This window comes from Catenulispora sp. MAP12-49 (assembly GCF_041262705.1).
GTDB lineage: Bacteria > Actinomycetota > Actinomycetes > Streptomycetales > Catenulisporaceae > Catenulispora.
Window position 1 is genome coordinate 1 of the sequence record NZ_JBGCCP010000002.1, and the last position, 230,686, is coordinate 230,686.

The following is a 230,686-nucleotide window of genomic DNA, read 5'->3' on the forward strand; positions in this document are numbered from 1 at the left end:
GAGACCGACCTGTTCAACTCCGGTGTCCGTCCGGCGATCAACGTGGGTACCTCGGTGTCCCGCGTCGGCGGTTCGGCGCAGGTGCGCGCGATGCGCTCGGTGTCGGGTTCGCTGCGTGTCGAGCTGGCCCAGTTCCGCGACCTGGAGGCGTTCGCCGCCTTCGCCTCGGACCTGGATGACGCCTCCAAGTCGCAGCTGGCCCGCGGTCAGCGCATGGTCGAGATCCTCAAGCAGGGCCAGTACGAGCCGTACCCGGTCGAGGAGCAGGTGGCCGCGATCTGGATCGGCACCTCGGGCTCGGTGGACGACGTGCCGGTGGCCGACGTGCGCCGTTTCGAGAAGGAGTTCATCTCCTTCCTGAAGACCGACCACGCCGGCGTCCTGGGCTCCATCCGGGAGACCGGCCAGCTCTCCGACGACACCGTCTCGGCGTTCAAGGACGCGGTCGCGCAGTTCAAGCGCGGCTTCGAGCTGAACGACGGCACGCTGCTGGCCGACCAGGACAAGGCCGAGGCGATGGACGAGGAGGACGTCGGCCAGGCGACCATCCCCAAGTACGTCAAGTCCAAGTGAGGTAGCGGTCAAGGTCGGGTGACGGAGCACCAGAAGCTCCAAGCTCAAGCGCCCTGAAGTCTGCGCCGCCATGAAGTATGTGCGCGTATGTGTGCCACCCCGTTTGGATCCGGCGATCCGGGTCCCCATGGGCGGAAGCCCCTTTGAGGAGGCCCTTATGGTCCCAGCCACGCTCATCACCTTCGTTGCCGTCGTCCTGTTCATCGCCGTCGTCGCGGCCGGCGGCCGGCGCGGGAACACCAAGCGCGAGGTCCGAACCGCGTTCGGGCCCGAATACGCCCGCGTGCGCTCCGAATACGGCGGAACACGGGCCGCGGACCGGGAGCTGGCGCGGCGCAACCAGATGTACGGCAGGTTGCGCCTGGAACCGGTCAGCGCGAACGACCGGGACCTCTACATCTCGTCCTGGGAGCGCCTCGAGGGCCGTTTCCTCGAGGAACCGACGTTCGCCCTGGCGGGGGCCGGGCAGCTGCTCGACCGGCTGCTGGAAGCCAAGGGCTATCCCGTCGACGACCGGGGCGAGCAGCTGGCGCTGCTTTCGGTCCGGCACGGAGGCGTCCTGGCGGGCTACCGCCAAGCGCTGTGGGTCAGCGAGCGTCTGCGGGCCGATCCGGCGTCGCTGCCGATCGACGTGAAGCGCGAAGCCCTGATGCTGTACCGAGCGCTCTTCGACGACCTGCTCACCGCACGGGGCGCGGTGGTTCCGGGCGGGACGCGATAGTCGCAGGCCCTCCCCGAGTAACACCCCTGGACCGGTGCCGCGTCTCTCCCAGCGGGACGCGGCACCGCTACGCACAGCGCCTGGCCGGTACCCGGCCGGTGGTCGTACAATGTGCGCGAAGAGCTCACATCATCGCAGTCGACCGAGTTTCCGATCAGGTCTAGACCTCACGCCGGTCCAAGGACCCGCCTCGCTGCCTTCATCAGTGAGGTGCCCACCGTGTCTGCTGTTCCCTACGACGGCGCTGAGCCGTTTCCCGGCCGCCCGCCGACCGCCACGGCGCCGCTCCAACGCCGGGTCCAGGTGGCCGTGACGGCCCTGCTCGTCGTCGCACCGCTGCTCGGGCTCGTCGCCGCGGTGTGGTTGCTTTGGGGCAGGGGGGTCGGCGCCGTCGATCTGCTGCTGGCGGCCTTCTTCTACTTCCTGACCGGATTCGGCGTGACCGTCGGCTTCCACAGACTGCTGACCCACCGCAGCTTCACCGCCACGCCGGCCCTGCGCGCGGGGCTCGCGGTCGCGGGATCCATGAGCTTCCAGGGGGCGGTCATCAGCTGGGTCGCGACCCACCGGCGGCACCACGCGTTCACCGACCGGCCCGGCGATCCGCATTCGCCCTACCGGTACGGCACCGGACCGGTGGGTCAACTGCGCGGCCTCGTCCATGCGCACTTCGGCTGGCTGTTCGGCGACGACCCGACCGACGTCGGCCACTTCGCCCCGGACCTGGTGGCCGAACCGGTCATGCGCCGCATCTCCGGGATGTTCCCCGCGCTGTGTGTGGCGTCTTTGGCCTTGCCGGCTCTGGCCGGCTGGGCGATCGGCGGCTTCGCCTGGACAGCCGGAGTCACGGCGCTGATATGGGCTGGGCTGGCCCGGGTGTTCCTCCTGCAGCATGTGACGTGGAGCGTCAACTCCCTGTGTCACCTGCTGGGTACGCGGCCCTTCGCGACCCGCCGGCACGACCGGGCCACCAACCTGTGGCCGCTGGCCCTGCTGTCGATGGGCGAGAGCTGGCACAACACCCACCACTCCGATCCGTCCTGCGCGCGGCACGGCGTGGACCGGGGCCAGATCGACCTGTCCGCCGGAGTGATCCGCCTGTTCGAGAGGCTCGGCTGGGCCACCGACGTCCGCTGGCCCGACGCCCGGCGCCTGGCCGAACACCGGCTCGGCCCGGCTTGCCCGCGGTGACCGCCGTCTACCGGGTGGCCAGGCGGTAGGGGATCGTGCAGATGACGACATCGGTGCTGGCGCGCAGGACCGCCGCCAGCAGCAGGCCGCGTTGGTTCTGCAGGATGCGGTAGCGCCAACGGCGCGGCTGGACCTCGACGATGAGGACGGCGATCTGCCGGTCGCCGTCGGCCGCCTGACGGACGTAGCCGACCATCGGGTGGACCAGCGACCGGTGCGGGCTCACCAGGGTCTCGAGCCGGACACCGGGATCCCACCGGTCCCAGGCGGCGCGGAACCGCGCGCACTGGTCCGGGTCCGGCCAGACGCTGACCGCGACCACGTCCTCGGCCAGGGACCGGGCGGCGGACAGCGCGTGCTCGGTCAGCCTGCTGACGCTTCCGACCGGGACGATCATCAGGCCACGGGTCGGCTGTGGCGTCGGCGCCGGCGTCGGCGTTCTGGACAGGTCGAGTTCGCGGCCGACCGCTGTGTAGTAGCTCTCGATCCGGGCGAACAGCAGCATCAGCGCCGGCACGGTGAGCACGACGACCCAGGCTCCGGCGGCGAACTTGGTCGCGATGAACACGACGGCGGCCAGCCCCGTCAGGACGGCGCCGGTGCCGTTGAGAGCGGCGCGCAGCCTCCAGCGCGGCGGACGTTCGCCGAACCAGTGGCGGACCAGCCCCGTCTGGCTGATGGTGAATCCGATGAAGACCCCGATCGCGTACAGCGGGATGAGCCGGTCGGTGGCCGCGTCCACCGCCGTCAGCAGCACCCCGGCCAGCAGCGCGAGGGCGACCACGCCGTAGCGGTACACCGGGCGCTCGGCGCGCAGCCCGAACAGGTGCGGCAGGCGGTCGTCGCGGGACAGCAGGCTCATCAGCACCGGCAGACCGCCGAAGCTGGTGTTCGCGGCCAGCGCCAGGATCAGGGTGACGATGATGCTCGTGGCGTAGTAGGCCCAGCCGGTTCCGAACGATCCCGCGGTGAGCTGCGCCAGCACCGTGACGCCGCCGCGCGGTGCGACGTGCTGCCGGTGGATCAGGATCGACAGGCCGAGCAGCATCGCGGCCAGCAGCGCACCGAGCATCAGCTCAGTACGCTGAGCCCGTTCGGCGCGCGGTTCGCGGAAGGTCGGCACCCCGTTGGCGATGGCCTCGATCCCGGTCAGGGCCGAACAGCCGGCGGCGAAGGCCTTCAGGACCAGAAGCACGCTCACCGCCTCGACGGCGTGGACGGGGGCAGCGGTGCCCACCACCGCCACCGGATGCGTCCGGAACAAGCCGGCGCCGATGACGGCGAAAACGGCGCCCAGGAAGAGCAGCATCGGCAGCATGAAGACCCGGGCGCTCTCGGCGACGCCGTACAGGTTGACGGCCGCGATCAGGACCAGTCCGAGCAGGGCCAGGCCGAGGATGTGGTGCGCCAATGAGGGGAACACAGAGGCCAGGCTCGCCGCGCCGGCCGCCAGGCTGACCGCGACGGTGAGGACGTAGTCGACCACCAGGCTGGCGGCGGCCAGCAGACTGACGGTGGCGCCCAGGTCCTTCTTGCCCACCGCGTAGGCGCCGCCCCCGTCCGGATGCACCGCGATGACCTGGCAGTAGGAGACCACCAGCACCGCCAGCAGCATGGTGATGGCCACGGTGATCGGCAGCGTCAGGCGCAGTGCGGAGGCGCCGGCCGTCGCCAGGACCAGCAGTATGGCTTCCGGGCCGTAGGCCACCGAGCTCAACGCGTCCAGCGACAGCGCGGCCAGGCCGCCGAAACTCGTCAGGTGATCCTTGTCGCCCTCGCCATGGCGGCGTGGAACGCGCGGCATGAGTTTCTTCGGCGCCGTTCCATAGCCCATGGCACACCCGGATCCCTGCTGTCGATGCCCAGTCCGGCCAACGCTACCGATCAGATGGCGGGATCGGCCGGACCGCCACCGAACAAAACGCAGGTCGACCGACGCACCGCTCAGACCTGCCACGGTCCGGATGCCGCCGCGCCTTCGGCGACGTCACGGGCCACGTCGGACAGTCGCACGTTGTGCTGGCGGGCGTGGTCGCGCAGCAGGGTGAAGGCCTCGTCGACGCTGATCTGGCGGCGTTCGGCCAGCACGCCCTTGGCCTGTTCGATGACGATGCGGCTGTTCAAGGCGCTCTGCAGCTGTGCGGCGAGCAGTTCGGCCTGGTGCAGGCCGCGCTGGGCCAGGATGCCGATGGTCGCCACGTCGGCCAGCGCCTGTCCGGCACGGATGTCGTCCTCGGTCAGCACCCGGCTTTGGGCGCTGAACAGGTTCAGCGCTCCGATGACGGTCTCCCGCAGGCGCAGGGGCAGGGCGTGCACGGCCACGAAACCGGAATCCCGCGCGGCTTCGGCGAACCGGGGCCAGCGCTGGGCGTTGGCCGCCAGATCGGCGTTGACCACGGGGCTTCCGGAGCGGCAGCAGTCGATGCAGGGGCCTGCGTCGTTCTGCAGCTCGAACAGCTCCACCAGCCGCGCGCTCTCGGTGGAGGCCGCCGCGGCGTGCAGGTGACCGCGCTGGTCGACGAGCGTGATGCCGGCGGCGTCCACGTCCAGGAGCTGTACGCACCGTCCGGCCAGGGTGAGCAGGAAGTCGATGACGTCGAAGTCGTCGACCAGGGTGTCGGCGACCTCGACGAACGTCTCGACGAGTTGTCGTTCACGGGTCACGCTCATGCCTCCAAGGTAGACCTGCCGGGGAACCCGCGGTTGTGGCCGCGCAGTCCGGCCGGGGCCGGGGGTGTCACAGGTCCAGGTGTCACAGATCCAGGTGTCACAGATCCAGGCGTCACGGATCGGGGTGTCGCAGGTCCGGCTCGCCGAAGCGCAGTCGGCGGGCCACCACGTCGGCGGCGACGTCGGTGAGCAGACGATCCTCGGCCCAAGCATGGGCCCTGAGCCGGACCAGCGCCTCGGCCAGGCTCACCCCGAGCTGCACACTGGCCATCCCGGTCGCCTGGTGCACCTCGGCCCGATAGGTCACCGGCTGCGCCGAGCCGGGCCCCGGCCGGCCGGTGCCCTCGGGTGCGGGCCACCGCCGGTGCAACAGCGCCAGCGTCACCGCGTCGGCCAGCGCGAGGGAGTCGGTGACCTGGCCGGGCGTGAGGGGGCCGGGAGCGCTCCGATGCGCCAGCATCGTTCCGACGCCGATCGCCCCGATCCGCAACGGGAAGACGAACACCGCCCGCGCGCCCAAGTCGATCGCGGCCGGGGCGAACGCCGGCCAGCGGGCCAGGGCCGCGGCCAGGTCCGGCGTCAGGACCGGAACCCCGGTCGCCGCGGCGTCCCGGCTCGGTCCCTCCCCGAGGGCGAACTGCAGGTCCTCCAACTCGGTGCCGACCGCCCCACCGCCCCAGGCCGGCTCGGTGCCGGCCGGCGCGGTACCGACTCCGGCACAGATGCCGTCGACTCCCACGATCGCGGCCACTGCCGAGGAGGCCAGGTGCGACAAACCGTCGGCGTCGTCGCCGGCGCCGCCATGGTCCAGCCGGGCCAGGACCATCGCCATCGGGTCGCTGACCACGCCGGCACCGCCTTCCTCCGAACGCGCCAACGGCACCGGACGCCCACTACGGTAGCCCCTTGAAGACCGGTGACGTGGAAGACGCGGGCGGTCATCCAGCCGTCGAGCGACCGGAAGGCCTGTTCCCCGGGGTTGTTTACCGGTCGGCGGGCAGGACACCAGGGGGTATGCGGCCCATCGCCGCGATCCGCGTGCGACAGCACGCACCAGCATCGGAGCCGCCATGCCGACGACCGAGGACACGCCCGACGTCATCGCAGTGCTCAGACATGACCACCAGCACGTCGAGGAACTGTACAAGAAGGTCCAGGACCACGCCCGATTCCGCAACCGCCGCAGGGAACTCGCCGATCAGGTCATCATCGAGCTGATTCAGCACATGGTGGCGGAGGAACAATACGTCTACCCGATTGTGCGCGCCGCGGAAGGCGGACAAGCCGTGGTGGAGCACGCGCTCGCCGTGGACGCCGAGGCCGAGGCGCTCATGAGGCGGCTCGAACCGCTTGAGCCGACCGATGAGGTCTTCGATCGGACACTCATCAAGCTGATGGCGCTGACCCGCTCCCATGTCGCCGACGAGGAGGCGCGGTTGTTTCCCCGTCTGGCCGCCTCCTGCCCCGCGGCCGAGCTGAGCGAGCTCGGCGAGAAGGTCCAGGCCCGCAAGTCGGTCAGACCGGCCAGGCCCTACCCGCCGGCTCCCGCGGCGCCGGAAGGCACCCTGGTCGTCGGCCCGGTCCGGGGCCTCACCGACCGGCTTCGCGACGCGCTGGCACACGGCGGTGCCGAAGCCGGTGGATAGCCGTCGGCCTCGCCGTAGATCTCCTGTGGCTGGTCGCCATCGGTGTGACGGGTGATCCGACGGGTTTCTTCCGCAATGTTTGGTTTGCGCTCTTCAGCGCACAAGGAAGGTGCGAAGGCCGAGGTCGTCAGACCGGGCGGCACGTGTCGCCGGCCGCAGCGGAAGGAGACACGATGATCGAGGCAGCGGACCTGCGCGAGTGGCGCACGCACGATGTGGTCGACGTCGGCGGGCACAAGATCGGCTCCCTGGAAGCGGTCTACGTCGACACCAGCACGGACGAACCCGCGATGGCGACGGTCCAGGTGGGCTTGCCCACCAGGCACCGCCTGGTCTTCGTCCCCCTGGACGGCGTGATCGTCGGACCCGGGTACGTCAAGGTCAACTATCCCAAGTCGCTCGTGAAGGACAGTCCGGCGATCGGCACGGACGATGTTCTGCCGTTCGAGGACGAGGAGGCCGTGTTCAAGCACTACGAGCTGCCCTACGAGCCCGGTGCCTCCGGGGAGCGGCAACTCGCCCGCCGATGACGGTCGATCCGGACCGGGAAGGAGCGCCATGGTCCTGTTCCTGCTTGTGATCCTGGCCGCGGTGGTGCTCGGCATCATCGGCGCCGTCGCCCACGGCCTGTTCTACCTTCTGCTCATCGGCTGTCTGCTGGTCGTCGCGGACCTCGTCTACGGCGTGGTCCGGCTGCGCCGGCCGCGAGTACGACAGCGGTGAGGAGCCACTCACCAGTCGGCCCGCGCCCAGATACGCCGACCACCCGCTGACCGCCGCGATCGACACGATCGCGGCGGTCAGCGGGCTATGGCCTGCCGATTGTCTGCCCGGTCAGAGCGGGGCCCGCAGTGAGCTCCGGCCGGCCTCCCACGTGCCGATCAGCTGATCGGCGAGGCGGTCCTCCAAGAATCCCGTGGCCGCGGCACCGAACGCCACATCGGCGGCGAGTCCGGGCTCGTCGGCGAGCAGGCCCCCGGCTATGTCGTGGCGTGCTATCTGTTCGTGGACCGCGTCGGCTTCGATGTGCTCCGCATAGCTCCCCATAGGGATCGGCCTGGGCGACGATCTCCACCTCCGGAAGCTTTCCGCCCGCTCGGTATGCTCCGGTCACGGCAGCCGACAACTCGCCCCGAGGCAGAGGAATCAGGGGTTTCTCCGAAGTCGTCATCACGTCATCACCAGTCTCGTCCGCCTCCCCGTGAACACACCCGATCAACATGCACCACACGCGTTTTCCGCCGCGTTCGGCGAACTGGACGCCCCACTCGCTGGCGAGCCTGGCGACCAGCACCAAGCCGCGACCGCTCAGCCCGCGCTGTGTGGCGGGGGTGATGCGGGGTTCGCCAGGACCGTCGTCATAGACGCCGACGACCAATCCGGCGCCGGTCAGCTCCAGATCGACGGACATCTCTGTGCGTGAATACCGCACGGCGTTGGTGACCAACTCGCTGACGACCACACGGCCGTCCTCCGCGTACTGTTCGGCGCCTTCGGAACAGACGAATCGAGTGAGGAATTCCCGCGCTCGCCGGGGTGCGCCCGATTCCGGCGCCAGCTGAATGGTGGCGGCGGCCGTAGCGTCGGATTTCGTGGTCACCGCCTCCGGCTACCCGAATGCCGGCATTCCACACCTGCCGGAAATCGGCGGCCTTTCAGGCGCAGTCTTTGCAGATCCATTCACGGCGGGTGTGGCGCGCCAGGAGGCTCCGGTGTTGGACCAGAAAGCACCTGGAGCAGGTGAACTCGTCGTTCTGGGCCGGCAGAACCTGGACGGTCAGTTGCTCGCCTGAAAGGTCCGCTCCGGGCAGATCCAGCGATTCGTTGTCGGGTTCGTCCAGCTCAGCCACGCGGGTGGCGGTTTTGGCGTGGGCGCCCTTCAGCTCCTCGATGCTTTCTTCAGCCAGGTCCTCGTCGGTTTTGCGCGGGGCGTCGTAGTCTGTGGCCATGGTTCCTCCAAGATTTGCTCTGCTCGTCGGCGCCAACATCATAGGTCAGGAGAATATTCCACATGGGCCACACTGAAATTGCGCCGTGGCCCCTGCTGTCCGGTGCGCAGGATTGCAAACAGAAAAAAATGACCCGTGATTTTCGGCGCGGGAGCCGACCCCTTGTGTCAGGGGACTTTCGAGACGAGACCGGACCCCGCTACGTGGATGAGGGCTTCAGACAGCAAAGCCGCCGCGTCCTGTTTCGGTAGCTCCAGCGCGAATGCCAGTGCTCCGAGCGACAGCTGACCGTAGCAGCTCAGCAGAACCGCGTCGCGCTGCGGTTCGGGCAGGGCGAGCAGCACCTGGCGTACGTGCTGGCCGCGGCGATCGGGGGTGGCCGGGGGACCAAGGGCCGGTCGCCGCGGATCGCCGGCGGCTCCGAGGCTTCGGCGGACGGCGATCTTCATCGCCCACGCCGTCGCGGCCTCCGGTTCCGACGGACAACTCGGGGCGGCGTACCACATGCCTTCGAACGCCTGCACAGCGGCCGCTTCGGCACGATCGTGGTCACACGTCACGGCTTCGGCCATGGCCCAGACGCGCGGGGCGAGGAGAGCGTAGACCGTTGCGAAAGCACGAGTATCGCCTGTTGCGGCCCGCTGGAACAGTTCGGCGAGCCGGCTCGATTCCGATTCCGGCGAGATCGTGGACGGTCGAGCGGCGCGGCCTGTGAGCAAGGACATCAGGACCTCCCAGGGATATGAATCTCGGGGGACGGCGCGCGACGGCTGCGATTCAACCCGGTCGATATCCTGTGCCTGACAGTGAATGCACCCGAGGGGTGTGAGACCCTGCCTGCCCGGTCGGCTGATGAACGTGCCTGCTCGGGCTCGACGTAGCGGCGCCGATTCAAAGCGCCGGGGTCTGGAACGCTCGGGGAACTACACAGCAGCCTACACCCGTCGATATGACACGCATGATCATCCGGCGTGGCTGGTCGAGGATGCCCAGGGCCGCCGCTGCGGAGGCAGCGGCGGCCATGTCGTCCGGCTGGTCGGCGTCGCGACTTTGTCAGGCTTCGGAGACTCTAGGCCGCGTTCAGGAATGTCTCAAGGGTTGCGTATCCAGACCATGATGCTCACGAGGGTGACGGCGGCCTCGTAGCTCTCGGCGAGCTTGTCGCATCGCGTGGCGATACCGCGCCATTGCTTGAGCTTGTTGAAGCATCTCTCGACGCTGTTCCGGAGTTTGTACAGCTCAGGGTCGAAGGAGACCGGCCTGCCGCCGGCGCTGCCCTTGCGCAGCCGGGCGGCGGCCTGGTCGGTCTTCTCCGGGATCACCGCGGTGATCTTTCGGCCCCGCAGATAGGCACGGTTGGCCTTCGAGGAGTACGCCTTGTCCCCAAGGACCACCTCCGGGCGCCGCCGGTCGGCACCGCCCCGACCCGACTTCACTGCGATCTTGTCCAGGACCGGCTGGAACTGCGGCGAGTCCCCGGCCTGCCCAGCGGTGATCACAATCGACAGTGGCCGGCACCGGCCGTCGGCTGACAGGTGGATCTTCGTGGTCAGTCCACCGCGGGACCGTCCGAGCTTGGCTGCGGCAAGCCGGGCCTGGCGCCGCCGCCGGACGGCCCGGCCTGCGGCGACCTGCGGATCTTCCGCCGGATCACCGGCCGCGGCCGCGTCAGTGCCTGTTCCACGAACGCCCGGATCTGCTCCGATTCGTCCCTTCCCGGAGCCCCCTTTTGCCGAGCCTTCGTCTGATCGATCACCTCGACGAACTCCGTCATCGTCGCCTCATCGACCACCGCCCCGGCCGCGTGCTGATGCGCCCGGTTCGTCGTGGAATCCACCGACACCCGCCAGTCGATCGCACCCCGGGCCTCAGCCTCGTCCAACACCGCCGCGAACAACCGCTCCCACACGCCAGCATCCCGCCACGTGCGGAAACGCTCGTAGACCGTGCCCCACTTGCCGTAGCGCTCGGGGACATCGCGCCACGGCGAACCCGTGCGGTACTTCCACATGATCCCGTTGAACTGGGCACGCAAGTCCCATGACCTGCGGCCCAGCTCCGAAATCGGGATCAGCGGCGCGAGCCGCTCCCACTCCTCATCGGACAGATCGAAGCGTCCGCCCACCCCGGAAACCATGTCAAGAAGCTACATCAATCCTGAACGCGCCCTAGTGGCGCAGTCCGTGGCGGCGACTGGTTCGCAGTCCGCGCCCGCCGCCGGTCACCAGGTGCATGACGGCCAGCAGCACGATCGCTCCGGCGAAGGCCGTGACCCACGTGGAGATGTTGAAGAAGCCCTGGATGTTGTCGACGTGGAACAGCTTGTCGGCGATCCAGCCGCCGAGAAGGGCTCCGGCGATGCCGATCACCGTGGTGACGATGATTCCGTGCGGGCTGCCCATGACACGGTCGGCGATCAGGCCGACGACGAGTCCGAGCACGATCCAGGCGATGATGCCCATGGCGGATCCTCGTGTTTCCCCGGCCATCGTCGACCGGATTCTGGGGGGTCATATCTGCGAACAGGCACCGGATCGGCCCTTGTCCGCAGGCGTATATGTCTCGGGTGCGTACTTCTACTTCGGGAAAGGCGTGTCTTGTACGGCGTGCAGCTCCTCCGCCAGCTCCTGCCGGCGGTGCGGGGGAAGCTCGTTCAGGCGCGGGAACTCCTGCTCTTCTTCGGCGGTGGCATGGGCCAGCACGGCCTGGTGGAACGCGTGGAGTTTGGTGCCGAAGTCCGGGTGGTCGACCCCGAGGGCCTTGAGTTCGGCCAGTGTGCGGTCGGCCGTCTGTTCTTCCTCGATCCGATCCGCGGCGATCTGTCGGCCGCCGGTGGCGTCCTCGCGGATCACCGGATGCACGACCTGCTGTTCGCCGGTCTCGTGGGTGTGCAGGAGGTCGGTCAGTTCGCCGAACAGCTGTTGCCGGGCCTCCCAGGTCGCGGTCTGGAGCCTGGCGAACGCCTGCTTGATCTCTTCGTGCTGGCCCATCAGGACCTGCACGATGTCGCCGCCTTGGGCGGCGCCCCGGTCTTGCGGCGCGGGCCGGTCGCCGCGGTACTGCCCGGTCGCGGTTCCCTGCTCCTCGATGAACTTCTTGAACCGTACGGTGTCGGCCTTGACCTGGTGGGCGTCCAGATTCAGCAGGCTGCCGGCCTTCTCCACGAAGCCCTGCGGATCCCAGACCAGCTGGACGGTGACCCTGGTCTGGTCGGCGGCCAGGCGGTGGAAGGTGACGACGCCGGCGTGACTGGTGTCCCCGCCGATGCTCTTCCACGCGATCCGCTCATCAGGGTGCTGCTCGGTGATCTCCGCGTCGAACTGCCGGCGCGCTCTGCCGACCGAGGTGACCCAGTGGGTGTGGAGCTCGTCGGTCCGGGTCACCGACTCGACGCCCTCCATGAACAGCGGGAACGACTCGAACTGGGTCCACTGGTTGTAGGCGGTGCTGACAGGCACGTTCACGTCGACCGATTCGGTCACATCACTCATGGGTCTCCCTTGCGGTTCTCGGTTCTGCGAACCCGCTCCGGGCCAGGGTCCATGGCCGCAGACGGTCGCCCGGACGACTGCGCATCCACCAGGGGCCGCGTCAGCCGGTGAGCGGCGCGATGAAGCGCTTCCGGTCCCGGGTGTCCGACCGCTTACAGAGCAAACAAACACCCGTCAGCGGTCGTGTCGCCCGGTTTGCATTCCGCAGCGGGGGACAGCAGGAATCGGGCGGCTCGCCGGCGATCAGTCAACTGACGGTCTGAAGGGAGCGCCGCCCGGGAGACCAGGAGGCAGACCGTGGACGCTCATGCGGAGTTCACCATCGGCAGCGAGGTCGAGTGCGGCGGCGATGGGGTGTGCGGGGAGCTTCAGCGTGCGGATGGCTTGTCGTGTTTGACGGTCGGCAGCGCCGCGAACCAGATCCAGGACGTGCAGCCGCAGCATCTCGGTCCCCGGACCCGTCGCGGTGCGGGCCAGGCCGGCGGCAAGGCGGTCGACGAGGTGATCGACGAGCTCGACGACGGCGGTGTCGGAGGCCGCGGCCAACTCCGGCTCGGTCATGGCCGAGGACCAGACCAGCTGGTGGCTGAAGACCTCATCAGGGCTCGGCGGCGGGTCGAGAACGCTCCAGACCGCCGGCGGCAGGACGTCGGAGGATGACGCCGGGGCGGCCAGGAAGCTCGACCCGGCGGGCAGGCCCAACAGCTTCAAGAACCGGGTCACCACCGGGGAGACCCCGGCCGCCTCGACGCTGCCGCCGGCGGCGCGGGCATAGTCCTCGATCGCCAGCAGTGCGCGCAATCCGGCACAGTCGAGAAAGGACACCGCGGTCAGGTCCAGGCGGAACCGGCGCCCGGGCGGGTCGAACAGGGTCCGCAGCCAGTGCGGCAGGCGGGCCAGGACCGCCAGGTCGACGGCGCCGTGCACGACGATCGTCGATGGCTCGAGGGAGGAAACACGAAGTGGGACGTTCACTGTGCAGGCCCTGCCCCTCGTGGTCACGGGGCACGCCGCGCTCATCGCGACGGCTGCCTCAGGGATCTGTGGCCGCGTCCGTCCCGCCGCTGCGTGCCTGATCCATGACGCCGGGGTCTGGAGCGTCACGCACTGTCGCAGACTCTACCTTCGCCGCGCTGCCTGGGGAACGTCGTGGCGTACGGATCCTGTGTCGCCGGGTGATCAGGCCGTGTGATCAGGCTGTGCCCAGCAGTTCGGTGTCGGTCGAGGTGCCGTTCGCGACCGCCCGCGCCAGGTCCGACAGGCGCACGTTGCGGCTGCGGGCGTGCCCGCGCAACAGCGTGAACGCCTCGTCCACGCTGATGCCGCGCCGCTCGGCCAGCACCCCCTTGGCCTGCTCGATCGCGATCCGGCTGGTCAGTGCGTACTGCAGCTGCTCGGCCAGCAGGTCGGCGTGCCGGAAACTGCGGTGGGCCAGGATGGCGACGGTGGCCACGTCGGCCAGGGCCTGGCCGGTGCGTACATCCGCCTCCGACAGGGTGCCGGGCCGTTCGCAGAACAGGTTGAGCGTGCCGATGACCTGCTCGCGCAGCCGCAGCGGCAGCGCGTGCGCCGAGACGAAGCCGGTGGCCCCGGCGGCCTCGGCGAACCGGGGCCAGCGGACGGCGCTGGCCCGCAGGTCGATGTTCACCACGGGGCGGCCGGTGGTGAAGGCCTCGATGCACGGCCCGACCTCGGATTGCAGCTCGAACAGCTCCAACAGTCGCGCGTTCTCCGTGGAGGACGCCGTGGCGTGCAGCACCCCGGCGGGGTCGGCCAGCATGATCCCGGCGGCGTCCACATCCAGGATGGCCACGCAGCGCTCAGCCAGCGTGTGCAGGAAGTCGATGACGTCGAAGTCCTCCACCAGCGTGTCCGCGGTGTCGACGAACGCCTCGGCGAGCAGTCGTTCGCGCGTCATGTCCATGCCTCCAAAATATGACCAACGGTTCTGTCCGGGGTACAGCCCGAGCGGTGAACGACGATGGAGCTACAGCCCGTCGAAGCGCAGCCTGCGGGCCACGACGTCGGCGGCGACATCGGCGATCGGGCGGTCCTGGCCGTAGGAGTAGGCACGCAGCCGGACCAGCGCCTCGGCCAGCCCGACACCGAGCTGCACGCTGATCATCCCGGTCGCCTGGTGGACCTCGGCCCGATAGGTCTCCGGCCCCGCCCATCCCGCGGGAACCGCGACGTCCAGAACACCTTCCCGCACCGACCGGCGGCCGATCAGCACCACGGTGATCGCACTGGCCAGAGTCAAAGCATCGGCGTACTCGCCGTCGGCCAACGGACCCTGGGCCGCGCGGTTCGCCAGCATCGTGCCGACGCTCATCGCCCCGATGGACAGCGGGAACGCGAACACCGCCCGAACCCCCAGCGCCCCGGCGGCCGGGCTGAACGCCGGCCAGCGCGACTGGGCGGCCAGCAGGTCCGGGGCCAGCACCGGCAGTCCGGTGGCGGCGCAATCGGTCCCCGGGCCCTGGCCGAGGGTGAACTGCAAGTGGTCCACCTGCGCGCTGACGGCACCGCTGCCCCAGGCCAGGGCGCTCCCCACGGGGCCGGTGCCGATCCCGGCGGTGACCCCGTCGACGCCCAGCGCCCCCGCGGCGGCCTCGGCGGCGGCCCGGTCGTCCCCGGGGAGCTGGCCGGTGTTGCGGTCCAGCATCGCCAGAACCGTCGTCATTCGAGCGCTGACCATGCCGATGTCGCCCTTCGTCGCCCCGCAACGATAACCGTTGCTTGGACGAGTGAGTTCTTTAGACCCACCGTACCCAAGGCAGCAGATCCAAACGTCCTACGTTCCGACTGGAAGATCGCGGTGCGCCCGGCCGTTGCGGCCTGTTGTGCAGATCAGTGAAGCGGCCAGAGTCAGCGGCGTGAGTGCGCGGTCGTTGCGGCATTACGAGGACGAGGGCTTGATCGTCCCCGGCCGGTGCGGCAACACTCGGTCAGCTCGATACGAGGACGAGGGCTTGATCGTCCCCGGCCGGTGCGGCAACACTCGGTCAGCTCGATGATCGGGGTGCTGGCCGCGGTGCGCGAGCCGGAGCTGTTCGCGCAGTTGGTGCCGCTGGCGCCGTTCCTGTCCGATCACCGCGCCGACCTGGCCGGGGTGAGCGTGCCGACGCTGGTGCTGCAGTGCTCGCGGGACGCGATCGCGCCGCTGGAGGTCGGCGCGTTCGTGCACGCGGCGGTCGCCGACAGCACCCCGGTCACTCTGGACGCGACCGGGCACTGCCCGCAGCTGGACTCCTTCGGCGACGGCCTGGACGACGACACCGCCCTTCTGGCGTTGAGCGTGCCGGCCCGGCCGGCAGATGGAGAACCGCGGTGAGGGAACTGAGCATCGCCACGCGCACCAGCGTCGCCTGGCACGTCATCGCGCTGACCGGGGAGCTGGATTTCCGCACCGCCCCGCAGCCGCACGCCGCGTTGCAGGCACTGGAACTGGGCCCGGACCGCGGCCTGGTCATCGATCTGGACGGTCTGACGTTCTGTGACTCCAGCGGGATAGCCGCCGTGCTGGTCGCCCGCAGACTCGCCGACGCGGCCGGGGCCCGGCTGGCCCTGGCTGCCGTGCCCGGCCGAGTCGCCCGAACCTTCGAACTCGTCGGGCTGGACCAGGTGTTCACCATTCATCCGACCGCGGCTGCCGCCACCGCGGGGAACCTGGCCCAGACCGAGCAGGGCTGACCGAGCCCGCCAGGCCGGCCAAGGTCGTTTCGAGCCCCAGCGGCAGTACCTCCAGCGGCGGTCACCTTCGCTTCCACAGGGCAGCGACGAACCGCCGCAGCCGCGCGGGACCGGTGGCAGCCCGCGGAACGGCGGCTCCGCCTCCGAAATCGGCGCTGATCAGAGCGTCGATCCGATCGCGATCGTCGGTGCTCGCCTGCGCGAGGCGCGTGGCGGTTTCAAACCTCATATAAGCCACGGCGATCCTGCCGGGGACGTTGTCGCGTTGCGCCTGGCACAGGGCCTCGTACGCCTCAAGGCAGTCCGTGACCGTCGCCTGCAGCAGTTCCTCGGTCAGACAGCGCATTTCGTACAAGTCCCGGCGCCAGGCGAGTTGTATATGGGGTTCGGCGCGGTTATCCGGGATGTCGTCGACGGGCGTGGATGTCGAGGTGTCAGAGTCGGTGGAAGGCCGGGCACGACGGAAGACGGACATTCGCAGATTCCTTAGTCGTAGGCCGTTCGAACAAGGCGTGAGCGCCGCTGTGCAGGACGGCGGCTCCATACTCGGCAGGTGGTGCAGTCTCCACTCAGGGCCGGCGGTAGGTGCAGGTAAGGCTGCTGTCGGCGACCGGTGCGATGCGTGAACCGCACACGGGACGGCCGCGGTTCGGCCCGGCTGGAACCCGGTGCCTGGCGGCGCAGGAGCCGAACATGCGCGGGATCTCGCCTGTGTGGTCGGCTGAACGGGTCGGCGCCGTCGCGGCGAGGTAGCTCGAACCCGGTGGAAGACCGGCCAGTTCCAGAACTCTGTCGACGGCCGGCGACTTCGCTGCCAGCTGTATGGTCCGGTCCAGGTCCTTCGCGCACTGCGCCATCGTGAGCAGTGGGCGAAGCCCGGCACTGTTCATGAAGGTCACGCCGGAGAGATCCAGACGGATTCCGCGGGTGCGGACGTGCAAGAAGCGTCGCAGCGACCTCAGGAGTTCGTTCGAGGTGGCCAGGTCGAGGTCGCCCGCTACGGCGACGACCGCGTGGTCCGGATGCAGCCCGGACAGGTGAACGTCCATGATTCCGCGCCTTCGGCAAGGCGCGGCCACGCACTAGGAACCGGGCCGTCGGACGAGGGGCGGCCTGGACATAGCAGTGGCGGCGCCGGTCCAAAGCGCCGGGGTCCGGGACGCTGGGGGTCTTGACCGCAGCGTACCCCTTTTGACGCGACACCGGTGATCGCCTGACGGGCCGGCCCGCCCTCGCCGCGCCGTCGGTGTCCGGAGGCCGCGGTGGTGGGGTGCTGGGCGGTCCGACGGCGGCGACAGCGCCGTCCGCGAGAAGGGCTCCGGCGATACCGGTCACCGTGGTGACGACACCGTCGATTGGGCCGTTCAGGGGATGACCCGCACGACGACGGTGCGGCCGTGGAGCCCCCTTCGCCACCGCCGTGGGTGGAGCACCGGTGAGGCGGTGACGGGGCGTGACATCTCGGGAGAATCGCCGATCGCGCGCATGGGATTCCCTTTCGGGGGCATTCGGTACGAAAGATCCACATATCCAAGGAGGACGCCATGAGCGCCGAGAAGAAGATCAAGCACACCACCCAGGCTGCCAAGGGCAAGGCGAAGGAAACCGTCGGCAAGGCCGTCGGCAACGAGCGCCTCGTCGTCAAGGGCAAGGCTGAGCAGGCGAAGGCCGATACGGCCCAGGCCGGCCAGAAAATGAAGGACGCCGTCAAGCACTGACACGCGAAAGGTGAGTGCTGTGCGGGGACTCGGACTCCGCCCCGCCCTGATTCCCCCTGCGGGATGTCGTAGAACCGCAAGTCCTCCAGGCCACGGTGCCCAGCTGCCAACCCGCTTCTGACCCGCAGGTCCGGACGGATGCGATCATCCCGGTGTGCCTGATTCGCGCCTCACCGCGCTGTGGCTGTGCGGGTGGTTGTTGCGGGGGCGCCGAGTGGGTCCAGGTTGGTGATGGTGCCCTCTGCGACCTCCCGGGCCAGGTCGGACAGGCGGAGGTTGTTCTTGCGGGCGTGGGCGCGCAGCTGGGCGAATGCTTCGGCGACGCTGATGCCTTGGCGTTGCGCCAGTGCCCCTTTGGCCTGTTCGATGGCGATGCGGCTGGTCAGGGCGGTTTGCAGCTGGGTGGTCATGAGTTCGGCGTGGAGCAGGTTGCGGTGGGCCAGGATCCCGATGGTGGCGACGTCGGCGAGGGCTCGGCCGGTGCGCTGGTCCTGGTCGGTCAGGGAGCCGGGTTGCCCGATCCGCCCGCACACCGCCTTTCACCTGCCGATCTCAAGTCCGGGGCGGACGTTGCGCAGGCTCTCGACGGTTAGTCCAGGCGCGCGATCAGCTCACGTGCTCCAGAACGATGTCGGCGACCTCGGCCACGGAAACGGTCGTCACCACCTCCAACGTCGCCGACCTGCGCAGCAACGGCTCAACCGTCCGCACGTACTCGAGGGTCTCGGCGAGCTCCGCCGGATCCTTGCCGTACGTGTTCGTCGTCCGGGTCGACAGTCGCTCGACCAGCACCTCCACCGGGGCGCTGAGCAAAACGACGTGGTCGAACCACGAGTAGTACGAGCTCTGGTTGCGGACCGTCCCCTGCACGAACAGCACGCCTGTCCCGCCGCCGAAACCCTCGCCGAGCACAGCTTCGATCCGGTCGCGTCGCCACAGCGGCTCGCCGTCGACGACCTCGTGAAAGTCGCCGTAGTCAGTGTCGACCGTCGCATAGCCCCGCGCTGCCAGCTCCTCCAGCAACGAGGACTTGCCGACGCCGGACATGCCGGTCACCAGCACACGCTTCACGCCGGCGCCGCGATCTCGCCCGACCCCCGAGCGATGTAGCGCGTCGGCACCACGGCATGCCGCGCCGGCCCCTCATGCCCGTCCAGCCGGGCGAACAGCAGCCGCGCTGCTTCGATCCCCAGCTGCGCGGGATCCTGCGCGATGACCGACACGCCCGGGGTCAGCAGGTCGGCGAGCGGGAAGTCGTCGAAGCCGACCAGCGCGATCCGGTGTTCCAGCCCTGCTTCCTGCAACGCCCGGCGGATGCCGATGGTGATCAGGTTCTGCCCGGACACGAACGCGGTCGGCGGCTCGGGGCTGGCCAGCGCCTCGCGCGCGGCCTGCTCGGCGGCCTCGACGCTGCTCAGGCCGCGTCGGATCGGGCCGGTCGGGCCTGCCTGTCCGGCCTGGCCGGCGGGGAACACGTCGGAGAACCCTGCCAGGCGCTCGCCGGCGGTCCAGATCGTCGCCTGGTCGCCGAAGTAGGCGACCCGGCGGTGCCCGGCCTCGCGCAGGCGGGCGGCCGCCGCGGCGGTGCCTTCGCGGTTGTCGACGGTGACGGTGTCGACGCCGTCCAGGTCGACCATGCGGTCCACCGCGACCAGCGGGGTGCCGAAGCTCTGTGCGGCGCGCAGGGCGTCGTCGGCGCGGCCGGTCGGGACCACGATCAGGCCGTCGGCGCGGCGGGCGGTGAACGTCTCCACCAGATCCCGCTCGCGGTTCGGGTTCTCGTCGCTGCTGCCGGACAGGACCAGGACGCCGCGCTCGGCGGCGGCGTCGGTGATCGCGCGTTGCAACGCCGAGGAGAACGGGTTCGCGACATCTTCCAGGACCAGCGCGACCGTGTCGGTGCGGCGGTCGGCGCGGCGCAGGCTGCTGGCCGTGGCGTCGTGGCGGTAGCCGAGTTCGCGGGCCGCGGCGCGGACCTTCTCCGCCAGCTCCGGCGCGACCCCCGAGGCACCGTTCACCACCCGCGAGACGGTGGCCAGGCCCACCCCGGCGCGATCGGCGACGTCGCGCATGGTGACGCCGCGCCCGGCGCCGCTCTGCCTAGCCACAGCACCCCCGAGATGTCGGAAACGGAACAGTCACGATCGACACCGATTCTCGCCTACCTCTGGACAGCGCGTCACATCGGCCCTACGGTACCAGGAAACGTTTCCAAGAAAACGTTTCCAGCAACCTTCTGGAAACGTTTCCCATCGCTGAACGCGCAGGTCGGCCCACCGCCAGCCGGCCATGCCGTCGCGCCATCGCACCACCCCGGCACGTCCGAAACCGACCCGAAAGGGATCCCCATGTCTGCCCTGTCTCCCCGGTCCTTGAGATCCGCGTCCCCGGCGATAGCCGCGCTCGTCCTCGCCGCCTCCCTGACCGCCTGCGGCTCCGGCGGCTCGTCGAGCTCCAGCAGTTCCGGCGGCTCCGGCTCGATCACCGTCGGCCTGATCACCAAGACCGAGACCAACCCCTACTTCGTCACCATGAAGAAGGGCGCGCAGGCCGAGGCCGCCAAGGACGACGTCAAGCTGCTCACCGCGGCCGGGGCCTACGACGGCGACAACGCCGGCCAGGTCACCGCGGTCGAGAACATGATCGCCGCGGGGGTCAAGGGCATCCTGATCACCCCGAGCGACCCCAAGGCGATCGCCCCGACCCTGGACCGGGCCCGGCAGCAGGGCATCGTCGTGATCGCCCTGGACACCCCGCCGGACCCGCAGAACTCCGCCGACGCGCTGTTCGCCACGAACAACCTCACCGCCGGCAAGCTCATCGGCCAGTTCGCCAAGGTCAAGATGGCCGACAAGCCCGCGAAGATCGCGATGCTGGACCTCACGCCCGGCGTGGACGTCGGCGTCCAGCGGCACGACGGCTTCCTGTCCGGCTTCGGCATCGCCGAGGGTGACGCGTCGATCGCCTGCGAGGCCGACACCGGCGGCGACCAGGCCAAGGGGCAGACCGCGATGGAGAACTGCCTGCAGAAGGCCCCTGACATCAACCTCGTCTACGCCATCAACGAGCCCGCCGCGATGGGCGCCTACCAGGCGCTCAAGTCGGCCGGCAAGGACAAGGCGGTGACCATCGTGACCATCGACGGGTCCTGCACCGGCGTCACCGCCCTGAACCAGGGCCAGTTCGCCGCCGACTCCCAGCAGTACCCGCTGAAGATGGCCTCCCTCGGCGTGGACGCGGTCATGAACTTCGCCAAGACCGGCAAGAAGCCCAGCGGCTACACCGACACCGGCGTCAGCCTCATCGCCGCCACCGCGGTGGCCGGCGTCGACTCCAAGGACGCCTCCTACGGCCAGTCCAACTGCTGGGGATCGTGAGCCGCCTGATGAACGCCGCGAGCACCGTGAGCACTACCACCGGAACCACCGGAACCCCTGTTTCCAGCGAGCACAGCGCCGCCGCATCACCCGAAGCGGCCCCGACCCGCCTCAGCACCCTGCTGCGCGTCCCGACCCTCGGGCCGCTGGGCGCGCTTCTGCTGGCCTGCCTGTACTTCTCCTTCGCCTCCGACCGGTTCCTGACCGGCGGCAACATGTCCCTGATCCTCCAACAGGTGATGGTGGTCGGCACGCTGGCCGTCGGCCAGTCCGCGATCATCCTCACCGCCGGGATCGACCTGTCCAACGGCGCCGTCATGGCGTTCGGCTCCGTCGTCATGACCAAGCTCGCGGTGGCCGGCGGGCTGCCGGTCTGGCTGGCGATCGCCGCGGGCATCGGGGTCTGCGCGCTGTTCGGCGCGGTCAACGGCTCGCTGGTGACGCTGGCCAAGCTGCCGCCGTTCATCGTCACGCTCGGCACGCTGAACATCGCGATGGCGCTGACCCACATCACGTCCAAGGAACAGACCATCACCGGTCTGCCGACCGTGCTGACCAAGCTCGGCGACACCTTCCCGCTCGGGCAGACCCGCGTCACCTACGGCTCGGTGCTGATGCTCGTGCTGTTCGCGGTGGCCTGGTACGTCCTGCGCCACACCGCCGCCGGGCGCCACCTGTACGCGGTCGGCGACAACCCCGACGCCGTGCGGCTGGCCGGGGTCGACGTCCGGCGCCAGCTGATCACCGTCTACGCGATCGCCGGCGCGCTGTACGGCATCGCGGCCCTGCTGCTGGTGGCCCGCACCGGTGTCGGCGACCCGCAGGCCGGCCAGACCGAGAACCTGGACTCGATCACCGCGGTGGTCCTGGGCGGCATCAGCCTGTTCGGCGGACGCGGCTCGATCGTCGGCGCGCTGTACGGCGCGCTGCTGGTCGGCGTGATCCGCAACGGCCTGCAACTCACCGGGGTCGACTCGGTCTACCAGATCCTCATCACCGGCATCCTGGTCATCGCGGCCGTGGCGGTGGACCAGCTCGCCCGCAGGAGGCGCAAGTGACCGCGCAGTCCAGTCAATCCAGCCCGACCACCGAGAACGCGCGCGCCGCGACGGCCGCCGCGCAGCCGGTCCTGCAAGCCCGCGGCCTGGTGAAGCGCTACGGGCACGTCACCGCCCTGGACGGCTGCGACTTCGAGCTGCTGCCCGGGGAGATCCTGGCGGTGATCGGCGACAACGGCGCCGGCAAGTCCAGCCTCATCAAGGCCCTGTCCGGGGCGCTGACCCCGGACTCCGGCGAGCTGCTGCTCGACGGCAAGCAGGTCCGCTTCCACGGCCCCGCCGACGCGCGCCGCGCCGGCATCGAGACCGTGTATCAGGACCTGGCCGTCGCCCCGGCGCTGGACATCGCCTCGAACCTGTTCCTGGGCCGCGAGCGCCGACGCGGGGGAGTACTCGGCACGGTGTTCCGGATGCTCGACCGCGACCGGATGCAGAGCGAGGCCGCCGGCCACATGGCCGAGCTGAAGATCGGGATCCGCTCGATGAAGCAGAGCGTGGAGACGCTGTCCGGCGGCCAGCGGCAGGGCGTCGCGGTGGCGCGCAGCGCGGCCTTCGCCCGGCACGTGGTGATCATGGACGAGCCGACCGCCGCGCTCGGCGTGAAGGAGACCGGCATGGTCCTGGACCTGATCCGCCGGGTCCGCGAACGCGGCCTGCCGGTGGTCCTGATCAGCCACGACATGCCGGCGGTGTTCGACGTCGCCGACCGCGTCCACGTCCAGCGCCTGGGCCGCCGCGTGGCGGTGGTCCGGCCCGGCGAGATCGAGATGTCGGAGGCGGTCGCGATCATGACCGGCGCCGCGCCCGGGAATCTGGCGGCCGGAAGCCAGGCGGCTGACAACCCGGCGGCCGACAACCTGGCAGCCGACAACCTGGCGGCCGGCTGATGGTTCAAGCACAGGGCGCCTCCACCGACACCGACACCGACACCAGCACCGGCACCGACGTCGATGTCGTCGCCGACGCCGACGCCGTCGCCGTCGCGGTGGTCGGCGAGGCGCTGATCGACCTGATCCCGGTCGATGCCCCCGACCGGTATCAAGCAGTCCCCGGCGGCTCGCCGGCGAACGTCGCGGTCGGCCTGGCCCGGCTCGGCGTCCCGACCCGGATGGCGGCGCGGATCTCCGGCGATCCGCCGGGCCGGATCCTGCACCGCCGGTTGGCCGAAGCGGGCGTCGACCTGCGCGGCGTCGTGGCGGCGGCCGAGCCGTCGTCGGTGGCGCTGGTGTCCCGCGGCCCGCACTACGACCTGCGACTGCACGGCACCGCCGACTGGCAGTGGACCGAGGCCGAGCTCGGGCTCGTCGGGCCGGACTCGCTAGCGGCGTTGCACATCGGCTCGCTCGCGGCGGTGCTGCCACCGGGCGCGCACGAGATCGCCGCGCTGGTCCGCCGGGCCCGGCCCGCCGCCACGATCACCTACGACCCGAACATCCGCCCCGACCACATGGCAGCCGTTCCCGACGCGCGCGGCCGCATCAATACCCTGATCGGCCTGGCCGACGTGGTCAAGCTCAGCGACGCCGACCTGGCCTGGCTGGCCCCGGCCACCCCGCCGGCCGCCTTCGTGCAGCACCTGGCTGCCACCGGCACGGCGATCGCGGTGGTGACCCAGGGCGCGGCCGGGGCGGTGGCGGCGTGCGCGGCCGGGATCGTCGAGGTCCCGGCGTTCCCGGTCGAGGTCGTCGACACCGTCGGCGCCGGCGACGCCTACATGAGCGCCGTGCTCGCCGGCCTGCACGACCGGCACCTGCTCGGCGCCCCGGCCCGCGCCGATCTGCGCGCCATCGATGCCGACACCCTCGTCGGCATCCTGACCGAAGCCGCACTGGCCGCGTCGATCACCTGCGGCCGCCGCGGCTCCGACCCGCCGACCAGGGCCGAGCTCGAAGCACCGGCCGTCCTCCGCTGAACAGCTATGAGCTAAGGGGTATCTTCGCCGGTTCCGGTCCGCTGACCGAGCAGCTGCCGAACCAGCTCACGGCGCGCGTCCTGGACACGTTCTCCCCGGCCGGCGACGGCGGCACCGGGACCATCACCTCCCCGGCGTTCACGATCTCCTCGCACGCCATCGGGCTCCAGGTCGGCGGCGGCGACCATCCCTGGGGCACCGATGCGCCGACAGCCGTCAACTTGCTGATCGGCGGCAAGGTCGTCGCGAGCGCCACCGGTACCGACAGCGGCGAGCTCGACTGGACCAACTGGGACGTCAGCGCCTACGCCGGGCAGCAGGCGCAGATCCAGGTCGTGGACTCCGCGACCGGCGGCTGGGGTCACCTGATGGTCGGCGACATCGTGTTCTCCGACCAGAAGGCCGCGCCGAAGGATGATCAGACCTCGGTGAACCTGGTCGTCGACGGCCAGGTGGTGCGCTCGGCGACCGGCTCGGACAGCGAGAGCCTGGACTGGGCCTCGTGGGACCTGCACGACCTGGTCGGCAAGCAGGCCCAGATCCAGATCGTCGACCACGACAGCGGCGGGTGGGGGCACATCCTCGCCGACGACTTCACGGCCGCCGACGCCCCGGCCCAGTCCGTGATCCAGCGTGCGCACTGGATCGACTACGGACCCGACTTCTACGCCAGCAGCACGTTCAACGACACCCCCGACGGCAGCCGCATCATGATCGGCTGGATGAACAACTGGCAGTACGGCCAGGAGATCCCGACCTCGCCGTGGCGCAGCGCCGACAGCCTCCCGCGCCGGCTCAGTCTGACCACCATCGACGGCAAGGTCCAACTGGCCCAGCAGCCGATCTCGCTGACCAGCCTGCGGCGCTCGCAGTATTCGACGTCGGCGCTCCAGCTCGACTCCAACACCGTCCCGGTCCCGGCCAACGCCGGCCCGGAGTTCGAGGCGCAGGTCAGCCTCAACCCGCACGGCGCGAGCCAGGTGGGCCTGGACGTCCGCACCGGAGCCGGCGGCCGGCGCACGCGCATCGGCTACGACGCGGGCACCGGCCGGCTGTTCGTGGACCGCACCGCCTCCGGCGACGTCGGGTTCGATCCGACGTTCCCGTCGGTGGAGTCGGCGCCGGTGACGCTGACCAACGGCGCGCTGGCTCTGCACATCCTGGTCGACGCCTCCTCGGTCGAGGTCTACACCGCCGACGGCACCCGCGTGCTGACGACACAGATCTTTCCAACGATACAGATCTTCCCGGACCCGGCGAGCACCGGCCTGGACGTGTTCGCCACCGGCGGCCGCGCCACCGTCGCGGGCCTGCACGTCTGGAAGCTGGCTTCCATCTGGCCCTGAATAGCAGCACCCGAATTAACCCGTGTTCAGTGATGTCACCTCTTATCCCCGATCAGGCGAGCGTCCGATTCTGAACGCACGCGGCCGACCGGCCGCGGCCGTCGACAGGTGGGGGGAACGTGAAGGCATCACTAGCGCTGGCCGTGGTCACGGTCATGGGCGCGGTCGGTTTAGCGACCGCGCCCGCATCGGCGTCCGGAAGCGCGCCGGCATTCGTGCAGCAGGCCACGGCGCACGCGTCGAACGTCAGCACCCTGTCGGCCAAGCCGGCCGCCGCCGTCACGGCGGGGGACCGGATGATCGTCGAGGTGGGGGTGTGGAGCTCCGGGGCGGCGACCGCCGGCTCGGTGACGGACTCGGCCGGGAACGCCTACACCGAGCTGACCCACTTCACCGCCTCCGACGGCACCGAGTTGAGCGTGTGGACCGCGCCGGTCACCGCCGGCGGGGGCAGCGCGCTGACCGTCACCGCCAAGCCGACCTCGACCGCCGATGTCGGGGTCGCGGCGCTGGAGTACTCCGGCGTGTCCTCGGCCGGTGGTACCTCGGTGATGGATGCGCAGGCGCACGCCACGGGGAAGACCGGTGCGGCCGGGACTGTCGCTTCCGGTGCTACTGGGGCTACCACTGGCGCCGGCGAGCTCGCGCTCGGCTTCTACGCCGACTCCGGATTCGGCGACACCATCACTGCCGGTTCGGGGTTCACCAGCCGGGCCAACGTCTCCAACGCCGGCAACATGGAGGTGGCGGCCGAGGACGCGGTGACCTCCGCCTCCGGCGCCACCCCGAACGCCGCTTTCGGTACCGGCGGGAGCACCGTCTGGCTTGCCGGGACCGTGGTGCTCAAGGCTGAGAACTCCGGCACCGCGACCGTGCCCGGTACTCCGACGGGTCTGGCGGCCGTGGCCGGAAACGGTTCGGCGACGCTGACCTGGACCGCGCCGCCGGATGGCGGCTCTCCTCTGACCTCCTACACCGTCACGCCCTACGCCGACGGCGTCGCCAGGACCCCGACGGTCCTGACCGGCACGCCACCGGCGCCGTCGGCGACCGTGACCGGGCTGAGCAACGCCGTGCCGTACACGTTCACCGTCAGCGCGGCCAACGCCGTGGGCACCGGGCCGGTGTCGCAGCTGTCGAACTCGGTGGTGCCGGACCCGGTGCCGGCCGGACAGTTCGGGCCGTTGCAGACCTCGCCGATCGTGGCCGTGCACTCGGTGGTGCTCGATGACGGCAAGGACCTCCAGTGGGACGGCTGGGAGACGCCGGAGCCCACCTATCTCTACGACCCCGCCGCCGGCACCTACACCGAGATCACCGCGCCGTCGAGCATCTTCTGCGCCGGCAACGCCAAGCTGCCCGACGGCCGAGTGCTGGTGGTCGGCGGCTACGGCGCCTCCTCCACCGGCAACCTCGGGATCGTCGACACCAACATCTTCAATCCCGCCACCCAGACCTGGTCCCGGGTCGCCGACATGCACCTGCCGCGCTGGTACCCGGACCTCACCGAACTGTCCGACGGCCGCTACGTGGCCATCAGCGGCAACACCAGCAGCGCCAACGTCTGGGCCGACACCCCCGAGGTCTACGACCCGGTCGCGAACACCTGGACCGAGCTGCCGGCGATCAACACCTCGCAGATCCACGAGGAGGAGTACCCGTTCTCCTACCTCGCGCCGAACGGCAAGATCTTCACGATCGGACCGTCGGAGGACGTCTCCTACTGGCTGGACGCCAATGTACAGACACAGTCCTGGACGTCCATCGGCCCCAGCGGGCTGAAGAACGGCTCGTCGGTGATGTACCGGCCGGGCCAGATCCTGTACAGCGGCGGCTCGCCCAGCGTCACCTCCACCACCACCGCGGTCGCCGGGGCCGCCACCATCGACCTGACCGCCGCCACGCCGACCTGGCAGCCGATCGCGCCGATGAACTACCCGCGGGTCTACCACACGCTGACCATGCTGGCCGACGGCCGGGTCCTGGACATCGGCGGCGAGCCGACCTCGGACCAGGACACGGTGACCTCGGGCGTGCTGCCCGCGGAGATCTGGGACCCGGCGACGAAGCAGTGGACGACGATCGGCTCGATCGCGGCCGCGCGCAACTACCACTCGACCGCCGTGCTGGAACCGGACGGCACCGTGCTGATCGCCGGCGGCGGCCACGAGGAGAGCACCAACGACCCGGGTCAGTACAACTCCCAGGTGTATTCGCCGTCGTACCTGTTCAACGGCCCGCGGCCGACGATCACGACCGGTCCCGGCTCCGCGCAGTACGGCAGCGCGATGACCGTGACCACCCCGGACGCCGCCTCGATCGCCTCGGTCAACCTGGTCTCCTACGCCGCCGACACCCACCAGTCGGACATGGACCAGCACTTCGTGCCGCTGTCGTTCACCGCCGGCAACGGGTCCCTGACGGTGCAGGCGCCGGCCAGCGGGGCGATCGCCCCACCCGGTGACTACATGCTGTTCATCGTGAACAAGGCCGGCGTGCCGTCGGTCGCGGCCACGGTGCACCTGACCGCCGCGGCCCCGACGGTCCCGAGCGCTCCGACCGCCGTCACCGCGACGGCGGGGCCCTCCTCGGCGACGGTCTCCTGGACCGCCCCGGCCTCCGGCGCCGCCGCGGTCACCTCGTACACGGTGACCCCGTACGCCAACGGCAGCGCCCTGACCCCGACGACCGTCACCGGCACCCCGCCGGCGACCTCGGCGACCATCAGCGGCCTGACCAACGGGACCAGCTACACGTTCACGGTCAGCGCGACCGACTCCGCCGGCACCGGACCGGCCTCGACGCCGTCGAACGCGGTGGTGCCGACGAACGTCGCGGCCCCGGTGTTCGTCCAACAGGCCTCGACCCACGTGCCCAGCGCCGCCTCGGCCGCGGTCACCCTCGGCGCGCCGATCACGGTCGGCGACCGGCTGGTGGTCGAGGTGGGGGTGTGGAACACCTCCTCGGCCACGGCCACGGCGGTCACGGACACCGCAGGCGATACCTATACCGAGATCAGCCACTTCACCGCGTCCGACCATACGGAGATGAGCGTGTGGAGCGTCCCGATCACCGCCGGTGGCGGTACGAAGCCGACGGTGACGGCCAAGGCGTCCTCGGGTGCTGCGATCGGTCTAGCGGCGCTGGAGTATTCGGGCCTGTCGACGGTGCCGGGACTCGCAGCGGTCGACACCCAATCCCACGCGACCGGCGCGACAAGCGCCGCGGCCACGGTCTCCTCAGGCTCGACAGCGGCGGCCTCCACGGCCGGGGAGTTGGCAGTGGGCTTCTATGCCGACTCAGGGTTCGGTGACGCCCTGACCGCCGGCACCGGCTTCACCCAGCGCGTCAACATCTCCAACACCGGCGATATGGAGGCGCTGCTCGAGGACCAGGTTCCGGGCGCCGGAGCCACCTCGGCGGCCACGTTCGGCACCGGCCGCTCGACGGTGTGGCTGGCGGAGACGGTGGTGTTCAAACACAGCTGAGCCGACCGGACGACCAGCAAGCCGGTGAGCGGGGACCTCCTGCTCACCGGCTTCCGTGCTGTGTCCCGCCGCCGTCCGCCAAAATAATCCGGCACCGTTCCAACCCCACCGGTTCGGGCCGTCGTTCCCTGCTTGGAGACCGACACAGGAAGTAGGGGCATGGCCGAAGCCGAAGAAGAGTTTCGAGATTTCGCGATAGCGGTGCAGGGACATCTGCGGCGCAGCGCGTATCTGTTGTGCGGGGACTGGCACCTCGCCGAGGACATCGTCCAGAGCGCGTTCGTCAAGATCTTCAGGGTCTGGCGGCGGGTGCGCAAGATGGACAACCAGCTCGGGTACGCCCGCCAGGTCGTCTACCGGTGCTTCCTCGACCAATACCGCAAGGACAAGCGGCAGGTCCCGGTGGTGTCGATCGCGGGGGTGGCCGAGCACGCGCTGACGGAGTCCTCGTTCGACGGGTCCTCCTTCGACGGCTTCGTGCTGGAGGCGCTGGCCGAGCTGCCGCCGAAGGCGCGCGCCGTGATCGTGCTGCGCTTCTGGGAGGACATGAGCGTCGAGCAGACGGCCACGGTGCTGGGTGTGACGACGGGGACGGTGAAGAGCCAGACGTCGCGTGCCGTGGCACAGCTGCGCGGGCGCCTGGCGACCGCGCTGGACGAGCAGGCCCGCCGGTGAGGGATTCGGGAGTGGAACGCATGGATGAGCACGAGGACGTCCGCCGCATGCTGGCCGGCGCGGTCAGGGCGGAGGAGAAGCAGCAGCGGGACATCGTCGGGTCGGCGGTGGGGATCGCCCGGCGCCGCCGGCGGCGGGTGCGCACCTACGGCGCCACCGCCTCGGGCCTGGCGGTGGCCATGGGCGCCACAGCGATGGTCTGGGCGGGCGGCGGGGCACCGGTGACGGCCCACCCGGGGCCGGCCGGATCCAGCACCACGGCCGCCACCTCCGTGACCTCCTCGACGTCGGCTTCCACGGCCCCGGCGCCGTGGGACAAGGAGCACGACATCTTCTACCGGCTGCCGGGTCTGCTGGACCCGCTGCTGCCGAAGGGGCTGTCGGTGACGAAGAACGGGGCCACCCTCCCCAACGCGGACTTCTGGCTGGCCGGCCCGTCCGGGAACAACGACTTCGCGCTGACCGTCACGCCGAAGGACCAGCGGAACCGTGCGATGGAGGATCTCTGCGTCGCCGGCGGCGTGTGCAGCCATCACGAGGTTCCCGGCGGCACGCTGTACATCCAGACCAAGAACTTCACGTCCGACTACGCCGGCAACTCCGGATACGCCCCGGGCACCGGCAAGCAGGTGCTGAGCTTCAGCGACGAGTACGAGTTCGTGCCCTCGGCGTCCGACGGCATGGTGATCGACGTGGTCCTGAACGGAGTCGTCTCGCACGAGCACTACGCGGCCGAGCCGCCATCGGGGTGGCAAGCGCAGTGGCCGCCGCGGCCCGACACCGGCGAGTCGTTCAGCCCCTCCGGCGACCTGCTGTCCGCGGACGCCTTCCAGGCCCTGATCGCCAAGCCCGGGTTCAGCGCGGTCACCGCCTTGCTGAACCCCTCCACCCCGGTCGACCAGTCGACCGTGGCCCGCCACAAGGCAGCCGACGCCGCGATCGCCGCGGCCGTCAAGCCGATCCTGCCCTCCGGCCTCACCCTGGCCATCGGCACCACCGCCGAGAACATGCCCAACAGCAACCTGATCCTGACCGGCCCCTCCGGGACCAACCTGTTCAGCTGGACGACCCAGCCCCAGGACAAGAACTGGCACCACGGCCAGGCCTGCGCCGCGGGCGCGCAGCCCGACTGCACGTCGAAGGACGTCTCCGGAGGCCAGATCGAGATCACCCACACCATCAACGACCTCGGCAAGTCCGGCGCCGCCGACGCCTTCGCCCCCGGCACCGCCGCCACCCCGACCTCCGGCGGCGACGTCTACAAATTCCTCCCCGACGACCCGAACGGAACCATCATCGAGCTCGCCACCGGCGAGCAGTACCGCGACATCCCCTGGGCAGCCACCCGTCCCACCACCGGCCCCTACTCCGACCCGCACCAAACCTGGCCCCCGCCCGCCCGCAACGGCGAACCCTTCAACCCCGGCGGCTCCCTGCTGACCGCCGACCAGTTCGCAGCCCTGGTGCAGGCGCCGGGGATCGCGGACATCGTCCGGACGGTGAACGCGGCGGTGGATCCGGTCGGGATGACCGCTTCATTCCAGACCTGGAACTGAGCCGACGAACTGATCCGCACCGCGGTCGTGCCATGCTCGTCCGTTTGACGGCCAGGTCAGGGCCATCCTCGACCTGGCTGTCTTTCGATACCTCCACGATCGAAGGCCAAGCGTCAAACCCCCAGCCCGAGGCCCTCCGGCCAGCGCAGATCAGTCGGAGGCTGACCGGGAACGTAGCGGAACTCGCCCAAGCCCGGATTAGCCGACCTGCCTGAGCCGAATAACTGAGATGGCGGTGGCTTCCCGTCCGTTGCTCGTCGCCGACGCCGGACGAGCAGTCCGCCCCGGCGCCGCCGCCGATCCAGTCCGTAGCCTGAAAACAAGCGTCTCAACCTGCTCAAACCCGAGGCACATCAGCATATTGCGATGCCGGTGAGGTTCGGTCGAACAGCCCCGGAACGGCACCCGACCCGCAGTGGAGACTCGCGGTGGCCGCAGGAATCGCTCACCGGCTTGGTGCCGTCGGCGCCGACCGCGTCTAGAATTGACCTGCGAGTATTACCGGACGTCCGCCGTGTGAACCATGGGGCGCGCATGGTCGTGCAGAGACTGGACCCGCAGGCTCACAGGGACGCCGCCTGGATCGAGCGCGAGGCCGCCCAGGCGCGTGCCTACGATGCCATCGGCGCGCGCTACGACGAAGCCTTTCCTCACAAGGAAGGGCAGGTCGCGTGTGCCGAGACCCTTCTGGAGGAGCTGCCGCCGGGCGCCCGCGTCCTGGACGTCGGCTGCGGTACCGGGCTGCCGACCGCCCGCCAGCTCGTTTCCGCCGGATGTGAGGTCACCTGTCTGGACATCTCTGCGCGGATGCTCGAGATCGCGGAGGAGAACGTCCCGCAGGCCCGGTTCGTCCTGGGCGACGTTCTGGACCTGGCGGGGGAGTTCGGTCGATTCGACGGTGTGACGGCCTTCTTCTCCCTGCTGCACCTGCCGCGTCCCCGGCTGCGCGAGGCCTTGGGGCTGCTCCGCGATATCCTGGTACCGCAGGGGCTCATGGCGCTGGCCATGGTCGAGGCCGACGTCGACGACGTCCCGATCCCGTTTCTGGGCGGCCGCATCCGGGTGACGGGGTATTTGCGGGACGAGCTTGAGTCGATCCTGGTGGATTCGGGCTTCATCGTCGAGTCGGTGCGGACGATGTCCTATGCCCCGGAAAGCTCGGAGGCCGGTCCAGAGGTTCAATTGTTCTACCTGTGCCGTCGTGCGGACGGCGGTGATCCCTAGAGCGGCGGTGCATAGCCACGCTGCCGCCGGCCACGGGATCACACGGGGGATCGAGTTCGGCGTGACCAGGGATGTGGACCTGTGGACCTGCGCGACCACCTGAAATTCCTCAAGGAGGCGACTGAGGCGATCGGCACGGGTGTCGACATGGTCGCGATCGCCCGGCAGTTCGCGGCAGTCCTGGTGCCCCGCTTGGGGGACTTCGCCTCCATCCACCTGTTGGACGCCCTGTTCGTGGACGGCGTCCCGGGGCCGTTGTCGCCGCACGCCACGGCTGTGAGCCTGATGCGACGGGTGGCCGTCGCCCACGACGAGCCGCCGGGGCGCTGGCGCGCAGTGGTGCCGGAGGGCGCGGTCCAGATCATGTACGCGACCAGCCCGTGCCACGAGGCGATGGCGACGGGCCTGCCGGTGTACGTGCCGAGCGTGGCGCCGGCTCGAGCCGAGGCCATGGCGCTCTCCCACGGCAACCGCGACGTGATCCCGCTGGTGGAGCGTCGCGCCTACCTGGCGGTTCCCTTGACGGTCCGCGGTCGCGTGCTCGGCTGTGTCGCGGTGACGCGCCGGCCTGAGCGGGACCCGTTCGACGACGCCGACGTGCTGACGATCGGACAGCTCGCCTCGCTGGTCGCGCTCAGCATCGACAACGTCCGTCTGTACCGGGGGCAGCGGGCCACCACGGCCGAGCTCCAGCGGGCCGTGTCGTCGTCCGCGCCCTGCGGGCTCACCGGCGCCGAGGTGGCGCACCGCTACCTGCCGGGCAATCCGGAGGTCGAGGTGGGAGGCGACTGGTTCGACACCATCGCGCTGCCCGGAAGCCGGGTCGGAATCGTGATCGGCGATGTCATGGGGCACGGCGTGCGCTCGGCCGCGGCGATGGGACATCTGCGCATCGCGGTGCAGACGCTGGCGGCCCTGGACCTGCCGCCGGACCAACTGCTGCGCCAACTCGACAACCTGGCCCAGCGCATGGGCGACGATCACTTGGCAACCTGTATGTACGTGGTCTACGATCCCATCGCCGGCATCTGCCAGCTGGCCAACGCCGGCCACCTCCCGCCGCTGATCGTGCGCCGCGGCGGCGGCGTCGAGCCGGTCGCGATTCCCTCCGGCGCGCCGATCGGGGTCGGCGGCGTCGCCTTCGACACCGTGAGGATCCCGATCAGCGACGGCGACACGCTGCTGATGTACACCGACGGCCTGGTCGAGGCGCGTGGAGACGATATCGGGGGGCGGATAGAGGCCCTGGCCGAGAGTCTGCGGCTGGCCAGACCGGTGACGACCGACCCCGAGGCACTGTGCGACGCGCTCATCGGCACGATGGATCCCGGCAGGCACGAGGACGACGTCGCCGTTCTGGCCGCGCGGTTGACCAGCATCGCCGCCTCGGACGTGGCGCACTGGCTGCTCAGCCCCCGTCCGGCGGCGGTGGCCCGGTCCCGCAGGCTGATCCGTCAGACCCTGGCCGGCTGGTCCCTGACCGAGCTCCGCGACATCGCGGAGCTACTGGTCACCGAGCTGGTCACCAACGCCATCCGCTATGCCACCGACCCGATCGAGCTGAGGCTGCTGCACACCAGCACCCTGCTGTGCGAGGTGCGCGACGACGACCACTATCTCCCGATCCTGCTCGAGGCCGGCGACCTCGACGAGCACGGCCGCGGACTGTTCCTGGTCAGCCGACTGGCCCAGCGCTGGGGCGCCAGCCGGACCGCGCACGGCAAAGTGGTGTGGTTCGAGCTGGCTATCACTGACTCTTGAATGACGGTTGGGTCGCATCGCCGTATGCGCGCGGGATGAGCTGGCGCCGTCGATCCGTACTCGGCCTCGAAGCCCGCCCGATACCGATCGGTACAAAAATTTGACCAGGTGCGATGGCTGAGCTATGGTCTGTTTCAGTACCGAGCGGTACAGAAATTGAGAGGACGGGATCATGGGAGAACTCGACGGCAGGACGGCGCTCGTGACGGGCGGCAACTCGGGCATCGGGCTCGGGGTGGTGCGTCGGTTCGTGGCCGAAGGCGCGCACGTCATCGTGACGGGGCGCAACCCGGACCGCCTCGAAGCCGTCAAGGCCGAGCTCGGGGACGCCGTGACCACGGTGCGCGGCGACGTCTCGTCCCTGGACGACCTGGACGCGGTCTTCGACGTCATCGCCCAGCGCGGCACCGGGCTCGACGTCCTCTTCGCCAACGCCGGAGGCGGTGAGTTCGCCGCTCTGGAAGACGTCACCTGGAAGCACTTCACCGAGATCTTCGAGGCCAACGTCGGAGGCACAGTGTTTACTGTGCAGAAGGCCCTGCCCTTGTTGAACCCCGGCGCTTCGATCGTGCTCACCGGCTCGAACATCGACGTGAAGGGCGCCCCGTCCTTCAGCGTCTACGCCGCCTCCAAGGCCGCGATCCGCAGCTTCACCCGCAGCTGGGCCGCCGAGCTCGTCGGCCGCGGGGTACGCGTCAACGCGATCGCCCCCGGCCCCATCGCCACGCCCGGCCTGAGCGGCCTGGCCGCCGAGCCCGAGCAGGCCGAGGCCCTGTTGGGCGGTCTCGCGGCGGGTGTGCCGATGAAGCGCCTCGGCACACCGGATGAGGTCGCGGACGCGGTGCTGTACCTGGCGAGCCCGCGCAGCTCCTACGTGACTGGCGCCGAGCTGTACGTCGACGGCGGCGCGAGCCAGATCTGACCAGACAGCCGCACAGCCGCACAACCGCACAACCGCAAGACCGCACACGAGAAAGGCGGAAGCAGATGTCCGACGCGATGGTGATCACCCGGTTCGGCGAACCCGAAGTTCTCGAGTGGAAAAAGGTCCAGGCCCCGGTCGCGGGACCGGGTGAGGTTCTCATCCGGGTCAAGGCCGCGGGCGTCGGGCCCACGGACCTCAACATCCGCGCGGGGCGGTTGACCAAGGTGTTCCCACAGGGGCCCGGCTCGGTGCTGGGATTCGAGGCGGCAGGCGTCGTCGAGCAGGTCGGCGAAGGGGTGGCCGGTGCGGCGGTCGGCGATGAGGTCGCCGCCTACCTGCCGCAGCAGGGCGGGTACGGCGAGCTGGTCGCCACGCCCGTCTGGTTCCCCAAGCCGCCGCGGGTCGGCTGGAGCGAGGCGGCGGCGCTGCCGGCCTCGGCGGAGGCCGCGCTGGGGACGCTGCGCGAGGTGGGGGCGGCTGCCGGGCAGACGCTGGTCGTGCTGGGCGCGGCGGGATCGGTCGGCATGATCGCCGTGCAGATCGCGCGGTCCTGGGGCCTGCGGGTCATCGGGGCCGCCGCCGACCGGGACAAGTCCCTCGTCCAGGACCTGGGCGGCGAGTTCGTGCTGTATGGCGACGGCGTGTTCGAGCGCGTCGCAGCACTCACCGACCGGGTGGACGCGGTCATCGACGCGGCCGGCCGGGGCGGACTGCCCGAGGCCGTGGCGGCGACCGGAAACCCCGCTCGCGTGGTCACCTTGGCCGATCCGGTCGGCGCGAGGGCCGCGGGCGCCCTGATGTCGGAGCCGGGTCCGGACCGTGCGCCGGACGCCCTCGCCGTCACCATGCCGATGCTGGCGGCCGGCACGCTCAGGCTGAAGCCGCACCGCGCGCTCCCTGTGACGCAGGCCGCCGAGGCACACCGGCTGCTCGAATCCGGCGAGACGCGCGACAAGATCGTGCTGATGATGGACTGAGCTGAGCTGAGCTGAGTTGGTGGCTGGTGGCTGGCCCAGAGCCTCGGTGGAAGCCTTTCTGTTCCCGGTGGTAGTTAAATGGGTTCAGAAGGGAGGACAGCGGTGGCACAACGAGGCAGGCCTCGCGAGTTCGACATGGACGGCGCCCTCGACAAGGCGATCGACGTGTTCTGGAGGCAGGGCTACACGGGCACCAGCCTGAGCGACCTGACCGAGGCGATGGGTATCAGCCGTCCGAGCCTGTACGCCGCGTTCGGCAATAAGGAGGAGACCTTCAAGCAGGCCGTCGAACGGTACGGGCGCATCGATATGGCCTATGTGAACACCGCGCTCGCGGAACCGACGGCTTACGAAGCCGCCAGCCACTACCTGCGGGACAACGTGGACGCCGTCACCATGCCGGGCAAGCCCGCGGGCTGTCTGTCGATCCAAGGCGGTCTTTCGGCGGGCCCCGATGACGATCGCGTTGTGCGATACCTGGCCGAGCGGCGTGCCGACGGCGAGGCACGGTTCGCGGAGCGCTTCGCCCGTGCGATCGCCGACGGCGACCTGCCCGCCACCGAGAACCCTGCTGAACTCGCCAAATACGTGAGCACCGTATCAGCCGGTCTCGCGGTCCAGGCTGCCGCCGGAGTCTCTCGAGACGAGCTGCACCGCGTTGTCGACCGCGCGCTCCTCGCCTTCCCGAAGAAGACGTCGGTCAGAACCCGAAGGCCGTAAGTCGTCACCTGCCCACGATCAGCGGATGGTGACGAAACGGTAGCGGCGGCCTAACAGTTCGACTCGCGGGCAGAGAACTGGATGGCCTTGCCCAGGGTCTCCTTCTCCTCCTCGCGCAGCGCCGCCAACTCGGCCCGCTCGGCATCGTCCAGCCCGCCGGCCGCGATCGATACCTGACGCTTCTCAGTCGCCACGACCCAGTTCCGCAGCGTTTCCGGAACCAGGCCCAGCTCACAGGCCACATCAGTGACCGCTTACCGCCGACTGGAATCCACTCCCAGGTTCACAGTGTCATCCCGGAGCTCCACGCAGCACTTCGATGGCCGTCCGATATACGTCGTTCACCACTCCAAGCGGATCCACTTAGGACCCAAGTATCAAGCTATCTACAACCAAGGGTTATCCCGGTGCCGTCCTCGACACGTAGCCGTCCGCGAACGCATCGGGCATACTTGGGCGCCGGCATACGCCGAGAGCGTTGGCCAAATGGGGAGTATCGCGCCGCGCCGGCAATCCAATCGAGTAGAAAGCCAGGAATCGATGTCTCAGACGCCTTACCAGGGGGGACCTGCGCAGGGTCCGCAGGACGCCGGCATGTACCAGGGACTGCCCACGGCGCCGCCCATGGCTCCGGGCTACGGCTACGGCGCCCAACCGCCGGTCCCGCAGGGCATGTACTACGACGCCAACACCGAGCTGACGCTGCCGAACGGCGTGGCGCTGGCCAGCGTCGGCCGCCGGATCGGGGCGTACTTCCTGTCCCTCGTGCTGGCGATCGTCACCCTCGGCATCGGCTACATCATCTGGGGCATCATCGCCTGGGGCAAGGGCACCAGCCCGGCGCTGCAGGTCCTGGGCATGCGCGCCTGGCGGCCGACCGAGAACCGCCCGGCGACCTGGGGCACGATGGCCCTGCGCGACATCGTCGGCGGCATCGCCGGCAACCTCTTCGGCATCATGGCGATCATCTCGTTCATCCTGTTCCTGACGAACAAGCAGCACAAGACGATCCCCGACATGGTCGGCGGCACGGTCATCGTGCACGACCCGAACAAGGTCCTCGGCTAAACGAGGCTCTGACGCCACGCGACGGCCGGGCCCGGAAGCCGGGGCCCGGCCGTCGCGTTCGCGTTCTAACGCGACGATTTCGTGTTCTGTGAGGGACGACGAGAGGTGGCTGCGGCTGCGTGCGTCTCAGCAGCCTGGCAACGATCGCTCAAGCGGAAATGGGCTCATCAGAGCCCCGATCACCCCTAGTGATTCGAAACCGGCACCGCATTGATCTGCGCGGCAGTGAGCGCCTGGTTGAACACCTCAACGTTTGACAACGCCCCGTGGAACCAGTCGGTCGCATTCCCGTAGTACTGAGCGCGCCCCATAACCAGCGGTCCGCTTGACACATACGGTGTCGGATCGCCGACTGTCTGTTGGAGCTGTCCGTTCACATACAGCTGCAACTGCTTGCTGGTGGCATCGTAGACCCCGGCGAGCCGAGTCCAGGTGGTGGCGGTCGCCTTGGCTGTCGAGTAGGCGCGGTAGGCGGTGGGGTTCGGGCCGTCGACGCTCACGCGGGAGAAGGCCCAGACGCCGGTCGGGCTGTCGGGGCTGTTGCCCATGTACTGGAGGTAGAAGCCGCTGTTCTGCGTGGCGTCCTGGCTCACCATCGTCTGTTCGGCGGGAGTGTCGGCTGAGGCCAGGTATACGTCCGCCAGGATCGTGAAACTCCCGGTGGGGCTCGTGTCCACCACCGGCCCGCTGGTGACGATCTGCGAGTTCTGCCCGTTGAACAGGCAGGAGGTCCCGGCCCACCACCCGTTCGACGCCGTACCGTTGTGCACGCTTGTGGAGTCGATCGCGGTGTTGCCCGTCGTCTGGTTCAGAACCCAGTTGGCGATCGGTGCGGGTACGACGACCGGGGCGGGCGCCTGATGTGAGCTCGGCTTGGCCTCGGGCTTGGACGTGTTGGGCGCGGCGGGTGCGGAACTCGTGGACGGTGGCGGAGCCGAGGTCGACGGCGCGGGCTGGCTCACGACTGCGGGCTTCTGTGAAGGCGGCAGAGTGCTCGTTGTGGGCACGCCGACGGTCGGCAGGCCGGTCATCGCGGCCTGCGCGGTGGCGTCCGTGGCCACGGAAGGCCGGAACGCGAGCCACAGGCCCACGAACACGATGACGACCGACGCCAAAGCCGCGGAGAGCCTGCCGAGCCAGCGCGGCAGCAACGCCGGCTGGATGTAGGTGCCGGCGGCTGTGACCGGCTCGCGGCCGGAGACCTGCAACGTCGTGGTGTAGGGATGGCTGACCTTCTGGCCGAACCACAACAGGCGCTCGGGCCGTATTCGCAGCACGCCGAAATGCGCGCGGCCGGGCTGGATCTGAAGGCTGGGCGTCCGGATGTCGATGTCGACCCGGTTCCCCGGCCCGGAGGCCGAGACCGAGGCGGTCGCCAGCGCGTTGCCGTAGTTGGACACCACGAGCCGCGGCTTGGCCCGCCGCCAGCCCCGCATCGTCGCCGGCAGCATCTCGGCTCGGACGTCGATGAACGAGGCGACGGTCAGCGTCCCCTCGGGCACCGTGACGTCCTCGGGGTTCTCCGCCGGCGTCACGCGGACCCCGTAAGGATGCGGTCCCGCGGCGGAATCGGAGGCCCGCGGCGGCGAGAACGTCAAGCTCACGGCTCCGGTCGTGCCCGGATACAGGCGGATCGCCGAGGGTTCGACGACGCACCACGCAGCCGGGTCCCCGACCACCTCGACGCGGTATTCCTCGACGATGTCCCCGGTGTTCCGGATCCGAAGGTCGATGACTGCGCTGTCCCCGGTATCGACCGCGGCTGACAGCGGTTCCAGGTTGACCCACTGGCTCACTCTGAGAAGGTAGGCCGTGGGACCGGTGTGTGGCAGCGGCTTCAAGGGCACGTTGAGGGCAGGTGTCGTTGCCCGAACGGACCGTTGTCAGGCGACACCGGCCGGCGGGGGTGCTGGTGCGAAGGTGCCTTGGCTACGGTCGCTTCTGTCTTCGTGCGCGGCGGGTGTCGCAGACCGGGGTGGAGCCAACGCCGTCGCATGTGTGCTGCGAACAGTTGGCGCCACCCCGATTGCACTATTCGTCGATTGCGAATCCCAACAGAACCCCTGCAGAGACGCTGATCATCCCCGGCGTCAGCACTCCGTCGCCGTCGTTGCCAACGAGTTGGCCGTGGCTGCGGAATGTCTTCAAGCCTTCGGAGTCCACATCGGTGAGGTGGAGCACCTTGCCGACGCGGACCCCGGCGGCCTCGGCGTAGGTCTCGGCCTTCTCCCTGGCTGCTGCCACCGCTGCTTTGCGTGCCTGGACGCGCAGTTCGCGCTTTGCGGTGACGTCGAACTCGACGTCACCGACTTCGTTCACGCCGGCGGCCACCAAGTCGACGAGGATGGGCTCGACCAGGTCCAGATTCCGCAGTTCGACCACGAAGGACGAGCCGCACTCGTAACCTTTGAGCTCACGGTTCCTGCCGGTGTAGTCCCACAGCGACGTGATCCTCAGGTTCGAGGCGGACACGGCTCCGTCTGGAATCCCGTGCCCACGCATCACCTCGCGGACTTGGTTGACCGCCGTTCTGGTGGCGCCGAATGCCTCGGCTGGCGTTGGCCGCATCTCCTTGATCCCGACACGCAGCCGAGCCAGATCAGGGGCGACATCGATGGTGGCGGCACCGAAGACCGACATTCCCCAGGGCGCGGCTATGACATCCGACTGATTCATAACAGTCATCCAACCAGGTGCGGACCCTGGGGGACCCCTTCAACGTTCTGGCTTGTCCGCTCCTGCCGGGGGCATCGCGCTTGGACCCCGCGAACCGCTACTCCCCATACAGCCGGTGCTCAGTGCCACAGCTCGATGTTCTTGAAGTGGGTCTCCGACTTGGCGCCGGAGAGGTTGTAGACCCCGTTCTTGAAGTAGAACTGTGTGCCGGACGGCTTGGCGTAGTGCGTGGTCAGCGTCAGTCGGTTGTTCACCCAGATCTGGACCAGGTGGTTGCTGGGGTTGTACGCCGCGTCGAGGTGGAACCAGCTTCCGACGATGTTGGTGGCCAGCAAGGTGCCGACGCTGTTGTAGAGGTTGCCGTTCTTGGTCTGGATGTAGATGGCCTCGCCTTGGCCGTTGACGTGGACCTGCATGATGCAGGTGCCGGTGGTGCCGGCGTCGATGTCCACATCCGCGGACCACAGGTGTTCGCCGCTGGACCAGTTCTCGCCCCAGCGCATCTCGGTGCGAGCGCCGGTCGTGGTGCCCTGGGAGTAGCCCTTGTCGCCCTTGAGGATGAACAGGTTGTAGACCCCGTTGGTGATCGAGAAGCGGGCTGACTCGGGCAGGTTGTACGGGTGCTGGACCTTGTACGTGTCCGTGTACTGAGTCAGTCCGGAAGTGGGGTCCGTGGCCGTCTGTGGTGCCGGTGCGGCCTGCGCGGTGCCTGCGAGCCAGCACGCGCTGAGGGCGACCAAGGTCGCTGTTGTGACAATCAGTGAACGCTTCATCGGGTCCTGACTCCTTCTCGTCGTGCGGCCGTCCATCGGGGTCATGGTAGGCGCGATAGGCAAGATCTCATATATGAGATGCCGAAATTGGCTCAAGATCTGTTCTGCATACCTCTGATGACTGATCGATTAGGGCTGTCTCTCGCACCCTTGAGCAGGGATTTTGCCTGGAGTAACGATTCTTAACCTTGCCGACTCATCCGATGTCCTGTTCACTCAGGGCCGTGACACCATATATGTTCTCCCCTCGAAGCAGGGGCATGCGACACCGCGCCCTGCGCCTCGCAGCCGCTTTGGCCGTGGCGGCGCTCACTCTGGCCGGCGTGCAAGGCACCGCCCTCGCCGCGTCGGCAGCCGGTCCTTCCGGTACTCCCGCCGTGCACGCGGCCGCCGTCTTCAACGTCAAGAAGTACGGAGCCACCGGCAACGGCTCGACCAACGACTCCCCGGCCATCAACAAGGCGGTCACCGCCGCGAACGCCGCCGGCGGCGGCATCGTCGAATTCCCGTCCGGCAGCTACAAGTCGGCGAACACGATCCATCTGAAGAGCAACGTCACCATCCAGCTCGACGCCGGCTCCAAGGTGCTCGGCTCCAGCGCCAAGGCCTACGACGCCGCCGAGCCGAGCCCCTACGACAAGTACCAGGACTACGGGCACAGCCACTTCCACGACGCCATGTTCTACGGCGACAAGCTCTCGAACATCGGCTTCACCGGCTCCGGCACCATCGACGGCGACGGGAACCTGATCGCCGGCAACCCCGGCTCCGGGCAGGCCGACAAAATCATTTCCCTGACACGCTGCACCAACCTCACCCTCAGCGGTATCACGCTGGCCCGCGGAGGGCACTTCGGGGCGCTCATCAACGGCTGTGACGGCGTGCTCTCCGACCACCTCACGATCAACACCTCCAGCGACCGCGACGGCTGGAACATCATCTCCACGACGCACGTCGCCATCACCAACGCGAACATCTCCTCCAACGACGACGCGCTGGTGTTCAAGAGCGACTACGCGCTCGGGGCCACGCTGCCCAGCGGTCACGTGACCGTCACCGGCTCCACGCTGAAGGCCAAGTGCTGCAATGCTCTGATGTTCGGCTCGGAGACCTGCGGCTCCTTCACCGACTACCAGTTCCAGCAGATCACCATCCTCGGCGCCGGCAAGTCCGGCCTGGGCATGGTGAGCATGGACGGTGCCGACATTTCCGACGTGCACTACAAGAACATCACGATGACCGGCGTGCACTCCCCGATCATGCAGAAGATCGGCACCCGGCTGCGATGCGGCGGCAAACCGACAGTCGGTCGTATCAGCGACGTGACGTATGACGACATCACCGGCACCGGCGCGTCCAGCCCGGACTACAGCCCGACGATCTGGGGCGCCGACAGTTCGCACCAGGTCAGCAACGAGACCTTCACCAACGTCGACATCACGGTCCCCGGCGGCAAGGGCGCCATGTCCACCGGCGTGCCCAGCGACAACGGCGACTACAACCCGAACAGCATCGGCACCCGGCCGGCCTACGGCTGGTACCTGCACAACGTCTCCGGGATCCACTTCACCGACAGCTCGGTCAAGGCCGGGGCGAGCGACGGCCGACCGGCGATCCTGGCCAATGCCGGCAGCGACATCACCTTCGACGGCCTCACCGCACAGAGCGGCGGCTCCAGCCCGTTCGACGTCGGCTTCCAGAAAATCTCCGGGTACTGCGTCAGCAACAGCAAGAACACATCCGGCGGCGCTCTGCGCGTGTCGGCCAGCGGTTCGACGGCGAGCTGTGGTACCGCCGCCCCGGACCTGGACTTTCCCGATCTGGGTTGAGCGGAGAACAGGCATGCTCAGAGACTTCAAACTCATCAGAGGTCTGTTCATCGTGGTCGGCGTCGCCGCGCTGGCGGTGACAGGAGTCATGACAGTGACGGCGTCGGCCGCGCCGGCCCGCTCGATGGAATCGGTGGCAGTCGCGGCTCGGGCGGCCGCACCGAATCAGGCCACCTCGACATCCACGACCGTTACGGCCGCCGACCCCCTGCTGTCGTTGAACAAACCGGCGACCGCCTCGTCCTCCGGCAGCTGTTGCCGAGCCGCCTACGTCGACGACGGCAGCTCGACCACCCGCTGGGCCAGCGCCTCGGGCGCCGACCCGCAATGGGTCTACATCGACCTCGGCGCGATCGCACACGTCAGCCGCGTACGGCTGCAATGGGACACGTCCTGCGCGAGCGCGTATGAGATCGACGTCTCAGCCGATCACACGTCCTGGACGAAGATCTACAGCACCGCCGCCGGCAAAGGCGGCGTGGAGGATCTGACCACGCTCGACGGCAACGGCCGCTACGTGCGCATGTACGGCACAAAACGCTGCCGCGCCGACGCCAGCCACGGCTATTCGCTCCAGGAACTCGGCGTCTACGGCACTATCGGCACCGACACCACACCGCCGAGCCCGCCCGGGACCCCGACGCTGGTCTCCGACACGCCGAACAGCGTCACCATCGCCTGGACGGCCTCGACCGACAACGTCGGCGTCAGCGGCTATGACATCTACCACGACGGCCAGCTGTGCGCGCAGGTGAGCGGCAGCGTCCTGACCGCTACCTGTAGCTCGCTGAGCCCGAACGTCGCGTACGGGTTCTATGTGAACGCCCGTGACGCGGCAGGAAATGTCAGCCAGCCGTCCGGCACACTGCACGTCACCACGCCGTCGTCCGGCGACACGACGCCGCCGACGGTCCCCGGCGACGTGCACTCCACCGCGGTGACGAGCACCAGCGTCACTCTGGCCTGGACCGCCTCGACCGACAACGTCGCGGTAGCCGGATATCGCGTCTACAACGTGGTGAACGGCACGCGCACTCAAGTCGGCACCGCGGACGCCACGTCTACCGCCACCCAGGTGGACGGTCTTACCCCGAGCACCGCGTACCACTTCCAAGTCACCGCCTACGACGGCAACGGCAACGAGAGTGCGGGCAGCACGCCGATCCTCGACGTCACCACCGCGGCGGCCGACGGCTGCCCGCCCTCACAGGGAGTCTGCACCGTGACCCAGGTCGGCACCGACGACGACGTGGTGTGGGGCCTGGTGACGCTGCCCGACGGCACGATCCTGTTCAACGAGCGCGACGCACACGACATCGTGCACCTCAACCCGAAAACCGGCGCCAAGAAGAGCATCGGTACCGTACCCAACGTACAGAGCACAGACGGCGAGGGCGGGTTGACCGGGCTGGAGATCAACCCGGTGAGCTTCAGCTCGGACCACTGGCTGTACATCATGCACACCTCGCCGACTGACAACCGCATCGTCCGGATCAAGTACGACCCGGCCACCGACACGCTGCAGACCGGCACCGAACAGATCCTGCTGACCGGCATCGAGCGCAACAAGTTCCACAACGGCGGACGGCTCCGATTCAGCCCGGACGGCAAGTACCTGTACGCCGGCACCGGCGACGCGCAGAACGGCGCGAACGCCCAGAACACTGCCAGCCTCAACGGCAAGGTGCTGCGTATCAACCCGGACGGGACGATCCCGGCCGACAACCCGTTCCACAACGCGGTCTGGAGCTACGGGCACCGGAACGTGCAGGGGCTCGCCTTCGACGCCGAGGGCCGACTCTGGGAACAGGAGTTCGGCAACAACATCATGGACGAGACCAACCTGATCGTGAAGGGTGGCAACTACGGCTGGCCGTCGTGCGAAGGCACATCAGGCACGTGCGGCACAGCGGGATTCATCGCGCCGAAGCACACGTACCCCGTGGCCGAGGGCTCGTGCAGCGGGATCACCATCATCCGCGACTTCCTGTACGTGGCCTGCGAACGTGGGACGCGCCTGTATCGCGAGCAGATCAGCGGCAGCACTCTGACCAACATCCAGCAGTTCTTCGTCGGGACGTACGGCCGACTGCGCACCGTCGAGCCGGCACCGGACGGCGGGATGTGGATGGCCACCTCCAACGGCGGCGACAAGGACAGCATTCCACACAACAGCAACAATCAGATCTTCCATATAGCGCTGTCCTGAGCTGCCTGATGAGACCGCGCGGCTGAGGGACGGAGAAGCAGAAGGCGGAGGGGAGCAGGCCCCACGGTGATGCGCGTGCGCTCATCGTCGGGAAGGCTCCCCTCCACAGCGTCGGCAAAGACGGCGCCGTCCAGAAAAGCGGGGCAAGCTCAGACGCCGTCGGCCAGCACTGCTGTTCAGGCGCTTACGCGTGCTCCACCAGGGCCGCCACGGCCGGTCGCGGGCCGCTGCTGTCGGCTACCGCGGTGCGGGCTGTGGGTGCCTGCCCGTGCCGTGGTCTACAGCATCCGGTCGGCGTGAGCGGTGGCGTGTTCGCGTACCGCAGTCAGGAACTCGTTCCGGATGGCTGTGCCGTGGGCTTCGGCGCGCTCGTCATCGCCGCTGTCGTCGTCTACGTCGGCGTCGCTGTTGTCGGCCTGATCGGTGTATAGGGCCGCGCAGCCGTCGATTCCGACCAGCAGGTCCTCGAGCAGGTCCAGTGCCGGCCGGGCTGGATCCAGCGGGGTGGCGCGTACTTCGGCGAGCATGCTCTCCAGCGCGTCCTCATCTCCCGGGGCCATGCGGTCGGCGGTCTGCTGTACCTCGGCGACCATCTCGGCCAGGCCGATCGGGTCTGGTACATCGCCTTCGGCGACTGCCATGGCGTCGCGGATCAGTTCGGTTACTGCCTCGTATGGGCTGCTGCCGTCCTCGATCATGTCCAGGACGATGGTGAGGGTGGCGACTGGCAGCGCCAGGATGTCGTCGGCTTCCATGATCGACCCGGTGATGGACTGTCCGGCGGCCTCGGCAGCGACCGTGGCCGCGGCGTGCAGCCAGTGTGCGGCGGCCACGGCGGCGGCGGTGGGGTCCACGGTGGTGAACAGCTCATCGGAGCCGAAGAGGTTGTCGCGCAGCAGGCCGTTGGCGGCGGCGACCTGCACGGGGGAGGCGTCGGCGCGGGTGAGGACGACGGCCTGGCGGGAGCGGCCGGACAGGTCGCCGAGTTCGGCTTGTTCGATGGCGGTGATGTCGGCCTGTACTTCAGCAGTGATGGCTGCGGTCAGGTGCTCGTCGCCGACGGCGTGCAGGGCGCGGCTGAGGCGGTGCGCACCTTCCTCGACCGCGATGTAGGACTGCACGATCATGCCGCCCTCGGGGAGATTCGGCTGCGCCAGCGCTGGCAGTACCTTGGCGAAAGCATCCCGCTCGCCTTGGCGACGCCAGCCTTCGCTGTTGTCCTCCATATCGTCGCCAGCCGCTGAGGCCGGGTGGGTGTAGGTGCGCCACAGGACCTCCGACAAGCCAGTCAGCGCGCGTGCGACGGCGTAGCGCTGCTCGGTGGGGCTGGACGGCGGCAGGGTGGCCACGGTTGTAGCGGTGTCGCCGTCGCCGGTGGCCCAGGCCGCGATGAGAGTGCCGTGTTGTTCGTCGATCGCGTACCTGGTCACCGTTGCCTCCGTCGGCTTGCCTGCTTGTCAGCAATGTTCGCATCCTGGGTCCTGACTCCAGGTAGCAAAAGACCACGATGCTACGTGGTGTCCGCAATCTGTCACCACTGGACCGCAGCAACGTGCGCGCAGGGGGAACATCCGCCCGTGCGCGGGGCGCGATCCGGAAGGCGGGCTGGGCGCGGCAGCGCGCTATGCAGCTCACCGACCAGGAAGGGTCCGCAGATCCACTGGCGACACGCTGAGCCGCACCAATCGCTGGAACACCTCGATCTCGACCTCAACGGCGTTGTCGGCATCGCCGAGAGGCGGGACTCGTACGACTTCTGCCTCGCGTCCCGCGAAGGGGCCGGTGGTGATCATCACTCGGTCGCCTACGGTGTGATTCATTGGCTCACGCTACATCCGGTGAAGTTCATCGACCGCCCGTGGTCACGGCCGAGGGCTGATGGTCAGTCCCGTCTCGGCGAGGCAGCCGTCCACGAGTTCGGGCCGGTACTGGATCCGTTTGAGTGCGAAGCGGACCGTGGCGGCCACTTCGTCGAGGTCGACCGGGACCAGGTTGGCCGGCGGGCCTGGCTTGATCAACGAACGGTCGGAGCCTCGCGGGAATGGGACAGGCATCCAGGTCGGGTCTTCGCTGCGCCGGAGTTGCCGCCAGTGGATCAAGGGAGGCTTGAGCGGAGCCGCAGGGCCTACGAGCTCGCGCAGCGAAGGTTTCCTTGATCAGGGCGTTGGATGCTGCGCGGCGGCGTGGGCGACATTGTTGTACGTGCTCTGATCATTGCTCGTCTCGGTGTGCCTCGGCTTCCTGCGTGGTCGATGAATGGTCTGCGAAAGCCTCGTGGAGTCCGGGGCGGCCGTCGCCTTCGGCGATGACCGGCTGGCCTCGCCATGCGGCGAGATCGTCCAGGTCCTCTGGTGCGGTGGCGCAGATGACGTAGCGCGTGGGTGTCATGGCTGTGGGGCGCCACCGGAGCCCGGCCAGGCTGGCCAGGTGTGCCGAGCGCGGGGTCAGGTCGGGTTCGGCGAGGTAGCCGACCAGTTCGTTGCCGTCCAGGAACGCCCGGCCGGCCGAACCCAGTAGTTCGTTGACCGCGGTCTGCTGCACCTGGCAGCCGTCGATCTGCCACCATTGGCCGCTGCGCGTGGCCGGGGGTTCGGGCTGGGTAAGGGCTGTGTCGCCTGCGGCGGCGGCGATCAGCAGTTGCTCGATCTCGCGCAGCAGCTGCTCCATGGTGTCCGCGGTGAAGAACTGCCCGTTCGCGTTGACGGCGAGTTCGAGTTCGCCGCAGGCTCGCAGCACCTGGAAGAACAGCAGTACCGGCAACTGCGACTCGGCCGGTCCGCGGCTGACCCGGGTCGCCGGCCGGGCCTGGTCGACCAGTTCCAGCGGGGCCGGTTCGTTGTTCGCCCGGCCCTGTTCGACGGTGGCCGCGACGTCGTTGAAGACCCAGTCGCGGGTGAAGCCGATGCCGCGCCGGTCGAAGGTCTCGTCGATCACCGGCCATACCGCCTTGGCGTCGAACTGGCTGTGCTTGAGCGCGGTCAGCTGGGCGGATCGGGCTTGTTCCACGAGCGCGTCGAAGGCCGAGACGGTCAGGTCCAAGCTGATCAAGGCGTCCTGCGCGAGTGCGCCGACGTATCTGCTCAGCGTGCTGCTGAACCGGTTGGCGCTCAGGGAGGCGAGCAGAGTCGATTGCTCCCCTGTGTACCGGCCCAGTACGGCGGCCACCGCCGCCAGCAGGACGCTGGAGTGTCCGACCTTGGTACGGTCCACGATCCGGGTGATGGCCAGGGCCGCGGCCGGCGAGGTGATCCGCAGCTGCTGCGACTCGCCGGGCTCGACCAGCGGCGGCACGGCCAGCCGCAGCGGGCCCCGCGCCAGCCGGGAGCGCCAATACCGCACCGAGTTCTGACTGCGCCGCAGGCCGGCGGGGCTCAGCTCGATCCGCGCCTGGTCCAGTGGTTGCAGGCCCGGGTCTGGCAGGTCATCGGGGCTCTTGCCGCCGACCAGGTCGGTCAGCTCCTCGGTCAGGATCACGCCGCTGCCCACATCGATGGCCATGTGGGTGATGACCATGACGATTGTGGTCTGTGGCTCGTCGTGTGCTCCGCGCTGGGTGATGATCGCGGCCCGAACCGGCAGTTCAGCGGTGAGCTCGAAGGGCTTGGCGGACATCTGCCGAGCCAGCTTGGCCGGGAACTGCGTGTCACCGTCGAGGTTCTCGTGCACTTCCACGATCATGTCTCCGGCTTCGCGGACGACTTGGATCGCTTCACCGGACTGGCGCAGATAGTTGGTCCGCAGCGAGTCGTGCCGCCCGATCACGACGCCGATCGCCGCCGCGACCCGCTCGACGGGCACGCTCCCGTCCACCGGATGGATGACCGGGATCACCGCCGACCATTCGTTCGAGTCCTGGCTCACCCAGCTGAGCACGTTGGCCTGCCCGAAGGTCAGTGGGCCGGGCTCCCGGCGGCGGCCGCGGTATGCCACGCACACCTGTACACCTGACGACATCGGAGCCATGTGCCGGTCCTTCCTGGCGGATCGTGAAACGTGGACTTGGGTCGGCACCGGAGCATGCGATGCCGACGTCACCCCCTCGACTGCGGCCTCGGCACGGGTCATGAAGCGCGAGGACCGCGGCGTCGGGTGGCGATCACACGGTCCCAAGGGGGAAGGGAGAGACAGGCCATTGCGATCGGCCCGCTTGTTCGCGGTTCGAACGCCTCGGAGCTCGCTCGCGAACTCTCGGGAAGGAGTCTGACGCAGTGCCGTGGGTCATGGCAAGAGATGCAGGACTTTCCCGCAACGTCACACGTCAGAGCGACGGTGACCCTCTCGGCGGTCCGGATGCCGCCGGAGAGGCCGACTCCCGCCGATCTGGCTGCATGACCTCCGGCACGGCGCGGTTTGTTGATGGTGGCGGCGCGCGTCGCGTGATGTCGTGTACTGACAGGTCGCGTACGACATGCATCGCCCGGTGAACGGCCGGCCCGCCGGGACGATGGATGTCAGCCGCCCGGCTATGCGGCGGGCTGGTCCGTACGCTTGATGAAGCCGCCGCTGTGCACCGGCCGGACCTCGACGCCGCCGCCGTCGCGAACGGCAGGGTTGGTACGCGCGATCGCAATAGCCGCGTCCAGGTCCGGTGCCTCGATCACGTAAAAGCCGGCGATCGCCTCCTTGGCCTCCTGGAACGGGCCATCGGTGATGCCACTGCCGCGAATCGATGTCGCCATGTCCCTCGGCATCAGCGCGTACGCCATGACCATGGAGCCGCTGTCCGTCAACTCATCCGCATGCTGGTCGCATTCCTCGAGATCCTCCGCCGTCGCTGTCGGCGAATGAGGTGCGTCGGTGACGTAGATCAGCACAGCGAACTCGGCCATGACGGATCTCCCTTCAAATTCGGTAGTTCCGACCATCTGTCCCTACCCGGACAGGTCGACCGTCAGCCTGAAGCCGCGGCTGCCTTTCCCAATCTCACACGGTTCCTTGACAGTGCTATGTCACATGACTAGCTTGCGTTCCGATGTGTTGAACACTGCTTGGACCTGGGTGGAATTGTCAGAACACGAGCGTTCGTGTGACGAGGAGACGACATGCCCCAAGTACGCAGCATCCTGCTGGCCGCGGCCTTGATAGCCGCGCCCCTGACCTGGGTCGGCAGCACTGCGCCGCCGGCAGCGGCGCTGTCGAACGGCCTGGCGCTGACCCCGCCGATGGGCTGGAACGACTGGAACGCCTTCGGTTGCGACGTCAGCGCGCAGCTGGTGGAGCAGACCGCCGACAAACTGCTCGCCTCCGGTCTGGCCGCTGACGGCTACCAGTACGTCAACATCGACGACTGCTGGATGGCGCCGAGCCGGGACTCCGCGGGGAACCTGGTCCCGGACCCGGTGAAGTTCCCCGACGGCATCAAGGCGGTCGCCGACTACGTCCACTCCAAGGGACTCAAGCTCGGTATCTACGAGACCGCCGGTACCAACACGTGCGCCGGGTTCCCCGGCAGCCTCGGTCACGAGACTCAGGATGCGAACACCTTCGCGTCGTGGGGCGTCGACTACCTCAAGTACGACAACTGCAACAACCAAGGGGTCCCCTCGCAGCAGCGCTACCAGGCGATGGGCTCGGCGCTGGCCGCGACCGGTCGGCCGATGGTCTACAGCCTGTGCAGTTGGGGCACCGAGGATGTGGCGTCCTGGGGCGGCTCCGTCGGCAACCTGTGGCGGACCACCGGCGACATCAGTGCCGACTACGGCAGCATGCTGGGCAACTTCCACACCAATGTGGCGCTGGCCGGCGGAGCCGGGCCGGGTGCCTGGAACGACCCGGACATGCTCGAAGTCGGCAACGGCATGAGCTCGGTGGAGGACCAGACCGAGTTCACGTTGTGGGCCGAGATGGCCGCGCCGCTGATCTCCGGGACCGACCTGCGCACGGCCAGCGCCGACACGCTGCGTATCCTGGGCAACCGGCAGGTCATCGCGGTCGACCAGGACAAGCTGGGCCGGCAGGGGACTGAGATCAGCAGCTCCGGGGGACTGGACGTGCTGGCCAAGCCGTTGTCCGACGGCAGCGTCTCGGTGGTGCTGTTCAACGAGAACGCCGCGCCGGCCACCATCTCCACGACGGCGGCAGCCGCCGGTGTCCCGGCTGCTTCGGGCGACGGTTACGCGCTGCAGGACCTGTGGACCGGCCGGACCACGGCCAGCGGCGGCGTCATCAGCGCCGTCGTGCCCGGCCACGCGGCGGTGATGTACAAGGTGGCGCCGGCCAAGCGGCGGCTGCCGCCGAGTACCACCCTGCTCACTACGCTGCCGAGCCTGGGCGCCGGCCAGTCCGGGACGGTGTACTCATACCTCACTGACAACGGTGTCGCGGCGATCAGCGACGTCACGCTCGGCCTGCACCTGCCGACCGGCTGGACCGCCAAGCCGCTGACCGCCACGCACTTCGGCAAGGTCGCTCCCGGGCACATGGCGATCTCCGCCTTCCGCCTGACCGCGTCGGCGACCCTGACCGAGCCCATCGAGACCGCCGAGATCGACGGCACCGAGACCGACCACTGGAGCGGCGGGTCCGAGACGTCGACCGCGCCGGGCTCACTGCGCCTGGTCAACCCGCCGCAGGCCCCGTACAAGGCGTTCACCAGCACCACGGCGCAGATGGGCCAGCTGGGGAACTCGGTGTCGATCATCGGCGCCGGATCCGACACCTGGGGCTCCACCGACGAGTACAGCTCGGTCTACCTCCCCGGTGCCGAGCACGACGGCTCCACCACCGTCGTCGAGGTCACCGCGCAGGCCGCCACCAGCGTCTGGGCCAAGGCCGGGATCATGGTCCGCGACGACATCACCGGCGCCGGCACCTCACCGGGCTACCTTATCCTGGCCGTCACGCCCGGCAAGGGCTACGTCCTGCAGTGGGACAGCACCGGCAGCGGCCAGCTCGACAGCAACAGCTCGGCGTCGAACTCCGGGCTCGGCACCGCCGCCTACCCGTCCTGGCTCAAGCTCGTCCGCTCCGGCTCGGTCTTCACCGGCTACTACTCCACCGACGACGTCACCTGGACCGAGGTCGGTACCGCGACCGTGCCCGGCACCCACGCCACGCAGGACGTCGGCACGTTCATGACAGCGCACAACGAAGGCTCGGGGGACAGCGGGGAGGTCGACTTCAAGGGGTTCGCCACCTCGTAGGCGATGCGGGACCCGGGCGTGGCGGTCCTCGGCCGCCGCGCCCGGCGCTATTTGCGTCTACCGCGCGGCACGTAGGCCCACGTCTGCTGTGCCACGGCCACCGCGATCGCGATGACGATCACCACCGCGACGATGAGGATCGTGATCGTCCGGTGCCATTGATATCCGGATTCCAGAAGCTGGGCCAGCCCGGATATCCCCATGGCCGCTATCACGGCGGTGACCAGTGCCAGCCTCCGCGCCTGGCTCTCCCTCTCCATCGCCGCCAGCTCGCGCGCCAGCTGTTTCAGGGCTTCATCGAGCTGTCCGTGGGAAAGGAATTCCATGTCGTGATGAATGTGTTCCACCTTCCGCGGGTAGCCTGACATTTCCAACAGTCCGCGCAATATGTTGGCGGTCAGCGGAGAGGCGACGAGAGACGCCGAGGAAAGCGCCGCCTCGGTCGCATGCAGGCGGACGCTGAAAGCCTCGATCTGCATCCTCTCGTCGGTCATGTCGTGAGAGAGCTTCTTGGTGGCCGTACGGTTATCGCGACGTCTCTGCCTGGGCTTTACTTGTTCGGAGGCGCTTTTGTCCCGCGGCTCCTCGATCTCCCACCAATTCCGCTCGAAGCCGTCGGTTCTGTTATGGTGGTCGAACAATTCGCTGGACCAGGCCTCCAGCAAGCCGTCCAGCGAGGCGACGAATTCTGTCGCGGCGATCCAGGTGCCGATGGCGAAGTTCGACTGACCCAATGCGATGACCGATGTCGTGTTGCAGGTTCTCACGACCCATTCTCCCAGTGCCCCCTCCATACTCCCCGAAGTATCCGGAAGGTTGGCATACCTGATCCACTCCGCCATGGATCCTATGAGGCTGGGGATCGGGTTCGTCAGCAACTCGATCCCGACGGCGGTCCTCAAGTCGGCCCTTTTCAGGGTCTCGCGGCGGTCGGCGGCCCTGTGCGCAGACGCGACCCCGCGGGTCGTCGAGGCGGCTTCCACGCTCATGATCACGTGGTAAAGGGCGGGTCGGCAGATCACGGTTTCCGGGTCGTAGCCGAGCTTCGCCCCGAGGTCGTTCGCCAGGCTGTAAGCGAGGGCTGACAGGCGGGGCCATGTTTGCCCGTTCTGGCTGTTCGCGTCCGCGAATCCGACGAGCAACCTGCCAGACTCCGGTGCGGCGCGGATCAGCATTTGGTAGAGGTCCGGCGGGTAGACTTCGCTGAGTTCGGCTTCGAGTCGGACGTAGTGGTTTCCGAAGCTGGAGACGACGATACGGGCGTCGAGCTCTTCCAGCTTCCTGCCGCTCGGGGCGGCCGATGTCCAGACCGAGACGGCCGGCAGCTTGATGAGGCAGCCGGTGTAGCGATCTGCCGTACCGCTACTTGCCCAGATGTCATTGAGGTCAAGCTCGGACTGGCTTCCCTCCGCATTCGCCAGTGTCAATTCCGGGAGAGATCCTATGTCGGCGACAGTGGCTGATGGATCCGTACATTTGAACCCGAACGGGTATATATACACCAGCTTTCCCCTGTTGATGCGCAGCCAGCGGTCAGCCCTCCGCCCCAGCAATTCGGTGAGACTGAACCTGCCGGCCCGCAGTTCGGTGGCCATGACGGGATCCATGTCCGGATGCTTCTCCATCTCGCCCAGATTGGAGATGGCCGCCTCCAGGTATCCGTCGGTATCTCCGTTATAACAGCTTACAAGCGCTCGCGTCGCTGAAGCGAGGGACGAATAGCACGTGAGGTACGGAATCGCCTTGGCGCGTATGAGGTCCCGTACGTTCCCCCCGAAATCACTGGGAACCTCATCCACGGTTTCCATCGCTCGTTGAGCTTCCTCGGCTGCCCGGTCGCAAGCCTCGGCGCGCTCCATGAGCAGGCCACTCACCAGGGAGTCTTCGGCCAGAATCTGGGCATCGAGACTTTCCAGCAGGGCGAGAGCCGCTTGTGTGGCTCTGGCGTCGTCACCGTTTCCGGTGTAGAGATCGGTATTCTCCCACAAGCAATCCTGAGCGCCGTGCAACGTATCCCACAGCGGCTCGAAGATATACGACACCTCCCATGCCTCTTCCACCTGCTCGAGGACGAGAAGTAAGAGTCGGGCCGTCCCGCCGGGGTGATGAGCGACGCGGGGGAGCTGCTTGGAGATGCGTTCCAGAGCCTCCTTTCGCCGTGGCGGGGTGTCTCTGGGATCCCCGGTCCCCTTGGCCGTCAGTGGAATTTGGGCGTCCCATCGCGGCAAACTGCTGATCTTGCCGACCTCGACTGCCTGCGACAGCCATTGTTCCTGACGCATACTTCCAGCCTCGTCCTGATGGCGGCGGAAGGCGACTCGGCGTTCTGGGCACAGATGTTGAAGAAATGCCTGGGTGGACAAAAAGCCGGTGAGCGGCGACCCGCTGCTCACCGGCTTGCCGCATCAGCCCCTACAACAGCGCCGTGTCCCCATGCGCGCACGACGGCAGGTAGTACGTGCTCCCGGCGAACGTCGCCTGGTACCCGCCGAGCAGTACCCCGACCGAGTCCAGCAGCCCCGGTACCGTGTTGCACGCGGCGTGGCCCTTGCTGTCTGTCGTCGCGCTGCACAGGAACTCGCCGCTGTCGTCCTTGAAGGTGATCTTCTGGCCGGCCACCGGGGCTCCGTTGCTGGTCAGCGTCGCGTTCAGGTTCGCCTCGCCGAGGGGGAGCAGGGTCAGTACCGCTGTGCCGGCGGTCAGCTTCGTCGGGAGGGGCTTGATCACCGACACTGCCAGGTACACCGGGTTCGTGCCGACGCCGATCGTGGCGGTCAGGGCGTCGGTGGCCAGGTTCACCGCTGAGACGCTGGCTGCGCCGAAGTCGGCGACGTAGGCGGCGCCGCCGGTGGGGGCCACGGCCAGGGCGATGCCGTGGGGTGCGGCGCCGACGCTGAAGGTGGAGGTCATTGTCTCGGTCGCGGTGGTGATCACCGAGACGGTGCCGGAGCCGGCGTCGGTGACGTAGACGGTCGTGCCGTCCGGGGTCACGGCGGCGCTGTGTGGGTTGGCGCCGACCTGGATGGTTGTGGAGACGGTCTCGGTCGCGGTGTCGATCACTGAGACCTGGCCGCTGCCGTAGTCGGGGACGTAGACGTGCGAGCCGTCGGGGGAGACCGTCAGGCCCACCGGGGTCTGGCCGACCGGGACTGTGGCCACGACGGTGTTCGTGGCCGCGTCGATGACCGTGACCGAGGAGCCGCCGGTGTCGGCCGCGTACACCCGCGAGCCGTCCGGGGAGACGGCCAGGCCCTCGGTGCCGGGGCCGGCGGCGATGGTCGCCAGGACCGCGTCGGAGGTGGTGTCGATGACCGAGACGGTGCCGGTGATGTCGTCGCCGACGTACAGCCGGGTGCCGTCGGGGGACAGGGCTGCGGATTGGGGTTGGCGGCCGACCGGGATGGTGGCCACGACCGCCGGGCCGGATGCGGCCTGGGTGTCGATGACCGACACCGCGTTCGCGCCGGAGTCGGTGACGTAGACCCGGTGTCCGTCGGCGGAGGCGGCGATGCCGGTGGGTGCGGTGCCGACCGGGACGGTGGCGACCACGGTCTGGCTCGCGGTGTCGATGACCGAGACCGAGTTCGAGGCCGCGTTCGCGACGTAGACGTACGTGCCAGGCGGCAGGGGTGCGCCAGCTGCTCGCGTGGGGCTCGCGGTCAAGGCCGGCACGGCCAGCAGACTGATGGCGAGCGCGGCGCCGGCACGGCGGGGGTGGGGGGTCACGCGGGCTCCTTCGGGTGGGCGGGGTGGGCTGAGCGTAGGCGCGAGGTGACTCAACGCTCTGTTTTATCGCGGCCAGGGCCCGGATTCGAGAGGTAATGCGCCAGCGCAGGGAAAGCCCTGCGCCGACTTCCGCAAGAAGTCCGCTACTCCTCGACGCCGCGCACCCGCGTCAGCGCCAGCACGCTCCCGGCCAGCCCGATGAGGATCACCGCGATCGCCACGCTCACCCCGCCGGCGCCGGTCCAGTACACGTCCTTCAGCTCGATCAGCAGTGCCGCCTCGTCCACGACGAGCGCCAGCCCGATCCCGAAGAACAGCCCCATCCACGCGTGCCACTGTGGCGACCGCTCGACCACCCCGGCGGCCCCCACGCATATCAGGATCAGGATTCCCCACAGATAGTGGTGGATGTGCACGCCCCCGGCCGTGACGTTCCCGAATCCGCGCACGTGCACATGGATGGCCCAGGTCAGCAGTCGCAGCCCGCCGAACATGGCGGTGAACGACCACCAGGCGAGCACCAGTCCGCGGCGGGTGGGGTGCACGTCCTTCAGGGTTCTGATGTGCGCCATCGGCGTCCTTTGGTCCGTTAGCCCGTAAGGTGTTCAACGCTCAGTCAAGCAGCATCAAGTCCTCGGGTACATCGATGTCGGCCGGCGATCCCTCGCAGGGCACGGCCAGTACCTCGTGCCGTGCCAGAAAGTCCCGCGCGCCCCGGTCGCCCACGGCCGCCGCCGACGCCTCGGGCCAGTGCCGCGCGGCGATGAGCACCGGATGCCCGCGCCGGCCCTGGTACGTCGCGGTGGCGACCTCCGCGCCGGAGGCGAAGGCCGCGATGACCGCGCCGACCGCCTCGGCCGTGACGAAAGGCTGATCCACCAACAGGATCACGGCCGTATCGCAGGAGCTGGGCAGTGCCGCCAACCCCGCGCGCAAGGACGAGCCCATTCCTGTCGTCCAGTCCTGATTCACCACCACGATGCACCCGGTCAAATCAGCCTGCTGTTGTACCTCGGCCGCCCCGGCGCCGAGCACCACGACCACCGAGCGGCAGCCGCCGGCGCGCGCCGTGCGAACCGCGCGTTCGATGAGCAGTTCGCCGCCGTGAGTCAGCAACGCCTTCGGACGTCCGCCCAGTCGCTGCCCGCCGCCGGCCGCCAGGATCACCGCGGCGATGTGTGCTTCCGTGTGTGTCTCCATGCGCGTTACCGCAGTCGAAGCGCCAGGAACAGATCCACCTGCGTCTCCAGATCGGCCAGGCTGCGCCCGGTCAGCTCCTCGATGCGCGCGATCCGATATCGCAGAGTATTGACATGGACGTGCATCTGCTCGGCGCAGCGTGTCCAGGACGTCGAGCACGCCAGAAAGGCCTCCAGCGTGGCCTCCAGATCCGAGCGGTGCAGCGCGTCGTAGGCTCGCAAAGGCCCGAGAAGCCGGTCCCGGTAGGCCAGTCGCACGTCCTCCGGCAGCCCCGACAGCAGCAGCACGTGCGAGGCCAGTTCCTCGTGCCCGATGACGCTCACCTGGTCGCTGCGGGCACGACCGATCCGCAGCGCGTGCCGGGCCTCCTCGACGGTGGCCCGCAAGCCTGTCGCGCGTCGGCTGCCCACGCCGATCGCCAGCCGTTCCCGGCCCAGCCCGCCGGTCATGCCGGCCAGAAGGGTGCGCAGCTGGCCGGCCACGTCCGGCGGCGGGTTCGGGACCAGGGCGACGGCGTGGTCGTCGAACTCGGCGACCGGGACGTCGTGGTCGGCGCTCGCGTGCGCGGCGCTCGTATGCTCAGCCGTCTCGGGCGCGTGGTGCGGCGGCGCCCCCTCGGTCGCGTCGTCCAACAGCGCCCGCAGTATCGCCCCGGACTGGCCCGCCGGACCGGCCAGCGCCACCGCCTGCACCTCGGTCTCCGCTCCGGCGCCGACCAGGTCGGCGCGGGCCGCTATCTCGGCGGCGCCGCCGTCCTCGGCGACCAGGCGCACCAGTTCGGCGCCGAGCTGGCGCAGGGGTTCGCGGCGGGCGGCCAGCCGTTCGCGCTCGATCGCCAGGACGGCCGCGGCTTTGGAGGCCAGGGCCTGGCGGCGGGGGTCCCAGCGTTCGTAGTCGCCGTCGAAGACCAGGTACCAGTCGGTCAGCGGGGAGCCGGAGCTGATCGCGAACGCCGAGCGGCGGCGGATGCGGGCCGGGAGCTGCCCGGCGCGCAGTGCTTCGCGCACCGTCGCCTCGGCTTCGGCCGGGGGCATGGGTTCGTGCGAGGCGGCGACCGGGCGGCCGGCGGGGGTGAGGACCCAGCAGGGCATGCCGAGGTCCTGGGCCAGCAGATCCAGGATCGGCGCGAGCGCGGTGCCGGCTGCCGAGGCCGAGGCCAGGCGGCCGTGGCGCTCCAGGACCGAGCCGATGTCCGCGGCCCGCTCGGCGGACAGCTGCCGGGCCAGGTGCTCGGTGAGGGTGGCGAAGGCCAGCTCGGTCGGGACCCGGAACAGGGGAGTGCGGTGGGCCCGGCAGGCGCGGATCAGATCGCGCGGGATCGGTGCCCCGGAGGCGTCGCCGGCTGCGACGGCTGCGGCCCCGGCCTCGGCGACGGCCCGGGCGAAGCGCTCGGAGTCGCGTGGCTCGCGCCGCCAGATCAGGCCGGTGAGCACCAGCTCGCCGCCGTTGAGGTAGCGGCCGGGATCCAGCAGGTCGGTGGTCGCCACCCAGCTGATCTCGCGCTCGAGCAGGGCGTCGGTGCCGGCGAGCAGTTCCAGGCCGGGCATCGGGGTGTCCAGCAGCTGGCGCAGTCGCATGGTCCCCTCCCGGCTGGGGCGGTCGTTGATCGAAAAAGAGGCTACCTCCGCTTCGCGCAGCCTAGGAACGGTTTCTGTCCGGCGTCTTTGGAGGATCGTCCGAAACCCGGGCCGCTGCCGGAGGGTCCCTTCATGGTTTCGGACCGTGGCCGGACCGGGGGCGGCGGCGGTTCACTCACCGTCGTACCCCGAACCCCTCATAGCTCGGAAAGGAGCCGCTGATGCCGGACGATGCCCGCCGCGAGGCGGTGGCCGCGCTCAACGGCTGGTCCGAGGACCAGGCCAGGCAGGAGCTGACGGCTTGCTGCGCCAGCGGACGCTGGGTGGCCGCGATGGCCGGCGGCCGGCCCTACGGCGGCTGGAGCGAGCTGGCCGCGGCCTCGGCCGCCGCGATCAAGGCCCTCCGGTGGTCCGACGTGCTGGAGGCGCTGGACGCCCACCCGCGCATCGGCGACCGCGCGGCGGGGGAGTCGCGGGAGGCGAAGTGGTCGCGCGCCGAGCAATCCGCGGCGGCCTCGGCGGATGCCGCGGTGCTCGGCGCGCTGGCTCGGGCCAACGGGGAGTACGAGCGCCGGTTCGGCCACGTCTTCCTGATCTGCGCCTCGGGGCGCCCGGCCGAGCAGATCCTGGCCGAGGCCCGGCGGCGCCTGGACAACGAGGCGGTGGCCGAGCAACAGGAGGTCCGCACCGAGCTCGCCGGCATCGCGCTGTTGCGGCTGGAGCGGCTGGAGCGGCTCGGACAGGTCGGGGTCGGCGCATGAGCCTGTCCACCCACGTCCTGGACGCCGTCGCCGGCCGCCCGGCCGCAGGCGTCCCGGTCCGCCTCGACGTGGCCCGCCCCGACGGCTGGCTCCCGGTGGCGCGCGAGCGCACCGACGCCGACGGCCGCATCCGCTTCGCCGCCGACCTGTTGGGCGGTCCGCACCGCCTGGTCTTCGACACGGCCGCCTATTTCGAGGCCGCCGGCGTCAAGGACTTCTTCTACCCCGAGGTCGCGATCGCCTTCGTGGTGACCGACCCGGACGCGCACCACCACGTCCCGCTGCTGCTCAGCCCGTTCGCCTACTCGACCTACCGAGGGAGCTAGCCGATGTCGATCGTCCTCGGGGACAACCGTTACGGCAAAGCCGAGAACCGGATCGTCCGGATCACCAAGGAGGGCCCGGTCCACCGGATCAAGGACCTGACCGTCTCCGTCGCCCTGTCCGGCGACCTGGACGCGACCCACCTGACCGGTGACAACTCCGGCGTCCTGCCGACCGACACCATGAAGAACACCTGCTTCGCCTTCGCGCAGCGGCACGGCGCGGTCGAGATCGAGGAGTACGCGCTGCTGCTGGCGCGGCACTTCGTCGACTCCCAGCCGAGCATCACCCACGCCCGCGTCGAGGTCGACGAACACGCCTGGGACCGCATCGGCGAGGGCCCGCACTCTTTCGCCCGCACCGGCGGCGGCACCCGGACCTGCACCGTCCACTACGACGGCACCGGCGTCTGGGTGGTGTCCGGCCTGAAGGACCTGACCGTGCTGAACTCCACCGACTCGGAGTTCCGGGGCTACGTCAAGGACGAGTACACGACGCTGGCCGAGGCCCGCGACCGCATCCTGGCCACCGAGATCCGCGCGCAGTGGCGGCATTCCGGCGAGTCCGGCGACTGGGGCAAATCCTACGAGCGCGCCAGGAACGCCCTGCTGGAGGCGTTCGTACGAACGCACAGCCGCTCGCTCCAGCAGACCCTGTTCGAGATGGGCACCCGGGTCCTGGAAGAGAGCCCGGAGCTGTGCGAGGTACGGCTGACGCTGCCGAACAAGCACCACTTCCTCTACGACACGGCGCAGTTCGGCCTGGACAACCCGAACGAGACGTTCATCGCCGCCGACCGGCCCTACGGCCTGATCGAGGGCGGCGTCCACCGCGACGACGCCCCCGACGCCGGCCCGGCCTGGACCTGAGAGCACCGGAGCACACCCGTGGACTTCCTACGCCCCGCCACCTGGGCCGAGGCGCTCGCCGTACGCGCCGGCCGGCCCGACGCGGTCCCGATCGCCGGCGGCACCGACGTCATGGTCGAGCTGAACTTCGACCGGCACCGGCCCGGCGCCCTGATCGACCTGAACCGGATCCCGGCGCTGCACCAGTGGAGCCGCGAGCCCGACGGCAACGTCCGGCTCGGCGCGAGCGTCCCCTACACGCACATCATCGACGAGCTCGGCGCGGTCCTGCCGGGCCTGGCCATGGCCGCGCGCACCGTCGGCTCGCCGCAGATCCGCAACCGCGGCGGCGTCGGCGGCAACCTCGGCGCGGCCTCCCCGGCCGGTGACACCCACCCGGTGCTGGTCGCCACCGACGCGGTCATCGAGGTGGAGTCCGCGGCGCGGGGCGTGCGCACGATCCCGGCGACCGAGTTCTACCTCGGCGTCAAGCGCAACGCCCTGGCCCCGGACGAGCTGATCAAGGCGGTGCTGCTGGCCCCGAAGAAGGGCCCGCAGCAGTTCTCGAAGATCGGCACCCGCAACGCGATGGTCATCGCCGTGTGCTCCTTCGCCGTGGCGCTCGACGCCACCGGGCGCAAGGTCGGCTCCGGCATCGGCTCGGCCGCCCCGACCCCGCGCCGGGCGTTCGAGGCCGAGCTGTTCGCGGCCGACGCGCTGCCGTGGGAGGACCGCAGCGCGCTGGATCCGGGTGTCGCGAAGCGGTTCGGCCAGCTGGTCTCCGCCGCCGCCGCGCCGATCGACGACGTCCGCGGCACCGCCGCCTACCGGCGGCACGCGCTGTCGGTGATGGCCCGCCGCACCCTGACCTGGGCCTGGAGCGAGTACCAGAGCAGCAAGGAACTGATATGAGAGTGACCTTCACCGTGAACGGCCGGCGCGCCGAGGCCGACGACGTCTGGGAGGGCGAGAGCCTGCTGTACGTCCTGCGCGAGCGGGTCGGCCTGCCGGGTTCGAAGAACGCCTGTGAGCAGGGTGAATGCGGGTCCTGCACGGTCTACCTCGACGGCGTCCCGGTCTGCTCCTGCCTGGTGGCCGCGGGCCAGGTGCAGGACCGCGAGGTGCGCACCGTCGAAGGGCTCGCCGACGGCGACCGGCTGGACCCGGTCCAGGCCTGCTTCATCAAGGCCGGCGCCGTCCAGTGCGGCTTCTGCACGCCCGGCCTGCTGGTCCAGGCGCACGCGCTCATCGAGCGCAACCCCGCCCCCTCCGACCCGGAGATCCGGGAGGCGTTGGCCGGGAACCTGTGCCGCTGCACGGGCTACGAGAAGATCCTAGACGCAGTCCGAGAGGCGGCCGCCATCGAGCGCGGCAGGGCGCGGGCAAACACAGAGGCCGGTGTGGCATGAGCACGCTCGTCGTCCAGAACGCCGCGATCGCCACGGTCGACGCCGCCGGGACCGAATACGAGGCCGGACACGTCGTCGTCGAGAGCGGCCGGATCACCGCCGTCGGACCGGGCCCGGCCCCGCGGGTCGAGGGCACTGCCGGCGCGCGCGTAGTCGACGGCACCGGCTGCCTGGTCACCCCGGGCCTGGTCAACACCCACCACCACCTCTACCAGTGGATCACCCGCGGGCTGGCCCAGGACGCGGCGCTGTTCGGCTGGCTGGTCGAGCTGTACCCGATCTGGGCGCGCCTGACCGAGGACACCCTGGGCGCGGCGGCCCGCGGCGGCCTGGCCTGGCTGGCCAAGACCGGCTGCACCACCTCGGCCGACCACCACTACGTCTTCCCGCGAGGCGGCGGCGATTTGCTCGGCGCGGAGATCGAGGCGGCGCGCCAGATCGGGCTGCGGTTCCAGCCCACGCGCGGCTCGATGGACCGCGGCGTCTCCGACGGCGGGCTGCCGCCGGACGAGGTGGTCGAGCGCCTCGACGACATCCTGGCCGCCAGTCAGGACGCGATCACCCGGTACCACGACCCGTCGTTCGACTCGATGCTGCGCATCGGCCTGGCGCCGTGCTCGCCGTTCTCGGTGAGCTCGGACCTGATGGTGCAAAGCGCCTCCCTGGCCCGCGAGCACGGCGTCCGGCTGCACACGCACCTGGCCGAGACGCTCGACGAGGAGAGCTTCTGCCTGGCCACCCACGGCTGCACCCCGGCCGAATACGCCGACAAGCTCGGCTGGCTCGGCCCGGACGTGTGGCTGGCGCACTGTGTGCACCTGTCGGACTCGGCGATCCGCCGCTTCGCCGACACCGGCACCGGCACCGCACACTGCGCCTCCTCCAACGCCCGCCTGGGCTCCGGCCACGCCCGGATCAAGGACCTGCTGGCCGCCGGCGCGCCCGTCGGCCTCGGCGTGGACGGCGCGGCCTCGCAGGAGTCGGGGATGCTCGTGGAGGAGCTGCGGCAGTCCATGTACATCTCCCGGCTGCGCGCCCTGTCCTCCGACCCGGCCGAGTCCCTGAACGCCCGTGCCGCGCTGCGCCTGGGGACCACCGGCGGCGCGCAGGTGCTGGGCCGCGAGGCCGAGATCGGCTCGCTGGAGGTCGGCAAGCTCGGCGACCTCGCGCTGTGGGATCTGAACGGCCTCGGCCACGCCGACATCGCCGATCCGGTCGCCGCCCTGGTCTTCGGCCCGCCGGCGCCGCTGAAGCTGCTCGCGGTCGGCGGCAGCCCGGTGGTCCGGGACGGGGTGCTGCTCACCGCCGACGAGGACGCGCTGGCGCGCGCCTGCCGGACCGCTGCTCGTACGTTGATGGAGGTGTCCTGATGCCCACGCGTGCCCCGGATCGCGCACCGCGCGAGTTGAACCAGTCCGCGACCAGCGGCGGCGTCGGCGACTCTCCGACGCGGCCGGATGGACCGTTGAAGGTCAAGGGCGAGTTCGCCTACTCCTCCGACTTGTTCATGGACGACATGGTCTGGGGTGCGACGCTGCGCAGCCCGCATCCCAGGGCCGTGATCCGCTCGATCTCCTTCGGGGAGGCCCTGAACCTGCCGGGGGTCGACGCGGTCCTGACCCACGAGGACGTCCCCGGCCACAAGCTCTACGGTCTGGACGTCCGTGACCAGCCGGTCCTGGCCATCGGCGAGGTCCGGCACCAGGGCGAGCCGGTGGCGCTGGTCGCGGCCGACCACCCGGAGACCGCGCGGCGGGCCCTGAAGCTGATCCAGGTCGACTACGAGGTGCTCGAACCGGTGGTCGACGCCCGTCGGGCCCTGTTCGACCCGGAGAGCCCGCGCGTCCACCCGGACGGCAACCTCGTGCGGCACCAGCCGGTCCGGGTCGGTGCCGACGTCGACGATCCGGCGGTGCGCGCCCGGTGCGCCGTCGTCGTCTCCGGCGAATACGAGGTCGGCATTCAGGATCAGGCGTTCCTTGGTCCCGAATCAGGGCTCGCGGTCCCGGCCGAGGACGGCGGCGTCGACCTCTACGTGGCCACCCAATGGATGCACAACGACCTTGCGCAGATCGCCCCCTGCCTGGGTCTGCCGGAGCAGAAGGTCCGGATGACCCTGTCCGGCGTCGGCGGAGCGTTCGGCGGACGCGAGGACCTGTCGATGCAGATCCACGCCGCGATGCTCGCGCTGCGCGTCGGCAAACCGGTGAAGATGGTCTACAACCGCGAAGAGTCGTTCTTCGGACACGTGCACCGGCATCCGGCGTCGATGAAGTACACCTACGGCGCCAGTGCCGAGGGCAGACTGGTGTTCGCCGACGTGGAGATCGTCCTGGACGGCGGCGGCTACACCTCGGCCACCTTGAACGTCGTCGGCAACGCCGCCTCGCTCGGGGTCGGGCCGTATGTCGTCCCGAACATCAGGATCGATTCCTACGGCGCCTACACCAACAACCCGCCGTGCGGCGCCATGCGCGGCTTCGGCGCGGTTCAGGCCTGCTTCGCCTACGAGTCGATGATGGACAAGCTGGGCGCCGCCCTCGGCCTGGACCCGGTCACCATCCGTCAGCGCAACGCCGTGACGCAGGGGGACACGCTCGCCACCGGCCAGGTCGTGGAGGCACCGGCGCCGGTCGCCGAGATGCTGGAGACGCTCAGGGCGCTGCCGATGCCGGCCCCGGCCGACACCTCGGACCTGCGCAACCTGCCCGGTTCGACCGCCAACACCACGCATGGCGAAGGCGTGGTGCGCGGCGTTGGCTATGGCCTGGGCGTCAAGAACATCTGCTTCTCCGAGGACTTCGACGACTACTCCACCGCGCGCGTGCGCCTGGAACTGCTCGGCGGCACCGTCGGCGCCCTGGTGCACACCGCCGCCGCCGAGGTCGGGCAGGGCCTGGTCACGCTGGAGGCGCAGATCGCCCGCACCGAGCTGGGTGTCGAGCAAGTGGCCATCCACCCGGCCGACAACTCGGTCGGCAACGCCGGCTCCAGCTCCGCCTCCCGGCAGTCGTACATGACCGGCGGTGCGGTGAAGACCGCGTGCGAGGCGGTGCGCGCCGCGGTGTTCGCGCGGCTGGCGACGGACCACGGCCGGGACTACGACGACTTGTCGCTGGTCGGCGGCAAGATCGTGTCGCTGTCCGAGGGCGTGGTCGCCACGCTGGAGCAGGTGCTGGCGTCCGGCCCGATCGAGGAGACCCGCGAGTACCACCACCACCCGACGCAGCGCATGGACCCGTTCACCGGCCAGGGGAACTCGCATACGCAGCTCGCCTTCGCGGTGCACCGCGCGGTCGTCGATGTGGATGTGGAACTCGGGCTGATCAAGGTGGTCGCGCTGGACCTGGTCCAGGACGTCGGCAAGATCATGAACCGGCTGTCCCTGGAAGGCCAGCTGCACGGCGGCTCCGCCCAGGGCCTGGGCCTGGCGGTCATGGAGGAGATCCAGGTCCGCGACGGCAAGGTCCGCAACCCCTCCTTCACCGACTACCTGATCCCCACGATCCTCGACATGCCCCCGATGAAGATGGAGATCCTGGAGAACGCCGACCCCCGCGCCCCCTACGGCCTGCGCGGCGCCGGCGAACCCCCGACCCTGTCCTCCACCCCGGCGATCGCCGCCGCCATCCGCGACGCCACCGGCCTGGACCTGCGGCGCGTCCCGATCCGCCCAGAGGACCTGACGGAGGCGCTCGCCGATGCGTGACATCACACAGGACCTGCACACCTGGCACGCGGCCGGCAAAGCCTACGCGGTCGCCTCGGTGGTGGCGGTGAAGGGCAGCGCCCCGCGCGAACTTGGCGCGGCGCTGGCGGTGGACGCCGAGGGCACGGCAGTGGGGAGCGTTTCCGGCGGCTGCGTCGAGGCGGCGGTGTACGAGCTCTGCCGCGAGTCGCTGCAGCACGGGCGGCCGGTGCTGGAGACCTTCGGGTACAGCGACGACGACGCCTTCGCGGTCGGGCTGACCTGCGGCGGGGAGCTGGAGGTGTTCATCCAGCCCATCTTCCCAAAACAGGACCCCGCTGATTTCGCACCGAGCCGGATCACGGCGCCGGAGGCGGCGGTCGGTGTGGCGTTGGATGCCATGGTCGCGGGCGATCCGATCGCGTTGGCGCGGGTGATTGCCGGTCCGGCGGAGCTGATCGGTCGCTCGATGGCGATCCGTCCGCAGGCTCCTGAGATCCTCTGGGGGCCGCCCGGCGCTTCGATCGCTGTCGACGGCGATCCATGGTCCGCGACCGGTTCCATCGGCTCCGACCTCGATCGGGTGGTGGCCCGTCATGCCCGCGCGATGGTCGAGTCCGGCGCCACCGGCACCATTACCGTCGGTACTGAGGGCGAGGGTCAGGACTGCGGCGACGCGGTGACTGTCTTCATCGAGTCCTTCGTCACCGCGCCGCGCATGCTCGTCTTCGGCGCCATCGACTTCGCCGCCGCGCTGGTCCGCGTCGGGAAGTACCTGGGCTACCACGTCACGGTCTGCGACGCCCGGCCGGTGTTCGCCACCCGCCGTCGGTTCCCCGAGGCCGACGACGTTGTGGTCGCCTGGCCGCACCGCTACCTGGAGACCACCCGCGTTGACGCGCGCACGGTCGTCGCCGTGCTCACCCATGACGCCAAGTTCGACGTCCCGCTGCTGGTCAAGGCCCTGCGGCTGCCGATCGCCTACGTGGGGGCCATGGGCTCGCGGCGCACGTGTGCCCAGCGCGCCGAGCGGCTGCGCGAAGCAGGGCTCACCGACGCCGAGATCGCGAACCTGCACGCCCCGATCGGTCTCGACCTCGGCGCGCGCACCTCGGAGGAGACCGCGTTGTCCATCGCCGCCGAGATCGTCGCGGCCCGTCATGGCGGGACCGGCCGCAGCCTGGCCGACGTCGCCACCGCGATCCACCACACCACTCCCAGCCAATCCATCGAGAGCGGAGTCCCGGCATGACCCTGATGTTCCTCAACGGCGGCGCCATGCGTGGCGGCCCCCTGCACCACCTGCTGCGGGACGCCCCGCTCGTCGGCGTCGTACGCACCGCGCCGAAGTACCGCTTCTACTCCGTCGGCGACGCCTTCCCGGCCATCGAGGCCGTGGAGTCCGGCGGGGTCAGCGTCGTCGGCGAGCTCTACGACGTGCCCTGGGACGTCCTGGAACGCTCCCTGCTCCCGGCCGAGCCGGCCGAGCTCGAACTCGGCGTCATCGAGCTCGAAGACGGCGGCGGCACCCTGTCGATGGTCCGGCGCCGCACCTACACCGAACCCCACACCTACCGCGACATCTCCCACCACGCCGACTGGCGTGCGTACAAGGCCAGCCTGGAGGCAGCTTCGTGACGCTCCGCTTCGACATCAACCTCTCGATCCTGTTCACCGAACTGCCGCTGCTGGAACGTCCCGCCGCGGCGCGCGCCGCCGGGTTCACCGCCGCGGAGTTCTGGTGGCCGTTCGGGACCGAGGCGGTGCCCTCCGACAGGGATGTGGACGCGTTCGTCGGCGCGCTGGACGACGCCGGGGTCGCCCTGGTCGGGCTGAACTTCCTGGACGACCTGTCCGTCGGCGCGAAGGGTTTGGTCTCAGTGCCCGAACACGCCAAGCGCTTCCGCGACAGCATCGACGTCGCCGTCGGGATCGCCGAGCGGACCGGCTGCCGAAACCTGAATGCGTTGTACGGCAACAGGATCGAGGGCCGTGTCGACCTCCAGAACGACCTCCAGGACGACCTCGCGGTGGAGAACCTGGCGGCGGCCACCGCCGCCGCGTCCCGGATCGGGGCGACCGTCCTGCTCGAGGCGCTGAACGCGATCGAGTCCCCGGCGTACCCGATCACCTCCACCGCGGCGGCGCTGGCCGAGATCGACCGGGTCTCGGCCGCCACCGGTGCGACCAACCTGGCCTTCCTGTGCGACCTCTACCACCTGGCACGCATGGAGGAAGACCTGTTCGCGACGATCGCCGCGCACGCCGACCGCTTCGGCCACGTCCAGATCGCCGACATCCCGGCGCGCGGCGAACCCGACAGCGGCGCCCTGGACTTCACCGCCTTGTTCAAGGCCCTGAGCGAGGCCGGCTACACCGCTGAGTCGGGGCGCGGCTGGGTCGGGCTGGAGTACAAGCCGTCCACCGGCATCACCACCGACAGCTTCGAATGGATGGAATCCCTTTCATGAGCACGAGAATAGGCTTCATCGGCCTGGGGATCATGGGGTCCCCGATGGCCGCGAACCTGGTCGAGGCCGGGTTCGAGGTCGCCGGCTACGACCTGAACGCCCCGAACGTGGCCAAGCTCGAAGCGGCCGGCGGCACCGGCGCGGCCTCCATCGCCGAGGCGATCGACGGCGCCGACGTCGTCATCACGATGCTGCCCGCGCACCCGCACGTCGCCGCCGCCGTGCTGGGGGAGGGCGGCGTCTTCGAGTCCATCAAGCCCGGCACGCTGTTCATCGACTTCTCCACCATCCGCCCGGAGACCTCCGTCGAGGTCGCCAAGGCCGGCGCGGCGCGCGGCGTGCGCGTGCTGGACGCCCCGGTGTCCGGCGGCGAGAAGGGCGCGATCGACGGCGTCCTGTCCATCATGGTCGGCGGCGAGCCCGAGGTCTTCGCCGCGGCGCGCCCGGTGTTCGACGCGGTCGGCAAGGTCGCGGCGCTGTGCGGCCCGGCTGGGTCCGGACAGGTGGTCAAGGCCGCGAACCAGCTGGTGGTCGGCGGTACCTACGCGCTGGTCGCCGAGGCGATCGTGCTGATGGAGGCCGCCGGCGTGGACGCCGCGGCGGGCCTGGACATGCTCGCCGGGGGCCTGGCCGGCTCCCGGATCCTGGAGCTCAAGCGCGCGTCGATGCTGGCCCGCGACTTCAAGCCCGGGTTCCGCATCGACCTGCACCACAAGGACATGGGCATCGCCCTGGACGCCGCGCGGCAGGCCGAGGTGGCGCTGCCGATGACCAGCCTGGTCGCCACGCTGATCCAGGCCGCGCGCGCCCAGGGCCTGGGCGACCAGGACCACTCCGCGCTGCTGTCCGTGGCCGAGAACCTGTCCGGGAGCTCCGGCAGCTCCGGTACCTCCGGCAGTTCCGGCAGTTCCGGCAGCTCCGGTACCTCCGGCCGCTCCGGCCGTTCCGCACGAAAGGCGAACTGACCCCGATGAAGATGCCCGTGATGAACGCGGTGGTGCAGGTGTTGAAGTCCGAGGGCGTCGATGCCGCCTTCGGCTGCCCCGGGGCCGCGATCCTGCCGCTGTACAAGGCGATGGAGGAGGAAGGCGGCATCGACCACCTGATCGTGCGCCACGAGGAGGGCGCCACGCACATGGCCGACGGCTGGGCCCGGACCAACGGCCGGGTCGGCGTGGCCATCGGCACCTCCGGTCCGGCCGGCACCAACATGGTCACCGGCCTGTACACGGCGATGGCCGACTCGATCCCGATGATCGTCATCACCGGCCAGGCCGTCTCCACGGCGCTGGACAAGGAGGCGTTCCAGGCGGTCGACATCGTCGGCATCGCCACGCCGGTGACGAAGTGGGCGGTGCAGATCAAGGAGGCGGCGACCGGGCCGTGGATCTTCCGCGAGGCGTTCCGCATCGCCCGCTCCGGGCGGCCCGGCCCGGTGCTGGTCGACATCCCGCTGGACGTCGCCAAGCAGTTCATCGAGTACGACGGGGCGCTCGACGCGCCGCTGCCGGTGCCCGCCGTGGAGCCGCACGCGCCGCGCGTGGAGAAGGCGCTGGACATGCTGCTGGCCGCCGAGCGTCCGCTGATCCTGGCCGGCGGCGGCGTGATCATCGCAGAGGCGGCGCCGGAGCTGCGCGAGCTGGTCGCCTACCTGGGGATCCCGGTGCAGGTGACGCTGATGGGCAAGGGCGCGGTGGACGAGGATGACCCGCTGTACGCGGGCATGACCGGCGTGCAGACCTCACAGCGCTACGGCAACGCCTCGTTCCTGGAATCAGACCTCGTGCTCGCCGTCGGCGCCCGCTTCGGCGACCGCCACACCGGCACGCTGGACGTGTACCGGGGCGACCGCAAGTTCATCCACGTCGACATCGAGTCCACGCAGCTGGGCCGGGTCTTCGAGCCCGACCTGGGCATCGTCTCGGACGCGAAGCTGTTCCTGCGCTCGCTGCTGGCGGCGGCCAAGGCGCGAGGCGTCGGCGGACGCGGGCCGGCCGGGTGGACCTCCCGGGTGGCCTCGCTCAAGACCTCGCTGACCCGGCGCGAGGACTTCGACTCCGTGCCGATCAAGGCGCCGCGGGTCTACAAGGAGATCAACGAGATCTTCGACCCCTCGACCTACTTCGTGACCGCGATCGGCCTGTACCAGATCTGGGGCGGCCAGCATCAGAAGGCGTACCAGCCGCGCCGCTACCAGGTCTGCGGCCAGGCCGGCCCGCTGGGCTGGGAGATCCCGGCGGCGATCGGGGTGAAGACGGCGCTGCGGCACACCGAGCCGGACGCCGAGGTCGTCGGCATCGTCGGCGACTACGGCTTCCACTTCCTGGTGGAGGAGCTGGCGGTCGGCGCGCAGTACGACATCCCGTTCGTCCTGATCATGCTGAACAACGAGTACCTGGGCCTGATCCGCCAGGCCTCGATCGGCTACGAGATGAACTACCAGGTCGACATCCACTACGACGACTACGGCACCGACAACGTCAAGATCATGGAGGCCTACGGATGCTCGGGACGTCGCGTGTTCGCCCCTGACGAGATCCGCCCGGCCCTGGAATGGGCCCGCAAGCAGGCGGCGGCCACCAGCCGGCCGGTGCTGGTGGAGATCATGATCGAGCGCGACGCCAACACCCCGCACGGCCCCGCGATCGACGCGGTGCGCGAGTTCGAGCCGCTGCCCGAGGCGCTGTCGGAAGCACTGGCCGAAGCACTGCCTGCCGAGCAGTTGGTGTGAGCACGGTGTCCAGCGCGGGCCATGTTCTTCTGGCCACGGACAAGTTCAAGGGCTCGCTGACCGCCGCCGAGGCCACCGCGCACCTGGCGGCCGGCCTGCGGCGCGCGGTCCCGGGCCTGGGCATCCGCACCGTTCCGGTCGCCGATGGCGGCGAGGGCACGGTCGACGCCGCGGTCGAGGCGGGCTTCGCCAGGGTTCTGACCCGCGCCACCGGCCCGACCGGTGTCCCGATCGAGGTGGACTTCGCCGTTCGTGGCGAGACGGCGGTGATCGAGGTCGCCGAGGCCTCGGGACTGCGCCGGCTGCCGCGCGGTGAGGCGGCGCCGCTGTCGGCGAGCTCGTACGGGACCGGGGAGCTGATCCGTGCCGCGCTGGACGCGGGGTGCACGCGCATCATCCTCGGCCTCGGCGGCAGCGCCTGCACCGATGGGGGAGCGGGGCTGGCGCAGGCGCTGGGGGCGAGGTTGTTGGATGCGGACGGCGAGGAGCTGTCGCCGGGTGGGGCTGCGCTGACGCGGCTGGTTCGGGTGGATCTGACAGGGCTGGCCGCGATCGGGGAGCTGATCGTGGCCTGCGATGTAGACAACCCGCTGCTCGGCCCGAACGGCGCGGCGGCGATCTACGGGCCGCAGAAGGGGGCGACGGCCGAGGATGTGGCGCTGCTGGACGCCGGGCTCGCGAATTGGGCAAAAGTCATCTCCATCTCCACAAGCGATGCCGATTTTGCCCGAGTACCTGGAGCAGGTGCGGCAGGCGGCATCGGCTTCGCAGCCCTCGCGTTGCTCGGCGCGCGCCTCGAACCCGGCATCGACATCGTTCTGGACCTCGCCGACTTCCCCGCCAAAGCCGCCGGCGCGCGCCTGGTCATCACCGGCGAGGGTTCCCTCGACGCGCAATCCCTGCGCGGCAAGGCCCCCGCCGGGGTCGCGCGTGCCGCCGCCCGCGGCGGCATTCCGGTCATCGCCGTCGCCGGGGTCTGCACCTTGACTCCCGCCGAGCTCGAAGCCGCAGGCATCCGGGCCGCCTATGCGCTCGCCGACATCGAGCCCGACCTCGACCGCTGCATCCTCGAGGCCGGGCCGCTCCTGGAGCAGCTTGCCGCCGGTCTGCTCGTCGCCACCCTGACCGGAGCGGCTTGATGACCAAACAGAGCCCGTCCCCGTCCTACGACCTCGTCCTGCGCTCCACCCGCGCCGTCCTGCCCGACGGCGTCCGCCCCGCCGCTGTGGCCGTGCGCCGGGGCCGCATCGCCGCCGTCGCCGAGCACCGGGCCGCCTTCGACGCGCGCGTCGAGCTCGACCTCGCCGACACCGCGCTGCTGCCGGGCCTGGTCGACACGCACGTCCACGTCAACGAGCCCGGCCGTACCCGCTGGGAGGGCTTCGCCTCGGCGACGCGGGCGGCGGCGGCCGGCGGTGTCACCACGCTGATCGACATGCCGCTCAACTCCATCCCGCCGACCGTCGACGGGCCCGCGCTGGCCGTCAAGCGCAAGGCGGCCGACGGGAAGTGCGTCATCGATATCGGATTCTGGGGCGGCGCGGTCCCCGGAAATACCGCCGCGCTGCGGTCTCTGCACGACAAAGGAGTGTTCGGATTCAAGTGCTTCCTGGCGGATTCCGGCGTCGAGGAGTTCCCCGCGCTGACCGTCCAGGAAATGCATGAGGCATTGCGCGAGATCGCCCGGTTCGACGGCCTTCTCATCGTCCATGCCGAAAACGCCGACATCCTGCGTGGCGCGCCGTCCAGTACCCGCTATCGCGATTTCCTCGCCTCGCGTCCGCCGGCCGCGGAAGACAGCGCCATCGCCGCCGTCATCGACGCCGCCCGGGCCCACAAGGCCCGCGTCCACATCCTGCATCTGGCCGCCGCCGAGGCCGTGCCGCGACTGGCCGCCGCGAAGGCCGCCGGCGTGCGCGTCACCGCCGAGACCTGCCCGCACTATCTCACCTTCAGCGCCGCCGAGATCGACGACGGCGCCACGCAGTTCAAGTGCTGTCCGCCGATCCGCGGGAGCCAGGACCGCGAGGCGTTGTGGCAGGCACTCGGGAGCGGCGTGATCGATATCGTCGCGTCCGATCACTCGCCCTCCACCCCCGACCTCAAGCGCCTGGACTCCGGCGACTTCGCCGCGGCCTGGGGCGGCATCTCCTCGCTGCAACTGGGGCTGCCGGCGGTGTGGACCGGCGCGCGGGCACGCGGGTTCGAGCTGGCCGACGTCGCGCGCTGGATGGCCACCCGGCCCGCCGAGCTGGCCGGGCTGTCGGCCAAGGGCCGCATCGCCGTGGGCTGCGATGCCGATCTGGTGGCCTTCGACCCCGAGGCCGCCTTCACCGTCGATCCGGCGGCCCTGCACCACAAGAACCCCGTCACGCCCTACGCCGGCCGCGAACTGCACGGCGTCGTGCGTGCCACCTATCTGCGCGGCGAGCCGGTCACCGAAGCCCCGCGCGGACGATTCCTCACGCCCTCGGAGGCCCGATGAGCGACACCCCGTCCTTCACCCAGCTGACCGACCTCGCCGCCCGGGACGTCGGGGGCGCCGTGGTCTGGGCCAACGACGAGTTCTTCGGCGAGAAGGAGACGCTGATCCGGCCGGAGGCGCCGACGTTCTCTCCGTCCACCTTCGGCCACAAGGGCCAGATCGTCGACGGCTGGGAGACCCGCCGAAGGCGCCCCGGCGGGCCCGGCGTGGAGGGTACCGAGCACGACTCGGCGATCGTGCGGCTCGGCCTGCCCGGCGTGATCCGCGGCGTGACCGTCGACACCGCCTTCTTCGTCGGCAACTATCCGCCGTTCGCCCGGGTCGAAGCGGCCGGCGTTCCCGGCTTCCCGACCCCGGCGGAGCTACTGGCCGCCGAATGGACCGAGATCGTCCCCACCAGCGCGCTGTCCGGGGACTGCGCGCACCACTTCGCCGTCGAAGGACCCGGGGCCGAGCGCAGGTACACGCACGTGCGCCTGGCCATGATCCCCGACGGCGGCATCGCGCGCTTCCGGGTCCACGGCGAAGCCGTCCCCGACCCCGCCTTCCTCGACGGCATCCCGGTCGACCTCGCCGCCCTGACCAACGGCGCGCGCATCGTCGCCGCGTCCAACATGTTCTTCTCCGCGCCGGAGAACCTCATCAAGCCGGCCGAGTCGCGCGTCATGGGAGAGGGCTGGGAGACCGCACGCCGCCGCGACGCCGACGGCGACTGGATCGAGGTCCGGCTGGTGGCTCAGGGCGTTCCGGCGCTGATCGAGATCGACACCGCCAACTACAAGGGCAACGCCCCGGACCGCGTCGTCCTGCTTGGGGCCGATCGGCCGGGCCAGGAAGCCGGGTCGGACTGGTTCGAGGTGATCGGCCAGACCCGGATGCTCCCGGACTACAAGCACCGGTTCCGCATCCAGGACGCGCGTCCCGTGACGCATCTGCGCCTGGAGGTACGTCCCGACGGGGGAGTGGCACGCCTGCGCGCCTTCGGCAGCCTCACCGACGCCGGCCTGGCCGCCGTCCGCACACGCTGGGCGGACCACGCGTAGCACGAATCCACCGGGTATGGCATTCCCTCGCCGTAAGGAATTCGACGGCGAGGCTATCGCCATGCCCATTTCGCTTTTCGCAGGGAACTGCACTGTGGGAAAGTACGAATTCTGCTCCACTATCGAAAAACTCGATGACTCTCGTTGACCGGTCGTCAGACGGCGGACTAGCTTTCCATCCAATGGGTTAACGGCTCACGAAATACTCGCCCGGAACGGATGTCGGCTTTGCTCCCCGTTCCAGAAACCGCGGCTCAGCGATAAACCCCTCACGCCCGTCACGCCAAGGGAGCCCCTCCATGAGCACATCGGTCCATCCCGTCGACGAGGTCCTGCCGGCGCCCCGGCTCACCGTCCTGGGCCTACAGCACCTGTTCATCATGTACGCCGGTGCGATCGCCGTCCCGTTCGTCGTCGGCGGCGCCCTCAAGCTCAGCTCCGCCACCGTCGCCCTGCTGGTGAACGCCGACCTGCTGGTCGCCGGGATCGCCACGCTGATCCAGGCGGTCGGCGTCGGCAAGCTGTTCGGTGTACGGCTGCCGGTGGTCGCCGGCGCCACGTTCACCGTCATCCCGCCGATGATCACCATCGCCGCGAAGTTCGGCGGGGAGAAGGGCCTGCCCTACGTCTACGGCGCGATGCTGTGCTCCGGGGTGTTCGGCCTGCTGATCGCCAAGCCGTTCGCCAAGGTGATCCGGTTCTTCCCGCCGCTGGTGGCCGGGATCGTCATCACCGTCATCGGGCTCTCGCTGATCGGGCCGGCCGCGGCGATGATCGCCGGGCACGACACCGAGGACCCGCACTACGGCCAGGTCTCGCACATCATGGTCGCCTTCGCGGTGGTCTTCGGCATCCTGATCCTGGCCCGCACGCTGCGCGGCTTCCTCGGCCAGATCGCCCCGCTGCTGGCCATCGTCGCCGGCAGCCTGCTGGCGCTGTTCACGCACAGCTGGTCCGGGACCACGCGCACGCGTTCCTGGGACCTGTCCGGCGTCGGCCACGCCGACTGGCTCGGCTTCGCGGCGCCCTTCCACTTCGGCGCGCCGCGCTTCGACGCCGCGGCGGTCATCTCGATGTGCATCGTCATGCTGGTCACCTACACCGAGTCCACCGCCGACATGATCGCGGTCGCCGAGATGACCGGCAAGGAGCTCACCGGCTCGGACATCACCCGGGGCCTGGCCGCCGACGGCCTGTCGGCGCTGCTGGGCGGCTCCATGAACTCCTTCCCCGACACGCTGTTCGCCGAGAACGTGGGCCTGGTCCAGATGACCGGCGTGCGGTCCCGCTGGGTCACCGCGGTCACCGGCGCCATGCTGGTGGTGATGGGCGTGGTGCCGAAGGTCGGCGCGTTCGTGGCGGCCGTGCCGGAGTTCGTGGTCGGCGGCGCGGCGCTGGTGATGTTCGCGACGGTCACCGCCGTGGGCATCCAGACGCTGAAGAAGGTCGAGTTCGCCGGCAACCACAACCTGCTGGTCGTGGCCACCTCGCTGGGCCTGTCGCTGCTCCCGGCCTACGCCATGGACCGCTTCGGGAACTCGATCTTCTTCGAGAGGTTCCCGGACTGGGCCCAGATCGTCTTCGGCAGCCCGATCACCATCGCGGTGGTGGCCGCCTTCACCCTGAACCTGGTGTTCAACCACCTCGGCGGCGGGGTCGGGCTCCCGGTGCTCAACGTGCGGCCAGCGCCGGGATCCGACGCAGTGCCAGCGCCAGCAATCCCGCGATCCCCAGCAGCGAGCCCGCTACCGTGACCACCCCGGGCCAGCCGTCGGCCGACCAGGCCCGGCCGCCCAGGCTCCCGAACACCGAGGAGCCGGCGTAGTACGAGAACAGATAGAACGCCGCGGCCTGGCTGGGGCTGGCTCCCGACGCGTGCGACCGCGCCGTGACCCAGTCGCTGGCCAGGCCGTGCACGCAGAAGAACCCGACGGTCAGCGCCGCGATCCCGAGGACGACCACCGGCAGCGAGCCGGTCAGCGTCAGCAGCACCCCGCCGAAGGCGACCGCGCAGCCGAACGGCGCGATCGCCCGGCGCCCCAGCCGGTCGGCCAGCCGCCCGGACACCGTGGAGCTGACCGTCCCCAGCGAGTACGTCAGGAATATCAGGCTGACCAGCCCGACCCCCAGGTGGAACGGCGCGGCGGTGAGCCGGAACCCCACGGCGTTGAACACCGCGACCAGCGCGCCGACCGCACAGGCACCGAGCGCGTACAGCGCCAGCAGCGCCGGGTCCGCCAGGGCCCGGCGCTGCATGGCCAACACGGTCCGGCCCCGCAGCCGCGTCGGCACGAAGTGCCGCGACGGCGGCAGGGTGACCGCGACGACGACGGCGCAGACCGTGGACAGAGCCGCCGCGGCCAGCAGCGCCCACCGCCACCCGGCCGCCTCGGCGATCGGCGCGGTCACCAGCCGCGCCGCCATCCCGCCGATCGCGGTGCCGCCGATGTACAGGCCGGCGGCGCGGGCCTGCGCCGAGGGATGCATCTCCTCGCGCAGATAGGCGGTGGCCACCGCCGGCAGGCCCGCGAGGGCCACCCCGGCCAGCAGGCGCGCCGCGATCAGCGAGTCCCAGGTGGGAGCCAGCGCGCAGACGATCGCCAGGACGGCCGAGGCGGCCATGGAGAAGCGGATCAGGACCGTGCGGCCCAGCGCCTCGGACAGCGGGCCGAAGACCAGCAGCGCCAGCGCCAGGCCGACGGTGGTCGCCGAGACGCTCAGGGTGCTCTCGGCCGGGGAGACGTGGAAGGCGTGGACCAGGTCGGGGAGCAGGGCCTGGGTGTCGTAGAGCAGGACGAAGGTGGCGATGCCGGCGGCGAACAGGGCGGTCAGGACGCGGCGGTATTCCGTGGTGCCGGGCAGGTGTCCCTGGTGCTCCAGCGGTCCCCGGACTTCGACTGTGGTCACTTCACGATCGTGGCGCCGCCGACATCATGCGTCCAATGAAGCAAACGGGGCTTCTCGATGCGTGATCCGTATCGAGGTGCGTATCGTGGACCGTGTGCTGCTGCGTGACCTCAGCTGGTTCGTCGCCCTGGCCGACCACCGGCACATGACCGACACCGCCGCGATCCTGGGCGTCAGCCAGCCGACGCTGTCGCGCGCGCTGGCCCGGGTGGAGGCCGAACTGGGGACCCGGCTGTTCGAGCGCGCGCCGGACGGTGTCGCGCCGAACCCGAACGGCGACCTGGTCGTGGCCGCGGCCCGGGACCTGCTCGCGCGCTACGAGCAGCTCACCACCGAGCTGTCGGCGCGGCTGGATCCCGACGTCGGCGTGGTCCGCCTGGCCTTCCTGGACTCGATGGGCACCTCGCTGGTCCCGCAGATCCTGCGGGCGTTCCACGAGCACGCGCCGGGTGTCCGGGTCCTGCTGAGCCAGGAGCCCGGGCACGCGATCCTGGCCGATCTGCGCACCGGCGCCGCCGAGCTCGCGGTGACCTTCCCGCGGCCGACCGGCGACTTCGGCTGGCTGCCGCTGCACCGCGAACGGCTGGTCCTGGCGGTTCCGCCGACGCACCGCCTGCGCGAGCGCAAGCGCGTCGCGCTCAGCGAGCTCGCCGACGAGGAACTGGTGATGACCCCCGTCGGCTTCGGGTTCCGGACGCTGCTGGACGGGCTGTTGGCCGAGGCGGGGGTCGTGCCGCGGATCTCGTTCGAGAGCGCCGACCTGTCGACGATCGAGGGCCTGGTCGCCGCCGGACTCGGCGTCGCGGTGATCCCCGAGCAGCTGGCCGGGGTGAGCGGCACCATCGCCATCGCGCTCACCACGCCGGCCGCACGCCGCACGGTCGGGCTGACGTGGCGGACCGATCAGGTGCCGGCGCCGGCGGCGGAGCGGTTCAAGGCGTTCCTGGAGAGTCAGTGGCCTGAGCCCTGAACCTAGGCGCTATTCAGCGACCAATGGTGACACCGGCCGCTCGAAGAACGTCTCCAGGACCACCGTGGCCTGCGTCTTGCTCACCCCGTCGACCGTGTAGAGGCGGCGCAGCACGTCCTGGAGCTGTTCGGTCGTCGCGGTCCTGACCTTCGCCAGCACCGTCGCGCTGCCCGCGATGATGTGCGCCTCCACGATCTCCGGGATCGCAGCGAACTGATCGCCGGAGTCTCCCATCCAGGCGGTGGAGTCGATCGAGACGTAGGCCAGCACCGCGCCGCCGATCGCCGCCGGGTCCACGTCGGCGGCGGTGCGGCGGATCACCCCGCGCTCGCGCAGCTTGCGGACGCGCTCGTGGGCGGCCCCGGCGGACAGGCCCACGGCCTGGCCGAGGGCGGCGTAGGACTCGGTGGCGTCCTCCTGGAGGCGGGCCAGGAGCTGCCGGTCGATATGATCCAACTCATTCTCCTTCGATCTCACTCGCCTTTGACCATATCTGGTTTGGCCATCTAGGCTCAATGCAGGATACAGTTCAGTTCGAGTGGAGGGGTGTTCTCATGGCTGTCGAGTATCCGGTGCGGTTCGAGGCCTTCGACGACCGGTTCGGCACGGGACGGTGCATGAACGGCGACGCCGGCTTCGAGGTGATCTTCTCCGGCGGACGCTGGGTGGAGGGCCCGATCTACCTGCCCGCGTGGCGGCAGCTGATCTGGAGCGACATCCCGAACGACCGGATGCTGCGCTGGGACGAGGCCTCCGGCGCGGTCAGCGTCTTCCGCGAGCGGGCCGGCCACCCCAACGGCAACACCCTGGACCGCCAGGGCCGGCTGATCACCTGCGAGCAGGGCAACCGCCGGGTCACCCGCACCGAGCACGACGGCACGATCACCGTGCTCGCCGACCGCTGGGACGGCAAGCGCCTGAACAGCCCGAACGACGCGGCGGTGCGGTCCGACGGCGCGATCTACTTCTCGGATCCCGACTTCGGCATCACCAGCGACTACGAGGGCTACCGCGCGGACAGCGAGACAGGCGCGAACAACGTCTACCGCATCGACCCGCACACCGGCGCCGTCGAACTGGCCGCCGAGGGCTTCGGCGCCCCCAACGGCCTGGTCTTCTCCGCCGACGAGCGGCAGCTGTTCGTCTCCGACACGCGCGGCGGCTGCATCCGGGTCTTCGACGTACGCCCCGACGGCAGCCTGTCGGAGGGCGAGGTCTTCGCCGAGGCCGCGGCGCGCGTCGGCGCACGTTTCGACAACCTCCGGTTCGACGACGGCGGCCGCTTGTGGGCCGCGGCCATGGGTGACGGCGTGCACTGCTACGACCCGGACGGCACGCTGCTCGGGCGGCTCATCGTCCCGGAGACCGTCGCCAACATCAGTTGGGGCGGCGCGAAGCGGAACCGGCTGTTCATCGCGGCCGAGACGAGCGTGTACTCGCTGGTCATGGCGGTCACCGGCACGCATCCGACCGGGCCGGGGGCCAGGCCGTGGCTCGATCGCGCGGGCTTGGAGGCGGGCGCGGGCGCAGGTGCGGGCTCGGCGGCGCGCTGAGTCGGACCGTGCCACGAAGGTAACTATTTCTTGGTTATGCCGGTTTGTAGCGGCGTGTCGGAAGGACCCGGGGTTCACTCGTCCTGCATGATGGCGGGGACATAGACGATCCGGTTCACGAAGCCGACGGAAAGAACGCCGGACTGTACAGCTCCTGAATGTGCAGAGCCGGGAGTCCTGAGAGCTCCAGGAGGTAGGACTTCGTAGCGCACTGTTCGCGGGACGCGCCGCTGTGGGGCCAGGCCGTGCTGCCGACGTGCAGCGTGCGGCGGGTGAGCGCGAGCCCTGCTTCGGCCATGGCGTAGCCGATGGGGTTCTCGGCGTCCTGGACCGCGTGGTCGATGGCCGGATCGAGGTCGGACCGCGCCGTCACGATGTTCTCCGAGACCGGCTCGCCGGTGTCCGTGAGCAGACGGGAGTGCCGGAGCCAGAACGCCCGCGGCCCGGAACCGTCGGCGGTCAAGGCATCCCGCGGCTCCTCGCGCAGTTCCGCGGCGTCGACCAGGACGCAGCTGTCCACCTGCGTCGTGAGCTCGCATCCGGCGACCGCCTCCAACAGCGGCGTGGTCAACCCGCCGTTGGCGAGGATCATCCGCGTCGCGGGAGCCGAGAAGCCCGCGATGCCGCGATGAAGTCCGGAATGAATGCCCAGCATGGTGTGCTCGCCTTCTTGTCGGCATGGCGAAGCGGGCTCGAACCCGGTGGGGGGAGCGTCGCAAAGGGTTGATGTCGTCGTCCGCGGACGCAAGCGTAGAGCGGGATGCCGTGCAATTCCCGCAGATATCCCACGATCCGCCTATTAATCGGTGAGTACTACTATTACTGTGCATAGTACTCGCGGCGCGTGGCCGGACGCCTACTTTATCAAGGCTCTGTCTTCTAGGGCGGATCGCCGATGGCGGCCTGGTCAGGGCCCTCGGCGAGAGCTCGGGCCGTGGCCGCGCGCGTTGAGGTGGGCGCAGGGGCGTCGTCGCCACGAGTCGGGGGCGCGGCGGTGAGTCCAGGGCCGCCAGTCGCCCGCCGAATGTTAGCGATAACACGATCCCGTAACCAGCCCCGTCCCACCTGACATCCCCAATCCGGCCCCACCCTTGACAGCCTTTGAGTTACCGGTAACACTCTCGTCTCACGAAGCCGTCGTCGACGGCGGCGACTCACCCGGCACCATCACGAACCATCCCGAACCACCCCCACCTAGCCCCAGGAGCGACGTGAACCTCAGCAAGATCGCCGCCGCCGTCACCGGCCTGACCCTCGCCGCGACGCTCGCGGCGTGCGGGTCCTCGACCAAGACCGCGGACAAGGCCGCGGCCGGCGGCGGGTCGGCCGCCGGCGGCCTGGTCGGCGTCACGATGCCCACGCGCTCCTCGGAGCGGTGGATCCATGACGGCGACAATGTGAAGGCGGGCCTTGAGAAGCTCGGCTACAAGGTCGACCTGGAGTACGCCAACAACGACATTCCGACTCAGGCCAACCAGATCGAGAACCAGATCTCGATGGGGGCGAAGGTTCTCATCGTCGCCTCCATCGACGGGACCGCGCTGAGCAACCAGCTGCAGGAAGCCCATGACAAGGGCATCAAGGTCATCGCCTACGACCGGCTGCTCATGAAGTCGGCGGACGTCGACTACTACGCCAGCTTCGACAACTACAAGGTCGGTGTGCAGCAGGCGACGTCGCTGCTGGTGGGCCTGGGCTTCAAGAAGGAGGACGGTTCCGACGCCGCCGCTCCGCCGGCCGGTCCGGTCAACATCGAGGTCTTCGCCGGCTCTCCCGACGACAACAACGCGCCGTTCTTCTTCCGCGGCGCCATGGACACGCTCAAGCCCTACCTCGACAGCGGCAAGCTCGTCATCAAGAGCGGTGAGAAGGACTTCAACACCGTCGCCATCCTGCGCTGGGATCCGGCGACCGCGCAGAAGCGCATGGAGGACCTGATCACCAAGACGTACTCCTCCGGGGCGAAGGTGCAGGGTGTGCTCTCGCCGTACGACGGCCTGTCGATCGGCATCCTGTCCGCGCTGAAGTCCGCCGGATACGGGACCACCGGGCAGCCCTATCCGATCGTCACCGGGCAGGACGCCGAGGTCGCGTCGGTGAAGTCGATCATCGCCGGGGAGCAGTACGCGACGGTCTGGAAGGACACCCGCAAGCTCGCCGCGCTCGCCGTCTCCATGACCGACGAGGTGCTCAAGGGCCAGCCGGTGCCGACCAACAGCACCGACTACAACAACGGCTCCAAGGTCGTGCCGACCGAGGTCCTGGACTTCGACACCGTCTACAAGGACAACTACCAGCACGTCCTGATCGACAGCGGCTACTACACCGCCGCGCAGCTGTCCTAGAGCCGGCCATGGACGACGTCATCCTGAGAATGGCGGGGATCACCAAGACGTTCCCCGGAGTGAAGGCCCTGCAGGACGTGAACCTGGAGGTCCAGCGGGGCCGGATCCACGCGATCTGCGGGGAGAACGGCGCCGGCAAGTCGACGCTGATGAAGGTCCTGTCCGGCGTCTACCCGCACGGGAGCTACGACGGGGAGATCGCCTTCGACGGGCAGCCGTGCGAGTTCGGCGGGATCCGGGACAGCGAGGCCCGCGGCATCGTCATCATCCACCAGGAGCTGGCGCTGTCCCCGCACCTGTCGATCGCCGAGAACATCTTCCTCGGCAACGAGCGGGTGCGGCGGGGCCTGATCGACTGGCACCGGACCAACGCCGAGGCCGCCGAGCTGCTGGCGCGGGTCGGGCTGAAGGAGAACCCGACCGCCCGGGTCTCCGACCTCGGCGTCGGGAAGCAGCAGCTGGTCGAGATCGCCAAGGCGCTGTCGAAGAAGGTGCGCCTGCTGATCCTGGACGAGCCGACGGCCGCGTTGAACGACGACGACTCCGAGCACCTGCTGGACCTGCTGCGCGGGCTCCAGGCCGAGGGCGTGACCTGCGTCATCATCTCCCACAAGCTCAACGAGATCGAGGCGGTCTCCGACGCGGTGACCATCCTGCGCGACGGCCGGACCATCGAGACCCTGGACTTCCACACCCAGGCGGTGTCGCAGGATCGCATCATCACCGGCATGGTCGGCCGCGACCTGGAGCACCGCTACCCGGAGCACACACCGACCATCGGCGAGGAGGTGCTGCGGATCGAGGACTGGACCGTGTTCTCCCCGACCCAGCGCGGCCGCAAGGTCGTGGACGGCGCGAACCTGACGCTGCGCCGCGGGGAGATCACCGGCCTGGCCGGGTTGATGGGCGCCGGGCGGACCGAGTTGGCGATGAGCGTGTTCGGCCGCAGCTACGGCGTGGATATCTCCGGCCGGCTGGTCAAGGACGGCCAGCCGATCCGGGTGCGCAGCGTCGACGACGCCATCGCGCACGGCATCGGCTACGCCACCGAGGACCGCAAGCGCTACGGCCTGAACCTCATCGACGACATCAAGCGCAACATCTCCGCCGCCGCGCTGCCCAAGCTGGCCAAGGCCGGCCTGGTCGACCCGCGCGAGGAGTACAAGGTCGCCGACGGCTACCGGGCGGAGATGAACATCAAGGCCCCGGCGGTGACCGCGGTGACCGGGAAGCTCTCCGGCGGCAACCAGCAGAAGGTCGTGCTGTCCAAGTGGATGTTCGCCGACCCCGACGTGCTGATCCTGGACGAGCCCACGCGCGGCATCGACGTCGGCGCCAAGTTCGAGATCTACACGATCGTCAACCGGCTGGCCGACGCCGGCAAGGCGGTGCTGGTCATCTCCAGCGAGCTGCCCGAGCTGCTGGGCATCTGCGACCGCGTCTACGCGATGTCGGCCGGCCGGATCACCGGCGTGCTGGACCGGGCCCAGGCCTCCCCCGAGCGGCTCATGACCCTGATGACCACCGAGTCGCTGATGGATGCGGACGTCACGGCCGAGGAACTGCTGACCGTGCCGGAGCCGACGCCGCAGTCCGAGCCGGAGGCCGTGGCCGAATCCTTCGACGAGCACGACACCCGGCACGACACCCGGAACGACACCGGGCACGACACCGAGCAAGAAAGTGATCAGTGATGAGCAGCATCGCTCCTGCGAGCACCACGGAGCTGGCGGCTCCTCCCGGCGCCGGCGCGCCCCGCCGGTTCCAGGTCAACCTCCGGGCCAGCGGCATCTACCTGGCCTTCGCCGCGATCGTCGTGATCTTCGACATCATGACCCACGGCCTGCTGCTGACGCCGGAGAACGTCTCCAACCTGATCGTCCAGAACTCCTACATCCTGATCCTGGCGATCGGGATGATCCTGGTCATCATCGCCGGGCACATCGACCTGTCGGCCGGATCCGTGGTCGCGGTCACCGGCGCGATAGCCGCGGTGCTGATGGTGAACCACCACATGTCCTGGCCGCTGGCGCTGCTGATCACCCTGATCGCCGGCGCCGCGATCGGCGCCTTCCAGGGCTACTGGGTCGCCTACTTCGGGCTGCCGGCGTTCATCGTGACACTGGCCGGCATGCTGGTCTTCCGGGCCCTGACCATGACGGTGCTGGGCAACCAGGGCATCGGCCCGTTCCCGGACCAGGTGCGGACCCTGTCCACCGGCTTCCTCGGGAGCGTCCTGGGCAACGTCGGGCTCGGCACGCTCGGCGGCGCCGACCTGTTCACGCTGGTCATCGGCGTGGTCGCGGTGCTCGCCGCGGTCGCCTCGCAGTGGCGGGCGCGAACGGCCAAGCTGCGCTACGGCCAGCAGGCCGAGTCGGTGGCGCTGTTCGCCGGGAAGATGGCGCTGATGGCGTTCGTGGTGCTGGGCGTCATCGTGCAGCTGGCCCGCTACAAGAACCTGCCGTGGGTGCTGGTGCTGCTCACGGTCCTGGTCCTGGGCTACAGCCTGGTCGCCTCGCGCACGGTGTTCGGCCGGCACATCTACGCCATCGGCGGCAACGCCCAGGCCGCGGTGCTGTCCGGGGTGAAGGTCAAGAAGGTCACGTTCTGGATCTTCGTGAACATGGGCGTGCTGGCGGCGATCGCCGGCGTCGTCTTCGCCGGCCGGCTGAACCAGGCCGGTCCCACCGCCGGGACCAACTTCGAGCTCGACGCCATCGCCGCGGCGTTCATCGGCGGCGCGGCCGTCACCGGCGGCGTCGGCAAGGTGGTCGGGGCGATCACCGGCGGCCTGATCATGGGCGTCATCAACAACGGCATGTCGCTGCTCGGCGAGCCCAGCGAACGCGTCATGCTGGTCAAGGGTCTGATCCTGCTGGCCGCGGTGGCCTTCGACGTGTGGGCCAAGCGTCGGGCCGGGACGGCTCGATAGGCTGCGCGAACGGCGGGCGGCGAACGGCGGGCGACGGGTGACGGGGACGGGCATGACGACGAGGAGAACAGCCAAGTGACCAAGGAGCGGGTGCGCACGGCCGAGACGGCGCGCGGCGGCGGCCGGCCGGGGCTGCGCGACGTGGCCGAGCTGGCCGGGGTCTCGCACCAGACGGTGTCCCGGGTGTTCAAGGACCACCCGCGGGTCAGCGCCGAGACCCGGGCCAAGGTGCTGGCCGCGGCGGCGCAGCTGGACTTCCGGCCCAACGCCATAGCGCGCGCCCTGGCCACCGGCTCCTCGCGCACCGTCGGCGTGGTCAGCTTCGACACCACGCTGTTCGGGCCGGCCTCGATGGTCAGCGCGATCGAGTCCAGCGCCCGCGACGCCGACTACTTCGTCTCGGTGGTCGGCCTGGCCTCGCCCAGCCGCCGCTCGGTGGCCGAGGCCGCCGACCGGCTGCGCGGGCAGGGCGTGGACGGCATCATCCTGATCCCCGGCCACGTCCCGGCCGACCAGGTGGTCCGCCACCTGCCCGCGATGCTGCCGGTGGTCGCGCTGTCCACGGCGCAGACCGTGGCCAACGCGACCATAGACCAGTACGAGGGCCCGCTGGCCGCGGTCCGGCACCTGCTGGACCTGGGCCACACCACGGTGCACCACCTGGCCGGTCCTGGCGACTGGCACGAGGCCCGCGAGCGCGAGCGCGCCTGGCGCGACGCGCTGGCCAAGGCCGGGGCGCCGGTTCCGGAGCCGCTCGCCGGGGACTGGAGCGCGGCCTCCGGCTACGAGCGGGGCAAGGTGCTGGCCGCCGATCCGACGGTGAGCGCGGTGTTCGCGGCCAACGACCACATCGCCCTGGGCGTCCTGCTGGCCCTGCACGAGGCCGGGCGGCGGGTGCCGGAGGAGGTGAGCGTCATCGGGTACGACGACATCCCGGAGGCGGCGTTCTTCACCCCGCCGCTGACCACGGTGCGCCAGGACTTCGCGGCGCTGGGCCGGCGCAGCATGGCGCTGCTGCTGGACCAGATCGGGGCCTCCGTCGCCCCGGCCGCGCCGGCCGCGGCGGTCATCCCCACCGAGCTCGTAGTGCGACGCAGCACTGCGCGCCGCGCATAAGACAATCAACCAGCCAGCGTACTGAGAAACCGCGGAGGGATCGCGTCCGGCCATGAATGATGTTACCGCTAACATTACCGCTGACATCCAGCAGCAGTTCGTCGTGGGCGTCGACTTCGGGACCCTGTCGGGGCGCGCCGTCGTGGTGCGCGTCGCCGACGGGAAGGAGATGGGCAGCGCGGTCGTCCAGTACCGGCACGGCGTCATCGACGACCGCCTGCCCGACGGCACCGGCCCGCTGCCGCCGGACTGGGCGTTGCAGAACCCTGAGGACTGGCGCGAGGTGCTGCGCGGCGCGGTGCCGGCGGCCCTGGCCGCCGGGGGAGTGGACCCGGCCGCCGTCATCGGCGTCGCCACCGACTTCACCGCCTGCACCGTGCTGCCGGCGCTGGCCGACGGCACCCCGCTGTGCGAACTCGAAGACCTGGCCGCACAGCCCCATGCCTGGCCGAAGCTCTGGAAGCACCACGCCGCCCAGGGCCAGGCTGACGCGATCAACACCTTGGCCGCCGAACGCGGCGAGAGCTGGGCCCCGCGCTACGGCGGCAAGCAGTCCTCGGAGTGGGAGTTCGCCAAGGCGTTGCAGGTGCTCCAGGAGGCGCCGCAGATCTACGAACGCTGCGAACGCTGGATCGAGGCCGCCGACTGGATCGTCTGGGAGCTGACCGGCTCGGAGTCACGCAACGCCTGCACCGCCGGCTACAAGGGCATCTTCCAGGACGGCTCCTATCCCTCCGCCGACTTCCTGGCCGCCCTGGACCCGCGCTTCGCCGACTTCGCGGCCACCCGCCTGGACCACCCCGGCGGGCTGGCCGCCCTCGGCTCCCGCGTCGGCGGACTGAGCGCCCGCGCCGCCGAGTGGACCGGGCTGCCCGAGGGCGTCGCGGTGGCCGCCGGCAACGTCGACGCGCACGTCACCGCTCCGGCGGCGCGCGCCGTCGACCCCGGCAAGCTGCTGGCCATAATGGGCACCTCCACCTGCCACGTCCTCAACAGCACGGTCCTGGCCGACGTCCCGGGCATCTGCGGGGTCGTCGACGGCGGCATCAGCGCCGGCTACTTCGGCTACGAGGCCGGGCAGAGCGCGGTCGGCGACATCTTCGCCTGGTGGACCCGGCTCACCGGCCGCGACCACGACGCGCTCACCGCGGCCGCCGAGGACCAGCCGGTCGGCGGCCACGGCCTGATCGCCCTGGACTGGATGGGCGGCAACCGCTCGATCCTGGTCGACCACGACCTGTCCGGCGTGATCGTCGGCCTGACCCTGGCCACCCGCCCGGAGGAGGTCTACCGCGCGCTGCTGGAGGCCACCGCCTTCGGGACCCGGGTCATCGTGGAGGCTTTTGAAGCTGGAGGCGTGGGAGTCGAGGAGTTCGTGGTGGCCGGCGGATTGAAGCAGAACAGCTTCCTGATGCAGCTCTACGCCGACATCCTGCGGCGCCCGGTCTCGGTGGCGATCTCCGAGCAGGCTCCTGCGCTCGGCTCGGCGATCCACGCCGCTGTCGCCGCCGGCGCTTATCCGGACGTCTCGGCCGCCGCTGAGGCGATGGGTGCTGTCCAGGTTGCCGCCTACGTTCCCGACCCGGCGCGCGCCGATGCCTACGACGTGCTGTTCGCCGAGTACCGCGCGCTGCACGACACGTTCCGTGAAAGCGGGGGAGCGCTGCATCGGCTGCGCAGGATCCGCAACGCCGCCCTTGCTTCCGAAACCGGCCCGGATGAGAAAGAAGCAGCCCAGTGAGCAGCCCTGACATAGCCCGGATCCGCCAAGAGGTCTGCGACCTGCACGCCGAGCTGGTCCGCTACCAGCTCGTGGTGTGGACCGCCGGCAACGTCTCCGCGCGCGTCCCCGGTGAGGACCTGCTGGTCATCAAGCCGTCAGGGGTCTCCTACGACGAGCTGACGCCGGCGAACATGATCGTCTGCGATCTGGACGGGAAGGTCGTCGAGGGCGACCTGTCCCCGTCCTCCGACACCGCCGCGCACGCCTACGTCTACCGGCACATGCCCGAGGTCGGCGGCGTCGTGCACACCCACTCCACCTACGCCTCGGCCTGGGCCGCGCGCGGCGAGGCCGTGCCATGCGTGCTGACCGCGATGGCCGACGAGTTCGGCGGCGAGATCCCGGTCGGGCCGTTCGCGCTGATCGGCGACGACTCGATCGGCCACGGCATCGTCGAGACGCTGGCCGGCAGCAACTCCCCGGCCGTGCTCATGCGCAACCACGGGGTGTTCGCCATCGGCAAGGACGCCAAGGCCGCTGTGAAGGCCGCGGTGATGACCGAGGACGTGGCCCGTACGGTTCACCTCGCTCGCGCGCACGGCCGTCCGCAGCCGATCGAGGAGCAGGACATCGCCTCGCTGTACGACCGTTATCAGAACGTCTACGGCCAGTCCTCGGACCGGTCCGTCTCACAGGCCTCCTCAAAGAAGGACGTAAAGGGATGACCGCGCAGATCTGGTTCCTCACCGGTTCGCAGGGCATGTACGGCGAGGACACGCTGCGGCAGGTCGCCGAGCAGTCCCGCGAGGTCGCCGTGACGCTCGGCGCGGGCGGGGCGATACCCGTGCCGGTCCTCTGGCGTCCGGTGCTCACCGACAGCGCCGCCATCCGGCGCGTGATGCTGGAGGCCGACGCGGACGACGACTGCGTGGGCGTGATCGCCTGGATGCACACGTTCTCCCCGGCCAAGATGTGGATCGCCGGCCTCGACGCGCTGCGCAAGCCGCTGCTGCACCTGCACACCCAGGCCAACCGCGCGCTGCCGTGGGACAGCATCGACATGGACTTCATGAACCTGAACCAGGCCGCGCACGGCGACCGGGAGTTCGGGCACGTCCAGACCCGGCTCGGCGTCGCGCGCAAGACCGTGTTCGGGCACGTGTCCGACCCCACGGTCGCCGCGCGCGTCGGCGACTGGGCCCGCGCCGCCCTGGCCGCGTCCGCCCTGCGTTCGCTGCGCCTGGCGCGGTTCGGCGACAACATGCGGGACGTCGCGGTCACCGAGGGCGACAAGGTCGAGGCCGAGCTGACCTTCGGGGTGTCGGTGAACGGCTACGGCGTCAACGCGCTGGCCGAGGCGGTCGAGCAGGCGCCGGGAGACGCGGTGGACGCGCTCGTCGCCGAATACTCAGACCTCTACGACGTCGCCCCCGAGCTGCTGCCCGGCGGCGAGCGCCACGACTCGCTGCGTTACGGGGCCCGCATCGAGGCGGGCCTGCGGCAGTTCCTCACCGAGGGCGGATTCCAGGCCTTCACCACGAACTTCGAGGACCTCGGCGCGCTGCGCCAGCTCCCGGGGCTGGCCGTGCAGCGCCTGATGGCCGACGGCTACGGCTTCGGCGGCGAGGGCGACTGGAAGACGGCGGTCCTGCTGCGGGCCCTGAAGGCCGCGGCGGTCGGCCTGCCCGGCGGCACCTCCTTCATGGAGGACTACACCTACCACCTGGACGACGAGCCCGGCCTGGTCCTCGGCGCGCACATGCTCGAGGTCTGCCCCTCGATCGCCGCCGCGCGGCCGAAGCTGGAGCTGCACCCGCTGTCCATCGGCGGCCGCGAGGACCCGGTCCGCCTGGTCTTCGACGCCGCCCCGGGGCCGGCCTTCGTGGCCGGCCTGGCCGACCTCGGCGACCGGTTCCGGCTGGTGGCCAACGAGATCGACACCGTCGCCCCGCCCGCGCCGCTGCCGAACCTGCCGGTGGCGCGCGCCGTCTGGGCGCCGAGGCCGGACCTGCGCACCTCGGCCGAGGCCTGGCTGATCGCCGGGGCGCCGCACCACACCGTGTACTCCTCGGCGCTGAGCACCGAGGTGCTGCGCGACCTCGCCGAGATCGTCGGCGTCGAGCTGCTGGTGATCGACGCCGAGACCCGGGTGCGGCAGTTCGCGCGGGAGCAGCGGTGGAATCAGGCTTATTACCGGCTGGCTCGGGGGTTCTGAACGGACTGGACTCCGGGCAGCGCTCGCTTCGATCACCGCCACCGCCACCGCCACCGCCACCGCCACCGCCACCGCCACCGCCGTCGTCGTTCCCTGCCCTGTCGAGCTGCCGGGTGTGGTGCCGCTTTCGCCACACAGGAATCGACCGACGCGCCGCCATCTCGCACACGAAAATGCCGCTCCGGCTCGGGGCCGGAGCGGCATCGTGGTGATCGTGCGGTGTTTATCGTGCCGGCGGTATCAGAACGCTCCAGTACCGTTCGGCGTCCCCAGCCCCGTCGGGCCGTCGTAGCCGGCGCCGGCGGTGCACAGGTACGTGGGCGTGCAGGTGCCGTTGGAGCCGCTGGTCACGTCGAACAGCGAGCCGGGGTTCAGGTAGGGCTGCTGGCCGTAGTGGGTCGAGCCGGTGTTGCCGGCCAGGGCGTAGACCGAGGCGATGATCGGCGAGGAGGCGCTGGTGCCGCCGACCTGTACCCAGCCGTCGGCGCCGGTGGCCAGGCCGAGGGCCAGCAGGAGGTCGCACCAGGAGCTGCTGCCGCAGCTGTTCGCGGTGTCGTAGACGGCCACGCCGGTGTTCGGGTCGGCGACCGCGGAGACGTCCGCGACCGTGCGGTGCGTGCATCCGGTGTCCGTCTGCCAGGCCGGCTTCGGCTCCTGCGTCGAGCAGCCGCTGCCGGCGCTGGACCACGCGGTCTCGGTCCAGCCGCGGGCGTTGGAGGCGGTGCTCAGGCTGGTGCCGCCGACGGCCGTGACGTACTGCGAGGACGCCGGCCAGCTCACGCCGTAGCCGCTGTCGCCGGAGCTGGCGGTGATCGCCACGCCCTGGTGGTCGAAGTGCGAGTCGGCGGCCAGGGTGGAGCTGTCCTCAGCCGCGCCCCAGCTGTTGGAGACCGAGGCCACGCCGGCTGCCGTCGCCGCGGTGTCCTCGGCGGTGGTCAGGGACGTGGTGTCCGCGCCCGCGGCCTCCACCAGCAGGATGTGGCAGCTCGGGCAGATCGCCGAGACCATGTCCAGGTCCAGGCTCTCCTCCTCGGCCCAGCCGTAGTCCGCCGACGGCAGCGGCGAGGTCTGGCCGCTGCCGTTCACCTTCTTGAAGCAGCCGCTGGCCGCGGTGCACGCCGGCAGGCTGTACGCGCTGCGGTAGGCCGCGAGGTCGGAGGCGGCGTTGGGGTCGTCGAAGGCGTCGACGACGGCCACGGTGCGCCCGTTCCCGGTGGTGCCGCTGAGCTTGTACGCGGATATCAGGTCCGAGGGCTTCAGCCCGGAACTGGTCGGGCTCCCGGACGTGTTCGGCGCCAGCCGTCCCCGTCCCAGGCAGTGTGCCTGGCCCGCGATGATCTTCGCGCACCCGAACGGGACGATCGGGGCCAGGGCCGGCCGGGCCCCGGGAGCCACGGCTGCGCCCGCGGTCTCGGCGCCCGCCGGTGTGGTGACTGCCAGGACCAGGGCGAACGCGGCGCCGAGCGCCGCGATCCGGGCGCCGGAGCGCCTGAGGAATCTCGCGATGGGAGGGGGAACACGATCGTTCATATCGCCTCCAGGTGGTGGAAGTTCGGGCTGTTGCCGCATCTGTCGTGCGGCCAGCTCCCCATCGTGGAATATGCGAGCCTTGCCAAAGAGAGTCAATGCTCGAAAGGAACGGAGCACTCGGAAGTGTCTCAAAACCGTGAGAAAGTCCTGGAACGCATCCGGCTCGGCCTGGTCTACACCGAGACCGAAGCCGCCTTCCAGGCCCCGCAGCGCCGCACCGAGGAGATATTCGAGTACAACCACACCCCGCCGAGCGACCCGGACAGACGCCGGGCGCTGCTCGAGGCGATCGTCGGCTCGGTCGGCGAACGCACGGTGCTGCTGCCGCCGTTCCACGCCGGGTTCGGCAGCAACGTGCACCTCGGGGACGACTTCTTCGGCAACGTGAACCTGACGTTCGTCGACGACGTCGACATCCGGATCGGGCACGGCGTGATGATCGCCCCCAGCGTGACCCTGACGACCACCGGACACCCGGTGCACCCGGCGCGCCGCGCCGACTTCGGCCGGTTCTCCGAGCCGATCGTCATCGAGGACAAGGTGTGGATCGGCAGCAACGCGGTCGTGCTGCCGGGTGTGCGCATCGGCTACGGCTCGGTCATCGGCGCCGGCAGCGTGGTCAGCCGCGACGTCCCGCCGATGACGGTGGCGGTCGGGACCCCGTGCCGGGTCCTGCGCGAGATCACCGAGGAGGACCTCAAGACCCGCCAGGACTTCGGGGAGGACTAGAGGACTACGGGTAGGCGCCCCCGGGTGAGCGCAGGCAGGCCAGAGCGAGGCTGGTCAGTGTCGTGATCGCCATCCCGGCGATGCCGAGCGGTGCCGCCATGATGGAGGAGCCGCCGGAGGTCACAGGGCTGGCTCGTAGTCGTGCAGCAGGGAATTGGCCTCGGCGCGGCTGCTCGCGGCCTGGCTGGTTCGGCCGAGCCCGTCCAGGGCGGTGGCCAGGGTGTGGAGGGTCGCGGCCAGACGGGGGCGGTAGGTGGTCGGGTCGGTCTCGTTCAGGCGCCGGTAGAGATCGGCGGCCTCCCGGAGGGAGGGGTGCTTGGAGTGCATGCCGAGGTGGCGGGACAGGGTGTGGAGTGCGGCCGCCAGATGCGGGCTGTGAAGGGCCGGAGCGGTGTCAGCCAGGTGCCGGTACAGGGCGATGGCTTCCTCGGCCGCGGTCAGCGCGTCGCCGCGCTGGTTGAGGCCGGCGTGGAACTCGGCCAGGTCGCTCAGGCAGCCCGCGAGGTCGAGGGCGAACTCGGAGGGGCGGGTGTGGGCCAGACGCCGGTAAAGCGCGGCGGCCTCTTGCAGATTGTTCAGGGCGTCGGGGCTCTGCGGCAGGGAGCAGCGTGTGGCGCGGCCGCGCAGGTGGGCGGCGAGGTCGGGCAGATGGCTGTCGGGGTCGTGGCGGGCCAGGCGCCGGTAGATCGTTTCGGCGGTTCGGGCGGCGCCGGAGGCTGCCTCGTGACGTCCCAGTGCGTCCCACCAGATGCTCAGCAGCATCAGAGCAGAGGCAAAGTGTTGATTATAGCGATCCGGGTGATCGGCGGCGAGGTGCTCGTAGTGACCGACGGCTTCTTCGAGGGTGGCCAGGCCTTCGCGCCGGCCGCACTCACTGCGGCGTCCTGCCAGGGTCAACAGGCAGGCGGCCAGGTCCGGCTGGTAGGTGGCGGGGTCGATCTCGGCCAGGTGCCGATAGTGGAGGGCGGCCTGTTCGGTTGCTTCCAGGGCGTTGTCGGGCCGGGCTGTGCTCTCCAGTCGCGCAGCCATGGTCAGCAAGCAGGCGCCCAGGTCCGGCTGGTAGGTGGCGGGGTCGAGTTCGGCTAGGTGCCGATAGTGGAGGGCGGCCTGTTCGGTCGCTTCCAGGGCGTCGTCTGGCCGGGCTGCGCTCTCCAGTCGGGCAGCCATGGTCAGCAGGCAGGCGGCAAGATCAGGGGTGTATCCGCCGGACGGGTCCTCGGCGGCCGCGGTGCGCATGGCCGCGACGGTTTCCTCGACGAGGACCAGGCTCTCCGGTGAGTGGTCGTCCGGGGCCTGACGATAGAGCAGGTCGACCAGGCATGCCGCCAGATCCGGGCTGAACGCGCGCGGCTGTTGCTCGGCCAGCCGGCGGTAGGCCGTGGTGGCCTGCTCGATGGTGGCGAGCGACTTCTCAGGATATCCATTGTCTTCATAGCGGCCGGCCAGCACGCGCAACGAGGCGGCCAGGTCGGCCAGGAACATGTCCGGTCTGGTCTCGGCCAGGCGCAGGCGCAGACTCACGGCCTCTTCAGTGGCGCCCAGTGCTGCGGCATGGCGTTCTTCCCGGGCACGACGAACGCCCAGGGCGTGCAACGCTGTGGCCAGTTCCGCGTTGTAGGCGTCGGGGCGGGTCGCGACCAGACGGCGGTAGACGGTGACAGCCTCCTCGGTGGCGATCATCGCCTCCTCTGAGCGGGCGGCTGCTTCGTAGCGGTCGGCCAGCCTGCTCAAAGCAGTGGCCAGCTCGGCGTAGTACTTGTCGGGGCGGGCTGCGGCCAGCTGCCGGTAGATGGTCACCGCTTCCTCGGTGGCGGTCACCGCATCGTCCGGGCGGGCCGCGGCCTCGTAGCGATCGGCCAGCCTGCCCAGAGCCGTGGCCAGGTCGGCGTGGTATTTGGGTCGGTGAGCCGCGGCCAGACGCCGGTAGACGGCGACGGCCTCCTCGCTGGCGGTCAGGGCCTTGGTGGGGCTCGCGCCAGCCTCACACTGGACCGCGAACGCGATCAACGCGCCGGCCATCGCTTTCGCGGCGGCCTCCGCGCTGGGCACAGTGCAGTCGACTTCTCCCGCCCACTGCGAGGCCTGCACTCGATGCTGCTGGACGACCTGTTCATGGATCTTGACCGCCGTCGACGTCCAGCCGCGTCGTGACTGGGAGAACATCGTCATGGCGGTCAACGGCTTGAGGAGACTCCAAGGCATCGGCCGGCGAGCATTGCCCGTGTCTTGCGCCTGGCCAGTGCCGGTCACCGAATGATGGGCAGAAGCCGGCCCCGCAGCTGTCGTCGTCCCCGCGTCCCGGTGTTGTGCCCCGCTGCCGGCTTCCAGATAGTCGAAGCTGACGGGTTCGGGTGCGCTCGATCTCATCTGGTGCCCCCACCGGTGCTCTTGAGGCTGTTGGCCTTCCACGGCCGCGGTGGCGTCGTTCGCTGCACCGACGCCCGTCGGTGCATCTGGTGTCATGGCCTGTAGACCGTGACGGCCCGCTTCAGGGACGACCGGCATAGCGAACCTCTCCGTTCGGGTTGGCAAGAACGACGAAGAGTAGTCGGTCGCCAACTTGGCCCCGCAAATCGATCACGGGATATCCCAGAGTGAGAACCCGCGCGAGCCCCGCCAAAAGGGGCAGAAATGTGGCGGGCCCTGGATCAACGCTCCCGCACAACTGGCGTGGCGGCCGTGTCAGCAGGTATCACAACAGCCTGGTTTCCGTCGAGCGTCAGAGCCGTTGACAGACTTTGGGCCGTTCGGGTGAATTGCTCGGCACGGACAGTTTGGATGCCACCGGTTCGCGGAGAACGGGCATGGTTCGCCGTAGAGACCTGATCATGACTTCGCCCGCCGCCACCTATCGCTGACAACGAACAAACGAGCACATTGATACCGGAGCCGCGGCAGCGCACTGCGACTCGAAGACCGGCCCCTTTTCGGTGTTCTTTCACTCGTTTCCCCTGCCTCAGCCGAGAGAAGCCTGATAATGGAGCCGCGCTGTCCGCGCCAAGCCGCACCGCTGGTCTGCGACGAGGAGGCTGAGCATGTCCGAACTGACGCCGTCGGCTACTTCGGCGGGCGCAAGCACATGGGCCGCCCGCCAGTTCGCCCAGGCCTGCGGCTTCGACGCCATCGGCGCCGACTACGACAAGGCCTTCCCTCACAAGGAGGGGCAGAGCGCCTGCGTCGACAGGCTGCTCGCCGGGCTTCCGCCGGGCGCCCGGGTCCTGGACGCCGGCAGCGGCACCGGACTGCCCACCGCGCGGCGGTTGGTCGACGCCGGCTGCGCGGTGACCTGCGTGGACTTCTCCACGACGATGCTGGGCCTGGCCCGGACGAACGTTCCCGAGGCCACCTTCGTCCACGGCGACATCGTGGAACTCCCCGATGATCCGGGACAGTACGAGGCCATTACCGCCTTCTTCTCGCTGCTCATGCTGCCACGCGCAGAGATCGGCACAGCACTGCGGTTGTTCCACCGCGTCCTGAGACCCGGCGGGAGTCTGGCGGTGGCCATGGTGGAAGCAGATGTCGATGACATGCCGATCCCGTTCCTCGACAACTGGCTGCGCGTCACTGCCTATAAGCGGGATGCGTGGCGCGCGGTACTGGAGGAAGCCGGCTTTGCCGTTGACTGGGAGGACGCCCTCACCTACATCCCGGAACAGAACGCCACGCCGGAGGTCCAGCTGTTCAACCTCTGCACGCGGCTACAGCCAGTGCAGTAGACGCAGATGGCCTGCCGCCCATATTAAAATCTGCGTATAAGCCTTTTGCTTAGTGCTGTAGCACTTACGAGGGACGCGCGCTTTGCGCGGCAGCGTGACGGGTACGGGAACGCGCAGAGGAGGAACGTGCCGTGACTCTGTCTTTGTCGGTTTTGATGGTGCTTACCGTCGCCGCGTTGTTGATGTGCCGTAAGGGCGATCTCAAGGTGTGGCACGCGATCGTGTGCGCACTGTTCGGGTTCTACCTGGCTTCTACCTCGGTCGCGCCAACCGTCCGGCAGGGCACCTCGGCGGTGGCGGAATTCATCAGCGGCATCAAACTTTGATGCCCCACGTGGCCAAAGACCACCTCTTGTTCTACTTTAGAGGGAATCTGGACAGGTGATCACGTGGCGGTTTCCTCCCGGCACGCCGAGGACCACGCCGAGACCGTGGCATGGACCGGAGCGGGCTTCGCCTTCGTCGGCCGCGAGCGCGAGACCGGCCTGCTGCTGGCCGCCGTCCGGCATCCGCCGGCCGTGGTGCTGGTCGAGGGCGAGGCCGGGATCGGCAAGTCGCGCCTGGTGCACGAGGCCGGGCCGGCGATCGCCGCCGCCGGCGGCCGGGTGCTGACCGGCCGATGCCATCCGCTGCGCGAGCCCTACCCCTACGGACCGGTCATCGACGCGCTGCGCAAGGCCGGGCCGTGGCTGCCGCCGGTGGCCGAGCTCCCGCCGAGCGCCGGGGTGCTGGCCCCGCTGCTGCCCGACCTGGCCGCGCTGCTCCCGGTCCCGCCGCGGCCGGCCGCCGACGCGCACGCCAAGCGGTTCCAGCTGGTCACCGGGCTGCGCTCGTTCCTGGCCGCGCTCGGCTCGGCGGTCCTGGTCGTCGAGGACGCGCACTGGCTCGACGAGGCCACCCGCGAGCTGCTCCTGCTGCTGACCCGGGACATGCCCGAGCAGCTGTGCCTGGTGCTCACCTACCGCAACGAGGACTTGCCGCCGGGCGTGCCGGTCCTGGGGCCGGCCTACCGGCGCCAGCCCGGTGTCAGCGGCGCCGCGATCCACCTCGACCCGCTCTCCGGGCCCGACGTGCAGGCCCTGGCGCGCGCCGCGCTCGGCGCGCACGCCACCGCCGAGCTGGGCACCGTGCTGTACCAGCGCAGCGAGGGGCTGCCGCTGGCCGCCGAGGAGGACCTGATCACCCTGGCCGAGTGCGGGCCCCGCGCGAGCGGCCCCGGGCCGCCCGGGGACCTGCTCGCCGATCTGGCGCACGCCGACGTGCCGCGCGGGCTGCGCGAGGCGTTCGTCGAGCGCCTGACGGCGCTTTCGGCGGCGGCCAGGACCGTGGTCGAGGCCGCGGCGGTCCTGGACGTCCCGGCCGCCGAGCAGCTGCTGGCCCGGGTCGCCGGGCTGGAGCCGGAGCAGGCCTCGCGCGGCCTGACCGAGGCGCTGCGGGTCGCGGTGCTGCAGGAGAGCGAGACCGACCGCTACTACTTCCGCCACGTGCTGGCCCAGCGCGTGGCCTACGAGCAGATGCCCGGTCCGCTGCGCGGCAGCCTGCACCGCCGGGCCATCGCGGTCCTGGAGGCCCAGAACCCGCCGCCGCTGGTCCAGATCGCCCACCACAGCCAGTACCTCGGCGACCCGAAGGCCTGGCTGGAGCGCGCCGAGGCGGCCGCGTCCCAGGCCGACTCCCTCGGCGACTCCGGCACGGCCGCGGCCCTGCTGCACCAGATCCTGGAACAGCCCGGCGTCACCGGCGACCGGCGCTCGCGGGCCGCTCTGGCGCTCGGCAACATCGCGGTGAACGGCGTCGACTACGTCAGCGACGCCCGGGTCCTGCGCCGCATCCTGGCCGACCCGCAGCTGCCGGTCGCCACCCGCGGGGAGATCCGGCTGTCGCTGGGGCTGCTCATGGTCAACCACGCCGGGGACCGTGCGGGTTTCCGCGAGGTGGCCCGCGCGGCCGAGGAGCTGGCCGACCGCCCCGACCGCGCCACCCGCGCGATGGTCGCGCTGGCGATGAACGAACGCGACGAGAACGGCGATCAGGGCTGGTCCTGGATGGAGCGCGCGGAGGCCGAGGCCGCGCTCAGCCCGGACCCGGCGGTGTCCGCCGCGGCCCAGGCCACCCGGCTGACGCTGCTGGCCCGGCAGGGCGATCCCGGGGTCTGGCTCCTGACCGACGAGCTGCCCCGCACCAGCGACGACGACGAGGTGATGCGGCAGACCGTGCGCGCCCTGTACAACACCGGGGAGCTGGCCATCGAGCTCGGCCACGACCGGCGCGCGGCCCGCATGCTGCACGAGAGCCGGGACCTGGCGAGCCGGGTGAGCTTCCCGCGCCTGGAGTGCTACAGCCGGATCGCGCTGCTGCGCCTGGACGCCCTGGCCGGCCACTGGAGCGACGTCGAGAGCCGGTTCACCGCGCTGTGCGCGGAATACCCGGACATCGCCATGGCCAAGACCGACGAAGCCCTCACCGTCGGCCAGGTGGTCGCCGCGCGCGGTCTGCGCACCCGCGCGGCGGAGCTGTTCACCGCCGCCGCGGCCTACGGCGAGATGGAGTCCCAGGTGACCGCCGGCCTGCGCGCGGCGGCCGGCCTGTGCGCGGTCCGGCTGGCCGGGCAGGCCGGGCCGGAGGCGTGGGCGGTCGCCGAGCCGGCGCTGGCGGCCCTGCGGGGAGCGCGGGCCTGGGCCCGCGGTACCGGTCTGGTCCCGGTCGCCGTCCAGGCGGCACTGGCTTGTGGCCACCGCGACGCCGCACGGCTGCTGGTGGCCGATGTGGAGGAGGGACTGCGGGGGACCGACGCGCCGGCGGCGACCGCCGAATTCCACACCGCCCGGGGAATCTTGCATCGCGAGACGGATCCGGCGGCCGCCGTGAAAGATTTCGAAACCGCCCGCGCGCGCTGGTCGGACATCGGACGTCCCTATGAGACCGCCCACGCGGCCGAGCTGCTCGGCGCCGCGCTGAGCGCGTCCGGCGACGGCAAGGCGGCCACCGCGCGGCTGGAGCAGGCCCTGGCCGGCTATGAGGACCTCGGCGCCGCCCACGACGCCGCCCGCTGCCGTCGCACCCTGCATGACCTGGGACTCACCAAGTCGGCGGGGCGCGGCCGGCGCGGCTACGGCGACGAGCTGTCCCCGCGCGAACGGCAGGTCGCCGAGCTCGTCGCCCGGGGCGCCACCAACCACGACATCGCCGAGGCGCTGTTCCTGTCCCAGCGCACCGTCGAGCAGCACGTGGCGCGGATGCTCCGGAAATTGGGGACCACCAGGGGAGACGTGCAGAGCGTCCTGCGTGCGCGGAGCCGCCAAAGGGGTTGATTAAATTACGTACCCCTGCAAAATTGGATACTTATTGATCTCCACCGGGGGCGGCAGAGAACCTCATCTGTGGGGCCGTGTTTCGGTCCCCCCAATTCGTTCCGCCAGACCCGGTGAAGAAGGGCCGGCCACGCAGGAGGCCAAGATGATCGCCACGAAGGGCACCGACGCTATGAGTCGAAGTACTGTCCTTCCTACCCAGCGCACGTGCGGCCACACCCCGCCGTGCCCGACTGCCGAAGATCCCGACCGCGAAGCCGCGCTTCTGGTCGCCAGCCACCCCGAACAGGGGTGGGGGCTGCTGTGCAACGGCGTGGTCCTCTTCGACGACACCGGTGAACTGCTGCCCGACGGCCGGGCCGTGGCACCGCAGCGCCGGACGCGCTGAGAGCCCGGGAACCGCGGTGAACGCCCAACTCCTCGCGCTGCTGACAGCCCCGCCGGTAGGAGCCTCCGGCTTCCTGGCCGGCGTGGCCACGATGCGCCGACGGCTGCGCCGTGCGGCCGGCGAGGCCGCGCACGCCCGCTGGCTCGCCGACCACGACGCGCTCACCGGGCTCCCGAACCGCACCGCCGCGCGCCACCACTACCAGCACGCCGCCCTGGCCGGGCGGCCGCCGGCCGCGGCCCTGCTGGACCTCGACGACTTCAAGACCGTCAACGACACCTGGGGCCACCAGGTCGGCGACGCCCACCTGGTGGCGGTCGGGGAACGGCTGGCGGCGGCCTGCCGCGACGTCGGGGCGCGCGCGTTCCGGCTCGGCGGCGACGAGTTCGTGCTGCTGCTGCCCTCGGCCGACGCCGCGGCCGTGGTGCGCGACGTCCGAGCCATCGTCTGCGCGCTGGGCGCGCCACAGTTCCTGAAGCTGGACGAGAGCCGGTCGGTGACCCTGGTGCCGAGCGCGTCGGCGGGGATAGCGGTGCCCAAAGCCGGCGACGCCTTCTCCGACGTGCTGCGCTGCGCCGATGTCGCGCTGTATCACGCGAAGCGGTACGGGGCGGCGCCGCACCTGTACACGCCCGACATGCGGCACCCGTGGTCGCACCGGTACAAGGCCCTGGACGAGGCGCACAAGACGCGGGTCGCCGGACTGATCACGGAGCAGGCTACGCACTGAGGGCGGGCAGCGCCGGCCGCGCCCGCTGTCGGAGGCGCGCGCTACGGTGGTGCCGTGTCCCCAGCGATCATTCGTCAATACCGGCCCGAAGACCGTGCGGCGCTGTCCGAGATCTGCATGCTCACCGGTGACAACGGCGGCGACGCACGAGGCGTCTATCGGGACCAGGAACTGCTCCCGGACCTGTTCGCCGCGCCCTACGCCACCCTCGAGCCGGATCTGGCCTTCGTGCTCGACGACGGCGGACGCGCGGTCGGTTACGTGCTCGGAACAAGCGACACCGAACGGTTCGTCCGCGACTTCCGGGCGAAGTGGCTTCCCGTGGTCGCCGAACGGCATCCGCTGCCCGGCGGCGAACCGGGCACGCCGGACGCGGTGATGACCGCGTTCCTGCACCAGCCGGAGATGATGCTCAACCCGGCGCTCGCGGACTACCCGGCGCACCTGCACATCGACCTCCTGCCCGGATACCAGGGGCACGGGCATGGCAGGGCACTGCTCACCACCTTGTTCGCGGCGCTGAACAAGGCCGGCGCGGAAAAGGTGCACCTGGTGATGTCCACGGCGAACACCAACGCGCGCGCCTTCTACGACCGGATCGGCTTCCACGAGATCGCCGTGCCCGACCCCGGCCCTCTGACGTTCCTGGGACGCTCGACCGCCTGAGCGTTCACGCGCCTGTGACGAGCCGGACCTGATCATGCAACAGGGTCCGGCGATGCTTTCGGCATGAAGACTTCGCGTCGTGACGGCCGCCGCCCGGAGTGGAGCTGGCGCCGGGAGATCATCGAGCTGGCAGTGCTCTTCCTCGCCGTGGGCACTGCGGGCCTGTTCACCGAGGTGCTGGGGCAACGGCACTACGGATGGTCGCTGCTGATCGCCTTGGGCGCGGCCCTGCTCGCGGCGTCGGTGCTGCAGTGGTGGTGGCGCGTACACGGACCGGGTCGGCTGCGTGCGAACACCCCGTTCACCTCCGTCCGGCCCGCCGACGGCCTGGACCCCACGCTCGCCGAATGGCACGAGGAGCTGAACCTGTGGCGTCTGCGGGCCGCCGTCCGCGACCGGCCCGGCAGCCTGGCGGCGGTGTGCGAGCACCTGGCCGCGATCGGGGCCAACATCGTGGGCTTACAGGTCCACCCGCTGGGCGAGGGCGTCCTGGACGAGTTCTTACTCGACGTCCCGCCGAGCGTTGACGCCGTGGCGTTGGCCGCGGCCGTGTCGGCGGCCGGCGCGGAGGTCTCGCTGGTCGACCGCGCGGCCCGGGACGACCTCACCGACGCCCCGGCCCGGGTCCTGACGCTCGCCGCACGCCTGGCCGCCGGCGACGCGGGCCTGCCGGCCGCGCTGCACGACCTGTTCGGCCAGTGCGCGGTCACCTGGGGTCCCCGCGAGGTCCAGGAACCCACGTGCGTCGGAACCCTGATCACCGTGCCCGACCCCGCCGGCGGCACCTTGAGCGTGACCCGCGAGGCGTTGGACTTCACGCCGACGGAGTTCGCCCGGGCCCGGGCGCTGGTCGGGTTGTGCGGGGAACTGCGGCGGCGGCTTGTGGCGGATTAGGGGATGGCGAATGGCATTTCCGGCAGCCGCCGGACCGGTCATGATGTGCAGATGTCCATGACCGATTGGGCGTCGGCGAGGACCTGATGGGTCGACGGCTGCTGGCCGTTTTGCAGCTGGGTGACGAAGTCCTGCATGTCGTCGGCGACCTTGTTCATCGCGTCCTTCCCGCCGGGCTCCTGGGTGGTGAGCGCGGCGTCCCGCAGCTGCGATATCGAGGTGGCGGCGACCTTCAGACCTGCCGGGATGTCGTTGGATCGGGCGGCTTTCTCGGCATTCTGAATAGCCTGCCCCGCCTCGGAGCAACCGGCGTCGGTGCCGCCGCTTCCGCTGCTCCCGCCCGAAGCGCCGCCGATGAGAGCTCCCGTGGTGGTGTTCGGCGAGCTGCTTCCGGCGACGGTGCCCGAGCTGGAGCATCCGGCGATGAGCAGTGTGGCGGCTACGGCACAGAATATTGCGGGTATTCGCGGGCGGGAAGACATGATAAGGACCCTAACTGCGAAAGTGCTGATGTGCAGAGGAGGGGTCCTCGATGCCCGCCGGTACATTGAGCACTTCCGTGCTAGTCCTTGTAGCGCAGCCCTCTGATTGTCGAACTCTGCTGGAGAACGGCCACTTATCGTTCTGCCGTGGCTCGGAGGCCGGGGAACAGCCTTCCGGCGGTCTCGTGGACGATGGCCATCGCCTCGCTGCCGGTCAGGTCGGCGTCCTGGGCGAGGTCGGGGACCGTGAGGCCGAGTTCGGCGGCCAGCGCCAGGTAGCCGTGGAACATGGCGTTGGCCAGGGGCGATAGCGGTGTGTCGCGGGGGACGAGGCTCTCGTGGAATTCCGGTACCGGCCGAGCGGTGATCTCCGGCCAGGTCTCGGGGGGCCGGGGTGTGTCGAGGGTGAGGACGGGGGCCAGGTCGGGGGCAGAGGCGTCACGGGAGGTCAGCGGTGGGCCCAGTGCCCAGCGTTGCCTCAGCGTGTGGATCACCGAGGTGTGGTGGTGGGTGCTGTTGATGACCGTGTGCTCGGGGATCCAGGCCGAGATCGCGATCGCCGGCAAACGCACGCCCAGCCGGTCGAAGGCGAAGCCCAGCTGTCCGGGCGGGCCTCCGGGCTGCGGCGGTGTCGCCGGGGGCGGCGGCACGTGGTCGTAGGTTCCGCCGTGTTCGTCGAACAGCACCATCAGCAATGTGTTGAAACAGTTCGAGCCCTGTGGCGAGGAGGAGGAGCGGATGGCGCTGTAAATGTCCGCCAGCAGCGCCTCACCGCCCAGCAGCGAGGAGGGCGGGTCGAAGGCCAGGCCGGGCGTCAGCGCCGAGAACGGCGGGTGCATGTCGTTGTGGCCGTGCCACATGTTCGGCTCGATGAAGGAGTACTGCGTGAGCCGTCCTGCCTCTGCATCGGGCCAGAACTGGTCGGTGGACACGAAGTGGCTGGCGAACCGTTCGTGCAGGCGAGAGGCGTGGATCAGCGCGGTGAACGGTATCCGACTGGGCGGGGCGACATATACCCGCCAGGACAGCCCATACGACTCCAGCCGCTCGAACACCGTCTCGGCCGTGTTGTGCAGCGGGAAGTTCGGATACGGGGTGTTGACCACCAGGCCCGAGGATGTCGCGGCGTGGAAGAACGAGCGGTTCGGGAACGTCTGGGAGGGGACCTCGGCGAACCAGTGGTCGAAGGTGGCGAAGCCCCGGGCCAGCGCCGACAGCACCGGCATCTGCCGCGGTGTGTAGCCGGCCATGATCTGGGTGTACTCCTCAAGGCGGGGCTGACGGCCCCTCTCGGCCCAGAACGCACTGATGTAGTCGGCGACGAACCCGTCCATCGTGGGTCGGCGCCCGTCGCCGGGCGCGTTGAACGGCGCCGCCATCTCCTCGGCTGGTCTCCCGCGGTTGTCGGTGGGATCGATCAGCCCGAACAACTGGGTGTTGACATGCTGGTACTCCTCGCCCGGGTCCGGGTTCGGGGTGTCCATGTCCGTTGCCACGGCGTAGGGCAGCACGTCGTGCCCGTCACGGTGCTCAGCCCACTGCGGGATCGGGTTTGACAGGTCTTTGCCGGCCACGCCCTCGAACGCCGCGACCTCGCCAGGCTCGTACAGCCGGCCGAGCAGGTTGTCGAAGGAGCGGTTCTCGAACATGACCACAACCACGTGGTCAAGCGCAGTGCCACGAGCCGGCGCACCCATACCACCACCTTATGGCCGACCACTACAAGCCGCCTCCCGGCGGTACGGCACAGCGGCGCCAAGCTGCTGCTCCAACGCCGGCATCAACCCGGCCACGGCTTTCGCGCAGGTCGTGTCACGAATGTTCCGGCCGTCCCGACATACACCGCGGTGTATGTCGGGACCTGGCTCGCTGCAGCAGGTCACGAACGCCCACGCGGAATGGCTTGATCGGCGATTCAATTGTTCATTCGGTGTTCTCCCAGGAAGCTCGCACCAGTGCCCGCTCCGTGCCGGCCAGCTGGAGCCCGGCGGCCAGCCAGGCCTGCGCGTAGCGGCCGGGATCGGGATCGACGAGCCGCCCGAAGACGTCCCGGCCACGGCGGTCCGCCTCGGCAGTGAGCGCGGCGAGGCGGTCCGCCGCCGCGTGAAGGCCGGACCGGCGCAGGTGTGCGATGTGGGGTGCCGAGGTTCGGGCGAACTCCGCGACCGTCCGACGTCCGCCGGCGACCGCGAGCTCCACGACGTGCCGGAGCCGCCACAGCGGTGAGTCGGCGATCAGGTCCGCCGGTTCCGGGGTCGGGCCCGCCGGCGCCGGTGTTTCGCCGGGCTGCGGCGGGAAGTGGACGCTCTGCAGCCGGTCGTACCCGAGATCCGCATGACCCTGCCAGGCCTCCGGCAGCTGGAGCGTGGCCTCGCTGCCCGGGACGGGGCCGACCGCGAGGGGACGCAGCGTCGCCGGACGGTCCGGGTCCAGGCGGCCGACGACTCGGATGCGCAGCCCGGGATAGGTCGCGAGTCTGCGCAGATTCTCGATGTGCGCGAAGTCCGGGTGTCCGTGCGCTGCGACAAGCCGGATCACCGGGCCGCCCTCATTAGTAGAGTCCACCCGCGCCACCAGACAGTCCCCGGAAGCCCCGATCACCATCACATCGCAGCCGACCAGATCCGTGCCCTGCTGCTCGGCGTCCCCACTGGTGCCCAGGACCCCGGCGAGCTGCGTGCGCACCGACGGCCCGAGCGGTTTGGCGAACAGGGCCGCCACCGCTCCGCCGGACCAGCCCTGGCCGGTCAGCGGCGTGGCGCGCACGTTCTTGCCCGCGCCGAGCCGGCCGTCGGCCGAGACCGTGGCCCCGGCGATCAGCAGTCCGCCCCGGGACAGCTGGGCGTGGTCCAGGGCCGCCGCGCCGATCGCCACCGGCGCGGTGGCCGCCCCGCGAGCGCGTGCCGCTCCGCCGGGCTTCACGTCGGAGACCGTGAACCAGCGTCCGTCCTCGGCCAGGACATGGGTCACCACACCGCCGTACCCGGTCGCGCTGAGCACCGGCTCGCGGCACACGCCGTGCACCCGCAGGCTCCCGCCCGGCTCGTAGGCCCGGCGTGCCGTCCCGACCAGCTCGGGATCGGGGTTCGCGGCGGCCACCAGACTTGCGGTGAGGAGGAGCTCGATCAGGTCGCTGACAAGCCCGCCGAGTCGGTGCGCGTTGCTGCGGGACCTGGCCGCGCGCAGTCCGCGCACGACCCGCAGCGCGGCGGCTTCCGGACGGTGCAGACCCGCCAGGCGCGCGGTGTGGGCGGCACGCAGCAGCTCCGACTGGGGAACCGCACCGGCGGCGGGGATCCCGGCCGCCAGGATCGAGGCCGCTGCCGACCAGAGTGCGGCGGCTGCGGCGACCTGGGCCTGGTTCGGTCCGGCAGGCTGCGCGGCCACGGCTGCTTCGGTGGTTCCGGTGGCGCCGCTGCCTTCAGCGGCTCCGGCACTATCCGCACCTGCACCCCGCTCGATAGCCGCGGCATCTGCGATGTCCCGGGCATCCTCGCCGACCTCAGCCGCAGGATCGGCCGTCTCCGGCGAATCAGCCACCGGACACGCCGTGAGCACCGCGGCCCGGTGCAGGCACTTCGGCGCCAGCAAACACGTGCACCGAGCCTGCTCGTCCAGCGCGATGACACCCGAGGCGTCCGGGGCGAGGGTGACCACGGCGTCCTCGCCGCAGTGCACCCGCACCGTCTCCCCGTCCGTCACGAGCTCCGCCGCGCCGTACTGCTCGACCGCCGCGTCGAGCTTCTTCAGCAGCCGCGAGGTCAGAGCCTCGACCGCCGCGGCCGTCACCTCCGGAGCGACCGGTGGCAAACTCATCGGGCCTCCCCACGAACGCGCTCGCCGACCCAGCGGGCCAGGGCGAGAGGACTGAGCGCCGCCACCGGCATCCCGGCGGCGACCAACTGTTGGGCGATCGGCACCGAGTACCGGGCCGCGCCGGCGTCGTCGAGTGCCGCGCAGCCGATCAGGTGCACTCCCGAGGCGGCCAGCGAGCGGACCTCGCCGAGCAGGCCGCCGACCGGGTAGCCCTCCTCGAAGTCGCTGACGACCGCGACGATGGTGCGGCTGGGCACCGTCACCAGCGAGCGCGCGTGCCGCAGCCCGGCGGCGATGTGCGTGCCGCCGCCGACCCGCACCTCCAGCAGCAGCGACAGCGGGTCGGGGACGCGGCCGGTGAGGTCCACGACCTCGGTGGAGAACGCCAGGAAGTGCGTCGACAGCGCGGGCACCCCGCCCAAGACCGCGGCGGTCAGCGCCGACCACACCACCGAGGCCTCCATCGACCCGGACACGTCCACGACCAGGATCAGCCGCCAGTGCGCCGCGCGCCGGGCGCGGGTGCCGAAGATCGGCCGCTCGGGGACGATCAGGGTGCTGCCGTCCTCGAGCCGGCGCGCCGTGCCGAGGTTGGCGCGCACGGTGCGTGCCAGGTCCAGCGGACCACCGGGGCGGCGCGTGGGGCGCGGCGTGGCCAGGCCGGTCAGGGTCGGGCGCAGCCGGGTGGCCAGCTCCCGGGTGAGCTCGGCGACCAGCCGCTGGACCAGCGGTCGCAGCTTGGCCAGCTTCTGCTCCGGCAGTCCGCCCGCCAGCGAGAGGATGGTGGTGAGCAGCTCGACGGAGGGCCGGACCGAGTTCGGGTCGAGCTCTTCCAGGACGTCGGTACGGCCCGCCGCGGCGGCCCGGCCCAGCACCTCCTCGCGGACGTCGGCGCCGAACAGCGCGTTCAGTTCCTCGGCCCACTCCCGGGCAGTCGGGAAGGCGGCCTCGCGTCCGCCGCCCGCGCCGTCGCCGGTCCGGCTCTCCAGGCTTTCGGAGCCTTCGCCGCGGCCGGTTCCGTAGAGCTCGTCGAGCGCGCGGGCGTACCGGCGCGAGTCCGCGGACAGCCGGTCCGGCTGGCGTCCGAGCAGCAGGCGCCAGCGTTCGGGCGGGGGGATGCGGTGCCGGTCGGTGGAGACTCGCGGGTCATCCGCTGAAGCCGACTCAGCATCCGGCTTCGATTCAGAAGCCTGCGAATCCGCGCCCTCCGGTACGACCACACCAAGCGCCCGCACCGCCTCGAAAGCCTCGGCGTCGGCGGTGGTCCACAAGGCGACCAGCCGCGGATCGTCGGCCAGCGTCACATCGGGCCGGTCGCCCAGGCGCTCGGTCACGGTCGCCAGCACCCGGCCGCGCGCGGCCGGGGAGAGCGTGTCGAACCCGCCGCGCAGGGCCGGGAGTCGGTGGAGGAAGTCGCGGTCGGCGAGGGTGTCGATCCGGTCCAGCAGCGGATCAAGAGCCTGCGGTGCCGCCTGGAGCAGCGGACCGGCCGCGGTGAGCAGGCCGGTCAGATGGCGTGCCAGGCGCTGCCGGCCCTCGCCGGTGCCGGCGGCGTCGACCCAGCCGCCGACCCGCGTCCCGACCGCTTCGGCGCCGTCCAGATCCAGCAGCACCCGCGCTGCCGCGACCGCGCCCTGCACCATCGGCGACCCGGTGCGGGCCAGGGTGTCCAGCGCGTCGGCCAGCCGCACGCCGAGCTGCCTGGCGGCGGCGCGGTCGGCGAGGGCGACCAGGGCGGCGGCGTCGGCCGGGTCGTCGCTGCCGGCCAGGCCCGGCAGGGCGCGGACGGCGGCGTCGAGCAGCGTCCCGGACAGCGTCGCGGCCTGCTGCCGCTCGGCGTCGCCGGTGCCGGGAAGGTGGCCCTCGACCAGCGCTTCGAGCAGGTCCAAGGCGCTCAGCAGCTCCGGCAGCGTGCCCTGCCCGGGCAGCGTCCCGGCGGCGTCCTCCAGACGCGCCCGGACCAGGTCCGGCAGATCGCAGGACGCTGCGGCCCGCAGTCCGTCCAGGATGTCGGCGCACGTGGCGCCGCCGTCCTCGGCCTGACGCCGGGAGCGCTCGCGCAGCGTCCCGGCGGCGGCCTGGGCCGCGGTGACCCCGCGGACCCCGGCCAGATCCAGGCGCACCGGCACACTCGGCGTCCACGCCAGCCGCCACCGGGAGGTGAGCGCGGTGCCATCGCCCGTTCCGGCCACCTCGACCGGTTCGCCGTATCCGGCGCCGCAGATCAGCAGGCGCTGAAGCAGCACCTCGCGGCGGCCGTCGAGCTCCGAGCGCAGCGGGTCCAGGCGGACCTCGCGCGGCGCCGGGTCATCGGGATGCGGCAGCCGCAACCCGGCCAGCTCGGCCTCCACCGACGGGCCCAGGCCCGAGCGCGGCGTGCCCGCCGCGACCCGGCCGCGCACGGTGCCGACCAGCACGGTCTCCAGCGCCCGGGCCAGCGCCCGGCCGCGCCCCAGCAGCTCGCCCTGGCCCAGGACCGTGGTCACGGCCTCGAGGATCTCCCCGCGCCCCGGCGCCGGCAGCGCGCGCAGCCGGGCCAGGTCGCCGGCCAGCCGCAGCGCCTCGGACGCCTCGCCGGTCCCGGCGGTGTGGCCGGCGGCGCGCAGCTCGCGGCAGACGTCGGTGACGGCGCGCGCCGCCGCGAGCTGGATCGACTCCGGGTCGCCGCCGGCGGCGAAGACAGACTGCTGCCAGCGCGGGTCGCGGATGCCGGCGGGGTAGCCGGAGCGGGCGTCGAGCAGGTCGAAGGCGTAGGGGACCAGGGAGGTGGTCGAGGTCTCGCCGGCGCGTGCCGTGCTCGAGTCCGCTGCTGCGATCGAGTCCGGTGCTGCGCTCGACTCCGCTGCCGCGCTAGCCTCCGGATCTTCTTTGGTGCCCGCTGCGTCGACCAGTGCCGGCGCGTGAAACGCCCCGATGACCGCGGCGACGCGCCGCCCGCCGTCGCCGGCTTGCGAGATCACGCCTCGCATATGGGCCTCGCGAGCCAGATCGACCGCCGACACCGCCTCGCCGCTGTCGGTCCGCAACGCCCACCCGACCCCGAGCGCCGCGCGCCGCACCGCCTCCGGAGCGCACCCCGGAGCCAGCACCTCCACGCCGCGGTCCCAGTAGTCGTCGCCATCGCGCCCCGACCCGGCGCCACGCAACGCGTCGGCGAACGCGCTGCCCGACCTCGCCGGCTCGGCGCCGCCGCCGGACCACCGCGCATCGCCGAGCGGCAGGTCGCAGCACACGACCTCCCGACCGCGCTCCCGGGCCCACCGGATCGCGGCGAGCTCGGGGGAGAAGTCGGCGAAGGGGTAGAAGCCGAGGTGCCCGTCCGCTCCGGCACCGGCCAGCGCCACCGGCGCGAGGGTGTCCGGATCGGCCAGGTACGGGAGCCAGCTCTGGAAGTCGGTCGGCAGCTCGACGCAGACCACGTCGACATCGGCCGCATCCAGCAGCGCCGGGACCGCCGCGGCCAGCGCCGGACTGTGGTGCCGTACCCCGATCAGGTACGGCGCCGAGCTCTGCGCGAGCTCGGCCACCGCGTCACGCGGGTCGGCCACGGCCAGGCCGCCGCCGCTTGGTGTGGTTTCAGCGACTGTCGTCACCGCAGCGTCTCCCGCAGATCCCACAGCCGCCGCCACGTCGCCGAACCCTGCTCCGCCCGCCGCCGCACCGGTCCGTCCCAGTAGCCCAGCAGCCGCGCGTGGTCCTGCGGGTCGTCCTTGCGCACCACGCCGAGCAGGTGTCCCGGCAGCAGGTCCAGCACGTCCCCGCCCGGCAGGTACGCCGTGGCGATGCCGAGGGCCGCCGTCACCTGCACCGCCTCGGCCGTCGACATCACCGTCCCCGGCCGCTCGACGTCCCAGCCCTCCGACGATCGTCCGGTGCGCAGGTCACGGAACGCTGTGACCAGCACCTCCAGCACCGCGTCGTCGACCGCGTACGCGGCGCCGGCGCGCTGCACCGAGGCGCGGGCCTGTGTCCGCACCAGCTCGGTCTCGGCATCCGCGTCGGCGATCGGGTCGATGGTCTCGAAGTTGAACCGGCGCTTGAGGGCCGCGGACATCTCCGACACACCCCGGTCGCGCAGGTTCGCCGTGGCGATCACCGTGAAGCCGGGGACCGCCGGGACCGAGCCCTCCGGCGTCCCGGTCAGCTCCGGGACGCTCATGTGCCGGTCGGACAGGATCGACACCAGCGCGTCCTGCACCTCCGGCAGACAGCGGGTGATCTCCTCCACGCGGGCCACCCGGCCGGAGCGCATCGCGGCCAGTACCGGGGAGTCGACCAGCGCCTGCGGTGTCGGGCCCTGTGCGAGCAGCAGCGCGTAGTTCCAGCCGTAGCGGAACGCGTCCTCGGTGGTGCCCGCGGTGCCCTGCACGGTCAGCCGGCTCGTCCCGCACACCGCCGCCCCCAGCAGCTCCGAGAGCATGGACTTGGCGGTACCGGGCTCGCCGACCAGCAGCAGGCCGCGTTCCCCGGCCAGGGTCACGACGCAGCGCTCGACCAGGGCCCGCTCGCCGACGAACTTGCGGGTGATCACCAGCTTGTCCGGCACGTCCGGCTGGGCCTTGGCGAGCTTCAGCTGCTCGCCGTCGCTGCCGCACAGGAACGTGACGACCGAGCGCGGGGTCAACCGCCAGCCTGGCGGCCGGGGCCCGGCGTCGTGGGCCGCCAGGAAGGCGAGTTCGGCCTGGTGGCGCTGTTCGGCGGGCAGCAGCTGGGCCGCTGGCGTGTCCGGGGCCTGAGGTGCGGCGGTCATGGACAATCCTGCCTTGTCGTTGATGGCGTTGATGGCGTCAATGTCAGAATCAGAAAAGGAGCCGATGTCGGAAGAGGAAACAGCGAAACCGGGGGAGTCCTCACCGGCGCCGCCCCCGCCGCGCGGTCCGCAGCTCTTCGTACCGCGGCGCGTCGCCGTCCTGGATCCGCTGCCAGGCCCGGCGGTACAGGTCGGCGGCGGGCTCGGTCGGCACCAGCACCCCGGCGACGGCGCCCCGGTCGTGCAGCAGCCCCTCGAAGAACGGCAGCTTCCACGCCTCCATCGGCGTGTGCGGGGACCGGATGTCCACCCAGGCGCCGGGCAGGAACAGCGACCGGCCCGCCCGGGCCCGCGCCGCCTCGACCACGGACTCGGTCCGGGCCAGCTCGGCGCGCGCCGCCTTGAACCGGGCCGGCTTCCACCCGGTCCAGCGCGCGGTGTTCCGGTCGGTCGGATCGGGCATCGCCAGCAGCATCAGGTACAGCGCGGCGGCGTCCTCTCCCGCGCCGAGCTCCTTGGCGACTTCGGTCACCAGATCCGGTACCGAGCGCGACGGATCCTGCGGGAACCACGTGCCGCCGGCGTCCCGCGTCCCGGCAGCCGGGTCGCCCGGGTCGGCGAGCAGCGCCGCGAACCGGGGGTCGCGGGCCAGCCGCAGCGCGATCTCGACCGCGAACGGTCGCTGGTCCTCGCCACGCAGGGCCGGTATATAGGTGTCGGATCCGGCGGCGTCCAGCAGCGCCACCTTCAGCGCCGGCGCCGGCTGGTAGTCGTGCGTGGCCATCAGGACCGCGCCGTACCGTTCGAAGCCCTCGGCGACCTCCGTCGGGGTACCGGCGGTCTTGCGGAACTCCTCCAGGCCGACGTAGCGGCGCAGGTCGATCAGCAGCTCCGGGTTCGCGAGCCGGTCGCGCACCATCGCCAGCGCCGCCGGCAGCGCGGACCGCACCGGATCCCCGGCCGGGAGCCGGTACGCCAGCCAGGCCGCCAGCGGCACCGCACTGGCCAGGACCTCGGCGTCGAACCCGACCGCCTTCTCGTCGGTGGGACGGGCCCGGTCGCCCCGGATCTGCCAGGCCAGGTCGGTGCTCAGCCGACGCGAGGAGGCCGGGTCGATCAGGGCCGGCAGCGCCTCCAGCACGTCCCAGTCGATGCGGACCGAGCGCCGCGCCTCGGCGCTCAGCGCTTCCGGCACGGCGATCTGCCGGCCGACGACCCGGTTCCACACCTCGGCCGCCGCCGCGACATCAGGGCCCTGCGTCCACAACGCGGCCGGGTCCGCCGGAAGCAGCGCCGAGACCAGCTCGATCGCCACCGGGAAACCCAACGCCGTCAAGCGATCCCGGGCCACGGCCGCCTCGGCGGAGGTCACCCCGAGCGCCGTGCACACCTCGCGGGGCAGGAACCCGCGCTCCTGCCGATGGAAGCGCGGCAGCCCGGCGGCCACCAGCTTGGCGGTGACCGGAGTGACGCCGGTGAGCGCGGCGAACTCCTCGGCGGCGGCCGCGGACCAGGGCGCGAGGTCCTCGTGGCTGTCCGCCTCGGTCAGGAAGCCGGCCAGCCAGCCCGGCTGGCGGCCGGCGAGCCCATCGGCCACGGCCGGAGCGATCGGAGCCGTCGTGGTCGCCGGAACTACCGGGGCCAGCTTGGTCAGCCGGTAGGGCGCGGGCAGCTCGAACCGGCCGGCCGGATCGTGGATCAGGCCGCTGAACTCGAAGTGCGGGGAGTCCCAGTTGTATTCCAGGAACGCCGCGCACCCGCCGCCGTCCAGCGGCAGCAGCCCGAGCCAGGAGTCCCGGTGGTCGGACGAGGGCAGCGCCGAGCGCAGCACGTTGCCGGAGAAGCTCCGCCACGTGGACTGCTCGCCGGGCTCGGCCACCCCCAGCGCCGCCAGCTCGGCCAACAGCTCCCGCAGAGCGTCCCGGTGTTCGGGTTCGGCGAACGGCGAGACCGAGCGCAGGGCTGCCGCCGGCGCGGTGGCGATCGCGGCCTCCCACAACTCGGTGGTCGGCAGGACCGGACCGTCCAGGTGGACCCGCACCGGCCGGGTCCGCTGCGGCTTTTCCCGCAGTTCCCTGGTCAGCACGCGCAACACGCCGAACAGGGTCGAATCGGCGCCACGCCAGCCGTAATAGCGCTGATTCACCAGGCCGCCGAGTGCCGCGTTGACGACATCGTCCTTGGGCCCCGGGTTCTCGAGCTCGGATTCCCGCAGCCCGCCGCTCAGCGTCTGCTCCAGCCGCTCGGCGACCTGGTCCAGTCCGCGCTGCTGCTTGGCCGCGTGACGCACGATCCCGGCGATGCCCTTGAGCAGTGCCTCGTCGCCGGCCTCCGGGAGCAGCTCGCGGATCCGGGCACGCCGGGCCGCCTTGGCCTCGTCTCCCTTGACGTTCTCGACGTCGGCGCCGGCCGCCAGCAGCGCGGCGGCGGTGTCCCGGTCGATCCGGCGCAGCGCCAGCGAGGCCTGCTCGTCGCGCGGGCGCAGGTAGCGCCAGTAGGAGGCCGGCGGCAGGATCCGGGTGCCCTTGGCGTAGGTGCCCGGCTTGCCGTCGGTCTTGGCCTGCGCGACCAGGACGCCCTCGGCGTCCAGCATGCTGATGTCGTAGCTGCCGGTGCCGACCAGCGCCCGCCCGGCGTCGTCGCCCGGGAACACGATCGCACCGCTCAGGCCGTCGGTCCCGGCCGGGGCGATCGCGGTCACGCCGGCCAGGTCCTCGCCGCGCAGCGAACCGTCCGGCAGCTTGACGACGCGGAAGCCCACGAGCCCGTCGACCGGCCGCGCCGTCGGGCCGGACTGGTCCGCCACCGCGGGCATGATCCGGCCGCCGACCAGCTCCGAGCCGGCCGGGGCGGTGCGCAGCGCGTCGGCCAGGAACGCCGGCGAGGACTTGCGGCCGCGTGTGCCGGTCGCCGGGTCGTACTCGTACCAGCCCAGCGTGTCGCGGTCCGCGCCGTCCCAGGACCAGGTCCAGTACGACACACCGTCGCTCATGATCTCCGAGTCCTCCGGGACCGCGGAGTCGCCGGGCCGCAGCGGCGCGTGGCCGGTGGTCCGGCCGCCGCCGGCCAGCGGCAGGCTCCGCGCCAGACGGCCCGGGCCGTAGTAGTACATCCGCTGGCTGCGCGTCTCGCGCTCGTGCCCGGGCCGCTCGACGGGGAACAACTGGTCCGGCGAGTGGTGCCAGTAGCCGCGCAGTCTCGCGTCCAGGGCCCGCGAGGACCACATGACCAGCAGCTCGCCGTCGATGTAGTGGTAGCCGGCGTTGTCGTAGGCGTCGCCGGCCGGGATGCGCAGGTCGTGGGTCAGCACCGGGCCGTCGGGGCCGAGCACCCGGACCTGCGTGGCACCGCCGACGATCAGGTACGGCCAGGCGTCGGCGACGACCAGGTCCTCGACGTTCTTGCTCAGCTCGGCCGCCGCCTGCTCCCACGCCGGCCAGGAGAACTCGTCCAGCAGTCCGGCGCGCAGCGTGCGCATCAGGACCGGGGCCAGGTCGGTGTGCGCGGCGGCCCGCACCTGCTCCTCGGCCAGGGCCAGCGCCTCGCCGGGCAGCCAGCTCAGCCGGGCCATCGCCTCCGGCAGCCCGGGCAGGCCCGTCGCCGCGAAATCCTGCGCGACGGTGGCGACCCACGCGGTGAGCAGGATCCGGCCGCCCGGCGCGGCTATCAGCTTCCTGATGGCGCGGCGGGTGGAGTCGTCGGCGCCGAAGGACTGCGTGCCGCGGGCGAAGGCCGTGACGAAGCGCCCGTCGGCCTCCAGCGCGACGAGGTCACGCTGGCCGTCGTCGGCTCCCCAGGCCTCCAAAGGCAAAGCCGTGTTCTCCGCCGGATCGGCGACCGGCAGCCCCAGCGCCAGGAACAGGTCCAGCAGGTCCAGATCGCCCGGCACGGCCAGGGTCCCGCCCGAGGCCGCCAGCTCCTCGCGCAGCCGCGCCTGGCAGCGCTCGACCAAGGTGTAGAGCTCGGGCATCCGGCCCCGGGTCCGCCAGCCGGACCGGATCGACTGGAACCGCTTCAGCCAGCCCGCCGCGCCGTCCTCGGGCCGCACGGCGTCCTGCGGCGCGTCGTCGTACAGCGCCTCGATCGCGCCGCCGTCGGTGAGGATCGCCAGCCACAGACCCGGCAGGTCCGGCTCGTCGCCGCCGGGCATGACGTCCAGCAGCGCCCGGCGTATCTCAGGGTCCTGGCGCAGCAGCGCGACGATCGCCGCGCGGTGGCTCTTCCACCAGCCCTCCGGCGCGCGCAGCGTCGCCGGCAGCGTGAGCAGGCCGGCCAGGTATTCGCGCTCGACGGCCGCCGCGTCGGCACCCGCGGCCTTGGCCAGCCGGCGCAGCTCGGTGGCCAGCCCGGCCGCCGGGGTCAGCCCGCCGGCGGTGCGGCGCGAGCACAGGCGCGTGTACCGGTGCAGAGCCTCGTCCGGTGAGACCCGCGCCGACAGGGCCTTGCCATAGTCGACCAGTGCCTTCGCCGGCAGCGCTCCGGCCAGGGCGAACTCCAGGAAGACGTCGTCGAGGCGGTCTTCGTCCAGCTCCAGGCCGTGCGTGGCCTCCGCGCGGCGGGCCTTGGTGAACATCTGCGAGGCGAAGGTGACGTTCTCCGCCCCCAGGAACACCCTGCCGACCTGCTCGAAGTACGTCGGCAGGAAGTGCGGCAGCGCGGCGGCGAGCCGGTCGGCGATCCCCTGGTAGGCCTGAAGTGCGGCCTTCGGACGCGACTTCACCTGCTTCGCGGCGCGCTCCAACTCCGGCAGCAGCGCCAGAGCCTGGTGCCCGTCCTCCGGGTGGTGCACCAGCACCCACTCCGGGAAACCGAGCGACTGCCGCAGGCCCAGACCCACCTCGGCGGGCTCGCCGTCGGGGGCCAGGCCGAGGAACCCGGCCGCGGCGTCCTCGGCCGCGCCGAGCTCGCCGGGCGTGAGGCGGACGACGACCCGGTCGTCCAGGGCGGGATGCCGGTAGGCGCGCGCGGTCAGGGACACCGCGCGCTCGCCGGCGACGGCGGTGCCGGGCGGGAGGATCGCGCCGGCGGCCAGCAGGCCGGCCGCGTCCTCGGGCGTCAGGGTCCTGTTTCCGGCGTCGCCGGTGCCTCCGCTGTCTCCGGTGCTTCCGGTCGTGCCGCTGCTGCTGGTGCTTGCAGTGGTGGCGTTCTGCGAGCCGCTCATGCGTCCTTGCCCTCCTCGATCACGCGGCCCGCGTAGAGCGCCGCGGCCATCCGCATCCCCTCCGACCAGGCCACCTGGCCGATGTCGGACTGTGCCAGCGCGCTGCCGTCCTCGCCGTGCCAGGTGAGCGCGCCGGTCTCGCTGTCGTCGTCCCAGTAGTAGGGCTCGCCGATCCACACCGAGGCCTCGACCGTGCGGCCGCCGTCGCGTACGCGGCAGTTCGCGTAGCCGCCGCTGACCCGGTAGCCCAGCGAGGTCGCGCGGGCCGCCAGGACGAACCGCGACGGGAAGCGGCCGCCGGAGAACTCGGTGACGCGCGCCGCCCCGGCCTTCGTGCCGCCGTCCTCGGCCTGCTCCTCCGGCTTGCGCCAGGTCGCCCGGTAGATCTGCTCGACGCGCTGCTCGACCCCGAGTACGGCGGCGAACTCCCGCAGGTCGTCCAGATCCGGCAGCAGCACCGGGTGCGGCAGCGTGACGGTCTGCGGATTGAGCCGCACCGTCTCACCGTCCAGGTTCACCACGCGCAGCCCGCCGTCCTCGGTGACCCCGCGCAGGAAGCCCGCCTCCTCCGGATCGGCGCCGACGACCACCAGGTCCCGCAGCGCCGCCTGCCACGCCTCGTCCGGCCACACCCGCGCCAGCAGCGCGGTCGGCACCGGCAGCGAGGACACCATCCAGGCGTCGACCTGGGCCACGCAGCCGGCCGCGTGCCGGTCCAGCCACTCGGCCAGACGCCGCAGCCGGTCCACTTCCGCATCGTCCCGAAGCGCCTTCGGCAGCGTCTTCAACTGCCGGCCCGCACTGCGGCCCGCCGTGGCCCGCGCGGCCACGCGCCCCTCAACGAGCGTGATCTCATAGCCCTGCCCGGCGGCCAACCACGCCATCGGCCCCACCCCTCACTCGGTCTTGCCATCGCATCCCCGTGCTGATGGCGGACACGCTGTCAGTCGGCACCGACAGGAAGCAAAACGGGATGTCAGGCGGCTGATGCGGAGTTTGACATCAGCAGGGGTGAGGGGCGATCCTCTTCATCACAGCGGAGATGGACGGGTTTTGCGCGCCGTTTTCGGGCTCAGCCCCGCCGCGCCCGCCGACGCATCAGCGCGCCCGCCGCAGAATCAGGTTGATCACCAACGCCGTCCAGCCCGTCTGGTGCGAGGCCCCGAGCCCGGCGCCGGTGTCGCCGTGGAAGTACTCGTGGAACGGGATGAGGTCGTGCCAGTCCGGGTTCTTCTGGAACAGCTCGGTCTGGCCGAACACCGGCCGGCGGCCGTCGGCGTCGTCCAGGAACAGGGATATCAGGCGCCGTGACAGGTCGTCGGCTATCTCCCCGAGCGTGGCTTCGCGTCCCGATCCGGCGCCGGTCGGGTAGGGGACGCGCAGCCGGTCGCCGAAGAAGCGGTGGTGCCGGTCCAGGGCGTCGATGAGCATGTAGTTCACCGGGAACCAGATCGGGCCGCGCCAGTTGGAGTTGCCGCCGAACAACGTCGAGGAGGACTCGGCCGGTTCGTAGCCGACGCTGTAGTCGGCCTCGCCGAGGCGGACGGTGAACGGCTCGGCGAGGTGCGCGCGCGACAGGGCCCGCAGACCGTGGCCGGACAGGAACTCCTCCTCGTCGAGCATGCGCTCCAGCAGCCGCGGGAGCTGGTCGTGCCGGACCATCGTCAGCAGCCGCAGATCGCTGGCCGGCATCATGCGGCCGTGCAGGACGTCGGCGTAGTGCGGCTTGTTCGTCCGGTACCAGGCCAGGCGCTGCTCCAGCTCCGGGACCGCCGCCAGCGCCGCCGAGGACACCGTGGCGGTCGCGGAAAGCGGCAGCAGACCCACCACCGATCGCACCCGCAGCGGCACGGCTTCCTGCCCGGGAACGCGGATCACGTCGTAGTAGAAGCCGTCCTCCTCGTTCCACAGCCCCTGGGTGTTGGCCGCCTCGACGATCAGCGCGAAGTGCTCGAAGAACTTGGTGACCATCTCGCCGTAGGCGCTGTCCTCGGCCGCCAGGATCAGCGCCATGTCCATCATCGTGAGCGTGAACAGGGCCATCCACGCCGTGCCGTCGCTCTGCTCCAGCTGCCCGCCGGCCGGGACGCCCGCGCTGCGGTCGAACGGCCCGATGTTGTCCAGGCCCAGGAACCCGCCTTCGAAGACGTTCTTGCCCTCGGCGTCCAGCCGGTTGACCCACCAGGTGAAGTTCAGCAGCAGCCGGTGGAAGACGCGCTTGAGGAAGCCGAAGTCCCGGCTGCCGTCGGCGGCGAAGACCTGGAGCGCGGCCCAGGCGTGCACGGGCGGGTTCACGTCGCCGAAGTTCCACTCGTAGGCCGGCATCTGGCCGCTGGGATGCAGGTACCACTCCCGCAGCAGCAGGTGCAGCTGCTGCTTGGCGAAGCCCGGGTCCACCCGGGCCAGGGCGACGGCGTGGAAGGCCAGGTCCCACGCCGCGAACCACGGGTACTCCCAGGTGTCGGGCATGGCGATGACGTCGCGCGCCGACATGTGCCACCAGTGCGCGTTGCGCCGCGCGCCGCCGCCGAGCCCGGCCGCGTGGCCGGGATCGTGGTCCAGCCAGCGCGGCACGTTGTAGTGGTAGAACTGCTTGGACCACAGCAGACTGCCGACCGCCTGCCGCAGGACCATGGCCTCGTCGTCGGAGCACGTGTCCGGAGTCAGTTCGGCGAAGAACTCCTCGGCCTCGGCCTCCCGGGACTCCATCACCTCGTCGAAATCGTGCCCCAGGAGCCTGGCCCGGGTCAGGCGCGGGACGCCGGGGCCGTCCATCCGCAGCCGCAGCCGGATCTCCGTGCTCTGCCAGGGCTGGACGGTCAGCACATACCGCAGCGCGGCCTTGGTGCCCACGCGCTCGGGATTGACGGTCGCGGCACCGTCGACGACATGGTCGTTGATGCCGTCCTTGGGGAACTCGCTGTAGCCGCCGTAGCCCCACAACCGCTCGCTGTTGGTCTCGTTGTCGCACACCAGCGCCTCCGGGCTGCCCTCGCCGTACAGCGACAGCGGCCTGAGACGCTCGTGCCGGCCGGCCAGCCGCGCGCCGTGGACGCTGATCCGCGGGACCGCGTCGGGCTCCGGCAGGCCCCAGGACCAGGTGTTGCGGAACCACAGCGTCGGAAGCACGTGCAGGGTCGCAGGCTCCGGGCCCACGTTCTCCACCCGCACCCGGATGCACATGTCGTGCGGGCCGGCCTTCGCGTAGTCGGCGGTGATCGCCCAATAACGATCCTGGTCGAAGACCCCGGTGTCGACGAGCTCGTATTCGGGGTCGGCGCCGCCGGACTCCCGCGCGGTGTCCAGCAGCTCCTGGTAGGGGAACTCCCGCTGCGGGTAGTGATAGCGCCAGCGCATCCAGGAGTGGGTCGGCGTGGAGTCCAGGAACCACCAGTACTCCTTGGCGTCCTCGCCGTGGTTGCCCTCCTGGCCGCTCACGCCGAACAGCCGCTCCTTCAGGATCGGGTCGCGGCCGTTCCAAAACGTCAGCGCGAAGCAGAACCGCTGTAGTTCGTCACAGATCCCGGCCAGGCCGTCCTCGTTCCAGCGGTAGGCCCGGGAGCGCGCGTGGTCGTGCGGGAAGTAGTCCCAGGCCGTGCCGCCGTCGGAGTAGTCCTCACGGACAGTGCCCCAGGCCCGCTCGGCGAGATACGGGCCCCATTCCCGCCAGGGCACACGGTTCCCGCCCTCGGCGTCGGCGGCGTTCAGGCGGATCCGCTCGGCGTCGGCAGCGCCGGCGGCAGCGGCGTCGGCATATTCCATGGCGACCAGTGTGGACCGCGATGATTACGGACTGTTTCCGAAAAGCCCGCGTTGGCCGATCTCGAACACGACGGCCTCACAGCCGCAACGTCCGTGCAATCTGCGTCCCCGATGCTGGTCGCACCGCCGAAAGCACGCCTTGAGCGGACGGCATCCGTGATCCCTGACGAGGAGGCGAAGATGACCGCGACCACCGCGTTCCGCACCAGGAGGATCCTCATGCTCTCCTGGGAGTACCCGCCGGTCATGGTCGGCGGTCTCGGACGGCACGTCCACGCCCTGGCCACCACCCTGGCCCGGGCCGGGCACGACGTCACCGTGGCCACCCGCCACGCTCCCGGCGCGCCCCTGGAGGAGGTCGTCGAAGGAGTGCGCGTCGTACGGGCGCCGCAGGACCCGCCGGTCATCCCGCTGGACACCGAGCACCTGCTGGCCTGGGCCGTCGCCTTCAACCACACCCTGACCCGCACCGCCCTGCACGCCGCCCGCGGCCGGGACTTCGACCTCGTCCACGCCCACGACTGGCTCGTCACCCACGCCGCCGTCACCGTCAAGGACCACCTGGGCATCCCGCTGGTGGCTACCGTCCACGCCACCGAGGCCGGCCGGCACCAGGGCTGGCTGCCCGGCGACCTGAACCGCGGCATCCACTCCATCGAGTGCTGGCTGGCCCAGGAGGCCTCCCGGGTCCTGGTCTGCTCCCAGTACATGCGCCGCGAGGCCTCGGTGCTGTTCGGCATCCCGGAGTCCAAGATCGACGCCGTCCCCAACGGCGTCGACATGCCCCGCTGGCGCGCCACGCCCAAGCAGGTCGGCCTGGCGCGCGCCAAGTACGCCGGCAGCGGCCCGCTGGTCGGCTTCGCCGGCCGCCTGGTCCACGAGAAGGGCGTCCAGCACCTGCTGCACGCGCTGCCCGAACTGCGCCGCGCCCACCCGGGGCTGCGCGCCGTCATCTGCGGCGACGGCCCCAACCGCGGCGAGCTGGAGGACCTGACCCACCGGCTGGGCCTGGAACACACCGTCAGCTTCGGCGGGTTCGTCGGCTCCTCGCTGTCGGCCACCATGGCCGCCACCGACGCGATGGTCGTGCCGAGCCTGTACGAACCCTTCGGCATGGTCGCCCTGGAGGCCGCCGCGGCCGGCGCTCCGCTGGCCGTGTCGGCGACCGGCGGCCTGGCCGAGATCGTCGAGCCCGGCGTCACCGGCGTGACCTTCCCGGTGCGCGACGAGGACGCGCTGGCCCGCTCGGTGTCCACGCTGCTGGCCGACCGGCCCGGCGCGCGCCGGATGGTGGTCACCGCCAAGGCGATGGTGCGCCGGCGCTACGGCTGGTCGACGGTGGGGGAGCAGACCGCCGCGGCGTACGAGGCGGCCATGGCCGGGGCGCCGATGGAGCCGGCCGCGCCGGAGGAGCTGTGGGCCGCGCGGCAGCGGCCGATCTCCATACCGGAGGGCAACCTGCTGGTTTCCGCGGGGCTGGCGGCTTGACCGGGGAACGCTTCTGGGACCGGTTCGGCGCGCACCCCGAGGCCGGCGGCGCCCGCTTCGGGGTGTGGGCGCCGAACGCGCGGCGGGTGCAGGTGGCCGGCGACTTCGACGGCTGGGATCCGAACCGGGCCACCGAGCTCAGCCGCGACGACGCCACCGGCTGCTGGTACGGCTTCGTCGAAGGGGCCGGGCAGTGGGACCGGTACAAGTACCGCGTGTTGGGTGCCGACGGGATGTGGCGGCTCAAGGCCGATCCGGTCGCGTTCCACACCGAGACGCCGCCGGAGAACGCCTCGCGGATCTTCGCCTCGTCGTACCGCTGGCAGGACACTGACTGGCTGAAGGCGCGGCGCGAGGCGGCCGGTGAGCATACCCGGCTGCCGATGTCGGTGTACGAGGTGCACCTGCCGTCGTGGCGGCGCGGACGCTCCTACTGGGATCTGGCTTCCGAGCTGGTGGAGCACGTGCGCCGGCACGGCTTCACCCACGTGGAGTTCCTGCCGGTGATGGAGCATCCCTACGGTGGGTCCTGGGGCTACCAGACGACCGGCTTCTTCGCCCCGACGTCGCGCCTGGGCCACCCCGACGACCTGCGGCACCTGGTGGACGAACTGCACCAGGCGGGGATCGGCGTGCTGTTCGACTGGGTCCCGGCCCACTTCCCGCGCGACGCCTGGGCGCTGGCGCGCTTCGACGGCACCGCCCTGTACGAGCACCCTGATTCCCGCCGCGGCGAGCATCCCGACTGGGGGAGCCTGGTCTTCGACTTCGGACGCTGGGAGGTGCGCGACTTCCTCATCGCCTCGGCGCTGTACTGGATCGAGGAGTTCCACGCCGACGGCCTCCGCGTGGACGCGGTGTCCTCGATGCTGCACCTGGACTACTCGCGCGGCCCCGGCCAGTGGGAGCCCAACGTCCACGGCGGCACCGAGAACCTGGAGGCCACGGCGCTGCTGCGGCGCCTCACCGACGAGGTCCACGCGAGGCACCCCGGCGTGGTGATGATCGCCGAGGAGTCGGCGGCCTGGCCCGGCGTCACCCGGCCGACCGCCGAGGGCGGCCTCGGCTTCGACCTGAAGTGGAACATGGGCTGGATGAACGACACGCTGCGCTACGTGGTGCGCGAACCGGTCCACCGCAGCCACCACCACCACGACCTGACCCAGCCGCTGAGCTACGCCTTCAGCGAGAACTACCTGCTGCCGCTGTCCCACGACGAGGTCGTCCACGGCAAGGGCTCCCTGGCCGGCAAGCAGCCCGGCCGCCGCCAGGAGCAGATCGCCGGCCTGCGCGGGCTGCTGGCGTATCAGTGGGCCTTCCCCGGCAAGAAGCTGCTGTTCATGGGCGGCGAATCCGGCCAGCCGGCCGAGTGGAGCGAGGCCCACGGCCTGGACTGGCCCACCGCGAACGAGCCCGAGCGCCACGGCATGGCCCGCCTCCTGACCGACGCCAACGCCCGCTACCGCGAACACCCGGCCCTGTGGCGGCGCGACGCCGACCCGACCGGCACCCGCTGGCTGGCCTCCGACGCCGGAGCGAACCTGCTGGCCTTCGCCCGGTTCGCAGACTTCGACGAGGGCGCCGCGCTGGTGTGCGTCGCCAACTTCTCCGGAGTGCAGATCCGGGACCACCGGATCGCCATGCCCTGGCCCGGAACCTGGCACGAGGTGCTCAACAGCGACGCGGCCGTCTACGGCGGCTCGGGCGTCGGCAACCTCGGGGCGGTGGTCGCCACCGCCGAGCCCGGTACGGCGTCGGGGCTGGAAGCTTCGGCGCTGGTGACGGTCGGTCCCGGCGCGGTGGTGTGGTTGGCGGGGCGGTTTTCGCCGGTCGCCTGACCCGAAGCGGGTTTAGGCCGCGTCTGAGAAGTGGTGCGTGTGCGCCCGGGTCCCGGCTGGTATCTCAGTCCTCTTGCTCGGATACCTCGCGATCCGATATATCTTCTCTTATGAAGGCACTCGGCAGAACGGAGCCGGTTTTCCTGATCCTCACCGCCCTGATAGACGAGCCCCGCCATGGCTACGGCATTGTCCAGGAAGTGCGGCGGATCACCGACGGCCGTGTTGATCTGCGGATCGGCACGCTCTACGGCGCGCTCGACCGGCTGGCCGGTGACGGTCTCATTGCGAAGCACCGCGACGAAGTCGAGTCCGGGCGGCTGCGCCGCTACTACCGCCTCACCGACGCCGGAGCGGCGGTTCTCGCCGCCGAGGCAAGCCGGATGGCGGCCGACGCGGCGGTGGCGTTGGCGCGGCTGAAAAGCTTCACGGCGCCGGGCAGGGACGCAGGGTTGGGCTCGATGGGGGGAACGGCGTGAGCGATACGTTGGAGGCTGGTTATCGCAGTATTCTCAGGATGCTGCCGCGGGGCTATCGGGCCGAGCACTCTGACGAGATGCTCGCGGTACTCATGGACGGAGCGGCGCCCGGGCAGCGTCGGCCCAAGCCGCGCGAGGTCCTGTCGCTGGCGACGTTCGCGCTGCGACTCCGGTTCATGGTCGGCGGCCCGCGCGAGTCAGGTCGGCCAGTCGGGGACATCGCGCGACGCGCGATCCTGGCCTACCTGGTTTTCGAGTTCGGTCTCCTCATGCAGTTGGATGGCTACGGGGCACGCATTGGCTACTGGTTCATCCCGGGGCTCCTGCACCTAGGTGTCATCATCACGCTTCTGCGGGGATGGTCCTGGTACGGGCGGGCCTTGTGCATCGCCTATGCCGGCTACATCATCCACAACACCGAATGGCATTGGGTTTTTCGCGAGCCCTGGTGGTATGCCATCCTCAGCTCCCGCGATGTGCTCGTGCTCGTGGCTGCCACGGTGGCCTTCCATCGCGGTACGCCACGAATGGCCGGTACCAGCCGCTGGTTCTCGGCCCTGGTCGTGCTCACGGTGCTCTTCTGGATCCGTGGCAAGACCGTCGACCACATGTGGGGATTCGACATCACACACACCCCGGCCTTGTCAGCGTTCATCTACGCGGCCACCGCGATCGTGGCGCTCCAGCAAGCGAAGTCGTCGCCGGTCTGGCCTTCGGCCCTGTCCTTGGCCGGACTTCCGGCGGTCGCGGGGATCGTGCTGCCCTACCTGATCGGCCCGGGCCCGTTTCACGCGCTGTCGGACTCGCCGCGAGACACGTTCTACGTCGAGGTGGTCATCGGCGCCGAGTTCGTCATGATGGCGACGGCGCTTGCCGCGTTCCTCCTCCACCAACGGCGCACGGTCCCAGACCGACGGAACGTGGCCTGACGGACAGGTCGTCGATGCCGTCTCTGCTCTCAACATCCGTGCTGTAGTACGAAGCAGGCATTGGCGTCCTCTCAACGGCCAGGTGATCTCCGGTCGCGACCAGCATCGTAGGTCGCGACCAGAGATCACAGCCAGTCGGCCAGGGCTGCAATGATCACGGTGGCCGCGAACCGGACTGCGAGCTTGTCGTATCTGGTCGCCACGGCCCGGTGCTGCTTGAGCCGGGTGATCCCGCACTCCACGGCGTGCACACGATCCGGACGGCACCGTCGCGACGGGCACCGGCGGCGTGCTGGTGGGCCCGTCACCGGTGCGGCCCCCCGGGTTGCGAACACGTTGCAGCCTCTTGACGCTCCGGATGTTTGCGCTAACAATCGTCAACGCACCGCTTGCACCACCGCACACGCACCAGGGCTCTGCCTCGTAAGCAACCACTGATCGCGCACGTCGGACCGGAGGTGTGAAGCGCCATGCAGAACGTCGTCGGCGACCGTGCGCCGGTCATGGCCGATGTCGCGCGGGTGGCGGGGGTTTCGCAGCAGACCGTGTCGCGGGTGCTCAACGAGCGTCCGAATGTGCGGCCGGCCACGCGGGACCGGGTGATGGAGGCCATCAGGGAGCTCGGGTACCGGCCTAACGCCGCCGCGAGGACGCTGGTCACGCGGCGGAGCAACACGCTCGGGGTGATCAGCTTCAACACCACGCTCTATGGGCCGGCCTCCATGCTCTACGGGATCGAGCAGGCGGCCAAGCAGCACGATTACTTCGTCACCGTCGCCGCGCTGGCTGCCATGGATCGGCGCTCGGTGTTCGAGGCTGTGGAGCGGCTGCGGGACCAGGCGGTCGAGGGGATCATCGTCATCGCGCCGCAGACCACCGCGGTCAAGGCGTTGGCGAACATGCCCTCGGAGGTGCCGCTGGTGGCTGTCGGGTGCGGGGTGCACGCGGCGCTGAGCGCGGTCGCGGTCGACAATGAGGCCGGGGCCGAGCGGGCCACCTCCTACCTGCTCGATCTCGGCCACGCCACCGTGCACCACCTGGCCGGGCCGCGGACGTGGCTCGACGCCCAGGAGCGCGAGGCCGGGTGGCGGCGTGCGCTGACGGCGCGCGGTGCGGGGGTGCCCGAGCCGTTCAAGGGCGGGGACTGGTCGGCGCGCACCGGGTACGACCTCGGGCGGCAGATCGCCCGCGCACACGGGGTGAGCGCGGTGTTCTGCGCCAACGACCACCTGGCCCTGGGGCTCATGCGGGCCCTGCAGGCCGCCGGCCGGCGGGTGCCCGAGCAGGTCAGCGTCGTCGGGTTCGACGACATCCCGGACGCGGAGTTCTTCGGGCCCGCGCTGACCACCGTGCGCCAGGACTTCGACGAGTTGGGGCGGCGGGCGCTGGTGGCCCTGATCCGCGCGATCGGCGCCGGTCCCGGGGTTCGTCGCGGTGCCGGGCCGGTGGCCGCCATCGATCCCAGCCTTGTGGTGCGTGCCTCCACGGCACGGCCTGCTTCCTGACAAGCCGCGAATCCCTTCCCGCGAAGGAGGGCTCCGCCGGCTCAAGAATGTTACCGCTAACACGCTATCGAAGGGATCTGAACCAGGATGGGCACCAACAAGATCCGCATCACCGCCGCCTGCGCGGCCGCTCTGCTCGTGGCCTCGGCCGCGGCCTGTTCCAAGAACGCCTCCGGGGGCTCCTCGACCCCGGCCGCCGGCACCTCCGGCTCCTCGGGCTCCTCGGCCCCGGCGGCGCTGGCCGGCTCGGTCACCTTCAACCAGGACAACCTGGCCAAGCTCGACGCGGCCCTGAAGTCCGCGCTGGCCGGCAAGGACCTGTCGGGGGTGAACATCGCCATGGTGGTCAACGTCGCCGCCGACTACTGGAAGGCCGGCCAGGTCGGCTTCCAGAAGGGCTGCTCGGACCTGGGCCTGTCCGGGTCGAAGTGCACCTACTTCGCACCGCCCAACGGCAAGCTCACCGAGCAGAACTCCGAGATGGAGACCCTGCGCTCGCAGGGCATCACCGGCTACGCGATCTCCGCGATCGACCCGACCTCGGCGGCCGGCACCATCCACACCGACGTCCAGCACGGCATATCCGTGCTCGCGATCGACTCCCCGCTGCCCGGCACCGACGCCGCCTCGCTCTACCTCGGCACCCCGAACTACACCGCGGGCCAGCAGGCCGGCGAGGCGATGAAGCAGGTCCTGGGCGGCAAGGGCAAGGTCGCGGTGCTGGTCGGCTCGCTGACCGCGGCCAACGCCACGCAGCGCATCCAGGGCTTCGAGGACGCGCTGAAGGGTTCGGACATCACCGTCGTGCAGAAGGTCAACGACAACCTCCAGGCGGCCACCGCGACCTCCGACGCCGAGACCATCCTGGCCAACAACCCGGACGTCAACGGCCTGTACGGGGTCTACTCCTACGACGGCCCGGCGCTGGCCCAGGCCGTGCAGTCGGCCGGCAAGTCCAGCAGCGTGCACATCGTCTCCGACGACTCCGACGCGCAGACCCTGGGCTTCATCAAGTCCGGCGTCATCTCCGGCACGGTCGTGCAGATGCCCTACCAGCAGGGCTACACCGGGGCCTACATCCTGGCCGCCGAGAAGGTGCTCGGCAAGGACGCCACGATGGCGATCATCAAGCCCTACCTGGAGTCCGACGGCTCCACGCTCAGCTCCGGCGTGGGCCTGGTGACCTCCGCGGACCTGTCCGCCTACCAGGCGCTCGAGACGCAGCTGGGAATCAGCTGACGATGACAGCGCCTGACCATATCGACCACACCCCGGGCCGCGCGGTCGTCGCGCGGCTGCGGGGGGTCCACAAGTCCTACGGCCCGGTGCGGGTGCTGGACCTGCCCGAGTTGGATCTGTACGCCGGCCAGGTGGTCGGCGTCGTGGGGGAGAACGGTGCCGGCAAGTCCACGCTGATGGGCACGCTGTCCGGCTCGGTGCGCCGGGACGGCGGGCAGATCGAGATCGGGGGCACGGAGCTGACGCCGGGCTCGACCGAGGCCGCCGCGGCGCTCGGCATCGCCATGGTCTCCCAGGAGTTCCCGCTGGTGGGACAGCTGTCCGTGGCCGAGAACCTGCTGCTGGGACGGCGCCCGCGCGGCTCCCGGCGGCGTTTCCTGCTCGACCGGGCCGGCACGCGCCGCGAGGCGGCCGAGATGCTCGGCGAGATCGGCCTGGCCGCCGGGGCGATCCCGGTCGGCCGCCAGGTGCGGACCCTGCCGGTGCCCACGCGGCAGATGATCGAGATCGCCAAGGCCTGGGGCCGCCGCCCGAAGCTGCTCATCCTGGACGAGCCGACCTCCTCGCTCGGCCCGGTCGAGGGCGCGCACGTGCTGCGGCTGGCGCGCGAGCTGGCCGCGCGCGGCGGCACGGTCCTGTTCATCGGGCACCGCCTGGACGAGGTCCGCGAGGTCAGCGACCGGGTCCTGGTGCTGCGCAACGGCCGGCTGGTCGCCGATCTGGAGCCGGATCAGGCCTCTGAGGAGCGCCTGATCCGGGAGATGGTCGGCGGGGAGGTCGCGCACTCCCGCCCGAAGGAGGAGCCGACCGGCACCGAGGTGCTGCTCTCGCTGCGCGGCCTGACCGCGGACGGCCTGGGCCCGGTCGACCTGGACCTGCGCGCCGGGGAGATCGTCGGGGTGGCCGGCCTCATGGGCTCCGGGCGCAGCCGCCTGATCCACACCGTGGCCGGCGCGCAGTCGGCCACTGGCGGGACGATGACGATCGCCGGCTCCGCCTACCGCCCGCACGGCCCCGGCGACGGCGCCGCCGCGGGGATCGCGATGATCCCCGAGGACCGCAAGGAGCAGTCCCTGGTGGTGTTCGCGCCGATCCGGGCCAACGTCACCGTCCCTATCCTGCGCCGTATCAGCACCCGCGGACTGCTCGGGCCCCGGCGCGAGCGGGCCGAGGCCGAGCGGATCACCGCGAGCGTCAACGTGCGCATGCGCTCGGTCGAGCAGCCGATCGGCGCGCTGTCCGGGGGCAACCAGCAGCGGGCGATCTTCGGCCGGGCCTTCGCCACCGAACCGCGCCTGCTGCTGCTGGACGAGCCCACGCGCGGGGTCGACGTCGGCGCCAAGGCCGAGATCTACGAGCTCATCGACCGGGCCGCCGAGCGCGGCATGGCCGTGCTGGTCGCCTCCTCGGAGCTGGAGGAGCTGCTGTGGATCTGCCACCGGATCGCGGTGCTGAACCACGGCCGGCTGGCGACGGTGATCGACCGGGCCGAGGCCACCAAGGAACGGATCATGACGGCCGCCGCGGGCAGCGCCCCGGTCGTGCCGATGGCCGAGGACACGTCGCAGGACGTGCCGGAAGACGGAGAGGCACGATGACGGCACAGAGCAGCAATACCCTGACGCCCGAGCAGGCGCCGCCGCGCGGGCAGCCGGCCGCCGCCCGGCTGGCGCGCAAGCTCGCCGAATCGCCCGAGGCCGGCGTCATCGTGGCCTGCGTGCTGGTCTTCGCGATCATCGCGGCCAACGCCCCGACCTACACCTCGATCGGCAACCTGCAGGTGATGGGGCGCGACCTGGCGCAGGTCGGGATCCTGGCGGTGGGGGAGTCGGTGGTCATCCTGACCGGCGGCATCGACCTGTCGGTCGGCGCGCTGGCCGGGCTCGCGGGCATCCTGACCGCCTGGTTCAACGTCAACGAAGGGCTGCCGGCACCGCTGGCGATCCTGCTGACGCTGGTGGTCTGCGCCGGGGTCGGCCTGTGGCACGGGACCATGGTGACCCGGCTGAACGTGCCGCCGTTCGTCATCACCCTGGTCACGTACACGGTCGCGCAGGGCATGGCGCTGGCCATCACCACCGGCACGCCGATCAACGGGATCGACCCGTTGTTCAGCAACCTGAGCCAGTACTACATCGGCCGGGTGCCGGTGCCCGCGCTGTTCTTCCTCGGCGCCGTGGCGATCGCCTGGTTCGCCTTGGAGCGCACCTACGTCGGCCGCCAGATCTACGCCGTAGGCGGCAACAAGGAAGCGGCGCGCCTGGCGGGCATCCCCGTCGCCAGGCGTGTCACCAGCGCCTACGTCTCCAGCGCCGTCCTGGCCGGGGTCGTCGGCGTGCTGGTGATCGGCCGGATGAACGTGGCGGACCCCTCGGTCGGCAGCGGCTGGGAGCTCACCGCGATCGCCGCGGCCGTGGTCGGGGGCGTGTCGCTGTTCGGCGGGGAGGGGCGCATGGTCGGCATCGCGGCCGGCGCCATCCTCCTGGAGTTCATCGCCAACGGCCTGCTCGCCCTGCACGTGAACACCTACTACCAGACCGTCGTGCAGGGCGCGGTGCTCGGTGCCGCGATCCTGCTCGACCGGCTGCGGGCGCGCTTCTTCGGCAGGATCCGAAGATGAGGCCCGCGGCGCCCTCCATCGGAACGAGCCACCCCTCAAAGGAGTTCAGATGCGAGTACTACCAACCCTGGCCGCAGCCGCCCTGCTCGTGGCCGGCGTCCTCACCACTGCCGCACCGGCCGCGCACGCGGCGACCACCGGGCCGTGTGACATCTACGCCTCCGGCGGCACGCCGTGCGTGGCCGCGCACAGCACGACCCGCGCCCTGTACGGGTCCTACAACGGCTCGCTGTACCAAGTGCGGCGCGCCTCGGACAACGCCACGACGAACATCGGCGTGACCTCGGCCGGCGGCTACGCCAACGCCGCCGCGCAGGACTCGTTCTGCTCGGGCACCAGCTGCGTCATCACCGTGATCTACGACCAGTCCGGACACGGCAACAATCTCACCGACGCCCCCGCCGGCGGCGCCGCGGGCGGCCCGGACAACCTCGCCAACGCCACCGCCGCGCCGGTGACGCTGAACGGCCACGAGGCCTACGGCGTCTACGTCGCCGCGGGTACCGGCTACCGCGACGACTCCACCACCGGCATCGCCACCGGAGACCAGGCCGAGGGCGAGTACGCCATCTTCGACGGCACGCATACCAACGGCGGTTGCTGCTTCGACTACGGCAACGCCGAGACCAGCAACGACGACACCGGCAACGGCCACATGGAGGCCATCTACTTCGGCACCATCAAAGTCTGGGGCTACGGCACCGGAAACGGGCCCTGGATCATGGCCGACATGGAGAACGGCCTGTACTCGGGAGTGAACGCGGGCTACAACTCCAACGACCCGAGCATCAGCAACCGGTTCACCACGGCCATCATCAAGGGGACGGCCAATCAGTGGTCGATCCGAGGCGGGAACGCGCAATCCGGCTCCCTGTCCACCTTCTACAGCGGCGCCAGGCCCAACGTCTCGGGGTACAACCCGATGCACAAGGAAGGCGCGATCATCCTGGGCATCGGCGGCGACAACAGCAAGAGCTCGGCCGGGACCTTCTACGAGGGCGTGATGACCTCGGGCTACCCGTCGGACGCCACCGAGAACTCGGTCCAGGCGAACATCGTCGCCGCCGGCTACAGCGCGGGCAGCACCGGTGCCTCGTCCGGTCCGTTGCACGCGGTGGGGGCCGGCAAGTGTCTGGACGTGCCGAACGGGACCACGACCGCCGGTACGCAGGTCCAGATCTACTCCTGCAACGGCCTGAGCCCCCAGGACTTCACCCACACCAGCTCCGGCCAGCTGACCGTCACCGACTCCGGCACGACCGATTGTCTGGACGCCAACGGCCAGGGGACGACCGCGGGGACGAAGGTCATCATCTGGCCCTGCAACGGCCAGGCCAACCAGCAGTGGACCGTCAACGGCGACGGGACCGTCACCGGCGCGCAGTCGGGGCTGTGCTTGGACGTGACCGGGGCTTCGACGGCCGACAACGCGCTGGTGGAGCTGTGGACGTGCAACGGCCAGAGCAACCAGCAGTGGACGCTCGGCTGAGCCTATGACACCGGCGCGAGGGCCGTCGCGGCTTCGACCGGGCTCTCCACCCGCTCGGGCCGCAGCCCTCGCGCCAGGCTCAGCGTCACCACCACCGAGGCCACCGCCATCACCGTCATCGCGTCGCTCGGCGAGGACCACTGCGCGACGACACCGGCGAGCACCGCGCCGACCCCCTGCATCGTCAGCATCCCCGAGGACTGGAGCCCCAGCGCCTGGCCGCTCAGCGCGTGCAGTGTCAGGGCCATGAGGCGTTCCTGCAACAGCAGGCTGGCGGCGTAGCCGACCGAGGCGAGCATGACGGCCGCCGCCGCGATCGGGAGCGCCGGATGGAAGGCGAACACCAGGTACGGCACCGCGAGCAGCAGCCGCAGCGGTGCGCCGAGCACCCGGCGCCAGCTCGCGGGCAGGAAGCGGCCGGTGGTGATGTCGCCGAGCAGCATGCCGAACGCCGCGAACGCGAACAGCACGCCGGCGTGCCGCGGCGACAGCGATACGAACAGCGACTCGCAGCCCACGATCAGACCGTTCGGCACCCACAGGGCCAGGAACACATAGCGTCGCGGGACCGAGGACCACAGCACCGCGTTGTTGCGCCACGTCTGCGCGACCGACGGCCGCCCCGAGGCCCGCGGCGGCCGCGCGCTGAGCCCGAACCGCGCCACCACGGCCGCCGCGAGATACAGCCCCGCGCCGACCAGCAGCGTCACCCGCGGCGACAGCGCGGTCAGCAGCACGCCGCCGAGGCCGTAGCCGCAGATCTGCATCGTGCCGACCGCCATGTTCAGCACCGAGCGGCCGATCAGGTAGCCCTCCTTCGGTAGGATCTCGTTGAGCAGCCCGTAGCGCACCCCGCCGCCGACCGAGGCCAGCACGCCGGTGACGAACAGGATGCCGAAGGCCGCCGCGACCGGCAGCCCGGGAATCGCCAGCACCGCCGTCTCGACCGCGAACACCAGCCCCAGCCCCGCCATCGCCGCGCGCGGCGGGATCCGGTCCGCCGCCGACATCAGCGCGGTCGCGCCGATCACCTGCGCCAGGCTCGGACCGAACATGCTCAGGGCGGACAGCAGCGGCGAGCCGGTGGCCGCGTAGATGAGCGTGGCCAGCGCCAAACCGCTGACGGTCTGCGCGGCGACCTGCGCCAGGCTGGTGAAGAACAGGGGTGGGAACTCGGGGGAGGCGAAGAGCTGCCGGTAGGTCCGCATGGTCGTCAGTGTGGGAGCCGCCGCCGCGCGGCCGGTACAGTTTCGCCGGGAGGCGAAACGATGACGCTGTGGCTCGTCGACACCGACACCCTGGCCAGCGGCCGCTTCGTGGTGTCACCGCTGTGCGAGACGCTCGCCTGCCTGCACACCCTGCACCGCGAGACGACCGCGCACCCGGCGGAGCGGGCCTGGTTCGACGAACACCGCGCCGCCTACCGGGCCATGGTGAGCGCCGACCCGCTCACCGGCCCGCTGCTCGACGCCTCCCTCGGCGCCCGCACGCACTGGATCGCCGACCTGCTGTGCCCGGTCCCCTTCGGCGACCAGAGCTTCGAGGAGGAACTGCGCCGCGTCAGCACCACACCGCCGGAGACCGCCACCGCGCACCTCGAGGTCTCCTTCGGCGGCCCGCTGCCCCCGCAACTGGACCGCACCGACCTGGCCCCGCGCCTGGCCGACGTCCTGGCCTGGGTCTGGACCCACACCGTGGCCCCGACCTGGGACCGTCGCCGCCGCCTGATGGAGGCCGACATCGTCTCCCGCACAGCCCGCCTGAGCCATGGCGGCTGGGCCGCGGCCCTGAACGACATGCGCCCCGGCATGCGCTGGCTCGGCGACGGCACCCTGCAGATCAACCTCCACAACTTCCCGCCCCGCCCGATCGCCGGCGCGCGCCTGTACTTCGCCCCCGTGACCCCCGGCCGCGGCTGGGTCGCCTGGGACAGAACGCCCGACTACGCGATCATCTACCCCTGCACCGGCGCCCTGGCCGAAGCCGGCACCGCCGCCGCCTCGCAGCCGCTGGCACGCCTGCTCGGCGCGAACCGTGCGGCGCTGCTGCAACTGCTGGCCTCACCGATGAGCACGACGCATCTGGTGACGCTGACCGGCCAGCCGCTGGGCTCGGTCGGGCGGCATCTCAAGATCCTGCTCGACGCGGATCTGGTGCGCCGGCGGCGGTCGGGGCGGTCGGTGCTGTATTACCGGACGGCGGCGGGAGATGTGGTGGTGCGGAGTGCGACGCGAGCAAGCCGGGAAAGCGGTTAGTCGAGGTCAACGGATCCGGACAACGGCAGTGTGCGTGGCCACATGCGCCGGGGTAGAACCCCCGCTCGTCGCCGGGCTTTCGTCGGACTGCGCATCGATGGCGAACAGGCCTGAGCCGTCGCCGATGAACAAAGCCTTGCCATCGTCGGCGAGGGTGTGCGGCGAGTAGTCCTCCACCACCGTGGATCTCCCGTTCGACAGCGACAGACGCAGAAGCCGGGCATGCCCCGGACCCAACAACGAGTCGTTCTGCTCCATGACGAGAGCATCACCACCTGATATTCCGACCAGTTCGTAGCTGCCCCCGGGATAGGGATCGACGCTCCAGATCCGTCGTCCCGATCCGATGTCGTAGGCGACGACGCTGATGGCGAGCGCAGATCCGGGACCGTCATTTTGATCACTGGTAACGGCGATCATGCTGGAATCGACGACACGGGCCGAGGACGGCAGCTGCATCCCCATCAGTTCAGTCAGCTCCAGACCTGCCGACGGGAATGCTGCCCGCAGGGTGCCCGCGCCGTCGTAGGACCTGATCTGGCCCCATTCGTCGACGGCGCTCGCCGCGTAGATCGCGACGACAGGCGGGTCCGCCGAAATGACCTTCGTATAGTAAGAGGGGACATCGAAGCTCCCGCCTTCGGTGACCGGTAGCGTCGCCGCCCACAATACGTTTCCAGAGTGCGCGTCGAGACTGACCACCTGCCCCGCGCCATTCGGACAGCGGGTCGCCGCGACCAACCTGTCGCCCGCCCCGCTCACGGCCTCCACAATGCAATTCGGTGACGGCGCGGAGTACGTCCAAGCGACCGTTCCGTCGCTTCGCCGGAAGGCTACGAGCCCATGCGGTTCCTCGGCGACGACGACATCCGCTGCGACCGCGGGAGCGGGATCGCTTGGATCCTCATCGGTTTCCCGCCACTTTGTCGGCAGCGGCGCGGTCCAGTTCACCACACCCGTCGCGGTATCGATGTCTGCGATCTGCCCGCAGTCGTTCACACCGTGCTCGTCAACCATGCCGAAGACGACCACGCCGTCGCCGGCGACCGTGGGGCTGACCGCGCAGACCTCCGACAACGAGCCCGCCGGAGAATAGGCCCACCGTCGGTGTCCGTCAGTGCGGTCGTACGCGACGAGCCCGTCGGCCTGTGGGCGGACGACCGCCTCGGGGGTCAGCCAGCCGCCCACCACCGACGTCGCGTGGGGAACGCCGGCCGCCGTAGAACTCCACACGACCGGCTTGCCGTGATCCAGGACCGCGTACCACATCGTTGCGAAACCGGCGAGGAAGAGCGCCACGATCGCGCCACCGGTTCCCCTCCGAATCCGCCTGACACGTGTCATCGGCACGCAGGACTCCTCTTTCAGGCCTCGACGATTATCGACGGCAGCGTATTGACGCTGGACGATCTCCGTTCGCGAAGCCTGAACGCCACACAAGAACTCCACAGACAACCCGGTGGGGATGGCCGCCGTTCACACCGACACCATCCGCCCTCGAAACTGGGCGGCCCGCCACCGCCCAGTCTCTGTCCCGCGCCTTGTCTGTGTCCGGTGTGAAGCCCGAACCGGATCGGAGATCTGCCATGAACATCCCGCTGCCGCCCATCGTTTCCCCCGAGGAGTGGGAGGCCGCCCGCCTGAAGCTCCGGGTCAAGGAGAAGGAGGTGACGCGCGCGCACGACGCGCTGGCCGCCGAGCGCCGCCGGATGCCCAGGATGGAGGTGGACAAGGGCTATCGCTTCGAGGGGCCGGACGGGCCGGTGGGGCTGCTCGACCTGTTCGAGGGGCGCCGTCAGCTCATCGTCTACCGCTTCTTCTTCGAGCCCGGTGTCTCCGGCTGGCCCGAGCGTGGCTGCCCGGGCTGCTCGATGATGGCCGACCAGGTCGCCCATCTCTCGCACCTGCATGCGCGGGGGACCACCTACGCCCGGGTCTCGCGGGCGCCGCAGTCCGCCATCCGGCGGCTGAAGTCCGAGATGGGCTGGGACGGGCCCTGGTACACGCTCACCGACGACTTCGACGCCGACTTCGGCGTGGACGAGTGGCACGGCACCAACGCCTTCATCCGGGAGGGCGGCCGGGTGTTCAGGACCTACTTCGTCAACCACCGCGGGGACGAGGCCCTGGGCAGTACCTGGAGCTACCTCGACCTGTCCGCCCTCGGCCGGCAGGAGGAGTGGGAGGACTCGCCCGCGGGCTACCCGCAGACCGGCGCCTACGAATGGTGGCGTCGGCATGACGAGTACGTCGCCGACGTCGACCCCTGGGAGGGCACCCTCGGCGAGCGGGTCGCCGCAGCCCGGGCGCACGTGCGCGCCACGACGGGGGATGCGTGATCGCTCAGCTCTGCGCGACCGATGCGACCGGGGTGGCCGGGGTGGCAATGAACTGCTGCGGTCGGTCCAGCAGGTGGGCGATGGCGGGCTCGATCAGTCCGGCAGGTCCGCAATGGTCTGCGCCCAGCTCCGAAATCCGCTCTCCGGCGCCGTCCGGCAGTAGCGGCGGAACAGCTCCCGGCTGGCGTGGCGCAGGATGCCGCCGGTCATCGCCGGTGCGGCGTAGCCGGGCAGGTCCAAGTTGGTCGGCTGCCAGTGGCCGGCGATCGCCGAGGCGCCGTCGGCCGGTGATTCCAGAGCGTAGTGGACCTCGGTGATCCCCATCGTCATCGCCGCGCCGAAGCACATGACGCACGGCTCCAGGTTCACGGCCAGCCGCAGCGGATGCGGCCTGCGGGCCCAGCCCAGCTGGTCGTCGGCCTCGATCATCGCCAGCAGGTCGGCGTGGACCAGGCGTCGGCGCTGCCCGCGGTCCTGGGTGTAGGCGCGGCCGACGATCTGGTCGTCCAGCACCACCACCGCGCCGATCGGCAGTTCGCCGGCGGCCAGTCCTTCTTCCGCGACCTCGATCGCCGCCTGGACCATCTGTTCGGGGGTCATCGGCGAACGGTATCGAAGTCGGACGCGGCTGTGGCGGGCGGGGATAACAGGCCCCAGGTGTCACCGACGCCCCGCTCGATCACTCCAGCCCGCTCAGCAGCTCGACCTCATCCAGCCCCACCTCATGCCGCCCCCGGCACGCCACCGTCACCTCGACGCTCTCCCCGCAGCCGATGTGTGCGATGTCCACGTCCGTGGGCCCGCCGGCGTGCTTCTGCCCCCACCGGAACAGGGCGAACATCGCGGGCATCAGGTCGCGGCCGGAGTCGGTGAGGCGGTACTCCTCGCGGGCTCGGCCGCCGGCGTCGCGGTAGGGGTGGCGGGAGAGCAGGCCCGCTTCGGCCAGGGCTTTGAGGTTCGCCGAGGTGGTGGCCGGGGCCATGCCGACGCGGTGGGTGAAGTCGTCGAAGCGGGTGGTGCCGTAGAAGGCCTCGCGCATGATCAGCATCGAGTTGCGGCTGCCGACGACGGCCATCGCCTTCTCGACCGGGCAGTCGCCGATCGGGGACCAGGTCGTGTGGTCGTCCAGGGGCGGGTGGAGCTTCATGCCTGTCGGCCTCCTCCGGGTTGGCTTTGGTTAAGCGAAGTCAGGTGCTAGAGTGCCGTAGCAGTAGCTGACTTCAGTATACCGAAATATCGACCCGCAGTATCGACCGAAGTATCGATGGGAGCCCGTCATGAAGCTCGACAACAGCGTGGTCCTGGTCACCGGTGCGACCGGCGGCCTGGGGCAGGAGTTCGTCGGCCAGGCGCTGGAGCGCGGTGCCGCCAAGGTCTACGCCGCCGCGCGCCGCGACCACAAGTGGGGCGACCAGCGCGTCGTCCCGATCCGGCTCGATGTCGCCGACCCGGCCGCGATCGAGGCCGCCGCGGCCGCCGCGCGCGACGTCACCGTGCTCGTCAACAACGCCGGCATCAGCGGCCCGCGCTCGCTGCTCGCCGGCGACCTGGACGAGATCCGCCAGACCTTCGAGACCAACGTCTTCGGCCCGCTGGCGCTGGTCCGGGCGTTCGCCCCGATCCTGGCCGCGAACGGCGGCGGCGCGGTGCTGGACATCCACTCGGTGCTGAGCTGGCTCGCCACGCCCGGTGTCTACAGCTCCAGCAAGGCGGCGTTCTGGGGCCTGACCAACTCCCTGCGCCTGGAACTGGCCGCGCAGGGCACGCAGGTCCTCGGCGCGCACTTCGCCTACGTCGACACCCCGATGACCGCGCACCTGGCCGACGTCGACAAATCAGCACCCGACGACATCGCCCGCCGAATCCTGGACGCCCTGGAGGCCGGGAGCAGCGAGGTCTTCGCCGACGCCACCACCGAGTCCGTCCGGGCCGGATTGGCTGGCCTGACCAGCGGTGCGTTCGCCTAGGCGGGAGTGGATTCCGGAGTGGGTTCCTCACCCGCGCCGAGTCGCTGGACGGCCAGCGGCACCGCCACCCCGTGCAGCACCAGGCTCCCCAGCAGCACGATCGTCATCGTGCTGAGCGCCAGGTCCGCGTCCTCGTCGCGGACGGCGTTGTAGGCCAGGAGCCCGAACACGATCGAGGTGGTGCCGCGCGGCCCGACCAGGCCGAGCAGTGTGCGGTCCAGGAACGTCGCGCCGCTGCCGAGCATCGCCAGGTACACCGGGACCATGCGCACGACGGTCAGTGCCAGGACGCTGTACAGGATCACGTCGCCCGGCACGCCGATCTGGAACACCAGCACCGCGACCGCGCCGAAGACGAACCACACGACCAGCGCCGAGACGGTGCCCAGTGCCTCGACGGTGGTGAACTCGGACTCGGAGATGTGGATGTCCTTGCCCTTGGCGCGGAATCCGGCTCGTCCCCGCTTGTAGGCGATACCGGCCAGGAACGCCGCCACGAAGCCGTTGCCGCCGACGTACACCGCGATCGAGTAGGTGACGATCGGCAGCAGCAGCGTGGCGATGCCCACCGACTCCGCGCTGGACCAGCCGACCCGCTCGGTCCAGCGCAGCGCGGCGCCGGTCACCGCGCCGAACCCGACGCCGACGAGCACGGCGTACACCGCGGCCGGTACGGCCTGCCCCAGCGCCTCCTCCGGCGTGCCGCCGTGCCCGGATTCGCCGATCAGCAGGATGGCGAAGGCGAACGCGGGGGAGAACAGACCGTCGTTGTATCCGCTCTCGATCGCCAGGACGTGCCGCACCCACAGCGGCACGTTCCGGTCTTTGAGCAGGTGCGGCGCGGAGGCGAAGTCCAGCGGCAGCACGACGCACGCGATGACGAAGACCACCGCCCACGAGTGCGTCGGCAGCAGCGGCAGCCCGAGCACGAAGGCCACGGCCACTGTCAGCGGCAGCGCGATGAACAACAACCGGATGACCGCGCCGCGCTCGCCGGCCAGGAACCCGTCGCGCACCACGGTGGCGTCCACGAACAGCAGAACGGCGAGCACGAGCTCGACGATCCGCTCGGCCAGGTGCGTGTCCAGGCGCTCGGCGAACCCGGTCCCGCCGGCGACCCCCGCGACGACGCCGCCGGCCACCATGAACAGCGGGCCGTTGACCTGCCAGCGGGCCAGTCTGCGGGCGGCGAACGTCCACGCCAGCATCACGGCCAGGCTGGACACGATCAGGGGCAGCATACCATGAGGTTACTGACAAAAGTCGTGAATCATGCGAATCAGGGCATGGGAAAGGGAAGGCGAGCGTGTCCCCTCACAGGCACGCTCGCCTTCCCCGGTGCGGGGTCAGGTCAGGTCACATCAGCGGCAGGGCTGGAACGTCTTGTCGTCCAGGTTGATGTCGAACCGCACACCGTTGAAGTTGCTCGCGTTGTCCTTCGAACAGAACGAGGAGGTCGCCAGCTTGTACTCGGCCTGGAACACCGGCTTGCCGGCGGCCACGTACTGGTCGTAGCCGTAGTCGCCGTTCTGCGCGGTGGTGCACTCCTTGTACTGGTTGCACTGCTCGTTCAGGGCGCCGTCGAAGTACGGCAGCAGTTGTGGGATCTGCTCATCATCGTTCTTCTGCAGCACGCTCAGGCCGCGGGAGTGCGAGTCGTTGGCCAGGGTCGCGTTGAAGTAGAGCTGGTCGGCGGCGGTCAGCGGGAAGCCGGTGCTGTTGGTGTAGCCGTCGACGTTGTCGAGCTCGACCATGTCGAAGCCCTTCTGCTTGCACATGTCCAGCCGGGCGTCCATGATCGTGCGCAGCACGCTGTTCGACTTCTGGATCTCCCGGACGTCCAGCCACTTCTCGCCGGGCCATCCGTTGCCGCTGCCCAGGACCGAGGACGGGAACTGCGACGCGTCCGGGCGCCAGTTCTCGTACGTCCCGGCCGACAGGTAGCAGACCGCCTTGATGCCCGCCGAGTGCAGCGCGGAGACGTTCGCGGCGGTGTTGTTGAAGCCGTCCACGTCGTACATCTGCACGTTGCGGAACGGTGCGCTGGGCACCGTGGACAGCACCCAGTTCCAGGACGTCTGCACGTTCGGCTGCCAGCAGCCGTTGCAGGCGACCGGGCTCGGCAGCGCGGGCGTCGCCGACGCCGCCGGGGCCAGGGCGACGGCTCCGGCGGCGGTCAGGGCGAGGCCGGCCGCCGCCGCGGCCAGACGCTTGGCCGTTGGAGTCAGGGTCATGATTCCTCCTCGAGATGTGGCTGTTCTCGTTTGCGCCGTTTTCTAGCAGCGGCATCGCGGCAGCGTCGAGGTGTGGACGCCAAACGCGCAGCCGGCGTGAGCGACTGGGGCCAATCGCGCACGCGCGTTGAGTTTTCGTTGACTGTGCCCGGCGCCTCGCCCACGCTCTGGGCGGTATGAAGCCACATGTTCTGGCCCTCGCGGCCTCAGCCGCGTTGGTCCTGCCGTCTGCCGCGCTATCAGTGCCCGCTCACGCGGCGGGTACCTCCACGGCCGCCTCCGCCACCGCCCCCGCCACGGTCTACGTCGCCCCGAGCGGCTCGGACTCCTCCAGCGGCACCCAGGCCGCGCCGTTCGCCACGATCCAGCGCGCCGTCACCGCGGTGTCGGCGTCCACCAACGGTGGCACGGTCGTGCTGCGCGGCGGCACCTACGCGCAGCGCTTCAGCCTGCACAACGTCGCCAACATCACCGTCACCGCGGCCGCCGGCGAGCACCCCGTCCTGGACGGCTCCCCGCTGAAGGTCCCCACCGGCCGCTCGGCGATGGTCGACATCGCCGACAGCACGGCGGTCGCCGTCCGGGGCCTGGAGATCACCGGCTACCGCACCACGGACATCGACGCGATGCCGATCGGGATCTACGTCCACGGCGGCGACACCGGCGTCACGATCGCCGCCGACCATGTGCACGCCATGGGCAACGACAACGGCACGCTGGGCAGCATGGACATGAACGCCCACGGCATCGCCGCCTACGGCGACTCCCCGACGCGGTCCATCACCGGTCTGACCATCGACGGCAACGAGGTTGACCACCTCACGCTCGGCGCCAGCGAGTCGGTCGTGGTCAACGGCAACGTCGACGGCTGGCGCATCACCGGCAACCGGATCCACGACAACAACAACATCGGCATCGACGCCATCGGCTTCGAGCCGACGCTGCCCGCGGCCTACCGCTACACCGACCTCAACCGCGCCCGCAACGGTGTGATCAGCGGGAACACCGTGGAGAACATCATCTCCGCCGGCAACCCCGCCTACTGGTCGCCGACCGGCTGGTGCAACTGTGCCGACGGCGTGTACGTCGACGGCGGCACCCACATCGACATCGCCGGCAACACCGCCCAGGCCGACGACATCGGCATCGAGGTGGCCGCCGAGAACGCGCGCGGCGCCGCCGACCACGTCACTGTCGAGGGCAACGCGGTCAGCGACAGCCGTTACGTCGGCATCACCACCGGCGGCTACTGCGACGGCGGCCAGGACTGCGGGGGAGTGCAGACCGGGCAGGCCTTCGCGAACACCTTCACCGGCAACACCCTGCGGAACAACAACACCGACCACGACGGTTCGCCGGAGTTCCTGATCCAGTTCCACGAAAGCGGCACCACGATCACCGGCAACACGATCTGCGCCGCCGGCCCCGGCACCCTGCTGATCGGCACCGTCGCCCGCTCGACCTCCGGGCAGGGAGACCTCGTGGACGAAAACCACTACTCGGCCGCGGCGGCGGGCGCCGGCACGGCGCAGTGGGGCTGGCACGGCACCACCTACACCGGGTTCGCCGCCTATCGGGCCGCCACCGGCCTGGATGCCCACAGCAGCTTCTCAGGGACCTGCTGAGCCGGCAGACCGTCCGGCACCACCTCCCACCGGCAGCCCGGCCCCGGGCTGCCGGTCCACGCACGTGTGCTCCACGTGTCGCCAGCGTTCACGCCGATGCCGTGCCAGGATCGGGGGAACTCATGACGATCGACAAGGAGCCATGCGGTGACGCGCGGTACGAACCTGGCCCACGAGGAAGCGCGCGAACGCGCGGCGCTGGTTGACGTCCACTCCTACGAGGTGGACCTGGACTGGTCGGGCGCCCCCGACCCGCGGGTCGCGACCTACCGGTCGGAGACCGTCGTGCGGTTCACCGCGCGGACCCCCGGCGCTTCGACGTTCATCGATCTGATCGCCCCGAACGTCCGCGCGGTCACCTTCAACGGCCGGGACCTCGATCCCGCCGAGGTGTTCCAGGACAGCCGGATCGCGCTGGCCGACTTGAGGGCGGAGAACGAGCTGCGGGTCGTCGCCGACTGCGTGTACATGAACACCGGCGAGGGCCTGCACCGGATGATCGACCCGGTCGACGGCGAGGCGTATCTGTACACGCAGTTCGCGACACCGGAGTCGCGCCGGGCGTTCGCGGTGTTCGAGCAGCCCGATCTGAAGGGCACCTTCGCCTTCACGATCCAGGCGCCGGAGGCGTGGCAGGTCTTCTCCAACTCCCCGACGCCCGAGCCGGTGTCACGGGGTGACGCCACCTCGGTGTGGACCTTCGAGCCGACTCCGCGGATCTCCTCGTACATCACCGCCGTGGCCGGCGGGAAGTACCACGTGGCGCGCTCGGAGCACACCACCAAGCGCGGCCAGAAGATCCCGCTGGGGGTGGCGGTGCGGGCCTCGCTGGCCGAGTACCTGCGCCCGGAGGAGATCTTCGAGATCACCCGGCAGGGCTTCGACTTCTTCACCGAGAAGTTCGACCGGGACTACCCGTTCGGTAAGTATGACCAGCTGTTCGTGCCGGAGTTCAACTTCGGCGCGATGGAGAACCCCGGATGTGTCACGTTCCGCGAGGAGTACATCTTCCGGTCGAGGGTCACCGACGTCTCGTACGAGCAGCGCGCCGAGGTCATCCTGCACGAGATGGCCCACATGTGGTTCGGCGACCTGGTCACCATGCAGTGGTGGAACGACCTGTGGCTGAACGAGTCCTTCGCCACCTTCAGCGCCTTCTACGCGCAGGTCGCCGCGACCCGCTTCAAGGACGCCTGGACCACCTTCGCCAACGCCAACAAGTCCCGGGGCTACCGCCAGGACCAGCTGCCCAGCACGCACCCGATCGTCGCGGAGATCCGCGACCTGGAAGACGTGATGGTCAACCTCGACGACATCACCTACGCCAAGGGCGCCTCGGTCCTGAAGCAGCTGGTGGCCTGGGTCGGCGACGACCACTTCTTCGAGGGCCTGCGCCGCTACTTCGAGCGCCACGCCTGGGGTACCACCACGCTCGCCGACCTGCTCGCCGCGCTGGAGGAGAGCTCCGGACGCGACCTGCGGCAGTGGTCGAGGCTGTGGCTGGAGACGCCGGGCCCCAACACCCTGCGGCCGGTGTACGAGGTCGACGACACCGGGGCGTTCACCTCCTTCGCCGTGGAGCAGGAGGGGTTCTCCGAGCAGTTCCCGACGTTGCGTCCGCACCGTTTGGCGATCGGTCTGTACAACGTGGTCGACGGCGCCCTGGTGCGTACTCACCGGGTGGAACTCGATGTCATAGGAGCCCGCACCGAGGTCGCCGAGCTGGTCGGCAAGGCGCGGCCCGCATTGGTGCTGCTCAACGACGACGACCTGACGTTCGCCAAGATCCGCCTGGATGAGCACTCGATGGCGACTCTGGTGGACCATGTCGGCGACTTCGCCGAGTCCCTGCCGCGCACCCTGTGCTGGAGCGCCGCGTGGGACATGGTCCGCAACGCCGAGCTGGCCGCGCGCGACTATCTCAAACTGGTTCTCGGCGGGATCGGCCGGGAGTCCGACATCGGTGTCGCACAGCTTCTTCAGCGGCAGGCCAAGTCCGCCGTCGAGCTGTTCGCCGACCCGGCGTGGCGCCCGACCGGCCAGGCTCTGCTCGCCGACGCTTTGTGGGAGCACGTGAAGGCGGCCGAGCCCGGCTCGGACTTCCAGCTCGCCTGGGTCCGCTCCTTCGCCGGCACCGCGCTGACCGAGGAGCAACTGGCCTACATCGGCGCCCTGCTGGACGGCTCGCAGACCCTGGAGGGCCTGACCGTCGACACCGAGCTGCGCTGGACCCTGCTGATGGCCCTGGTGGTCGGCGGCAAGGCGGACGTCCCGGAGATCGACGCCGAGCTGGAGCGGGACAAGACCGCCACCGGCGAGCGCTACGCCCTCCAGGCCCGCGCCGCGCGCCCGACCGCCGAGGCCAAGGCCGAGGCCTGGGCATCGGTCGTGGACGGCGACACCCTGGCCAACCACACCGTCGCCTCCGTCATCTCAGGCTTTCAGTCGGTGCCCGCGGACAAGCGCGAGGAACTGCTCAAGCCGTATGCGGCGAAGTACTTCGCCGCGCTGGAGGGCGTCTGGGAGTCCCGCACGCATGAGATCGCCACTCAGATCGCGACGGGCCTGTACCCGGCGTCCGTGATCGAGCAGGCCACCCTGGACGCCACCGACGCCTGGCTGGCCGCCACGCAGCCGGTGCCGGCACTGCGCCGGCTGGTGCTGGAGGCCGCGGACACTGTTCAGCGCTGCTTGAAGGGGCAGGCCAAGGACCGGGCGGCACAAGAGCTCTGATGGTCCCGTGGCGACGGCCTGGGTGAATCGCCAGGCCGTCGCCGGGCCGTCGCTGGGTCGCGTCGTCAGGCCGTCGTCTGGCCGTCGCCGGGCACATCGAGTCCGCCGGCCGCGCGTGAGGCCCACCCACCCTCACCGCCGCACCGGTTCCGCGATCCGCACCGCCACCCCCTGCGCCGCGATCGCCTGCAGCTCCGCCGGATCGGCGCTGGAGTCCGTCACCAGCTGGTCGATCGCCTCCAGGCCGACCACGTGCGCCAGATGCGTGCGGCCGATCTTCGAGCCGTCGGCGACCACCACGACCCGGCGCGCGCGGCCGATGATCACCGCGTTGGTGTGCGCCTCGACCTCGTCGTGGGTGGACAGGCCGCTGGCGGCGCTGATGCCGTCGATGCCGATGAAGGCGGTGTCCACGTTGAAGCGCCCGACGATGGTCTCGGCCCAGGGGCCCACCATCTCGTAGGAGTTCGAGCGGGCCACGCCGCCGGTGACCACCAGTTTCACCTTCGGGCGGTTGACCAGGATGCCGGCGATGTTCAGGGCGTTGGTGACCACCGTGAGCTCGGTGCGGGTGGCCAGCAGCCGGGCCACCTCGCTGGTGGTGGTGCCGCCGTTGACGGCCACCACGTGCCGGCCCGGGGCCAGGGCCCGCAGCGCCATGCGCGCGATGGCCTGTTTGGCCGCGCGGCCGTGGTTGTCGCGGTAGCGGACCGGCAGCTCGTAGGCGACGTCCCGGCCGACCGCGCCGCCGCGGGTGCGGACCAGCAGGTTCTGGTCGTCCAGCAGGGTCAGGTCGCGGCGGATGGTGGCCACCGAGACGCCGAGTTCACGCGCCGCGGTGGCGACGTCCACGCTGCCGCCGTAGGCCAGCCGGTCCAGGATCGCGGTGACCCGGTCGGAACGGTGCATGGTCGGGATGTGCTTGCTGTGATGATCGGACATCAGGTGGGCATCGATGAGGCTCATGGTGAGCTCCACAGTGCTGGTGGGCACGACCCCGCCTCGGAACCCGCGCGGCGGTGCTCGCACGGTCCTGGCGACTCGGTCCGGGCTCGCGGCGGATGCGCCGGCATACCGGATGGGCGTACCTCTGACGTCGCGTTTCCACGGCGACCCCCCTGATGCTACTGGTGCGCCCGGAAGCTGCCAAGAAGTTGCTCAACGAGCGACGTTGCGTGCTCCTTCGAGCATCCCCGGTGAGCGAAACGTGCGTGGATCTTGTGAGTTCGGGGTGCGGGGTTCTTGAATGACGGAACTCTTCCGTCCCTGTTCCCTCCGTCTTCTCCGTCTGGGAGGCCTCCCGTGCACCCAAGAACGACACGCATACTTCGCTCGGCCGCCGTCACCGTCAGTGCCGCCGCGCTGGCCCTGACCGCCGGCTGCTCGTCGTCGTCCTCCTCGAAGGCGGCCGCCGATCCGGCCAAGGCCGTCACCATCACGGTGTGGACCGGGCAGGACGTCGCCCCGGAGAAGCTGCTGGAGGGCCTGGCCAAGCAGTTCCACGCGGCGCACCCGAACGTCACCGTCGACATCTCGCCCGGCGCGCCGACCACCGACCAGCTGCTGCCGAAGCTGACCGCGGCCTTCACCAGCGGCACCTACCCGGACATCTCCTACAACTTCGGCAGCTGGGCCACCCAGATGCAGGACTCCGGCCGCACCCTGGACATCACCGACAAGGTCAAGGACCCCTCGGTGAAGTGGGACGAGTTCCCGCCGGCGGCCCGGCAGACCGCCACGCCCAACGGCCACGTGATCGGCTTCCCGGCGGTCGTGGACAACCTGGCGCTGATGTACAACAAGAAGCTGTTCCAGGCCGCGGGGATCCCCGCGCCCACGAACACCTGGACCTGGGACGACTTCCGGGCCGCGGCCAAGAAGCTCACCGACCCGGCCAAGAACATCTACGGCACCGCCTATTCGGTCTCCGGCACCGAGGACACCACCTGGCACTTCTGGCCGCTGCTGTGGCAGAAGGGCGGCAGCGTCCTGAACTCCGACAACACCAAGTCCGCCTTCGACTCCGACGCCGGCGTGGCCGCGCTGACCTTCCTGCAGCAGATGGCCGTCACCGACAAGTCCGTGTACCTCTCGCAGGACGACCAGAAGTACGCCGACCTGTTCAAGTCCGGCCTGATCGGCATGATCATGAGCGGGCCCTGGCAGCTGTCGGACAACGTCGCCGCCAACCTGGACTACGGCGTCACCTACCTGCCGTCCTTCGACGGCACCGACCACCAGACGATCTCCGGCCCCGACATCTGGACCCTGTACGACCACCACGACGCGAACCGGGCCTACTGGTCCTACCAGTTCGCGCAGTGGCTGACCTCGCAGGAGATCGACCCGCAGTTCAACCTGGCCACCGGCAACCTGCCGCTGCGCAGCAGCGAGGCCACCAGCCAGGAGTTCCAGGCCTACGCCCAGCAGTACCCCGGCGCGCAGACGCTCTTCGACAACCTGAAGAACGCCACCACCGCCCGCCCGACCGTCCCCGGCTACGTCGGCCTGTCCCAGGCCGTCGGACAGGCGATCGCCAAGGTGCTGCAAGGACAGGGCGATCCCAAGACGGCGTTGCAGGACGCGGCCAAGGCCGCCGACGTCGCGCTGGCGCAGGCGGACTGAGGCGCGCCGATGAAACACGGAATCCTGATCTCCGACCACGAGAAGGCCGGGGGAGGTGCCCGGCGGCGGAGCGCGGGCACCGGTCTCGGCGCGAGCGCGAGCGCGAGCACGAGCGCGAGCACGAGCACGAGCGCCGTGGGCCTGGCCACGGCTGGCGGCCCCGCTCCCGACAAGCCCAAGTGGACCGCGCGCCGCCGCCGGGTCATGGCCAACCTCACCGGCTGGTCCTTCGCCGCCCCGGCGACCCTGATCATCCTGGGCCTGACCGTGTTCCCCGCGGCGTGGGCGTTCCTGATCTCCCGCGAGCACTGGAACGGCATCACCCCGGCGCGCCAGATCGGCTGGGACAACTACCGCCTGATGATGCAGGACCCGGACTTCAAGTCCGCCGTGAACCACACCGTGCTGTTCACGGTCCTGTACGTCCCGGTGGTGCTGGTCCTGGGCATGTTCCTGGCGATCGCGCTGAACCGGAGGATCCGCTTCATCGCGTTCTACCGCACGGCGTTGTTCGTGCCGCTGGTCGTCTCCGCGGCCGCCACCGGCATCCTGGCGAACTTCGTGTTCGACCAGCAGTTCGGCCTGGCGAACAACCTGCTGCGGGTGCTGCACCTGCCGCAGCAGGGGTTCCTGGCCGACCGGCACGAGGTCATGTGGGTCATAGCCCTGATCTACCTGTGGACCGACCTGGCGTTCTCGGTCATCGTCTACCTGGCCGCGCTCCAGGACATCCCGACCGACTGCCTGGAGGCGGCCCGGATCGACGGCGCCAACCGCTGGCAGCAGTTCCGGCACGTGATCCTGCCGAGCCTGGCGCCGGTCACGGTGTTCGTCGGCGTCTGGGAGACCATCTCGGTGCTGCAGATCTTCGAGCTGGTCCTGACCACCACGCACGGCGGTCCGCTGGGAGCCAGCCAGACCATCGTGTACTTCATCTACAACCAGGCGTTCAACCTGTCCCGCTACGGATACGGCTCGGCGGCCGCCTACACGCTGTTCGGCGCCACGCTGGTCATCACCCTGGGACTGTTCGCGTACGCCCGGCGCAGCAAGATCGAGGCCTTCTGATGACGCGCAAGTTCAGCCGCTGGCACCTGCTCCTGATGCCGCTGTCCCTGGTGTTCCTGCTGCCGCTGGCGCAGATGCTCCTGGCCTCGTTCACCTCCAACGCGGACATCAACCGCTTCCCGCCCCGGTTCTTCCCTTCGGCGCTGCACATCAGCGGCTACGTGCGGCTGTTCCGCGACGCGCCGGTCGGGCGGTGGATGCTGAACTCGGCGATCGTCTCGGGCATCGCGATCGTCAGCCACCTGGTGCTGTGCTCCCTCGGCGGGTACGCCTACGCGCGGCTGTCGTTCCGGGGGCGGACCGTGGCCTTCGTGACGCTGGTGGCCACGATCATGATCCCGACGCAGATGCTGATGATCCCCACCTACTTCATGTTCAGCCACCTGGGGCTCATCGACACCCTGGGCGCGGCCTTCGTGCCGTTCCTGACCTCGGCGTTCGGCGTGTTCCTGATGCGGCAGTTCTTCCTGTCCCTGCCCAAGGACCTGGAGGAGGCCGGCCGGATCGACGGGCTGACCACCTTCGGGGTGTTCTTCCGCATCGTGCTGCCGCTGGCCCGGCCGGCGCTGGCCACGCTGGCCGTGTTCACGCTGCTCAACTCCTGGAACGACCTGCTCTGGCCGCTGATCGCGATCAACGACCCGTCGAAGTTCACGATCCAGCTCGGGCTGATCAACTTCCAGGGCGCGCACCACATCGACTGGCAGGAGCTGATGGCCTGCAACGTCGTGGCGACCGCGCCGCTGATCCTGGGGTTCCTCATCGCCCAGCGGCAGTTCGTCCAGACGATGAGCATGTCCGGGCTCAAGGGCTGACCCGCTTCTTTCTGCTTCTTTCCGCACTTCTTCGTTCCACCTGAACGACTCTTCCTTGAACGGAGTCACATGTCTTCCTTCGTCACCGCCGAACTGGCCGACCAGCCGCACAGCTGGCGGCGGGCCGCCGAGCTCGCCGCCACCGCGGCGGGGCTGCCCGAGCCCGGCGAGCGCGTGGCCGTCGTCGGCTGCGGGACGTCCTGGTTCATGGCCCAGGCCTACGCCGGGCTGCGCGAGGCCTCCGGCGCCGGGGAGACCGACGCCTTCACCGCCTCCGAGCTGCCGGCCGGCCGCGACTACGACCGGGTTCTGGCCCTGAGCCGTTCCGGCACCACCACCGAGGTCCTGGACGTCCTGCGCGCCGCGACGGCACCGACCACCCTGATCACCGGCGTCGCCGACTCCCCGGCGCCGGCGCTGGCCGGCGCGACGATCGTGCTGGACTTCGCCGACGAGCGCTCGGTGGTGCAGACCCGCTTCGCCACCACGACGCTGGTCCTGCTGCGTGCGCACCTCGGCGAGGACCTGACACAGGCCATCGTCGACGCCGAGACGGCGGTCGGCGAGCCGTTGCCGGCCGGGGTGGCCGAGCGCACGCAGTTCACGTTCCTGGGCGCCGGCTGGACCACCGGCCTGGCCGCCGAGGCCGCGCTGAAGATGCGCGAGGCGGCGCTGGCCTGGTCGGAGTCGTATCCGGCGATGGACTACCGGCACGGTCCGATCGCCATCACCGACGAGAACTCCGCGGTCTGGATGTTCGGCGCCGCCCCGGCCGGGCTGGCCGAGCAGGTCGGCGCCACCGGCGGGCTGTGGGTCCAGCAGGACCTCGATCCGCTGGCCTCGCTGGTCCAGGCCCAGCGCTTGGCGCTGGAGCTGGCCGTACGGCGGGGCCTGGACCCGGATGCCCCGCGGCATCTGACGCGCTCGGTGATTCTGCGTCCGCCCACAGCCACCACAGGCAATGCAGCGACCACAGCCAATACCGCCACCACAGCCAATACAGCCACCATCTGATCCCGAAAGAGAATCCGCGTGATCCGCATCGCCTTCGTCGGCGCCGGCTCGGTGGTCTTCACCCGGCAGCTGCTGCACGACATCCTGTCCTACCCCGAGCTGTCCGGAGCGGCCATCGCGCTGCACGACATCGACCCCGAACGCCTGCAGGTCGCCGCCGCCCTGGCCGCCCACGCCGTGCGCGCCACCGGCGCCGAGGTGACCGTCACGGCCACCACCGACCGCCGCACGGCCCTGGCCGGCGCCGACGCGGTGGTCAACATGATCGCCGTCGGCGGCCACCGGGCCACCGTCACCGACTTCGAGATCCCCGCCGCCGCGGGCCTGCGCCAGACCATCGGCGACACCCTCGGCGTCGGCGGCATCTTCCGCGCCCTGCGCACCTTCCCGGTCCTGAAGTCCCTGGCCGAGGACATGGCCGAGGTCTGCCCGGAGGCCTGGCTGCTGAACTACACCAACCCGATGGCCATGAACATCCAGTACCTGACGGCCGTCGCCCCGAAGCTGAAGGTCGCAGGCCTTTGCCACTCGGTGTACTGGACGGTGCGCGGGCTCTGCGAGATCATCGGCGTCCCGCACGACGAGGTCGACGTCCTGTCCGCCGGCGTCAACCACCAGGCCTGGATCCTGCGCTGGCAGCACCACGGCCGCGACCTCTACCCCGACCTGGACGCCGCCATCGCCGCCGACGCCGACCTGGCCCGCCGCGTCCGCGTCGACATGTACCGCCGCCTGGGCTACTACCCGACCGAGACCAGCGAGCACTCCAGCGAATACGTCCCCTGGTACCTCGGCCACGACGGCGAGATCGCCCGCCTGCGCATCCCGGTCGGCGACTATGTCGCCATCAGCGCCGAGAACCTGGCCGAGTACAAGGAACTGCGCAAAGTCGTCGCCGACGGCGGCGACCCGGCCGGCGGCTGGGAGAGCGACGCCGCCGAATACGCCCCGCAGGTCATCCACAGCCTGGTCACCGGCACCCCCCGCACCATCCAGGTGACCACCCCCAACACCGGCCTGATCAGCAACCTGCCACAGGGCGCGGCGGTGGAGGTCCCGGCCACCCTGGACCGCCTGGGCGTGCACCCGCACCACGTCGGCGCACTGCCGCCGCAGCTGGCCGCACCGAACCGCCACTTCCTGAACGTGGTCGACCTGGTGGTGGCCGCGGCGATCGAAGGCGACCCCCGGCACATCCGCCACGCGGCGATGGCCGACCCGGCCACGGCCGCCCGGCTGACGGTCGAGGAGATCTGGACCCTGTGCGACGCGATGGTCGAGGCGCACGGCGACGCACTGCCGGAGCCACTGCGGCGCGCGCCGGTGGTGGCGGGCGGTGCGAGGTGAGGGGATTGAGAAAGGAACCACATTCCGGGCGGAGGCTGCGATGAGCGGCTTCGATCTGCTGGTCGTCGGCGATACGAACCCTGATGTTCTGCTCGCCGGCGCCCCGGCAGTCCCGCCGTACGGCCAGGCCGAGACCCTGGTCGCGTCCGGCACCCTGGCCCTCGGCGGATCCGCGGCCATCGTCGCCCATGGCGCGGCCCGCCTCGGCATCTCCACCGCGCTGGCCGCGCAGGTGGGCCGTGATGCCGCCGGCGACTTCGTCCTCGACGCCCTCACCTCCGTCGGCGTCGACATCGCCGCCGTCACGCGCCATCCGGACCTGCCCACCGCCCTGACTGTCTGCCTCGGCGGCCCCGACGGCGACCGTGCCATTCTCACGGCGCCCGGCTGCCTGGCAGGCTTCGACCCGGCCGAGCTCCCGCGAGCCCGGCACGTCCACGCCGCGTCCTACTTCCTCCAACCGAGCCTTGCTGCGCGCCTTCCCGAACTGCTCCGGGCGGCGCGCGCCGCCGGGGCGACCACGTCCCTCGACACCAACCACGACCCCTCCGGCCTCTGGCAACTCGCCCCCGGCCTGCTCGAAGTCTGCGACTACGTCCTGCCCAACGAGGCCGAGGCCTTGGCGCTGACCGGCGCCGCTACCGTCGATGAAGCCCTGAAGTCCTTCGCCGACAGGGGCGTCGCCACCCCCGTGGTCAAACGCGGCCGTCACGGCGCTGCGGCCCTTCAGGAAGGCAACACCCACACCGCGCGCCTCGCCCCGCTGGAGCCCGTCGACACCGTCGGTGCCGGCGACAGCTTCGACGCGGGGTTCCTCGCCGCGCTGCTCAACGGCGAGGGCCTGGAGCAGGCCCTCGCCGTCGGGTGCGCCTGCGGCGCTCTGTCCACGCAAGGCCTTGGCGGCACCGCTGCTCAGCCGACGTGGGACCGGGCCGTCGCGCTCAGCCTGAGCCTCAGCCCCGGCTGAAGGTGATCGGCGCGGTGTAGAAGGTGTTGCCGTTGAACACCGCCCGCTGAGTGGCCGCGGACGTCCCCAAGGCGCTCAGCGGGATGCTCCAGCTGTAGACGTTCCCGTTGTGCGTCATGTTCGGGCTCACGCCGTTCACCGGTGCCCAGCTCCAGCCGTGCGACAGGCTGCGGTACAGGATGTTGTTCTCGATCATGTAGTCCGCGCCCAGCGGCGTCGAGGACGGCGAGGGCAGCTGGAAGCCGGTGCTCTGGTTGTTGTCGCTGTCGATGAAGACGTGGTGCAGGCTGACCGCCGTGTTGAACGTAGCCTGGAACGTCTCGGTGGTGGCGGTCATGCACGCCGAGAAGTTCGTGATGGTGCCCGAACCCGCGACCGGGGTGCACGAGCCGGAGCCGCCGCCCGACGTAGTCGTGACGCTGACCGGAGCGCTCGCGGGAGAGACGTTCCCCGCGGCGTCGCGGGCCTTGACCGTGAAGCTGTATCCGGTGGCCGGGCTCAGGTTCGAGACCGTCGCCGTGGTGGTGGATCCGGAAACCGCCGCCACGACCGAGGACCCGGAATACACGTCATACGCCGTCACCCCGACGTTGTCCGAAGACGCCGACCACGTCAGCGTCACCGACGTCGAGCCCACCGAACTCGCCGCCAACCCCGACGGCGCGCTTGGCGGCGTGGTGTCGCCACCGCCGCCGCTCGCCCCGGTCTGCGTGAGCTCGTCGCTCCAGTAGCTCCCGGTCGGCAGCGTGTCCCAGGGGTTGGGCAGGTTGTCGTTGGTGACGTACAGGTAGCCGGCGTTGCGCTGCTTGCTCAGGCTGACCGCGTTCTCCATGTTGGCTTGGGTCGGCGTGTCGTAGACCAGGTGCCAGAACTGGTTCGGATTGCTGGAAGACAGCTCCCACGCCGGCGGCGTCCAGCTGGTGTACGAGGCGTAGGTGCCCTCGAACATCACCAGGATGTCCGCCGCGGAGGAGTAGCACTGGTCGGCCGGCGCGCCGGGGTTGTCGGCGGTCAGGGCGCCGGCATGGTTCTGCTTCACGTAGTCGCCGACCGCCTGGTACAGAGCGACATGCGCGTTGTCGGTCCCGCAGTCGTTCAGCGCGTCGTCGAAGAAGATCCCGGCCAGGCCGTAGCTGCCGTACCAGCTGTACCAGTCATCGACATCGGCCTCAGCCTGCGTGGTCCACGCCGTGGTCGTGGTCAGCCCGCCGCGCGTGGCACGCCCGGTGGTGCCGAAGTAGCCGGTGTCGACGTACCCGATCACCTTGACCCCGGCAGCGGTCGCCGCCTGGATGGCGTTCGCATAGCTCTGATCGAACGCCGTGCTCGGGCCGTTGTCGGGATTGGCGATCGCGATGCCGACAGCCGGCGAGCTCTGGTCGAGCTGGGTCCAGTAGCTCGTGCTCGGGTTGAAGTACGCCGGCACGCCGATGTGCTGAACGCTCGCGGTGTTGGCCGTGGCCGATGGTGCTGCCAGACCGAACCCTGCCAGGGCCACAGCCGCGGCTGCCGCCAGCAACCGGAGCCGAGACCATCGGAACCTTTGGAACAGGTGCATCGTGCTCTCCTTCACAAGGTGGACGCCGGGATCGGAGGGACCCGGCGGTGGTGCCTTGGAGAATCAGCGAAGTGCGCGGCGACCGCCGGATCGGGCGCGGCCACCGCGACCGGCACGCCGCCGGAGCGCAGCGACTCGGTCGCGGCGACCCCCGCGGCCACCGCCTCGCGCGCCGCCACCGGCGAGGTCTCGGTCGGGCCGCCGATTGCGGCGTACCGCAGGAACTCGGCGACCAGCGCGGCATCGGCGCCGCCGTGCAGCCCCTCGGTGTCGGCCTCGGCGATCGGGACGACCAGGTCGGCGTCGGCCCGATAGCCCGAGCGCCGCCGGTTCCACACCCGGATCTGGGCCGGATCCCCGTCGATGCCGTCGCCGAAGTTCTCCAGCCGTCCGGCGTCGCCGATCACCGTGTAGTTGCGCCAGTAGTCGGGCGTGTAGTGACACTGCTGGTAGCTGGTGAACACGCCGTTGTCGAGCCGGGTGAGCATCTGCGAGATGTCCTCGACGTCGATGACCGGGTTGAGGTCCCGCAGCCGCGAGGGCGGCCACGCCCCGGCGTCGAACCACTCCGCCATCAGCGCGCCGGAATCCTCGGCGCTCGCCGACCGCCGGTGCGGGTTGGCGCCGTAGAGCGTCAGGCCGCCGAGCGCGACCACCTCGCGGGAGTAGCCCCCGGCCAGCCAGTGGATGACGTCCAGGTCGTGCGCGCCCTTCTGCAACAGCAATCCTGTGGTGTTGGCGCGCTCGGCGTGCCAGTCCTTGAAGTAGTAGTCGCCGCCGTGGCCCACGAAGTGCCGGCACCACACCGCCTTCACCTCGCCGACCGCCCCGTCCTCGATCAGCTCCCGCATCCGCCGCAGCATCGGCAGGTGCCGCAGGTTGTGCCCGATGTACAGCCGGGTGCCGGTGCGGGCCGCCGTGGCCAGCAGCGCGTCGCAGTCCGCGAGCGTGATCGCCATCGGCTTGTCGACGAACACCGCCACCCCGGCGGCCAGGAAGTGCAGGGCCGGCGCGGCGTGCAGGTGGTCCGGGGTCAGGACGAACACCGCGTCCAGCTCGCCGGCCGGCAGCGCGTGCCAGTCCTCGTAGACGGCCACGTCGTCGCCGAACAGCTCGCGGGCGTGCTCCCGCCCGCGCTTGCTCGGGTCCGCGCAGGCCACGACCCGCGCGACCCCCGGCCGGTGGGCGTGGGTGGCCAGCTTCGCGCGCTGGCCCACGCCGACCACGCCGATCCTCAGCTCCGACAGCCCAGGCATTCCCGACAGCTCCGACAGCCCGGGCAGCTCCGACAGCTCCGACAGCTCCGACAGCTCCGACATCCTCATCCCTTCGTTCCGGTCAGGGCGATGCCCTCGATCACGCGCCGTTGCAGGACCACGAAGACGACGATCACGGGCACGGTGGCCATCAGCGCCCCGGCCATCAGCACGGGGTAGTTCGTCATGAACTGGCCCTGCAGCGAGGCCAGCCCCGCCGACAGCGGCATCTTGTGCGGGTCGGTGTTCACCACCAGCGGCCACAGCAGGTCGTTCCAGGACCAGATCATGGTCAGGATGCCCAGCGCGATCAGCCCGGGCCGGGCCAGCGGCAGCATGACGCTCCAGTACACGCGCAGGGGCCCGGCGCCATCCAGCCGCGCCGCCTCCTCCAGCTCGGCCGGCATCGCCAGGAAGAACTGCCGCAGCAGGAAGGTCCCGAACGCGCTGAACATGCCCGGCAGGAACAAGGCCGTGCGGGTGTTGAGCAGGTGCAGGCTCTGGATGATCTGGTACTGCGGGATCACCAGCAACTGGCTGGGCACCAGCAGGATCGACAGGAACAGCCCGAACAGCAGGCTGCGTCCCGGGAAGCGCAGGCGCGCGAAGGCGTAGGCGGCCATCGAGCAGAACAGCAGCTGCGCGGCGGTGCGGGCCAGGGTGTTGACGACGCTGTTGACCAGCATGCCGCCGAAGGGCACCGTGTCGAACACCGAGCGGTAGCTGGAGCCGTGCCAGTGCGGCGGCAGCCAGGTCGGCGGCACGCGCGTGGCCTCGGTCAGGGTCTTGAACGAGGTCAGCAGCTCCCACAGGAACGGCCCGGCCATCGCGATGGAGGCGGCGACCAGGAACGTGTGCGCCCCGATCGATCCCCGGCGGCTACGCATAGTGCACCCACCGCTTCTGCAACCGGAACTGGAAGCCGGTCAGCGCCACGGTGACCAGCAGCAGGACGAAGGCGATCGCGGCGGCGTAGCCGCGGTTGTTGTTCACGAAGGCGTCCTGGTAGAAGAGGTAGACCACGCTGCGGGTCTGCGGCAGCGCCGGATTGGTCTGCCCGATCAGGACGTAGACCAGGTCGAACGTCTGCAACGTGCCGATCACCGACAGCACCGTGACGAAGAACAGGCTCGGGCTCAGCAGCGGCAGCGTCAGGGCGAAGAACTGCCGCACGGGACCGGCGCCGTCGATCTGCGCCGCCTCGTAGTACTGGCGCGGGATCGACTCCAGCCCTGCCATCAGGATCACCATGGTGTACCCGACGCCGGACCACAGCCCGACGACGGCCACCGCGATCAGCGCCGTGCTCTGGTCGCTGATCCAGTACGGCCCGTGGATCCCGATCTTTCCCAGCAGGGTGTTGATGAGCCCGTAGTCCCCGGCGTACAGCCAGCGCCACACGATCGCCACCGCCACCGGCATCGTCACCACCGGCAGGAACAGCAGCGCGCGGTACACGCCGACGCCGCGCCGGCCCGGCCGGGCCAACACCGCGGCCAGGACCAGCGCGATCGGGATGCCGGCCAGGCCGAGCAGGCAGTACCACAGAGTGTTGACGAACGCCGAGCGCAGGTCCGGGTCGTGCAGCAGCGCGCGGTAGTTGGCCAGGCCGCTGAAGGTGTGGCCGCCGAACGGGCCCCAGGTGGTGAAGCTGTAGTAGAAGGTCTGCACCACCGGCCACAGATAGAACACGCCCAGGCCGAGCGCGGTCGGGGCCAGGAAGAACGCCGCCCACGCCGTCTCCTTGCCGCGCCGCTTCCACCGCCGGCGCCTTTGCCGCAGGCGGGAATCCAGGGCGAGCCTGTCGGGCCCGGCGGGCGCGAGGGACTGGGCCCTCGCGCCCGCCACGGTCACGAACCCTCCTTGGCCAGCGCCGCGTCCATCTGCGTGGCCAGGTCCTGGGCGACCTTGTCGATCGGCTCGCTGCCGTCCCAGGCCTTGGTCAGCAACGTGGTCTCCAGCGTGTTCCAGGCCGCGGTGTTCTTGGAGATCGGGTAGGGGACCGCGTCGGGGAGCTGATCGAGGAAGGACTGGAGGTGGTACTGCGGGTAGGCCTTGACCCAGGTCTGCTGCATCCCGTTGTACGCCGGGATCACGGTGCCGGTGTCGGCCTCGATCTGCGCGGCGGCCTGCGAGCCCAGGAACGCCGCGAACTTCTCGGCCTGCGCCGGGTGCGAGGTGTGCGCGAAGACGACGTTGGCCAGGCCGTGGATGATCGTGGCCTTCTTCACCCCGGCGGGCAGCGGGGCCACGTCGACGCCGGTCTTGGTGGCGTCGTTGCCGGAGAACTCCTTGGCGTCCCAGGAGCCGCCCCAGTACATGGCCAGCTTGCCGGACTCGAACAGGTTCAGCGGCGCGGTGTCCGTCATCTGCTTCAGGCTCGGCGATTCCTTGGCCGCGACCAGGTCGGTCCAGAACTTCAGGCCGGCGATGGTGGCCGGGTCGGCGTACCCGGATTTCTTGCCGTCCGGGGATATCACGGAGCCGCCGGCCTGGTAGATCGTGTCGTAGAAGTTCTCCTGGCCCTCCAGGTTGGCCCCGACGCCGTAGACGCCCTTGGCCGGATCGGTGAGTTTCTTCGCCGCCGCTTGGAAATCGGCCCAGGTCCAGGCGGCGGTGGGGTAGGAGACCCCGGCCGCGTCGAACAGGGCCTTGTTGTACCAGAGCCCGACGGTGTCGAAGTCCTTCGGCAGCCCGTACTGCACGCCCTTGTACTGGTAGAGCTGGGCCAGTGCCGGCGGGTAGACGGAGGTGTCCGGATGCAGGTTCGTCAGCGGCTCCAGCACCTTGTTCGAGGCGTAGAGCTGGAAGTTCGGCCCGTTCATCCAGAAGACGTCGGGGGCCGAACCGCCGGAGGCCGCAGCTTGGAGCTTGGTCCAGTAGTCCGCCCACGGCGTCTGCTGGATCGTGACCGTGATGCCCGGGTTCTGCGCCTCGAAGGCCGCGATGATCTTCTGCATGGCCGGGACCTGGGTCGCGTCCCAGACCCCGTAGCTGAGGCTGACCTTGCCGCCGCCGCTCCCGCCGCTCCCGCTTCCGGAGGAGCTTGTGCTGCTGGAACAGGCGGCAGCCGATATGACCAGCGCGAACGATGCCGCCGCGGCCAGTGTGGTGCGTGTACGCATGTCGCATCTCCCTGATCTCGTCGAACCGGGGGATTAATATTGCGGCGAGTGTTACTAATCCGATGAGGCGTGTCAACCCTCGGGGTTCGAAGCGAGCATCAGGGGTGCGAGATCGGAGCCTGATTCGCGCTCTATGCGCTGATTCACCCCGCAAATACCAACCCGCAGCCCGGTCCGATGATCTGGTGCGGCCGCCCGATGCGTGGTTTGATTATCCCCGCCATGATGAATATTCGGGGTGGGAGATGACTGAGCTGAGTGTCAACGGCGCCGACGCCGTGCTGCTGCGCCGCCTGCGGCTGCTGTCGGTCGTGGACGCCCTGCGCCGCACCGGACCGCAGCCGCTCACCGTGCTGGCCCGGCAGACCGGCTTGTCGCGGCCGATCGTGCAGACGCTGGCCGACGAGCTCACCGACATCGGCTGGGTCGCCGCCGTGGCCCCGGCCGAGCCCAACGGCGTCGGGCGCCCCGCGCGCGCCTTCCGGTTCCGGGCCGAGTCCGGCCACGTCGCCGGGCTCGACATCGGCGGCCACGCGATCACCGCGCTGGTCACCGACCTGGACGGGGAGGTGCTGGGCCGCAGCCGGCGCGCCGTCAGCCCCGCCACCCCCGCCGCCGAACGCCTCCGCGCGGCCAAGGCCACCCTCGAAGAGGCCTGCACGCAAGCCGGGCTCGAACCCCGGCAGCTCAGCCAGCTCGGCGTGGCCAGCACCGGCGTCATCGAACACTCCGGCCGCGTCGCGCTGTCCGTCGCACTGCCGGGCTGGACCGGCATCGACATCCCGGCCGCCTTCGCCGACACCGTCGCCTGCCCGGTCGTCGCCGAGAACGACGGTCGCGCCGCGGCGCTGGCCGAACGCTGGCGCGGCGCCGGCCGCGACGTCGACGACATGGTCTACATCCACGCCGGCTTCCGCACCGGCAACGGCGTCTTCGTCGGCGGGCGCCTGTTGCGCGGCCACACCGGCGCGGCGGGGGAGATCGGCGCGCTGCCGGCCTCCGGCTGGGCCGAGGCCCCGACGCACCTGCTGGGTTTCGCAGGGCTGGACGAAGAAGTCGGGCTGGAGCAGATGGCCGAGTTCGTCTTCTCCCGGGCCCGCGCCGGCGACCCGACCGCGCTGGTGGCGACCGAGCGCTTCGTCCGGGCCCTGGCCGGCGGCATCGCGGCCCTGGTCCTCACCTTCGACCCGGAGCTGGTCGTCTTCGGCGGCGGCATCTCCCGCTCGGCCGACCTGGTCCTGGACCGGCTCACCGCCGAACTGGAGCGGGACTGCATCCGGGTGCCGCCGGTGGTCGCCTCCAGCCTGGACGCCGAGTGGGTGGTGCTCGGCGCGGTGCGCGTCGCGCTCGACGCGCTGGAGGCGCGCTACTTCGCGACCGGCGTCTCCGAGCCGCTGGCGCCGCCGCCGATCGCGGCCTGAACGCAGGAGCCGTCCCGATGGTCGGCGGCGGCGATCGCGGCCCGAACGGCGGCGATCGCGGCCTGGCCGGCGGCGATCGCGATCTGAGCGGCGGCGATCGCGGCCTAGGCGGCGGCCTCTGCGGGATGGCGCAGCAGTCGCGCCGCAGCGTCGTGGAACGAGTTCGCCAGCGGGGAGCGGTCGTCGGCGTGCGTCGCGGCCACCACCCGGGCCGGCTCGATACCGTCCAGCGGGACGGTCACCAGATCGGTTCGCAAGGTGCTGCGGCGCTCGCCGGCCGGCAGGACGGCCACCGAGTGGCCGCTCGCCACCAGTTCGAGCTTGTCCTCGAAGCTGTCCTCGCCGCTGACCGCGGACGGCCCGGCCCTCGTCGGCAGCGGTGTGCCCCACATCGCCGGGCTGTAGCGGCAGGCGACCAGGCCCTCGTCGGCGAGATCGGCCAGGTCCAGGGACTCCTTGCCGGCCAGCCGGTGACCGAGCGGCAGAACGGCCACACGGGGCTCGTCGTAGAGCACGGTGACGCGCAGCTCGCCAGCTGTTTGCGGCAACGGAAGCCGGGTGACCAGCGCGTCCACCCGGTGTTCCGCCAGGGCGTCGACGTCGCGCCACTCCAGATGGCGGGTGCGGACCAGCGCGCCGGGGTGGCGGCGGCGCAACTCCCGCACCGCCGGGGTGATGACGAGGTCGCCGACGTGGCCGATCACGAGCGCCCCGGCCGGCGCGGCCCGTACCGCCTGCGACGCGCGCTCGGCCGTCGTCAGCAGGGTTCGGGCATAGGGCAGGAACTCCTCACCCGCCGCGGTGAGGCTGATGCCCTGCGGCGTGCGGTCGAACAGGCGCGCGCCGAGCTGGTGCTCCAGCCGCTGGATCTGGCGGCTCAGCGCCGGCTGCGCCACGTGCAGCCCGGCCGCCGCCTTGCCGAAGCCGCCGTGCTCCACGACGGCGGTGAAGTAGCGCACCAGCCGCAGATCGAGATCCATTCCTCCAGCGTACGTCGGGTCATACGACTGCGGCATGACCCCATCCCGACCAGGTCTTGGACGGTGGCCGGGTGCGGGGCTTTGACTGGCGACCATGAACGAATACGAGGGCAAGAACGTGGTGATCACCGGCGGCAGCAGCGGCTTCGGGCTGGTCACAGCACAGTTGTTGGTGGACGCCGGCGCGCGGGTGATGATCACCGGCCGCACGCCCGAAGCCTTGGCTGCCGCGCGGGAACAGCTCGGCGACGCCGCGGTGGCGGTGCGCGGCGACGTCGCCGACCTGGCCGATCTGGAGGCGCTCGCCGAGCGGGCCAAGGCGGAGTTCGGGGTGCTGGACGCGGTGTTCGTGAACGCCGGGATCACCCGCTTCATGCCGTTCGAGGCGATGACCGAGGTTGTCTACGACGAGGTGTTCGCCACGAACGTGAAAGGTGCTTACTTCACGGTGCAAAGGCTTGCACCGCTCTTGCGCGAGGGCGGCGCGGTCGTGTTCACGACCTCGGTGGCGAACGTCAGGGGCATCGAGGCGATCAGCGCTTACGCGGCGAGCAAGGCCGCTGTCCGGTCGATGACGCGGAGCCTGGCCGCCGAGCTGCTGCCGCGCGGCGTGCGGGTCAACGCGATCAGCCCCGGGCCGATCGAGACCGGGATCCTGGGCAAGGTGATGCCGAAGGAGGCCGCCGACCAGGTCGCCGAGCAGATGCGGGCCGGCAACCCGATGCGGCGCTTCGGGGATTCGCGGGAGATCGCGAAGGCTTTCGCGTTCCTGGCGTTCGACGCCACCTTCACGACCGGCGCGGAGTTGGTCGTGGACGGTGGCGCCACGCAGCTCTGATTCAGTGCTCGCGCGCAGCAGCCCTCAGCCCAGGTCGGCGGGGACGGCTTCGCGCAGCGCCGATGTGACAGCGGCGATCGCGGGGTGGCCGGAGTTCCCGGCGCGGTAGGCGATGCGGGTGCGGCGGCTCATGGACTGCCGGGTGAGGGTCAGGCCCGCGGGCGGGGCCAGCGCGGCGAGGTGCGGGACCAGCGTCACGCCCTGGCCCAGGGCGGCGAGCACCAGGGCGGTGGCGAAGTCGTCGATCTCATGGCGCACGCGCGGGCTGAAGCCGGCGGCCTGGCAGGCTCGTTCGGTGCTGCTGCGGCACATCGTGCCGGCCGGGGAGACGATCCAGGAGCTGTCCCGGTGGTCGGCGATCGTGCCCTGCTCCGGCGCGGCCAGGTAGAGCGGCTCGGTGAACAGCGCCTCGCCGGCCAGGCCCGGATCGGACGTGGCGGGGACGAAGTCGTACTCGTGGACCAGGGCCATGTCGACGTCCCCGGCGCGCAGCGCCGCCGGGACCTCGGCCGGGTCCAGTTCGGTGATCTGCGGTTCGAGCAGCGGGTGGGAGCGGGCGAGCACGGTGAGAGCGGCCGGGAACAAGGTGCGGGCGGCGCTCGGGTAGCTGCCGATGCGCACGGGACCGGCGAGCCCGGTGCGCACCCGGGCCAGTTCGGCCTCGGCGCGGGCCAAGTGCTCCAGGACCGACTCGGTGTGCTCGACCAGGTTCTGCCCGGCCGGGGTGAGGGTGACGCGGCGTCCGGTCCGGGCCAGCAGCGCCACCCCCGCCTCCCGCTCGAGCGTGGAGAGCTGCTGGGACACGGCCGAAGGGGTGAAAGACAGAGCCTGGGCGACGGCGGCGATCGTGCCGCGATGGGACAGTTCGCGCAGCAGGCGCAGGCGATTCACATCGAGCATCAGGTCAGCTTACAGTCATCATCGGGAAAGCTAACTGGACCTGGTCTTTGGTGCTCGGTCATGCTCGAAGCAGGGAACCGCGCGCGATCTCGCCCGCCGGAAGCTGTTCGTTGACACAGGCTTCCGGGCGGTCCGGCGTGTCTGCGCACTGGGATCCCCGGCCATCAGAGTGTTGATGGTGCCGAGCCGACCCGGCAGGGGAGACGAAGTGACCCAGGTGCAGCCTCCACCGGTTCGACGGCTGTGGTCCGCTGTCTTCTTCGGCTACCTCGCGCTGGGGGCGACGCTCCAGGAACTGCCCGGCTATATGACCTCGAAGTTCCACGACGGCCCGACGATCATCGGTGTCGCGGTGGGCATCGCCTACCTGGGCACCGCCGTGACCCGGCCGTTCGCCGGCCGGGCCGGGGACGCGGGGCTGGCCAGGACCGTCTCCATGGCCGGCGGGGTGATCACCACGCTGGCCGCCCTCGGCCAGCTGACCGCGCCCTCGGCCCTGGTGCTGATCGTGTTCCGGCTGCTGATGGGCATCGGCGAGGGGGCGCTCTTCTCCGGCTGCCTGCCCTGGGTGCTGACCGGGATCCCGGCCGGCCGGCGCGGCCGGATCGCGGGCTGGTTCGGACTGTCGATGTGGGGCGGCCTGGCGATCGGGCCGCTGGTCGCGGTCGGGGTGCAGCACCTCGGCGGGTCGACCGCGACGTGGTGGACGATCTTCGGCCTGCCGCTGGTCTCCAGCCTGCTGATCGCCTCCACCAGGCCGCAGCCCGCCGTGACGCCGCGGCGCGCGATCAGGCCGCAGGCGTGGCGGGACATCGTGCCGGTCGGCGTGAGCGTGCCGGGCATCGTGCTCGGGCTCGCCGCCTACGGCTACGGCACCCTGAACGCGCTGCTCGTCCTGTACCTGACGCATGACCACATCGGCGGCCAGGGCGTCGGCCTGACCGTGTTCGCCGTGGCGTTCCTGGCCACCCGCGCCGCCGGCAGCCCCCTGACCGACCAGTACGGTGGCATCCGGGTGGCCCGGGTCACGCTGGTCGTCGAGATCGCCGGGCTCTGTATCCTCGCCGCCTTCTCCTCCGAGGGCGGTGCGCTGGCTGGCTGCGTGGTCACCGGCATCGGGCTCGGCGTCATCTATCCGTCCACCAGCAAGATCACGCTCGGCCGCACCGGTCCGCTGCAGGCTGGGGTGTCGATGGGCACGATGACCTCGTTCTGGGACCTGGGGATCATGGCGGCGGGGCCGATCAGCGGCGCGGTCGCGGCGCACCTGGGGTACCGGGAGGGCTTCGCCGTCGCGGCGGCGGTGACGGTCGCAGCGCTCGTGCTCACGGTGTTGGGGCTGCGTCCCGACCCTCCGGCCCGGGCCGAGGCGTCGGTGCCGCAGTCGGTCGCGGCGGGCGCGCGGGTGCGTCCGCGCGCCTGAGGTGCGCCTTTTCCAGCGGTGCGCCGGCGTCCGCCAGCGGTTCTGGGGCACGGCGGGCAGCAGGGCCCTATGGCGGCGAAATCGGGCTGCTTGCGTACCAGACCGATCAAGCAGGTGTCTTCGCAGCTAGACCGTAATCTGTTGAAAAAACCTTCACAGAAACGTTATTCCGTGCCATGCTCGTATATGAGAGCACTGATTCAGTCTGCCAAGGGGGGTGGTGGATATGCCGCTGGACTGGCTGCTTGCGCCCAGTACGGAACACGGGCTGCGAATACTGGATCGTGGCGGGGGTTGGCGCAGGTATTCCTATGCTGATATCGCCGCCGATGTCCGCCGTGCCATGGGGCTCCTGCGGGACCGGGACGTGTGCCCCGAGGACCGCGTCGCGATCGTGCTCGCCGATCCGCTGCGTTTCACCACCGCTTTCGTGGCGGTGCTCGCCGTCGGCGCGGTGCCGGTACCGCTCGCCCCGCCGACCGCGCTGCGCGATGCGGACCGCTACGCGGCGCACGTGGCCGAAACGCTGCGGACAGCTCGGCCCGACCTGGTCTGCACGGGCGCCGAGCACCGGGCCGACGTCCTGGCCGCGCTGGCCCGGGCCGGTTCCCCGGCAGGCGTGGTCGACATCGCCGACGCCGCGGACATGCCCGCCGACTCCGGGGACACCTACCGGCGCAAGCCCTCTGATCTCGCGCTGCTCCAGTTCACCTCGGGTTCCTCCGGCACCCCGAAGGGGGTGCGGGTCTCGTGGGCGAACCTGACGGCGAACATCGCGGCGATCCGCTCCTGGATGCGGTGGCAGGACGACGACGTCTTCGCCAGCTGGCTGCCCCTGCACCACGACATGGGCCTGGTCGGCGCGCTCATCACGTCCCTGGCCGCCGGAACGGACCTGTGGCTGATGACGCCACGGCAGTTCGTCCGCGCGCCCGCGCGCTGGCTGGAGTGCTTCGGCGTCCACGGCGCCACCATCACCACCTCGCCCAGTTTCGGCTACGCCCACGTCGCGGCCCGGGTCCGTCCGGACGAGCTCGACGGCATGGACTTCTCGCGCTGGCGGGTCGCGATCCTGGGAGCCGAGCGGATCGACCCGGCGGCGGTGGCGGACTTCCAGGCGCTGGCCGGTCCGCGCGGATTCGACGCCTCGTCGCTGATGGGGGCGTACGGCATGGCCGAGGGCACGCTCCTGGCCACCGGAGTGCCGGCCGGAACCGGTTCGCGGCTGGTGAAGGTCGGGGACCGAGCGCTGACGGCCGGCTCCCCGGTCGCGATCAGTGCGCGCGGCACACTCGGACGGGACAAGGCCGAGGGTGCGGGATGGCTCACGAGCTGCGGCCGGGCGGCTGACGGCGTCGAGGTGCGGGTCGTCGACGATTCCGGGGACGAGGTGCCCGACGGGGTCTTCGGTGAGATCCGGCTGTCGGGCGATTCACTCGCGGCCGGGTATCTGACGCGGGACGGGGCTGTCTCCTTCCAGGCCCGGGGCGCGGCGGCGGACGCGCGCGGTGCGGACCCCGCGCTGGACACCGGGGACGCCGGATTCCTGCTCGACGGGGAGTTGTACGTCGTCGGGCGCATCGGCGACGCGCTGCGGGTGCACGGGCACGGCGTCTACGCCGAGGACGTGGAGGCGGAGCTTTCCCGGCTCGGCGGCGAGGGCGGCGAGGGCGGCCAGAGAGGCCAAGGCGGCCAGGGCGGACCCGGCGGTTCGTACGCGGTGGCCTTCGGCACCATCGGGACCCGCGACCTCGCGGCGGTGTTCGTCGAGGGCGATCCGGCTCAGAGCTGGTCGGTCAGGGCCGAGCAGCGGATCCGCACCGCGACCTCGCCCGACATCACGGTCCTGATCCTTCAGGGCGCGAAGGGCTCCATCGCCCGGACGTCGAGCGGCAAGCCTCGCCGACGGCATCTGTGGCTCCGCCTGCACGGCGGACGCGTGCCCGACGGCTGGCGTCTCGTGCACGGCGAATGGCCCTGGCCGGCGGGGGAGCAGAGCTGATGATGAGCAACGGGGCGACCACGGGGACGGACAGCGGGAGCGCACAGGAGGGCATGGCCGATTCCGATACCGATTCTGATACCGATACCGAGGGGCACGAGCACAAGCACGAGCACGAGCACGACGAGGCCGGTCCGCCGGGCCGCGACGGCCTGCCAGACCTGCCCGGTTCCGCGGACCTCTACAACCGGTGGGAGGTCCGGCAGTGGAGCGTCGCGGGGCTCGACGTCGCGCGGGACCGTCGGCGCTTCGCGGAGCTCAAGCCGTTCGCCCGGCGCGAGATCCTCAGCGCGCTGGCCGAACTGGAGATCGGCGAGTCCTGCGTCACCCGCACGCTCAGCGCCCTCGTGGACCACGCGCCGGACGAGGCCGACCGCCTCTATCTGTGCACGCAGTTGGCCGACGAGGCCCGGCACGTCCGGTTCTTCCAGAGCTACCTGTCCGACGTCGCGGGCATAGGTGCCGACCAGCTGGAACCGCACGGCACGATGGGCGGCGAGTCCGGGTTCGGCGTGGTGTTCGATCCGCTGCTGCGCAGCCAGACCGGAAACGTCCGGATCCGGCCCGACGACCGGCGGGTCTGGCATGTCGCAGTGGTCTCCTACCATCTGGTCGCCGAGGGGCTGCTGGCCGTCGCGGGGCTGCGTGCGCTGCGCGCTCTGGCCAAGACCTGCGAGCTGACCGCGTTGTCCCAGGGGCTTGCGAACGTCGTGCGCGATGAGGCGCGGCACGTGACGTTCGGCCTGGCCGCGACCCGGCGCGGCGCCCGGTCGGGATACGCCGAGGCGATCGGCCAGGCGTATCTGGACGGCCTGGACGCGGCGACCAGGGTGCTGGTGAACCCGGCCCGGCGCGCGGCGAGTCCGGTGATGCCCACGGCGCTGGGCGCGTACGCGGGGAACCTGGCCGCCCAGTGGTCCGCGGCCAGGGCGCGGATGCGCCGGCATGTCGAGGTGGTCGGGCTCGCGGCCCTGGAGGCCCCGGCCGAGCTGCGATGGAGCAGCGGGTTCGGCGTCGCGCTCGCCGAGTACCGGGAGCGTTGGGGCGCCGAACATCCCGTGGCACGGGCCCGTCGGCTGGGCCTGGTCCGACCTGTCACCGACTGATGTCGGGCACTGAAATCGTGCGCTGAACCCGGCACTGGCGCCGGGCGCTGCAGTCGAGCACTGAATCAATCCGCTGTCCTCATCCGCCCATCGATTCCGCCTGTCCATCGATTCCGCCTGTCCATCAACTACGCCTGTCCATCGATTCCAGCCGTCCTTTGGAGAGACCCATGCAGTTGTACGAGCAGACCGTGGCACGTGTGCAGGAGATCATCGGCGACATGTCGCCGGTCAAGCCGGAGAGCGCCGGTCCGGAGCTGATCCTGATCGACGAGCTCGGCTACGACTCGATCCACTTCCTCGAACTCGCCCTCGCCCTGGAGGCGGAGTTCAATCTGTTCGAGTTCGACGAGGAGCAGGCCGTCGGCATGATCACCGTCGGGGACGTGGCGCACCTGATCGCCAAAATCGTCGTCGCGGCCGAGGACCCGACGTGACGGCCGCGACCGCGGCGGCCGCGATCCCGGAGGCCGACCGCTGGCTCGCCGCGCTGGAGCGCACCTTCCTCGTCCCCGAAGACCACCGCGTCGGCTACTTCGACCGGGTCGCGGCGCTGGACATGCTGCGCTGCGGCGAGGAGGTCCTGGACGAGCTGGTCCAGGCCGGGCTGCCGACGCTGGGCGAACCCGGCGCCGAGTGGTTCGACCGCTTCGACCTGTTCAACCTCGCGCTGGCCTCGGGGTCGCAGACCTCGGTCCCGGAGAAGGCGATCAAGTACGCGCTGCGCTGGATGCACCGCGGCCCGAAGACCTGGACCGAGTCTTTGGACTGGACCTTCGTCGTCGACCTGTCCTGCCCGCTGGACACCTGCGGGGAGGATCCCGAGTGGAGCCACGCGCAGATGCTGCCCGAAGCCGTCGGTGGCGAGCTCTATGACTGGAAGGTGGAGCCCGAGGGCGCGCGGATGGTGGGCGACCAGCTGCGCTACAGCGGTCCCGGACCTCTGCGTTTCTCCGGCAACGTGTCCACCAGTGGCGAGCTGATGCAGCTGCGCTCGCCGGTGCTGCGCCGGATCGTCGAGGACTTCTTCGCGGTCGGCTACCGCTGGGTGCGACTGCCCGAACCGCTGCAGTGGGAGTACCAGCGGCTGCTGGACGCCGGGGTCTCCCCGTGCATCTCGGCGAGCTTGTTCCTGGCGCGCGAGTTCGAGGCCGCCGGCTATCCCGCCGTGACCCGGCGCGGCTGGCTGCTCGGCATGCTCGACCTGTCCCACTCCTGGGTCGAGGTCACCGACGACGACGGCGTGGTCAAGCCGATCGACCCGATCTTCACCTGGCTCACCGAGTACGCCGACAAACCGCATCCGGACCTCGCCGCCGCCTCGATCGGCTCGCGGATGAACCGGCTGCTGCCCGCCGCCATGACCGCCGACGGCCTGATGGCCACGCACAGCTGCGGCGGCCGCGAGCTGACCCCGCGTCGCAAGACCATGATCCGCAGACGGCTGGCCACCGACGGACCCGCCGGACCCGCCGGATCCGCCGGCGGCACCGCGACCGCCGGACCCGCCCCGACGGCTGGAGTATCCCCGTGACCGACTCACTGACCAGCTCGAACGCTCACGCCTACCTCGCCGCGCTGCCGGACATCCTCGGCGGCGACGAGCGCTTCAAGACGGTACTGGACCGCCTGACCTCGATGTCCGAGCGCGACTACTACGACCCCTACAAGCTCTTCGTCTGGCCCGAATCGCTCCCCGAGGACGGCTACTGGATGACCCCCGAGCTGATGAGCGTGCACGGCACCAAGGTGGGCGCCTCGCTCGACGAGGCCCAGCTGCGCGCTCTGAGCAAGTGGGAGAGCGTCACGTTCTACAGCTTGAACGTCCACGGGATCAGGGAGCTGCTGACCTCGATCGTCGCCCGGATCCACATGCCCGGCTTCGAGGTGGCCTCGGAGTATTTCCATCACATCATCGGCGAAGAGAACGACCACATGTGGTTCTTCGCCAAGTTCTGCCTGCTCTACGCGGGCAAGGTCTACCCGGACCGGTCGCTGTCCTTCGCCGGTCCCGGCATCGCCGAGGCCGACACCTTCCTGCTGTTCGCCCGGCTGCTGATCTTCGAGGAGCTGGTCGACGTGTTCAACCAGCGGATGGGCGAGGACCAGCGGCTGGAGCCCACGATCCGGCAGATCAACTCGGTGCACCACCAGGACGAGTCCCGGCACATCGCCTTCGGCCGGCAGATCGTCGCGCTCCTGCACCGGGACCTGCGCACGCGGCTCAACACGGCGCAGCTCGCCGAGCTCGAAAGTTATCTGAAGGCTTATATGCAGGCCTCGGTGCAGTCGCTGTGCAACCCGGCCGCCTTCCGCGACGCCGGCATCCCGGAGCCGTTCGCCGTGCGCCGGGCGGTGATCGAGGACCCGGCCTTCCAGGCCCACACCGCCCGCATCCTCAAGCGCTCCACTTCGCACATGGTGAGCGAAGGCATCTTCACCGACGAAAGGACGGTCGCGGCATGAGCGAGTTGACCGACACGGCCGCTTCCCCGGCGCCGAGCGCGCCGCAGGAGCTGCCCCACGCGCTGCCCAAGGAGCCGGCCAAGGAGCCGGCCAAGGACCTGGTCATCGAGTACCTGCTGGCCAAGCGCCCGGACCTCGGCACGATCGACCCGGACTACGACCTGATCGACAACCGGGTGCTCGATTCGCTCGGCTTCGTCAACTTCCTGTACGTGCTGGAGGAGCAGACCGGACGGGAGATCGCGCTGGAAGACGTCTCGCCGGAGGACTTCCGCACGCTGCGCCGCATCCGAGCGAGGTTCTTCGATGCCGAATAAGACCGAGCAGGTGGGGACCGACCGCGGCCTGGCCGTGCTGCGGGACAGGGACCTGGAGCTGCGTGACGCGATCGACGCGGTGGTCCTGTCCTGGGCCGCCGAGGCCGGGGCCGCGCGCACCGCGTACCCGCCGCTGCTGCGGACCTCTGATCTGGCGGCACTGGACTACTGGGTGAACTTCCCGCACCTGGCCCTGCTGGCCGTGGGAGCCCAGGCCGGCCGGGAGAAGGAGCTGTCCGCGGCGGACCACGCCGCCATCGCCCCGGAGCTGCTCGCTCCGGCTGAGTACGCGCTGCCGTCGGCGGCCTGCTATTCGGCCTACCTGGACCTGTCCGGCACCCGCCTGGACGGTGCGCACAAGATCACCACGGTCGCCACCTGCTTCCGGCGCGAGAACCACTTCGAAGGGCTGCGCCGGCTGCTGAGCTTCACCATGCGCGAGGTGGTCTGCGTCGGCGACCGCGAGGCCGTGCTCGATCACGCGTCGTCGTTCAAGAAGCGCATCGGCGACTTCGCCCGGCGCCTCGGGCTTCCCCTGGAGGTACAGGCGGCGACCGACCCGTTCTTCGAGAAGGACGCCGCTCGAACGCTGATGCAGCAGCTCTTCCCGGTCAAGGAGGAGTTCGTCTTCGGCGGGAGCCTGGCCATCGCCTCGGTGAACTTCCATCGGAACTTCTTCGGCGAGCGCTGCGACATCACGCTGGCCGACGGCAGCCCGGCGTTCACCTCGTGCGTGGCGTTCGGCCTCGAGCGCTGGCTGGCGGCGCTCACCGAGCGTTTCGGCCGGGACGACCCGGCGCTGCTGGAGCGCATCGCCGAGGCCGCTCGATGAGCACGACAGCCGCTCGCGATCCTGTCCGGGCGGGTCGGGTGAACCCGCACGGCGACCGTGGGGGCGCCCGGTGGTCGCACCCGACCGACGCGCTGCTCCGGTCGGTCAGGCGGCTGTGCGTCACGGCGTTCGGCCGGCGGATCGATGTCTGGGTCGCGGCCGTCCGTCCCGATGCCCATCCGGACCCTGACATGCCGGTACTGCGCGCCTTCCTGCCGGAGGGCGAGCTGCGACGGCTGTCGGAGACCGACCACGACGACGCGCGCGTGGAGTACGCGGCCGGGCGGCTGCTCGTGCGCTGCGTCCTGGGCGAGCGCCTGCGCACCGCGCCGGCCCGGCTCCGGATCGGTGAGGAGCCCGGCGGACGCCCGCGGCTGGAACGCGGTCCGGGCGGCCGTCCCACCGATGATTTCAACCTTTCCCACTCCGGCGGCCGCCTGGCGCTGTCGGTCTCCCGGCACCTCCGGGTCGGAGTGGATATCGAACGAGTCGACCGGACCCGTCCGCTCGAAGCACTTGCCCGCCGCTACTACACGGCCGATGAGCAGACCCTGCTGAACGCGCACGCCGGCACCGAGGCATACGCCGAGTGCTGGTACCGCATCTGGACCACGAAGGAGGCGCACGCCAAAGCCCGCGGAGTCGGCGTGCGCGCTCTGGCCGAACCGCTCGACGGCCACGGAACCCGCTGGCGCCGGCACCCGATACCCGTCGCGCCCGGCTTCGCCGGCAGCGTCGTGGCGCTGCATCCGTCTTGTCCGCCGTATCCGTCGCACCCGTTTGTCCCGCACCGCAAGCTTGGAAGTGATGACGAATGACTGAGCAGAACACTGAGCAGAGCACTGTCCAGAATCCCGTCCAGAACACCGAGAAGACCCGCGTGCTGGTCATCGGCGGCGGCCCCGGCGGCTCGACCGCCGCCACCCTGCTGGCCCGGCAGGGCATCGAGGTGACGTTGCTGGAGAGCGCCGTCTTCCCCCGCTACCACATCGGCGAGTCGATCCTGCCGTCCGTGCTGCCGGTGCTGGACCTGCTGGGAGTGCGCGAGGAGGTCGACAACCACGGCTTCGTGCGCAAGGACGGCGCCTATTTCGAGTGGGGCCCGGAGAACTGGGACTTGAACTTCGACCACCTGACCGGCGCCAGCCGGCACAGCTACCAGGTGATCAGGTCCGAGTTCGACCACATGCTGCTGAAGAACGCCGCGGTCAAGGGCGTCGACGTGCGCGAGGGCGTCAAGGTCACGGAGATCCTGTTCGACGGCGAGCGTCCTGTCGCGGCCCGCTGGGCCGCCACGGACAACTCCGGGGCCGGCGGCACCATCGCCTTCGACTTCCTGGTCGACGCCTCGGGCCGGGCCGGGGTGATGGCGACCAAGTACCTGAAGAACCGCCGGTACCACGAGGCCTTCAAGAACATCGCGGTCTGGTCCTACTGGCGCGACGTCAAGCCGCTGGAGGTCGGGCCCAAGGGCGCCATCGCGGTCTGCTCGGTCCCCTACGGCTGGTTCTGGGCCATTCCGCTGCACGACGGCACGACCTCGATCGGCCTGGTGGCCAAGCGCAGCACGTTCTCCGAGGAGCGCGAGCGGCTCGGCGGCATCGAGGAGGTCTACGCCGACGCGATGTCGCAGTGCCCGCGGATCCTGGAAATGACCGAGGGCGCGAACAAGATCGAGGGCTACAAGGTCGAGCAGGACTACTCCTACGTCTCCGAGCGCAAGTCCGGCCCCGGCTACGTCCTGGTCGGCGACGCGGCCGCCTTCCTCGACCCGCTGCTGTCCACCGGAGTGCACCTGTCGACGTTCAGCGCGCTGCTGGCGGCCGCCTCGGTCTCGGCGGTGCTGGACGGCGAGCTGGCCGAGCAGGAGGCGACGGACTTCTACGAGCGGGCCTACCACCAGGCCTACGAGCGGCTGCTGGTGGTCGTCTCCTTCTTCTACAACAGCTACAACCGGCAGACCCAGTTCTTCGAGGCCGACAAGCTGACCCGGCGCGAGCGGCACATGCTGAACCTCTACGAGTCCTTCCTGCACATCGTCACCGGCATCGAGGACCTGGACGACTCGATCGACGGCGGCGCGGCGCTGGACGAGGTGGCGCAGCAGATCGCGACCCAGAAGAAGATCGACGCCGGGCACAACGAGGCGATGAACTCGCTGCCGGACTCCCCGCGCCAGGCCGTCGGCGGGCTGTATCTGGAGCTTCAGCCCCGGCTGCGCATCCGCCGCACCTCCGACGCGCCCGCCGGCCCGGAGCCGGTGGCCGAAGCGAGGGCCGGGTTGTGAGCAAGGTCTACGAGAAGATCAACCACCAGATGGCGGACTGGATCGGCCGCCAGCCGATCTTCTTCGTCGCCTCGGCCCCGCTGTCCGAGCACGGCCGGGTCAACGTCTCGCCCAAGGGCCTGATGGGCACGCTCGTGGTGCTCGACCCGCACCGCATCGCCTACCTCGACTACACCGGGACCGGCGCGGAAACCATCGCGCACGTGCGGGAGAACGGCCGGATCACGGTGATGTTCTGCGCGTTCGAGGGCCGTCCGAAGATCGTCAGGCTCTACGGCCGCGGCCGCTACACGGTGCCGGGCGAGCCGGAGTTCGACGAGCTGCGCGAGCTGTTCGACAAGACGACGACCGCGGGCCAGCGCTCGATCATCATCGTCGACGTCGAACGGATCACCGACTCCTGCGGATGGTCGGTGCCGCTGATGGACTACCGGGAGGACCGGACCGTGCTCGACCTGCACAACGAGCGCCGTGACGACGCCTACTTCGACAACTACTGGCAGACCACGAACGCGGACAGCATCGACGGGTTGCCGGCGCTGCGGTCCGCGGCCGAGCCCGGGCACGGGTCCGAGGCTGAGTCTGAGCGTGTGCCTGAGCGTGTGCCTGAGCGTGTGCCTGAGCCCGCGCCGGAACACCTGGTCGTCTCGGCCTCCGGGAGGAACGCATGAGCAGCTCCCCGGAGTGGGTCACCGCCGACGCGGACACCGAACGGCCCAGCATCGCCCGCTTCTACGACTACCTGCTCGGCGGGACGCACCACCTCGAGGTCGACCGCGAGCTCGGCCGCAAGGCCATCCGCGCGGCGCCCGGCCTCATCCTGCTGATGCGGGAGAACCGCAAGTTCCTGCGACGGGCGGTCAGGTGCGCCCTGGACGCCGGGATCGATCAGTTCCTCGACATCGGCTCGGGCATCCCGGCCCGCGGCAGCATCCACGAGACCGCGCGCAAGGCCGGCTCGCGGGCCCGGGTGGCCTACGTCGACATCGACCCGGTGGCCGTGGCGCAGGGCAAGGAGATCCTCGCCGACGACCCGGACGGCGTCAGCGTGCTGGGAGACGTCTTCGAGCCCGCGGCCATCCTGGAGAACCCGGAGGTCCGCGCTCTGATCGACCTGGACCGGCCGGTCGTGCTGCTGATCCTCAATGTGATCCACTTCTTTCCCGACTCCAAGGTGCTCCCGGTGCTGGAGACCTACCGGTCCCGCCTGGTGTCCGGAAGCATGCTCGGCCTGTCGGTCGCCATGGACGGCACCACCGGCGCCGAGGCGATCGACGAGCTTTACCGGCAGGAGTACGAGGGGTTCACCTTGCGGTCCCGCGAGCAGATCCAGGCGCTGTTCGGCGACTTCGAGCTGCTCGAGCCGGGAGTGGTCTATCCGCCGCAGTGGCGGCCCGAGGACCCGGGTCGGACAGTGGCGAACCCGGAGCGGTACAGCTCGTTGGTCGGCGTCGCCAGGAAGAAGTGAGCGGCGTGCACAGCGGTCCCGGCGTGGGCGATGCGGCCGGCGGCGGCGCGGGCGGCGGGCCCTGGCCCGCCGAGCCGGAGCTGCGGTTGTTCCTCTTCCACCACGCCGGCGGCTCCAGCTCGGTGTTCGAGGGCTGGGAAAGCCGGTTTCCGCACGGGTGGGACGTCCGGGCACCGGACGCACCGGGCCGGGGCGCCGCCCGGTCGGCCAGACCCCGCACGACGGTCGACGGCCTCGCCGACTACTTCCGCGATCAGCTTTCTCCGTTCTTCGACCGGCCCTTCGCGTTCTTCGGCCACAGCATGGGCGCGATGGTCGCGTACGAACTCGCCCGCCGCCTCCAGGCCGAGGGCGATCGGCAACCGGACTGGGTGGGCCTGTCCGCGTGCCGCGCGCCCGGGCAACCCGCGGCCCGCGGACAGCACGAGCTGTCGAACGACGACCTTCGCGCCTGGCTGGCCGCGGCGGGCGGGACGGACCAGCTGGTGCTGCACCACCCGCTGATCTGGAAGATGCTCGAGCCTTTGCTGCGCGCGGATCTGCGGGTGGTCGACTCCTGGTGGCCCGCCGCCGACGCCGTACCGCTGGGCAGTGCGCTGTCCGTCTTCGGCGCTCAGGACGACCGCGTCCTGGCCAGGGAGAAGCTGGCCGGCTGGCAGCCCTTCACCGAGCACTACCTGGGCAGCCGTCTGTTCCGCGGCGGCCATTTCTATCTCCAGCGCCAAGCGGACCTGGTCATGCGGTGGATCGTCGCCGACATCTCCGGTTCGCGGCGCGCGGGCAACTCAGTTGATTTCACGGAGTTCACGGACTTCACGGACTTCACCGGCGAAAACGAGGTGACCCGATGGCATCGGGAATCAGGCATGTGGTCGTCGACGCGGACGGCGTCGACATCCCAGTGACCCTGCGGGGAAACGGCCCGCTCGTCCTGCTGCTCCCCGGCGCGACCGGCCTGCAGACAGGATACGCGGTGCTGATCAAGCTGCTGTCGGCGGACCACACCGTCGCGGTCTACGACCGGCGCGGGCACGGCCGCAGCAAGGAGAAGGAACCGGGCACCGGCCCGCTGTCCATCGAGCAGCACGCGATGGACGCCGCGGCCCTGATCGACGCCCTGGGCGAGGGGCCCGCGCACGCCGTCGGGAGCAGCGCGGGTGCGGTCGTCGGCGTGGAACTGCTCGCCCGCTACCCCGACCGGCTGCGCTCCCTGGTGGCGCACGAGCCCTCGCTGCTCCCGCTCATCGAGGACGGCCCGCGCTGGCGCACGTGGTACGACGACCTCGTGGCGATCGACCGGCAGGTCGGGACCCGCGCGGCGTTCGACTACTTCTTCGCCCATCTGGCCTCGAACGGCCGCGGCGAGCAGGCCCCGGTGACGATCCCGGACTCGCAGCTGCCGGAGTGGAGCATCTACTTCCAGCGCGAGCTGACCGAGATCGTCTCCTACGAACCGGACCTGGACCAGCTGGCCCTGGACCGGGACGTGCTCGTCCCCGTGCTCGGCGCGGACAGCCGCGAGCGGTGGCACGGCCGGGTCGTCCTGGAACTCGCCGCGCGGGTGGGAGTGCCCGCGGTCGAGGTCGCGGGCGGGCATCTCGCCCCGGTCTACGAACCCGCGGCGTTCCACCGCCTGATCCAGGACAACGTCGCCCTGCACCAGGAGCTGAGGGCGCCGCAGCTGTCGTGACGCGCGGTGAACAGCATGTATGTCCATCCTCGTGCCCATCCTCGAATCAGCGGCGAAGCGGCATGAGAGCTCCTTTCCGCACGCCCGAATCCGAAAGGTGAGCCGATGACCGGCCAGCAGACCTCCAGCCTGTTGTTCGCCATCGCCGTGATCCTCGCCCTGGCGCACCTGCTGGGCGGGCTCGCCCGCAGGCTCGGCCAGCCGGCGGTCATCGGCGAGATCTCGCTGGGCATCCTGCTCGGCCCGACGGTCGTGCCGGCCGCGATGGGCCGGCACCTGATCCCGACCGACGTGCGGCCGCTGCTCAGTGCCCTGGCAAGCCTCGGCGTCGCGCTGTTCCTGTTCCAGGTCGGCCTCGGGACGGACCACCGGGCCCTGCGCGGCGACAGCCGCCGGGCCGCCGGGGCCGCGGCGGGCGCGATGGCGCTGCCGCTGGGCCTGGGCTGCCTGCTGGCCACCGGGCTCTGGCGTGCCGGGGACGTGCAGGTCAGCCGCACAGGCTTCATCCTGTTCTTCGGCGTCGCGATGTCGATGACCGCGTTCCCGGTCCTGGCGCGGATCCTGGCCGAGGACCGGATGCGCGAGACCGAGGTGGCCGGCATCGCGCTGACCACCGCGGCGATCGGGGACGTGGCCGTGTGGACGGTCCTCGCGCTCGTGCTGGCCGTCACGGATCACCAGAGCGGCTGGCATCTGCTGCTGACGATCCCCTATGCCGCGGCCATGTTCCTCGGCGTGGGGCCGGTGCTCGCCCGGCTCGCGCGGCGGCGCAACGGCGACGGCATACCGACCGGCGTCCTGGTCGCGGTGTTCCTGCTCATGCTCCTCTCGGGCGCGGTGACCCAGTGGTGCGGGCTCGATTACATCTTCGGCGCGTTCCTGGCCGGCGTCGTCTTCTCCCGCTCGGTCGCCGAGCCCGAGCGCGAGTGGATCACCGACCGGACCGGCGTCGTGGGCAACACGCTGCTGATGCCGATCTACTTCGTCCTGGCGGGCCTGAACGTCAACCTGCGCACGGTCGGCTGGTCCGGCGCGGCCGATCTCGGCCTGATCCTGCTGGTGGCCGTCGGCGGCAAGATCCTCGGCGGCTACCTCGGCGCCCGCGCCTTCCGCCTGCCCGCGCGGCAGTCCGTGACCGTCGGAATCCTGATGAACACCCGCGGCCTGACCGAGCTGATCATCCTCGGGATCGGCCTGCAACTGCACTATCTCGACGGCCGTCTCTACTCGCTCATGGTCGCCATGGCCGTGGTGACCACCGCCATGACCGGCCCGCTGCTGCGCCTGGCCTATCCCGAGCGCCTGCGGGTCCGGCGCCCGGCCCGCGCGGCGCCGCGCGCCCAACCCGTACCGGCCATGGCCGACGGGGAGGCCTGACGCTATTGGCTGGGGCCATCGGCCATGTCGTCGCAGAAGGCTGGTGGGCACCGCCACGACTCGATGCCTCCGCCGAGGACTCGGCTCTGCCCGACGGAACGACGGTGACCGTCGACCCCGTCGACGGCGGATGGCTCACCCGATTCGACTCGCTCCTCGACGTCGAGGTCGGCCACGGCGATTGGCGGGAGAGCTCCCCGCTGGGCCGCCCCGTCGTCGCGGCCGGAGCATGGCAGGGCGGCACGTTCATCGCCGATCTCTATGTCATCACCACCCCGCACCGAGTCCGGCTCGTCATCGACGCCGAGGCGGCGACCGCCACGGCGACCGCCACGGCGACCTGGAGCACCCCGCCCTTGACCGGTCCGAGTCTGATGCTGCACCTGCGGTCGCCGCTGATGACACGGCCCGACGTGGCGTAGGCGATGTGCTCTCCTACTCGCGCCTGGCGATCACCTGTTCCAGCCAGCTGACCAGCAGGGCGTTGACCTCCTCGGGACGCTCCTGCTGGAGCCAGTGGCCGCAGCCGTCCAGGATGTGCGCGGCGCTGAGGCCGGGCAGCGTGCGCGGGAAGGCCTCGATCGCGTCGGCCAGCCAGGTGGTGGAGGCGTCGCGCGCGCCGCCGAGGAACAGGGACGGCTGCGTGATCGGGGCGCCGTCGAAGGCGGCGAGGTCCTCCCAGTCACGGTCCATGGCGCGGTAGCGGTTGAGCGCGCCGGTCAGACCGGTCCGTTCGAACTCTGCGGCGTAGTGGTCGAGGTCGGCCTCGGTCAGCCAGGCCGGTCGGCGGTCGGCGGGGAAGCGGTCGCGGAGCCGGCCGCCGTCGCCGCTGCCGCTGCCGCCCCGGGCCACGAAGTGCGGCGACGGCTCACCGGGCCCCGGCATGGTGTCACCGGACAGTGCGGCGTAGAACCCGGCGAGCCACCCGCGCACATCGGGCTCGATCTCGCGCTCGGCGCGCCCGGGCTCCTGAAAGTAGCTGACGTAGAACTCCTCATCCCCGCCCATTTGCGCGAAGATCTCACTGGGCCGCGGTCCGCCGCGCGGCGCGTAGGGCACGCTCAGCAGCCCGACGCCCCGGAAGACATCAGGCCGCAGCAGCGCGGAGTTCGCCGCGATGGTCGCACCCCAGTCGTGCCCGATGATGACGGCGCTGCTCTCGCCGAGCGCCTCCACCACGGCGACGTTGTCCTCGACCAGCTCCACCATCCGATACGCCGCCGGCTCCGCGGGCTTCGACGAGCGCCCGTACCCGCGCACGTCCACCGCCACCGCCCGGAACCCCGCTGCCGCCAAAGCCGGCAGCTGCCGGCGCCAGGAGTACCAGGACTCCGGGAAGCCGTGCACCAGCAGCACAAGCGGCCCGGCCCCCTGCTCCACCAGGTGAATCCGTCCCGCCGGCGACGCGACGACGCGGTGCTGCATGATGCCTCCTGAAAGCCACGAACTCGGTGCTGCTGATACATGGCGATCATGCGCTGAAGCGTGATGCGGCGCCAAAGGCTGTTGCCGTTCCGGCAAGCGCCCCGAAAAACCGCTGGCCCGGCGGCCCCCGCACCGCGAATAATCGCCCACCTGGCGCAGGCGGACCCCGCACCGCGCCCGCATGCCCCGGGAGGCCTGATGGTGACGGTGTCGCAACTCATGCTCGTCGCGGGAGCGGCGCTGATCTTCGCGCTGGTGCCGGGGCCGGCGGTGGTGTTCATCGTGACGCGCAGCGTCGATCAGAGCCGGCGGGCCGGGATGGCCTCGGGGCTCGGGGTGGCGTGCGGGAACCTGGCGCTGGTGATCGCGGCGGCGTTCGGGTTGTCGGCTCTGCTGTCGACCTCGGAGATCGCCTACGACGTGGTGCGCTTCGCCGGTGCCGGCTACCTGGTGTACCTCGGGGTGCGGCGGTTGCTGGACCGGTCGGTGCCCTCGGAGGCGGGGGACGTGGCGCCCAAGCCGTTGTCGCGCCTGTTCGGCCAGGGCCTGGTCGTCGGGGTGCTCAATCCCAAGGCGGCGCTGTTCTTCTTCTCCTTCCTGCCGCAGTTCGTGAACCAGGGGCACGGCGCCGTGGCCGCGCAGATGCTCGTCCTGGGCACGCTCGTCGTCGCCATCACGCTGGTCAGCGACTGCTGCTACGCGGCCCTGGCCGGCGGCGTCGCGCAGACGCTGCTGCGCAAGCCGAAGGTGGTGCGGCGCCAGCAGATCGTCGCCGGGTGCGTGTACATCGCGCTGGGTATCGCCGCGGCGGTCAGTGGGCCCTCGCACACGAACACGGCGAAGGCCCACTGAGAGGCATCAAGGCTGAGCGCAGATCAAGGCACCGGGGCTACTTCCAGCTGTCGTTCAGCGTCAGCGTCGCCCCGGTCCCGCTGGCGGCCGACCGGTTCGTCCCGGACTCCCAGGTGACGTTCCCCGAGCCGTCGATCACCACGTACTTGTACTGGAACGACTCCGACTGCGGGATCGACACCGTCGCCGACCACACCGGATAGCCGGCCGAGGACAGCTTCACCGCGTTCGCCGTGTTCCATCCGCCGAGCTCGGTGATGTCGCCGACCACGTACACGTTCTGCCCCATCACCGTGGTCTTGTTCTCGTCGAACGTCACCTTCACCGGCGCCGGGGACGGCGTCCCGTGCCAGGTGTCGGTCAGCGTCGCCGCGGCCGTCCCGCTGGTGGCGCTGTGGTTCGGATCAAGCTCCCAGGTGACGTTTCCGTTGGCGTCCTTGGCGATGTACTTGTACTGGAACGCCGTGGACGCGGGCAGCGCCACCGTCGCCGACCACTGCGAACCGTTCTGCGCCAGCGGGATCGCCGAGGCCGGGGCCCAGGTCCCGAGCGCCGGCAGCGAACCGACCAGGTAGATCGGCGCGCTGCTCGGAGCACCGGTGACGGTGAACGTCTCCGCGACCTGGCCCGACGGGGGAGTGGAGGACGAGGAGGGGGAAGACGGGGCGGAGGAGGAAGAGGACGACGTCGGAGGCGGCCCCGAAGTCCCCACCATCGCATCGGCATCGATGGCCACCGCGTCCTTCGCCGCGGTACTCACCGTCGCGGTCCCCGAAGCGCTGACCACCACTGTCGGCCCGGTGCAGGAGCCGTTGGCGAAGTCACCATGCACCAGATCGCAGTACGTCCCGGCTGGCAGCCCGGTCTGGTAGTCGGTGCTCACCGTCGAGTTCTCGTTGTTGATCGAGATCCACCCGGCCGATCCCCGCGAGAACGCGATCGCGTTGTTCCCGTCGCTCCACCAGTTCCCGACGGCCTGCCCGCGTGTGGCGTTGTGGAACCCGACCAGGTTCGACACTCCCTGATCGCGGTCCAGGCACTCCCACACCCCGGTTCCGCACACCGTCCCGGTCACGAAACCGTTCGCGTCAGCCGGCGGCGACTGGTCGCTGTTGCTGTAGTCGAACCCGGAGTACACCGACGGCGTGCTGCCCCAGCCGTAGGCCAGCTCGAACTCGGTGGCCAGGGTGTACGTCGCGCCGTCCTTGTAGCTCAGCGACGTGCCGTTGCGCTCCAGGTCGTGGTTGGTGACCATGACCGCGTCCGACGCCGAGGGCTCGAACCCCTGCCCGAAGTTCTGCAGGCTGCTGATCGAGCCCAGGAACGCGCTGCGGATGCCGTAGGCGTAGTCGAAGCCCAGCACGTTGCCGTTGCCCTCGAACGCCGCCGGCGCGAGCTGCCCGCTCCCGCCGGGCATGACCTCCTGGAAGACGTACGGCCGCACCCCGGCGTTGGTGTTGTTGGTCTTGGCCAGGATCGCGGCCATGTCGGTCTGCGCGATGTGCTTGGCCGAGTCCACCCGGAAGCCGTCGACGCCGTAGCCCTCCAGCTTGTTCAGGTAGCCGGCGAGCTTGCTGCGCACGTCGTCCTGCTCGGTGTACAAGTCCGACAGCGACAGCAGCTGGCACTCCTGGACCTGCGTGACGTTGTTCCAGTCCTTGATGCTCAGGTCGGAGTTCGGGCACGGCGGGTCGAAGTGGAAGTCCGAGCTCGTATAACCCATCGAGCCGTAGGTGTAGGTCGCCGGGTTGAACGAGTCGCCGCCGTAGGAGTCGGTCGAGGTCTGGTTCGACCCGGCGGTGTGGTTGATGACCGCGTCCACGTACACCTTCACGCCGGCCGCGTGGCACGCCGAGACCATCGAGGCGAACTGCGCCTCGCTGCCCATCCGGCTGTTCAGGCCGTATCCCACCGGCTGGTAGACGTCCCACCAGGAGTGGGACGAGCCGGCCAGCCGGATCGAGTCCTGCGGCGGCGCGACCTGCACCGCGCCGTAGCCCTTCGGCCCGAGCACGGTCGTGCACTCGGTGGCCACGGAGGGCCAGTTCCACTCGAAAAGGTTCGCGATGACGTCGTTCGACGAGGCCGACGACGCCGAGTCGCCGGCGGCGGCGGCATCGGCGGCGCGCGCTGTGTGGGCCGTGCTGAAAGGGTTGCTGAAAGACGTGCTGAAAGCGACCGCGCTGGCGACCAGCGCACCCGCCGCGGCCAGTGCGGCCAGGCCTGATGTCCGGGCGCGCGGACGCGTCCGTGGGGACGAACTCATGGGCGAGGAGCCTTTCGGGATCTTCGGAGAACCGACGGGATGTGCAAGGCCGCGGCCGCTGACCTGGAGGCGCACCAGGAAGAGTGCTCCCGGCCCGGCGAGGGAGTCAACGCCCTTCGTCAACTTTCTGAAACTTGCAAGAGATCTTGGCGACGGCCGCAGGTCATCACGACGACACCGGCTCCGACAGGCCCCTGATTGCAAGACGGGTAAGGGGCGCTGCCGGATTTCAGGGCTTGATATGGCTGCGGGCGCCCGTCGTCGAAGAACCGTCGAAGAATCGTCGAAGCGCTTCGCATGCCCTGACACTCTTGTGCCGACTATTCCGTGGGCTTAACCTCGTCGCAATGTTGAAGCGCTTCGACAAGCGTTGTCCCGATGGAGGGGTCCCATGGCGAGTCCGCACGTCTTCTCCCGCCGCCAGGTGTTCAAGACCTCCGCGGCCCTCGGCGGTGCGATAGCCGCCGCGCCGCTGCTGTCCGCCTGCGGCTCCGGCAAGGCCGCGGCCAAGGCCAGCGGTGCCGCGGCACCGGCCGCCGTCAAGTCGGTCCTGCCGACCTACAAGGCATCCACCCTGGTCACGCCCGACATCGCGCCGGTGTCCGGGGCGAACGGCGCGGCCAGCGATCCCGGGTTCCTGGCCTTCCCGGCCGCCCCGGCCAAGTCGGTGACCGGCCCGGTCGGATCCGGCGGCAGCTACCGGGCGGTCACCCCGCTGTGGGGCTCGGTGCCGCCGACCGGCAACGACTACTACACCGCCGTGAACCAGGCCATCGGCGCGACGCTGACCGACGAGCCCGCCGACGGCACCACCTACGCCACGATGCTGGCCACCCGCTTCGCCTCGGGCAACGTCCCGGACTGGCTGGACATCCCGGGCTGGAACACCCAGGGGATCCAGAACTTCGCCGAGGGCGTGGACAAGTACTTCAAGGACCTGACGCCCTACCTGGCCGGGGACAAGATCCTCGACTACCCCAACCTGGCCGCCATCCCGACCGGCGGCTGGCAGGCCGGGGTGTGGAACGGCAAGCTCTACGGGATCCCGCTGTGGACCTCGGCCGGTCTGTTCGCCGGGATGATCTACTACCGCGGCGACATCTTCACCAAGACCGGCATCGACGCCTCGACGATCACCTCCGCGGACAAGCTCTTCGAGCTCGGCAAGGAGCTGACCGACACCGCCAAGGGCCAGTACGCGTTCGACGACCTCGGCGTCTACCTGTTCCAGGTCTTCAACATCACCGCCTCCACCACCGGCACCGGCTTCAAGCAGGACGCCTCCGGCAAGCTGATCAGCAAGTACGAGCAGCCGGAGTTCCTGGAGTACCTGGCCTTCGCCGGCAAGCTGGCCAAGAGCGGATACATGCATCCCGACGCGCTGTCCGGCGACTCCTCCAAGGCCAACAACCGCTTCTGGGCCGGCAAGTCGGTCATCTCCGCGGGCGGCACCGGAGCCTGGAACAAGTCCGACGCGCTCAGCGGCATCGCCGCGAACCCGGACTACGTGCGCCAGGGCTTCAAGGTCTTCTCCTTCGACGGCAGCAAGCCGACCATCGGGCTCGGCGCCGGCGCCGGCATGTTCTCCTACCTGAACAAGAAGCTCACCGACGCACAGGTCAAGGAGCTGCTGCGGATCGCGAACTACCTCGCCGCGCCGTTCGGCACCCAGGAGTACCTGGTGTCCCGCTACGGCAAGGAAGGCACCACCTACACCGTCACCCCCGCCGGGCCGGCGCTGAACGACGAGGGCAACAAGGTCGTCACCGACACCTACGACCAGCTGGCCAACTGCCAGTCGATCACCTTCAACTCCGGCTACAACCAGATCACCAAGGACTACGCGGCCTGGCAGGCCGACGCCGTCCAGCACGCCTACAAGCCCCTGTTCTACGCCATGAACATCACCGAGCCCGAAGAGATCGCCAAGGCCAACACGGCGCTGGAGTCGGTCATCACCGACGTGAAGTACGGCCGCAAGACCGTGGCGGACTACCAGGCCGCGCTGAGCACCTGGGTCACGGCCGGCGGCGATCCGCTGCGCACGTTCTACGACGGCATCATCAAGCAGTACGGGACAGGGAACTGAGAGCGGCCGAGACCGTCGAGCCGATCGAGGACATCATGAGCGACATGATCACGAACCCCGTCCTGCCCGGATTCCACCCCGACCCGAGCATCTGCCGGGTGGGGGAGGACTACTACCTGGCGTGCTCCAGCTTCGAGTACTTCCCCGGCGTGCCGATCTTCCACAGCACCGATCTGCTGACCTGGACACAGATCGGCAACGTGCTGGACCGGCCGAGCCAGCTGCGGCTGGCCGGCGCCGCCTCGTCCGGCGGGATCTACGCCCCGACGCTGCGGTACCACGGCGGGCGCTTCCATCTGATCGTCACCAACGCGAGCTCCGGGCAGGGCAACCTGCTGGTCACCGCCACCGATCCGGCCGGTCCCTGGTCCGAGCCGGTGATGCTGCCCGGCGTGCCGGGGATCGATCCGGACCTGGCCTGGGACGAGGACGGCACGTGCTGGTGCACCGTGGCCGGCGTCTCCCAGATCCGCCTCGACACGACCACCGGCGAGACGCTCGGCGAACCGGTCCGCACCTGGTCCGGGACGCCCGGCGCCAAGGCGCCGGAAGCCCCGCACCTGTACCGGATCGGCGAGTACTGGTACCTGCTGATCGCCGAGGGCGGCACCGAGCGCGGGCACGGCGTCTCGATCGCCCGCGGGCCTTCGCCGACCGGGCCGTTCGAAGCCTGCCCCGCCAACCCGATCCTGACGCACCGCAGCACCGACGACCCGGTCCAGAACACCGGCCACGCCGATCTGGTGCAGGCTGCGGACGGGGCCTGGTGGATGGTGCTGCTCGGTGTCCGCCCCGGGGGCGGGACTCCCGGCTGGCACGTGCTGGGCCGTGAGACGTTCCTGGCGCCGGTCAGCTGGGTCGACGGCTGGCCGGTCGTCGGCGAGTTCACCAGCGGACCGGCGGTGGCGCCCGCGCCTGTCCGGGACGACTTCGACGACCGCGAGTTGGCACCGCAGTGGCTGTCCGTCCGGCAACGACTCGACGAGGACTGGACGACCGGCGAGCGGCCGGGCTGGCTGACCCTGCGCGCCCGAGGCGCCTCGCTCGACGAGCCCGACGTCGTGTTCCTCGGCCGACGCCAGCAGCATCCTTCCTGCCGGATCAGGACCCTGGCCGACGCCGGGGACGGCGATGGCGTCGGCGGCGTCGGCGGCCTGGCCGTCCGGCTCGACGAGCGCCACCACTACGAGATCGAGGCCTCGGCGGGCCAGGTCCGGGTGCTCGCCCGGATCGGGCCGCTGCGCACCGTCGTGGCGGCCGAGGCGGTTGCCGGGGGCCCGGTGGTGCTGGGCATCGACGCGGTCGCCCATACCGAGATCCAGGACCCGCGCACCGGGCCGGACACCATCGTGTTCGGCATCGAAGGCCCGGACGGGGACTTCACCGTGCTGGCCGAGTTGGAGGGCCGGTATCTGTCCACCGAGGTGGCCGGTGGTTTCACCGGCCGGGTCATCGGCGTCTATGCCGCGAGCGGGGTTGTCCGCTTCGACTACTTCGACTACTTCGACTAAACCGACTACTTCGACTGAACCGACGCCGCGAACTCCAAGGCGCGCGCCACCTGATGCGCCCCGCCGCCCTCATGACCGTTGTACGGGTAGACCTCGATCTCCTTCGGCCCCGCGTAGTGGTTGAAGGAGGCGAAGACGGTCGAGGGCGGGCAGATGTCGTCCATCAGCGCCACCGAATACAGCGCGGGGGCGGTGGCGCGCGCCGCGAAGTTCAGGCCGTCGGCGTAGGAGATGGTCTCGAAGACGCGCTCCACCTTGTCGCGGTGGACCTTGCAGAACTCCGCGATCTCCTTGTACGGGTAGCCGTCGGTGATCTCGGTGGCGTGCCGGATGTGCTGCATGAACGGCACGTCGGTCACCACGCCGGCCAGGTCGCCGGACAGGTCGGCCAGGCCCGCCAGACCGGCCACGGCCAGCGCGATACCCCCGCCCTGGCTGCCCCCGGCCACCAGCACGCGCGCCGGGTCCACCGACGGATGCGTCCGCGCGGCCTCCAGCGCGCGCACCGCGTCGGTGTACAGGCGCCGGTAGTAGTACGTGTCGCGGTCCAGCACCCCGCGCGTGGTGAAGCCCGGGTGCGAGTTGCCCGCCGGGCCCTCGTCCGGGGTGTCGCCGACCTGCCAGGCACTGCCCTGGCCGCGGGTGTCCATGGTCAGGTGCGCGTAGCCGGCGCTGGCCCACACCAGGCGCTCGTGGGGCAGGCCGCGGCCGCCGCCGTAGCCGACGTACTCCACGACCGTCGGCAGCGGCCCGGTGGCGTGCGCGGGGCGCAGCAGCCAGCCCTTGACCTGCTGCCCGCCGAAGCCGGCGAAGGTGACGTCCTCGACCTCGACCGTGCTCAGCCGGCTCGCGACGGGCTCGAAGCGCGCGTCGAGGGGGAAGGCGCGCGCCTCGGCGAGGGTCGCGGCCCAGAAGGTGTCGAAATCAGCGGGTTCGGCGCGCGCGGGGAGGTAGTCGCGGAGCTCGTTCAAGGTCATGTCGACGAATGCCATGAGGGAGCAAGATACTGTCGAACTTGTTCGCTGTCACCGTCGGCGGCCGTGCCGCTGTGATCGGGGGAGTTCCGGCTCATGATCCGAGAGAGTTACCTCGCGGTGGCCGGCGTGGCGGCGGAACTGCTGGCGCACCCGGCGGTGGCGGACTGCTGGGACAAGCCCAGCGCCCTGGCCGGCTACACCGTCAGCGGACTGGCGGGGCATCTGGCCGGGCAGGTCAATGTGGTGGCCAAGGCCCTGGACGGGCCGGTTCCCGACACCGAGCCGATCACCGCGCTGGAGCACCTGTCGCAGGCCCGGTGGCTCGACGCCGAGCAGGACGGCGAGGTCCACCGCGGGATCCGGGCCGGCGGCGTGCAGTACGCGCAGGTCGGCGCGCGCACGCTGGCGGAGCAGACTGCTGACGTGCTGGAGCGCCTGCGCCGCGAGCTCCCCGAGCAGCCGGCGCGTCGCGTCGTGCAGTTCCCGTGGGGGCCGCCGGCGCTGCTGCTGGACGATCTGCTGCTCAACCGGATGATGGAGCTCGTCGTGCACCTCGACGACCTCGCGGTCAGCGTCGAGGTGCCCACGCCCGAGGTGCCCGCCGCGGCCACCGACGCCGTGATCGGTCTGCTGGCCGCCGTCGCGGCGCGCCGGCACGGGCCGGTGTCGGTGATCCGGGCGCTGACGCGGGCCGAGCGTGCGCCGGGGTCGATCGCCGCGTTCTAGCCGATCGCCGGTTTCTGGCCGGTCTCCGCGTTCTAGCCGATCGCCGCGTTCTGGCCGATCTCACGGTCTGGCCGATCTCACGGTCTGCCGGCCGCCGCTAAGGCACGTTCCATCCGAGCACGACCGGCAGGCCGTGCTCATAGCCCAGCGTGTTGACGGTCCCGGGATGCGGGTGTCCGAACTGCCGCGCGGCCTGGGCGTCGAGCCCGAGCCAGCGTGCGGCCAGGATGCGGGACAGGTGGCCGTGTGCGACGACGGCCACGTCGCCGCCGTCCAGCAGCGGGCGGACCCGGCCCAGGAAGGCGTCGACCCGCTCGGCCACCTGCTTGAGGTCCTCGCCGCCGTCGACGCCGTCCCGCCACAGCTCCCAGCCGGGCTTGAGTTCCAGGATCTGCTCGGCGGTCAGCCCTTCGAAGCGGCCGTAGTCCCACTCGATCAGGTCGGCGTCGGGTTCGGCGCCGCTGAGCCCGGCCAACTCGGCAGTCTGCACGGCGCGCCGCAGAGGGCTGCTGTAGACGGCGGCGAACCGCCGTCCGGCCAGCCGGGGTGCCAGCGCACGCGCCGCGTCCTGCCCGGCTTCGGTCATCGGCAGATCGGTGCGGCCGGCGTGTTGGCCGGTCCGGCTCCACGCGGTCTCGCCGTGCCTGATCAGTATCAGCTCGCTCACGGGACGGGAGCGTATCCAGAAAGTTTCCGCCAGGTGTTGTTTCGCGCATCGGCGCGCCTCTACGATGACGAACCATTGAAGCGCTTCGACAACCTCGACAAGGTTCAACGAGGAGTCGATCGCTGCGTCGGCGCTCTAGATCGAAGCGCTTCGATCGCACGCACCTGAAGACCCGAGAGGGAGTTCTGTGAAGTTCACCGATGGCTACTGGCTGATGCGGCCCGGCGTCCAGGCGGTCTATCCCGCCCAGGTGCTGGACGGGCGGACCGGTCCGGACTCGTTGGTCGTCCACGCCCCCTGCTACCGCTTCCACGATCGCGACGACCTGCTGCGGGGCCCGGCGCTCACGGTGTCGTTCACCGCCCCGCTGCCGGACGTCATCCGGGTCGGCGTGACGCACTTCGCCGGGCAGGACCGCAAGCCGGACTTCCCGCTGGTGGAGGGCGAACCCGAGCCGCCGGTGATCACCGAGGACGACGAGGCGCTGACCTTCACCTCCGGCGCGCTCAGCGCCCGGATCGCCAAGGGGCCGCGCTGGAGCCTGGACTTCCTGGCCGGCGGCCGGCGGCTGACCGGCAGCGGGACCAAGGCGATGGCCGCGATCGACACCGCCGAGGGCGGCCACTTCGTCCGCGAACAACTGGACCTGGCAGTGGACGCCTTCGTCTACGGGCTCGGCGAGCGCTTCGGCCCGCTGGTGAAGAACGGCCAGTCCGTCGACAGCTGGAACGCCGACGGCGGCACGGCCAGCGAGCAGGCGTACAAGAACGTCCCGTTCTTCCTGACCAACGCCGGCTACGGCGTGTTCGTCAACCACCCCGGCCGCGTCTCCTTCGAGGTGGCCTCCGAGGCGGTGGCCCGGGCCCAGTTCAGCGTCGAGGGCCAGGAGCTGGAGTACTTCCTCATCTACGGCCCCACGCCCCGGGAGATCCTGGCCAAGTACACCGCGCTGACCGGCCGGCCGCCGCGGGTGCCGGCGTGGTCCTACGGGCTGTGGCTGTCGACGTCGTTCACCACGGATTACGACGAGGCGACCGTCGGCGGGTTCATCGACGAGATGGTGCGCCGCGACCTGCCGCTGTCGGTGTTCCACTTCGACTCGTTCTGGATGCGCGAGTTCAACTGGTGCGACTTCGAGTGGGATCCGCGCACCTTCCCCGACCCGCGCGGCATGCTGGAGCGCCTGAAGGCCCGCGGCCTGCGCATCTGCGTGTGGATCAACCCTTACATCGCGCAGCGCTCGCCGCTGTTCGCCGAGGCCAAGGCCGCCGGGTACCTGCTGCGGCGGGCCAACGGCGACGTCTGGCAGTGGGACCTGTGGCAGCCGGGCCTGGCGGTCGTGGACTTCACCAACCCCGAGGCCCGGGAGTGGTACGCGGGCAAGCTGGACGCGCTGGTGGAGATGGGAGTGGACTGCTTCAAGTCCGACTTCGGCGAGCGCATCCCGACCGACGTGGTCTACGCCGACGGCGCCGATCCCGAGCGCGTGCACAACCTCTACGCGTACTACTACAACCAGACCGTCTTCGACTTGCTGCGCAAGCGGCGCGGCGAGGGCGAGGCGCTGGTGTTCGCCCGCTCGGCCACCGCCGGCTCGCAGCAGTTCCCGGTGCACTGGGGCGGGGACTGCGAGTCCACCTTCGAGGCGATGGCCGAGAGCCTGCGCGGCGGGCTGTCGCTGGGTCTGTCCGGCTTCGGGTACTGGAGCCACGACATCGGCGGCTTCGAGGGGACGCCGGATCCGGCGGTGTTCAAGCGCTGGATCGCCTTCGGGCTGCTGTCCTCGCACAGCCGGCTGCACGGCCACGAGTCCTACCGCGTGCCCTGGCTGTTCGACGAGGAGGCGGTGGACGTGCTGCGGCACTTCACCAAGCTGAAGGCGCGGCTGATGCCCTACCTGCTCAAGACGGCCGAGCAGGCGGTCGGGGCCGGCGCTCCGGTGATGCGGGCGATGGTGCTGGAGTTCCCCGAGGACCCGGCGTGCACGCACCTGGAGCGGCAGTACATGCTCGGCGACGACCTGCTGGTCGCGCCGGTGTTCTCCGCCGAGGACGCCGTGCGGTACTACGTGCCGGAGGGCACGTGGACGCACCTGGTGACCGGCGAGAAGGTGGCCGGCCCGCGCTGGGTGGCCGAGCACCACGGCTTCGACAGCGTCCCGCTGCTGGCCCGGCCGGGCTCGGTGATCCCGATCGGCGCGGTCGAGGACGGGCCGGAGTACGACTACGCGGCCGGCGTCACCCTGCGGATCTCCGAGCTCGACGACGGCGCAGAGGTCACCACGGTGATCCCGGCCGCCGACGGCGCGGTGCTCGCCACGTTCACCACGAGCCGGTCCGGCCGCGAAATCCGGGTCACCTGCTCGAGCGCCGTGAAGGGCTGGATGGTTCAGCTCTCGGGGGTGGCCGGCGCGGCCGTCGAAGGCGGTTCGATAACAGCTGATCCACTGGGCGTCATCGCGCGGGCCGAAGGTGAGACCGTGGTGCTGACGCTGGATGTTACCGCTCACAACTAAAACCGCTCACAACAGGAAACACCGTCATATCCGTTTCGATGGAGGGTCCCATGGCAGGTTCCAATGGCGTCTCGCGCCGTCAGATGTTCAAGACCTCCGCGGCTTTCGGCGGGGCGATAGCCGCGGCTCCGCTGCTGTCCGCCTGCGGCTCCGGCAATGCCGCGGCCAAGGAAAGCGGCGTGGCGGCCAAGAGCGCGGTGCAGGCGGTGCTGCCGACGTTCAAGGCCAGCAGTGCGGTCACGCCCGACATCCCCCCGGTGGCCGGGGCGAACGGCGCGGCCAGCGACCCGGCGTTCCTGTCCTACCCGGCCAGCCCGCCCAGGTCGGTGACCGGCGCGGTCGGCAGCGGCGGCTCGTACTCGGCGGTCTCACCGATCTGGGGCTCGGTCCCGGCGCCGGGCAACAGCTACTACACGGCTGTGAACCAGGCCCTCGGCGCTACGCTGACCGACAGCCCTTCGGACGGCACCAACTACGCCACCATGCTGGCCACCCGCTTCGCCTCCGGGAACATCCCGGACTGGCTGGACGTGCCCGGCTGGAACGTCTCGGCGATCCAGAACTTCGCCGAGGGCGTCGACAAGTACTTCACGGACCTGACGCCCTACCTCGGCGGCGACAAGGTGCTGGACTACCCGAACCTGGCGGCCATCCCCACCGGCGGCTGGCAGGCCGGGGTGTGGAACGGCAAGCTGTACGGCATCCCGCTGTGGACCTCGGCGGCCGTCATCCCCGGCGCGGTGTTCTACCGCGCGGACATCCTCAAGGCCGCCGGCATCGACCCCTCGACCGTCACCTCGGCCGATACGCTCAAGGGGGTCGGCAAGCAGGTCAACAACCCTTCGAAGGGCCAGTACGCCTTCGACGACCTGACCAAGTACCTCTACCAGGTCTTCAACATCCCGCAGAACAACGGCAACACCGGCTGGACGCGTGACAGCACGGGCAAGCTCGTCAACGGCTATGAGGTGCCGGAGTTCCTGGAGATGTTGAACTTCGCCAACGACCTGGCCAAGAGCGGCCTGGTCCACCCCGACGCGCTGGCCGGGGACTCCTCCAAGGCCAAGAACCGCTTCTGGGCCGGTAAGACCGTGATCACCGCGGACGGTTCGGGCGCCTGGAACAAGGGCGACGCGCAAAGCGGGGCCGCGGCCAACGCGAGCTACGAGCGCCAGGCGTTCAAGCTGTTCGCCTTCGACGGCGGCAAGCCGTCGATAGCGCTCTACCCGGGCTCGGGCATGTTCTCCTACGTGAACAAGAAGCTGACCGGCGCTCAGGTCAAAGAGCTGCTGCGGATTGCGAACTACCTCGCCGCACCTTTCGGCAGCGCGGAGTACCTGATCTCCCGCTACGGCAAGGAAGGCGTCGACTACACCATGACCGACGGCGCCCCGATCCTCACCGACCAGGGCAACAAGGACGTCACCGACACCCTGGACCAGCTGGCGAACTGCCAGTCGATCACCTTCAACGCCGGCTACAACCAGATCACCAAGGACTACGCGGCCTGGCAGGCCGACATGGTGCAGCACGCGTTCAAGCCGACGTTCTACGCGATGAACATCAGCGAGCCGGCCCAGACCGCCAAGGCCAGCACGGCCCTGGAGGCGGTCATCACCGACGTGCGCATGGGCCGCAAGGGCGTGGCGGACTACCAGTCGGCGCTGACCACGTGGCAGAACGCCGGCGGCAACCAGCTGCGCGACTTCTACGAGGGCATCGCCAAGCAGTACGGCACAGGGAACTGACGATGAGCGCGTCGACAGCGCCGCCCCGTTCCCGCCCCGGCTCCCGCTTCCGCCCCGGTTCCCGTTCGCCTTCTCGTTCCCGGACGCGGCTGTCCTGGCGGATCCGGCTGCGCAGGGACAAGTCCCTGCTGCTGATGACGGTCCCCGCCCTGCTGATGCTCGTGCTGTTCAACTACCTGCCGATGGCCGGCATCATCGTGGCCTTCGAGCACTACGACATCTATCAGGGCCTGATCCACTCCGACTTCGTCGGCCTGGACGAGTTCCGCCAACTGGTCGCCAACCCCGATTTCTGGCACGCGTTCGAGAACACGCTGGTGATCAGCTTCGTCCAGCTGATCCTGTACTTCCCGATCCCGATCGCGCTGGCCCTGATGGTCAACACCGTCCTGAGCCCGAGGATCCGCGGCTTCATCCAGGCCGTGGTCTACCTGCCGCACTTCTTCTCCTACGTCCTGGTGATCACCATCTTCCAGGAGTTCCTCGGCGGCGCGGGCGTGCTGAACGTGTTCCTGAACAAGCACGGGATCTCCTCGTGGAACGTGATGACGGACCCGAACACGTTCAAGTACCTCGTCACGGCCCAGGCGGTGTGGAAGGAGGCGGGCTGGGGCCTGATCGTCTTCCTGGCCGCCCTGGCCGCGATCGACCAGTCGTTGTACGAGGCGGCGGCCGTCGACGGCGCCGGCCGCTGGCGCCGCATGCGGCACATCACGATGCCGGGCCTGCGCGGCATCGTGGTCCTGATGCTGGTGCTGCGCCTGGGCAACGCCCTGAGCGTGGGCTTCGAGCAGATGCTGATCCAGCGCCAGGCGGTCGGCGCGGGAGCGGCGGACGTGCTGGACACGTACTCCTACATCTACGGGATCGGCGGCGGCTTCGGCTCGGCCACCACCATGGGCGCCGACTACAGCTACGGCGCCGCGGCCGGCCTGTTCAAGGCGGTGCTGTCGCTGATCCTGATCCTGGGCGCCAACAGACTCGCGCACGCATTCGGTGAGGACGGGCTGTACAGAAAATGAGCACTCTGATCCAACCCCCGCGCGCCGTGACCACCGCGCCGCGCAAGCGCGCCAAGGGCCGCGAGGTCTGGGAGGAGACCCCGACCTGGTTCGGCCAGTTCGGCAAGGGCACGGTCCTGACCGTGGTGTGCGCCCTGGTCATCGTCCCGGTCTGGGCCGTGGTGCTGACCAGCCTGTCCACCAAGGGCTCGATCAACGGCGCCGGCGGCCTGGTCCTGATCCCGCACGGCCTGAGCCTGCAGAACTACCAGCTCATCTTCAGCGGCGGCACGGTGTCGCAGGCGCTGTACGTGAGCCTGTTCGTGACACTGATCGGCACCGCGCTGTCGATGTTCGTCAGCGTCCTGTGCGCCTACGGCCTGTCCCGCCCGAGGTCCTTCGGCCAGCGGCCGCTGCTGATGACGATGATCGTCACGATGTTCTTCAACGGCGGCCTGATCCCCACCTTCCTGGTGGTCAGCGACCTGAAGCTGTACGGCAGCCTGTGGGCGATGATCCTGCCCTCGATGGTGAGCGTCTTCAACATCCTCATCATCCGCTCCTTCTTCCAGAACACCGCCGCGGAGATGATCGAGGCCGCACGCCTGGACGGCGCCAACGAGTGGCGCCTGCTGTGGTCGGTGGTCATCCCGACGTCGCGCCCGGTCCTGGCGGTCATGACGATGTTCTACGCGGTCACCTACTGGGGCACGTTCTTCAACGCGCTCCTGTACGAACCCGACAGCCGCAAGTGGCCCCTGGCGATGGTGATCTACGAGTACACCTACTCCGGCAACCAGATGCCCGGCATGGGCACCACTGGCATCGGCGGGCTGCAGAACGCCTCACAGCTGGGCCTGCAGATGTGCGTGGTGTCGCTGTCACTGGTGCCGATCATCGTGCTCACGCCGTTCGTGCAGAAGCACTTCGCCAAGGGGATGCTGACGGGGGCGATCAAGGGCTGACGGGGGCCGTTTCCGTGGCCGTTTGAACCGGCAGGCCCCTGACGGTCACGACGGACACCGACGACGGTGAGCGCGTCACGCGCACAGTGAACGCATCGCGGTGGGGCTGGAGCACCACCGCGATGTCGCGCTTGTCCGAACCCTGCACGGCGGTGACGATGTCGGCGGCATCGCTCGGCTCGATGGCGACGTCGGCGCCGGAGTGGCAGCCGGAGGCGACGCGCAGAATGATCCACCCTTCACCAGTCTCCGCGGAGACTGTGATGTCATGGGCTGTGGCGTCCTCCATCACTGGCCCTGGGACGCTGCGGGCGATGGTCTTCCCGCAGACCGTGATGGACCCGCCGCCGCCCTTGGAGGAGGCGCAGGACACGCAGCAAGCCGCGATGGCGAGGGCGGCGAAGGCGCCGCGGAAAGGCTTCGTCACACCAGTACGGACGGCAAAGGCAGGGCTGCGGTTGCCTGCCCGCACATGAGTACGACCCTCCCGGCGGTCCGCTTCCGATGAATCACAGAGCCTTGATACGCTCTGGTGTGTGGATGGCATGGAATATCGACGCCCGCCGGTGACGGCCTCTTTCGAGGATCTCCGCCGGCGCCGCCTGCCTCAAGTGCTGTTCGTGCACCCGTTTCTGCCCGAGGGCGTGACCGTCTGCGACATCAGCGGATTCGCCGAGATGATCGAAGAGGCCCACCGTACCCCGTTCACCCTGCACATGGGCATGGGGCTCGACGAGGACGGCAACGAGCAGTGCATGGGGATCGGCAACAACGGCCTGTGGGAGTGGATGGTCTCTCGGCCGACCAAGCTGCGCAACGGCCGGCGCTACACGTCGATTCTGCAGGGCATTTCACAGATCTTGATCGCGCCGGAGCTGGACGGGCAGCGCATCTGCACGGTTGACCTGACGCCGTGCGGCGAGGAGCACTTGATCGCCAACCCAAGGCCGATTGTGTTCGCCATTCGCACCGGTGGTTGAAATCCGCGCCTACACCGTGAGCTCCTCCCGCACCCGGACATCCCGCGACGAGGATCCGACCAGCACCTCGTACCGTCCTTCGTCGAGGGCGAACTCCTGCGGCTTCTCGTCCCAGAACGCCAGCTCCGACATCGGCATCTCGAACGCGACTCGCTCCCGGCCGCCCGCCGCCAGCTGCACCTTCGCGAAGCTCGCGAGCTTGCGCAGCGGACGGCGCTCGCCGTCGAGTGAGCGCGTGTACAGCTGCACGACCTCCGCGCCGTCGCGGGCGCCGGCGTTGGCGACGTCCAGCGTGACGGTCAGCGCCTCCTCTGTGCGCGTGACCTCCAGGCCCGAGTACTCGAACGCCGTGTACGAGAGCCCGTGCCCGAACTCCCACAGGTGCTCGCGCCGCGAGTACTGGTACGTCCACTCCGACCCGATCACGTCGTAGTCGTACGCCTCCGGCAGCCCGTCGGCGCTCGCGTACCAGGTCTGCGGCAGCCGGCCGGACGGGTTGTGGCGGCCGGTCAGTACGTCCGCGACCGCCGTCCCCAACTCCTGCCCGGCGTGCGAGGTCCACAGCACCGTGGGGATCGCGGTGTCGATCGCGTAGGGGTAGCTGGAGACGATTACCAGCGTCGTGGCCGGATTCGCGGCGTGGACCGCCTCCATCAGGGCCTGCTGGTGCGGCGGCAGTGCCAGGCCGTCGCGGTCGACGGTCTCGCGGCCGTTGATGTGCGGATCGTTGCCGACCACCAGCACCACGCGCTCGGCGCTCGCCGCCGCCCGGACCGCCTCGTCGAGCCCTGAGGCGACCACCTCCAGGGCGAACACCTCCGAGGGCGCCTCCAGATCGGCGACCAAGCTGCGATCCGCGCCGACCCGCACATACCGGCCGGTCGCGTTCGAGCGAAGCGCGATGCCGCTACCCACAACCTCGAACTCGAACAGCTCCCGCACCACCCAGCCGTCCGGCGTCGCGGCGCTCGCCGTCACGACCGCATCCTCGCCCACACTCAAGTACAGACCGGAGGAGACGAGTTGGAGCGTGTGCACAGCGTTCGGGCACTGCACGCTCGTACCCCAGTCGACATGCTTGAACGGCCCGAACTCGGCCCCGCCGGCCGACCGCAGCATCACTGTGTCCGACCCGTCGACCGCGACCGTGGTGCCGAGTCCCTCAGCGATGGACACCCCATAAGGCAGCGTCCCGCTGTACCAGTCGGTCAGCACCCGCGACCCCAGGTGCCCGATGACCGCGACCGACTCGGCGGACGACAGGCCTGCCAGCGGCGGCGCCCCGCCCTCGTTCCGCAGCAGCACCACCGAAGCCCGCGCCGCCTCCAAGGCCAGCGCCGCGTGCTCGGTGCACGCGATCACGTCGGCCCGGATGCCCGCGTACGGATCCGTCTCCGGATCGAACTCGCCGGTCCGCTGCCGCATCAGCAGCACCCGCCCGACCGCCGCGTCGATGTCCGCCTCCGTGATCAGCCCCTGCGCCAGGGCCTCGGTGAACCGTTCGATCGTCGGCGCGCTGTCGGCGGAGTTGTCGGTGAAGCTGTCGATCCCGGCCAGCAGCGCGGCGGCGTGCGACTCGACGTGCGACGGGTAGAACTGTTCCCGCTCGACCAGGTTCGACGGCGCCTGCGCGTCCGAGCACACCGCCAGCTGCGGGTCCCACGCGCGCAGCGCGGAGCGGATCAGGGGATGGACGTGGTTCGGGATCCCGTTGACCAGGTTGTAGCCGGGCATCACGCCGGCGACCGCGCCGTCCTCGATCGGGCGGCGGAAGGCCGGCAGCTCGTACTCGTGCAGCACCCGCTCCGGGACGGTGGCGCTGGCGATGTCGCGGTCGGTCTCGGCGTTGTAGGCCAGGAAGTGCTTGAGCAGGGGAGCGGTGCGCCACACCCGCGGGTCCTCGCCGCGCAGGCCGCGGCAGTAGGCGATCGCCATCTCGCCCGTGGCGTACGGGTCCTCGCTGTAGCCCTCCTCGTTGCGGCCCCAGCGCGGGTCGCGCAGCAGGTTCACCACCGGGGCCCACACGTTCAGCGAGACCATGGGGAACTTCTCGGCGACGTCGTTCTTCTGCATCGCGTTCTCCGTGTCCTGGCGGAACGCGCGCACCTCGCGGGACACGGCCTGCCCGACCCGCCGCACCAGCTCCCGATCCCAGGTCGCCCCCAGGCCGACGGCCTGCGGGAACACCGTGGCGCGCCCGATCCAGCCGACGCCGTGCAGCGCTTCGCAGCCGGTCGTGAACGCCGCCAGGCCCAGGCGCGGGACGGCCGGCTGATGCTGGTGCAGCATCGCGATCTTCTCGTCGATGCTCAGCTCGGCCAGGAGGGCGGCGGGATCGCGGTAGCGGGGGGCCTGGGTCACGGATGCGTCCTTCTGGGCGACGGGAACGGTCGAAGCGCTTCGATGGTTTCGGTCGCGGGTGCCGATGTCAAGGAGTGGGTGATCTCGGTGTGAACCTTGTGCCCCTGTCTTCGGCTGCCGTACTGTCGGACATCGAAGCGCTTCGATTGGTCTTCGATCCCGGAGGGGCTCCTCGGTGCCACACCTGAACGACGCTACGCGCGGCCGGCTCCTGTACGGCGGCGACTACAACCCCGAGCAGTGGCCCGAGCAGGTGTGGGCCGAGGACATGGCCCTGATGCGCCAGGCCGGCGTGAACACCGTGACCGTCGGCGTCTTCTCCTGGGCCCGCTACGAGCCCCGCCCCGGCGAGCGCGACTTCGCCTGGCTGGACCGCGTCCTGGACCTGGTCCACGCCAACGGCGTCAGCGCGATCCTCGCCACCCCGACCGCCTCCCCGCCGCCCTGGCTCGGCCACCTGCACCGCGACACCCTGCCGGTGATGGCCGACGGCGTCGTGCACGGATACGGCTCCCGCAACCAGTACTGCCCCTCCTCGCCGGTCTACCGCGAGCGGGCCGACGCGATCGTCGAGGACCTGGCCGCCCGCTACTCCCACCACCCGGCCGTCGTGATGTGGCACGTCGGCAACGAGCCGGGCCCCTGGTGCTGGTGCCGCAACTGCGAGTTCGGCTTCCGCCGCTGGCTGCGCGAGCGCTACGGCGACGGCGAGGACGGCCTGGCCGCCCTGAACCAGGCCTGGGGCACCGCGTTCTGGAGCCAGCACTACGGCAGCTGGCCCGAGATCAAACCGCCGCGCGCCGCCCCCTACATGCTCAACCCCGCGCAGGTCCTGGACTACAGCCGCTTCCTGTCCGACGCCCTCGTCGCCTGCTTCGACGCCGAGGCCGCGATCCTGCGGCGGCACAACCCCGACCTGCCGATCACCACCAACCTGATCCCCGACTACCACACGATCGACCCGTGGGACCTGCGCGGACGCTTCGACTTCGCCTCCGTCGACAGCTACCCCGATCCCGCGCTCGGTCCGGCAGCCGGCGCGGACCATGCCTACGCCGCCGACCTGGCCCGCTCGCTGTCCGGCGGCCAACCCTGGGTGCTCATGGAACAGTCCGCCTCCGAGGTGAACTGGCGGCAGGTCAACAAGCACAAGAAGCCCGGCCAGATGCGGCTGCACTCCCTGCAGGCCATCGCGCGCGGCGCCGACGCCTCCCTGTTCTTCCAGTGGCGCCAAGCCGCCTCCGGCGCCGAACGGTTCCACGCCGGCATGCTGCCCAACGCCGGACCCGACACCCGCACCTTCCGCGAGGTCACCGAACACGGCCGCGAACTGGCCGAGGACACCGGACTCAGGGCCCTGGCCGGGACCGCCACGGCGGCGCGCGCCGCGATCGTCCTGGACTGGCCGAGCCGCTGGGCGCTGGGCTGGCGGGGCAAGCCGTCGGAGCGGGTCGACTACCAGCGGATCGTCAAGCAGTGGCACGCCGCGCTGTGGCGGCAGAACATCACCGCGGACTTCGTGCGTATCGGCGACGACCTGAGCGGCTACGCGCTCGTGCTCGCCCCGGCGCTGCACGTGCTGTCCACCGCCGGCGCCGAACACCTGGCGCGCTATGCCGCCGACGGCGGATGCCTGGTCGTCGGCCACCTGAGCGGCACCGTCGATGAGACCACGCGCCTGCATCCCGGCGGCTATCAGGCCGCGGCGTTGCGCGAGGCGCTGGGGGTGTTCGTCGAGGAGTTCCATCCGTTGGACGAGGGCGAGACAGAGCCCTGCCGGTCCGCGGAGCTTGGCGCGTTCGACGCCGTGGACTGGACCGAGCTGGTGCATCCGCGCGGCGCGCAGGTCGTCGCCGATCTGGCCGACGACGGCCGGGCCGCGGTGACCCGGAACGAGCACGGCTCCGGCACCGCTTGGTACGTCGCCGTCCAGCCGACCGACGACGGCCTGGACCGGATCCTGGCCGCGGCGGCGCGCGCGGCCGGGGTCGAACCGGCGCTCGCCGGGCTGCCGCCGGGCGTCGAGGCGGTGCGCCGCGGCGGCACGCTGGTGCTGCTTAACCACAACGCGGCGGCCGTGAAGATCGACCCGGGTCCGGACGCCGCCGGATGCGAACTGCCCGGGTTCGGCGTCCTGCTCCGCGACAGCCGGTGAGACAGTCCACAATGACAGGCATGACCGATCCGAAGGGCCAGGGAACCAGAATGGCGACACTCGCCGAAGTGGCGAAGCACGCGGGGGTCTCGCCGAGCACGGTGTCCTACGTCCTGAGCGGCAAGCGCTCGATCTCGGACTCGACCCGGCTGCGGGTGCAGGCCGCGATCGACGCGCTGGGCTACCACCCCAACGCCGGCGCGCGGGCGCTGGCCAGCAGCAAGTCGCACATCGTGGCGCTGGTCGTGCCGCTGCGCACCGACCTGTACGTGCCGGTGATGATGCAGATCGCGATCGCGGTCACCACCACCGCCCGCCAGTACGGGCACGACGTCCTGCTGATCACCAACGACGAGGGCCCCGACGGCGTGCGCCGGGTGGCCGGCAGCGGCCTGGCCGACGGCGTGATCCTGATGGACGTCGAGCTGGAGGACGAGCGGGTGGAGGTCCTGCGCCGCCAGGGCACCCGCGCCTCACTGATCGGCCTGCCCGCCGACCCCGCCGGCCTGTCCTGCGTGGACCTGGACTTCGCCGCCGCCGGCGCCACCGCCGCCGACCACCTGGCGGACCTGGGCCACCGCGAGATCGCCTTCATCGGCCAGAGCGAGGCCGTCTACCGTCGCCACACCGGCTTCGCCGAGCGCACACTGGCCGGGTTCCAGGAGCGCTCCGCGACGCGCGGCCTTCGTACGGTCCACCGGCCCTGCGACGCCTCGTTCGAAGGCGCCGCCGGCGTCCTGGCGCGCATCTTCGAGGACCGCCCGGACACCACCGGTCTGGTGGTCCAGAACGAGGCGATGATCGGCCCGCTGCTGGGCCTGCTGCGCTCCTCGGGGCGCACGGTCCCGGAGGAGGTGTCGATAGTGGCGATCGGCCCGGACGAGCCGGTGGCGGTGCAGACCTCGCCGCGCCTGACGACGATCCCGGTTCCCGCGCAGGAACTCGGCCGGCAGGCGGTGGAGATGCTGCTGGGTCCCGACGCCGGCAAGTCCGGGGTGACGCTGCTGCCGCCGACCCTGTCGGTGCGGGAGAGCACGGCGCCGGCGCCGGCGCCGAGGAAAAGCCGCTAGCTACTCCTCGCCGGGCGCCGAGAGCCGCCGGGTGATCCGGCCGAAGAGCTCTTCCAACGGCTCGCCGAGTTCCTTGCCGAACTCGGTGAGGCCGTAGGTGACCTGGGGCGGCGTCGTCGGCTCGACGCGCCGCCAGACCAGGCCGTCCTGGACCAGTGCGCGCAGGGACTGGGAGAGCATTTTCTCGCTGACGCCCTGGATGCTTTCGCGGAGTTCGAAGAAGCGCAGGTCGCCGCGCTGCAGGCAGATCAGGACCCAGATGCCCCAGCGGCTGGTGACGTGATCGACCACGTCGCGCGCGGGGCAGTCGGTGTGAAACACATCATAGCGTGCCCTGACATCGGGTGGGGTGAGCTGTGCGCCTCCGGCCATGGCAGGAGCTTACCTTCAGGTACGTCCTTACCAAAAGTTAGCCCGGCTCCTAGCGTTGCGGTCACAGGGAAACCCCCAGCACGAAGGAGCAGTTCCATGATCGTGGTGACCGGTGCCACCGGAAACATTGGCCGTCCGCTGACCCAGGCGCTCGCCGACGCGGGCCAGGAGGTGACCGCGGTGTCGCGGCACGCCGCGCCGGTGCCGGCGGGCGTCCGCCACACCGTTGCCGACCTGGCCGACCCCGCCAGCCTGAAGCCGGCCCTGACCGGGGCCAAGGCGCTGTTCCTGCTGCTGTCCGGCGACCTGCACGCACTCGGCGCCAACCCGGCGGACATCGTCACGACGGCCGCGCAGGCCGGCGTCCGGCGCCTGGTCCTGCTGTCGACGCAGGGTGTTGCGACCCGGCCGTTCGGCGCCACGCGGATCGAAATGCTGGAGTTGGAGGACGTCGTTCGGAAATCCGGTCTGGACTGGACGATCCTGCGCCCGGGCGGCTTCGCCTCCAACGCCCTGTGGTGGGCCGAGTCGGTCCGCACGCAGCGGCTCGTGGCGGCGCCGTTCGGCGACACCGGCGTGCCGATCATCGACCCGGCGGACATCGCCGAGGTCGCGGCGGCGAGTCTGCTGGACGACCGGCACGCCGGCGGCGTGTACACGCTGACCGGCCCGGAGGTCATCACGCCGCGCCAGCAGACCGAGGCCATCGCCGCCGCGCTGGGCACGCCGGTGCGCTTCCACGAGCTGACCCGCGCCGAAGCCAAGGCCTATATGACGCAGAGCATGCCGGGCGAGCTCGCCGACGACACGCTGGACATCATCAGCGCGCCGAAGGAGGAGGAGCTGCAGATCAGCCCGGATGTCGAGCGGGTGCTGGGGCGCGCGCCGCGGTCGTTCGGGGAGTGGGCGGTGCGGAACGTGGAGGCGTTTCGGTAAGTAGGGATAACAGGCCCCTGGAGCGGCAACCAACCGCGACAGCCGACCGGCCTGTCAGCGGAGCGCCATACAGTGCGGCGAGTGAATCTACCTGCTGATCTCGCCACGCTGCTCGGCGCGACGGACGAGCGTGTCGTACCGGTTGACCTGCCGCCAGGCCGGTTGGTGGTCTCCGAGGGGGGAGGTGGTCGCCCGGTCATGTGGATGAGCGACCGGCCCGCCGAACCCGGTGTCTGGGCACAGCTGTGTGCGGCCTCCGAAGCGCTCGGTCTGTGGCCGCTGCTCCTGAAAGCCCTCGCGCGGCTTGCCGGGGCGACTGCGTGGGGTTTCTGGTGGGACTAGGGCTCGTCCGGGCGATCACCGGTTGCTATAGCGTGCCCGCGTGCATGAAATCTTTCGGTCGCTGCCGTGGCCTTTCGAGCAGGGCGAGTTTCCGGCGAACCTCGGCGCGGTCGTTCAGTGGACGGTGGCGAATGGGGAGTTCCCGGCCCTGTACGTCGGCCACGCCCAGGACAACTCTTGGCTCGTCGGCGACGGCGTGAACGATCCGAATGCTGCCGGTGCGTGTGCGGCGATGTGCATCTGGGCGGCGATCTCGCACAACGCGAGCATGCGGGAGCTCACGGACCTGCCGCTCGGCTGGGCCGCCGAGCGGGATGCACCGGGCGCGCCCTGGCGGCGGGCTCCGCTCCAGTACCTGGACTGAGCCTGTCCGCCAGTCCAGGATCCAGTCACGTGGTCGTCCGGACGAGCCCTAGAAGGCCGTGGCCTCCCGCAGATGCGGGAGGCCACGGCGGTATCTGTGCGGGGCACCTCATTCAGGAGCAGGTGACTTGTATCTATGTGCAGGAGATCTGCGCCCCCGCCCAGTCCCCGTGGTCGTTCCCGTTCCCGTCGCCGCCGTCTCCGACCACCAGGTCGAGCGCCTGTGCCCCGGTGACGTCCGCGGTCACGCTGGTCGCTGCCTGGTGCCCCCGGATGACCGGCGTCGTGGTCAGGGTCTTGCCGTCGGCGACCACGCTGAAGGTGACGCTGCCGCCGCCCTTGGTCTCGTCGTCCACGCCGACGGAGGCGGTGAAGGTGGTGCAGTGGCCGCCGAGGTACACCTTGACGTCGCTGGGCGAGTTCGTGCCGAGGCCCTTGGCGGAGGTCACGCCGTCGATGGTGATCGGGTGTCCGTCGCCGGCGGCCTGCTCGCCGTTGCTCATGTCGCGTTCCACCGGGCCCCAGCCGTTGGTGGCGGAGACGAACGGCAGGTCGCTGACGTAGTCCTGGCCCGCCTTGGGTGGCACGTAGTAGCCGACGATGCGTTCGTCCTTCGCTGTGCCGGGTTTGCCGCGCTGGGTGTAGCCGACCGTCGCGGTGAGCGCGCCGGCCGCGGGTTGGCTGCCGGACGGCGGCTGTACGGTCCAGGTGACCGTCGCCGATTGTCCCTCCTTCAGGGAGCTGATCGAGGCCGGGCTGGGGGCGCTGGCCGTCCATCCCGCCGGCAGGTTCAGCGACGGGGTGAGTGCCGTCGCGCGTCCGTGCCCGGTCGGGACCGAGACGGTCGCGGTGGCGGTGAAGGCCGTCGCGGGCTGCGCGGTGTCGGGGGTCTGGAGGTTCACGGTCACGCCGGGCACCGCGGGCATCGCGTACGTGGCCTTGGTGTAGCGCGGGCTGTCGACCGGGTTCACGGCCAGGGAGGAGGCGTAGCTGCCGTAGTCGGCGAGTGAGACCGTCCCGAGGCCGCCGGTGCTGCCGTCCAGGTTCCACACCGCGATCGCGATGGTGTTGTTCCCGTCGGTCTTCAGGATCCCGTTGGGGATCGGGAAGCTGTGCTGCGGGCCGAGGTAGTTGACGTAGTTGCCGACCATCCAGCCATTGACGTAGATCTCGGCGCGGTACTTCTTCGACGGGTCGTCGGCGATGTTCAGACCCAGCGAGGTGTCCTGGCCCTTCGGCAGGTTCAGGGTCACGTTCGTGCGGTACCAGGCGACGCCCGGCGTGGTGTGCGCGGCGTCGTGCGCCGGCAGGCTCACCGGCTTCCAGGCCGCGTCGTCGAAGCCGGGCAGCTGCCAGCCGGCGCGCTCCCCGTACAGGCCGCCGGTGGACAGCGGACCGCGCACCGGGTCGATCTCCTGCTCGCCGCCGCGGACCCCCTGAAGCCGCCAGGTCACCGAGGTCAGCGGGGCGCCCAGGAGCGAGGCGCTGGTCAGGCCGCGGGCGGAGGTGTTGTTGTTGGAAGAGTTGTAGTCCTCCTCGTGGCCCATGTTCACGGTCAGGACCGAGACGATGTTGTCCCCGTTCTGCTTCAGCGACCCGGCCGGGAACGTGAAGTCGCCGCTGCCGTCGGTGGAGCTGCCGAGGAACGTCCCGTTCAGCCACACCGAGAACGCCTGCGCGCCGCCTCCTGAATCAGAGACCAGATGGATGCCGGTGGCATCGGGGGAGTAGCGGAACCTGCCGCGGTACCAGGTGCTGCCGGTGTGGAAGCCGTAGTCGTCGGCGTACAGGACCGGCAGCGAGCCGATGCCGGTCGAGCTGTAGGTGCTCGTCTTGTCGGCCACCGCCCAGGTGGAGTCGTCGAAGCCCGGCTGCGCCTCCGGCGATTCGGCCTGGTACTTCCAGTCGGTGAGCGCGGGCAGGGTGATCGCGGCCGCGGTCGATACCGTGCCGACGAGGCTCCCGGTGGGGGAGGCCTTGGCATGCACGGCGTGGCCGTTCCAGGTGACCGACGTCGCCGAGCTGAACACCTCGATACCGGGGTCGGTGCCGTTGTCGCCGGTCAGGTTCAGGACCTTGCCGCCATCGGTGCTGGCAGCCGTCCGCAGCAGGTGGGTCCCGCGCACGAGGACCGGGCCCGTGGCGGTGTTCTGCGTCCAGAAGGTCTCGGCGGTCGCCTTGTCGGCGAGCAGGAGCAGCAGCGGACGCGAGCCGCCGCCGGTGATGCTCACCCGGGTCAGGCCGTTGTGCTTGTAGTTCAGCCGCAGGTCGCCGCTAGCGGCGTCCCAGGTCACCTTGACCGCGCCGTCGGTGCTCTGGACCGTCGGCCGGCTCGCGTAATGCAGCACCGTCTCGCCGTCGGTGCCCTGGTCGTTGTAGAGCACCGCGATGTCGCGGCCGCCGATGGTTTGCGAGGTCATCAGCTGCGAAGTCGAGTACTGCAACTGCGAGTCGCCGAGCTTGGCGTCGGCCACCAGCAGGTCCGATTCGCGCCCGTTGAGGGTGATCGCCGTGCCCGGCTCCTGGGGGACCGTCGGATAAGTGGGGCCGGCCCCACTTCCGGCCGGCGGCAGGTCGATGGCGTCCACGGAGACGAAGTTGTCGGTCGAGCCGGAGGCATGGGTGCCGTCGACGACGATCTTCAGCGTGTGCGGCCCCGCGGTCAGACCGGTTGCCTTGTAGAGCACTGCCTGGCTCTGGCTGCCGGAGCAGTCGACAGTGGCCTGCTTCACGCCGTCGAGGTAGACGTCGGCGTAGCCGTGGTTGTTGGTCTTCGAGCCGATCCACCGGATCGCCGTCCCGGTGAACGGGACGGTCAGCGAGTCGCCGGCGGTGTTGGAGAACGACTCGGTGTTCTTGAAGTCGCTGCCGGTGTAGCTCTGGTTGGCGACGTGCGACCAGGAGCCGCTGTACTGCAGCGCCGGATCGGCGTCGTCATAGGTGTAGTTGCCGGCGGGCAGGGCGTTGAAGTCGATGGCGATGTGCGTGTTGTCGACCGCCGTCGAGGTCGAGTCCGAGTGCCGCAGAACGTGGAACTGGGAGCCGGTGTCGGGGTTGCGCCGCGCGGTGTCCACGATGGCGTTGTCGTCCGGCGCGGTGGTCTGGATCGGATCGGTCTTGGTCAGATCCGGCATTGAGGCCAGCGCGTCGCCGATCAGCTTGTCCTCGTAGTACTTCGGGTCGAGCTGCCGGGTCTCCCGGATCGCCGCTCCGTAGTCGTAGGAGGTGTAGTTCTCCGGTTCGCCCAGCCAGCCCCAGTTGGTGCCGCCGTAGGTCATGTAGAAGCTCTGCGCTGTCGCGCCGACGGCGATGTTGTTCTTGTAGAAGACGTCAGCGAACTGATCGTTGATCAGCTGTGCGCACTTGTCGTAGCCCGGGCCGCCCCAGGGGTCGAAGGCGCCGCCCTGGAACTCCGGCGTGTACAGCGGCTTGCCGGCCGGGTGGTCGTAGCTGATGTCGGGAACGCCGTTCCACGCGGTCGGGTTCGAGCAGTCGAAGCCCTGGGGGTAGGAGTCGGGGCCGTCGACGTCCAGGGCGCCGGTCTCGCTGGTGAACGTCCCGTTGTTGTTGCCGGTCAGCGGCACGGTGATGCCGTCGGCGCGGGCCTTGTCCTCCAGATGCTGCATGTAGGCACGGCTGTCGGCGGAACCGTTGTAGTACTCGTTCTCGACCTGGTAGGCGATCACCGTGCCGGTGCCATTGGTGAGCTGGTGCCGGGCCAGGATCGCGTCGATCTGGGTGAGCCACTGGTCGGCGTAGGTCAGGAACGCCGGGTCGTCGGTGCGGTTCTTCACGTTCTTCGTGCCCAGCCAGGCCGGCAGACCGCCGCCGTCGACCTCGGCGTTGATGTACGGCGCCGGCCGGGCGATCACATACAGGCCCGCTTGCTGCGCCATGTCCAGCAGCTCATCGATGTTGCGCACGCCGGTGAAGTCGTAGACCCCCGGCGCCGGAGAGTGGTAGCCCCAGTCGAAATACAGGGAGGTGGTGTTGAACCCGGCCGCCTTCATCTTCTGGAAGATGTCCAGCCACAGGCTGGGGCTCGGCAGGCGGAAGTAGTGGAACTCGCCGGACCACAGGTACGTGCGCTTGCCGTCGACGAGGAAGGAGTAGCCGTCGTACGTGACTGTGTGAGGGGTTCCCGTGGCGGCTGCCGGCGTCGCCGACGTTGCCGCCGCCGATAACGCCGGAGTGAGGCTTCTGCTCTGCGCCGGGCTTGCGTGTGCTCCGCTGGCAGAGCCGATCATCAGGGCGATGGCAGCGCCCGCTGCCGCCATCGTCCGGCCGGCGCGATGAAGCCGCCATGGACTGTACCGACTGTATTTCCGGATCTTCATACGACATTCCCGCCCACGAGGTGCCGATCTGAGCAAAGCTGGTGAAATATGTGACTGTGTGTTGCCTAGTGTTGGGTATGTATAGTCCGCAAGAGGCCTGATGTCTAGAGCCCTGGCACAGCCGCGAAGGCGGGACCGGCCGTCACCCACATGACAACGAGCACGACTGAGCGCAGGGTGGAACTACTGGCCTGGCCGTCACTAGGAGGACGCCATGTCGGCTCCTTCCTATACGCCGACTCCCACCGGCGCCGGTCTGAAAGCCACCGTTCAGAAGGTCGGTTCGTTCCTGGCGTCGATGGTGATGCCGAACATCGGGGCGTTCATCGCCTGGGGCCTGATCACGGCGCTGTTCATCCCGAGCGGTTGGATACCGAACGCGCACCTGGCCAAGCTGGTCACCCCGATGATCACGTATCTGTTGCCGGTGCTGATCGGCTACACCGGCGGCCGTCTGGTGCACGGCCAGCGCGGTGCGGTGATCGGGGCTGTGGCCACCATGGGCGTCGCCGTGGGGGCGAGCGTGCCGATGTTCCTGGGCGCGATGATCATGGGGCCGTTCGCCGCTTGGATCCTGAAGCAGTTCGACAAGCTCACCGCGGACCGGTTGAAGACCGGGTTCGAGATGCTGGTGGACAACTTCTCCCTGGGGATCATCGGCGGCGCGCTGGCGTTGTTGGGCTACTGGGCGGTCGGGCCGCTGGTCGACCACGTCACCGAGGGCGCGGGGCACGGCGTGAACTGGTTGCTCAGCCACCACCTGCTGCCGTTCGCCGCCTTCGTGATCGAGCCGGCGAAGGTGCTGTTCCTGAACAACGCCATCAACCACGGTGTCCTGGATCCGCTGGGCGTGGAGCAGTCCGCCGCACACGGCAAGAGCATCCTGTTCATGCTGGAGTCCAATCCCGGCCCCGGTCTGGGGATCCTGGTGGCCTACTTCCTGTTCGGCCCGCGTCGCCTGCGAGCGACGGTGCCCGGCGCGATCGTCATCCAGTTTCTGGGCGGGATCCACGAGATCTACTTCCCGTACGTGCTGATGAAGCCGCGGCTGATCCTGGCGGCGATCGCCGGCGGGTTCGCGGGCATCTCGGTGTTCTCGATCACCGGTGCCGGGTTGGTGGCCTCCCCCTCGCCGGGCAGCATCTTCGCCTACGCGGCCGAGACGCCCAGAGGCGGCTACGCCGGCGTGTTTCTGGGTGTGGCCGTGGCGGCCGGAGTGTCCTTCGGAATGGCCTCGGTCCTGCTGGGATTCGGGCGCGGAGAGAAGAAAGAGCCCGAGAAAGAGCCCGAGAAGGAGCCCGAGAAGGAGCCCGAGAAGGAGCCTGAGAAGGAGCCTGAGGAGCCTGAAGAAGATCAGTAGCAAACGGACCGTTTTCAACGCGTAATCGTAATGACATCAACATCAGCAGGGAATCGAGACTCGGCCGGCGGACCATGGAGGGATGGCGAGACCGCAGCATCCTCAACGACGGCTCTTCCAGAAGACGCCACGTTCCGGGTCTGCACCGCCGGCGGTCGTCATCTCCCGGATGGACCATCTGCGCCGTTCCGAAGAGCACGAGCAGGCTGCGGCGCTGGCGCTGCAAGCTGTCACCGCCGACCCCGTGACGGCGGTGGGCATGCTCTCCATCCTGCACGTCGCCGGACGGCAGGCCGACGTCGAGATGCTGCTGCGGCTGATCGCCTCGGCGGACTCGGCAACCAGCGGCACCATCGTCCACGCGCTGCACGCGTCTGCCGATTCCGCCGACGCCGAGGCGCTCATCCGACTGCTCCGGAAACGACCGGCGCCCGACGTCGCCGCGGCCGCGGCCGCGTTCGACCGCGCGGCGGGTGAAAGCGGCGCTGCCTCCGGCAACCCGTTGTTGGCCGGGCTGGCCGCCGGGCCGGGTGACAACCTCGTCGCCGAGGTCGCGCGACTGCGGGGCGAGAACCGGGATGAGGACGCCTCGGCCCTGCTCGTCGTCATCGGACAGGGCGCTCCGCCGGCTGTGTTCGAGGCAGCGGTGGCGCTCGCGGATCGCCGTCTGACTGCGGATGCCGGAACCCTGCTCAGCCACTACGCCGACAAGGCCGCGGCAGCGGATCTGGCGCGACTGTTCCTCCGGCTTACCGAGGTCTGGGAGAGTGCGGCCCTGCGGGTGGCACCCGTCGCGGCCGGACGCCCGGATGCGGCCGCGTTCCTGGCGGCGCTGCGCACGCTCGTGCCGCGGGTGTCGCCGGTGGACTGTGCGGGCATGGTGGCCGAACGACTGACGAGCCGGCAAAGAGTGGAACTCTGTCGCGCGTTGACCAGCCAGCAGGCTCTCGATGCCGTCGACGATCTGATGGGCTGGTGCATCCGACACGACGACGCGCGAAGCCTGCAAGAGGAGTTGCACCAGGCCGGGATGCATGCGGCGGCGTACCACCTCGCCGAGAAGCGCGCGGAAACTTCAGGCCGCTACGAACCCTGATAAAGAACTCCGGCACCTCCGGCTTGTCGGCGCCGAATATGCCGAAGCGCCGGCCGCCCTCCTCGCGGGAGGCATCGGCCGGCGCCGGGCGGGTCGTGCTGACCCGGACAGCGAACCGCTAAAGCCGCGGATGCGGAATCTGCGCCCTCGCCTCCTGCGGGCTGCCGGCGGCCAGGACCGCCGCGGCCAGGTCCCGGCATTGGGCCTGCGTGTGCTCGGCGAGGTTCGCGGCGACGGCCGGAACGCCGGCGGCGGCCATCGACAAAGTGCTGATCCCCATCCCGACCAGTACCGCCGCCAGGTCCGGGTCGGCTGCCGCCTCACCGCACACGCCGACGGGCTTGCCCAGGTCGCGCCCGGCCCGGGCGCAGGCGGCGACCAGCTCCAGCAGGGCCGGCTGCCAGGGGTCGAGCAGGTCGGCCAGCCGGCCGTCCTGGCGGTCGGCGGCCATCGTGTACTGGCCCAGGTCGTTGGTGCCGATCGACAGGAAGTCGACGTGCTCCAGGATCCGGCGGGCCTGGAGTGCGGCGGAGGGGATCTCGACCATGACGCCGACGGTGGTCAGGCCGTGGCTGCGGGCCCGCTCGGCGAACCGCGCGGCCTCGGCCGCGGTCGCGACCATCGGCGCCATCACCCAGACCCGCGCCTCGGTGTCGGAGGCCGCGAGGGCGATCGCGGCCAGCTGATCCTCCAGGACGTCGGGGAGCAGGCGGGAGGTCCGCAGGCCTCTGATGCCCAGCGCCGGGTTCTCCTCCGCGGGCAGCGCCAGGAACGGCAGGGGCTTGTCGGCACCGGCATCCAGGGTGCGGATGACCACCTTCTTCCCGGGGAACGCGCCGAAGATCTGCCCGTAGGCGGCGCGCTGCTCCTCGACCGAGGGGGCGTCGTTCCGGCCGAGGAAGAGGAACTCGGTGCGCAGCAGGCCCACGCCTTCGGCATCGGACCGGATGTCCTGGGCCGAGCCGATGTTGAGCAGGAGCGGGACGGGATGGCCGTCCTTGGTCCGGCCGGGTTCGATCTCCTGCACGGCTCGGCGTCGAGGACGGCTGACTTCGCCGGGATCGACACCGACGCGGATCGTTCCGGCGGTGCCGTCGACCGATATCAGGGTTCCGTCATCGAGCGTCAGCGCGCCGGGAACCGCGACGACGGCCGGGATCCCCAGCGCCCGGGCCAGGATCGCCGTGTGGCTGGTCGGACCGCCGCGCACTGTCACCAGGGCCAGGACGCTCGCGGGATCCAGCGTCGCGGTGTCCGCGGGCGCCAGGTCGTCGGCGACCAGGACGAACGGATGGCCCGGATCGGGGATGCCCGGCATCGGCACCCCCAGGACGGTCGCGACGGCCCGGTCGCGCAGGTCCTCCAGGTCCGCGGCACGCTCGGCGAGGTAGCCGCCGCCCTCGCGCAGGAGTGCCGCCTGGTCGTCGATCGCCCGGGCGAGCGCGTGGGCGGCGTCGACACCGCTGGTGACGTGCTGTTCGACGGTCTCGGCGAGAAGCGGGTCGTCGGCCATCATCGACAGGGCGTCCAGGATGTCGCGCGCCTGGCCGCTGACGCCGGCCGCGCGCTCGGCCAGATCGGCGGCGAGGGTCTTCAGCGCGAGTCTGACGATGGACAGTTCCAGGTCGGTGTCCACGACGGCGCGCGCTGCCGGCATGACCGGCGGGCGTCCCATGCGCGCGACCGGCCCGGCGGCGGTGCCCGCACAGACTCCGAGCCCGCGCAGGGTGGGCAAGGTGGGCACGGTGGGCGAGGCAGGCGAGGTGGGCGCCGTGGGCAAGGCGGGATGGTCAGGCATCTGTTCCGGCCTCCTCGTCCAGGTTCCGCGCCAGAAGCGCGGCCAGGGCGTCCAGTGCGGCGTCGGCGTTCTCGCCGTCGGCCTCCAGGGTGACCTCGGTGCCCTGCTTCACCCGCTGGGCGAGCACGGCCAGGATGCTGCGGGCGTCGACGGACGGCCGCTCGCCGACGCGCAGGCGCACCGGCGTCGCCTGCGCGCTGGCGGCTTTGACGAACAGGGCCGCCGGGCGGGCGTGCAGCCCGCTGGTCGAGCCGACGACGACGGTGCGCTGGAGCATGGCTTCTCCTCCTTCTCCTCTAGGGCTTCGTCAGGGCTCGATCGTGACCTTGATGGCCTCGCCGCGGGCGACCACGTCGAGGGCCTCCAGGACGCCGTCCAGCGGCAGCCGGTGGGTGATCAGGTCCTTCACCGGTACCGCGCCGGACGCGATGAGCTCCAGCGCGCGGGCGTTGTGGGCGGGGGAGGAGCCGTTGGCGCCGACGATCGTCAGCTCGCTGTAGTGCACGAGGTTCGAGTCGACGGTGATGGTCGGCTTGTCCTTGGGCAGGCCGCCGAAGAAGCTGATCCGTCCCTGCGGGGCGGCGATGCGCAGGGCCTGCTCCTGGGCCGCGCCGGCGGCGGCCGCCGTGATCACCACGTCGGCGCCGCGGCTGTCGGTGAGCTTGAGGACCTGCTCGACCACGTCTCCGTCCTCGGCGCACACGGTCTCATCGGGGTGGACCAGGCCCGCGGCCAACTCCAGCCGCTCACGGTTCAGCTCGACCAGGATCACCCGCGCGGCGCCGCGCGAGCGCGCCAGCCGCACATGCAGGCAGCCGATCGGGCCGGCGCCGAACACGACCACCACGTCGCCCTCGCCGACCCGCGCCAGTTCCTGGCCGTTGAGGACGCAGGCCAGCGGTTCGGCCACCGAGGCCTCGTCGAAGCCGACGCCGTCCGGGATCCGGTTCAGGCCGTCGACCGCCAGGACGCTGCGCGGCACGATCATGTACTCGGCGAACCCGCCCTCGTACTGGTAGCCCATCGACTCCTGGTTCCGGCACACCGTCTGCCGGCCCCGCGTGCATTCCTCGCAGGTCCCGTCCGGGATCGCCGCGATCACCTGCACCCGCTCGCCGATCGCGTGCCCGGTGACGCCGTCCCCGACCTCGACGATCTCGCCGGCGATCTCGTGGCCCATGACCCGGGGCGGCTCGATCCGGTAGTGGCCGAACCGGAAGATCTTCAGGTCGGTGCCGCAGGTGGAGCAGTTGCGAACCCTGATCTTCACCTCTCCCGCGCCGGCCGTCGGCTCGGGGACCTCCTCGATCCTGATGTCCCCGGGTCCGTAGAAGCGTGCGACCTTCATGACTGTGTCTGTCCCTCTCCGTCATCCGGCTCCAGCAGCCGGATCAAATCCTTGACTTCTTCGGTCTCGCGCAGGGCCCGGGCCCGCTCGGGGTCGAGCAGGATCTCCGCCAGGTCCGCGAGGATGTCCAAGTGGCCCTCGCCCAGCGCGGCGATGGCCACGCACAGCACCACCTCGTTGCCCTCGCCCCAGTCGACCGGCTCGGCGAACCGGATCACCGCCAGGGCGTCGCGGCGTACCAGGGCCCGTCCGGCGTTGGTGCCGTGCGGGATGGCCACGCCTTCTCCCATGTAGGTGGAGATCTCCTGCTCGCGGTCCAGCATCGCCGCGACGTAGCCGTCGCCGACCGCGCCGGTCTCGACCAGCAGATCACCGCACGCCCGCACCGCCGCCTGCTTGTCGGCGGCATGGACGCCGATCCGGACGGCCTGCTCGGTGAGCAGGCCGTCGCGGGTCTCAGACATCGATGGCCCCGCCTTCCTTGATGGCCTTGACGACCGCCTCCACGGCCGGGTCGCCGAGGAAGATCTGGAAGGCGACCACCGGCTTGCCCGGCGCCGAGGCCCGGACTCGCTCGGCCAGACCGACGTTCGTCAGGATCAGGTCGGCGTCGGCCGGGATGGCCGAGACCGGCGCGTGGTCCACGACCACGCCGTTCTTCTTCAGCTGCCGCCTCAGGTGCCCGGCGAGCATCACCGAGGAGCCCATGCCCGCGTCGCAGGCCACGATGACCTTCTTGATATCCGCCGTGTTCAGGGAAGTCATGCCACCGCCGCCTCAGTCTGGGACGGAACGGCCGCCGAGCCTTCGGCGACGGCGTCCTCCGTCTCCTTCTTCTCGCCCCGGCCGAATCCCAACAGGACCGAGGCCACCGCGAACGACACCGCCGCCGCGACCAGCACCCCCAGGAACACTCCGACGTAGCCGCTCTTCGGCGCCTCGGCCGCGTAGGCGAAGATGCTGCCCGGCGAGGGGGAGGCCACGAGCCCGGCCCCGGTGATGGAGAACACCGAGATGCCCGCGAACCCGCCGGCGATCGCCGCCAGGATCAGGCGCGGCTTCATCAGGATGTAGGGGAAGTAGATCTCGTGGATCCCGCCCAGGAAGTGGATGACCATCGCGCCGGGCACCGTCGGCCGCAGTTTGCGCGGGCCGAACAGGAAGTAGGCCACCAGGATCCCCAGGCCCGGACCCGGGTTGGACTCCAGCATGAACAGGATGGACTTGCCGTGCGCGGCGGACTGCGCCACACCCAGCGGGTCCAGCACGCCGTGGTTGATGGCGTTGTTCAGGAACAGCACCTTGGCCGGCTCGATCAGGAAGCTCGCGAACGGCAGCAGGTGGTGGGCCAGCAGCCAGTTGACGCCGTTGCCCGCACCCTTGGTGACGTTGTTGACGATCGGACCGACCGCCCGGTCACCCAGCAGCGCCATCGCACCGCCGATGATCCCCAGCGAGAAGTTGTCCACCAGCATCTCGAACCCGGTCTTCAGCCGGTCCGCGGTGAGCTTGTCGAACTGCTTCAGGACCCACGCCGCGGACGGACCCATGATCATCGCGCCGAGGAACATCGGGACACTCGCCCCGACCACCACACCCATGGTCGCGATGGCACCGATCACCGCACCGCGCTGGCCGTGCACCAGACGGCCGCCGGTGTAGCCGATCAGCACCGGCAGCAGGTAGGTGATCATCGGGCTGACCAGCTCGCCGAAGCGGGCGTTCGGTATCCAGCCGGTGGGGATGAACAGCGCCGTGATCAGGCCCCAGGCGATGAACGCGCCGATGTTCGGCATCACCATCGAGGCCAGGAACGAGCCGAATTTCTGGACGGTGGCTTTCAGGCCGGTACCGGTTGGAGCCGGTGTGTAGGAAACGGCTGACATGTCGTCCTCCTAGGGACAGACGTTCGTGAGGGGAAGGGGTGAACGGTTACTCCGTGGTGCAGTTGTGGTGCGATACGGTTCGCCATCGTCGAGTGGCGGCGAACCGGACCAGTCAGCCCTCCAGGGATGAGAGAGCCGCGTGTTCGGGCACGCCGTCCGGGTCGCGGACGATGCGCACGCTGTCTTGGTCGATGTCGTCGGGGCCGGGCATCCGGCTGCCCGGTAGTCCCACGGCGGCCCGCCCCCAGGCCACCGCTTCGACCACCGCTCGGTCGCCGGAGGCCCCGGCCGCCAGGAAGCCGGCCAGCAGCGCGTCGCCGGCGCCGACGGTGCTGCACGGTTCGACCGGATCGGCCGTGCACCGCACTACTCCCTCGGCGTCGACGAGCACCGCGCCGTCGGGTCCGAGGCTGGCCAGCACCGCCCCGGCACCGCGGGCCCGCAACCGCTGGGCCGCCGTGACGACGTCGCCGATGCTGGACAGGGGCGCGCCGACGGCGGCCGCGAGCTCCTCGCGGTTCGGCTTGATCAGGTCCGGTCCGGCGGCGACCGTCGCGGCCAGGGCCGCACCGCTGGTGTCGACGGCCACCCGGATGCCCCGAGCGGTGAACAGGGAGGTCAAGGTCGCGTAGAAGTCGTCCGGAACGCCCGGCGGCAGGCTGCCGCACAGCACGACCCAGGAGGCCTCCGGCCGAGAGCCGAGGTCGACTCCTTCGCTGCCCTGGCCGGCCGGGCTGCAGGCCCGCAGCATCATCTCGGCCAGCGCCGCCAGTTCCGTCTCGGTGAGCGGGTCGCCGGGGGCGTTGATCTTGGTGGACCTCCCGCCGGGTTCGACCACCGTCACGTTCGAGCGGGTCCAGCCGGCCACCAGCACCTGCGCGATCGGCACGTCGGCCGCCGCGAGCATCCGCACCAGTTCCTGGCCGTCGGGGCCGCCGTAGGGCAGGACGGCGCGGGACTCGATGCCGAAGGCCCGCAGCGCCCGGGTGACGTTCACGCCCTTGCCGCCGGGGTCGATGCGCACCGCCGCGGCCCGGTTCACTCCGCCGCGCCGCAGCCGGTCGACCTCCAGGGTCCGGTCCAGGCTGGGGTTCAGAGTCAGCGTCACGATCATGCGCGCACCACGCGGGTCCCGGCGCGGGTGAAGGACTCGGCGGTCTCCTCGTCCAGGCCGGTGTCGGTGATGACGACGTCGATGTCGTCGAGTTCGGCGAACCGGGCCATGCAGTCGTTGCCGACCTTGGTGTGGTCGCACAGCAGCACCGTGCGCCGGGCCGCGGCGACCATCGCCTTCTTCACAGCGGACTCGGCGACGTCCGGCGTGGTCAGGCCGTGCTTCACCGAGACGCCGTTGGTGGCCACGAAGGCCACGTCGACGTACAGGTGCGCCAACTGGCTCAGGGCCCAGTCGTCCACCGCCGCCAGGGTGCGCGCCCGGACCCGTCCGCCGAGCATCAGGACGGTCAGGTTCGGCCGGGTGGCCAGGGTCGCGGCCAGGGACGGGCTGTTCACGATCGCCGTCAGTTCCCGGTCCGAGGGCAGCAGGTCCACCAGCCGCCCGGTCGTGGTCCCGGCGTCGATGATCACCGAGCCCTCGGCCGGCAGCTCGGCCAGCGCGGCCTTGGCGATGCGCTCCTTCTCCGCGGTCATCACCGAGTCCCGGGCCGCCAGCGCGGGCTCGAAGCCGAGCCGCTCGACCGGGATGGCCCCACCGTGGACGCGGCGCACCACCCCGGCGCGCTCCAGCACGGTGAGATCCCTGCGGATCGTCTCGGTGGTGACCGTGAGTTCCTCGGCCAAGGAGACCACGTCCACGCGGCTGTCGGCCCGCGCCTTGCGCAGGATCGCCTGCTGCCGTTCCTCTGCGTACATGAGCCTTCCCTGTGACTGCGCCTGAGATTCTTTGTTTCAGATCCGTTTACCTTTGATTGCGTTGGTTCTACACCGCGAGCAGGCCCGGGTCAAGATCTCCCGCAGCCCTGTTCCCGGCGCCGGTGACACCACCAGGGGCTCGAGTCAACGACTGAAGGGCCATGTGGGTGACGGCGGTCACACCGGCCCGGCCACTCGGACGCCCCGCGGCCACGGTGCCTCTCACCAGCGCATCGTCGATCGACGGCGGCTTCGCCAGCCGCCCGGGGCCCGGCCCGGGGGTCCGGTTCCGGAGCGACAACTCCTTGACGGCACACAAAGTCGGGCGTAAACAAAGCGATAACAAAACGAAACAGGGACGAGACCACGTAGTGGAGAAGGCCATGAAGTGCCCACACCAACCGCCCTGCCCGGCGGCCGACCGCACCGATCGTGAGGCCGCCCGCATCGTGGCCACCCACCCCGAACAAGGCTGGAATCTGCTCTGCAACGGCGTCGTCACCTTCGACGACACCGGCGAGCTGCTGCCCGACGGGACCGTCGTGGCCCCGCACCGGGCGCTGCCGATACGGTCCGCGGCCACGCCGATCGCCACGACGCTTCGGCCGCGGTTCCGGCCGGCGGGCCGGGGGCGATCGCCGTTGTGGTTCCGGCTGCGCCATCTTTCAACGCAGAGTATTGACGCCCCATCGATCTCTGAACCACGATGAATCCCATCCGCAAGATGATTCACATGAGTTCATACGCGTTCGGGCAACGCTGGAAGAGGATCGATGGTGCAGCTGGTGGGAGACCGCATTCTGGTGCCCTTCTCGGGTGAAGGCTCGGGCGAGTGCGAGGTGACCTGGGGGCAGCGCAACATCCTGCGGATGATGCAGCTCGCGGGCGAGGCCGTGATGATCGGCGGCACGATACCCCTGGAGGAGGGGACGACCGTCGAGCAGATCGTCCACCTGCTGGCCTTCATCGTGGAGCGGAACCACTCGCTGCGGACCCGCTACCGGATCCGCGAGGACGGCGAGCCGATGCAGGTGCTGTCCTCCTCCGGCGAGGTCGCCCTGGACATCGTCGACATCGGCCCCGACGAGGACCCCGCCGAGGTCGCCGAGAAGGTCCGCGCCGGGTACGAGCACGGGCCCTTCGACATCGCCACCGACTGGCCGGTGAAGATGGCCGTCATCCGCCGGGGCGAGGAGCTGCTGTACTTCGCCGCGATGTACCCGCACATCGCCATCGACGGCCTCGGCTTCGAGGCGCTCGTCGGCGACCTGGCGAACCTGGACCGCGAGACCGGCGCGCACCTGGCCCCGCGCGAGGGCATGCAGCCCTTCGACCTGGCCCGGCAGCAGCAGACGCCCACGGCCCTGCGCCAGAGCGCCGCGTCGGTCGCGTACTGGGAGAAGATGGTGCGGCAGGTGCAGGGCCGCCGCTTCGACACCGAGTACGAGCCGCGCGATCCGCAGTGGTGGGACCTGACCTTCGACTCCAAGGCCGCCTACCTCGCCGCGACCTGCATCGCCGCGCGCACCGGGGCGAACACCGGGTCGATCCTGCTCGGCGCGCACGCCGTGGGGCTGGCCAAGGTCTCGGGCAAGAGCACCAGCGCCATCCGCACGTTCGTCAGCAACCGGTTCCGACCCGGTCTGCGCGAGACGGTCACGCCGCTGCTCGCGTCCTGCCTGTGCCTGGTCGACGTCGCCGACACCGACTTCGACACCGTCGCCCTGCGGGCCTGGCAGGCCCAGCTGAAGGCCGGCAAGTACGCCTACTTCGATCCGCGTGACCTGCTGGCGATGTTCGATCGGGTGGGGGCCGAGCGCGACGAGGAGGTCGACCTCCTGTGCTACTTCAACGACCTGCGACGCGCCTCCGCCGCGGTGCGGCCCGGACCGCTGCCGACCCCCGAGGAGATCGAGGCCGCGCTGCCGCTGACCACCCTGACCTGGGGCCCGCACACGGACGTCCCGGACGCGCAGACGTTCATGGAACTCAACCCCGTGCCCGACACCGTCAACTTCCTGCTGCGCGTGGACACCGAGAAGGTGACGCCCGAGGAGCAGGAGCAGATCGTCCGGGAGATGGAGCGGATCCTCGTCGCGGCGGCCTTCGACCCGGCCTGCCCGACCGGGATCTCGGCGCAAGCCGCGCTTTCCGCTAGCGGGGCGCCGGCGCCGGCCCAGTAGACGCCCGGGGGACCAGGCGGGTACCGACCACGACCTGCCTGGGATCCCGCCCCGTGACCGCGTCGAGCAAGAGCTCCAGCGCGTTCGCGGCCAGTTCCTCCGGATCGATGCGCACGCTGGTCAGCGCGGGGGTGCACACCGCGGCCAGCAGCGTGTCGTCGATGCCGACCAGGCTCACGTCCGTCGGCACCCGCACGCCCAGCGCGGTGAACTGCTGAAGCGCGCCGAGCGCGACCAGGTCGTTGTGCGCCAGCACCGCCGTCGCGCCGCCGGTGGCCACGAGCGTGGCCGCGTGCACCCCGGACTCGAACCGCGCGTCGTACGGGCCCAGCTCGACGACCGTGAGCCCCAGCCCGCGGAAGATCTCGGCGAACAGCTTGTCCCGCTCGAACCCGGGCCGGCTGGCGTCGATCAGCGCGCAGCGCCGGTGGCCGAGCGCGTGGAGCAGCTCGCCGGCCTGCCGGACGCCGGCGGTCAGATCGATCCGCAGGGTGCTGATGCCCGGCACCTCCCGGTTCACCAGCACCAGCGGCGTCTGCGCGGCGATCTCGGCCAGGCGCTCGTCGGACAGCCACGAGGCCCACAGCAGCAGCCCGTCCACGCGGTTGGCCACGGCCGCGACGGCCTCCAGTTCCGCGCTCTCGCGATCGTCGCAGTCCGCGACCAGGGTGGTGTAGCCGAGCGTGCGGGCCCGCTGTTGGAGGGCTTTGAAGATCGGCGGATAGAACGGGTTGGTGATGTTCGGGACGATCATGCCGAGCGTCGCCGTGGCGCCGGCCCGCAGCGAGCGCGCCGACGGGTTGGGGGAGTAGCCCAGCTCGGCGGAGACCTGCAGGATCCGGTCCCGGGTCTCGGCGCGGACCTGGTCCGGCGCGGTGAAGGCCCGGGAGACCGTGGACGTCGAGACGCCGACCAGCTTGGCCACCTCGTTGATCGTCACCGCCATGGGGTCCAGCGTAGTCAATCGTGCTCAGAGGCGGCAACCGTTCTCAGACGCGGCGACCAGCGGGGCCCTGGTGCGCCGTCCGGGATCTCGCTACATTTGCGGGAACGATTGCGGGAACGTTTGCAGAAGGAGTCGCAGTGGCCATCACCATCGGCGTCGTCGGCGCCGGCCAGTTCTCCGGCCAGTTCGCCAAGCTGTGGCAGCTCCACCCGGGCGTCGGCGACGTGTTCGTCACCGATCTGCTTCCGGAGCGGGCCGAACGGCTGGCGGCCGAGTACGGGCTCGCCGGCACGGTGCCCTCGTTCGAGGCGATGCTCGACTCCGACGTCGACGCGGTCGCCATCTTCACGCAGCGCTGGACGCACGGCCCGCTGGTCGTCCAGGCCCTGCGCGCGGGCAAGCACGTCTACTCCGCGGTGCCCATGGCGGTGACCGAGGAGGAGATCGCCGCCATCATCGAGGAGGTCCGCGGCACCGGGCTGACGTACATGATGGGGGAGACCAGCCACTACAACCCGGCCACCGTGCATGCCCGCGACCTGGTCGCCAAGGACGCCTTCGGCAGGCTCTTCTACGCCGAGGGCGACTACGTGCACGACATGGATCTCGGCTTCTACGACGCCTACAAGTACAGCGGCGGCGAGAACTGGAAGGCCACCGCCAGCTACCCGCCGCTGCTCTACCCGACCCACGCCATCGGCGGCATCCTCGGCGCGTGGCAGACCCACGCGGTGAGCGTCTCGGCGATCGGGGTCGTCGACGACCGCGGCGACGGCGTCTTCGACAAGGAGGTGAGCATGTTCGACAACGACTTCTCGAACGCCACCGCCCTGTTCGAGGCGGCCGGCGGCGGCAGCTTCCGCACCAACGAGTTCCGCCGCGTCGGCTACCCCTCGCGCATCCGCGAGTCCCGCTTCCGGTTCTTCGGCACGCAGGGCAGCCTGGAGCAGCTGGCGACGGTGAGCGTGTGGCAGGACCGCGAGGGCGTCACCGACATCAGCGACCACCTGCAGCCGCGTACGACCCTGGCGCCGGACGATCCGTCGCTGGAGCACGTCGCCCCGGCCCTGCGGGACGCCTTCACCTCGGGCTCGGCGCCGGTGCACGATCGCAGCCGGCTGCCGAAGGAGTTCGCGAACGCCTCCAACGGCCACGAGGGCAGCCACCACTTCCTGGCCGACGACTTCGTGGTCGCGGTGACGGCCGGGACCCTGCCGCCGGTGAACGCGTGGGTCGCGGCGCGGTACACGCTGCCGGGGATCGTCGCACACCAGTCGGCGGTGCAGGACGGGGCGCGGTTGGCGATCCCGGACTTCGGGTACGCGCCGGGGGAGTGATTCGCGTGGGCTGATTCGGGGGTCGTTTGGGGGGTTGTTTCAGACGAGAATCAGCCCATTTCGGCGCGTCCTACTCGTTCCGGGCGCGCCGAACCCCCATGATGGCGATCATGGCTGCGCGTGATCATGACGGCAAGGTGTTCTTCAGCGTCTCGATGTCCCTGGACGGCTACAGCGCCCCGGTGTCGATGGACGCCCTGCTCTCCACCCCCGAGCAGCGCGAGCAGGACCCGAGGCTGGACCGCTGGCTGGGCCAGTGGATGGAGCTGCAGGCGTGGCTGTTCCCGCTGCGCTTCTTCCGCGAGAACCTGACCCTGGGCCAGGGCGGCGAGGAAGGGCTCGACAACGACATCGCCCGCCACACGTTCGAACGCACCGGCTCGAGCGTCATGGGCAAGCGCATGTTCGACCTCGGCGCGGCCTCCTGGCCGGACGACCCGCCGTTCCACACCCCGGTCTTCGTCCTCACCCACGAGAAGCGCGACCCCTGGGAGCGCGAGGGCGGCACCACCTTCCACTTCGTCAACGACGGCATCGACAGCGCACTGGAGCAGGCCCGCGACGCCGCGGGGGAGCGCGACGTGCGGATCGCCGGCGGCAGCGACGCGATCGTGCAGTATCTCAACGCAGGGCTCGTCGACGAGTTCTCCCTCGCCGTGTCGCCGGTGCTGTTCGGCGCCGGTACGCGGTTGTTCGACAACGTGGACGCGGCGAAGGTCGCGATCGAGCCGGTGCGGTCGGAGGCCTCGAAGCGGGTGACGCACCTGACGTACGCGGTGCGGGAGCGGTAGTCGTACGCCGCCTGTCGATGGATAACAGGCCCCAATAGCGACCCCACATAGTGCATCGTGCTGCGCCGCATCACCACGTCGGCGCCGGCGAGAACCTGCCAGCTCAGAGCCGGGCAATCGACGGCACCGCAGCTCTGTAGCTGCCGATGCTGACCAGCGGTGTGCCGAGGTCAGGCCGGATTGTGGTGCCGGCGCGCGTCGGCACGGCGGGGGAGTGCGGTCTCCGCGCCCTGATTCTTGGCGGCCCACCAGCATGGTGCCGTCCGCCGTCCGCCGTCCGGCGACGATCGCGGGTGCTACCTGCGGCCGTCGCCGTTTTGTTACCGCCGGGTGAAATCTCATGCGCCTCTCATCTTGACGGACAACGGTCGGATCCGTTTACTCCAGTGCGTAGATGTTCGATTCAACCTGTTCGGTTGATTGCCTTCCTGTTTGATTCCCGGTCCGTTCACCGCCATCAGGGAGCACGTCATGCACACCGCCCCATTCGTACGTCCCGGCCCCCGCCGCGTCCTCGCCCTGTGCGTGGCGGCGCTGCTCGCCCTGTTCTGCGTCAACAGCCAACAGCCGAAGGCCTACGCGCAGAGCAACGGCGCGGCGGTCACGCCGCTCATGGGCTGGAGCAGTTGGTCATTCCTGCGCAACTCGCCGACCGAGGCGAAGATGAAGGCCCAGGCGCAGGCGATGTCGTCCTCGGGTCTGGTCGCCGCCGGCTACAAGTACGTCAACCTCGACGACTTCTGGTACCTGGACCCCGCCAGCACCGTCGACTCCTACGGCCGGTGGGTCACCGACACCGGCAAGTTCCCTGATGGCATGGCGAATCTGGGTTCGTACATCCACTCCCTGGGCGAGAAATTCGGGATGTACCTGACGCCCGGGATCCCGGTCGCGGCCTACAACCAGAACACGCCGATCCAGGGGACCTCGTTCCACGCCCGGGACATCGTCTCCAACACCAGCAGCACCGAGACGAACTACAACTTCGGCGGCGGGCGGATGTACTACATCGACTACGCCAAGAACCCGGCCGCCGCGCAGGCGTTCCTGAACTCCTGGGCCGACGAGCTCGCCGGCTACGGCATCGACTACCTGAAGATCGACGGCGTCAGCCCGAACGACGGGGACAGCGAGGCCGTCGCCGACGTGCAGCACTGGTCGCAGGCGCTCAACCAGTCGGGCCGCACCATCCACCTGGAACTGTCCAACTCGCTGACCACCGCCGACGCCGCGTCCTGGCAGCAGTACTCCAACGGCTGGCGCATCGACGGCGACGTCGAGTGCTACTGCGGCTCGAACTCCTCGTTCCCGCTCACCGACTGGAACAACGTCAGCGCGCGGTTCAACGACGTGCAGCCGTGGATCGGCACCGGCACCACCGGCGGCTGGAACGACCTGGACTCCGTCGAGGTCGGCAACGGCTCTAACGACGGGCTCACCTACGACGAGCGCAAGACGCAGCTGACGCTGTGGGCGATCGAGAACTCCAACCTGACCCTCGGCGTGGACCTGACCAACCTGGACTCCACCGACGTCGGCCTGCTGACCAACAGCGAAGTGCTGGCCGTGGACCAGTCCGGGCACCCGGCCCGCGCCGTCGACCGCACCACGCAGCTCCAGGCGTGGTACGCGGCCAACGGCGACGGCAGTTACACCGTGGCCCTGTTCAACCAGTCGGGCTCGGCCGCCACGGTCTCCGTCAACTGGCAGGACATCGGATTCACCGGCTCCTCGGCGACGGTGCACGACGACTGGTCGCACACCGACCTCGGCACCTTCGCCACCGGCTACGGCGTCTCGCTGCCCTCGCACGGCGCGACCCTGCTGAAGGTCGTCCCGGCCGGCGCGGTGAACTACACGGCCCTGTCGTACAACATCGTCAACGCCAACAGCGGCCTGAACCTGGCCACCTCGGGCAACGGCATCGTGCAGCAGAACGCTGACAACGCCCTGGACCAGGAGTGGCAGCTGGTCCCGGTCGGCGACGGCAGCTACAAGGTGATCAACCGCACCAGCCACCTCCAGCTGGCGGTCCCCTCCACCACCCAGGGCGCCCAGCTGACCCAGAAGGCCGACGACAAGGCCACCGACTCGCAATGGCGCTTCGTCCCGACCGGCAGCGGCTCCTACACACTGAAATCCTCATCGGACGGCCTGCTCGCCGACGTCTCCGGCAATTCGACAGCCGCCGGGGCTCAGGTGATCCAGTGGACTTCCAACACCGGCGCCAACCAGAAGTGGACGCTGGTCCCGGTCCCCGACGCGAACCAGAGCTACCGCGTCGAGAACCTCCTGACCGGCGGCCGGCTGGACGTGAACAACGACTCCACCGCCGACAGCGCGACACTGCTCCAGTGGTCCGACAACGGCCAGGCCGACCAGCGCTGGACCTTCGTGAAGCAGAGCAGCGGCGCGTACACGATCGTCAACGCGAACAGCGGCAAGCTGGTCAACATCCCCGGTCCGACGACCACCGCGGCGACCCAACTCATCCAGTTCAGCGACGACGGCAACAGCAACTCGCGCTGGACCCTGGTCGACGCCGGTCCGGGCGTGATCGGACTGAAGAGCGTGTACGACGGCCAGATGATCGATGTCTCCGGCGGCAGTACCAACACCGGGACAGCGGTGATCCAGTACACGGCCAACGGCGGCCAGAACCAGCAGTGGGTGCTGGCGCCGTGAGCTGAGGCGAGCTGAGATCGAAGGATGCGGTGGGTTCGGCCGAACGGACACGACGGTCGAACCCACCGCAACGATCGACTCTTCAAATAGATAACAGGCCCCAAACTTCTTCCCTTACCTGGGTCACCACCACCTTCAACACACCCTTATAAGGAGCCGCCTCCGGCGGCACTCTCCTAAAATGAGCTTTTCGATCATGGGGGAGTAGGGGTTGAGGGAACGGCCTGTGTAACGTGGTTGTCGGCGTGCGGTGCAATGGTTGAGGCCGGAGCACGACACCACGGGCACGGGCTGACCCCGGCCGGGAAGAAAGTCTTCGACAAGCGACTGCCGAGCTCCGAGCCGAAGATGCGCGAGGTGTTCGAAAAGCTCACCGCCAAGAAGTCCAGAGCCGCCGCGCCTAATCTGCGGTGACGCCCCAGTAGCCGATCTCCGTGGGCTGGCCGTTGCGATAGAGCACGGTGCAGTTCCCACAGGCGCGGTCCAAGTCGCCGAACAGGTCTCCGTCGGTGAGAGCGTCTATCCAGTCGCCGTAGGTGGGTTTGCCGTCGGGTGCCCACGCCTTCACTTCGGCGTCGGTCAGCAGCCGCATCTTGCCGGGCTCGTTCTCATGGCCCTCGCCGGTCAGGAGCTCGAAGAAGTCCAGGGTCGAGCCGGTGCCGCCGGTGAAGATGTATTCGCGCCAGTCGGGATCTTCCCACAGCTCGTCGATGGTGCGCCCGGTGTGGTCGTGGATGCCATTGGCCAGTTCCTGTTCCTGCGCTTGGCGGAACGCTGCCGCGATGTTCTGCTGATACGGGCCCGTCGTCGTCCAGTTGTCGCCGCCCATCTGCGTGACCTCCCCTTGGAAAACTTGGTGTTGGAAGGCTAGAGGTCTCGGCTGACATCCTGATTCCATGCACCCTGGTACCTCGCCCGCCGCCCCGAATCATCTCGTCGAGGTGATCGACGGGCTGGCCGTGAACACCGCCATGCCGCCGGCGTTGGTCCGGCGCCTTTTCGCGTGGCGGAGGGGTGGCGGGAACGTGGCAGGGCGTCCGGATCTCACCGATGAGATGATCGCCGAGATCATCGCCATCGACGACCACTGGCTCGTGCACTCGCTGGCGCTCAACCGCCTGGTGCCCGACAGGTTCCGCATACAGCTGGCCGCGCACCGCGACAGCAGTATACGTGCCGCACTCGCCGCCCGTGCGAAGATCATGCCGAGGGAGGCGTTGGAGCTGCTCATCGCCGATCCTGATCGGAGCGTCCGCGAGGAGCTGGCCCAGAACCTCTATACCCCGCCCGATCTGCGGGCTCGCCTCGCCGATGACCCCGATCCCTTGATCCGTCACGAGCTGGCGCGGTGCTGGAACAAGGCGCCGGAGGATGTGCGGCGCAGGTTGCTGACCGATCCGGACCCGATGGTGCGTGCCGCCGCCTGTTCGACCCGCTTCGCGCGGCCGCCTCACCCGATTCCGCCGGCGGATCTGGTGCCGGGGCTCTTGGCGGATCCGGTGACGCGTGCGGGTGCCGTGGCCCATGCCGTCCTCGATGCCGACACGCTCCGGCTGCTCGCCGAGGATCCGAATCCTGAGGTGCGTGGCGAGCTCGCGCGGCGTCCGGATCTGCCGGCGGAGTATCGCGACCGGCTCGCTGTGGATCCGGACTTCTGTGTTCGGGTCAAGGTCTTCGCGCGGGCCGACACGCCTGATGATGTCCGTGCGCAGATCTATGCGGCGGTCATGGAGCCCTCGCCTGCTACCTACGATGCGTGGTTGGACCTGCGAATCCTCGAGCTGCCCTGGGTCACCGCCGATCCGCTGCCGCACATCGACTCCCCCTATGTCTGTTTCCGGATTTCGGCGGCCTACAGCAAGACTCTGCCTGCTGACGCGGTGGCCCGGCTGCTCGCCGACGGGGCGGAGAGGGTTCGCCTGACGATGGCCGAGACCGCCGCGCACCTGGTCGATCCGGTGACCGCCGAGAGCATCGAGCGCAGCTACCGCGGGCGGGACAAGTTCACGTTCTGGTGGGATCGGGCCGAGGTCTTGACCTTCGCCCCGGAGGCCCTGCGCCGTTTCGCGACCGATCCCGAACCCAGGCTCCGCTCGTTCGCGCCTCGCGACCCGGACCTGCCCGCGGAGCTGGCGGAGCGGTTGGCCAGTGATGAGGACAGACGTGTCCGCCGCGCGGTCGCCGGCCACCGCAATCTCCCGCTGGCCGCGTTGCTTCAGCTTCTCGACGACCCTTGCGAGGCCGTCGCGGAGGCCGCCGCGGCCTCGCCGTACCTGCCGGTCGAGCACATGGAGCGCTTGCTGCTGCTGGCAGGCCTTTGAGAGCGAAGCCACAGACGGTTTTCAGTCGACGCCCAAGAACCCTGCGATGAACTCCAGCGCTTCATACCGCGTCAACGCCTGCCCGGAGGCGAACGCCTCGTCGAACTCCGCCTCGCTGAGCTGCGCCTGAACGCTGTCGGTGACCTCGGCGCGATCCGGATCGCCGAGGTCGGTGCCGCCGCGCAGTGCGACGGCGGCACCCAGCGTGCGTGCGGCCGCCCGCGCATCGCCGAGGGCGGCGGCGTAGCAGGCGGTGACGACGGCGATGCGGGACAGGACCGGCATGTCGTGGGCCATGCGGCCCAGGCGGAAGGCTTCGTGCAGCGCCGGTCGGGCGCGGTCGGCGGCGGCTTCGTCGTTGCCGGCGGCCAGGTGCAGCAGGGCGACGGTGATCTCGCGTGCGGCCAGCAGCTGCGGGGGTCCTTGCCAGTGGTCGCGGGTGAGTTCCTGGGATGCGCGGATGTACTCCCAGGAGGCGCCGGTGTCGCCTTCTTTGCGTTCGATGTCGGCCAGGCCGAGGTGGGCCATCAGGACCGAGGGTTGGGAGTGGTTGCGGCGGCCGGATTCCAGGATGGATTCCATCAGGGCCCTGGCTTCCTGCATCGCGCCGGTGCGGGCCAGGGCGAAGGCGCGCATCATCTGGACCTGGGCGGCGTCGTCGGCGGCGTTGATCTCGCGGAGCAGGGTCAGGGCCTGGTCCTGCAGGTGCATGGCCTCGGTGGTGTCGCCGTCGGCCATGGCCATGGCGGCCAGGGCGGACAGGGTCGCGGACAGGCCCCAGCGTTCGCCGATCTGGGCGAAGCGGCGGCGGGCTTCTTGCAGGTCGCGGCGTTGGGTGGCGAGGTCGCCGGCGTTCTCGGCGGCCATGCCGCGCATCAGGTGGAGCATGCCGCCGACCCAGGGGTCGGGGTGGTGCTCGTGGAGGGCAACCTGGGCGTAGACGCCGGGGAGGTCGTCGGTGATGATCGGGATGGTGCAGGCGGCGATGGCCAGGAGCGGGTTGCCGTGGCCGGCGCCGGTGTCGTCGAGGACCGATGCCAGGGCGTCGGTGATCTCGGAGAGGTTGGTCCAGTCCTGGGCGCTGAACAGGCCGGTGAGGGCGTGCAGGATGGTCACGACGGCGTGCGCCTCGGCCGGGGAGTCGCCGGGGACGGACAGGGCCAGTTCCAGCCAGGCGCGGCCTTCGGTGGTCTGGCCGACGATGGACCAGTACCAGGCCAGGGCGGCGGCGAGGCGGACGGCGGTGCCGGCGTCGCCGAGGTCGGCGGCGAAGCGCAGGGCGGCGAGCATGTTGTCGCTGTCGGCGTCCAGGCGGGCCAGCCAGGTGAGCTGTTCGCGGCGGCGCAGGTGGGGTTCGGCTTGTTCGGCGAGGTCCCGGAAGTAGCGGGCGTGGGCGCGGCGGACGTCGGTGGCGGTTCCGGCTTCGGCGAGGCGTTCGATGCCGTATTCGCGCAGGGTCTCCAGCATGCGCCAGCGGGGCGGGGCGTCGTCGGGGGTGCCGGAGCGGGCGCGGTCGGGTTCGACGGGCTGCAGCAGGGATTTGTCGACGAGGGTGAACAGCAGGTCGTCGATGTCCGCGGCGGTGGCGGGGTGGACGGCGGCGGCGGCTTCGGCGGTGATGCCGCCGGGGAACACCGACAGGCGTTCGGCCAGGTCGCGTTCGGGTTCTGAGAGCAGTTCCCAGCTCCAGGCGACGACGGCGCGCAGGGTCTGGTGCCGGGGCATGGCGGTGCGGCTGCCGCCGGTGAGCAGCCGGAACCGGTCGTCGAGGCGGGAGGCGACGGCGTGCAGCGGCAGGGTGCGAAGACGCGCGGCGGCCAGTTCGATGGCCAGCGGCAGCCCGTCCAGGCGGCGGCAGATCTTCACGACGTCGGCGACGTTGTCGGCGTCGATGGCGAAGCCGGGGCGGACGGCGGCGGCGCGGTCGGCGAACAGCCGGACGGCGGGGAAGGCGAGTGCGTGGTCGGCGGCGTCCGGTTCGGTCTGTTCGGTGTGCGCGGTCAGTTCGGCGGGCTGGGCCAGGGACAGCACGGGGAACAGGTTCTCGCCGCCGATGCCGAGCGCTTCGCGGCTGGTGGCGAGGATCCGCAGGCCGGGGACGTGGTGCAGGAGGTGTTCGGCGGCGCGGGCGGCGGCGTCGACGAGGTGTTCGCAGTTGTCGAGGACGAGGACCAGGTGTTGGCCGGCCAGTCCTTCGACGATGCGGGTGAGGGCGTCGCGGCCGGGGCCGGCTTGGGCTTCGTTGCGCAGGACGCGCATCTCGCGGTGGCCGAGGGCGGTGAGGATGGCTTGCGGAACTTCGCCGGGGTCGGTGACGGGGGCGAGTTCGACCAGCCATACGCCGTCGGAGACGTCGCGGTTCGCAGAGTTCGCTGTGTTTCCAGCGTTCTCAGCGTTCTCAGCGTTTGCCGTGTTCGCCGTGTTCGCAGTGCTGCTTTCCAGCAGCTGGCCCGCGGCTTCGGTGGCGAGCCGGGTCTTCCCGGCGCCGCCCGGTCCGACGAGGGTGACGAGCCGGGAGGCGGCGAGCATCTTGCCGATTCGCGCGACTTCCTCTTCTCGTCCCACGAAGCTGGTCAGCCGGGAGCGCAGGTTGGTGCGGCGTTGTTCGGGCGGCGGCGACGGGCTGCCTGCGCCGCGGGACAGCGCGGGGTCGTTGCGCAGCACCGCGAGGTGGACGGCGGCCAGGTGCTCGGACGGGTCGATGCCGAGTTGGTCGGCCAGTGCGGTGCGGATGCGTTCGTGGACGGCCAGGGCATCGGCTTGGCGGCCGGCCGCGTAGAGCGCTTTCATCAGCAGCGCGGCGATGTTCTCGCGCAGCGGGTGCTCCGTGGACAGCGCTTCCAACTCCGGCAGTGCTTCGGCATGCAGTCCGAGGCGCAGCTCGGCGTCGAGTCGGTCGCACAAGGCCGTCAGCCGCAGCTCGTCCAGGCGGGCGGCCGGCGCCACCGCGAAGCCGGCGTCGGCGGCCTCGGCGTCGGCCAGTGCCGGTCCCCGCCACAGCGCGAGGGCTTGGCGCAGCAGGTTCCGGGTGGTGGCGGGGTCGGCGGCCTGGCGGCTTTGCTGCACGAGCGTTTCGAAGCGGCGGGCGTCGACGGCCTCGGGGGCGACGGCGAGCCGGTAGCCGCCGGGGGTGCCCAGGACGAGGTCGGGGTCGCCGAGGGCGCGGCGCAGTCGGGACACCAGCGATTGCAGGGCGTTGGCGGCGCCGTCCGGCGGCTCTTGGCCCCACAGGGCGTCGATCAGCGCGGTGATGGAGACGCTGCGGTCGGCGTCCAGGGCGAGTCTGGTCAACAGCACGCGCAGCCGGGCGCCTCCGATCGGGATCGGTGCGCCGTCTGCGCGTGCCTCCAGCGGGCCGAGGATCAGGACGTCGAGCTGCACGGGGTCCAGTGTGGCGCATGGGGGTGGCGTGGCGCCCGGCGTCGTGATCGGGCGCCGATGCGATGCGGGATC

191 protein-coding genes and 8 pseudogenes (1 of these 199 cut by a window edge) are annotated in these 230,686 nt (G+C 70.3%); 119 read left to right on the plus strand and 80 right to left on the minus strand.

The window, feature by feature from the left end; genetic code table 11:
• The 3 genes and pseudogenes from ABIA35_RS04120 to ABIA35_RS04130 form a co-directional block, all read left to right on the plus strand.
• A pseudogene (locus tag ABIA35_RS04120) lies at positions 1 to 573 on the plus strand (F0F1 ATP synthase subunit alpha); the annotation flags it as partial.
• A 157-nt stretch (positions 574 to 730) separates the two neighbouring features.
• On the plus strand, positions 731 to 1,294 hold the full coding sequence (locus ABIA35_RS04125; RefSeq protein WP_370356658.1) for a hypothetical protein: 564 nt from the start codon (positions 731 to 733) through the stop codon (positions 1,292 to 1,294).
• 219 nt (positions 1,295 to 1,513) lie between these two features.
• Entirely contained in the window at positions 1,514 to 2,485 is a 972-nt protein-coding gene (locus ABIA35_RS04130) for an acyl-CoA desaturase (RefSeq protein ID WP_370356660.1), read from the plus strand.
• 7 nt (positions 2,486 to 2,492) lie between these two features.
• Here ABIA35_RS04130 and ABIA35_RS04135 read toward each other — a convergent pair whose 3' ends face one another.
• The 3 genes from ABIA35_RS04135 to ABIA35_RS04145 form a co-directional block, all read right to left on the minus strand.
• Positions 2,493 to 4,319 carry an APC family permease gene (locus tag ABIA35_RS04135; protein WP_370356662.1) on the minus strand — a complete coding sequence of 609 codons (1,827 nt, stop codon included), beginning with the start codon at positions 4,317 to 4,319 and terminating at the stop codon, positions 2,493 to 2,495.
• A gap of 110 nt (positions 4,320 to 4,429) precedes the next feature.
• Positions 4,430 to 5,155, minus strand: coding sequence for a GAF and ANTAR domain-containing protein (locus tag ABIA35_RS04140; RefSeq protein ID WP_370356664.1), 726 nt, complete (start codon positions 5,153 to 5,155; stop codon positions 4,430 to 4,432).
• Positions 5,156 to 5,267: 112 nt separating this feature from the next.
• Positions 5,268 to 6,002, minus strand: coding sequence for an ANTAR domain-containing protein (locus ABIA35_RS04145; protein WP_370356666.1), 735 nt, complete (start codon positions 6,000 to 6,002; stop codon positions 5,268 to 5,270).
• A 223-nt stretch (positions 6,003 to 6,225) separates the two neighbouring features.
• Here ABIA35_RS04145 and ABIA35_RS04150 point away from each other — a divergent pair, with 223 nt between their 5' ends.
• From ABIA35_RS04150 to ABIA35_RS04160, 3 genes are all read left to right on the plus strand, one after another.
• Positions 6,226 to 6,801, plus strand: a complete 576-nt coding sequence (locus ABIA35_RS04150; protein WP_370356668.1) for a hemerythrin domain-containing protein — start codon at positions 6,226 to 6,228, stop codon at positions 6,799 to 6,801.
• Positions 6,802 to 6,974: 173 nt separating this feature from the next.
• Positions 6,975 to 7,331, plus strand: coding sequence for a PRC-barrel domain-containing protein (locus ABIA35_RS04155; RefSeq protein ID WP_370356670.1), 357 nt, complete (start codon positions 6,975 to 6,977; stop codon positions 7,329 to 7,331).
• A gap of 28 nt (positions 7,332 to 7,359) precedes the next feature.
• Complete coding sequence (locus ABIA35_RS04160) at positions 7,360 to 7,524, plus strand: hypothetical protein (RefSeq protein ID WP_370356672.1); 165 nt, start codon at positions 7,360 to 7,362, stop codon at positions 7,522 to 7,524.
• 111 nt (positions 7,525 to 7,635) lie between these two features.
• Here ABIA35_RS04160 and ABIA35_RS04165 read toward each other — a convergent pair.
• The 10 genes and pseudogenes from ABIA35_RS04165 to ABIA35_RS04210 form a co-directional block, all read right to left on the minus strand.
• A pseudogene (locus tag ABIA35_RS04165) lies at positions 7,636 to 7,839 on the minus strand (iron-containing redox enzyme family protein); the annotation flags it as partial.
• Between the two features lie 193 nt (positions 7,840 to 8,032).
• Positions 8,033 to 8,401 (minus strand): annotated as a pseudogene (locus ABIA35_RS04170) (ATP-binding protein); the annotation flags it as partial.
• Positions 8,402 to 8,456: 55 nt separating this feature from the next.
• Positions 8,457 to 8,750 carry a DUF4193 domain-containing protein gene (locus tag ABIA35_RS04175; protein ID WP_370356674.1) on the minus strand — a complete coding sequence of 98 codons (294 nt, stop codon included), beginning with the start codon at positions 8,748 to 8,750 and terminating at the stop codon, positions 8,457 to 8,459.
• A gap of 167 nt (positions 8,751 to 8,917) precedes the next feature.
• Positions 8,918 to 9,475 carry an RNA polymerase sigma factor gene (locus ABIA35_RS04180; protein WP_370356676.1) on the minus strand — a complete coding sequence of 186 codons (558 nt, stop codon included), beginning with the start codon at positions 9,473 to 9,475 and terminating at the stop codon, positions 8,918 to 8,920.
• A 366-nt stretch (positions 9,476 to 9,841) separates the two neighbouring features.
• A pseudogene (locus tag ABIA35_RS04185) lies at positions 9,842 to 10,887 on the minus strand (IS5 family transposase).
• 31 nt (positions 10,888 to 10,918) lie between these two features.
• On the minus strand, positions 10,919 to 11,212 hold the full coding sequence (locus ABIA35_RS04190) for a GlsB/YeaQ/YmgE family stress response membrane protein (protein WP_370356678.1): 294 nt from the start codon (positions 11,210 to 11,212) through the stop codon (positions 10,919 to 10,921).
• Positions 11,213 to 11,326: 114 nt separating this feature from the next.
• Entirely contained in the window at positions 11,327 to 12,241 is a 915-nt protein-coding gene (locus ABIA35_RS04195) for an SRPBCC family protein (RefSeq protein ID WP_370356680.1), read from the minus strand.
• Between the two features lie 243 nt (positions 12,242 to 12,484).
• The gene (locus ABIA35_RS04200; protein WP_370356682.1) at positions 12,485 to 13,168 is read right to left on the minus strand and encodes an STAS domain-containing protein; all 684 of its coding nucleotides are present in this window, start codon (positions 13,166 to 13,168) and stop codon (positions 12,485 to 12,487) included.
• Positions 13,169 to 13,433: 265 nt separating this feature from the next.
• The gene (locus tag ABIA35_RS04205) at positions 13,434 to 14,165 is read right to left on the minus strand and encodes a GAF and ANTAR domain-containing protein (protein WP_370356684.1); all 732 of its coding nucleotides are present in this window, start codon (positions 14,163 to 14,165) and stop codon (positions 13,434 to 13,436) included.
• Positions 14,166 to 14,228: 63 nt separating this feature from the next.
• Positions 14,229 to 14,924 carry an ANTAR domain-containing protein gene (locus ABIA35_RS04210; RefSeq protein ID WP_370356686.1) on the minus strand — a complete coding sequence of 232 codons (696 nt, stop codon included), beginning with the start codon at positions 14,922 to 14,924 and terminating at the stop codon, positions 14,229 to 14,231.
• Positions 14,925 to 15,084: 160 nt separating this feature from the next.
• Here ABIA35_RS04210 and ABIA35_RS04215 point away from each other — a divergent pair, with 160 nt between their 5' ends.
• The 3 genes and pseudogenes from ABIA35_RS04215 (at position 15,085) to ABIA35_RS04225 (ending at position 15,934) form a co-directional block, all read left to right on the plus strand.
• Positions 15,085 to 15,258 (plus strand): MerR family DNA-binding transcriptional regulator, encoded by a 174-nt coding sequence (locus ABIA35_RS04215; RefSeq protein ID WP_370356688.1) that lies wholly within the window; start codon positions 15,085 to 15,087, stop codon positions 15,256 to 15,258.
• Positions 15,240 to 15,575: pseudogene (locus ABIA35_RS04220) on the plus strand (alpha/beta fold hydrolase); the annotation flags it as partial. The gene ABIA35_RS04215 and the pseudogene ABIA35_RS04220, both read left to right, overlap by 19 nt.
• Positions 15,572 to 15,934 (plus strand): STAS domain-containing protein, encoded by a 363-nt coding sequence (locus ABIA35_RS04225; RefSeq protein WP_370356690.1) that lies wholly within the window; start codon positions 15,572 to 15,574, stop codon positions 15,932 to 15,934. The pseudogene ABIA35_RS04220 and the gene ABIA35_RS04225, both read left to right, overlap by 4 nt.
• A gap of 61 nt (positions 15,935 to 15,995) precedes the next feature.
• Here ABIA35_RS04225 and ABIA35_RS04230 read toward each other — a convergent pair whose 3' ends face one another.
• Both ABIA35_RS04230 and ABIA35_RS04235 read right to left on the minus strand, forming a co-directional pair.
• On the minus strand, positions 15,996 to 16,409 hold the full coding sequence (locus ABIA35_RS04230) for a hypothetical protein (protein ID WP_370356692.1): 414 nt from the start codon (positions 16,407 to 16,409) through the stop codon (positions 15,996 to 15,998).
• A 94-nt stretch (positions 16,410 to 16,503) separates the two neighbouring features.
• Positions 16,504 to 16,983 carry an STAS domain-containing protein gene (locus ABIA35_RS04235; RefSeq protein WP_370356694.1) on the minus strand — a complete coding sequence of 160 codons (480 nt, stop codon included), beginning with the start codon at positions 16,981 to 16,983 and terminating at the stop codon, positions 16,504 to 16,506.
• A 495-nt stretch (positions 16,984 to 17,478) separates the two neighbouring features.
• Here ABIA35_RS04235 and ABIA35_RS04240 point away from each other — a divergent pair, with 495 nt between their 5' ends.
• Positions 17,479 to 17,652: a CsbD family protein gene (locus ABIA35_RS04240; protein WP_370356696.1), complete on the plus strand. Its 174-nt coding sequence runs from the start codon at positions 17,479 to 17,481 to the stop codon at positions 17,650 to 17,652.
• Positions 17,653 to 17,822: 170 nt separating this feature from the next.
• On the opposite strand, the gene ABIA35_RS04245 is transcribed toward ABIA35_RS04240, so the two are convergent.
• The 3 genes from ABIA35_RS04245 to ABIA35_RS04255 form a co-directional block, all read right to left on the minus strand.
• Complete coding sequence (locus tag ABIA35_RS04245) at positions 17,823 to 18,185, minus strand: ANTAR domain-containing protein (RefSeq protein ID WP_370356698.1); 363 nt, start codon at positions 18,183 to 18,185, stop codon at positions 17,823 to 17,825.
• Positions 18,186 to 18,258: 73 nt separating this feature from the next.
• Positions 18,259 to 18,723: an AAA family ATPase gene (locus ABIA35_RS04250; RefSeq protein ID WP_370356700.1), complete on the minus strand. Its 465-nt coding sequence runs from the start codon at positions 18,721 to 18,723 to the stop codon at positions 18,259 to 18,261.
• Positions 18,720 to 19,760, minus strand: a complete 1,041-nt coding sequence (locus tag ABIA35_RS04255; protein WP_370356702.1) for a LacI family DNA-binding transcriptional regulator — start codon at positions 19,758 to 19,760, stop codon at positions 18,720 to 18,722. The genes ABIA35_RS04250 and ABIA35_RS04255 overlap by 4 nt, the downstream gene beginning before the upstream one ends.
• Before the next feature lie 240 nt (positions 19,761 to 20,000).
• Here ABIA35_RS04255 and ABIA35_RS04260 point away from each other — a divergent pair, with 240 nt between their 5' ends.
• The 13 genes from ABIA35_RS04260 to ABIA35_RS04320 all read left to right on the plus strand — a co-directional run bounded on the left by ABIA35_RS04260 (position 20,001) and on the right by ABIA35_RS04320 (position 36,671).
• Positions 20,001 to 21,029 carry a substrate-binding domain-containing protein gene (locus tag ABIA35_RS04260; RefSeq protein ID WP_370356704.1) on the plus strand — a complete coding sequence of 343 codons (1,029 nt, stop codon included), beginning with the start codon at positions 20,001 to 20,003 and terminating at the stop codon, positions 21,027 to 21,029.
• 8 nt (positions 21,030 to 21,037) lie between these two features.
• A complete protein-coding gene (locus ABIA35_RS04265) occupies positions 21,038 to 22,087 on the plus strand; it encodes an ABC transporter permease (RefSeq protein WP_370357386.1) in 1,050 nt (349 codons plus the stop codon).
• A gap of 71 nt (positions 22,088 to 22,158) precedes the next feature.
• Entirely contained in the window at positions 22,159 to 22,974 is an 816-nt protein-coding gene (locus ABIA35_RS04270; RefSeq protein ID WP_370357387.1) for an ATP-binding cassette domain-containing protein, read from the plus strand.
• Positions 22,974 to 23,999, plus strand: a complete 1,026-nt coding sequence (locus tag ABIA35_RS04275) for a carbohydrate kinase (RefSeq protein ID WP_370356705.1) — start codon at positions 22,974 to 22,976, stop codon at positions 23,997 to 23,999. Before ABIA35_RS04270 ends, ABIA35_RS04275 begins: the two co-directional genes overlap by 1 nt.
• A gap of 221 nt (positions 24,000 to 24,220) precedes the next feature.
• Positions 24,221 to 25,345, plus strand: a complete 1,125-nt coding sequence (locus ABIA35_RS04280) for a glycoside hydrolase family 32 protein (protein ID WP_370356707.1) — start codon at positions 24,221 to 24,223, stop codon at positions 25,343 to 25,345.
• A gap of 119 nt (positions 25,346 to 25,464) precedes the next feature.
• Positions 25,465 to 28,833 (plus strand): fibronectin type III domain-containing protein, encoded by a 3,369-nt coding sequence (locus ABIA35_RS04285; RefSeq protein WP_370356709.1) that lies wholly within the window; start codon positions 25,465 to 25,467, stop codon positions 28,831 to 28,833.
• A gap of 159 nt (positions 28,834 to 28,992) precedes the next feature.
• Positions 28,993 to 29,508 carry a SigE family RNA polymerase sigma factor gene (locus ABIA35_RS04290; protein WP_370356711.1) on the plus strand — a complete coding sequence of 172 codons (516 nt, stop codon included), beginning with the start codon at positions 28,993 to 28,995 and terminating at the stop codon, positions 29,506 to 29,508.
• Between the two features lie 11 nt (positions 29,509 to 29,519).
• On the plus strand, positions 29,520 to 31,064 hold the full coding sequence (locus ABIA35_RS04295) for a hypothetical protein (protein ID WP_370356713.1): 1,545 nt from the start codon (positions 29,520 to 29,522) through the stop codon (positions 31,062 to 31,064).
• A 534-nt stretch (positions 31,065 to 31,598) separates the two neighbouring features.
• Positions 31,599 to 32,288, plus strand: coding sequence for a class I SAM-dependent methyltransferase (locus tag ABIA35_RS04300; protein WP_370356715.1), 690 nt, complete (start codon positions 31,599 to 31,601; stop codon positions 32,286 to 32,288).
• Positions 32,289 to 32,369: 81 nt separating this feature from the next.
• On the plus strand, positions 32,370 to 34,049 hold the full coding sequence (locus tag ABIA35_RS04305; protein ID WP_370356717.1) for a SpoIIE family protein phosphatase: 1,680 nt from the start codon (positions 32,370 to 32,372) through the stop codon (positions 34,047 to 34,049).
• Positions 34,050 to 34,221: 172 nt separating this feature from the next.
• On the plus strand, positions 34,222 to 34,971 hold the full coding sequence (locus ABIA35_RS04310) for an SDR family oxidoreductase (protein WP_370356719.1): 750 nt from the start codon (positions 34,222 to 34,224) through the stop codon (positions 34,969 to 34,971).
• Between the two features lie 65 nt (positions 34,972 to 35,036).
• A complete protein-coding gene (locus ABIA35_RS04315; protein WP_370356721.1) occupies positions 35,037 to 35,951 on the plus strand; it encodes a zinc-binding alcohol dehydrogenase family protein in 915 nt (304 codons plus the stop codon).
• A 135-nt stretch (positions 35,952 to 36,086) separates the two neighbouring features.
• Positions 36,087 to 36,671, plus strand: coding sequence for a TetR/AcrR family transcriptional regulator (locus ABIA35_RS04320; protein WP_370356723.1), 585 nt, complete (start codon positions 36,087 to 36,089; stop codon positions 36,669 to 36,671).
• Between the two features lie 50 nt (positions 36,672 to 36,721).
• Here ABIA35_RS04320 and ABIA35_RS04325 read toward each other — a convergent pair whose 3' ends face one another.
• Positions 36,722 to 36,865, minus strand: a complete 144-nt coding sequence (locus ABIA35_RS04325; RefSeq protein ID WP_370356724.1) for a hypothetical protein — start codon at positions 36,863 to 36,865, stop codon at positions 36,722 to 36,724.
• A 346-nt stretch (positions 36,866 to 37,211) separates the two neighbouring features.
• Between ABIA35_RS04325 and ABIA35_RS04330 the strand changes: the two genes are divergently transcribed.
• Positions 37,212 to 37,739, plus strand: coding sequence for an RDD family protein (locus ABIA35_RS04330; RefSeq protein ID WP_370356726.1), 528 nt, complete (start codon positions 37,212 to 37,214; stop codon positions 37,737 to 37,739).
• 185 nt (positions 37,740 to 37,924) lie between these two features.
• On the opposite strand, the gene ABIA35_RS04335 is transcribed toward ABIA35_RS04330, so the two are convergent.
• The 3 genes from ABIA35_RS04335 to ABIA35_RS04345 all read right to left on the minus strand — a co-directional run bounded on the left by ABIA35_RS04335 (position 37,925) and on the right by ABIA35_RS04345 (position 41,188).
• Positions 37,925 to 39,535, minus strand: coding sequence for a LamG-like jellyroll fold domain-containing protein (locus tag ABIA35_RS04335; protein ID WP_370356728.1), 1,611 nt, complete (start codon positions 39,533 to 39,535; stop codon positions 37,925 to 37,927).
• A 235-nt stretch (positions 39,536 to 39,770) separates the two neighbouring features.
• Entirely contained in the window at positions 39,771 to 40,415 is a 645-nt protein-coding gene (locus tag ABIA35_RS04340; protein ID WP_370356730.1) for an SIMPL domain-containing protein, read from the minus strand.
• 119 nt (positions 40,416 to 40,534) lie between these two features.
• Positions 40,535 to 41,188, minus strand: coding sequence for a polysaccharide lyase family 7 protein (locus ABIA35_RS04345; RefSeq protein WP_370356732.1), 654 nt, complete (start codon positions 41,186 to 41,188; stop codon positions 40,535 to 40,537).
• A gap of 260 nt (positions 41,189 to 41,448) precedes the next feature.
• On the opposite strand from ABIA35_RS04345, the gene ABIA35_RS04350 reads away from it, so the two are divergent.
• Both ABIA35_RS04350 and ABIA35_RS04355 read left to right on the plus strand, forming a co-directional pair.
• The gene (locus ABIA35_RS04350; protein WP_370356734.1) at positions 41,449 to 43,017 is read left to right on the plus strand and encodes a glycoside hydrolase family 28 protein; all 1,569 of its coding nucleotides are present in this window, start codon (positions 41,449 to 41,451) and stop codon (positions 43,015 to 43,017) included.
• A gap of 13 nt (positions 43,018 to 43,030) precedes the next feature.
• On the plus strand, positions 43,031 to 45,226 hold the full coding sequence (locus ABIA35_RS04355; protein WP_370356736.1) for a PQQ-dependent sugar dehydrogenase: 2,196 nt from the start codon (positions 43,031 to 43,033) through the stop codon (positions 45,224 to 45,226).
• Positions 45,227 to 45,504: 278 nt separating this feature from the next.
• On the opposite strand, the gene ABIA35_RS04360 is transcribed toward ABIA35_RS04355, so the two are convergent.
• The 5 genes from ABIA35_RS04360 to ABIA35_RS04380 all read right to left on the minus strand — a co-directional run bounded on the left by ABIA35_RS04360 (position 45,505) and on the right by ABIA35_RS04380 (position 50,055).
• Positions 45,505 to 46,656 (minus strand): hypothetical protein, encoded by a 1,152-nt coding sequence (locus ABIA35_RS04360; protein ID WP_370356737.1) that lies wholly within the window; start codon positions 46,654 to 46,656, stop codon positions 45,505 to 45,507.
• A 201-nt stretch (positions 46,657 to 46,857) separates the two neighbouring features.
• The gene (locus ABIA35_RS04365; RefSeq protein ID WP_370356739.1) at positions 46,858 to 47,046 is read right to left on the minus strand and encodes a KOW motif-containing protein; all 189 of its coding nucleotides are present in this window, start codon (positions 47,044 to 47,046) and stop codon (positions 46,858 to 46,860) included.
• 42 nt (positions 47,047 to 47,088) lie between these two features.
• A complete protein-coding gene (locus ABIA35_RS04370) occupies positions 47,089 to 47,244 on the minus strand; it encodes a hypothetical protein (protein WP_370356741.1) in 156 nt (51 codons plus the stop codon).
• 193 nt (positions 47,245 to 47,437) lie between these two features.
• Positions 47,438 to 49,156 carry a condensation domain-containing protein gene (locus tag ABIA35_RS04375; protein WP_370356743.1) on the minus strand — a complete coding sequence of 573 codons (1,719 nt, stop codon included), beginning with the start codon at positions 49,154 to 49,156 and terminating at the stop codon, positions 47,438 to 47,440.
• Between the two features lie 533 nt (positions 49,157 to 49,689).
• Complete coding sequence (locus tag ABIA35_RS04380) at positions 49,690 to 50,055, minus strand: YciI family protein (protein WP_370356745.1); 366 nt, start codon at positions 50,053 to 50,055, stop codon at positions 49,690 to 49,692.
• Between the two features lie 213 nt (positions 50,056 to 50,268).
• Here ABIA35_RS04380 and ABIA35_RS04385 point away from each other — a divergent pair, with 213 nt between their 5' ends.
• Positions 50,269 to 52,368: an NEW3 domain-containing protein gene (locus ABIA35_RS04385; protein ID WP_370356747.1), complete on the plus strand. Its 2,100-nt coding sequence runs from the start codon at positions 50,269 to 50,271 to the stop codon at positions 52,366 to 52,368.
• Positions 52,369 to 52,415: 47 nt separating this feature from the next.
• On the opposite strand, the gene ABIA35_RS04390 is transcribed toward ABIA35_RS04385, so the two are convergent.
• The 5 genes from ABIA35_RS04390 to ABIA35_RS04410 form a co-directional block, all read right to left on the minus strand.
• On the minus strand, positions 52,416 to 54,650 hold the full coding sequence (locus ABIA35_RS04390; protein WP_370356749.1) for a hypothetical protein: 2,235 nt from the start codon (positions 54,648 to 54,650) through the stop codon (positions 52,416 to 52,418).
• Between the two features lie 130 nt (positions 54,651 to 54,780).
• Positions 54,781 to 56,094 (minus strand): beta-propeller fold lactonase family protein, encoded by a 1,314-nt coding sequence (locus ABIA35_RS04395; RefSeq protein WP_370356751.1) that lies wholly within the window; start codon positions 56,092 to 56,094, stop codon positions 54,781 to 54,783.
• Positions 56,095 to 56,237: 143 nt separating this feature from the next.
• Entirely contained in the window at positions 56,238 to 56,666 is a 429-nt protein-coding gene (locus tag ABIA35_RS04400) for a hypothetical protein (RefSeq protein ID WP_370356753.1), read from the minus strand.
• A gap of 40 nt (positions 56,667 to 56,706) precedes the next feature.
• Positions 56,707 to 57,294, minus strand: a complete 588-nt coding sequence (locus tag ABIA35_RS04405; protein ID WP_370356755.1) for an NTP transferase domain-containing protein — start codon at positions 57,292 to 57,294, stop codon at positions 56,707 to 56,709.
• Between the two features lie 5 nt (positions 57,295 to 57,299).
• On the minus strand, positions 57,300 to 58,871 hold the full coding sequence (locus ABIA35_RS04410; RefSeq protein WP_370356757.1) for a PucR family transcriptional regulator ligand-binding domain-containing protein: 1,572 nt from the start codon (positions 58,869 to 58,871) through the stop codon (positions 57,300 to 57,302).
• A gap of 221 nt (positions 58,872 to 59,092) precedes the next feature.
• Between ABIA35_RS04410 and uraD the strand changes: the two genes are divergently transcribed.
• The 16 genes from uraD (at position 59,093) to ABIA35_RS04490 (ending at position 76,385) form a co-directional block, all read left to right on the plus strand.
• Positions 59,093 to 59,632, plus strand: coding sequence for a 2-oxo-4-hydroxy-4-carboxy-5-ureidoimidazoline decarboxylase (gene uraD / locus ABIA35_RS04415; protein ID WP_370356759.1), 540 nt, complete (start codon positions 59,093 to 59,095; stop codon positions 59,630 to 59,632).
• Positions 59,629 to 59,958 carry a hydroxyisourate hydrolase gene (uraH, locus tag ABIA35_RS04420; RefSeq protein ID WP_370356761.1) on the plus strand — a complete coding sequence of 110 codons (330 nt, stop codon included), beginning with the start codon at positions 59,629 to 59,631 and terminating at the stop codon, positions 59,956 to 59,958. Before uraD ends, uraH begins: the two co-directional genes overlap by 4 nt.
• Positions 59,959 to 59,961: 3 nt before the next feature.
• The gene (pucL, locus tag ABIA35_RS04425) at positions 59,962 to 60,825 is read left to right on the plus strand and encodes a factor-independent urate hydroxylase (protein WP_370356763.1); all 864 of its coding nucleotides are present in this window, start codon (positions 59,962 to 59,964) and stop codon (positions 60,823 to 60,825) included.
• An 18-nt stretch (positions 60,826 to 60,843) separates the two neighbouring features.
• Entirely contained in the window at positions 60,844 to 61,716 is an 873-nt protein-coding gene (locus ABIA35_RS04430; protein ID WP_370356765.1) for a xanthine dehydrogenase family protein subunit M, read from the plus strand.
• Positions 61,713 to 62,213: a (2Fe-2S)-binding protein gene (locus ABIA35_RS04435; protein ID WP_370356767.1), complete on the plus strand. Its 501-nt coding sequence runs from the start codon at positions 61,713 to 61,715 to the stop codon at positions 62,211 to 62,213. Before ABIA35_RS04430 ends, ABIA35_RS04435 begins: the two co-directional genes overlap by 4 nt.
• The gene (locus ABIA35_RS04440; protein ID WP_370356769.1) at positions 62,210 to 63,583 is read left to right on the plus strand and encodes an 8-oxoguanine deaminase; all 1,374 of its coding nucleotides are present in this window, start codon (positions 62,210 to 62,212) and stop codon (positions 63,581 to 63,583) included. The genes ABIA35_RS04435 and ABIA35_RS04440 overlap by 4 nt, the downstream gene beginning before the upstream one ends.
• Positions 63,583 to 65,922, plus strand: coding sequence for a xanthine dehydrogenase subunit D (gene pucD / locus ABIA35_RS04445; RefSeq protein WP_370356771.1), 2,340 nt, complete (start codon positions 63,583 to 63,585; stop codon positions 65,920 to 65,922). The genes ABIA35_RS04440 and pucD overlap by 1 nt, the downstream gene beginning before the upstream one ends.
• Positions 65,915 to 67,153, plus strand: a complete 1,239-nt coding sequence (locus ABIA35_RS04450) for an XdhC family protein (RefSeq protein WP_370356773.1) — start codon at positions 65,915 to 65,917, stop codon at positions 67,151 to 67,153. The genes pucD and ABIA35_RS04450 overlap by 8 nt, the downstream gene beginning before the upstream one ends.
• On the plus strand, positions 67,150 to 67,539 hold the full coding sequence (locus ABIA35_RS04455) for a gamma-glutamylcyclotransferase (RefSeq protein ID WP_370356775.1): 390 nt from the start codon (positions 67,150 to 67,152) through the stop codon (positions 67,537 to 67,539). The genes ABIA35_RS04450 and ABIA35_RS04455 overlap by 4 nt, the downstream gene beginning before the upstream one ends.
• Positions 67,536 to 68,372, plus strand: a complete 837-nt coding sequence (locus tag ABIA35_RS04460; protein ID WP_370356777.1) for a hydroxypyruvate isomerase family protein — start codon at positions 67,536 to 67,538, stop codon at positions 68,370 to 68,372. The genes ABIA35_RS04455 and ABIA35_RS04460 overlap by 4 nt, the downstream gene beginning before the upstream one ends.
• A complete protein-coding gene (locus tag ABIA35_RS04465; protein ID WP_370356779.1) occupies positions 68,369 to 69,337 on the plus strand; it encodes a 2-hydroxy-3-oxopropionate reductase in 969 nt (322 codons plus the stop codon). Before ABIA35_RS04460 ends, ABIA35_RS04465 begins: the two co-directional genes overlap by 4 nt.
• 11 nt (positions 69,338 to 69,348) lie before the next feature.
• On the plus strand, positions 69,349 to 71,103 hold the full coding sequence (gene gcl / locus ABIA35_RS04470; protein ID WP_370357388.1) for a glyoxylate carboligase: 1,755 nt from the start codon (positions 69,349 to 69,351) through the stop codon (positions 71,101 to 71,103).
• Positions 71,100 to 72,242 carry a glycerate kinase gene (locus ABIA35_RS04475; protein WP_370356781.1) on the plus strand — a complete coding sequence of 381 codons (1,143 nt, stop codon included), beginning with the start codon at positions 71,100 to 71,102 and terminating at the stop codon, positions 72,240 to 72,242. Before gcl ends, ABIA35_RS04475 begins: the two co-directional genes overlap by 4 nt.
• The gene (gene allB / locus ABIA35_RS04480) at positions 72,242 to 73,588 is read left to right on the plus strand and encodes an allantoinase AllB (protein ID WP_370356783.1); all 1,347 of its coding nucleotides are present in this window, start codon (positions 72,242 to 72,244) and stop codon (positions 73,586 to 73,588) included. The genes ABIA35_RS04475 and allB overlap by 1 nt, the downstream gene beginning before the upstream one ends.
• The gene (alc, locus tag ABIA35_RS04485) at positions 73,585 to 74,631 is read left to right on the plus strand and encodes an allantoicase (RefSeq protein ID WP_370356785.1); all 1,047 of its coding nucleotides are present in this window, start codon (positions 73,585 to 73,587) and stop codon (positions 74,629 to 74,631) included. Before allB ends, alc begins: the two co-directional genes overlap by 4 nt.
• 299 nt (positions 74,632 to 74,930) lie before the next feature.
• On the plus strand, positions 74,931 to 76,385 hold the full coding sequence (locus tag ABIA35_RS04490) for a nucleobase:cation symporter-2 family protein (protein WP_370356787.1): 1,455 nt from the start codon (positions 74,931 to 74,933) through the stop codon (positions 76,383 to 76,385).
• Here the strand turns inward: ABIA35_RS04490 and ABIA35_RS04495 are convergent.
• Complete coding sequence (locus tag ABIA35_RS04495; RefSeq protein ID WP_370356789.1) at positions 76,303 to 77,538, minus strand: MFS transporter; 1,236 nt, start codon at positions 77,536 to 77,538, stop codon at positions 76,303 to 76,305. The genes ABIA35_RS04490 and ABIA35_RS04495 overlap by 83 nt on opposite strands.
• 85 nt (positions 77,539 to 77,623) lie before the next feature.
• Here ABIA35_RS04495 and ABIA35_RS04500 point away from each other — a divergent pair, with 85 nt between their 5' ends.
• Positions 77,624 to 78,508, plus strand: coding sequence for a LysR family transcriptional regulator (locus ABIA35_RS04500; protein ID WP_370356791.1), 885 nt, complete (start codon positions 77,624 to 77,626; stop codon positions 78,506 to 78,508).
• 9 nt (positions 78,509 to 78,517) lie between these two features.
• Here ABIA35_RS04500 and ABIA35_RS04505 read toward each other — a convergent pair whose 3' ends face one another.
• Positions 78,518 to 78,964, minus strand: a complete 447-nt coding sequence (locus ABIA35_RS04505; RefSeq protein ID WP_370356793.1) for an Lrp/AsnC family transcriptional regulator — start codon at positions 78,962 to 78,964, stop codon at positions 78,518 to 78,520.
• A gap of 98 nt (positions 78,965 to 79,062) precedes the next feature.
• Between ABIA35_RS04505 and ABIA35_RS04510 the strand changes: the two genes are divergently transcribed.
• Complete coding sequence (locus tag ABIA35_RS04510) at positions 79,063 to 80,061, plus strand: SMP-30/gluconolactonase/LRE family protein (RefSeq protein WP_370356795.1); 999 nt, start codon at positions 79,063 to 79,065, stop codon at positions 80,059 to 80,061.
• A 115-nt stretch (positions 80,062 to 80,176) separates the two neighbouring features.
• Here ABIA35_RS04510 and ABIA35_RS04515 read toward each other — a convergent pair whose 3' ends face one another.
• Positions 80,177 to 80,716, minus strand: coding sequence for a hypothetical protein (locus ABIA35_RS04515; RefSeq protein ID WP_370356797.1), 540 nt, complete (start codon positions 80,714 to 80,716; stop codon positions 80,177 to 80,179).
• A gap of 556 nt (positions 80,717 to 81,272) precedes the next feature.
• Between ABIA35_RS04515 and chvE the strand changes: the two genes are divergently transcribed.
• The 7 genes from chvE (at position 81,273) to araA (ending at position 90,392) form a co-directional block, all read left to right on the plus strand.
• A complete protein-coding gene (gene chvE / locus ABIA35_RS04520) occupies positions 81,273 to 82,406 on the plus strand; it encodes a multiple monosaccharide ABC transporter substrate-binding protein (RefSeq protein WP_370356799.1) in 1,134 nt (377 codons plus the stop codon).
• Positions 82,407 to 82,414: 8 nt separating this feature from the next.
• Positions 82,415 to 84,100 carry a multiple monosaccharide ABC transporter ATP-binding protein gene (mmsA, locus tag ABIA35_RS04525; RefSeq protein ID WP_370356801.1) on the plus strand — a complete coding sequence of 562 codons (1,686 nt, stop codon included), beginning with the start codon at positions 82,415 to 82,417 and terminating at the stop codon, positions 84,098 to 84,100.
• Positions 84,100 to 85,338: a multiple monosaccharide ABC transporter permease gene (gene mmsB / locus ABIA35_RS04530; protein WP_370356803.1), complete on the plus strand. Its 1,239-nt coding sequence runs from the start codon at positions 84,100 to 84,102 to the stop codon at positions 85,336 to 85,338. The genes mmsA and mmsB overlap by 1 nt, the downstream gene beginning before the upstream one ends.
• 75 nt (positions 85,339 to 85,413) lie before the next feature.
• A complete protein-coding gene (locus ABIA35_RS04535; RefSeq protein ID WP_370356805.1) occupies positions 85,414 to 86,454 on the plus strand; it encodes a LacI family DNA-binding transcriptional regulator in 1,041 nt (346 codons plus the stop codon).
• Positions 86,455 to 86,506: 52 nt separating this feature from the next.
• Positions 86,507 to 88,195, plus strand: coding sequence for a ribulokinase (locus tag ABIA35_RS04540; RefSeq protein WP_370356807.1), 1,689 nt, complete (start codon positions 86,507 to 86,509; stop codon positions 88,193 to 88,195).
• Positions 88,192 to 88,902, plus strand: a complete 711-nt coding sequence (locus tag ABIA35_RS04545; RefSeq protein ID WP_370356809.1) for an L-ribulose-5-phosphate 4-epimerase — start codon at positions 88,192 to 88,194, stop codon at positions 88,900 to 88,902. The genes ABIA35_RS04540 and ABIA35_RS04545 overlap by 4 nt, the downstream gene beginning before the upstream one ends.
• Positions 88,899 to 90,392, plus strand: coding sequence for an L-arabinose isomerase (gene araA / locus ABIA35_RS04550; protein ID WP_370356810.1), 1,494 nt, complete (start codon positions 88,899 to 88,901; stop codon positions 90,390 to 90,392). The genes ABIA35_RS04545 and araA overlap by 4 nt, the downstream gene beginning before the upstream one ends.
• Before the next feature lie 240 nt (positions 90,393 to 90,632).
• On the opposite strand, the gene ABIA35_RS04555 is transcribed toward araA, so the two are convergent.
• A complete protein-coding gene (locus tag ABIA35_RS04555) occupies positions 90,633 to 91,922 on the minus strand; it encodes a peptidase S8 (RefSeq protein WP_370356812.1) in 1,290 nt (429 codons plus the stop codon).
• A 123-nt stretch (positions 91,923 to 92,045) separates the two neighbouring features.
• Between ABIA35_RS04555 and ABIA35_RS04560 the strand changes: the two genes are divergently transcribed.
• Positions 92,046 to 92,651, plus strand: a complete 606-nt coding sequence (locus ABIA35_RS04560) for a sugar O-acetyltransferase (RefSeq protein ID WP_370356814.1) — start codon at positions 92,046 to 92,048, stop codon at positions 92,649 to 92,651.
• A gap of 120 nt (positions 92,652 to 92,771) precedes the next feature.
• On the opposite strand, the gene ABIA35_RS04565 is transcribed toward ABIA35_RS04560, so the two are convergent.
• Positions 92,772 to 95,156, minus strand: a complete 2,385-nt coding sequence (locus ABIA35_RS04565) for a hypothetical protein (protein WP_370356816.1) — start codon at positions 95,154 to 95,156, stop codon at positions 92,772 to 92,774.
• Positions 95,157 to 95,686: 530 nt separating this feature from the next.
• On the opposite strand from ABIA35_RS04565, the gene ABIA35_RS04570 reads away from it, so the two are divergent.
• The 7 genes from ABIA35_RS04570 (at position 95,687) to ABIA35_RS04600 (ending at position 102,359) form a co-directional block, all read left to right on the plus strand.
• On the plus strand, positions 95,687 to 96,370 hold the full coding sequence (locus tag ABIA35_RS04570) for a class I SAM-dependent methyltransferase (protein WP_370356818.1): 684 nt from the start codon (positions 95,687 to 95,689) through the stop codon (positions 96,368 to 96,370).
• A gap of 131 nt (positions 96,371 to 96,501) precedes the next feature.
• A complete protein-coding gene (locus tag ABIA35_RS04575) occupies positions 96,502 to 96,696 on the plus strand; it encodes a hypothetical protein (protein ID WP_370356820.1) in 195 nt (64 codons plus the stop codon).
• Positions 96,697 to 96,759: 63 nt separating this feature from the next.
• A complete protein-coding gene (locus ABIA35_RS04580) occupies positions 96,760 to 99,681 on the plus strand; it encodes an AAA family ATPase (RefSeq protein WP_370356822.1) in 2,922 nt (973 codons plus the stop codon).
• A 172-nt stretch (positions 99,682 to 99,853) separates the two neighbouring features.
• On the plus strand, positions 99,854 to 100,069 hold the full coding sequence (locus ABIA35_RS04585) for a DUF5999 family protein (RefSeq protein ID WP_370357389.1): 216 nt from the start codon (positions 99,854 to 99,856) through the stop codon (positions 100,067 to 100,069).
• A 16-nt stretch (positions 100,070 to 100,085) separates the two neighbouring features.
• Positions 100,086 to 100,799: a GGDEF domain-containing protein gene (locus tag ABIA35_RS04590; RefSeq protein WP_370356824.1), complete on the plus strand. Its 714-nt coding sequence runs from the start codon at positions 100,086 to 100,088 to the stop codon at positions 100,797 to 100,799.
• Positions 100,800 to 100,853: 54 nt separating this feature from the next.
• A complete protein-coding gene (locus tag ABIA35_RS04595; RefSeq protein ID WP_370356826.1) occupies positions 100,854 to 101,465 on the plus strand; it encodes a GNAT family N-acetyltransferase in 612 nt (203 codons plus the stop codon).
• A gap of 63 nt (positions 101,466 to 101,528) precedes the next feature.
• A complete protein-coding gene (locus tag ABIA35_RS04600) occupies positions 101,529 to 102,359 on the plus strand; it encodes a hypothetical protein (protein ID WP_370356828.1) in 831 nt (276 codons plus the stop codon).
• A 38-nt stretch (positions 102,360 to 102,397) separates the two neighbouring features.
• Here ABIA35_RS04600 and ABIA35_RS04605 read toward each other — a convergent pair whose 3' ends face one another.
• From ABIA35_RS04605 to ABIA35_RS04640, 8 genes are all read right to left on the minus strand, one after another.
• Positions 102,398 to 102,841 (minus strand): hypothetical protein, encoded by a 444-nt coding sequence (locus ABIA35_RS04605; RefSeq protein WP_370356829.1) that lies wholly within the window; start codon positions 102,839 to 102,841, stop codon positions 102,398 to 102,400.
• Between the two features lie 134 nt (positions 102,842 to 102,975).
• Positions 102,976 to 104,538 carry an alkaline phosphatase family protein gene (locus tag ABIA35_RS04610; protein ID WP_370356831.1) on the minus strand — a complete coding sequence of 521 codons (1,563 nt, stop codon included), beginning with the start codon at positions 104,536 to 104,538 and terminating at the stop codon, positions 102,976 to 102,978.
• A gap of 226 nt (positions 104,539 to 104,764) precedes the next feature.
• Positions 104,765 to 106,657 (minus strand): hypothetical protein, encoded by a 1,893-nt coding sequence (locus tag ABIA35_RS04615; RefSeq protein ID WP_370356833.1) that lies wholly within the window; start codon positions 106,655 to 106,657, stop codon positions 104,765 to 104,767.
• Positions 106,654 to 110,250, minus strand: coding sequence for a DUF5682 family protein (locus tag ABIA35_RS04620; RefSeq protein WP_370356835.1), 3,597 nt, complete (start codon positions 110,248 to 110,250; stop codon positions 106,654 to 106,656). The genes ABIA35_RS04615 and ABIA35_RS04620 overlap by 4 nt, the downstream gene beginning before the upstream one ends.
• Entirely contained in the window at positions 110,247 to 111,407 is a 1,161-nt protein-coding gene (locus ABIA35_RS04625; protein WP_370356837.1) for an AAA family ATPase, read from the minus strand. The genes ABIA35_RS04620 and ABIA35_RS04625 overlap by 4 nt, the downstream gene beginning before the upstream one ends.
• 100 nt (positions 111,408 to 111,507) lie before the next feature.
• Positions 111,508 to 116,568, minus strand: coding sequence for a DNA-binding protein (locus ABIA35_RS04630; protein WP_370356839.1), 5,061 nt, complete (start codon positions 116,566 to 116,568; stop codon positions 111,508 to 111,510).
• The gene (locus tag ABIA35_RS04635; protein WP_370356841.1) at positions 116,565 to 117,452 is read right to left on the minus strand and encodes a DUF4132 domain-containing protein; all 888 of its coding nucleotides are present in this window, start codon (positions 117,450 to 117,452) and stop codon (positions 116,565 to 116,567) included. Before ABIA35_RS04635 ends, ABIA35_RS04630 begins: the two co-directional genes overlap by 4 nt.
• A 214-nt stretch (positions 117,453 to 117,666) precedes the next feature.
• Positions 117,667 to 120,330 (minus strand): glucosidase, encoded by a 2,664-nt coding sequence (locus ABIA35_RS04640; protein WP_370356843.1) that lies wholly within the window; start codon positions 120,328 to 120,330, stop codon positions 117,667 to 117,669.
• Positions 120,331 to 120,510: 180 nt separating this feature from the next.
• Between ABIA35_RS04640 and ABIA35_RS04645 the strand changes: the two genes are divergently transcribed.
• The 4 genes from ABIA35_RS04645 to ABIA35_RS04660 all read left to right on the plus strand — a co-directional run bounded on the left by ABIA35_RS04645 (position 120,511) and on the right by ABIA35_RS04660 (position 125,064).
• The gene (locus tag ABIA35_RS04645; protein ID WP_370356845.1) at positions 120,511 to 121,818 is read left to right on the plus strand and encodes a glycosyltransferase family 4 protein; all 1,308 of its coding nucleotides are present in this window, start codon (positions 120,511 to 120,513) and stop codon (positions 121,816 to 121,818) included.
• Positions 121,815 to 123,656: a 1,4-alpha-glucan branching protein GlgB gene (gene glgB / locus ABIA35_RS04650; RefSeq protein WP_370356847.1), complete on the plus strand. Its 1,842-nt coding sequence runs from the start codon at positions 121,815 to 121,817 to the stop codon at positions 123,654 to 123,656. Before ABIA35_RS04645 ends, glgB begins: the two co-directional genes overlap by 4 nt.
• Positions 123,657 to 123,766: 110 nt before the next feature.
• Positions 123,767 to 124,135, plus strand: coding sequence for a PadR family transcriptional regulator (locus ABIA35_RS04655; RefSeq protein WP_370356849.1), 369 nt, complete (start codon positions 123,767 to 123,769; stop codon positions 124,133 to 124,135).
• Positions 124,132 to 125,064, plus strand: a complete 933-nt coding sequence (locus ABIA35_RS04660) for a hypothetical protein (protein ID WP_370356851.1) — start codon at positions 124,132 to 124,134, stop codon at positions 125,062 to 125,064. The genes ABIA35_RS04655 and ABIA35_RS04660 overlap by 4 nt, the downstream gene beginning before the upstream one ends.
• Before the next feature lie 125 nt (positions 125,065 to 125,189).
• On the opposite strand, the pseudogene ABIA35_RS04665 reads toward ABIA35_RS04660, so the two are convergent.
• Positions 125,190 to 125,312, minus strand: a pseudogene (locus ABIA35_RS04665) (IS5/IS1182 family transposase); the annotation flags it as partial.
• Between the two features lie 222 nt (positions 125,313 to 125,534).
• On the opposite strand from ABIA35_RS04665, the gene ABIA35_RS04670 reads away from it, so the two are divergent.
• The 5 genes from ABIA35_RS04670 to ABIA35_RS04690 all read left to right on the plus strand — a co-directional run bounded on the left by ABIA35_RS04670 (position 125,535) and on the right by ABIA35_RS04690 (position 131,917).
• Positions 125,535 to 126,569 carry a LacI family DNA-binding transcriptional regulator gene (locus ABIA35_RS04670; RefSeq protein ID WP_370356853.1) on the plus strand — a complete coding sequence of 345 codons (1,035 nt, stop codon included), beginning with the start codon at positions 125,535 to 125,537 and terminating at the stop codon, positions 126,567 to 126,569.
• Positions 126,570 to 126,656: 87 nt separating this feature from the next.
• Complete coding sequence (locus ABIA35_RS04675; RefSeq protein ID WP_370356855.1) at positions 126,657 to 127,808, plus strand: substrate-binding domain-containing protein; 1,152 nt, start codon at positions 126,657 to 126,659, stop codon at positions 127,806 to 127,808.
• A gap of 2 nt (positions 127,809 to 127,810) precedes the next feature.
• Positions 127,811 to 129,406 (plus strand): sugar ABC transporter ATP-binding protein, encoded by a 1,596-nt coding sequence (locus ABIA35_RS04680; protein ID WP_370356857.1) that lies wholly within the window; start codon positions 127,811 to 127,813, stop codon positions 129,404 to 129,406.
• The gene (locus ABIA35_RS04685; protein WP_370356859.1) at positions 129,403 to 130,428 is read left to right on the plus strand and encodes an ABC transporter permease; all 1,026 of its coding nucleotides are present in this window, start codon (positions 129,403 to 129,405) and stop codon (positions 130,426 to 130,428) included. The genes ABIA35_RS04680 and ABIA35_RS04685 overlap by 4 nt, the downstream gene beginning before the upstream one ends.
• A gap of 49 nt (positions 130,429 to 130,477) precedes the next feature.
• On the plus strand, positions 130,478 to 131,917 hold the full coding sequence (locus tag ABIA35_RS04690; protein ID WP_370356861.1) for an arabinofuranosidase catalytic domain-containing protein: 1,440 nt from the start codon (positions 130,478 to 130,480) through the stop codon (positions 131,915 to 131,917).
• A 2-nt stretch (positions 131,918 to 131,919) separates the two neighbouring features.
• Here ABIA35_RS04690 and ABIA35_RS04695 read toward each other — a convergent pair whose 3' ends face one another.
• Positions 131,920 to 133,125 carry an MFS transporter gene (locus ABIA35_RS04695; RefSeq protein WP_370356863.1) on the minus strand — a complete coding sequence of 402 codons (1,206 nt, stop codon included), beginning with the start codon at positions 133,123 to 133,125 and terminating at the stop codon, positions 131,920 to 131,922.
• A 60-nt stretch (positions 133,126 to 133,185) separates the two neighbouring features.
• Here ABIA35_RS04695 and ABIA35_RS04700 point away from each other — a divergent pair, with 60 nt between their 5' ends.
• The gene (locus tag ABIA35_RS04700) at positions 133,186 to 134,172 is read left to right on the plus strand and encodes a transcriptional regulator (RefSeq protein ID WP_370356865.1); all 987 of its coding nucleotides are present in this window, start codon (positions 133,186 to 133,188) and stop codon (positions 134,170 to 134,172) included.
• 6 nt (positions 134,173 to 134,178) lie between these two features.
• Here the strand turns inward: ABIA35_RS04700 and ABIA35_RS04705 are convergent, their stop codons facing one another.
• Positions 134,179 to 135,516 (minus strand): PQQ-binding-like beta-propeller repeat protein, encoded by a 1,338-nt coding sequence (locus tag ABIA35_RS04705; RefSeq protein WP_370357390.1) that lies wholly within the window; start codon positions 135,514 to 135,516, stop codon positions 134,179 to 134,181.
• Positions 135,517 to 135,758: 242 nt separating this feature from the next.
• On the opposite strand from ABIA35_RS04705, the gene ABIA35_RS04710 reads away from it, so the two are divergent.
• A complete protein-coding gene (locus ABIA35_RS04710) occupies positions 135,759 to 136,511 on the plus strand; it encodes a DUF899 domain-containing protein (RefSeq protein ID WP_370356867.1) in 753 nt (250 codons plus the stop codon).
• 93 nt (positions 136,512 to 136,604) lie between these two features.
• Here the strand turns inward: ABIA35_RS04710 and ABIA35_RS04715 are convergent, their stop codons facing one another.
• Together ABIA35_RS04715 and ABIA35_RS04720 are read right to left on the minus strand one after the other, a co-directional pair.
• Entirely contained in the window at positions 136,605 to 137,111 is a 507-nt protein-coding gene (locus tag ABIA35_RS04715; protein WP_370356869.1) for a nucleoside deaminase, read from the minus strand.
• 79 nt (positions 137,112 to 137,190) lie between these two features.
• Entirely contained in the window at positions 137,191 to 137,658 is a 468-nt protein-coding gene (locus ABIA35_RS04720) for a winged helix-turn-helix transcriptional regulator (RefSeq protein ID WP_370356871.1), read from the minus strand.
• A gap of 130 nt (positions 137,659 to 137,788) precedes the next feature.
• Between ABIA35_RS04720 and ABIA35_RS04725 the strand changes: the two genes are divergently transcribed.
• The gene (locus ABIA35_RS04725) at positions 137,789 to 138,478 is read left to right on the plus strand and encodes an SDR family oxidoreductase (RefSeq protein ID WP_370356872.1); all 690 of its coding nucleotides are present in this window, start codon (positions 137,789 to 137,791) and stop codon (positions 138,476 to 138,478) included.
• On the opposite strand, the gene ABIA35_RS04730 is transcribed toward ABIA35_RS04725, so the two are convergent.
• Positions 138,475 to 139,719 carry a cation:proton antiporter gene (locus ABIA35_RS04730; RefSeq protein WP_370356874.1) on the minus strand — a complete coding sequence of 415 codons (1,245 nt, stop codon included), beginning with the start codon at positions 139,717 to 139,719 and terminating at the stop codon, positions 138,475 to 138,477. The two genes, ABIA35_RS04725 and ABIA35_RS04730, sit on opposite strands and share 4 nt — an antisense overlap.
• A 120-nt stretch (positions 139,720 to 139,839) precedes the next feature.
• Positions 139,840 to 140,712, minus strand: a complete 873-nt coding sequence (locus ABIA35_RS04735; RefSeq protein ID WP_370356876.1) for an endo alpha-1,4 polygalactosaminidase — start codon at positions 140,710 to 140,712, stop codon at positions 139,840 to 139,842.
• Positions 140,713 to 140,888: 176 nt separating this feature from the next.
• On the opposite strand from ABIA35_RS04735, the gene ABIA35_RS04740 reads away from it, so the two are divergent.
• The gene (locus ABIA35_RS04740; protein WP_370356878.1) at positions 140,889 to 142,337 is read left to right on the plus strand and encodes a hypothetical protein; all 1,449 of its coding nucleotides are present in this window, start codon (positions 140,889 to 140,891) and stop codon (positions 142,335 to 142,337) included.
• Positions 142,338 to 142,484: 147 nt separating this feature from the next.
• Positions 142,485 to 145,070, plus strand: a complete 2,586-nt coding sequence (gene pepN, locus ABIA35_RS04745; protein ID WP_370356880.1) for an aminopeptidase N — start codon at positions 142,485 to 142,487, stop codon at positions 145,068 to 145,070.
• Between the two features lie 132 nt (positions 145,071 to 145,202).
• On the opposite strand, the gene ABIA35_RS04750 is transcribed toward pepN, so the two are convergent.
• Positions 145,203 to 146,063 carry a DeoR/GlpR family DNA-binding transcription regulator gene (locus tag ABIA35_RS04750; protein WP_370356881.1) on the minus strand — a complete coding sequence of 287 codons (861 nt, stop codon included), beginning with the start codon at positions 146,061 to 146,063 and terminating at the stop codon, positions 145,203 to 145,205.
• A gap of 309 nt (positions 146,064 to 146,372) precedes the next feature.
• On the opposite strand from ABIA35_RS04750, the gene ABIA35_RS04755 reads away from it, so the two are divergent.
• The 6 genes from ABIA35_RS04755 to ABIA35_RS04780 all read left to right on the plus strand — a co-directional run bounded on the left by ABIA35_RS04755 (position 146,373) and on the right by ABIA35_RS04780 (position 152,906).
• Entirely contained in the window at positions 146,373 to 147,695 is a 1,323-nt protein-coding gene (locus ABIA35_RS04755) for an ABC transporter substrate-binding protein (RefSeq protein ID WP_370356883.1), read from the plus strand.
• Positions 147,696 to 147,704: 9 nt separating this feature from the next.
• Positions 147,705 to 148,763: a carbohydrate ABC transporter permease gene (locus ABIA35_RS04760; RefSeq protein ID WP_370356885.1), complete on the plus strand. Its 1,059-nt coding sequence runs from the start codon at positions 147,705 to 147,707 to the stop codon at positions 148,761 to 148,763.
• Positions 148,763 to 149,578, plus strand: a complete 816-nt coding sequence (locus tag ABIA35_RS04765) for a carbohydrate ABC transporter permease (RefSeq protein WP_370356887.1) — start codon at positions 148,763 to 148,765, stop codon at positions 149,576 to 149,578. The genes ABIA35_RS04760 and ABIA35_RS04765 overlap by 1 nt, the downstream gene beginning before the upstream one ends.
• Before the next feature lie 69 nt (positions 149,579 to 149,647).
• Complete coding sequence (locus tag ABIA35_RS04770; RefSeq protein ID WP_370356889.1) at positions 149,648 to 150,592, plus strand: SIS domain-containing protein; 945 nt, start codon at positions 149,648 to 149,650, stop codon at positions 150,590 to 150,592.
• Positions 150,593 to 150,610: 18 nt separating this feature from the next.
• Complete coding sequence (gene melA / locus ABIA35_RS04775) at positions 150,611 to 151,939, plus strand: alpha-galactosidase (RefSeq protein WP_370356891.1); 1,329 nt, start codon at positions 150,611 to 150,613, stop codon at positions 151,937 to 151,939.
• Positions 151,940 to 151,979: 40 nt separating this feature from the next.
• Positions 151,980 to 152,906, plus strand: a complete 927-nt coding sequence (locus ABIA35_RS04780; protein ID WP_370356893.1) for a carbohydrate kinase family protein — start codon at positions 151,980 to 151,982, stop codon at positions 152,904 to 152,906.
• On the opposite strand, the gene ABIA35_RS04785 is transcribed toward ABIA35_RS04780, so the two are convergent.
• The 5 genes from ABIA35_RS04785 to ABIA35_RS04805 all read right to left on the minus strand — a co-directional run bounded on the left by ABIA35_RS04785 (position 152,893) and on the right by ABIA35_RS04805 (position 158,845).
• Positions 152,893 to 154,464: a spherulation-specific family 4 protein gene (locus ABIA35_RS04785; RefSeq protein WP_370356895.1), complete on the minus strand. Its 1,572-nt coding sequence runs from the start codon at positions 154,462 to 154,464 to the stop codon at positions 152,893 to 152,895. The two genes, ABIA35_RS04780 and ABIA35_RS04785, sit on opposite strands and share 14 nt — an antisense overlap.
• An 11-nt stretch (positions 154,465 to 154,475) precedes the next feature.
• On the minus strand, positions 154,476 to 155,720 hold the full coding sequence (locus tag ABIA35_RS04790) for a Gfo/Idh/MocA family protein (protein WP_370357391.1): 1,245 nt from the start codon (positions 155,718 to 155,720) through the stop codon (positions 154,476 to 154,478).
• 65 nt (positions 155,721 to 155,785) lie between these two features.
• Positions 155,786 to 156,607, minus strand: coding sequence for a carbohydrate ABC transporter permease (locus ABIA35_RS04795; RefSeq protein WP_370356897.1), 822 nt, complete (start codon positions 156,605 to 156,607; stop codon positions 155,786 to 155,788).
• Entirely contained in the window at positions 156,600 to 157,574 is a 975-nt protein-coding gene (locus ABIA35_RS04800) for a carbohydrate ABC transporter permease (RefSeq protein WP_370356899.1), read from the minus strand. Before ABIA35_RS04800 ends, ABIA35_RS04795 begins: the two co-directional genes overlap by 8 nt.
• On the minus strand, positions 157,571 to 158,845 hold the full coding sequence (locus ABIA35_RS04805) for a sugar ABC transporter substrate-binding protein (RefSeq protein WP_370356901.1): 1,275 nt from the start codon (positions 158,843 to 158,845) through the stop codon (positions 157,571 to 157,573). Before ABIA35_RS04805 ends, ABIA35_RS04800 begins: the two co-directional genes overlap by 4 nt.
• A gap of 245 nt (positions 158,846 to 159,090) precedes the next feature.
• Here ABIA35_RS04805 and ABIA35_RS04810 point away from each other — a divergent pair, with 245 nt between their 5' ends.
• Positions 159,091 to 160,266: an ROK family protein gene (locus ABIA35_RS04810; protein WP_370356903.1), complete on the plus strand. Its 1,176-nt coding sequence runs from the start codon at positions 159,091 to 159,093 to the stop codon at positions 160,264 to 160,266.
• Positions 160,267 to 160,370: 104 nt separating this feature from the next.
• Here the strand turns inward: ABIA35_RS04810 and ABIA35_RS04815 are convergent, their stop codons facing one another.
• Positions 160,371 to 161,246, minus strand: coding sequence for a LysR family transcriptional regulator (locus ABIA35_RS04815; RefSeq protein WP_370356905.1), 876 nt, complete (start codon positions 161,244 to 161,246; stop codon positions 160,371 to 160,373).
• A gap of 94 nt (positions 161,247 to 161,340) precedes the next feature.
• On the opposite strand from ABIA35_RS04815, the gene ABIA35_RS04820 reads away from it, so the two are divergent.
• Positions 161,341 to 162,084, plus strand: a complete 744-nt coding sequence (locus ABIA35_RS04820; RefSeq protein WP_370356907.1) for a glucose 1-dehydrogenase — start codon at positions 161,341 to 161,343, stop codon at positions 162,082 to 162,084.
• Positions 162,085 to 162,108: 24 nt separating this feature from the next.
• Here ABIA35_RS04820 and ABIA35_RS04825 read toward each other — a convergent pair whose 3' ends face one another.
• Entirely contained in the window at positions 162,109 to 162,984 is an 876-nt protein-coding gene (locus tag ABIA35_RS04825; protein WP_370356909.1) for a LysR substrate-binding domain-containing protein, read from the minus strand.
• Positions 162,985 to 163,192: 208 nt separating this feature from the next.
• Between ABIA35_RS04825 and ABIA35_RS04830 the strand changes: the two genes are divergently transcribed.
• The 16 genes and pseudogenes from ABIA35_RS04830 to ABIA35_RS04905 form a co-directional block, all read left to right on the plus strand.
• Positions 163,193 to 164,407 carry an MFS transporter gene (locus ABIA35_RS04830; RefSeq protein ID WP_370356911.1) on the plus strand — a complete coding sequence of 405 codons (1,215 nt, stop codon included), beginning with the start codon at positions 163,193 to 163,195 and terminating at the stop codon, positions 164,405 to 164,407.
• 226 nt (positions 164,408 to 164,633) lie between these two features.
• A complete protein-coding gene (locus tag ABIA35_RS04835; RefSeq protein ID WP_370356913.1) occupies positions 164,634 to 166,409 on the plus strand; it encodes an AMP-binding protein in 1,776 nt (591 codons plus the stop codon).
• A gap of 53 nt (positions 166,410 to 166,462) precedes the next feature.
• Positions 166,463 to 167,515: a hypothetical protein gene (locus ABIA35_RS04840; RefSeq protein ID WP_370356915.1), complete on the plus strand. Its 1,053-nt coding sequence runs from the start codon at positions 166,463 to 166,465 to the stop codon at positions 167,513 to 167,515.
• A 170-nt stretch (positions 167,516 to 167,685) separates the two neighbouring features.
• On the plus strand, positions 167,686 to 167,952 hold the full coding sequence (locus ABIA35_RS04845) for a phosphopantetheine-binding protein (RefSeq protein WP_370356917.1): 267 nt from the start codon (positions 167,686 to 167,688) through the stop codon (positions 167,950 to 167,952).
• A complete protein-coding gene (locus ABIA35_RS04850; RefSeq protein WP_370356919.1) occupies positions 167,949 to 169,049 on the plus strand; it encodes a hypothetical protein in 1,101 nt (366 codons plus the stop codon). Before ABIA35_RS04845 ends, ABIA35_RS04850 begins: the two co-directional genes overlap by 4 nt.
• A complete protein-coding gene (locus tag ABIA35_RS04855) occupies positions 169,046 to 169,981 on the plus strand; it encodes a diiron oxygenase (protein WP_370356920.1) in 936 nt (311 codons plus the stop codon). The genes ABIA35_RS04850 and ABIA35_RS04855 overlap by 4 nt, the downstream gene beginning before the upstream one ends.
• Entirely contained in the window at positions 169,978 to 170,298 is a 321-nt protein-coding gene (locus ABIA35_RS04860; RefSeq protein ID WP_370356922.1) for an acyl carrier protein, read from the plus strand. The genes ABIA35_RS04855 and ABIA35_RS04860 overlap by 4 nt, the downstream gene beginning before the upstream one ends.
• Complete coding sequence (locus tag ABIA35_RS04865) at positions 170,288 to 171,130, plus strand: aminoacyl--tRNA ligase-related protein (protein ID WP_370356924.1); 843 nt, start codon at positions 170,288 to 170,290, stop codon at positions 171,128 to 171,130. Before ABIA35_RS04860 ends, ABIA35_RS04865 begins: the two co-directional genes overlap by 11 nt.
• Positions 171,127 to 171,948 (plus strand): 4'-phosphopantetheinyl transferase superfamily protein, encoded by an 822-nt coding sequence (locus tag ABIA35_RS04870; protein WP_370356925.1) that lies wholly within the window; start codon positions 171,127 to 171,129, stop codon positions 171,946 to 171,948. Before ABIA35_RS04865 ends, ABIA35_RS04870 begins: the two co-directional genes overlap by 4 nt.
• On the plus strand, positions 171,945 to 173,417 hold the full coding sequence (locus tag ABIA35_RS04875; protein ID WP_370356927.1) for an NAD(P)/FAD-dependent oxidoreductase: 1,473 nt from the start codon (positions 171,945 to 171,947) through the stop codon (positions 173,415 to 173,417). The genes ABIA35_RS04870 and ABIA35_RS04875 overlap by 4 nt, the downstream gene beginning before the upstream one ends.
• Positions 173,414 to 174,088: a pyridoxamine 5'-phosphate oxidase family protein gene (locus tag ABIA35_RS04880; protein ID WP_370356929.1), complete on the plus strand. Its 675-nt coding sequence runs from the start codon at positions 173,414 to 173,416 to the stop codon at positions 174,086 to 174,088. Before ABIA35_RS04875 ends, ABIA35_RS04880 begins: the two co-directional genes overlap by 4 nt.
• Complete coding sequence (locus tag ABIA35_RS04885) at positions 174,085 to 174,885, plus strand: SAM-dependent methyltransferase (protein WP_370356931.1); 801 nt, start codon at positions 174,085 to 174,087, stop codon at positions 174,883 to 174,885. Before ABIA35_RS04880 ends, ABIA35_RS04885 begins: the two co-directional genes overlap by 4 nt.
• Before the next feature lie 5 nt (positions 174,886 to 174,890).
• On the plus strand, positions 174,891 to 175,790 hold the full coding sequence (locus tag ABIA35_RS04890) for a thioesterase II family protein (protein ID WP_370356932.1): 900 nt from the start codon (positions 174,891 to 174,893) through the stop codon (positions 175,788 to 175,790).
• The gene (locus ABIA35_RS04895; protein ID WP_370356934.1) at positions 175,733 to 176,575 is read left to right on the plus strand and encodes an alpha/beta fold hydrolase; all 843 of its coding nucleotides are present in this window, start codon (positions 175,733 to 175,735) and stop codon (positions 176,573 to 176,575) included. The genes ABIA35_RS04890 and ABIA35_RS04895 overlap by 58 nt, the downstream gene beginning before the upstream one ends.
• A gap of 105 nt (positions 176,576 to 176,680) precedes the next feature.
• Positions 176,681 to 177,952, plus strand: coding sequence for a cation:proton antiporter (locus tag ABIA35_RS04900; RefSeq protein WP_370356936.1), 1,272 nt, complete (start codon positions 176,681 to 176,683; stop codon positions 177,950 to 177,952).
• Positions 177,953 to 178,011: 59 nt separating this feature from the next.
• Positions 178,012 to 178,374 (plus strand): annotated as a pseudogene (locus tag ABIA35_RS04905) (serine hydrolase); the annotation flags it as partial.
• 13 nt (positions 178,375 to 178,387) lie between these two features.
• Here ABIA35_RS04905 and ABIA35_RS04910 read toward each other — a convergent pair.
• Positions 178,388 to 179,377 (minus strand): alpha/beta fold hydrolase, encoded by a 990-nt coding sequence (locus tag ABIA35_RS04910; RefSeq protein WP_370356938.1) that lies wholly within the window; start codon positions 179,375 to 179,377, stop codon positions 178,388 to 178,390.
• A 198-nt stretch (positions 179,378 to 179,575) separates the two neighbouring features.
• On the opposite strand from ABIA35_RS04910, the gene ABIA35_RS04915 reads away from it, so the two are divergent.
• The gene (locus ABIA35_RS04915) at positions 179,576 to 180,229 is read left to right on the plus strand and encodes a LysE family translocator (RefSeq protein WP_370356940.1); all 654 of its coding nucleotides are present in this window, start codon (positions 179,576 to 179,578) and stop codon (positions 180,227 to 180,229) included.
• 37 nt (positions 180,230 to 180,266) lie between these two features.
• Here ABIA35_RS04915 and ABIA35_RS04920 read toward each other — a convergent pair whose 3' ends face one another.
• Positions 180,267 to 182,495: a carbohydrate-binding module family 20 domain-containing protein gene (locus ABIA35_RS04920; protein WP_370356942.1), complete on the minus strand. Its 2,229-nt coding sequence runs from the start codon at positions 182,493 to 182,495 to the stop codon at positions 180,267 to 180,269.
• A 391-nt stretch (positions 182,496 to 182,886) separates the two neighbouring features.
• On the opposite strand from ABIA35_RS04920, the gene ABIA35_RS04925 reads away from it, so the two are divergent.
• Both ABIA35_RS04925 and ABIA35_RS04930 read left to right on the plus strand, forming a co-directional pair.
• On the plus strand, positions 182,887 to 184,584 hold the full coding sequence (locus tag ABIA35_RS04925; protein ID WP_370356944.1) for an ABC transporter substrate-binding protein: 1,698 nt from the start codon (positions 182,887 to 182,889) through the stop codon (positions 184,582 to 184,584).
• A 35-nt stretch (positions 184,585 to 184,619) separates the two neighbouring features.
• Positions 184,620 to 186,095, plus strand: a complete 1,476-nt coding sequence (locus tag ABIA35_RS04930; protein WP_370356946.1) for a glycoside hydrolase family 43 protein — start codon at positions 184,620 to 184,622, stop codon at positions 186,093 to 186,095.
• A 5-nt stretch (positions 186,096 to 186,100) separates the two neighbouring features.
• Here ABIA35_RS04930 and ABIA35_RS04935 read toward each other — a convergent pair whose 3' ends face one another.
• Positions 186,101 to 187,087 carry an acetylxylan esterase gene (locus ABIA35_RS04935; protein WP_370356948.1) on the minus strand — a complete coding sequence of 329 codons (987 nt, stop codon included), beginning with the start codon at positions 187,085 to 187,087 and terminating at the stop codon, positions 186,101 to 186,103.
• 78 nt (positions 187,088 to 187,165) lie between these two features.
• Here ABIA35_RS04935 and ABIA35_RS04940 point away from each other — a divergent pair, with 78 nt between their 5' ends.
• A complete protein-coding gene (locus ABIA35_RS04940) occupies positions 187,166 to 187,798 on the plus strand; it encodes a maleylpyruvate isomerase N-terminal domain-containing protein (protein ID WP_370356949.1) in 633 nt (210 codons plus the stop codon).
• A 97-nt stretch (positions 187,799 to 187,895) separates the two neighbouring features.
• Here ABIA35_RS04940 and ABIA35_RS04945 read toward each other — a convergent pair whose 3' ends face one another.
• Positions 187,896 to 188,465: a histidine phosphatase family protein gene (locus ABIA35_RS04945; RefSeq protein ID WP_370356951.1), complete on the minus strand. Its 570-nt coding sequence runs from the start codon at positions 188,463 to 188,465 to the stop codon at positions 187,896 to 187,898.
• A gap of 187 nt (positions 188,466 to 188,652) precedes the next feature.
• On the opposite strand from ABIA35_RS04945, the gene yicI reads away from it, so the two are divergent.
• The 4 genes from yicI to ABIA35_RS04965 are packed head-to-tail and all read left to right on the plus strand — an operon-like array spanning position 188,653 to position 194,694.
• A complete protein-coding gene (gene yicI, locus ABIA35_RS04950) occupies positions 188,653 to 190,980 on the plus strand; it encodes an alpha-xylosidase (protein WP_370356953.1) in 2,328 nt (775 codons plus the stop codon).
• A 50-nt stretch (positions 190,981 to 191,030) separates the two neighbouring features.
• Positions 191,031 to 192,728 (plus strand): hypothetical protein, encoded by a 1,698-nt coding sequence (locus tag ABIA35_RS04955; protein WP_370356955.1) that lies wholly within the window; start codon positions 191,031 to 191,033, stop codon positions 192,726 to 192,728.
• A 2-nt stretch (positions 192,729 to 192,730) separates the two neighbouring features.
• Complete coding sequence (locus tag ABIA35_RS04960; protein ID WP_370356957.1) at positions 192,731 to 193,750, plus strand: ABC transporter permease; 1,020 nt, start codon at positions 192,731 to 192,733, stop codon at positions 193,748 to 193,750.
• The gene (locus tag ABIA35_RS04965) at positions 193,747 to 194,694 is read left to right on the plus strand and encodes a carbohydrate ABC transporter permease (protein WP_370356959.1); all 948 of its coding nucleotides are present in this window, start codon (positions 193,747 to 193,749) and stop codon (positions 194,692 to 194,694) included. The genes ABIA35_RS04960 and ABIA35_RS04965 overlap by 4 nt, the downstream gene beginning before the upstream one ends.
• Here the strand turns inward: ABIA35_RS04965 and ABIA35_RS04970 are convergent.
• Positions 194,684 to 195,166: a hypothetical protein gene (locus ABIA35_RS04970; protein WP_370356961.1), complete on the minus strand. Its 483-nt coding sequence runs from the start codon at positions 195,164 to 195,166 to the stop codon at positions 194,684 to 194,686. The two genes, ABIA35_RS04965 and ABIA35_RS04970, sit on opposite strands and share 11 nt — an antisense overlap.
• Positions 195,167 to 195,230: 64 nt before the next feature.
• Here ABIA35_RS04970 and ABIA35_RS04975 point away from each other — a divergent pair, with 64 nt between their 5' ends.
• The gene (locus tag ABIA35_RS04975) at positions 195,231 to 195,674 is read left to right on the plus strand and encodes a hypothetical protein (RefSeq protein WP_370356963.1); all 444 of its coding nucleotides are present in this window, start codon (positions 195,231 to 195,233) and stop codon (positions 195,672 to 195,674) included.
• Positions 195,675 to 195,683: 9 nt separating this feature from the next.
• On the opposite strand, the gene ABIA35_RS04980 is transcribed toward ABIA35_RS04975, so the two are convergent.
• Positions 195,684 to 198,035, minus strand: coding sequence for a glycoside hydrolase family 3 C-terminal domain-containing protein (locus tag ABIA35_RS04980; RefSeq protein WP_370356965.1), 2,352 nt, complete (start codon positions 198,033 to 198,035; stop codon positions 195,684 to 195,686).
• 175 nt (positions 198,036 to 198,210) lie between these two features.
• Between ABIA35_RS04980 and ABIA35_RS04985 the strand changes: the two genes are divergently transcribed.
• Positions 198,211 to 200,190 carry a beta-galactosidase gene (locus ABIA35_RS04985; protein ID WP_370356967.1) on the plus strand — a complete coding sequence of 660 codons (1,980 nt, stop codon included), beginning with the start codon at positions 198,211 to 198,213 and terminating at the stop codon, positions 200,188 to 200,190.
• A 50-nt stretch (positions 200,191 to 200,240) separates the two neighbouring features.
• On the plus strand, positions 200,241 to 201,260 hold the full coding sequence (locus ABIA35_RS04990) for a LacI family DNA-binding transcriptional regulator (protein ID WP_370357392.1): 1,020 nt from the start codon (positions 200,241 to 200,243) through the stop codon (positions 201,258 to 201,260).
• Here the strand turns inward: ABIA35_RS04990 and ABIA35_RS04995 are convergent, their stop codons facing one another.
• Entirely contained in the window at positions 201,261 to 201,632 is a 372-nt protein-coding gene (locus ABIA35_RS04995) for a winged helix-turn-helix transcriptional regulator (RefSeq protein ID WP_370356969.1), read from the minus strand.
• 96 nt (positions 201,633 to 201,728) lie between these two features.
• Here ABIA35_RS04995 and ABIA35_RS05000 point away from each other — a divergent pair, with 96 nt between their 5' ends.
• Both ABIA35_RS05000 and ABIA35_RS05005 read left to right on the plus strand, forming a co-directional pair.
• Entirely contained in the window at positions 201,729 to 202,568 is an 840-nt protein-coding gene (locus ABIA35_RS05000) for an SDR family oxidoreductase (protein WP_370356971.1), read from the plus strand.
• A 382-nt stretch (positions 202,569 to 202,950) separates the two neighbouring features.
• Positions 202,951 to 203,274, plus strand: coding sequence for a hypothetical protein (locus ABIA35_RS05005; protein WP_370356973.1), 324 nt, complete (start codon positions 202,951 to 202,953; stop codon positions 203,272 to 203,274).
• Positions 203,275 to 203,407: 133 nt separating this feature from the next.
• Here the strand turns inward: ABIA35_RS05005 and ABIA35_RS05010 are convergent, their stop codons facing one another.
• Entirely contained in the window at positions 203,408 to 207,520 is a 4,113-nt protein-coding gene (locus ABIA35_RS05010) for a beta-galactosidase (protein WP_370356974.1), read from the minus strand.
• A gap of 304 nt (positions 207,521 to 207,824) precedes the next feature.
• Here ABIA35_RS05010 and mtlA (ABIA35_RS05015) point away from each other — a divergent pair, with 304 nt between their 5' ends.
• Entirely contained in the window at positions 207,825 to 208,970 is a 1,146-nt protein-coding gene (gene mtlA / locus ABIA35_RS05015) for a mannitol-specific PTS transporter subunit IIC (protein ID WP_370356977.1), read from the plus strand.
• Positions 208,971 to 209,139: 169 nt separating this feature from the next.
• Entirely contained in the window at positions 209,140 to 210,066 is a 927-nt protein-coding gene (locus tag ABIA35_RS05020; RefSeq protein ID WP_370356979.1) for a hypothetical protein, read from the plus strand.
• 118 nt (positions 210,067 to 210,184) lie between these two features.
• Here ABIA35_RS05020 and ptsP read toward each other — a convergent pair whose 3' ends face one another.
• The 8 genes from ptsP to ABIA35_RS05060 form a co-directional block, all read right to left on the minus strand.
• Complete coding sequence (ptsP, locus tag ABIA35_RS05025; RefSeq protein WP_370356981.1) at positions 210,185 to 211,864, minus strand: phosphoenolpyruvate--protein phosphotransferase; 1,680 nt, start codon at positions 211,862 to 211,864, stop codon at positions 210,185 to 210,187.
• The gene (locus tag ABIA35_RS05030; RefSeq protein WP_370356983.1) at positions 211,857 to 212,141 is read right to left on the minus strand and encodes an HPr family phosphocarrier protein; all 285 of its coding nucleotides are present in this window, start codon (positions 212,139 to 212,141) and stop codon (positions 211,857 to 211,859) included. The genes ptsP and ABIA35_RS05030 overlap by 8 nt, the downstream gene beginning before the upstream one ends.
• 30 nt (positions 212,142 to 212,171) lie before the next feature.
• Positions 212,172 to 213,212 carry a zinc-dependent dehydrogenase gene (locus ABIA35_RS05035; protein WP_370356985.1) on the minus strand — a complete coding sequence of 347 codons (1,041 nt, stop codon included), beginning with the start codon at positions 213,210 to 213,212 and terminating at the stop codon, positions 212,172 to 212,174.
• Entirely contained in the window at positions 213,209 to 213,676 is a 468-nt protein-coding gene (locus ABIA35_RS05040; protein ID WP_370356987.1) for a PTS sugar transporter subunit IIA, read from the minus strand. The genes ABIA35_RS05035 and ABIA35_RS05040 overlap by 4 nt, the downstream gene beginning before the upstream one ends.
• Positions 213,669 to 213,977, minus strand: coding sequence for a PTS lactose transporter subunit IIB (locus ABIA35_RS05045; protein ID WP_370356989.1), 309 nt, complete (start codon positions 213,975 to 213,977; stop codon positions 213,669 to 213,671). The genes ABIA35_RS05040 and ABIA35_RS05045 overlap by 8 nt, the downstream gene beginning before the upstream one ends.
• On the minus strand, positions 213,974 to 215,098 hold the full coding sequence (mtlA, locus tag ABIA35_RS05050; RefSeq protein WP_370356991.1) for a mannitol-specific PTS transporter subunit IIC: 1,125 nt from the start codon (positions 215,096 to 215,098) through the stop codon (positions 213,974 to 213,976). Before mtlA (ABIA35_RS05050) ends, ABIA35_RS05045 begins: the two co-directional genes overlap by 4 nt.
• 112 nt (positions 215,099 to 215,210) lie before the next feature.
• Positions 215,211 to 216,212 (minus strand): 1-phosphofructokinase, encoded by a 1,002-nt coding sequence (gene pfkB, locus ABIA35_RS05055; protein WP_370356993.1) that lies wholly within the window; start codon positions 216,210 to 216,212, stop codon positions 215,211 to 215,213.
• Positions 216,209 to 216,970, minus strand: a complete 762-nt coding sequence (locus tag ABIA35_RS05060; RefSeq protein WP_370356995.1) for a DeoR/GlpR family DNA-binding transcription regulator — start codon at positions 216,968 to 216,970, stop codon at positions 216,209 to 216,211. The genes pfkB and ABIA35_RS05060 overlap by 4 nt, the downstream gene beginning before the upstream one ends.
• Before the next feature lie 383 nt (positions 216,971 to 217,353).
• On the opposite strand from ABIA35_RS05060, the pseudogene ABIA35_RS05065 reads away from it, so the two are divergent.
• A pseudogene (locus ABIA35_RS05065) lies at positions 217,354 to 217,551 on the plus strand (DUF5999 family protein); the annotation flags it as partial.
• Positions 217,552 to 217,755: 204 nt separating this feature from the next.
• Positions 217,756 to 219,153 carry a condensation domain-containing protein gene (locus ABIA35_RS05070; RefSeq protein WP_370356997.1) on the plus strand — a complete coding sequence of 466 codons (1,398 nt, stop codon included), beginning with the start codon at positions 217,756 to 217,758 and terminating at the stop codon, positions 219,151 to 219,153.
• Here ABIA35_RS05070 and ABIA35_RS05075 read toward each other — a convergent pair.
• Entirely contained in the window at positions 219,125 to 220,099 is a 975-nt protein-coding gene (locus ABIA35_RS05075; RefSeq protein WP_370356999.1) for a LacI family DNA-binding transcriptional regulator, read from the minus strand. The two genes, ABIA35_RS05070 and ABIA35_RS05075, sit on opposite strands and share 29 nt — an antisense overlap.
• Before the next feature lie 137 nt (positions 220,100 to 220,236).
• Here ABIA35_RS05075 and ABIA35_RS05080 point away from each other — a divergent pair, with 137 nt between their 5' ends.
• From ABIA35_RS05080 to ABIA35_RS05090, 3 genes are all read left to right on the plus strand, one after another.
• On the plus strand, positions 220,237 to 221,436 hold the full coding sequence (locus ABIA35_RS05080) for a Gfo/Idh/MocA family protein (RefSeq protein ID WP_370357000.1): 1,200 nt from the start codon (positions 220,237 to 220,239) through the stop codon (positions 221,434 to 221,436).
• Between the two features lie 110 nt (positions 221,437 to 221,546).
• Positions 221,547 to 222,227: a dihydrofolate reductase family protein gene (locus tag ABIA35_RS05085; RefSeq protein WP_370357001.1), complete on the plus strand. Its 681-nt coding sequence runs from the start codon at positions 221,547 to 221,549 to the stop codon at positions 222,225 to 222,227.
• A 471-nt stretch (positions 222,228 to 222,698) separates the two neighbouring features.
• Positions 222,699 to 224,912 (plus strand): RICIN domain-containing protein, encoded by a 2,214-nt coding sequence (locus tag ABIA35_RS05090; protein ID WP_370357002.1) that lies wholly within the window; start codon positions 222,699 to 222,701, stop codon positions 224,910 to 224,912.
• Between the two features lie 400 nt (positions 224,913 to 225,312).
• On the opposite strand, the gene ABIA35_RS05095 is transcribed toward ABIA35_RS05090, so the two are convergent.
• Positions 225,313 to 225,741: a hypothetical protein gene (locus tag ABIA35_RS05095; RefSeq protein WP_370357003.1), complete on the minus strand. Its 429-nt coding sequence runs from the start codon at positions 225,739 to 225,741 to the stop codon at positions 225,313 to 225,315.
• A 112-nt stretch (positions 225,742 to 225,853) separates the two neighbouring features.
• Between ABIA35_RS05095 and ABIA35_RS05100 the strand changes: the two genes are divergently transcribed.
• Positions 225,854 to 227,233: a hypothetical protein gene (locus tag ABIA35_RS05100; RefSeq protein ID WP_370357004.1), complete on the plus strand. Its 1,380-nt coding sequence runs from the start codon at positions 225,854 to 225,856 to the stop codon at positions 227,231 to 227,233.
• 21 nt (positions 227,234 to 227,254) lie between these two features.
• Here the strand turns inward: ABIA35_RS05100 and ABIA35_RS05105 are convergent, their stop codons facing one another.
• Together ABIA35_RS05105 and ABIA35_RS05110 are read right to left on the minus strand one after the other, a co-directional pair.
• Positions 227,255 to 230,614: a BTAD domain-containing putative transcriptional regulator gene (locus ABIA35_RS05105; RefSeq protein ID WP_370357005.1), complete on the minus strand. Its 3,360-nt coding sequence runs from the start codon at positions 230,612 to 230,614 to the stop codon at positions 227,255 to 227,257.
• A 70-nt stretch (positions 230,615 to 230,684) separates the two neighbouring features.
• Positions 230,685 to 230,686, minus strand: partial view of an alcohol dehydrogenase catalytic domain-containing protein gene (locus ABIA35_RS05110; RefSeq protein WP_370357006.1) — a 2-nt sliver only. The gene runs 1,036 nt beyond the window's last position; just 2 of its 1,038 coding nucleotides fall inside the window; its start codon lies beyond the right edge, outside the window; the stop codon is cut by the window's right edge — 2 of its three bases fall inside, at positions 230,685 to 230,686.

Bases quoted from the DNA above. Each gene is read 5' to 3' on its own strand.
- ABIA35_RS04125 (WP_370356658.1), top strand. From the start codon at position 731: ATGGTCCCAGCCACGCTCATCACCTTCGTTGCCGTCGTCCTGTTCATC.
- ABIA35_RS04135 (WP_370356662.1), bottom strand. From the start codon at position 4,319: ATGGGCTATGGAACGGCGCCGAAGAAACTCATGCCGCGCGTTCCACGC.
- ABIA35_RS04140 (WP_370356664.1), bottom strand. From the start codon at position 5,155: ATGAGCGTGACCCGTGAACGACAACTCGTCGAGACGTTCGTCGAGGTC.
- ABIA35_RS04150 (WP_370356668.1), top strand. From the start codon at position 6,226: ATGCCGACGACCGAGGACACGCCCGACGTCATCGCAGTGCTCAGACAT.
- ABIA35_RS04155 (WP_370356670.1), top strand. From the start codon at position 6,975: ATGATCGAGGCAGCGGACCTGCGCGAGTGGCGCACGCACGATGTGGTC.
- ABIA35_RS04160 (WP_370356672.1), top strand. From the start codon at position 7,360: ATGGTCCTGTTCCTGCTTGTGATCCTGGCCGCGGTGGTGCTCGGCATC.
- ABIA35_RS04175 (WP_370356674.1), bottom strand. From the start codon at position 8,750: ATGGCCACAGACTACGACGCCCCGCGCAAAACCGACGAGGACCTGGCT.
- ABIA35_RS04180 (WP_370356676.1), bottom strand. From the start codon at position 9,475: ATGTCCTTGCTCACAGGCCGCGCCGCTCGACCGTCCACGATCTCGCCG.
- ABIA35_RS04190 (WP_370356678.1), bottom strand. From the start codon at position 11,212: ATGGGCATCATCGCCTGGATCGTGCTCGGACTCGTCGTCGGCCTGATC.
- ABIA35_RS04195 (WP_370356680.1), bottom strand. From the start codon at position 12,241: ATGAGTGATGTGACCGAATCGGTCGACGTGAACGTGCCTGTCAGCACC.
- ABIA35_RS04205 (WP_370356684.1), bottom strand. From the start codon at position 14,165: ATGGACATGACGCGCGAACGACTGCTCGCCGAGGCGTTCGTCGACACC.
- ABIA35_RS04210 (WP_370356686.1), bottom strand. From the start codon at position 14,924: ATGACGACGGTTCTGGCGATGCTGGACCGCAACACCGGCCAGCTCCCC.
- ABIA35_RS04230 (WP_370356692.1), bottom strand. From the start codon at position 16,409: ATGTCCGTCTTCCGTCGTGCCCGGCCTTCCACCGACTCTGACACCTCG.
- ABIA35_RS04235 (WP_370356694.1), bottom strand. From the start codon at position 16,983: ATGGACGTTCACCTGTCCGGGCTGCATCCGGACCACGCGGTCGTCGCC.
- ABIA35_RS04240 (WP_370356696.1), top strand. From the start codon at position 17,479: ATGAGCGCCGAGAAGAAGATCAAGCACACCACCCAGGCTGCCAAGGGC.
- ABIA35_RS04260 (WP_370356704.1), top strand. From the start codon at position 20,001: ATGTCTGCCCTGTCTCCCCGGTCCTTGAGATCCGCGTCCCCGGCGATA.
- ABIA35_RS04265 (WP_370357386.1), top strand. From the start codon at position 21,038: ATGAACGCCGCGAGCACCGTGAGCACTACCACCGGAACCACCGGAACC.
- ABIA35_RS04275 (WP_370356705.1), top strand. From the start codon at position 22,974: ATGGTTCAAGCACAGGGCGCCTCCACCGACACCGACACCGACACCAGC.
- ABIA35_RS04290 (WP_370356711.1), top strand. From the start codon at position 28,993: ATGGCCGAAGCCGAAGAAGAGTTTCGAGATTTCGCGATAGCGGTGCAG.
- ABIA35_RS04300 (WP_370356715.1), top strand. From the start codon at position 31,599: ATGGTCGTGCAGAGACTGGACCCGCAGGCTCACAGGGACGCCGCCTGG.
- ABIA35_RS04310 (WP_370356719.1), top strand. From the start codon at position 34,222: ATGGGAGAACTCGACGGCAGGACGGCGCTCGTGACGGGCGGCAACTCG.
- ABIA35_RS04315 (WP_370356721.1), top strand. From the start codon at position 35,037: ATGTCCGACGCGATGGTGATCACCCGGTTCGGCGAACCCGAAGTTCTC.
- ABIA35_RS04320 (WP_370356723.1), top strand. From the start codon at position 36,087: ATGGACGGCGCCCTCGACAAGGCGATCGACGTGTTCTGGAGGCAGGGC.
- ABIA35_RS04330 (WP_370356726.1), top strand. From the start codon at position 37,212: ATGTCTCAGACGCCTTACCAGGGGGGACCTGCGCAGGGTCCGCAGGAC.
- ABIA35_RS04340 (WP_370356730.1), bottom strand. From the start codon at position 40,415: ATGAATCAGTCGGATGTCATAGCCGCGCCCTGGGGAATGTCGGTCTTC.
- ABIA35_RS04345 (WP_370356732.1), bottom strand. From the start codon at position 41,188: ATGAAGCGTTCACTGATTGTCACAACAGCGACCTTGGTCGCCCTCAGC.
- ABIA35_RS04350 (WP_370356734.1), top strand. From the start codon at position 41,449: ATGCGACACCGCGCCCTGCGCCTCGCAGCCGCTTTGGCCGTGGCGGCG.
- ABIA35_RS04355 (WP_370356736.1), top strand. From the start codon at position 43,031: ATGCTCAGAGACTTCAAACTCATCAGAGGTCTGTTCATCGTGGTCGGC.
- ABIA35_RS04365 (WP_370356739.1), bottom strand. From the start codon at position 47,046: ATGAATCACACCGTAGGCGACCGAGTGATGATCACCACCGGCCCCTTC.
- ABIA35_RS04380 (WP_370356745.1), bottom strand. From the start codon at position 50,055: ATGGCCGAGTTCGCTGTGCTGATCTACGTCACCGACGCACCTCATTCG.
- ABIA35_RS04385 (WP_370356747.1), top strand. From the start codon at position 50,269: ATGCCCCAAGTACGCAGCATCCTGCTGGCCGCGGCCTTGATAGCCGCG.
- ABIA35_RS04390 (WP_370356749.1), bottom strand. From the start codon at position 54,650: ATGCGTCAGGAACAATGGCTGTCGCAGGCAGTCGAGGTCGGCAAGATC.
- ABIA35_RS04400 (WP_370356753.1), bottom strand. From the start codon at position 56,666: ATGGCGCACATCAGAACCCTGAAGGACGTGCACCCCACCCGCCGCGGA.
- ABIA35_RS04405 (WP_370356755.1), bottom strand. From the start codon at position 57,294: ATGGAGACACACACGGAAGCACACATCGCCGCGGTGATCCTGGCGGCC.
- ABIA35_RS04410 (WP_370356757.1), bottom strand. From the start codon at position 58,871: ATGCGACTGCGCCAGCTGCTGGACACCCCGATGCCCGGCCTGGAACTG.
- uraD (WP_370356759.1), top strand. From the start codon at position 59,093: ATGCCGGACGATGCCCGCCGCGAGGCGGTGGCCGCGCTCAACGGCTGG.
- uraH (WP_370356761.1), top strand. From the start codon at position 59,629: ATGAGCCTGTCCACCCACGTCCTGGACGCCGTCGCCGGCCGCCCGGCC.
- pucL (WP_370356763.1), top strand. From the start codon at position 59,962: ATGTCGATCGTCCTCGGGGACAACCGTTACGGCAAAGCCGAGAACCGG.
- ABIA35_RS04435 (WP_370356767.1), top strand. From the start codon at position 61,713: ATGAGAGTGACCTTCACCGTGAACGGCCGGCGCGCCGAGGCCGACGAC.
- ABIA35_RS04440 (WP_370356769.1), top strand. From the start codon at position 62,210: ATGAGCACGCTCGTCGTCCAGAACGCCGCGATCGCCACGGTCGACGCC.
- pucD (WP_370356771.1), top strand. From the start codon at position 63,583: ATGCCCACGCGTGCCCCGGATCGCGCACCGCGCGAGTTGAACCAGTCC.
- ABIA35_RS04450 (WP_370356773.1), top strand. From the start codon at position 65,915: ATGCGTGACATCACACAGGACCTGCACACCTGGCACGCGGCCGGCAAA.
- ABIA35_RS04455 (WP_370356775.1), top strand. From the start codon at position 67,150: ATGACCCTGATGTTCCTCAACGGCGGCGCCATGCGTGGCGGCCCCCTG.
- ABIA35_RS04465 (WP_370356779.1), top strand. From the start codon at position 68,369: ATGAGCACGAGAATAGGCTTCATCGGCCTGGGGATCATGGGGTCCCCG.
- gcl (WP_370357388.1), top strand. From the start codon at position 69,349: ATGCCCGTGATGAACGCGGTGGTGCAGGTGTTGAAGTCCGAGGGCGTC.
- allB (WP_370356783.1), top strand. From the start codon at position 72,242: ATGACCAAACAGAGCCCGTCCCCGTCCTACGACCTCGTCCTGCGCTCC.
- alc (WP_370356785.1), top strand. From the start codon at position 73,585: ATGAGCGACACCCCGTCCTTCACCCAGCTGACCGACCTCGCCGCCCGG.
- ABIA35_RS04490 (WP_370356787.1), top strand. From the start codon at position 74,931: ATGAGCACATCGGTCCATCCCGTCGACGAGGTCCTGCCGGCGCCCCGG.
- ABIA35_RS04510 (WP_370356795.1), top strand. From the start codon at position 79,063: ATGGCTGTCGAGTATCCGGTGCGGTTCGAGGCCTTCGACGACCGGTTC.
- ABIA35_RS04515 (WP_370356797.1), bottom strand. From the start codon at position 80,716: ATGCTGGGCATTCATTCCGGACTTCATCGCGGCATCGCGGGCTTCTCG.
- mmsA (WP_370356801.1), top strand. From the start codon at position 82,415: ATGGACGACGTCATCCTGAGAATGGCGGGGATCACCAAGACGTTCCCC.
- mmsB (WP_370356803.1), top strand. From the start codon at position 84,100: ATGAGCAGCATCGCTCCTGCGAGCACCACGGAGCTGGCGGCTCCTCCC.
- ABIA35_RS04540 (WP_370356807.1), top strand. From the start codon at position 86,507: ATGAATGATGTTACCGCTAACATTACCGCTGACATCCAGCAGCAGTTC.
- araA (WP_370356810.1), top strand. From the start codon at position 88,899: ATGACCGCGCAGATCTGGTTCCTCACCGGTTCGCAGGGCATGTACGGC.
- ABIA35_RS04555 (WP_370356812.1), bottom strand. From the start codon at position 91,922: ATGAACGATCGTGTTCCCCCTCCCATCGCGAGATTCCTCAGGCGCTCC.
- ABIA35_RS04565 (WP_370356816.1), bottom strand. From the start codon at position 95,156: ATGCCGGTCGTCCCTGAAGCGGGCCGTCACGGTCTACAGGCCATGACA.
- ABIA35_RS04570 (WP_370356818.1), top strand. From the start codon at position 95,687: ATGTCCGAACTGACGCCGTCGGCTACTTCGGCGGGCGCAAGCACATGG.
- ABIA35_RS04585 (WP_370357389.1), top strand. From the start codon at position 99,854: ATGAGTCGAAGTACTGTCCTTCCTACCCAGCGCACGTGCGGCCACACC.
- ABIA35_RS04600 (WP_370356828.1), top strand. From the start codon at position 101,529: ATGAAGACTTCGCGTCGTGACGGCCGCCGCCCGGAGTGGAGCTGGCGC.
- ABIA35_RS04605 (WP_370356829.1), bottom strand. From the start codon at position 102,841: ATGTCTTCCCGCCCGCGAATACCCGCAATATTCTGTGCCGTAGCCGCC.
- ABIA35_RS04610 (WP_370356831.1), bottom strand. From the start codon at position 104,538: ATGGGTGCGCCGGCTCGTGGCACTGCGCTTGACCACGTGGTTGTGGTC.
- ABIA35_RS04615 (WP_370356833.1), bottom strand. From the start codon at position 106,657: ATGAGTTTGCCACCGGTCGCTCCGGAGGTGACGGCCGCGGCGGTCGAG.
- ABIA35_RS04625 (WP_370356837.1), bottom strand. From the start codon at position 111,407: ATGACCGCCGCACCTCAGGCCCCGGACACGCCAGCGGCCCAGCTGCTG.
- ABIA35_RS04630 (WP_370356839.1), bottom strand. From the start codon at position 116,568: ATGAGCGGCTCGCAGAACGCCACCACTGCAAGCACCAGCAGCAGCGGC.
- ABIA35_RS04635 (WP_370356841.1), bottom strand. From the start codon at position 117,452: ATGGCGTGGTTGGCCGCCGGGCAGGGCTATGAGATCACGCTCGTTGAG.
- ABIA35_RS04640 (WP_370356843.1), bottom strand. From the start codon at position 120,330: ATGGAATATGCCGACGCCGCTGCCGCCGGCGCTGCCGACGCCGAGCGG.
- ABIA35_RS04645 (WP_370356845.1), top strand. From the start codon at position 120,511: ATGACCGCGACCACCGCGTTCCGCACCAGGAGGATCCTCATGCTCTCC.
- ABIA35_RS04655 (WP_370356849.1), top strand. From the start codon at position 123,767: ATGAAGGCACTCGGCAGAACGGAGCCGGTTTTCCTGATCCTCACCGCC.
- ABIA35_RS04670 (WP_370356853.1), top strand. From the start codon at position 125,535: ATGCAGAACGTCGTCGGCGACCGTGCGCCGGTCATGGCCGATGTCGCG.
- ABIA35_RS04675 (WP_370356855.1), top strand. From the start codon at position 126,657: ATGGGCACCAACAAGATCCGCATCACCGCCGCCTGCGCGGCCGCTCTG.
- ABIA35_RS04680 (WP_370356857.1), top strand. From the start codon at position 127,811: ATGACAGCGCCTGACCATATCGACCACACCCCGGGCCGCGCGGTCGTC.
- ABIA35_RS04685 (WP_370356859.1), top strand. From the start codon at position 129,403: ATGACGGCACAGAGCAGCAATACCCTGACGCCCGAGCAGGCGCCGCCG.
- ABIA35_RS04690 (WP_370356861.1), top strand. From the start codon at position 130,478: ATGCGAGTACTACCAACCCTGGCCGCAGCCGCCCTGCTCGTGGCCGGC.
- ABIA35_RS04695 (WP_370356863.1), bottom strand. From the start codon at position 133,125: ATGCGGACCTACCGGCAGCTCTTCGCCTCCCCCGAGTTCCCACCCCTG.
- ABIA35_RS04700 (WP_370356865.1), top strand. From the start codon at position 133,186: ATGACGCTGTGGCTCGTCGACACCGACACCCTGGCCAGCGGCCGCTTC.
- ABIA35_RS04705 (WP_370357390.1), bottom strand. From the start codon at position 135,516: ATGACACGTGTCAGGCGGATTCGGAGGGGAACCGGTGGCGCGATCGTG.
- ABIA35_RS04710 (WP_370356867.1), top strand. From the start codon at position 135,759: ATGAACATCCCGCTGCCGCCCATCGTTTCCCCCGAGGAGTGGGAGGCC.
- ABIA35_RS04715 (WP_370356869.1), bottom strand. From the start codon at position 137,111: ATGACCCCCGAACAGATGGTCCAGGCGGCGATCGAGGTCGCGGAAGAA.
- ABIA35_RS04720 (WP_370356871.1), bottom strand. From the start codon at position 137,658: ATGAAGCTCCACCCGCCCCTGGACGACCACACGACCTGGTCCCCGATC.
- ABIA35_RS04725 (WP_370356872.1), top strand. From the start codon at position 137,789: ATGAAGCTCGACAACAGCGTGGTCCTGGTCACCGGTGCGACCGGCGGC.
- ABIA35_RS04730 (WP_370356874.1), bottom strand. From the start codon at position 139,719: ATGCTGCCCCTGATCGTGTCCAGCCTGGCCGTGATGCTGGCGTGGACG.
- ABIA35_RS04735 (WP_370356876.1), bottom strand. From the start codon at position 140,712: ATGACCCTGACTCCAACGGCCAAGCGTCTGGCCGCGGCGGCGGCCGGC.
- ABIA35_RS04740 (WP_370356878.1), top strand. From the start codon at position 140,889: ATGAAGCCACATGTTCTGGCCCTCGCGGCCTCAGCCGCGTTGGTCCTG.
- ABIA35_RS04760 (WP_370356885.1), top strand. From the start codon at position 147,705: ATGAAACACGGAATCCTGATCTCCGACCACGAGAAGGCCGGGGGAGGT.
- ABIA35_RS04765 (WP_370356887.1), top strand. From the start codon at position 148,763: ATGACGCGCAAGTTCAGCCGCTGGCACCTGCTCCTGATGCCGCTGTCC.
- ABIA35_RS04770 (WP_370356889.1), top strand. From the start codon at position 149,648: ATGTCTTCCTTCGTCACCGCCGAACTGGCCGACCAGCCGCACAGCTGG.
- ABIA35_RS04780 (WP_370356893.1), top strand. From the start codon at position 151,980: ATGAGCGGCTTCGATCTGCTGGTCGTCGGCGATACGAACCCTGATGTT.
- ABIA35_RS04785 (WP_370356895.1), bottom strand. From the start codon at position 154,464: ATGCACCTGTTCCAAAGGTTCCGATGGTCTCGGCTCCGGTTGCTGGCG.
- ABIA35_RS04790 (WP_370357391.1), bottom strand. From the start codon at position 155,720: ATGCCTGGGCTGTCGGAGCTGAGGATCGGCGTGGTCGGCGTGGGCCAG.
- ABIA35_RS04795 (WP_370356897.1), bottom strand. From the start codon at position 156,607: ATGCGTAGCCGCCGGGGATCGATCGGGGCGCACACGTTCCTGGTCGCC.
- ABIA35_RS04805 (WP_370356901.1), bottom strand. From the start codon at position 158,845: ATGCGTACACGCACCACACTGGCCGCGGCGGCATCGTTCGCGCTGGTC.
- ABIA35_RS04810 (WP_370356903.1), top strand. From the start codon at position 159,091: ATGACTGAGCTGAGTGTCAACGGCGCCGACGCCGTGCTGCTGCGCCGC.
- ABIA35_RS04815 (WP_370356905.1), bottom strand. From the start codon at position 161,246: ATGGATCTCGATCTGCGGCTGGTGCGCTACTTCACCGCCGTCGTGGAG.
- ABIA35_RS04820 (WP_370356907.1), top strand. From the start codon at position 161,341: ATGAACGAATACGAGGGCAAGAACGTGGTGATCACCGGCGGCAGCAGC.
- ABIA35_RS04825 (WP_370356909.1), bottom strand. From the start codon at position 162,984: ATGCTCGATGTGAATCGCCTGCGCCTGCTGCGCGAACTGTCCCATCGC.
- ABIA35_RS04835 (WP_370356913.1), top strand. From the start codon at position 164,634: ATGCCGCTGGACTGGCTGCTTGCGCCCAGTACGGAACACGGGCTGCGA.
- ABIA35_RS04840 (WP_370356915.1), top strand. From the start codon at position 166,463: ATGGCCGATTCCGATACCGATTCTGATACCGATACCGAGGGGCACGAG.
- ABIA35_RS04845 (WP_370356917.1), top strand. From the start codon at position 167,686: ATGCAGTTGTACGAGCAGACCGTGGCACGTGTGCAGGAGATCATCGGC.
- ABIA35_RS04860 (WP_370356922.1), top strand. From the start codon at position 169,978: ATGAGCGAGTTGACCGACACGGCCGCTTCCCCGGCGCCGAGCGCGCCG.
- ABIA35_RS04865 (WP_370356924.1), top strand. From the start codon at position 170,288: ATGCCGAATAAGACCGAGCAGGTGGGGACCGACCGCGGCCTGGCCGTG.
- ABIA35_RS04870 (WP_370356925.1), top strand. From the start codon at position 171,127: ATGAGCACGACAGCCGCTCGCGATCCTGTCCGGGCGGGTCGGGTGAAC.
- ABIA35_RS04875 (WP_370356927.1), top strand. From the start codon at position 171,945: ATGACTGAGCAGAACACTGAGCAGAGCACTGTCCAGAATCCCGTCCAG.
- ABIA35_RS04885 (WP_370356931.1), top strand. From the start codon at position 174,085: ATGAGCAGCTCCCCGGAGTGGGTCACCGCCGACGCGGACACCGAACGG.
- ABIA35_RS04895 (WP_370356934.1), top strand. From the start codon at position 175,733: ATGGCATCGGGAATCAGGCATGTGGTCGTCGACGCGGACGGCGTCGAC.
- ABIA35_RS04900 (WP_370356936.1), top strand. From the start codon at position 176,681: ATGACCGGCCAGCAGACCTCCAGCCTGTTGTTCGCCATCGCCGTGATC.
- ABIA35_RS04910 (WP_370356938.1), bottom strand. From the start codon at position 179,377: ATGCAGCACCGCGTCGTCGCGTCGCCGGCGGGACGGATTCACCTGGTG.
- ABIA35_RS04915 (WP_370356940.1), top strand. From the start codon at position 179,576: ATGGTGACGGTGTCGCAACTCATGCTCGTCGCGGGAGCGGCGCTGATC.
- ABIA35_RS04920 (WP_370356942.1), bottom strand. From the start codon at position 182,495: ATGAGTTCGTCCCCACGGACGCGTCCGCGCGCCCGGACATCAGGCCTG.
- ABIA35_RS04925 (WP_370356944.1), top strand. From the start codon at position 182,887: ATGGCGAGTCCGCACGTCTTCTCCCGCCGCCAGGTGTTCAAGACCTCC.
- ABIA35_RS04930 (WP_370356946.1), top strand. From the start codon at position 184,620: ATGAGCGACATGATCACGAACCCCGTCCTGCCCGGATTCCACCCCGAC.
- ABIA35_RS04935 (WP_370356948.1), bottom strand. From the start codon at position 187,087: ATGGCATTCGTCGACATGACCTTGAACGAGCTCCGCGACTACCTCCCC.
- ABIA35_RS04940 (WP_370356949.1), top strand. From the start codon at position 187,166: ATGATCCGAGAGAGTTACCTCGCGGTGGCCGGCGTGGCGGCGGAACTG.
- ABIA35_RS04955 (WP_370356955.1), top strand. From the start codon at position 191,031: ATGGCAGGTTCCAATGGCGTCTCGCGCCGTCAGATGTTCAAGACCTCC.
- ABIA35_RS04960 (WP_370356957.1), top strand. From the start codon at position 192,731: ATGAGCGCGTCGACAGCGCCGCCCCGTTCCCGCCCCGGCTCCCGCTTC.
- ABIA35_RS04965 (WP_370356959.1), top strand. From the start codon at position 193,747: ATGAGCACTCTGATCCAACCCCCGCGCGCCGTGACCACCGCGCCGCGC.
- ABIA35_RS04990 (WP_370357392.1), top strand. From the start codon at position 200,241: ATGGCGACACTCGCCGAAGTGGCGAAGCACGCGGGGGTCTCGCCGAGC.
- ABIA35_RS04995 (WP_370356969.1), bottom strand. From the start codon at position 201,632: ATGGCCGGAGGCGCACAGCTCACCCCACCCGATGTCAGGGCACGCTAT.
- ABIA35_RS05000 (WP_370356971.1), top strand. From the start codon at position 201,729: ATGATCGTGGTGACCGGTGCCACCGGAAACATTGGCCGTCCGCTGACC.
- ABIA35_RS05010 (WP_370356974.1), bottom strand. From the start codon at position 207,520: ATGATCGGCTCTGCCAGCGGAGCACACGCAAGCCCGGCGCAGAGCAGA.
- mtlA (WP_370356977.1), top strand. From the start codon at position 207,825: ATGTCGGCTCCTTCCTATACGCCGACTCCCACCGGCGCCGGTCTGAAA.
- ABIA35_RS05020 (WP_370356979.1), top strand. From the start codon at position 209,140: ATGGACCATCTGCGCCGTTCCGAAGAGCACGAGCAGGCTGCGGCGCTG.
- ptsP (WP_370356981.1), bottom strand. From the start codon at position 211,864: ATGCCTGACCATCCCGCCTTGCCCACGGCGCCCACCTCGCCTGCCTCG.
- ABIA35_RS05030 (WP_370356983.1), bottom strand. From the start codon at position 212,141: ATGCTCCAGCGCACCGTCGTCGTCGGCTCGACCAGCGGGCTGCACGCC.
- ABIA35_RS05035 (WP_370356985.1), bottom strand. From the start codon at position 213,212: ATGAAGGTCGCACGCTTCTACGGACCCGGGGACATCAGGATCGAGGAG.
- ABIA35_RS05040 (WP_370356987.1), bottom strand. From the start codon at position 213,676: ATGTCTGAGACCCGCGACGGCCTGCTCACCGAGCAGGCCGTCCGGATC.
- ABIA35_RS05045 (WP_370356989.1), bottom strand. From the start codon at position 213,977: ATGACTTCCCTGAACACGGCGGATATCAAGAAGGTCATCGTGGCCTGC.
- mtlA (WP_370356991.1), bottom strand. From the start codon at position 215,098: ATGTCAGCCGTTTCCTACACACCGGCTCCAACCGGTACCGGCCTGAAA.
- pfkB (WP_370356993.1), bottom strand. From the start codon at position 216,212: ATGATCGTGACGCTGACTCTGAACCCCAGCCTGGACCGGACCCTGGAG.
- ABIA35_RS05060 (WP_370356995.1), bottom strand. From the start codon at position 216,970: ATGTACGCAGAGGAACGGCAGCAGGCGATCCTGCGCAAGGCGCGGGCC.
- ABIA35_RS05075 (WP_370356999.1), bottom strand. From the start codon at position 220,099: ATGGCGGTGACGATCAACGAGGTGGCCAAGCTGGTCGGCGTCTCGACG.
- ABIA35_RS05085 (WP_370357001.1), top strand. From the start codon at position 221,547: ATGGCTGCGCGTGATCATGACGGCAAGGTGTTCTTCAGCGTCTCGATG.
- ABIA35_RS05090 (WP_370357002.1), top strand. From the start codon at position 222,699: ATGCACACCGCCCCATTCGTACGTCCCGGCCCCCGCCGCGTCCTCGCC.
- ABIA35_RS05095 (WP_370357003.1), bottom strand. From the start codon at position 225,741: ATGGGCGGCGACAACTGGACGACGACGGGCCCGTATCAGCAGAACATC.